Source organism: Arthrobacter sp. UYEF21 (assembly GCF_040546085.1).
Lineage (GTDB): Bacteria > Actinomycetota > Actinomycetes > Actinomycetales > Micrococcaceae > Arthrobacter.
On record NZ_JBEPNF010000001.1, the window covers coordinates 455,924 to 664,195 of the forward strand.

The 208,272-nt window shown below is 64.9% G+C and carries 202 protein-coding genes, 4 tRNA genes, 3 pseudogenes and 2 riboswitches (1 of these 211 running past the window's edge); of the genes and pseudogenes, 143 read left to right on the plus strand and 66 right to left on the minus strand.

Annotated elements, in window-relative coordinates; translation table 11 throughout:
* Together ABIB27_RS02150 and ABIB27_RS02155 are read right to left on the minus strand one after the other, a co-directional pair.
* A protein-coding gene (locus ABIB27_RS02150) for a globin (RefSeq protein WP_354214233.1) crosses the window boundary here: on the minus strand, positions 1–125 show its beginning. It extends 328 nt beyond the left edge of the window; the window shows 125 of its 453 coding nt (coding positions 1–125); the start codon lies at positions 123–125; the stop codon falls past the left edge of the window.
* 4 nt (positions 126–129) lie between these two features.
* Positions 130–813, minus strand: a complete 684-nt coding sequence (locus tag ABIB27_RS02155) for a mechanosensitive ion channel family protein (RefSeq protein WP_354214234.1) — start codon at positions 811–813, stop codon at positions 130–132.
* A gap of 118 nt (positions 814–931) precedes the next feature.
* Between ABIB27_RS02155 and ABIB27_RS02160 the strand changes: the two genes are divergently transcribed.
* Positions 932–1,573 carry a Rossmann-fold NAD(P)-binding domain-containing protein gene (locus tag ABIB27_RS02160; RefSeq protein ID WP_354253430.1) on the plus strand — a complete coding sequence of 214 codons (642 nt, stop codon included), beginning with the start codon at positions 932–934 and terminating at the stop codon, positions 1,571–1,573.
* On the opposite strand, the gene ABIB27_RS02165 is transcribed toward ABIB27_RS02160, so the two are convergent.
* Both ABIB27_RS02165 and pepN read right to left on the minus strand, forming a co-directional pair.
* Positions 1,574–2,056: an OsmC family protein gene (locus tag ABIB27_RS02165; RefSeq protein ID WP_354253431.1), complete on the minus strand. Its 483-nt coding sequence runs from the start codon at positions 2,054–2,056 to the stop codon at positions 1,574–1,576.
* 9 nt (positions 2,057–2,065) lie between these two features.
* A complete protein-coding gene (gene pepN, locus ABIB27_RS02170) occupies positions 2,066–4,633 on the minus strand; it encodes an aminopeptidase N (protein ID WP_354253433.1) in 2,568 nt (855 codons plus the stop codon).
* 109 nt (positions 4,634–4,742) lie between these two features.
* Between pepN and ABIB27_RS02175 the strand changes: the two genes are divergently transcribed.
* The 3 genes from ABIB27_RS02175 to ABIB27_RS02185 all read left to right on the plus strand — a co-directional run bounded on the left by ABIB27_RS02175 (position 4,743) and on the right by ABIB27_RS02185 (position 7,209).
* The gene (locus ABIB27_RS02175; protein WP_354253434.1) at positions 4,743–5,753 is read left to right on the plus strand and encodes a hypothetical protein; all 1,011 of its coding nucleotides are present in this window, start codon (positions 4,743–4,745) and stop codon (positions 5,751–5,753) included.
* Positions 5,754–5,827: 74 nt separating this feature from the next.
* Positions 5,828–6,322, plus strand: coding sequence for a ribose-5-phosphate isomerase (locus tag ABIB27_RS02180; protein ID WP_354214239.1), 495 nt, complete (start codon positions 5,828–5,830; stop codon positions 6,320–6,322).
* Positions 6,322–7,209, plus strand: a complete 888-nt coding sequence (locus ABIB27_RS02185; RefSeq protein WP_354214240.1) for an Fpg/Nei family DNA glycosylase — start codon at positions 6,322–6,324, stop codon at positions 7,207–7,209. Before ABIB27_RS02180 ends, ABIB27_RS02185 begins: the two co-directional genes overlap by 1 nt.
* An 85-nt stretch (positions 7,210–7,294) precedes the next feature.
* On the opposite strand, the gene ABIB27_RS02190 is transcribed toward ABIB27_RS02185, so the two are convergent.
* Positions 7,295–7,365 (minus strand) — tRNA-Gly (locus ABIB27_RS02190).
* 147 nt (positions 7,366–7,512) lie between these two features.
* On the opposite strand from ABIB27_RS02190, the gene ABIB27_RS02195 reads away from it, so the two are divergent.
* The 6 genes from ABIB27_RS02195 (at position 7,513) to ABIB27_RS02220 (ending at position 12,774) form a co-directional block, all read left to right on the plus strand.
* Positions 7,513–7,587: transfer RNA gene (locus ABIB27_RS02195), tRNA-Pro, on the plus strand.
* A gap of 75 nt (positions 7,588–7,662) precedes the next feature.
* Positions 7,663–9,066: a trigger factor gene (gene tig, locus ABIB27_RS02200; protein WP_354214241.1), complete on the plus strand. Its 1,404-nt coding sequence runs from the start codon at positions 7,663–7,665 to the stop codon at positions 9,064–9,066.
* A 250-nt stretch (positions 9,067–9,316) separates the two neighbouring features.
* Complete coding sequence (locus ABIB27_RS02205) at positions 9,317–9,940, plus strand: ATP-dependent Clp protease proteolytic subunit (RefSeq protein ID WP_354214420.1); 624 nt, start codon at positions 9,317–9,319, stop codon at positions 9,938–9,940.
* Positions 9,941–9,978: 38 nt separating this feature from the next.
* Positions 9,979–10,638 (plus strand): ATP-dependent Clp protease proteolytic subunit, encoded by a 660-nt coding sequence (locus tag ABIB27_RS02210; RefSeq protein WP_190988153.1) that lies wholly within the window; start codon positions 9,979–9,981, stop codon positions 10,636–10,638.
* A 180-nt stretch (positions 10,639–10,818) separates the two neighbouring features.
* Positions 10,819–12,099, plus strand: coding sequence for an ATP-dependent Clp protease ATP-binding subunit ClpX (gene clpX / locus ABIB27_RS02215; RefSeq protein WP_354214242.1), 1,281 nt, complete (start codon positions 10,819–10,821; stop codon positions 12,097–12,099).
* Between the two features lie 63 nt (positions 12,100–12,162).
* The gene (locus ABIB27_RS02220) at positions 12,163–12,774 is read left to right on the plus strand and encodes a mycothiol-dependent nitroreductase Rv2466c family protein (protein WP_354214243.1); all 612 of its coding nucleotides are present in this window, start codon (positions 12,163–12,165) and stop codon (positions 12,772–12,774) included.
* 385 nt (positions 12,775–13,159) lie between these two features.
* Here ABIB27_RS02220 and valS read toward each other — a convergent pair whose 3' ends face one another.
* Positions 13,160–15,778, minus strand: a complete 2,619-nt coding sequence (valS, locus tag ABIB27_RS02225) for a valine--tRNA ligase (RefSeq protein ID WP_354214244.1) — start codon at positions 15,776–15,778, stop codon at positions 13,160–13,162.
* Positions 15,779–15,848: 70 nt separating this feature from the next.
* On the opposite strand from valS, the gene ABIB27_RS02230 reads away from it, so the two are divergent.
* The 6 genes from ABIB27_RS02230 (at position 15,849) to ndk (ending at position 22,900) form a co-directional block, all read left to right on the plus strand.
* Positions 15,849–16,646 (plus strand): SDR family oxidoreductase, encoded by a 798-nt coding sequence (locus ABIB27_RS02230; RefSeq protein ID WP_354214245.1) that lies wholly within the window; start codon positions 15,849–15,851, stop codon positions 16,644–16,646.
* 17 nt (positions 16,647–16,663) lie between these two features.
* Positions 16,664–16,999: a hypothetical protein gene (locus ABIB27_RS02235; protein WP_354214246.1), complete on the plus strand. Its 336-nt coding sequence runs from the start codon at positions 16,664–16,666 to the stop codon at positions 16,997–16,999.
* Positions 17,000–17,293: 294 nt separating this feature from the next.
* Entirely contained in the window at positions 17,294–20,632 is a 3,339-nt protein-coding gene (ileS, locus tag ABIB27_RS02240; RefSeq protein ID WP_354214247.1) for an isoleucine--tRNA ligase, read from the plus strand.
* A gap of 3 nt (positions 20,633–20,635) precedes the next feature.
* Positions 20,636–21,994: a bifunctional folylpolyglutamate synthase/dihydrofolate synthase gene (locus ABIB27_RS02245; protein WP_354214248.1), complete on the plus strand. Its 1,359-nt coding sequence runs from the start codon at positions 20,636–20,638 to the stop codon at positions 21,992–21,994.
* Positions 21,995–21,996: 2 nt separating this feature from the next.
* The gene (locus ABIB27_RS02250; RefSeq protein WP_354214249.1) at positions 21,997–22,443 is read left to right on the plus strand and encodes a DUF4233 domain-containing protein; all 447 of its coding nucleotides are present in this window, start codon (positions 21,997–21,999) and stop codon (positions 22,441–22,443) included.
* A gap of 37 nt (positions 22,444–22,480) precedes the next feature.
* A complete protein-coding gene (ndk, locus tag ABIB27_RS02255; protein ID WP_354214250.1) occupies positions 22,481–22,900 on the plus strand; it encodes a nucleoside-diphosphate kinase in 420 nt (139 codons plus the stop codon).
* 97 nt (positions 22,901–22,997) lie between these two features.
* Here ndk and ABIB27_RS02260 read toward each other — a convergent pair whose 3' ends face one another.
* Positions 22,998–23,672, minus strand: coding sequence for a vitamin K epoxide reductase family protein (locus ABIB27_RS02260; RefSeq protein WP_354214251.1), 675 nt, complete (start codon positions 23,670–23,672; stop codon positions 22,998–23,000).
* Between the two features lie 451 nt (positions 23,673–24,123).
* On the opposite strand from ABIB27_RS02260, the gene ABIB27_RS02265 reads away from it, so the two are divergent.
* The 13 genes from ABIB27_RS02265 to ABIB27_RS02325 all read left to right on the plus strand — a co-directional run bounded on the left by ABIB27_RS02265 (position 24,124) and on the right by ABIB27_RS02325 (position 37,694).
* Complete coding sequence (locus ABIB27_RS02265; RefSeq protein WP_354253435.1) at positions 24,124–27,492, plus strand: Rne/Rng family ribonuclease; 3,369 nt, start codon at positions 24,124–24,126, stop codon at positions 27,490–27,492.
* 118 nt (positions 27,493–27,610) lie between these two features.
* A riboswitch (TPP riboswitch) is annotated at positions 27,611–27,708 on the plus strand.
* Positions 27,691–29,301, plus strand: coding sequence for a bifunctional hydroxymethylpyrimidine kinase/phosphomethylpyrimidine kinase (locus tag ABIB27_RS02270; RefSeq protein ID WP_354214253.1), 1,611 nt, complete (start codon positions 27,691–27,693; stop codon positions 29,299–29,301). (Overlaps the previous riboswitch by 18 nt.)
* Before the next feature lie 272 nt (positions 29,302–29,573).
* Positions 29,574–29,882, plus strand: coding sequence for a 50S ribosomal protein L21 (gene rplU / locus ABIB27_RS02275; RefSeq protein ID WP_164206145.1), 309 nt, complete (start codon positions 29,574–29,576; stop codon positions 29,880–29,882).
* A gap of 60 nt (positions 29,883–29,942) precedes the next feature.
* Positions 29,943–30,206, plus strand: a complete 264-nt coding sequence (gene rpmA / locus ABIB27_RS02280; RefSeq protein ID WP_009372867.1) for a 50S ribosomal protein L27 — start codon at positions 29,943–29,945, stop codon at positions 30,204–30,206.
* 115 nt (positions 30,207–30,321) lie between these two features.
* On the plus strand, positions 30,322–31,911 hold the full coding sequence (obgE, locus tag ABIB27_RS02285; RefSeq protein ID WP_354214254.1) for a GTPase ObgE: 1,590 nt from the start codon (positions 30,322–30,324) through the stop codon (positions 31,909–31,911).
* Complete coding sequence (gene proB, locus ABIB27_RS02290; RefSeq protein WP_354214255.1) at positions 31,901–33,052, plus strand: glutamate 5-kinase; 1,152 nt, start codon at positions 31,901–31,903, stop codon at positions 33,050–33,052. Before obgE ends, proB begins: the two co-directional genes overlap by 11 nt.
* A 25-nt stretch (positions 33,053–33,077) precedes the next feature.
* A complete protein-coding gene (locus ABIB27_RS02295) occupies positions 33,078–34,454 on the plus strand; it encodes a glutamate-5-semialdehyde dehydrogenase (protein WP_354214256.1) in 1,377 nt (458 codons plus the stop codon).
* Positions 34,455–34,533: 79 nt separating this feature from the next.
* Complete coding sequence (locus ABIB27_RS02300; protein ID WP_354214257.1) at positions 34,534–34,767, plus strand: hypothetical protein; 234 nt, start codon at positions 34,534–34,536, stop codon at positions 34,765–34,767.
* 1 nt (position 34,768) lies between these two features.
* The gene (gene nadD / locus ABIB27_RS02305; RefSeq protein ID WP_502909102.1) at positions 34,769–35,443 is read left to right on the plus strand and encodes a nicotinate-nucleotide adenylyltransferase; all 675 of its coding nucleotides are present in this window, start codon (positions 34,769–34,771) and stop codon (positions 35,441–35,443) included.
* Positions 35,444–35,450: 7 nt separating this feature from the next.
* Positions 35,451–36,797, plus strand: a complete 1,347-nt coding sequence (locus ABIB27_RS02310) for a hypothetical protein (RefSeq protein WP_354214258.1) — start codon at positions 35,451–35,453, stop codon at positions 36,795–36,797.
* Between the two features lie 48 nt (positions 36,798–36,845).
* Entirely contained in the window at positions 36,846–37,247 is a 402-nt protein-coding gene (gene rsfS, locus ABIB27_RS02315) for a ribosome silencing factor (RefSeq protein ID WP_354214259.1), read from the plus strand.
* A gap of 101 nt (positions 37,248–37,348) precedes the next feature.
* Positions 37,349–37,421: transfer RNA gene (locus ABIB27_RS02320), tRNA-Ala, on the plus strand.
* A 197-nt stretch (positions 37,422–37,618) separates the two neighbouring features.
* Positions 37,619–37,694: transfer RNA gene (locus ABIB27_RS02325), tRNA-Ala, on the plus strand.
* Positions 37,695–37,780: 86 nt separating this feature from the next.
* Here the strand turns inward: ABIB27_RS02325 and ABIB27_RS02330 are convergent.
* The gene (locus ABIB27_RS02330; RefSeq protein WP_354214260.1) at positions 37,781–39,088 is read right to left on the minus strand and encodes a class I SAM-dependent methyltransferase; all 1,308 of its coding nucleotides are present in this window, start codon (positions 39,086–39,088) and stop codon (positions 37,781–37,783) included.
* Between the two features lie 152 nt (positions 39,089–39,240).
* On the opposite strand from ABIB27_RS02330, the pseudogene ABIB27_RS02335 reads away from it, so the two are divergent.
* From ABIB27_RS02335 to ABIB27_RS02360, 6 genes and pseudogenes are all read left to right on the plus strand, one after another.
* Positions 39,241–39,717, plus strand: a pseudogene (locus tag ABIB27_RS02335) (pyridine nucleotide-disulfide oxidoreductase); the annotation flags it as partial.
* Between the two features lie 41 nt (positions 39,718–39,758).
* Positions 39,759–41,042, plus strand: a complete 1,284-nt coding sequence (locus ABIB27_RS02340; protein ID WP_354214261.1) for a class I SAM-dependent methyltransferase — start codon at positions 39,759–39,761, stop codon at positions 41,040–41,042.
* A 159-nt stretch (positions 41,043–41,201) separates the two neighbouring features.
* Positions 41,202–42,404: an ROK family transcriptional regulator gene (locus tag ABIB27_RS02345; protein WP_354214422.1), complete on the plus strand. Its 1,203-nt coding sequence runs from the start codon at positions 41,202–41,204 to the stop codon at positions 42,402–42,404.
* A gap of 108 nt (positions 42,405–42,512) precedes the next feature.
* Positions 42,513–43,865 carry an extracellular solute-binding protein gene (locus ABIB27_RS02350; RefSeq protein WP_354214262.1) on the plus strand — a complete coding sequence of 451 codons (1,353 nt, stop codon included), beginning with the start codon at positions 42,513–42,515 and terminating at the stop codon, positions 43,863–43,865.
* Between the two features lie 3 nt (positions 43,866–43,868).
* Entirely contained in the window at positions 43,869–44,786 is a 918-nt protein-coding gene (locus tag ABIB27_RS02355; protein WP_502909090.1) for a carbohydrate ABC transporter permease, read from the plus strand.
* On the plus strand, positions 44,783–45,667 hold the full coding sequence (locus ABIB27_RS02360) for a carbohydrate ABC transporter permease (protein ID WP_354214263.1): 885 nt from the start codon (positions 44,783–44,785) through the stop codon (positions 45,665–45,667). Before ABIB27_RS02355 ends, ABIB27_RS02360 begins: the two co-directional genes overlap by 4 nt.
* Before the next feature lie 9 nt (positions 45,668–45,676).
* Here ABIB27_RS02360 and ABIB27_RS02365 read toward each other — a convergent pair whose 3' ends face one another.
* Entirely contained in the window at positions 45,677–45,874 is a 198-nt protein-coding gene (locus ABIB27_RS02365; RefSeq protein ID WP_354214264.1) for a hypothetical protein, read from the minus strand.
* 154 nt (positions 45,875–46,028) lie between these two features.
* Here ABIB27_RS02365 and ABIB27_RS02370 point away from each other — a divergent pair, with 154 nt between their 5' ends.
* From ABIB27_RS02370 to metE, 7 genes are all read left to right on the plus strand, one after another.
* Positions 46,029–46,172, plus strand: coding sequence for a hypothetical protein (locus ABIB27_RS02370; protein WP_354214265.1), 144 nt, complete (start codon positions 46,029–46,031; stop codon positions 46,170–46,172).
* Between the two features lie 84 nt (positions 46,173–46,256).
* Positions 46,257–46,616: a VWA domain-containing protein gene (locus ABIB27_RS02375; RefSeq protein WP_354214266.1), complete on the plus strand. Its 360-nt coding sequence runs from the start codon at positions 46,257–46,259 to the stop codon at positions 46,614–46,616.
* 150 nt (positions 46,617–46,766) lie between these two features.
* The gene (locus ABIB27_RS02380; protein ID WP_354214267.1) at positions 46,767–47,114 is read left to right on the plus strand and encodes a vWA domain-containing protein; all 348 of its coding nucleotides are present in this window, start codon (positions 46,767–46,769) and stop codon (positions 47,112–47,114) included.
* Between the two features lie 121 nt (positions 47,115–47,235).
* Positions 47,236–48,141, plus strand: coding sequence for a VWA domain-containing protein (locus ABIB27_RS02385; protein WP_354253436.1), 906 nt, complete (start codon positions 47,236–47,238; stop codon positions 48,139–48,141).
* Positions 48,138–48,512, plus strand: a complete 375-nt coding sequence (locus ABIB27_RS02390; protein WP_354214269.1) for a hypothetical protein — start codon at positions 48,138–48,140, stop codon at positions 48,510–48,512. The genes ABIB27_RS02385 and ABIB27_RS02390 overlap by 4 nt, the downstream gene beginning before the upstream one ends.
* 371 nt (positions 48,513–48,883) lie before the next feature.
* On the plus strand, positions 48,884–49,882 hold the full coding sequence (locus ABIB27_RS02395; protein ID WP_354214270.1) for a methylenetetrahydrofolate reductase: 999 nt from the start codon (positions 48,884–48,886) through the stop codon (positions 49,880–49,882).
* A gap of 55 nt (positions 49,883–49,937) precedes the next feature.
* Positions 49,938–52,277, plus strand: a complete 2,340-nt coding sequence (gene metE, locus ABIB27_RS02400) for a 5-methyltetrahydropteroyltriglutamate--homocysteine S-methyltransferase (protein WP_354253437.1) — start codon at positions 49,938–49,940, stop codon at positions 52,275–52,277.
* Between the two features lie 105 nt (positions 52,278–52,382).
* Here the strand turns inward: metE and ABIB27_RS02405 are convergent, their stop codons facing one another.
* Both ABIB27_RS02405 and ABIB27_RS02410 read right to left on the minus strand, forming a co-directional pair.
* The gene (locus ABIB27_RS02405; RefSeq protein ID WP_354214272.1) at positions 52,383–52,889 is read right to left on the minus strand and encodes a DUF2004 domain-containing protein; all 507 of its coding nucleotides are present in this window, start codon (positions 52,887–52,889) and stop codon (positions 52,383–52,385) included.
* Between the two features lie 45 nt (positions 52,890–52,934).
* On the minus strand, positions 52,935–53,852 hold the full coding sequence (locus tag ABIB27_RS02410) for a LysR family transcriptional regulator (protein WP_354214273.1): 918 nt from the start codon (positions 53,850–53,852) through the stop codon (positions 52,935–52,937).
* Between the two features lie 180 nt (positions 53,853–54,032).
* On the opposite strand from ABIB27_RS02410, the gene ABIB27_RS02415 reads away from it, so the two are divergent.
* The 9 genes from ABIB27_RS02415 (at position 54,033) to ABIB27_RS02455 (ending at position 62,492) form a co-directional block, all read left to right on the plus strand.
* Positions 54,033–55,412, plus strand: a complete 1,380-nt coding sequence (locus tag ABIB27_RS02415) for an NAD(P)/FAD-dependent oxidoreductase (RefSeq protein ID WP_354214274.1) — start codon at positions 54,033–54,035, stop codon at positions 55,410–55,412.
* Entirely contained in the window at positions 55,409–56,140 is a 732-nt protein-coding gene (locus tag ABIB27_RS02420; protein ID WP_354214275.1) for a DUF1365 domain-containing protein, read from the plus strand. The genes ABIB27_RS02415 and ABIB27_RS02420 overlap by 4 nt, the downstream gene beginning before the upstream one ends.
* Entirely contained in the window at positions 56,137–57,504 is a 1,368-nt protein-coding gene (locus ABIB27_RS02425) for a class I SAM-dependent methyltransferase (RefSeq protein WP_354214276.1), read from the plus strand. The genes ABIB27_RS02420 and ABIB27_RS02425 overlap by 4 nt, the downstream gene beginning before the upstream one ends.
* A gap of 355 nt (positions 57,505–57,859) precedes the next feature.
* On the plus strand, positions 57,860–58,105 hold the full coding sequence (gene nrdH / locus ABIB27_RS02430) for a glutaredoxin-like protein NrdH (protein ID WP_354214277.1): 246 nt from the start codon (positions 57,860–57,862) through the stop codon (positions 58,103–58,105).
* A 55-nt stretch (positions 58,106–58,160) separates the two neighbouring features.
* Positions 58,161–58,634 carry a class Ib ribonucleoside-diphosphate reductase assembly flavoprotein NrdI gene (gene nrdI, locus ABIB27_RS02435; RefSeq protein ID WP_354214278.1) on the plus strand — a complete coding sequence of 158 codons (474 nt, stop codon included), beginning with the start codon at positions 58,161–58,163 and terminating at the stop codon, positions 58,632–58,634.
* Between the two features lie 65 nt (positions 58,635–58,699).
* Positions 58,700–60,820: a class 1b ribonucleoside-diphosphate reductase subunit alpha gene (gene nrdE / locus ABIB27_RS02440; protein WP_354214424.1), complete on the plus strand. Its 2,121-nt coding sequence runs from the start codon at positions 58,700–58,702 to the stop codon at positions 60,818–60,820.
* Between the two features lie 91 nt (positions 60,821–60,911).
* The gene (gene nrdF / locus ABIB27_RS02445; protein WP_354214279.1) at positions 60,912–61,886 is read left to right on the plus strand and encodes a class 1b ribonucleoside-diphosphate reductase subunit beta; all 975 of its coding nucleotides are present in this window, start codon (positions 60,912–60,914) and stop codon (positions 61,884–61,886) included.
* 220 nt (positions 61,887–62,106) lie between these two features.
* Entirely contained in the window at positions 62,107–62,325 is a 219-nt protein-coding gene (locus tag ABIB27_RS02450; RefSeq protein WP_354214438.1) for a hypothetical protein, read from the plus strand.
* Positions 62,253–62,492, plus strand: coding sequence for a type II toxin-antitoxin system RelE family toxin (locus ABIB27_RS02455; RefSeq protein ID WP_354214425.1), 240 nt, complete (start codon positions 62,253–62,255; stop codon positions 62,490–62,492). The genes ABIB27_RS02450 and ABIB27_RS02455 overlap by 73 nt, the downstream gene beginning before the upstream one ends.
* A 510-nt stretch (positions 62,493–63,002) precedes the next feature.
* On the opposite strand, the gene ABIB27_RS02460 is transcribed toward ABIB27_RS02455, so the two are convergent.
* Positions 63,003–64,388 carry an HNH endonuclease gene (locus ABIB27_RS02460; protein WP_502909091.1) on the minus strand — a complete coding sequence of 462 codons (1,386 nt, stop codon included), beginning with the start codon at positions 64,386–64,388 and terminating at the stop codon, positions 63,003–63,005.
* Between the two features lie 101 nt (positions 64,389–64,489).
* On the minus strand, positions 64,490–65,629 hold the full coding sequence (locus tag ABIB27_RS02465) for an alkaline phosphatase PhoX (protein ID WP_354214280.1): 1,140 nt from the start codon (positions 65,627–65,629) through the stop codon (positions 64,490–64,492).
* Positions 65,630–66,095: 466 nt separating this feature from the next.
* Here ABIB27_RS02465 and ABIB27_RS02470 point away from each other — a divergent pair, with 466 nt between their 5' ends.
* On the plus strand, positions 66,096–66,533 hold the full coding sequence (locus ABIB27_RS02470) for a hypothetical protein (RefSeq protein WP_354253438.1): 438 nt from the start codon (positions 66,096–66,098) through the stop codon (positions 66,531–66,533).
* A 45-nt stretch (positions 66,534–66,578) separates the two neighbouring features.
* Here ABIB27_RS02470 and ABIB27_RS02475 read toward each other — a convergent pair whose 3' ends face one another.
* The 3 genes and pseudogenes from ABIB27_RS02475 to ABIB27_RS02485 form a co-directional block, all read right to left on the minus strand.
* The gene (locus ABIB27_RS02475) at positions 66,579–67,037 is read right to left on the minus strand and encodes a DNA/RNA non-specific endonuclease (RefSeq protein WP_354253439.1); all 459 of its coding nucleotides are present in this window, start codon (positions 67,035–67,037) and stop codon (positions 66,579–66,581) included.
* 61 nt (positions 67,038–67,098) lie between these two features.
* Positions 67,099–67,152 (minus strand): annotated as a pseudogene (locus ABIB27_RS02480) (hypothetical protein); the annotation flags it as partial.
* 58 nt (positions 67,153–67,210) lie between these two features.
* Complete coding sequence (locus ABIB27_RS02485; protein ID WP_354253440.1) at positions 67,211–67,384, minus strand: hypothetical protein; 174 nt, start codon at positions 67,382–67,384, stop codon at positions 67,211–67,213.
* A gap of 547 nt (positions 67,385–67,931) precedes the next feature.
* On the opposite strand from ABIB27_RS02485, the gene ABIB27_RS02490 reads away from it, so the two are divergent.
* On the plus strand, positions 67,932–68,342 hold the full coding sequence (locus tag ABIB27_RS02490; protein WP_354253441.1) for a hypothetical protein: 411 nt from the start codon (positions 67,932–67,934) through the stop codon (positions 68,340–68,342).
* A gap of 68 nt (positions 68,343–68,410) precedes the next feature.
* Here ABIB27_RS02490 and ABIB27_RS02495 read toward each other — a convergent pair whose 3' ends face one another.
* The 9 genes from ABIB27_RS02495 to ABIB27_RS02535 all read right to left on the minus strand — a co-directional run bounded on the left by ABIB27_RS02495 (position 68,411) and on the right by ABIB27_RS02535 (position 73,989).
* Entirely contained in the window at positions 68,411–68,695 is a 285-nt protein-coding gene (locus ABIB27_RS02495) for a PDDEXK nuclease domain-containing protein (RefSeq protein WP_354214284.1), read from the minus strand.
* Between the two features lie 447 nt (positions 68,696–69,142).
* On the minus strand, positions 69,143–69,331 hold the full coding sequence (locus ABIB27_RS02500; protein WP_354214285.1) for an alpha/beta fold hydrolase: 189 nt from the start codon (positions 69,329–69,331) through the stop codon (positions 69,143–69,145).
* Between the two features lie 218 nt (positions 69,332–69,549).
* Entirely contained in the window at positions 69,550–70,035 is a 486-nt protein-coding gene (locus ABIB27_RS02505; RefSeq protein WP_354253442.1) for a cupredoxin domain-containing protein, read from the minus strand.
* 29 nt (positions 70,036–70,064) lie between these two features.
* A complete protein-coding gene (locus tag ABIB27_RS02510; protein WP_354214288.1) occupies positions 70,065–70,712 on the minus strand; it encodes a hypothetical protein in 648 nt (215 codons plus the stop codon).
* A gap of 68 nt (positions 70,713–70,780) precedes the next feature.
* Positions 70,781–71,497, minus strand: coding sequence for a sortase domain-containing protein (locus ABIB27_RS02515; RefSeq protein ID WP_354214289.1), 717 nt, complete (start codon positions 71,495–71,497; stop codon positions 70,781–70,783).
* A gap of 33 nt (positions 71,498–71,530) precedes the next feature.
* Positions 71,531–72,301: a hypothetical protein gene (locus ABIB27_RS02520; protein WP_354214290.1), complete on the minus strand. Its 771-nt coding sequence runs from the start codon at positions 72,299–72,301 to the stop codon at positions 71,531–71,533.
* Positions 72,302–72,498: 197 nt separating this feature from the next.
* The gene (locus ABIB27_RS02525) at positions 72,499–72,972 is read right to left on the minus strand and encodes a hypothetical protein (protein WP_354214291.1); all 474 of its coding nucleotides are present in this window, start codon (positions 72,970–72,972) and stop codon (positions 72,499–72,501) included.
* On the minus strand, positions 72,969–73,364 hold the full coding sequence (locus ABIB27_RS02530) for a cupredoxin domain-containing protein (RefSeq protein ID WP_354214292.1): 396 nt from the start codon (positions 73,362–73,364) through the stop codon (positions 72,969–72,971). Before ABIB27_RS02530 ends, ABIB27_RS02525 begins: the two co-directional genes overlap by 4 nt.
* Positions 73,365–73,800: 436 nt before the next feature.
* Positions 73,801–73,989: a polysaccharide deacetylase family protein gene (locus ABIB27_RS02535; protein ID WP_354253443.1), complete on the minus strand. Its 189-nt coding sequence runs from the start codon at positions 73,987–73,989 to the stop codon at positions 73,801–73,803.
* Between ABIB27_RS02535 and ABIB27_RS02540 the strand changes: the two genes are divergently transcribed.
* The gene (locus ABIB27_RS02540) at positions 73,982–74,311 is read left to right on the plus strand and encodes a hypothetical protein (RefSeq protein WP_354214294.1); all 330 of its coding nucleotides are present in this window, start codon (positions 73,982–73,984) and stop codon (positions 74,309–74,311) included. The two genes, ABIB27_RS02535 and ABIB27_RS02540, sit on opposite strands and share 8 nt — an antisense overlap.
* Before the next feature lie 237 nt (positions 74,312–74,548).
* On the opposite strand, the gene ABIB27_RS02545 is transcribed toward ABIB27_RS02540, so the two are convergent.
* Complete coding sequence (locus ABIB27_RS02545; RefSeq protein ID WP_354214295.1) at positions 74,549–74,719, minus strand: hypothetical protein; 171 nt, start codon at positions 74,717–74,719, stop codon at positions 74,549–74,551.
* Positions 74,720–74,735: 16 nt separating this feature from the next.
* On the opposite strand from ABIB27_RS02545, the gene ABIB27_RS02550 reads away from it, so the two are divergent.
* On the plus strand, positions 74,736–74,837 hold the full coding sequence (locus tag ABIB27_RS02550; RefSeq protein WP_354214296.1) for a hypothetical protein: 102 nt from the start codon (positions 74,736–74,738) through the stop codon (positions 74,835–74,837).
* Between the two features lie 66 nt (positions 74,838–74,903).
* Here ABIB27_RS02550 and ABIB27_RS02555 read toward each other — a convergent pair whose 3' ends face one another.
* Entirely contained in the window at positions 74,904–75,725 is an 822-nt protein-coding gene (locus tag ABIB27_RS02555; protein ID WP_354214297.1) for a C40 family peptidase, read from the minus strand.
* A 3-nt stretch (positions 75,726–75,728) separates the two neighbouring features.
* Positions 75,729–75,898, minus strand: a riboswitch (cyclic di-AMP (ydaO/yuaA leader).
* 619 nt (positions 75,899–76,517) lie between these two features.
* On the opposite strand from ABIB27_RS02555, the gene ABIB27_RS02560 reads away from it, so the two are divergent.
* From ABIB27_RS02560 to ABIB27_RS02595, 7 genes are all read left to right on the plus strand, one after another.
* A complete protein-coding gene (locus ABIB27_RS02560) occupies positions 76,518–77,102 on the plus strand; it encodes a hypothetical protein (protein WP_354253444.1) in 585 nt (194 codons plus the stop codon).
* A gap of 150 nt (positions 77,103–77,252) precedes the next feature.
* A complete protein-coding gene (locus ABIB27_RS02565) occupies positions 77,253–77,615 on the plus strand; it encodes a TraR/DksA family transcriptional regulator (protein ID WP_354214299.1) in 363 nt (120 codons plus the stop codon).
* The gene (locus ABIB27_RS02570; protein ID WP_354253445.1) at positions 77,616–78,158 is read left to right on the plus strand and encodes a DNA alkylation repair protein; all 543 of its coding nucleotides are present in this window, start codon (positions 77,616–77,618) and stop codon (positions 78,156–78,158) included.
* Positions 78,155–78,538 carry a DUF1810 family protein gene (locus ABIB27_RS02575; RefSeq protein ID WP_502909094.1) on the plus strand — a complete coding sequence of 128 codons (384 nt, stop codon included), beginning with the start codon at positions 78,155–78,157 and terminating at the stop codon, positions 78,536–78,538. The genes ABIB27_RS02570 and ABIB27_RS02575 overlap by 4 nt, the downstream gene beginning before the upstream one ends.
* Positions 78,539–78,543: 5 nt before the next feature.
* Positions 78,544–78,744, plus strand: a complete 201-nt coding sequence (locus ABIB27_RS02580) for a DUF1918 domain-containing protein (protein WP_354214301.1) — start codon at positions 78,544–78,546, stop codon at positions 78,742–78,744.
* 54 nt (positions 78,745–78,798) lie between these two features.
* Positions 78,799–79,335, plus strand: coding sequence for an NUDIX domain-containing protein (locus ABIB27_RS02585; RefSeq protein ID WP_354214302.1), 537 nt, complete (start codon positions 78,799–78,801; stop codon positions 79,333–79,335).
* A gap of 419 nt (positions 79,336–79,754) precedes the next feature.
* A complete protein-coding gene (locus tag ABIB27_RS02595) occupies positions 79,755–80,558 on the plus strand; it encodes a thioesterase family protein (RefSeq protein ID WP_354253446.1) in 804 nt (267 codons plus the stop codon).
* 36 nt (positions 80,559–80,594) lie between these two features.
* On the opposite strand, the gene ABIB27_RS02600 is transcribed toward ABIB27_RS02595, so the two are convergent.
* The 3 genes from ABIB27_RS02600 to ABIB27_RS02610 all read right to left on the minus strand — a co-directional run bounded on the left by ABIB27_RS02600 (position 80,595) and on the right by ABIB27_RS02610 (position 81,970).
* Positions 80,595–80,753 (minus strand): STAS domain-containing protein, encoded by a 159-nt coding sequence (locus tag ABIB27_RS02600; protein WP_354253447.1) that lies wholly within the window; start codon positions 80,751–80,753, stop codon positions 80,595–80,597.
* 3 nt (positions 80,754–80,756) lie between these two features.
* The gene (locus tag ABIB27_RS02605) at positions 80,757–81,461 is read right to left on the minus strand and encodes an endonuclease/exonuclease/phosphatase family protein (protein ID WP_354214428.1); all 705 of its coding nucleotides are present in this window, start codon (positions 81,459–81,461) and stop codon (positions 80,757–80,759) included.
* A 119-nt stretch (positions 81,462–81,580) separates the two neighbouring features.
* Positions 81,581–81,970: a DUF2177 family protein gene (locus ABIB27_RS02610; protein ID WP_354214305.1), complete on the minus strand. Its 390-nt coding sequence runs from the start codon at positions 81,968–81,970 to the stop codon at positions 81,581–81,583.
* Here ABIB27_RS02610 and ABIB27_RS02615 point away from each other — a divergent pair.
* A complete protein-coding gene (locus ABIB27_RS02615; protein WP_502909095.1) occupies positions 81,963–82,745 on the plus strand; it encodes a lipoate--protein ligase family protein in 783 nt (260 codons plus the stop codon). The genes ABIB27_RS02610 and ABIB27_RS02615 overlap by 8 nt on opposite strands.
* A 20-nt stretch (positions 82,746–82,765) precedes the next feature.
* Here ABIB27_RS02615 and ABIB27_RS02620 read toward each other — a convergent pair whose 3' ends face one another.
* From ABIB27_RS02620 to ABIB27_RS02630, 3 genes are all read right to left on the minus strand, one after another.
* Positions 82,766–83,449 carry an MBL fold metallo-hydrolase gene (locus ABIB27_RS02620; protein ID WP_354214306.1) on the minus strand — a complete coding sequence of 228 codons (684 nt, stop codon included), beginning with the start codon at positions 83,447–83,449 and terminating at the stop codon, positions 82,766–82,768.
* Positions 83,446–84,531, minus strand: coding sequence for an S-(hydroxymethyl)mycothiol dehydrogenase (locus ABIB27_RS02625; RefSeq protein WP_354214307.1), 1,086 nt, complete (start codon positions 84,529–84,531; stop codon positions 83,446–83,448). Before ABIB27_RS02625 ends, ABIB27_RS02620 begins: the two co-directional genes overlap by 4 nt.
* A gap of 84 nt (positions 84,532–84,615) precedes the next feature.
* Positions 84,616–84,873: a mycoredoxin gene (locus ABIB27_RS02630; protein WP_310163639.1), complete on the minus strand. Its 258-nt coding sequence runs from the start codon at positions 84,871–84,873 to the stop codon at positions 84,616–84,618.
* Positions 84,874–84,993: 120 nt separating this feature from the next.
* Here ABIB27_RS02630 and ABIB27_RS02635 point away from each other — a divergent pair, with 120 nt between their 5' ends.
* Positions 84,994–85,743 carry an SOS response-associated peptidase gene (locus ABIB27_RS02635; RefSeq protein ID WP_354214308.1) on the plus strand — a complete coding sequence of 250 codons (750 nt, stop codon included), beginning with the start codon at positions 84,994–84,996 and terminating at the stop codon, positions 85,741–85,743.
* A 28-nt stretch (positions 85,744–85,771) separates the two neighbouring features.
* Here the strand turns inward: ABIB27_RS02635 and ABIB27_RS02640 are convergent, their stop codons facing one another.
* Positions 85,772–86,194: a VOC family protein gene (locus tag ABIB27_RS02640; RefSeq protein WP_354214309.1), complete on the minus strand. Its 423-nt coding sequence runs from the start codon at positions 86,192–86,194 to the stop codon at positions 85,772–85,774.
* Positions 86,195–86,213: 19 nt separating this feature from the next.
* Between ABIB27_RS02640 and ABIB27_RS02645 the strand changes: the two genes are divergently transcribed.
* Positions 86,214–86,534 carry a chorismate mutase gene (locus tag ABIB27_RS02645; protein ID WP_354214310.1) on the plus strand — a complete coding sequence of 107 codons (321 nt, stop codon included), beginning with the start codon at positions 86,214–86,216 and terminating at the stop codon, positions 86,532–86,534.
* Positions 86,535–86,536: 2 nt separating this feature from the next.
* Here the strand turns inward: ABIB27_RS02645 and ABIB27_RS02650 are convergent, their stop codons facing one another.
* Positions 86,537–86,926, minus strand: coding sequence for a hypothetical protein (locus ABIB27_RS02650; protein ID WP_354214311.1), 390 nt, complete (start codon positions 86,924–86,926; stop codon positions 86,537–86,539).
* Positions 86,927–87,090: 164 nt separating this feature from the next.
* Between ABIB27_RS02650 and ABIB27_RS02655 the strand changes: the two genes are divergently transcribed.
* The 8 genes from ABIB27_RS02655 to ABIB27_RS02690 all read left to right on the plus strand — a co-directional run bounded on the left by ABIB27_RS02655 (position 87,091) and on the right by ABIB27_RS02690 (position 96,459).
* On the plus strand, positions 87,091–87,423 hold the full coding sequence (locus ABIB27_RS02655) for a DUF6504 family protein (protein ID WP_354214312.1): 333 nt from the start codon (positions 87,091–87,093) through the stop codon (positions 87,421–87,423).
* Positions 87,420–90,908: a DNA polymerase III subunit alpha gene (locus ABIB27_RS02660; protein ID WP_354253448.1), complete on the plus strand. Its 3,489-nt coding sequence runs from the start codon at positions 87,420–87,422 to the stop codon at positions 90,906–90,908. Before ABIB27_RS02655 ends, ABIB27_RS02660 begins: the two co-directional genes overlap by 4 nt.
* A gap of 157 nt (positions 90,909–91,065) precedes the next feature.
* Positions 91,066–93,075: a threonine--tRNA ligase gene (gene thrS, locus ABIB27_RS02665; RefSeq protein ID WP_354214314.1), complete on the plus strand. Its 2,010-nt coding sequence runs from the start codon at positions 91,066–91,068 to the stop codon at positions 93,073–93,075.
* 20 nt (positions 93,076–93,095) lie between these two features.
* Complete coding sequence (locus ABIB27_RS02670) at positions 93,096–93,683, plus strand: HIT family protein (RefSeq protein WP_354214315.1); 588 nt, start codon at positions 93,096–93,098, stop codon at positions 93,681–93,683.
* A complete protein-coding gene (pgsA, locus tag ABIB27_RS02675) occupies positions 93,673–94,296 on the plus strand; it encodes a phosphatidylinositol phosphate synthase (protein ID WP_354214316.1) in 624 nt (207 codons plus the stop codon). The genes ABIB27_RS02670 and pgsA overlap by 11 nt, the downstream gene beginning before the upstream one ends.
* 142 nt (positions 94,297–94,438) lie before the next feature.
* Positions 94,439–95,365 carry a pyridoxal 5'-phosphate synthase lyase subunit PdxS gene (gene pdxS / locus ABIB27_RS02680; protein WP_354214317.1) on the plus strand — a complete coding sequence of 309 codons (927 nt, stop codon included), beginning with the start codon at positions 94,439–94,441 and terminating at the stop codon, positions 95,363–95,365.
* A gap of 301 nt (positions 95,366–95,666) precedes the next feature.
* Positions 95,667–95,981, plus strand: coding sequence for a CapA family protein (locus tag ABIB27_RS02685; protein ID WP_354214318.1), 315 nt, complete (start codon positions 95,667–95,669; stop codon positions 95,979–95,981).
* Positions 95,982–95,997: 16 nt separating this feature from the next.
* Positions 95,998–96,459 (plus strand): CapA family protein, encoded by a 462-nt coding sequence (locus ABIB27_RS02690; RefSeq protein WP_354214319.1) that lies wholly within the window; start codon positions 95,998–96,000, stop codon positions 96,457–96,459.
* 72 nt (positions 96,460–96,531) lie between these two features.
* Here the strand turns inward: ABIB27_RS02690 and ABIB27_RS02695 are convergent, their stop codons facing one another.
* Positions 96,532–97,287: a type 1 glutamine amidotransferase gene (locus ABIB27_RS02695; protein WP_354214320.1), complete on the minus strand. Its 756-nt coding sequence runs from the start codon at positions 97,285–97,287 to the stop codon at positions 96,532–96,534.
* Positions 97,284–98,576, minus strand: a complete 1,293-nt coding sequence (locus ABIB27_RS02700) for a Mur ligase family protein (RefSeq protein WP_354214321.1) — start codon at positions 98,574–98,576, stop codon at positions 97,284–97,286. Before ABIB27_RS02700 ends, ABIB27_RS02695 begins: the two co-directional genes overlap by 4 nt.
* A 92-nt stretch (positions 98,577–98,668) precedes the next feature.
* Between ABIB27_RS02700 and pdxT the strand changes: the two genes are divergently transcribed.
* The 9 genes from pdxT to ABIB27_RS02745 all read left to right on the plus strand — a co-directional run bounded on the left by pdxT (position 98,669) and on the right by ABIB27_RS02745 (position 108,570).
* On the plus strand, positions 98,669–99,379 hold the full coding sequence (gene pdxT, locus ABIB27_RS02705) for a pyridoxal 5'-phosphate synthase glutaminase subunit PdxT (protein WP_354214322.1): 711 nt from the start codon (positions 98,669–98,671) through the stop codon (positions 99,377–99,379).
* Between the two features lie 3 nt (positions 99,380–99,382).
* Positions 99,383–100,138: a YebC/PmpR family DNA-binding transcriptional regulator gene (locus ABIB27_RS02710; protein ID WP_354214323.1), complete on the plus strand. Its 756-nt coding sequence runs from the start codon at positions 99,383–99,385 to the stop codon at positions 100,136–100,138.
* Positions 100,139–100,173: 35 nt separating this feature from the next.
* Positions 100,174–100,752, plus strand: a complete 579-nt coding sequence (gene ruvC, locus ABIB27_RS02715) for a crossover junction endodeoxyribonuclease RuvC (RefSeq protein ID WP_354253449.1) — start codon at positions 100,174–100,176, stop codon at positions 100,750–100,752.
* Positions 100,753–100,843: 91 nt separating this feature from the next.
* The gene (gene ruvA, locus ABIB27_RS02720) at positions 100,844–101,488 is read left to right on the plus strand and encodes a Holliday junction branch migration protein RuvA (protein ID WP_354214325.1); all 645 of its coding nucleotides are present in this window, start codon (positions 100,844–100,846) and stop codon (positions 101,486–101,488) included.
* Positions 101,481–102,569, plus strand: a complete 1,089-nt coding sequence (gene ruvB, locus ABIB27_RS02725; RefSeq protein ID WP_354253450.1) for a Holliday junction branch migration DNA helicase RuvB — start codon at positions 101,481–101,483, stop codon at positions 102,567–102,569. Before ruvA ends, ruvB begins: the two co-directional genes overlap by 8 nt.
* A gap of 182 nt (positions 102,570–102,751) precedes the next feature.
* Positions 102,752–103,147 carry a preprotein translocase subunit YajC gene (yajC, locus tag ABIB27_RS02730; protein WP_354253451.1) on the plus strand — a complete coding sequence of 132 codons (396 nt, stop codon included), beginning with the start codon at positions 102,752–102,754 and terminating at the stop codon, positions 103,145–103,147.
* 115 nt (positions 103,148–103,262) lie between these two features.
* The gene (gene secD, locus ABIB27_RS02735; protein WP_354214328.1) at positions 103,263–105,020 is read left to right on the plus strand and encodes a protein translocase subunit SecD; all 1,758 of its coding nucleotides are present in this window, start codon (positions 103,263–103,265) and stop codon (positions 105,018–105,020) included.
* Entirely contained in the window at positions 105,020–106,039 is a 1,020-nt protein-coding gene (secF, locus tag ABIB27_RS02740) for a protein translocase subunit SecF (RefSeq protein ID WP_354253452.1), read from the plus strand. The genes secD and secF overlap by 1 nt, the downstream gene beginning before the upstream one ends.
* 137 nt (positions 106,040–106,176) lie before the next feature.
* Complete coding sequence (locus tag ABIB27_RS02745) at positions 106,177–108,570, plus strand: RelA/SpoT family protein (protein ID WP_354253453.1); 2,394 nt, start codon at positions 106,177–106,179, stop codon at positions 108,568–108,570.
* On the opposite strand, the gene ABIB27_RS02750 is transcribed toward ABIB27_RS02745, so the two are convergent.
* The 3 genes from ABIB27_RS02750 to ABIB27_RS02760 all read right to left on the minus strand — a co-directional run bounded on the left by ABIB27_RS02750 (position 108,451) and on the right by ABIB27_RS02760 (position 111,739).
* The gene (locus ABIB27_RS02750) at positions 108,451–109,137 is read right to left on the minus strand and encodes a type IV toxin-antitoxin system AbiEi family antitoxin (RefSeq protein WP_354253454.1); all 687 of its coding nucleotides are present in this window, start codon (positions 109,135–109,137) and stop codon (positions 108,451–108,453) included. The genes ABIB27_RS02745 and ABIB27_RS02750 overlap by 120 nt on opposite strands.
* 97 nt (positions 109,138–109,234) lie before the next feature.
* Complete coding sequence (locus ABIB27_RS02755; protein WP_354253455.1) at positions 109,235–110,866, minus strand: DUF349 domain-containing protein; 1,632 nt, start codon at positions 110,864–110,866, stop codon at positions 109,235–109,237.
* A 66-nt stretch (positions 110,867–110,932) separates the two neighbouring features.
* On the minus strand, positions 110,933–111,739 hold the full coding sequence (locus ABIB27_RS02760; protein ID WP_354253456.1) for a peptidylprolyl isomerase: 807 nt from the start codon (positions 111,737–111,739) through the stop codon (positions 110,933–110,935).
* 232 nt (positions 111,740–111,971) lie between these two features.
* Here ABIB27_RS02760 and hisS point away from each other — a divergent pair, with 232 nt between their 5' ends.
* Entirely contained in the window at positions 111,972–113,342 is a 1,371-nt protein-coding gene (gene hisS, locus ABIB27_RS02765; RefSeq protein ID WP_354253457.1) for a histidine--tRNA ligase, read from the plus strand.
* Between the two features lie 117 nt (positions 113,343–113,459).
* Here the strand turns inward: hisS and ABIB27_RS02770 are convergent, their stop codons facing one another.
* Complete coding sequence (locus ABIB27_RS02770; RefSeq protein ID WP_354253458.1) at positions 113,460–114,734, minus strand: APC family permease; 1,275 nt, start codon at positions 114,732–114,734, stop codon at positions 113,460–113,462.
* 112 nt (positions 114,735–114,846) lie between these two features.
* Between ABIB27_RS02770 and aspS the strand changes: the two genes are divergently transcribed.
* From aspS to ABIB27_RS02785, 3 genes and pseudogenes are all read left to right on the plus strand, one after another.
* The gene (gene aspS / locus ABIB27_RS02775) at positions 114,847–116,646 is read left to right on the plus strand and encodes an aspartate--tRNA ligase (RefSeq protein ID WP_354214336.1); all 1,800 of its coding nucleotides are present in this window, start codon (positions 114,847–114,849) and stop codon (positions 116,644–116,646) included.
* Positions 116,647–116,723: 77 nt separating this feature from the next.
* Entirely contained in the window at positions 116,724–117,518 is a 795-nt protein-coding gene (locus tag ABIB27_RS02780; protein WP_502909096.1) for a GNAT family N-acetyltransferase, read from the plus strand.
* A gap of 134 nt (positions 117,519–117,652) precedes the next feature.
* A pseudogene (locus ABIB27_RS02785) lies at positions 117,653–117,898 on the plus strand (dioxygenase); the annotation flags it as partial.
* Between the two features lies 1 nt (position 117,899).
* Here ABIB27_RS02785 and ABIB27_RS02790 read toward each other — a convergent pair.
* Positions 117,900–118,574: an acVLRF1 family peptidyl-tRNA hydrolase gene (locus tag ABIB27_RS02790; RefSeq protein WP_354253459.1), complete on the minus strand. Its 675-nt coding sequence runs from the start codon at positions 118,572–118,574 to the stop codon at positions 117,900–117,902.
* 57 nt (positions 118,575–118,631) lie between these two features.
* On the opposite strand from ABIB27_RS02790, the gene ABIB27_RS02795 reads away from it, so the two are divergent.
* The 14 genes from ABIB27_RS02795 to nusB all read left to right on the plus strand — a co-directional run bounded on the left by ABIB27_RS02795 (position 118,632) and on the right by nusB (position 132,098).
* Positions 118,632–120,047, plus strand: a complete 1,416-nt coding sequence (locus ABIB27_RS02795) for a replication-associated recombination protein A (protein WP_354253460.1) — start codon at positions 118,632–118,634, stop codon at positions 120,045–120,047.
* A 202-nt stretch (positions 120,048–120,249) separates the two neighbouring features.
* On the plus strand, positions 120,250–120,876 hold the full coding sequence (gene rpsD / locus ABIB27_RS02800; RefSeq protein WP_190988295.1) for a 30S ribosomal protein S4: 627 nt from the start codon (positions 120,250–120,252) through the stop codon (positions 120,874–120,876).
* 145 nt (positions 120,877–121,021) lie between these two features.
* Positions 121,022–121,396, plus strand: a complete 375-nt coding sequence (locus ABIB27_RS02805) for a DUF948 domain-containing protein (RefSeq protein WP_164199570.1) — start codon at positions 121,022–121,024, stop codon at positions 121,394–121,396.
* 19 nt (positions 121,397–121,415) lie between these two features.
* Positions 121,416–121,646: a DUF6167 family protein gene (locus ABIB27_RS02810; protein WP_354214340.1), complete on the plus strand. Its 231-nt coding sequence runs from the start codon at positions 121,416–121,418 to the stop codon at positions 121,644–121,646.
* A gap of 119 nt (positions 121,647–121,765) precedes the next feature.
* The gene (gene alaS, locus ABIB27_RS02815; protein WP_354253461.1) at positions 121,766–124,444 is read left to right on the plus strand and encodes an alanine--tRNA ligase; all 2,679 of its coding nucleotides are present in this window, start codon (positions 121,766–121,768) and stop codon (positions 124,442–124,444) included.
* Between the two features lie 6 nt (positions 124,445–124,450).
* Positions 124,451–125,062 (plus strand): Holliday junction resolvase RuvX, encoded by a 612-nt coding sequence (ruvX, locus tag ABIB27_RS02820; protein ID WP_354214342.1) that lies wholly within the window; start codon positions 124,451–124,453, stop codon positions 125,060–125,062.
* A complete protein-coding gene (gene mltG, locus ABIB27_RS02825) occupies positions 125,046–126,713 on the plus strand; it encodes an endolytic transglycosylase MltG (RefSeq protein WP_354253462.1) in 1,668 nt (555 codons plus the stop codon). Before ruvX ends, mltG begins: the two co-directional genes overlap by 17 nt.
* Positions 126,710–127,570: a shikimate dehydrogenase gene (locus tag ABIB27_RS02830; protein ID WP_354253463.1), complete on the plus strand. Its 861-nt coding sequence runs from the start codon at positions 126,710–126,712 to the stop codon at positions 127,568–127,570. The genes mltG and ABIB27_RS02830 overlap by 4 nt, the downstream gene beginning before the upstream one ends.
* 26 nt (positions 127,571–127,596) lie before the next feature.
* Complete coding sequence (aroC, locus tag ABIB27_RS02835) at positions 127,597–128,796, plus strand: chorismate synthase (protein WP_354214345.1); 1,200 nt, start codon at positions 127,597–127,599, stop codon at positions 128,794–128,796.
* Positions 128,797–128,855: 59 nt separating this feature from the next.
* Positions 128,856–129,365: a shikimate kinase gene (locus ABIB27_RS02840; RefSeq protein WP_354253496.1), complete on the plus strand. Its 510-nt coding sequence runs from the start codon at positions 128,856–128,858 to the stop codon at positions 129,363–129,365.
* A complete protein-coding gene (gene aroB / locus ABIB27_RS02845) occupies positions 129,362–130,453 on the plus strand; it encodes a 3-dehydroquinate synthase (RefSeq protein ID WP_354253464.1) in 1,092 nt (363 codons plus the stop codon). Before ABIB27_RS02840 ends, aroB begins: the two co-directional genes overlap by 4 nt.
* Positions 130,453–130,971: a tetratricopeptide repeat protein gene (locus tag ABIB27_RS02850; protein WP_354214347.1), complete on the plus strand. Its 519-nt coding sequence runs from the start codon at positions 130,453–130,455 to the stop codon at positions 130,969–130,971. Before aroB ends, ABIB27_RS02850 begins: the two co-directional genes overlap by 1 nt.
* 153 nt (positions 130,972–131,124) lie before the next feature.
* The gene (gene efp / locus ABIB27_RS02855; RefSeq protein WP_354214348.1) at positions 131,125–131,688 is read left to right on the plus strand and encodes an elongation factor P; all 564 of its coding nucleotides are present in this window, start codon (positions 131,125–131,127) and stop codon (positions 131,686–131,688) included.
* Entirely contained in the window at positions 131,688–132,098 is a 411-nt protein-coding gene (gene nusB / locus ABIB27_RS02860) for a transcription antitermination factor NusB (protein ID WP_164199586.1), read from the plus strand. The genes efp and nusB overlap by 1 nt, the downstream gene beginning before the upstream one ends.
* 98 nt (positions 132,099–132,196) lie before the next feature.
* On the opposite strand, the gene ABIB27_RS02865 is transcribed toward nusB, so the two are convergent.
* On the minus strand, positions 132,197–133,474 hold the full coding sequence (locus ABIB27_RS02865; protein ID WP_354214349.1) for a PrsW family intramembrane metalloprotease: 1,278 nt from the start codon (positions 133,472–133,474) through the stop codon (positions 132,197–132,199).
* 99 nt (positions 133,475–133,573) lie between these two features.
* Between ABIB27_RS02865 and pyrR the strand changes: the two genes are divergently transcribed.
* The 13 genes from pyrR to ABIB27_RS02930 all read left to right on the plus strand — a co-directional run bounded on the left by pyrR (position 133,574) and on the right by ABIB27_RS02930 (position 148,706).
* A complete protein-coding gene (gene pyrR, locus ABIB27_RS02870; protein WP_354214350.1) occupies positions 133,574–134,161 on the plus strand; it encodes a bifunctional pyr operon transcriptional regulator/uracil phosphoribosyltransferase PyrR in 588 nt (195 codons plus the stop codon).
* Positions 134,158–135,201 carry an aspartate carbamoyltransferase catalytic subunit gene (locus ABIB27_RS02875; protein WP_354214351.1) on the plus strand — a complete coding sequence of 348 codons (1,044 nt, stop codon included), beginning with the start codon at positions 134,158–134,160 and terminating at the stop codon, positions 135,199–135,201. The genes pyrR and ABIB27_RS02875 overlap by 4 nt, the downstream gene beginning before the upstream one ends.
* Entirely contained in the window at positions 135,201–136,553 is a 1,353-nt protein-coding gene (locus ABIB27_RS02880; protein WP_354214352.1) for a dihydroorotase, read from the plus strand. The genes ABIB27_RS02875 and ABIB27_RS02880 overlap by 1 nt, the downstream gene beginning before the upstream one ends.
* Positions 136,553–137,074: a PH-like domain-containing protein gene (locus ABIB27_RS02885; RefSeq protein WP_354214353.1), complete on the plus strand. Its 522-nt coding sequence runs from the start codon at positions 136,553–136,555 to the stop codon at positions 137,072–137,074. The genes ABIB27_RS02880 and ABIB27_RS02885 overlap by 1 nt, the downstream gene beginning before the upstream one ends.
* 52 nt (positions 137,075–137,126) lie before the next feature.
* Positions 137,127–138,338 carry a glutamine-hydrolyzing carbamoyl-phosphate synthase small subunit gene (gene carA, locus ABIB27_RS02890; protein ID WP_354253497.1) on the plus strand — a complete coding sequence of 404 codons (1,212 nt, stop codon included), beginning with the start codon at positions 137,127–137,129 and terminating at the stop codon, positions 138,336–138,338.
* The gene (carB, locus tag ABIB27_RS02895; protein WP_354214354.1) at positions 138,338–141,676 is read left to right on the plus strand and encodes a carbamoyl-phosphate synthase large subunit; all 3,339 of its coding nucleotides are present in this window, start codon (positions 138,338–138,340) and stop codon (positions 141,674–141,676) included. The genes carA and carB overlap by 1 nt, the downstream gene beginning before the upstream one ends.
* Positions 141,669–142,538 (plus strand): orotidine-5'-phosphate decarboxylase, encoded by an 870-nt coding sequence (pyrF, locus tag ABIB27_RS02900; protein ID WP_354214355.1) that lies wholly within the window; start codon positions 141,669–141,671, stop codon positions 142,536–142,538. The genes carB and pyrF overlap by 8 nt, the downstream gene beginning before the upstream one ends.
* Before the next feature lie 143 nt (positions 142,539–142,681).
* Positions 142,682–142,999: an integration host factor, actinobacterial type gene (mihF, locus tag ABIB27_RS02905; protein WP_354214356.1), complete on the plus strand. Its 318-nt coding sequence runs from the start codon at positions 142,682–142,684 to the stop codon at positions 142,997–142,999.
* A gap of 45 nt (positions 143,000–143,044) precedes the next feature.
* A complete protein-coding gene (gene gmk / locus ABIB27_RS02910; RefSeq protein WP_354214357.1) occupies positions 143,045–143,614 on the plus strand; it encodes a guanylate kinase in 570 nt (189 codons plus the stop codon).
* A 36-nt stretch (positions 143,615–143,650) separates the two neighbouring features.
* Entirely contained in the window at positions 143,651–143,911 is a 261-nt protein-coding gene (rpoZ, locus tag ABIB27_RS02915) for a DNA-directed RNA polymerase subunit omega (protein ID WP_003800778.1), read from the plus strand.
* Positions 143,912–143,962: 51 nt separating this feature from the next.
* A complete protein-coding gene (coaBC, locus tag ABIB27_RS02920; protein ID WP_354214358.1) occupies positions 143,963–145,210 on the plus strand; it encodes a bifunctional phosphopantothenoylcysteine decarboxylase/phosphopantothenate--cysteine ligase CoaBC in 1,248 nt (415 codons plus the stop codon).
* A 78-nt stretch (positions 145,211–145,288) separates the two neighbouring features.
* Positions 145,289–146,524 carry a methionine adenosyltransferase gene (gene metK, locus ABIB27_RS02925; RefSeq protein ID WP_354214359.1) on the plus strand — a complete coding sequence of 412 codons (1,236 nt, stop codon included), beginning with the start codon at positions 145,289–145,291 and terminating at the stop codon, positions 146,522–146,524.
* 10 nt (positions 146,525–146,534) lie between these two features.
* On the plus strand, positions 146,535–148,706 hold the full coding sequence (locus tag ABIB27_RS02930; RefSeq protein ID WP_354253465.1) for a primosomal protein N': 2,172 nt from the start codon (positions 146,535–146,537) through the stop codon (positions 148,704–148,706).
* 11 nt (positions 148,707–148,717) lie between these two features.
* On the opposite strand, the gene ABIB27_RS02935 is transcribed toward ABIB27_RS02930, so the two are convergent.
* From ABIB27_RS02935 to ABIB27_RS02950, 4 genes are read right to left on the minus strand one after another with little or no spacing between them, the layout of a single operon-like run.
* Entirely contained in the window at positions 148,718–149,824 is a 1,107-nt protein-coding gene (locus ABIB27_RS02935) for a glycosyltransferase family 4 protein (RefSeq protein WP_354253466.1), read from the minus strand.
* On the minus strand, positions 149,821–150,750 hold the full coding sequence (locus tag ABIB27_RS02940) for an alpha/beta fold hydrolase (RefSeq protein ID WP_354253467.1): 930 nt from the start codon (positions 150,748–150,750) through the stop codon (positions 149,821–149,823). The genes ABIB27_RS02935 and ABIB27_RS02940 overlap by 4 nt, the downstream gene beginning before the upstream one ends.
* 11 nt (positions 150,751–150,761) lie before the next feature.
* On the minus strand, positions 150,762–151,631 hold the full coding sequence (locus tag ABIB27_RS02945) for an aldo/keto reductase (RefSeq protein ID WP_354214363.1): 870 nt from the start codon (positions 151,629–151,631) through the stop codon (positions 150,762–150,764).
* 22 nt (positions 151,632–151,653) lie between these two features.
* Positions 151,654–152,616: a sugar-binding transcriptional regulator gene (locus ABIB27_RS02950; protein WP_354253468.1), complete on the minus strand. Its 963-nt coding sequence runs from the start codon at positions 152,614–152,616 to the stop codon at positions 151,654–151,656.
* Between the two features lie 180 nt (positions 152,617–152,796).
* Between ABIB27_RS02950 and ABIB27_RS02955 the strand changes: the two genes are divergently transcribed.
* From ABIB27_RS02955 to glpK, 3 genes are all read left to right on the plus strand, one after another.
* Entirely contained in the window at positions 152,797–154,551 is a 1,755-nt protein-coding gene (locus ABIB27_RS02955) for a glycerol-3-phosphate dehydrogenase/oxidase (protein ID WP_354253498.1), read from the plus strand.
* A 92-nt stretch (positions 154,552–154,643) separates the two neighbouring features.
* Positions 154,644–155,393, plus strand: coding sequence for an MIP/aquaporin family protein (locus tag ABIB27_RS02960; RefSeq protein WP_354214434.1), 750 nt, complete (start codon positions 154,644–154,646; stop codon positions 155,391–155,393).
* A 41-nt stretch (positions 155,394–155,434) separates the two neighbouring features.
* Positions 155,435–156,949 carry a glycerol kinase GlpK gene (gene glpK / locus ABIB27_RS02965; RefSeq protein ID WP_354214365.1) on the plus strand — a complete coding sequence of 505 codons (1,515 nt, stop codon included), beginning with the start codon at positions 155,435–155,437 and terminating at the stop codon, positions 156,947–156,949.
* A gap of 158 nt (positions 156,950–157,107) precedes the next feature.
* On the opposite strand, the gene ABIB27_RS02970 is transcribed toward glpK, so the two are convergent.
* Positions 157,108–157,857, minus strand: coding sequence for a PEP-utilizing enzyme (locus ABIB27_RS02970; protein WP_354253469.1), 750 nt, complete (start codon positions 157,855–157,857; stop codon positions 157,108–157,110).
* Entirely contained in the window at positions 157,803–159,434 is a 1,632-nt protein-coding gene (locus ABIB27_RS02975; protein WP_354253470.1) for a PEP/pyruvate-binding domain-containing protein, read from the minus strand. The genes ABIB27_RS02970 and ABIB27_RS02975 overlap by 55 nt, the downstream gene beginning before the upstream one ends.
* A gap of 269 nt (positions 159,435–159,703) precedes the next feature.
* Here ABIB27_RS02975 and leuS point away from each other — a divergent pair, with 269 nt between their 5' ends.
* The 5 genes from leuS (at position 159,704) to holA (ending at position 167,179) form a co-directional block, all read left to right on the plus strand.
* Entirely contained in the window at positions 159,704–162,232 is a 2,529-nt protein-coding gene (gene leuS / locus ABIB27_RS02980; RefSeq protein ID WP_354214367.1) for a leucine--tRNA ligase, read from the plus strand.
* A gap of 53 nt (positions 162,233–162,285) precedes the next feature.
* On the plus strand, positions 162,286–163,287 hold the full coding sequence (locus tag ABIB27_RS02985; RefSeq protein ID WP_354253471.1) for a DegV family protein: 1,002 nt from the start codon (positions 162,286–162,288) through the stop codon (positions 163,285–163,287).
* 49 nt (positions 163,288–163,336) lie between these two features.
* The gene (locus tag ABIB27_RS02990) at positions 163,337–164,224 is read left to right on the plus strand and encodes a helix-hairpin-helix domain-containing protein (RefSeq protein WP_354214369.1); all 888 of its coding nucleotides are present in this window, start codon (positions 163,337–163,339) and stop codon (positions 164,222–164,224) included.
* A gap of 169 nt (positions 164,225–164,393) precedes the next feature.
* Positions 164,394–166,229: a ComEC/Rec2 family competence protein gene (locus tag ABIB27_RS02995; protein WP_354253472.1), complete on the plus strand. Its 1,836-nt coding sequence runs from the start codon at positions 164,394–164,396 to the stop codon at positions 166,227–166,229.
* Positions 166,163–167,179: a DNA polymerase III subunit delta gene (holA, locus tag ABIB27_RS03000; protein ID WP_354214371.1), complete on the plus strand. Its 1,017-nt coding sequence runs from the start codon at positions 166,163–166,165 to the stop codon at positions 167,177–167,179. The genes ABIB27_RS02995 and holA overlap by 67 nt, the downstream gene beginning before the upstream one ends.
* A gap of 138 nt (positions 167,180–167,317) precedes the next feature.
* Here holA and rpsT read toward each other — a convergent pair whose 3' ends face one another.
* Both rpsT and ABIB27_RS03010 read right to left on the minus strand, forming a co-directional pair.
* On the minus strand, positions 167,318–167,578 hold the full coding sequence (gene rpsT / locus ABIB27_RS03005) for a 30S ribosomal protein S20 (protein WP_066291556.1): 261 nt from the start codon (positions 167,576–167,578) through the stop codon (positions 167,318–167,320).
* 169 nt (positions 167,579–167,747) lie between these two features.
* Positions 167,748–168,296, minus strand: a complete 549-nt coding sequence (locus ABIB27_RS03010; RefSeq protein ID WP_354253473.1) for a type II toxin-antitoxin system PemK/MazF family toxin — start codon at positions 168,294–168,296, stop codon at positions 167,748–167,750.
* Between the two features lie 172 nt (positions 168,297–168,468).
* Between ABIB27_RS03010 and lepA the strand changes: the two genes are divergently transcribed.
* Positions 168,469–170,322: a translation elongation factor 4 gene (gene lepA, locus ABIB27_RS03015; protein WP_354214373.1), complete on the plus strand. Its 1,854-nt coding sequence runs from the start codon at positions 168,469–168,471 to the stop codon at positions 170,320–170,322.
* Between the two features lie 36 nt (positions 170,323–170,358).
* Positions 170,359–171,588: a radical SAM family heme chaperone HemW gene (gene hemW / locus ABIB27_RS03020; protein WP_354253474.1), complete on the plus strand. Its 1,230-nt coding sequence runs from the start codon at positions 170,359–170,361 to the stop codon at positions 171,586–171,588.
* An 18-nt stretch (positions 171,589–171,606) separates the two neighbouring features.
* Here hemW and ABIB27_RS03025 read toward each other — a convergent pair whose 3' ends face one another.
* Positions 171,607–172,017: a DUF4870 domain-containing protein gene (locus tag ABIB27_RS03025; protein ID WP_354214375.1), complete on the minus strand. Its 411-nt coding sequence runs from the start codon at positions 172,015–172,017 to the stop codon at positions 171,607–171,609.
* Between the two features lie 146 nt (positions 172,018–172,163).
* Complete coding sequence (locus tag ABIB27_RS03030; protein WP_354253475.1) at positions 172,164–173,012, minus strand: DUF3097 domain-containing protein; 849 nt, start codon at positions 173,010–173,012, stop codon at positions 172,164–172,166.
* A 160-nt stretch (positions 173,013–173,172) separates the two neighbouring features.
* On the opposite strand from ABIB27_RS03030, the gene hrcA reads away from it, so the two are divergent.
* The 3 genes from hrcA (at position 173,173) to ABIB27_RS03045 (ending at position 176,174) form a co-directional block, all read left to right on the plus strand.
* Positions 173,173–174,186 carry a heat-inducible transcriptional repressor HrcA gene (gene hrcA / locus ABIB27_RS03035; protein ID WP_354214377.1) on the plus strand — a complete coding sequence of 338 codons (1,014 nt, stop codon included), beginning with the start codon at positions 173,173–173,175 and terminating at the stop codon, positions 174,184–174,186.
* Positions 174,187–174,261: 75 nt separating this feature from the next.
* Positions 174,262–175,389, plus strand: coding sequence for a molecular chaperone DnaJ (dnaJ, locus tag ABIB27_RS03040; RefSeq protein WP_354214378.1), 1,128 nt, complete (start codon positions 174,262–174,264; stop codon positions 175,387–175,389).
* Between the two features lie 2 nt (positions 175,390–175,391).
* The gene (locus ABIB27_RS03045; protein ID WP_354253476.1) at positions 175,392–176,174 is read left to right on the plus strand and encodes a 16S rRNA (uracil(1498)-N(3))-methyltransferase; all 783 of its coding nucleotides are present in this window, start codon (positions 175,392–175,394) and stop codon (positions 176,172–176,174) included.
* A gap of 3 nt (positions 176,175–176,177) precedes the next feature.
* On the opposite strand, the gene ABIB27_RS03050 is transcribed toward ABIB27_RS03045, so the two are convergent.
* Complete coding sequence (locus ABIB27_RS03050) at positions 176,178–177,134, minus strand: GerMN domain-containing protein (RefSeq protein ID WP_354253477.1); 957 nt, start codon at positions 177,132–177,134, stop codon at positions 176,178–176,180.
* Between the two features lie 371 nt (positions 177,135–177,505).
* Here ABIB27_RS03050 and ABIB27_RS03055 point away from each other — a divergent pair, with 371 nt between their 5' ends.
* The 5 genes from ABIB27_RS03055 to ABIB27_RS03075 all read left to right on the plus strand — a co-directional run bounded on the left by ABIB27_RS03055 (position 177,506) and on the right by ABIB27_RS03075 (position 183,002).
* A complete protein-coding gene (locus ABIB27_RS03055; RefSeq protein ID WP_354253478.1) occupies positions 177,506–178,591 on the plus strand; it encodes a PhoH family protein in 1,086 nt (361 codons plus the stop codon).
* Positions 178,588–179,061: an rRNA maturation RNase YbeY gene (gene ybeY, locus ABIB27_RS03060; RefSeq protein WP_354214382.1), complete on the plus strand. Its 474-nt coding sequence runs from the start codon at positions 178,588–178,590 to the stop codon at positions 179,059–179,061. The genes ABIB27_RS03055 and ybeY overlap by 4 nt, the downstream gene beginning before the upstream one ends.
* Entirely contained in the window at positions 179,058–180,389 is a 1,332-nt protein-coding gene (locus ABIB27_RS03065) for a hemolysin family protein (protein WP_354214383.1), read from the plus strand. The genes ybeY and ABIB27_RS03065 overlap by 4 nt, the downstream gene beginning before the upstream one ends.
* Positions 180,373–181,347 carry a GTPase Era gene (gene era / locus ABIB27_RS03070; RefSeq protein ID WP_354214384.1) on the plus strand — a complete coding sequence of 325 codons (975 nt, stop codon included), beginning with the start codon at positions 180,373–180,375 and terminating at the stop codon, positions 181,345–181,347. Before ABIB27_RS03065 ends, era begins: the two co-directional genes overlap by 17 nt.
* A gap of 95 nt (positions 181,348–181,442) precedes the next feature.
* The gene (locus ABIB27_RS03075; protein WP_354253479.1) at positions 181,443–183,002 is read left to right on the plus strand and encodes an LCP family protein; all 1,560 of its coding nucleotides are present in this window, start codon (positions 181,443–181,445) and stop codon (positions 183,000–183,002) included.
* 60 nt (positions 183,003–183,062) lie between these two features.
* On the opposite strand, the gene ABIB27_RS03080 is transcribed toward ABIB27_RS03075, so the two are convergent.
* Positions 183,063–185,015: a M13 family metallopeptidase gene (locus tag ABIB27_RS03080; RefSeq protein WP_354253480.1), complete on the minus strand. Its 1,953-nt coding sequence runs from the start codon at positions 185,013–185,015 to the stop codon at positions 183,063–183,065.
* Positions 185,016–185,267: 252 nt separating this feature from the next.
* Between ABIB27_RS03080 and leuA the strand changes: the two genes are divergently transcribed.
* From leuA to ABIB27_RS03095, 3 genes are all read left to right on the plus strand, one after another.
* Positions 185,268–187,007, plus strand: coding sequence for a 2-isopropylmalate synthase (gene leuA / locus ABIB27_RS03085; RefSeq protein ID WP_354214387.1), 1,740 nt, complete (start codon positions 185,268–185,270; stop codon positions 187,005–187,007).
* Positions 187,008–187,092: 85 nt separating this feature from the next.
* Positions 187,093–187,845, plus strand: a complete 753-nt coding sequence (gene recO / locus ABIB27_RS03090) for a DNA repair protein RecO (protein ID WP_354214388.1) — start codon at positions 187,093–187,095, stop codon at positions 187,843–187,845.
* Between the two features lie 2 nt (positions 187,846–187,847).
* Complete coding sequence (locus ABIB27_RS03095; protein WP_354214389.1) at positions 187,848–188,666, plus strand: isoprenyl transferase; 819 nt, start codon at positions 187,848–187,850, stop codon at positions 188,664–188,666.
* Here ABIB27_RS03095 and ABIB27_RS03100 read toward each other — a convergent pair.
* Both ABIB27_RS03100 and ABIB27_RS03105 read right to left on the minus strand, forming a co-directional pair.
* A complete protein-coding gene (locus ABIB27_RS03100; protein ID WP_354214435.1) occupies positions 188,633–189,316 on the minus strand; it encodes an alpha/beta hydrolase in 684 nt (227 codons plus the stop codon). The two genes, ABIB27_RS03095 and ABIB27_RS03100, sit on opposite strands and share 34 nt — an antisense overlap.
* A gap of 95 nt (positions 189,317–189,411) precedes the next feature.
* The gene (locus tag ABIB27_RS03105; RefSeq protein ID WP_354214390.1) at positions 189,412–190,509 is read right to left on the minus strand and encodes an alpha/beta hydrolase; all 1,098 of its coding nucleotides are present in this window, start codon (positions 190,507–190,509) and stop codon (positions 189,412–189,414) included.
* Positions 190,510–190,584: 75 nt separating this feature from the next.
* Here ABIB27_RS03105 and ABIB27_RS03110 point away from each other — a divergent pair, with 75 nt between their 5' ends.
* Positions 190,585–191,655, plus strand: a complete 1,071-nt coding sequence (locus ABIB27_RS03110; protein WP_354214391.1) for a quinone-dependent dihydroorotate dehydrogenase — start codon at positions 190,585–190,587, stop codon at positions 191,653–191,655.
* 120 nt (positions 191,656–191,775) lie between these two features.
* Here ABIB27_RS03110 and ABIB27_RS03115 read toward each other — a convergent pair whose 3' ends face one another.
* Positions 191,776–192,378: a DUF3043 domain-containing protein gene (locus ABIB27_RS03115; RefSeq protein WP_354253481.1), complete on the minus strand. Its 603-nt coding sequence runs from the start codon at positions 192,376–192,378 to the stop codon at positions 191,776–191,778.
* 53 nt (positions 192,379–192,431) lie between these two features.
* Here ABIB27_RS03115 and ABIB27_RS03120 point away from each other — a divergent pair, with 53 nt between their 5' ends.
* The 6 genes from ABIB27_RS03120 to ABIB27_RS03150 all read left to right on the plus strand — a co-directional run bounded on the left by ABIB27_RS03120 (position 192,432) and on the right by ABIB27_RS03150 (position 199,065).
* Positions 192,432–193,868, plus strand: a complete 1,437-nt coding sequence (locus ABIB27_RS03120) for a dipeptidase (RefSeq protein ID WP_354253482.1) — start codon at positions 192,432–192,434, stop codon at positions 193,866–193,868.
* A 184-nt stretch (positions 193,869–194,052) separates the two neighbouring features.
* Positions 194,053–194,436 (plus strand): HesB/IscA family protein, encoded by a 384-nt coding sequence (locus tag ABIB27_RS03125; protein WP_354214394.1) that lies wholly within the window; start codon positions 194,053–194,055, stop codon positions 194,434–194,436.
* Positions 194,437–194,622: 186 nt separating this feature from the next.
* Positions 194,623–195,495, plus strand: a complete 873-nt coding sequence (ctaC, locus tag ABIB27_RS03130; RefSeq protein ID WP_354214395.1) for an aa3-type cytochrome oxidase subunit II — start codon at positions 194,623–194,625, stop codon at positions 195,493–195,495.
* 10 nt (positions 195,496–195,505) lie between these two features.
* Positions 195,506–197,233, plus strand: a complete 1,728-nt coding sequence (ctaD, locus tag ABIB27_RS03135) for an aa3-type cytochrome oxidase subunit I (protein WP_354253483.1) — start codon at positions 195,506–195,508, stop codon at positions 197,231–197,233.
* Positions 197,230–197,631 (plus strand): cytochrome c oxidase subunit 4, encoded by a 402-nt coding sequence (locus tag ABIB27_RS03140; protein ID WP_354217945.1) that lies wholly within the window; start codon positions 197,230–197,232, stop codon positions 197,629–197,631. The genes ctaD and ABIB27_RS03140 overlap by 4 nt, the downstream gene beginning before the upstream one ends.
* An 822-nt stretch (positions 197,632–198,453) precedes the next feature.
* Positions 198,454–199,065, plus strand: coding sequence for a recombinase family protein (locus ABIB27_RS03150; protein WP_354217946.1), 612 nt, complete (start codon positions 198,454–198,456; stop codon positions 199,063–199,065).
* A 495-nt stretch (positions 199,066–199,560) separates the two neighbouring features.
* On the opposite strand, the gene ABIB27_RS03155 is transcribed toward ABIB27_RS03150, so the two are convergent.
* The 8 genes from ABIB27_RS03155 to ABIB27_RS03190 all read right to left on the minus strand — a co-directional run bounded on the left by ABIB27_RS03155 (position 199,561) and on the right by ABIB27_RS03190 (position 205,930).
* Positions 199,561–199,854 carry a hypothetical protein gene (locus tag ABIB27_RS03155; RefSeq protein ID WP_354217947.1) on the minus strand — a complete coding sequence of 98 codons (294 nt, stop codon included), beginning with the start codon at positions 199,852–199,854 and terminating at the stop codon, positions 199,561–199,563.
* Positions 199,855–199,928: 74 nt separating this feature from the next.
* A complete protein-coding gene (locus tag ABIB27_RS03160) occupies positions 199,929–200,660 on the minus strand; it encodes a DedA family protein (protein ID WP_354253484.1) in 732 nt (243 codons plus the stop codon).
* Between the two features lie 185 nt (positions 200,661–200,845).
* A complete protein-coding gene (locus tag ABIB27_RS03165) occupies positions 200,846–201,424 on the minus strand; it encodes a hypothetical protein (RefSeq protein WP_354253485.1) in 579 nt (192 codons plus the stop codon).
* A 4-nt stretch (positions 201,425–201,428) separates the two neighbouring features.
* The gene (locus ABIB27_RS03170; RefSeq protein WP_354253486.1) at positions 201,429–202,397 is read right to left on the minus strand and encodes an ABC transporter permease; all 969 of its coding nucleotides are present in this window, start codon (positions 202,395–202,397) and stop codon (positions 201,429–201,431) included.
* Entirely contained in the window at positions 202,390–203,292 is a 903-nt protein-coding gene (locus ABIB27_RS03175; protein ID WP_354253487.1) for an ABC transporter permease, read from the minus strand. The genes ABIB27_RS03170 and ABIB27_RS03175 overlap by 8 nt, the downstream gene beginning before the upstream one ends.
* A complete protein-coding gene (locus tag ABIB27_RS03180; RefSeq protein WP_354253488.1) occupies positions 203,289–204,017 on the minus strand; it encodes an ABC transporter ATP-binding protein in 729 nt (242 codons plus the stop codon). The genes ABIB27_RS03175 and ABIB27_RS03180 overlap by 4 nt, the downstream gene beginning before the upstream one ends.
* An 85-nt stretch (positions 204,018–204,102) precedes the next feature.
* Positions 204,103–205,416 (minus strand): alpha/beta hydrolase, encoded by a 1,314-nt coding sequence (locus ABIB27_RS03185; RefSeq protein WP_354253489.1) that lies wholly within the window; start codon positions 205,414–205,416, stop codon positions 204,103–204,105.
* A 181-nt stretch (positions 205,417–205,597) separates the two neighbouring features.
* Complete coding sequence (locus ABIB27_RS03190) at positions 205,598–205,930, minus strand: hypothetical protein (RefSeq protein WP_354217954.1); 333 nt, start codon at positions 205,928–205,930, stop codon at positions 205,598–205,600.
* Between the two features lie 177 nt (positions 205,931–206,107).
* Here ABIB27_RS03190 and ABIB27_RS03195 point away from each other — a divergent pair, with 177 nt between their 5' ends.
* Together ABIB27_RS03195 and ABIB27_RS03200 are read left to right on the plus strand one after the other, a co-directional pair.
* The gene (locus ABIB27_RS03195; RefSeq protein WP_354253490.1) at positions 206,108–207,565 is read left to right on the plus strand and encodes a sensor histidine kinase; all 1,458 of its coding nucleotides are present in this window, start codon (positions 206,108–206,110) and stop codon (positions 207,563–207,565) included.
* Between the two features lie 138 nt (positions 207,566–207,703).
* On the plus strand, positions 207,704–207,994 hold the full coding sequence (locus ABIB27_RS03200) for a hypothetical protein (protein WP_354217956.1): 291 nt from the start codon (positions 207,704–207,706) through the stop codon (positions 207,992–207,994).
* The last annotated feature ends 278 nt before the right edge of the window (positions 207,995–208,272 follow it).

Sequence of the window (208,272 nt, forward strand, 5' to 3'; positions counted from 1 at the left end):
AGCAGTTTGACGAAGGTCGGGTGTCCGCCCACGGCGTCATAGAAATTGTCGGTATAGCCAGGCTGGCTGAAGGGATCGTTCTGCATGAGCTGGCGTGGCCGTTGCGGTTCGGCGGGTATGGTCATGGCTCTATTCTCCCGCCTTCTGTTCAGTCTTCCTGGCCTCGGTGGCAGGCTCATGCAAAGCAGTTTCGTCGGCCGGAGAGGCCGGGACGGGAACGTACGTTCCCTGCGAACGGTTGCCCACGCGCAGGATCTCACCGTTGCGGAGGTACCAGATGGCGCCGTCCTCGGAACGGACCCGGGTGATGCGCAGTCCCATGGACTCGACTACACCCACTACCTCGCTGGTTTCGATGACATCGCCGATCCCATACTGGTCCTCGATGGTGATGAAGATGCCGGCGAGGAAGTCACGGATCAGCTGCTGGGCGCCGAAACCAATGGCCACACCCAGGATTCCCACGCTGGTCAGCAGCGGGGCGATGTTGATGTCCAGGTTCTGCAGGACATACATGGTGGTGATCACGGCCACCAGGACGCCCACAATGCTGTTGAGCAATGAACCGATGGTTTCCGCCCGCTGCACGCGGCGCTCATGGTCGAGTGCCCGGATGGCAGGGGCCACCCACTTGAAATGCGGTTTCTTGAAGAAATTGCTGCCCGACGCCACCCGCCTGCTGATCCTGGAAATCAGGAAGGTCGCCACCAGCCATATCGTGACACCGATACCGAGACTGATCACGATGCCCGCCACGCTGACGCCGTGGGGCTCGGCGGTAAGGGACGGGGCAATCGACATCATGCTGAACATAGAGGGTGAAACTCCTTGGGGTCTCCGGCGGCGGCTGGGATAACGTAGGCCAACGCGCGGGGTCAACCGGCGCATAGGGCTCTGTTCTCCTTCAACACTAGCGTCGTGCAGTGTACCCATGCGCATCCTGATCCTTGGCGGAACCGCCTTCCTCTCGTCGGAAATTGCCCGGCAGGCCGTGGCGGCGGGGCACAAGGTCACCTGCCTGGCCCGCGGTTCCGCGGCGGAACCGCCGGCCGGTACCCGGCGGGTGAAATCCCACCGTTCACTCGGCGCGAACAGTTACGCGGACGTGGTGAGAGACTGGGATGCCGTCATCGACGTGGCCCGGGATCCGGTGCCTGCCACCGAAGCGCTGGCAGCACTTGCCCACGGGGCCGGCCACTGGACCGTTGTGTCCAGCTGCTCTGTCTACGCAGACCATTCGACGCCGGGCGACGCCGAAGCGCTTAACGCGGTGGGGGACCCGGTGCCTTTCGGCGATTACGTCGAGGAGTCGCGGACGTCGGCCGGATATCAGGGCGAGGTGCTGCACGCTCCGGCGGACTGGCTCGCCGTGCACGGCATCGACTACTGGTCCGGGCCGGATTCGCTCCCGCTGTGGCTGCCAGGGGCTACGAAGGGTTCTGCACCCGCAGCAACCAGGCAACAGAAGCCCGGCTGGCTGAGGAGTTCCTTCGCAGCCCCTGACCCCACCGCCCACCCCAACTGGCTCGCACTTAACGCACTCAAAGGACGATTTGGGTGCGTTACCTGCTAGTTAGATGGGGTCATCCGACACAGTGACCGGGGAATGCAGCACGGGGAAATTTACGCTCCGGGCGATGAAGCAGACCTGGTTGGCTTCCCGATGCAGCTGCTCTGCGAGCTCCACGTGGGCAGGGTCCGCCACGTTCACCCGCGGGTTTAATGTGACGGACTCGAACTGTCCACTGCCGTCCCGGTTCAGGCGCATCACACCGGTGGCCTCGTCCTGATAGTCAGTAACCACCACCCCGTGCTTGACAGCCACGTGCAGGAAGGACAGCATGTGGCATTGGGCGAGCGCGGCCAGGAGCAACTGCTCCGGGTTGAAGCGTTCCCGGTCCCCATGGAACGTCGGATCAGCTGACCCCTTGAGGACCGGCAGCCCGGGCACCACAATGTCGTGGTCCCGCGAGTAGCCGCGGTATGACCCCGTCCCCTCACCCAGGTTGCCGGTCCACTGCACGGTCAGCGAATAGTGGTGCTCGCCCAGGCTCATGCCGCCGGCCTAAACGTCGCCCGGAAGGACGTCCGCCGCACGGGCCCGCAGGGCCCGCGCCACGCCGTCGCGGTTTTCCAGCATCATGCGCCGCAGGGCTGCACTGTCCGCCGGGAGTCCGGCCAGGAAGGTGTCCGTCCGGTCAACGGTGGCCTGCGTCGTCAGCAGCGCCGGGTAAAGCCCGACGACGATCTGCTGGGCGAGTGCGTGGGTGCGGTTCGCCACGATCCCCGGAACGGCCTCGAAGTACTTTTCCATGTAGGGCTCCAGGAGCGTACGGTCCTGCACACGCATAAAGCCGGTGACTGCCGAACCCTGCAGGGCATTGGAGAGCTCACCCGTGACCACGATCGACTTCCAAGCGGCAGCCTTGGCCTCGGGGGTGGGGATCGCCGCCTGGGCCAGGGCGGCAGCGTTCTGCCCGCTGGCTGTGTTGTCCCGCTCCAGTTCGGCATCGATCTGCTCCTGGCCCAAACGCCCGCCGGCCACCAGCGACGCGAGCAGTTCCCAGCGCAGGTCCTGGTCCACGGTGAGCCCGTCCAGCTCAACGGAGCCGTCCAGAAGACCGGCCACAGTGTCCAGCTGGCCGGAACTGCTTGTCAGGAGTGCGAAGGACTTCACAAACTGCAGCTGGGCGTCAGAGCCGCCCGATGCTGCGCTGGCCAGGTCCCACAGGGTGTCCGCGGCCGCGACGGTGGTGGCCTGGCGGTGCTCCCCGGCGACGTAGAAGTTCAACGTGGTGGCCAGTTGGCGCAGCTGGATCATGATCACCGCGGAATCCGATTCGGCAGCCACGTTGGCCAGGATCAGCTCCAAGTACCGGCGTGCGGGGGTCTCGCCGTCGCGCGCCGCGTCCCACGCGGAGTTCCACACCAGGGTGCGGGGCAGGCTCTCGCTGAAATCCTTCAGGTGTGCCGTGGCCGTGGCCAGGGACTTCGCGTCCAGCCTGACCTTGGCGTAGGCGAGGTCGTCATCGTTTACCAAGATCAGGTCCGGCTGCGCGAGCCCCGCCAGTGCGGGCACCTCCGTGCGCTCGCCGTCGACGTCGAGCTCCTCACGGTGCACGCGTTCCAGTTTGCCGGCACTGTTCAGGTTGTAGAACCCGACGGCCAGCCGGTGCGGACGGAGGGTGGGCCATTCCGCCACGGCGGACTGGACGATGCTGAAGGCGGTTAGGTTCCCGGCCGCGTCCACCTCCAGCTCGGGCTTGAGTGTATTGACGCCGGCGGTCTCCAGCCAGAGCCGGCCCCACTGGTCGAGGTCGCGCCCGCTGGCCTTTTCGAGTTCCACCATCAAGTCGCTGAGCTCGGTGTTTTGCCAGGCGTGCTTGGCGAAGTATTCGCGGACGCCGGCCATGAACTGCTCCGGCCCCACCCAGGCCACGAGCTGGCGCAGCACCGAGGCGCCCTTGGCGTAGGTGATGCCGTCGAAATTGACCTCCACATCCTGGAGGTCATTGATCTCGGCGAAGATCGGGTGGGTGGTGGGCAGCTGGTCCTGGCGGTAGGCCCAGGACTTCTCCACCGACGCGAAGGTGGTCCAGGCGCTGGTGAAGGACGTGTTTTCCACCGCCGCGAGGTGGGACATGTATTCGGCGAAGGACTCATTAAGCCAGAGGTCGTTCCACCAGCGCATGGTCACCAGGTCGCCGAACCACATGTGGGCGAGTTCGTGCAGCACAGTGATGGCACGGCGTTCGATCTGCGCCCCGGTGACCTTGCTGCGGAAAACGTAGCCTTCCAGGATGGTCACTGCGCCGGCGTTTTCCATGGCGCCGGCATTGAACTCCGGCACAAACAGCTGGTCGTACTTTTCGAACGGATAAGCGAAGCCGAACTGCGCCTCGAAGAATTCGAAGCCCTGGCGGGTCAGGTCGAAAATATTGTCCGCATCGAGGTACTGCATCAGTGATTTCCTGGCGAACACGCCCAGCGGGATCACGCGGCCGTCGGAGCTGGCCACCTCGCTCCGGACCGACTGGTACGGTCCGGCGATCAAGGCCGTGACGTAGGAGGAGAGCCGCGGGGTGGGGGCGAACGTCCAGACGGAGTGGGCGCTGCCGTCGTCCGCGGGAGCGGCTTCCACCCGTGCGGGGGTGGGGGAGTTGGAGATAATGTCCCAATGCGACGGCGCCGTAACGGTGAACGCGAAGGTGCCCTTGAGGTCCGGCTGCTCAAACACCGCGAACATGCGCCGGGAGTCGGGCACTTCGAACTGGGTGTACAGGTAAACCTCGTTGTCCACAGGATCGACGAACCGGTGGAGTCCTTCGCCGGTGTTCATGTAGGGTGCGTCCGCCACCACTGTGAGCTCGTTGGAGTCCGCCAGGTCCGGCAACTGAATGCGGACGCCGTCGGCCACAGACTTCGGATCCAGGGGGCGCCCGTTGAGCGTGACGCTGTGCACGGTGTGGGTGACGGCGTCGATGAACGTCGAGGAGCCCGGCACTCCCGTGAACTTCACCGTGGTGGTGGTCCCGAAGACCTTCGCGCCGCGGGTGAGGTCCAGACTGACATCGTAGGAGTCAACATTGATCAGTTCGGCACGCTCGCGGGCTTCGTCGCGAGTCAGGTTCATACCTGGCAAGAGGGCCTCCAGAAGGGGTATCGGTTGCCGGCGGGCGGGGGCCCGCACCGGCACAGTGAAGTCATTCTGTCACGGCCGCCGGCGGGGGTAGCGTTAATGCATGGGAAAGATCCGGGATTCGGTGGATGCCAGGGCGCTGCGGTTCGCGGTGGGTTTTCCGGTGGTCCTGGCGGCGGCGTTTGTGTTCAGCGCCTTTTTGCTGCGGGCTGATCTTCCGGACCCCGTGGCGATCAGCTGGACGGCCGACGGCGGCGCGTCCTTTGCCCCGTTCGGTGCCTATACGTGGGGCGGAGCGTTGCTCATTATCGCAGCCGGCTGCCTGGTGCTGTCCCAGGCGGTGCCGCTGTCCCGCCCCACCGTGATGCGGCGGATCATGATGGGCGCAGGACTGTCCCTGAGCCTGTTCATCACTGCTGTCCTGGCGGCTGGACTGGTAGGCCAGACCGGGCTCAGCGATGCCCGGGAGTCACATGTGGACATGATCGTACTCGCGGTTGGAAGCGGAGCGGCGTTGTCTCTCGGAGTCATCATGGGGTTTGTGTTCAAGGCTGACAGCCAATGGTCGCCCGAGGATGACCAGGCCCTGGAGCTCGCCCTGGCCCGCGAGCTGGATCCCGAACTGACCAAGGACACCTATCGCCTCTGGGTGCATGCCCGCAGTTCTGTTTTTGTCATGATCGCTGTAGCCAGCCTCTTTCCGGCGGCGCTGATTGCCGTGGCGCTGCCGTGGCTTGGTGCCTTGGTGGCGGCCGTTGCGGCTGTGGCCGCCGGGTTTCTCTTCGCCCGGGTCAAGGCCGACCGCCGGGGCTTGCGTGTGCTGTTGGCCGGCGTGTTGCCGATCCTGGATGTTCCGGCCGCTGCGATTTCCACTGTCAGCGCCGCGGACGTACGCGCCGCCGACTACGGCGGGTGGGGCTACCGGAACCACGGCAGCACCGCCGCGATGCTGGTCACCAGCGGCCCCGCCGTCGTCGTCCGCAAAACGGACGGCCGCAACGTGGCCGTCAGCGGCGGCAGTGCTGCGACGGCGGCGCGGCTAGCTGACGTGCTGACCCGCGTCGCGGCGAGGGCGCACGGGGGTGCCTCAGGCGCAGGCGGCACGGAGTCCTAGTATCCTTGTCCGTGTTGCTCTGACCCTGGCCTGAACCAGCACCGCTGGGCGCGCCGAAACGAACGGATACTGCTGTGACTTCTTCCCCTGCCTTCCCGCGGGTACACATTGCCACCGACCACGCAGGCATGGAACTCAGCGCCCATCTGGTCAACCACCTCACGGCCAAGGGCTACGACATTGTGGACCACGGTCCCCGAGAGTACGACGCGCTGGACGACTACCCCTCCTTTTGCATCAATGCAGCGCTCGCCGTGGTGGCAGACCAGCAGGCAGGCGTGCATGCTTTGGGCATCGTCCTGGGCGGCTCCGGCAACGGCGAACAGATCGCGGCCAACAAGGTGAAGGGTGTTCGGGCAGCCCTGGCCTGGAACCACTCCACCGCCACGCTGGCCCGCGAACACAACGATGCCAATGTAGTGGCTGTGGGCGGGCGGCAGCACACGGTTGAGGAAGCAACCGAACTGATCGAAGCCTTCCTCGCCGAACCATTCAGCAACGACGAGCGGCACGTCCGCCGCATCGGCAAGATTGCCGCTTACGAAGCCACCGGCGAGGTCATCGAGTAGTGCCTGAAGGGCATTCGGTTCGCCGCCTCGCACAGCAGTTCGGCGACGTCTTTACGGGAGAATCACTGTCCGTCAGCAGCCCCCAAGGCAGGTTCGCCGCCGGCGCCGCGCTGTTGGACGGCCAGGTGCTGACGGACTCGCGCGCCCACGGCAAGCACCTCTTCCTGCACTTTGACCACGCCGTCGTGCTGCACGTCCACCTGGGGCTCTACGGGGCCTGGGACTTCGGCGGCGACGCCACGTTCCGCGGGGCCTCCAGCATCGGCGCACCGCGGAAGATCGGGGAGCGCGAAGTCTTTCAGGACGACGATGACCCCGAGTATTCGGGTCCGCCTGAGCCTCGTGGGGCCGTCCGTGTTCGGCTCGTGAGCCGCCACGGCTGGGCTGACCTGCGCGGTGCCACCACCTGTGCTGCCATTACCGAGGCCGAGGTGCGTGCCGTCCTGGCCCGGCTCGGTCCCGACCCGCTGCGGAACCAGCCGGGGGACAGGGCCCGCTTTGTGACGGGACTGTCGTCCCGGAAGACGCCCATCGCAGCGCTGCTGATGGACCAGAAGGTGATTGCCGGCGTCGGCAACGTCTACCGGGCCGAAGTGCTTTTCCGCCAAAGACTGGACCCGTGGCTGCCGGGCAATGCCCTGTCGGCTGTCGCTGCCGGACTCCTGTGGGGCGACACCGCCGACGTAATGGCCGACGGCGTCCGCGACGGGCGGATTATTACCACGCCGGCGGCCTGTTGGGAGGAAGGTGCTGTGCTTCCCTCCGCTGACGACGCACATTACGTGTACAAGCGGGAAGGGCTCCCGTGCCGGGTCTGTGGCACTCCGGTGGCCATCACCGAGTTGGTGGGCCGCAAACTCTACTGGTGTCCTGGCTGCCAGCAGTAACCCTGCCGGCAGTAACCAAAAAGACAGCCAACCAAGGAAGCAGGGCCCCTCGATGAGGGGCCCTGCTTCCTTGCTATGCATCCAGAGGGGACGACGGGAATCGAACCCGCGTAATCAGTTTGGAAGACTGAGGCTTTACCATTAAGCTACGTCCCCGGAAAAATACAGCTTCGCCGTAATGCTTGGCTGACTGCGTTTCTTCGGGCTGGCTGTTGAAGCCGGATACAACTAAACCTAATTCATGGCCCACGTGTCAAATGTGCAATCCCGGCCAAAATCACCGTAGACTTGCCTGTGCACTTACGGGGTGTAGCTCAGCTTGGCTAGAGCACCTGCTTTGGGAGCAGGAAGTCGCAGGTTCAAATCCTGTCACCCCGACTCTGCGGCCCGGGCCGATGGCCTGGGCAATTGCGTTGCAGATACCCATCCCACAATCCCAGGAGTACTTAGACCGTGAAGAGCGCTGTCGAGAACCTCACCCCCACGCGGGTCAAGCTCAATGTTGAGGTCCCCTTTAAGGAACTGAAGCCCAGCATCGACGAGGCATACAAGACTGTTGCTTCGCAGATCCAGGTTCCTGGTTTCCGTAAGGGCAAGGTCCCCTCCAAGCTGATCGACCAGCGCGTCGGCCGCGGCTACGTCCTGGAGACGGCCATCAACGAAGGCCTCAACGGCTGGTACCAGGCAGCGGTGCAGGAATCCGGCATCCGCCCACTGAGCCGTCCTGAGGTTGAGATCACCGAAGTTCCGGACCCCACGTCCACGGATGGGGAGCTGAAGTTCCACGCCGAGGTTGATATCCGGCCCGAGATCGAACTCCCGGACTACGCCGGCATCAAGGTCGAGGTCGCCGCTGCAGAATCCTCCGACGAAGACGTCGACAAGGCACTGGACGAACTGCGTGGCCGCTTCGGCACGCTCAAGTCCGTGGACCGCCCGGCTGCCGATGGCGACTTCCTGACCATCGACATCACCGCCACGGTTGACGGCGCCGACGTTGACTCCGCTGCCGGCCTGTCCTACCAGGTGGGCGCCGGCACCATGCTTGAGGGCCTGGACGAGGCCGTCACCGGCCTGAGCGTAGACGAAGACGCCATCTTCGACACCACCCTAGTTGGTGGCGACCACGCCGGCGAGTCCGCCCAGGTGAAGGTTGTCCTCAAGGCCGTCAAGGAGCGCGAGCTCCCCGAGGCCAACGACGACTTCGCCCAGCTGGCGTCGGAGTTCGACACCCTTGCTGAACTCCGCGAGGACCTGGCCAAGCAGGCTGCCGACTCCAAGGTTGTTGAGCAGGGCGTCGAGGCCCGCGACAAGGTCCTGGACAGGCTCGTTGAGCTCGTTGAGGTTCCGGTTCCGGACTCTGTGGTTGAAGAGCAGCTCGAAGCCCACTTCAAGGAGGGCAACGGCCACGGTGAAGGCGAGCACGACACCGAGGAGCACCGCGAAGAGGTCAAGGCCAACACGGCCCGCGCCTTCCAGAACGAAATCATCCTCGACGCGATCGCCGAAAAGGAAGAAGTCAACGTCAGCCAGAACGAGCTGATCGACTACATCGTCTCCACCGCCAGCCAGTACGGCATGGATCCGAACCAGTTCGCCCAGATCATCGATCAGAGCGGCCAGGTCCCCATGATGGTTTCCGAGGTCCGCCGCCGCAAGGCACTGGCAGTGGTTCTCGGCCAGGCAACCGTGACCGACTCCGACGGCAAGGCCGTTGACCTCAGCGACTTCGTCCGTCCCGGCGGCGAAGAAGAAGCTCCGGCTGGTGAAGGCGAAGCCGCGTCGAACGCTGCTGAGGACTCCAATGCCGAGACCGAGGCCACCCCGAGTGATGACCCGGCAGCAGTGAAGTTCTAGCACGCCCCCGGCAGTGCGACTGAGGCAGCCCCCTGGACCTACGGGTCCGGGGGCTGTCCTCGTTAACGGCGCCGCACTAAACGGACCGGCTTCGTACACTGCCCGGCTATCGTGCGCCGTCAGCGAACAGCGCGATTCCGGCGAACAAATCGGTGATCAAAGCGGTTAGTGTCCAAGTAGTGAAGTTCAGTGATGTCACCGTCACCAGCGAGAGGTAATACACATGTCACAGCACGCAGAGGCCCCCCGGATGGCGACTGTCGATCCGGCCGCCCAGGACAACTACATCTACAACCGGCTCCTGAAAGAGCGGATCATCTGGCTGGGTTCCGAGGTGCGTGACGACAACGCGAACGCCATCTGCTCGCAGTTGCTGCTCCTGTCCGCCGAGAACCCGGAAAAGGACATCTACCTCTACATCAACTCTCCCGGCGGCTCCGTCACCGCAGGCATGGCCATCTACGACACCATGCAGTTCATCCCCAACGACGTCGTCACCGTGGCCACCGGCCTGGCGGCCTCCATGGGCCAGTTCCTGCTGTCCTCCGGCACCAAGGGCAAGCGCTACGCCACCCCCAACGCCCGCGTCCTGATGCACCAGCCCTCCGGCGGCATCGGCGGTACGGCCTCGGACATCAAGATCCAGGCCGAGCTGATCCTGCACATGAAGAAGGTCATGGCCGAACTGACTGCAGACCAGACCGGCCAGAACGTGGAAACCATCCTGAAGGACAACGACCGCGACAAGTGGTTCACTGCCACCGAAGCACTCGAATACGGCTTCTTCGACAAGATCGCGGCCCACGCCGGTTCCGTCTCCGGCGGTGGCGGAACCGCCAACGGCACCTCCGGCGAGCCGGCCTCCGAGAAGTAACCCGGCACTTTCGAACATCCAGATCAGGAGCAACAAAAATGACCTACAACTTCGGATCGACTGCCGGTAACCTTCCGACCAGCCGCTACGTACTTCCCCAGTTCGAAGAGCGCACGCCCTACGGCTTCAAGCGCCAGGACCCGTACACCAAACTGTTCGAGGACCGCATCATCTTCCTCGGTGTCCAGATCGACGACGCCTCGGCCGACGACGTTATGGCACAGCTGCTGGTGCTCGAGTCCACCGACCCGGACCGCGACATCACGCTCTACATCAACTCCCCGGGCGGCTCCTTCACCGCCATGACCGCGATCTACGACACCATGACGTATATCCGGCCGGAGATCCAGACTGTGTGCCTCGGCCAGGCCGCCAGCGCCGCCGCCGTGATCCTCGCAGCAGGCACCCCGGGCAAGCGCCTGGCGCTGCCCAACGCCCGTGTCCTGATCCACCAGCCGGCTCTCTCCGGCGGCCAGGGCGGGCAGGCCTCGGACCTTGAGATCCAGGCCGCGGAGGTCATGCGCATGCGCTCCTGGCTTGAGGACACGCTGGCCCACCACTCGGGCCGCACCCCGGAGCAGGTCAACAACGACATTGAGCGTGACAAGATCCTGACCGCCGCCGAGGCCCTGGATTACGGCCTCATTGATCAGGTGCTCGATTCACGCAAAATGAAGCCGCAGGCAATCACCAGGTAGCCAGGCTCTTCGTCGGCCGGTGCGGTCCAGTAATTTTGGGCCGCACCGGCCTTCGCTTTCCACCCTCGCGCGCAATTGTGACCTAGAGTGGAAGATGTCACGGCCGGCCCTCCCAGGCCCGCCACGATTCCAGCAACGGTGCACAGCTGCCTGGCAGCAAGATACTAAAGGGGTTCACATATGGCTCGGATTGGCGAGAGCACGGATCTGCTGAAGTGTTCTTTCTGCGGAAAGAGCCAGAAGCAGGTACGCAAGCTCATTGCCGGGCCCGGTGTCTACATCTGCGACGAATGCATTGAACTCTGCAACGAGATCATTGAGGAAGAGCTCGCGGAAGTCGCCGATCTGGGCAGCTTCGAACTGCCGAAACCCCGTGAAATCTTCGACTTCCTGCAGGAATATGTCATCGGCCAGGAACCCGCCAAGCGGTCTCTCGCCGTCGCCGTCTACAACCACTACAAGCGGATCCAGGCCGGCCACGCCCCGAAAAGCGGCAGCCTCGCCGACGGCGGCCACCACGACGACGTCGAAATCGCCAAGTCCAACATCCTACTGATCGGGCCCACTGGCTGTGGCAAAACGTACCTCGCCCAGACTCTGGCGCGGCGTCTGAATGTGCCGTTCGCCGTTGCCGATGCCACCGCCCTGACCGAGGCCGGCTACGTGGGTGAGGACGTGGAGAACATTCTCCTGAAGCTCATCCAGGCAGCGGACTACGACGTCAAGAAGGCCGAGCAGGGCATCATCTACATCGACGAGATCGACAAGATTTCGCGCAAGAGCGAGAACCCGTCCATCACCCGTGATGTCTCCGGTGAAGGCGTGCAGCAGGCGCTGCTGAAGATCCTCGAGGGAACTGTTGCATCCGTGCCGCCGCAGGGCGGACGCAAGCACCCCCACCAGGAATTCATCCAGATCGACACCACCAACGTGCTGTTCATCGTGGCCGGTGCCTTTGCCGGTTTGGAAGAGATCATCGGCTCGCGCTCCGGGCGTAAGGGCATCGGCTTCGGCGCCCCGCTCAACGATGTCAGCAACAAGGTGGACTCCTATGGCGAGGTCATGCCTGAAGACCTCCTGAAGTTTGGCCTGATCCCGGAGTTCATCGGCCGACTGCCCGTCATCACCACGGTCTCCAGCCTGGACCGGGATGCGCTCATCCAGATCCTCTCCACACCCAAGAACGCACTGGTCAAGCAGTACCAGAAGATGTTCCAGATCGACGGCGTGGAACTCGTCTTCGACGAGGACGCCCTCAATGCCATCGCCGAGCAGGCCCTGGAACGTGGCACCGGCGCCCGTGGCCTGCGTGCCATCATGGAGGAAGTGCTGTTGCCGGTCATGTTTGACCTGCCCAGCCGGGAGGACGTGGCCAGCGTGGTCATCACCGCGGACGTGGTCCTGAGCAAAGCCGAGCCCACCCTGATTCCGCACGTGACCAAGCGACGCAAGTCCGCCTGACCTGCCGCACACCCGCTCCCACACTCCTGCTCCCACACACTGACGAACCCAGAGGACTGACGCATGACTGAAGCCACAAACCAGGCCGATTTCTGGTTCGATCCGCTGTGCCCGTTCGCCTGGATCACGTCACGCTGGATCGGCGAGGTAGAGGAAGTCCGGAGCATCAAGACTGTCTGGCACGTGATGAGCCTGGCCGTTCTCAACGAGGGCCGCGATCTCGACGCCGGCTACCGTGAGCTCATGGACAAGGCGTGGGGCCCGGTCCGGGTCATCATCGCGGCCAAGGAGCAGCACGGTGACCAGGTGGTGAAGCCGCTGTACGACGCCATGGGCACGCTGATTCACCTCGGCGGGGAAAAGGACTTCGGCATTGTCATCAGCAAGGCCCTGGCGGAATGCGGACTTCCGGCCACCCTCGCGGACGCTGCCACTACGGATGCCTTTGACACCCAGCTGAAGGCCAGCCACGAAGAAGGCATCTCCCTGGTGGGCCAGGACGTGGGCACACCCGTAGTGGCCTTCAACGGCACGGCTTTCTTCGGTCCGGTGCTGACCCGCATCCCGCGCGGCGAGCAGGCAGGACAGTTGTGGGACGCCACGGTCACACTTGCCTCCTACCCGCATTTCTTTGAGATCAAGCGCAGCCGCAGCGAAAGCCCCGAGTTCGACTGACGCCAGCCTTCCGGAAGGCAGTACCGAACACAACGAGCCCCGGCAGAATTACTCTCATGTAATTCTTCCGGGGCTCTTGCGCTTCCCCGCTGGCGGGACCAAAATGGAGCTTACCCCCTTCGAAAGAAGAGGGACGCAGGAACCAAAGATTCAGTGATATACATCCGACGCAGCCTTCGGCAAAGTCAGATGTAAGCTACCAGTGACGAGGTAGGAAGACCTGAAAATCCAAGGATCCCGCCAGACCATCACGACGTCACCAGATGGCCGCAAAGTCGAAGCCCCACCAACGGCAAAACGCTGATGGGGCTTCCCCTTTGCCCAAAAACGGGCTGATGCCGCCATGCCGGGCCGGCTATGCGGGCCCGGCCAAGGCCGGCTCCGGTCAGACGGCTGGCTGTTCCTCCGGGGCCGCCAGGACCACGTCGCTGACGGTCAGGTCGCCGTCGCCGGCCACCAGGGTCAGTTCGCGGGCGTTGGACGCTGCCTTCAGGTCGCCCAGTCCGGCCTTCAGCTGCGTAGTCAAGGACTCTGACGCCGTGATGGTGGCCGAGAGGACCTCGGTGCGCTGCTTTACCTTGGCCTCGGACTTCGCTTTGCGGACGCCACTGAGGGCGGTTCCCACGGTGGCGAGCAGGGTGGTGTCGCCGTCCACCTCGACTGCGGTGGGCCATTCGGCGCGGTGCACTGACCCGGTGCGCCACCAGCCCCATACCTCTTCGGTAGCGAAGGGCAGGAACGGGGCGAACAGGCGCAGCAGCGTGTCCAGGCTCGTGGCGAGGGCAGCGAGCACGGATCCTTGCTCAGCTTCGCCGGCGGCACCATAGGCGCGGTCCTTGATGAGCTCCACATAGTCGTCCGTGAACTGCCAGAAGAAGCTCTCGGTGATCTGCAGGGCGCGGGCATAGTCGTAGTTCTCGAACGCCTTGGTGGACTGTCTCACCACGTCGGCCAGCTGTGCCAGGACTGCGCGGTCCAGGGGATTGGTCAGGACGGAAAGATCCGTGGAGACCACGGAATTCTCGGTGGCACCAAGGTTCAGCACGAACTTGGAGGCGTTCAGCAGCTTGATGGCCAACCGGCGGCCAATCTTCATCTGTGCGATCTCGTATGCCGTGTCGGCGCCCAGCTTGGCCGAGGTGGCCCAGTAACGGACCGCATCCGAGCCGAATTCGTCGAGTACATCGGTGGGAACCACCACGTTGCCCTTGGACTTGGACATCTTCTTCCGGTCCGGGTCCAGGATCCAGCCCGAGATAGCGGCATGTTTCCATGGCGCAGCGTTCTGCAGGGCGTCGGCCTGGACAACCGAGGAGAAGAGCCAGGTGCGGATGATGTCGTGGCCCTGGGGACGCAGGTCAAACGGGAACACCTTCGCGAAAAGGGTTTCGTCCCGGCTCCAGCCGCCCACGATCTGGGGCGTCAGGGAAGACGTGGCCCAGGTATCCAGAATGTCGGCGTCGCCGGTAAAGCCGCCCGGAACATCGCGCTGTGCTTCGTCGTAGCCGGGCGCGGCGTCCGCTGCGGGGTCCACCGGCAGCTGCTGGTCGGAGGGAACAATGGGGGCGTCGTACTGCGGGTTGCCGTCGGCGTCCAGCGGGTACCAGACGGGGATGGGCACGCCGAAGAAGCGCTGGCGTGAGACGAGCCAGTCGCCGTTCAGGCCGGAAATCCAGTTCTCGAAGCGGGACCGCATAAACGCGGGGTGGAAGTCGATTTCGTGGCCGCGGGCGATCAGGCGTTCGCGGCGCTCTTCGTCGCGGCCGCCGTTGCGGTAGTACCACTGGCGTGACGTGACCACTTCGAGCGGCTTGTCGCCCTTTTCGTAGAAGTTCACCGGGTGCATGATCTTCTTCGGTTCGCCGTCAATCAGGTCCTGGGCCGTAAGGAGCTCCACCACCGTTTCCTTGGCGCTGAACACAGTCTTGCCGGCGATGGCTTCAAAAGCAGCGCGCCCGGCGTCGGTGATGATCCAGTCCGGGGTGTCGCCGATGATGCGGCCGTCGCGGCCCACGATGGCGCGGGTGGGCAGCTGGAGTTCGCGCCACCAGGTGACGTCGGTAAGGTCACCGAAGGTGCAGACCATGGCAATTCCGGAGCCCTTGTCGGCCTTGGCCAGCGGGTGGGGCTTGACCTCAACCTCGACGCCGAACACTGGGGACGTTACTTTCTTGCCGAACAGCGGCTGGTACCGCTCGTCGTCGGGGTTCGCCACAAGGGCGGCACACGCTGCCAGGAGTTCCGGGCGGGTGGTCTCGACGTAGATCTTCTCGCCGTCTTCGGTGAAGAACGGGTACCGGTAGTAGGCGCCGGCCACCTCGCGGTCTTCGAGTTCAGCCTGGGCCACGGCGGTGCGGAAGGTGATATCCCACAGGGTGGGTGCTTCGGCCATGTATGCGTCGCCGGCTGCCAGGTTTGCCAGGAAGGCGCGCTGGGAGACTTCACGGGATGCGTCATCGATGGTCCGGTAGGTCAGCTGCCAGTCCACGGAGAGGCCGAGCTGCTGGAACAGGCTTTCGAAGACCTTCTCGTCCTCCACAGCCAGTTCTTCACACAGCTCGATGAAGTTGCGGCGCGAGACGACGTCGAAATCGCGCTGGTTCTTGGCGGGCTGCGCCGGTGGGCGGTAGCCGGCCTTGTACGGGATGGCCGGGTCGCAGCGGACGCCGTAGTAGTTCTGCACGCGGCGTTCGGTGGGCAGGCCGTTGTCATCCCAGCCCATCGGGTAGAACACGTTCTTGCCGATCATGCGCTGGTAGCGGGCCAGCACATCCGTCTGGGTGAAGGAGAACATGTGCCCCACGTGCAGCGAGCCTGACGCGGTGGGAGGGGGAGTGTCGATCGAGTAGACCTGCTCCCGGGTGGTGTCCGGGTTGAACTTGTAGGTCCCTTCGGCAAGCCAGCGCTGCGTGAGGGCAGCTTCGAGCCCTTCAAGGGCGGGCTTGTCCGGAACGTTGATAGGGGCGGTGGAGGGCGTGTCTGTACCCTGAGTGTCTTCAGCCATTTGCCAATTGTTTCATGGTCCGGACTTCATCCGGGTGCAGGACCGCCGCCAGCGCCGCTAGGGTGGTGCCATGACTGAGGATTCACGCGGAACGGCAATGGAGAATAATGCTCCAGCTGTAACCGGGAACAGGGCAGCGGTTGTTACCGGCGCCAGTACCGGCATCGGCGAGGCTACAGTCCGCGCCTTGACGGCCGGGGGATGGACGGTCTTCGCGGTGGCGCGCCGCGCCGAGCGGCTGGCTGCGCTGGAAGCCGAGACCGGCGCAGTCGGCATTCCCGCCGACATCGCCGAGGACGACGACGTTGCAAGGCTGCTTGCCCGTGTCACGGAAGCCGGCGGGGTGGGAACGCTGATCAATATCGCCGGCGGGGCACGCGGCGCTGACCCTGTGGGCGCTGCCAACACCGAGGACTGGGAGTGGATGTACCGGGTCAACGTCCTGGGCACCATGAAGCTCACCCGAGCGTTCCTGCCGATGCTCCGTGCAAACGGCGAGGGAACCGTGCTGAACCTGACCTCAACAGCCGGACTGGTGGCTTACGAGGGCGGTGCCGGCTACAACGCGGCAAAGTTTGCCCAGCACGCCCTCACCGTTGCGCTCCGGCTGGAGGAGGCTGAGCATAACCTCCGCGTCATAGAGGTGGCGCCAGGGCTGGTCCACACAGAGGAGTTCGCACTCAACAGGCTTGGTGACCAGGGTGCCGCCGCGAAGGTTTACCAGGGTGTGGAGAAGCCCCTCACCGCCGCGGACGTGGCCGACGTCGTCCGCTACGCCGTCAGTGCACCGCACCACGTCAACCTGGACCAGATCGTGATCCGGCCCGTCGCCCAGGCCGCCAACCACAAGCTGATCCGCAAGGGTTGAGTGCCGAGGTAAGTTCGGTGCCCAGTCCGTTTGCCCTTTTCAGTCGGGAAACTCACGTTTGTGCGGCGTTGGCTGCCGAGATCCACCATGATCCAACAGCGTTTTCCAGTCTCCTGAAAGAAGTATGTGACCTGGAAGCCAAGAGTGAAGGCTACGTTGAAGGTCGCCGCCGGAGCCAACGTAAGACCGAGTTGGCCGATAAGGCAGGCGTTCCGCTTATGTACGTCAAAGGCTATGGGGACAGCTATATAGGCATGAAGTCGGTAGAATCTTCAGAAGCGGAACTTCCGATCCTGTACTTAGCACTGCTCAGCCATATGCGGGATTGGTGGACGGCGGTCAGCGGCCGTTAGACTGGAAGAAGCAGCTTCGACCCGGCTATCACCGGTGAGCTTCCGGAAGAACGCACTGACCGCCCCTGTCTGGCTGCCGGTGGTAGTAGAACCGGACGGGTAAGCCCGTCACAGCAGTAATGAGCGGCCGGCACAACAACAGCTCCTACGCGGAGCCGGTGGACTGCCGGTAAGTGAGGTGGTACCGCGGTGAACGCACAGTCCCCAGGACTGCACAGGAGCCGTCCTCGCATCCTGAACGGAACCATCCGGCAATGGCCGGACGGTTCACCAGCTCAACCCAGGATGTCGAGAATGACCTATTACCCCAAAGCCTCAGCTTCCCCTTCGGCCACTGCCTCGAGCGGCGCTGCCGCCGGTGTCTCCGCCTCCGTGAAGTTTCCGGAGATCGAAGAGCGCATCCTGAAGTACTGGGACCAGGACGGCACCTTCCAGGCCAGCATCGACCAGCGCAGCGCCGACGCCCCCGGCGGCGAACCCGGCAGCAACGAATTCGTCTTCTACGACGGACCTCCCTTCGCCAACGGCCTGCCGCACTACGGCCACCTGCTCACCGGCTACGCCAAGGACCTGGTAGGCCGCTACCAGACCCAGCGCGGCCGCCGGGTGGAGCGCCGCTTCGGCTGGGACACCCATGGTCTGCCCGCCGAACTGGAAGCCATGAAGCAGCTGGGCATGACGGACAAGACCCAGATCGAAGCCATGGGCATCGACAAGTTCAACGACGCCTGCCGTGCCTCGGTGATGAAGTACGCGGACGAATGGAAGAGCTACGTCACCCGCCAGGCCCGCTGGGTGGACTTCGAGAATGATTACAAAACCCTCAATGTCGAATACATGGAGTCGGTCCTTTGGGCCTTCAAGCAGCTGCACGAAAAGGGTCTGACGTATAACGGCTACCGCGTGCTCCCGTACTGCTGGAAGGACGAGACACCGCTGTCCAACCATGAACTGCGCATGGACGATGACGTCTACAAGAACCGCCAAGACCAGACCGTCACGGTCACGTTCCCGCTCACCGCGGGGGAGTCGGAACTGTCCCGGCAGCTCGCCGGGGTACAGGCGCTCGCCTGGACCACCACCCCCTGGACGCTGCCCACCAACCTGGCGCTCGCCGTCGGGCCCTCCATCACCTACGCAGTGCTCCCCGCGGGCCCTAACGGCGTGAAGGCCGCCTCGACGGAGGCGCCGGTCACCGGCAGCTTCCTGCTGGCCGCGGACCTCCTCGGCACGTACGCCAAGGATTTGGGCTATGACGACGTCGAGGCCGCTGAGGCCGCCGTGGCGTCCACCCACACCGGAACCGAACTTGAAGGCCTGCAGTACCAGCCGCTGTGGAATGACTTCAGCGATACGGAAAAGTTCGGCACCCAGAACGCCTGGCGCATCCTGGTGGCCGATTACGTCACCACCACCGACGGCACCGGCATCGTCCACCAGGCCCCGGCCTACGGCGAGGACGACCAGAAGGTCTGTGAAGAAGCCGGCATCCCGGTGGTCCTGTCCGTGGACGAAGGCGCCAAGTTTCTTCCGCTGTTCAGCCACGGCGACCTGCACGACATCGTGGGCCTGCAGGTCTTCGACGCGAACAAGCCCATCACCCAGGTACTCCGCGCCCAGGGCCGCCTGGTCCGCCAGGCCAGCTACGAGCACAGCTACCCCCACTGCTGGCGCTGCCGGAACCCGCTGATCTACCGCGCGGTGTCCTCCTGGTACGTGGAAGTCACCAAGTTCAAGGACCGGATGTCCGAACTGAACCAGGAGATCAACTGGATCCCCGGCAACGTCAAAGACGGCCAGTTCGGCAAATGGCTGGCCAACGCCCGCGACTGGTCCATCAGCCGCAACCGCTACTGGGGCAGCCCCATCCCGGTGTGGCAGTCCAGCGACCCCGAATTCCCGCGCACCGACGTCTACGGCTCACTCGCCGAGATCGAGGCGGACTTCGGCCGCCTGCCGCTGAACAAGGCCGGCCAGGTTGACCTGCACCGGCCGTTCATCGACGAACTGGCCCGCCCGAACCCGGACGATCCCCGGACCCCTGAAGAGGGCCAGTCCGTGATGCGCCGCGTCGAGGACGTACTGGACGTCTGGTTCGACTCCGGCTCCATGCCGTACGGCCAGGTCCACTACCCCTTCGAAAATGAAGCCTGGTTCGACACGCACAACCCTGCCGACTTCATCGTGGAGTACATCGGGCAGACCCGCGGCTGGTTCTACATGCTGCACATCCTGTCCACGGCACTGTTCGACCGCCCGGCCTTCCGGAACGTCATCAGCCACGGCATCGTGCTGGGCTCGGACGGCCAGAAAATGTCCAAGAGCCTGCGCAACTACCCGGACGTGTCCGAGGTCCTGGACCGTGACGGCTCCGACGCCATGCGCTGGTTCCTGATGTCCAGTCCCATCCTGCGCGGCGGAAACCTCGTGGTCACCGAGCAGGGCATCCGCGACGGCGTCCGCCAGGTCATCCTGCCTCTGTGGAACGTGTACAGCTTCTTCACGCTGTACACCAACGCCGCGTCCGGCGGTCAGGGCTACGACGCAAAGCTCCGCTACGACGGCTACGCCGACACCCTGGACCAGTACCTGCTGGCTAACACCGGCGACCTGGTCCGCAACATGACCGCCCAGCTGGACAGCTACGACATCTCCGGTGCCTGCGACGAACTCCGCAGCTACCTGGACATGCTCACCAACTGGTACGTCCGCCGCAGCCGCCAGCGCTTCTTCGATGAGAACGTGGAGGCCTTCGACGCGCTCTACACGGCGCTGGAGACCGTCTCCCGGGTGGCTGCGTCCCTGCTCCCACTGGTCTCCGAGGAGATCTGGCGCGGCCTCACCGGCGGGCGCTCCGTGCATCTGGCTGATTGGCCGGACGCAGACCTCTTCCCGGCCAACGCCTCCCTGGTGGAGGCCATGGACCGCGTGCAGCAGATCTGCTCCACCGGATCCTCGCTCCGCAAGGCTGCCAACCTCCGTGTCCGCCTGCCGCTGCAGGAACTGACCGTGGTGGCACCCGGCGCGGATGCGCTGGAAGGTTTCGCCGCCGTCGTCGCCGATGAACTGAACATCCGTTCAGTCCGCCTGCTCGACGCCGAGAGCGCATCCCCGGAGGAGTTCGGCATCGAGCAGAAGCTCGTGGTCAACGCACGCGCTGCCGGGCCCCGCCTGGGCAAGAGCGTCCAGCAGGCCATCAAGGGATCCAAGTCCGGTGACTGGTCAGTCACCGACTCCGGGGTGGTCACGGCCGGTGGCCTGGAGCTGGAACCGCAGGAGTACACGCTTGAGACCGTGGTGGCAGGGTCTGAGGGCGGTACTTCCGTTGCAAGAAAAGCAGTAGCGGTCCTGCCCGGCGGCGGCTTTGTGGTGCTGGACACCGAGGTCACTCCCGAGCTTGAAGCAGAAGGGACTGCGCGTGACATGGTCCGTGCCATCCAGCAGGCCCGTAAGGACGCCGGGCTGAACGTGAGCGACCGCATCCGGACCACCGTGACTGCCATGCAGTCCGTGCTTGATGCGTTGCTGGCCAACGCAGAACTGGTCAAGACCGAGACCCTGACCCTTGGCCTGGACACCGTCCCGGCGGAGTCCGGCGACCCCCGCATCACCGTCGAAAAGACAGAGGCCTAGGATATGACCGACGAATTCTCCGTAGAGAGTGTCTACGCCGAACTGCTGGGCCGTGCGCCCGAAAACAAGATGGAACCACGCCTGGCGCCGCTGTTCCGGGCCATGGACGTGCTGGGGGAGCCCAACAAGGCGTTCCCGATCATTCACGTCACCGGCACCAACGGGAAGACCTCCACGGCCCGGATGATCGAGGCCGGGCTGCGTGCCCATGGTCTCAGCACGGGCCGGTACACCAGCCCGCACCTGTCCAAGGTCACCGAACGGATCAGCATCGACGGCCACCCCGTCCCGGACGAAACCTTTGTGCGGATCTGGGACGAGATCCGGCCGTACCTGCAGATGGTGGACAACGAACTTGAAGCCGAGGGCCAGCCGCGGCTGACGTACTTTGAATGCCTGACCATCCTGGGCTTCGCCATCTTCGCGGACCAACCCGTCAACGTGGCAGTCATCGAAGTGGGCCTGGGCGGCATTACGGACGCCACCAATGTGGGTGACGGCCAGGTCTCGGTGGTCACGCCCATCTCACTGGACCACACGGACCTGCTGGGCGACACCACTGAAGAAATCGCTTATGAAAAGGCCGGCATCATCAAGCCCGGCGGTTTCCTCATCAGTGCGGCGCAGCCTGTGGATGCTGCGCAGGTGCTGCTCGAGAAAGCCAAGGAAGTTGAAGTCCCGTTCCGGTTTGAAGGTGTGGAGTTTGGCGTCGAGTCCCGGACGGTTGCCGTGGGCGGCCAGGTAGTCAGCATCCAGGGCATCGCCGGCCGGTATCCCGAACTGCTGCTCCCGCTGCACGGCGCGCACCAGGCACAGAACGCGGCCGTGGCCGTGGCCGCCCTCGAGGCGTTCTTCGGCGGCGAAAAGGAACTCGACGCCGAGGTGCTCCAGGAAGCGTTCGCGTCAGTCACATCCCCGGGCAGGCTTGAAGTTGTGCGGACAGCTCCCACTATCATCGTGGACGCCGCCCACAACCCGGACGGCATCCGGGTTTCGGCCGAGGCCATCCAGGAGGCCTTCAGCTTTACCCGGCTGGTGCCGGTAGTGGGGGTCCTCAAGGAGAAGGATGCGGAAGAAATCCTGCGCCAGCTTAAGGAATCCCTGGGAGACGTTGCCGAGGAATACTGCTTCACCCAGTCCAACTCCCCGCGCGCCGTGCCTGCGGCCGAACTCGCAGAACTGGCCGTGGAGATGGGCTTCGGGGAAGACAACATCCACATCGCGGAGAAGCTCGACGACGCGCTGGAGTGGGCCGTCGAACGCGCCGAAGCCAACGATGACCTGTCCGGCGGCGTGCTGGTAACTGGTTCCATCACCCTTGTGGCAGAAGCGCGGATCCTGCTCGGAAAGACGGAGGCCTAGCCATGGCCAAGCTGACCAAAGCCCAGCGTGAATGGCGCCCGGGGATGCCCAAGAAGCGCCGTTCCACCAAGGTGATGTTTGCCTCCACGGTGCTGTTGCTCGAGGCGTTTGTGGTCTTCTTTGCCACCCTGGCCGTGTTTGGACTCAAGCGGGGGGAAATTCCGCCGGCCCTGATCCTAGGGGTGGGCATCGCCCTCAGCCTGGTCATGATCTTCGCCTGCGCCGTGCTTTCCAGGCCATGGGGCGTGGGGCTGGGCTGGATCCTGCAGATCGTGCTGATCCTTACCGGCATCGTTGAGCCCATGATGTTCCTGGTGGGCGCCCTGTTCGGCCTCGCCTGGTGGTACGGGATCCGCACCGGCATCCGGATCGACTCGGAGTCCGTGCAGCGTGAACGCCAACAGGCCGAATGGAACGCGGCGCACGGCGACACCCCGCCGGCCTCGTAGAATTGTCCCGAAACCCCACCAACACATTGGAGCAACTGTGAGCATTGAGCGCACCCTCGTTTTGATTAAGCCCGACGGCGTGGCCCGCAACCTCAGCGGCGCCATCCTCAGCCGCATCGAGGCCAAGGGTTACACCCTCGCCGAGCTCAAGAAGGTTGACGCCAGCCGCGAGCTTCTGGAGCAGCACTACGAGGAGCACGCGGGCAAGCCGTTCTACGAGCCCCTCGTTGACTTCATGCTCAGCGGCCCGGTAGTTGCCGCGATCTTCAAAGGCCACCGTGTCATTGAAGGCTTCCGCTCCCTTGCGGGAACCACCGATCCCACCACGGCCGCCCCCGGCACCATCCGGGGCGACTTCGGCCGCGACTGGGGCCTTAAGGTCCAGCAGAACCTGGTCCACGGCTCCGATTCCGTCGACTCGGCAGAACGCGAGATCAAAATCTGGTTCCAGGGCTAGGATCTGAACCAACCCGCCTCATCGAGGTGACACGTAAGGCCAATGTCCCACGCGGACATTGGCCTGAAGTGTCACCTCGATGCTGTTTGAACCGCCCCTAGAAGCCTGAGGTTCCGGCAAACACCTGGATGAACGCGAAGAAGATGGTGGCGATGACCGCCACGTAGATCAGCGCAGTGATGATCCAGCCCGAATCTCCCAGGACACGGGCCGCGCGCACGGTAACCGGGATAACGCCGTGGGAGATGTTCCGGATAGTCACCCAGACGAACAGGGGGATCATGGCGGCCCAGACGATCATGCAGAACGGGCAGAGGATGTGGATGGAGTACAGGGCCTGGGACCACAACCACACCACAAACGCGAAACCCAGGGTGACGCCGGCCTGGAGCCCAGCCCAGTACCAGAGGGCGAACGTGGCGCCGGACAGCAGGGCCATGCCCACGGTGATGACGATGGCGAACGCCGCAATGCCAATAAACATGTTGGGGAACCCGAACAACGAGCTCTGCCAGGTTTGCATCACCTGCCCGCAGGAGATCCAGGGATTCACATCGCACACGGTGGTGTGGTTCGGATCCTTGAGGACCTCGAGCTTTTCCAGGACCAGCGTTCCCGAGGCGAGCCAGCCGATGACCCCGGTCATGACCATGAGCCAGCCGAGCGGCCGGCTGGTGGCCATGGGCGGCACAGTGGCGGGCGTCGCGGTCAACGTCCCTGCCGTGGGGGAGACGGCCGGCGAGCCGGTGCCGTCGGACGAAATGGCGGGCATGGTGTGGCGTCCTTTGCTTCGGGTGCTCCTTGCCCGATTGTATCGCCGGTACCTGTTGGGGTTGTCCAGCGAACGCCAACGTCCGCAGATCATTAACCCACTGCTTCCGCAGCCTTTGAGCCCGGGTGTGAGAGAATGAACGTGGCTGGAGGCCGACCCACATTCGGACTCCGGTCCGGTGGCTTGTTTCAAGACCGCCAATGATGAGCAGGGCAGGCATCGGATCCTCTGATCCGGCTTCCCGCGACTCCATTGGTCGGCACCTGGTTGTGGCGTGTAGAACAACGGGTTTCAGGACACAGCCGACGGCTCCCACGGGCTGCCGCACCCCAATGCCGGTGCGAACCTGGGAGTATCCACTTGACTTCTGTCAACGCCCGCGGGTTTTGACAATATATGCCCGATGGGTGCCGGATGTGGCGGTGCGTCAGGGGCAGGAGTGTTGCCACATATGGAAAATGAACAAGTACCAGCCGTTGATGTTGAAGCAGTGGCCCCGGATGCCGCCGAGGCGCCCAAGAGAGTTACCAGGACCCGGCGAAAAGCAGCGCCGAAGGTGGCCGATGGTGCCGCCGACGCCGCTGCCCTGACTGAAGCTGTCGCGGGGACCGCCGGCGGCGAAGCATTTGGCGACGCCGCACCGGAAACCAGTGCCCCCATTCGCCGGACGCGCGCCCGCAAGAAGCCAGAGGCCGCCGAGCCGCTGCCCGTCTTCGCCGTCGACGCTACCGAGGCATCCGCCGCCGGGGAGATAGTCCCGTCTGTTTCGGCCGAGTCTGCAGCCGCGGCCACGGAGGTTGAAGCCGACGCGAAGCCCGTCCGCCGCCGTCGCGTTGCCACCCGCAAGACCTCAGCGCCGGCCGTTGCAGCCCCGGATGCAGCAGCCCCCGAAGCCGCTGCTTCCGAAGCAACCCCTGCAGCAGCCCCCGCCGCTGCGGCCCCTGTTGGTGTAGCCCACGAAGTTGTTGCAGCCCCCGAAGCCGCTGCTTCCGACGCAACCCCTGCAGCAGCCCCCGCCGCTGCTTCCGCTACCCAGGCCCAGGCCGCCGCTTCGGCGGAGGAGGCGGTCGCCGCCGGGCCTGCCAGCCCCTTCGGTTCGCTGTTCCTGGAACCGGGTTCGGCAACGTCGGTGCTCTTCCAGGCGCCCGACCTGACCACTGTTGTCCGGCCTGCTCCCGCCGCTGCTGCGGAAGAAACGGAAGAGGACGACGCCGAAGAAGGCGACGCGGACGTCGCCAACAGCCGCAGCAGGCGCCGTAGCCGTGGCCGCCGCGGGCGTAGCCGCACCGGTGAAAACGACGCCGACGACGGCGACGCCGACGGCGCCGACGGCGACCAGGACGGTGCCGCAGAGGACGATGAAGAATCCGCCGGCCAGGCCGATGAAGGCGTAACGTCCCGCCGTCGCCGTCGCCGCCGCCGCGGTGACCAGGATCTTGAACTGACCGGAGGCGGGGATGACGATCCGCCCAACACAGTGACGCGCGTCCGCGCGCCGCGTGCGGCCAGTGAACCCGCAGTCAACAACCGGGTGACCAGCGTCAAGGGCTCCACCAGGCTCGAAGCAAAGAAGCAGCGCCGCCGCGAATCCCGCGACACCGGCCGTCGCCGCACGGTTATCACCGAAGCTGAGTTCCTGGCCCGCCGTGAATCAGTGGACCGCCAGATGATCGTCCGCCAGCGCGACGACAGAATCCAGATCGGCGTCCTCGAAGACGGCGTCCTGGCGGAGCACTTCGTCTCCAAGACCCAGCAGGACTCCCTGATCGGCAACGTCTACCTCGGCAAGGTGCAGAACGTCCTGCCCTCCATGGAAGCGGCATTCGTTGACATCGGACGCGGGCGCAATGCCGTGCTGTACGCCGGCGAAGTGAACTGGGAATCCGTGAACCTCGAAGGCAAGCAGCGCCGGATCGAAAACGCGCTGAAGTCCGGCGACACCGTCCTGGTCCAGGTCACCAAGGATCCGGTGGGCCACAAGGGCGCGCGCCTGACCAGCCAGATTTCCCTCCCGGGCCGTTACCTCGTGTATGTGCCTGGCGGCTCCATGACCGGCATCTCCCGCAAGCTGCCCGACGTCGAACGCAACCGCCTCAAGCGCATCCTCAAGGACCGCCTGCCCGAGCACGCCGGCGTGATCGTCCGTACCGCTGCAGAAGGTGCTTCCGAAGAGGAACTCACGCATGACATCAACCGGCTGCGGGCGCAGTGGGAGGGCATCGAAAGCCAGTCCACGTCCACCAAGATCCTGGCCCCGGAACTTCTCTACGGCGAACCAGATCTCACCATCAAGGTGGTCCGTGACGTCTTCAACGAGGACTTCTCCAAGCTGATCGTCTCCGGTGAGGAAGCCTGGGACACCATCGAGGCCTACGTCACATACGTTGCCCCGGATCTGGTGGGCCGCCTGGAAAAGTGGACCAAGGATCAGGACATCTTCGCCGCGTGGCGGATCGACGAACAGATCCACAAGGCGCTGGAACGCAAGGTCTTCCTGCCCTCCGGCGGCTCGCTGGTCATCGACCGCACCGAAGCCATGACCGTAGTGGACGTCAACACCGGAAAATTCACGGGCAGCGGCGGCAACCTCGAGGAAACTGTCACCAAGAACAACCTCGAAGCGGCCGAAGAAGTGGTCCGGCAGCTCCGGCTTCGCGACATCGGCGGCATCATCGTCATCGACTTCATCGACATGGTCCTTGAGTCCAACCGCGATCTGGTGCTCCGCCGTATGGTGGAATGCCTTGGCCGTGACCGCACCAAGCACCAGGTGGCCGAAGTGACCTCCCTCGGTTTGGTCCAGATGACGCGCAAGCGCATGGGTACCGGGCTCCTGGAAGTCTTCGGCGAGCAGTGCGAAACGTGCGCCGGCCGCGGAATCGTCACCCACGACGACCCCGTGGAGCACCGCCGCGCCAACACCGTCGCCGCGGAGCACCATGTGCAGCGTGTGGACAGCCGACCCGACACCCAGCGGATCGACAGCCAGCGTAGCGACGCCCAGCGCCCGGACGCCCAGCAGGGCGGCCGGACGGACAGGAAGCGCCGCCGCGGCCGCGGCGGCCAACCCCTCGAGATGGCCCCGGCAGCTCCGGTGCAGATCCACACGGTCCACCCGGATCCCAGCGACGCCGAGCGCCACGCCAAGGCGGAGGCCACCAGGGCAGCCCTTGCCAACATTGCAGCCGCCGCCCATGCCGCGCACCTGCACGACGACGAAGTGGCCCACGCCTCAGCAGCCGGGGGTAATGCTTCCGGCGCGGCGGCCCCGGCTCATGCACCGGTAGAACGGTCCGAGACCGACAACGCCGGCCGCCCGGCCGCTGTGCTGACTTTCGGCGGCGAGCAGGTGGTGCTGCCCTTCGTGGAGCACCACGAGGATCAGCCGCAGGCCCCGGCCCTGACACTGGACAGGCTCACGGAGGCCTTCGCCAAGCTTGGCGTGCCGGCACCTGTTGCAGAAGCCATGCCGACGGAGAGCGCTCAGGCCGCGGGCGAGCAGACCCAGAGCCAGCCGGCGGCACGCCAGCCGGCCGCGGCTCCTGTCCGTCAGGCTCCTGCCGCGGTGGAGAAGGACTACTCCGACCACACCGAGCAGACCCGTACCCGCCGCCCGCGGCGCAACCGCAGTGCCAGCCGTGCCCAGGGCGCAGCTAACGCCACCACGGTGGAGCACCACGAAGCGGTGCCGGTTGAGTCCGCAGGCCATACCCATGCCGCTAAGGCTCCGGAGCTCACCCAGGCTCCTGCCGCTGCCAAACCGGCAGACACCAGCGCACCCATCATCCTGGGCGTAGGGGTTCCTGCTTCGGAACTCTGACCTTTCGCAAGGACATCGGCCAGATTGCCCGGACACTTCACTCATCGGTGGAGTGCCCGGGCATTCCGCGTTTGTGGGGTTCATCTAAAACGGTGTCTTATGGGAAACGCTAGTGTTGGGTACTGACACGGGGTGCCGCGCAGAGAGCCGGCTGAGATCCAGACCCGTTGAACCTGTCCGGTTAGCACCGGCGAAGGAATGTCCCCTATGGCTTCAACCCACGTTCTACCTTCCGTATCTGCCGCCACTCCCGAAACGGCGGCAGCATCCGAAACGCCGCCTGCCCTTGCCACGGTGCATCCGGCACGTGGGCCTTCCAATGCGGTGGACGTGCTGCGGCATACTCCGCGGGTGCTGTCCATTGCCGGATCGGATCCGTCCGGTGGCGCGGGCATCCAGGCCGACCTCAAGAGCATTGCCGCCCTGGGCGGTTACGGCATGGCAGCCATCACCGCGTTGACCGTGCAGAACACCCGCGGCGTCCAAGGGGTCCATGTGCCGCCCGCTGGCTTCCTGGCCCAGCAGCTTGATGCCGTCAGCGATGACATTGCCATCGACGCCGTCAAAATCGGCATGCTGGGCAGTGTGGAGGTGATTGACGTGGTCCGCAGCTGGCTGGAGAAGGTGCGCCCCGCCGTCGTGGTTCTGGATCCGGTGATGGTGGCCACGAGTGGGGACCGACTGCTGAAGGAATCGGCGGAGGCTGCCCTGCTGGACCTGCTGCCGCTCGCGGACCTGATCACGCCCAACCTCGCGGAGCTCGCCATCCTGGTGGGGGAGCCGCAGGTGCGGAACTGGCCGGACGCGCTGGAGCAGGGGAAGCGGCTGGCCGCGGCCACGGGCGCCACCATCCTGGTCAAGGGAGGCCATCTCGACGGCGATGCGTGCCCGGATGCCCTGATTAACGCACGCGGACTGCTCACCCGGCCGGTAGTGGAAGTGACTGGAGACAGGATCCCCACCCGCAACAGCCACGGCACCGGCTGCTCACTGTCCTCGGCCATGGCTACGGCGCAGGCCCGGCTGGGTGACTGGGAAGCCTCGCTGCGGCAGGTGAAGCCGTGGCTCCGCGGTGCTCTGCAGGCTTCCGGTCAGCTGGAGGTAGGCGAAGGCAACGGCCCCATCCACCACTTCCACCACCTGGAGCAGGCTCCCGCCCCCGGGGAATTCGCTGCCGCGCTTCGCCGGGCGGCGGCCCCGGACCTGGCAGTCATTTACGGGCTGGAATTCATCCGGGCGCTGGCTGCCGGCACGCTGGCGGAAGAGCAGTTCGCCTACTACCTCGCCCAGGACGCTATCTACCTTAACGGCTACTCACGTGTGCTTGCCCGCGCCAGTGCGCTGGCGCCGACGGAAGCCGCGCAGCTGTTCTGGGCCCGGTCAGCCCAGCAGTGCCTCGAGGTCGAATCGGAACTGCACCGCAACTGGCTCAGTACGCGCACGGTAGAACCCGTCCTTGGCCCGGTCACCAAGTCGTATGTGGACCACCTGTTGGCAACCTCAGCCGCCGGCAGCTACGGAGTGCTGGTTGCAGCTCTCCTGCCTTGCTTCTGGCTGTACGCCGAGGTGGGAGAAACGCTCCACGCCCAGTTCCTGGCGGCCGGGGCACCGCCGGCACACCCATATGCCGAATGGCTTCGGACGTACGCGGACGAGGGCTTCGCGCAGGCCACCCGCGAAGCGATCGCCTTGGTTGATGACGCCGGACGGAAGGCAGCCGCGGATGAGCGGGCAGCGATGATAGAGGCGTTCACGCACTCAAGCCGTTTCGAAGTGGAGTTTTTCGACGCGCCGCGCCTGCACGCCTGAGCGGCTGTGGCCGCCGCCGCCGGTAGGATAATCGGGCACGGTTCTGAATTGTCAGTGTTGTCCCCACTAGTGGTGCCTATCACAGACATTCGGCCGTAACCAGCCTCATTTGCGGCCGAAGGCAAAATTAGCGTATTCTAGATCTTCGGTGCTTACGCCAACACTTGGGTTACGACCCCACGGCGTTGAGGCACAGCGGGAACCCAGTCAATAAATGGCCCAGGTTCCGCACGCAAATCTAGTAATAAACGTCGAGAGAAGTGAGTTCCCAAGTGGTGTACGCGATTGTCCGCGCAGGCGGCCGCCAAGAGAAGGTTTCCGTTGGAGACTTCGTTACTATGAACCGCGTCCCCGGTGGAGCCGGCAGCACCATTCAGCTGCCCGCACTGCTCCTGGTAGACGGTGACAAGGTCACCTCCGCCGCTGCGGACCTGGCTAAGGTAACTGTCACGGCTGAGATCCTCGATGACCTCCGTGGTCCGAAGATCGTCATCCAGAAGTTCAAGAACAAGACCGGTTACAAGAAGCGCCAGGGTCACCGTCAGGAACTGACCAAGGTCAAGATCACTGGTATCAAGTAACCACCCGTTACTGTTCAGGTTTTCAGCAGATTCCCCAGAATTTAGAGGCAGGCATTTCAAATGGCACATAAAAAAGGCGCGAGTTCCACTCGCAACGGTCGTGACTCCAACGCCCAGTACCTCGGCGTGAAGCGCTTCGGCGGCCAGGTAGTTTCCGCCGGCGAGATCATCGTCCGCCAGCGTGGCACCCACTTCCACCCGGGCGCCGGCGTCGGCCGTGGCGGCGACGACACCCTGTTCGCACTGACCCCGGGAGCCGTCGAATTCGGCACCCGCCGCGGTCGCCGCGTCGTCAACATCGTTGCTGCTGCAGCCGCAGAGTAACAAATAGTTCTGAAGCGGTGGAGCGGGCCATTTGGCCCGCTCCACTGTTCTTTTAACCGCATTACAATCGTCTTGGCGCCTAAGGGTGTCCAGAAACAGCACTGAGGAGATCCACGTGGCGAGCTTTGTAGACCGGGTAGTACTGCACGTATCCGGCGGTACCGGCGGCCACGGCTGTGTCTCTGTCCACCGGGAGAAGTTCAAGCCCCTCGGTGGTCCCGACGGCGGCAACGGCGGCGACGGCGGCAACGTCATCCTCCGCGTTGATCACCAGACCACCACACTGCTGGACTACCACCACGCACCGCACCGCCACGCCACCAACGGCGGGCCCGGCATGGGTGACTGGCGCGGCGGCAAGAGCGGTGAAACCCTTATCCTGCCGGTCCCGGACGGTACCGTGGTCAAGGCCAAGGACGGAACCGTCCTTGCCGACCTCGTGGGTGAAGGCGCCGAGTACGTGGCGGCCGCCGGCGGCCAGGGTGGCCTGGGCAACGCCTCACTGTCTTCGCAGAAGCGCCGCGCCCCGGGCTTCGCGCTCCTGGGCATCGAGGGTGAGTCCAGCGACGTTGTGCTGGAACTGAAGTCCATTGCAGACATTGCACTGGTGGGTTTCCCCTCCGCCGGCAAGTCCAGCCTGATCGCAGCCATGTCCGCTGCACGGCCCAAGATTGCCGACTACCCCTTCACCACCCTGATCCCCAACTTGGGCGTCGTCCAGGCCGGCGATGTCCGCTTTACCATCGCCGACGTCCCTGGCCTCATTGAGGGCGCCAGCGAAGGCAAGGGACTGGGTCACCACTTCCTGCGCCACGTTGAGCGCTGTGCCGCTCTGGTGCACGTGTTGGACTGCGGCACGCTCGAATCCGACCGTGACCCGCTGGCAGACCTGGCCATTATCGAAGCGGAACTGGAAAAGTACGCCGTTGACATGAGCTACGCCGGAACCGACGGCGAAGTAGTTCCACTGAACCACCGCCCGCGGCTGGTCGCACTGAACAAGGTTGACCTGCCGGACGGCAAGGACATGGCTGAATTCGTCCGACCCGAACTGGAATCCCGCGGCTACCGGGTCTTCGAGATCTCGGCCACCAGCCACGAGGGGCTCCGCCAGCTCGGCTTTGCCATGGCAGAGATCGTCCAGGCTGCCCGCGACACCCTGGCCGCCGCTCCGCCGAAGGTGCAGCCGCCTGTCCTGCGGCCCCGCGCCGTCAACGAGGCCGGCTTCAAGATCCGCCGCGAAGAAAAGAACCTGGAGCCGTTGTTCCGCGTCCTTGGCGACAAGCCCGTGCGCTGGGTCAAGCAGACCGACTTCACCAACGAGGAAGCCATCGGCTACCTCGCGGACCGGCTCGCCAAGCTGGGCGTGGAAAACGAACTCTTCAAGCAGGGTGCCAAGCCGGGCGACACCGTGGTGATCGGCGAGGACGATGGCGTCGTCTTCGACTGGGAACCCACCATGATGGCCGGTGCGGAACTGCTCGCTGCGCCCCGCGGCACCGACGTCCGCTTTGCGGACATCGGCGACCGCCCCACCCGCGGCCAGAAGCGCGACGAGCAGCAGGAACGCAAGGATGCCAAGGCCGCCGCGCGCGCCGAGCTGGAAGCAGAGCGCAAGGCCGGGATCTGGACTGAATCCGTCAGCAGCCGGCGGCCCGCGAAGCCGCTCAAGGAGAGTGGACTGGGCGCAGACGATGACCAGTAGCGCCGTCACCGCGGTGCCGCACCAGCGGGCCGTGGACCGGAGCGTACTCGCGGACGCCCGCAGGATCGTCGTCAAGGTCGGTTCGTCGTCGCTCACAAGTATCAAGGGCGGCATTTCCGAGGAAGCACTGACGGCACTGGCTGATGCCTTGGCCACCAAGCGCAACGCCGGTACCGAGATCATCCTGGTGTCCTCGGGCGCCATCGCGGCGGGACTTGCCCCGCTGGGTCTGGCCAAGCGCCCCCGGGACTTGGCGACGCAGCAGGCCGCTGCCAGCGTCGGCCAGGGTCTGCTGATGGCCCGGTACACCCAGGCTTTCAGCGCCCACGGCGTGACCGTCAGCCAGGTGCTGCTCACCGCCGATGACCTGATGCGCCGCAGCCAGCACACCAATGCCTTCCGCGCTCTGAACCGCCTGCTCAACCTCGGGGTGGTGCCTGTGGTGAATGAAAACGACACGGTGGCCACCCACGAGATCCGTTTCGGGGACAACGATCGGCTGGCTGCCCTGGTGGCACACCTGGTCCGCGCCGACGCGCTCGTGCTGCTCTCCGACGTCGACTCGCTGTACGACGGCCCGCCTTCGCGCGGCGCCAAGCGGATTCCGTTGGTGCGAGGTCCGCACGACCTCGACGGCGTTACCATCGGCAAGGCAGGCAAAGCCGGTGTGGGTACCGGCGGCATGACCACCAAGGTGGAAGCCGCCACCATTGCGGCCGGCTCCGGCATCCACGCCCTGGTCACGTCCACTGACAACGCGGCGGCCGCGCTGGCGGGCGAGGACGTGGGCACCTGGTTCAGCGCGAACGGCGCGCGGAAGCCCGTGCGGCTGCTGTGGCTTGCACACCTCGCGTCCGTCCGTGGCCGGCTTATTCTTGACGACGGCGCCGTCAAGGCCGTGCGCCACCGCCGCACCTCGCTGCTTCCTGCCGGCATCTCTGCCGTCGACGGCGATTTTGAGGCGGGCGACGCCGTCGAAATGGTCAGTGCGGACGGCACCGTCATCGCGCGGGGCCTCGTCAACTACTCGGCCGCTGAGCTGCCCCAGATGCTGGGCCGTTCCACCAAGGAGCTGGGCAAGGCCCTGGGCCGCGGGTATGACCGTGAAGTTGTTCACGTTGATGACCTGGTGCTGGTCTGACCCGCAACTCGCCTAAACTTGGATCATGACTGAGGCACTGACCCACACCACTGCTGCGACTTCGGGGGACGCGAATGCAGTCCCTGCTGCCGCGAAAGCACCCGAAACTTCCTCGCCGGAGACAGCGGTGCCGGTGTCGCCGCAGGACATCGAGGCCGCTGTCCACGCCATCGCCGACCGCTCCAAGTACGCAGCCCGGCGGATGTCTCGGGCCAACCGGGCTTGGAAGGACCGTGGCCTGCGTGCCATCGGCGCCGCCCTGTTGGAACGCAAGAGGCTCATCCTGGCCGCCAACGCGAAGGATGTTGCGGCCGGCAAGGCCAACGGGACCTCGGCAGCCATGCTGGACCGGCTGACCCTGACCGACGCCCGTATTACCGGGCTCGTGGATGCCCTGGAGAACCTCGCCAACCTGCCGGACCCCGTAGGCAACGTGGTCCGCGGCCAGACCCTGCCCAACGGTCTCCGCCTGCGCCAGGTCAACGTCCCCATGGGCGTGGTGGCCGCAATCTACGAGGCCCGTCCCAACGTCACCGTGGACATCGCCGGCCTCGCGCTCAAGAGCGGAAACGCCGTCATCCTTCGCGGCGGCAGCGCTGCGGCAGCCACGAACGAAGCACTGGTCCAGGTGCTCCGCGACGCACTGGACAGCGTGGGCCTGCCCTCCGATGCCGTGCAGACAGTCGACCAGTATGGCCGCGAAGGCGCCAACGCCCTGATGCGGGCCCGCGGCCGCGTTGACGTCCTGATTCCCAGGGGTGGCCGGGACCTGATCCAGTCCGTTGTCTTGAACGCCGCGGTACCGGTGATTGAGACCGGCGAAGGTAACGTGCACATCTTTATCGACGAGTCCGCCAGCGAGGAAATGGCGGTGGAGATCCTCCTGAACGCCAAGACCCAGCGGCCCAGTGTCTGCAACACCGTGGAGACGCTGCTGGTCCATTCACGGTCCACCGTCCTGCCCGCCGTGGCCGCCGCGCTGCGCGCCGCCGGCGTCACCCTGCATGCGGATGAGCGGGTCCGTGCCGCGCTCCCTGCCGCAATCGAGTCCACGCCGGCAACGGACGCAGACTGGGCAACGGAATACATGGACCTGGACCTCGCGGTGGGCATGGTGGACAGCCTGGATGATGCCGTCAAGCACATCCGCACCTGGTCCACCGGCCACACCGAAGCGATCCTCACCAACGACCTCGCCAACGCCGAGCGGTTCATCGCCGAGATCGATTCGGCCGCCGTGATTGTCAACGCGTCCACGCGCTTTACCGACGGCGGCGAGCTGGGCCTGGGCGCCGAAGTGGGCATCTCCACGCAGAAGCTCCACGCCCGCGGCCCCATGGGCCTGACTGAGCTCACCACCACCAAATGGATCGTGCAGGGCGAGGGCCAGGTCCGCGGGTAGCAACGCGGTAACATAGACAGAAGTCCGGAACGGCGGAACATCCGCTGCCGCAAATTTTTAAAATACCCTAGGGGAGAAAATGCTGCTCCAGCAGATCGCCATGACCGTTGCCGCAGAGGTCGAAGAACACGCACCTGCCCCGTTGTGGGCCGAACCGTGGGTATTCGGTGTGGTCATTTTCTCCACGCTGCTGGTCCTGATGTTCGTCACGCTGTCCTACGGCAACCTGGGCAACCGGCACTCCGCGACCGAAGAGCACGCCGATCCGCACCGCCAGCACCCCAACAAGCACGACCACCGCCAAGGCCACTGAGATTTCGCGTGTTCTGCACCGTGAAGGTGCGCAAGGGCGGGGGCGGCTGCGGCTTGGCGTGATGGGTGGGACGTTTGACCCCATCCACCACGGCCACTTGGTGGCCGCCAGTGAAGTTGCCGCCAAGTTCGGTTTGGACGAAGTGGTGTTCGTCCCCACCGGACAGCCCTGGCAGAAAACGCACAAGCAAGTCAGCGAGGCCGAACACCGTTATCTCATGACGGTCATCGCCACAGCATCAAACCCCCGCTTCACTGTAAGCAGGGTGGACATCGAACGGCCCGGTCCCACCTATACCATTGATACTTTGCGTGATCTCCGGGAACAGCGCCCGGATGCGGACCTGTTCTTTATCACCGGGGCGGATGCGCTGGCGCAGATTCTGTCCTGGAAAGACATCGATGAGTTGTGGTCATTGGCACATTTTGTCGGTGTGACCCGGCCCGGGCACGTGCTTGACGGCATGGGCCGGACAGACGTCAGCCTGCTGGAGGTGCCCGCCATGGCCATCTCCTCCACGGATTGCCGGACCCGCGTCGCCGGAAACAACCCTGTGTGGTACCTCGTGCCGGACGGTGTGGTGCAGTACATCGCCAAATATGGACTGTACGCCGAGGGGCCGCAGTCCAAGCGTGACCAAATAACCGAAACAGACGAGCCAGCCAGTACTGAATGAGTTCTCAATGAGTCAGGAACAGCCCCCCGTCCGCAGCCGCCGCCAACTGCGGCAGGCCAGAGATGAGACGCCGGCTACCGGGTCTACAGGCCCGGGCCAGGTTTCGCCTGCCTCAAAACAGCGGCGCGCAGCCGACGCCCCGGTGGATTCCGTCCCGGAACAGTCCCAGGCGCAGCGGTCCTCCCAGATCCGGGCCCGGGACCGTGCAGCCCTGCGCACCATCAAGGACCTTGAGGAAAAGGAAGGGCAGCTGTCGGCCGGCGGCTCTCCCACCCGCAGGCAGCTGCGGCTCCAGCAGCTTAAGGAACAGGCTGTCACCTCGGCCAACCCCGTCATTCCCGCCCCCATGGGTATGCCGCTGCCCTCCCCGATGGGCAAAACGTTGCCGGCTCCAATGGGTAAGCCGCTGCCCGCCCCGATTGGCAAAACGTTGCCGGCTCCAATGGGTAAGCCGCTGCCGGCCAGACAGGACGCTCCTGCCGTCGTCAAGGGTGAGCCCACAAGATCTGGAAAGGGTCCGCAGGCTGCGGGCGTTCCGGACGGCATGAGCGTGGAGCAGGCGCTCGTGGCCCGCACCCTCATCGTTGAGCAAGCCAAGAACCAGCTCGCCAAAATGGAGCATATCGCCTCCCTTGACCCGGAAGCGGTGGATCCGGACATCCTTGCGGAGCAGATCGCTCTGGCAGAGCGGGCCGCAATCCTCAACCGCCGCGCAATGGCCAAGCAGAAGCTGGCCGAGCAGACCGCGCCGCCGGCCCCGCAGGGCGCCCAGGCGCGAAGTACACGGCCGAACGTCGCCTCCGCACAGTCATCGGCCGCACAGTCATCGGCCGCACAGTCATCGACCGGTCAGTCAGGACCCGCCACGGCCGACAACCTCGCCATGGTGACGCCCCTTGAATTTGTCCAGCTTCCCGGGGTGGACCGTCCTGTGATGAAACCCCCGGCAACGTCTTATGTACCGGTCCAGACCCAGCCGGGATCCAAGGTCCGGCAAGGGGGCAAGGGCCACCGCCCGTCGGCCGCGTCACGGCCCCCGGCTGCGGCGCCGGCACCGCCGTCAGGGCGTTCCCGGGTTATTGCCCGGGCCGAGGCCGCCGCCCGCGCCGCCACTGAACCGAAGCGCATAACGCGTGTTGCGCCGAACCCGTCGGTGGGGGAGGCAGACGACCTTTTCGAAGACCTGCCCCGCGTTCCGGCCAGCTCGGCCCATGGCCTGGAGCCGCTGGATGCGGCTACAGCAGGCCTGGGCCGCGCAAAGCGGCTCAGGCTCATGCAGGTCCTGGTCCTGGTCTTCGGGATCGTGGCCCTTATTTCCGGCGTCATCCTCATCGCCAGCGGCATGTCCCGCTGAGCGGCTGCGCCCTCTCTAACGAAGCTTTAGAAAACTACAAGGAGTCCAGTGACTGCATCAGATTCATCCATCGCCATAGCCCGCCACGCCGCAAAGGCCGCCGCGGACAAGATTGCCCACGACATCGTGGCGCTCGACGTCAGCGAACGCCTCGCCCTGGCGGATGTTTTCCTCATCGCGTCCGCACCCAGCGAACGCCAGGTCAACGCCATCGTGGACGGCATTGAAGAAGAACTGTCCAAACAGGACCTCCGTCCGGTCCGCCGCGAGGGCCGCTCGGGCGGCCGCTGGGTGCTCCTGGACTACTCGGATATCGTGATCCATGTCCAGCACGAAGAAGACCGCGTGTTCTACGCCCTGGAGCGCCTGTGGAAGGACTGCCCCGTCGTCGACCTGCAGTTGGGTGAGGACACATCGGCCAAGGCGTCGGCCGGTTCCGAAGCCGACTAAACCCGTCCCAGCCAGCCCGAATATGCCGGATTTGGAATTTTCGGAAATGCTGGTCTAAGATATTTGAGTTGCTCAAGAGAACGCGGGGGCAACGAAGGTCCGGGGCTGTGGCGCAGCTGGTAGCGCACCTGCATGGCATGCAGGGGGTCAGGGGTTCGAGTCCCCTCAGCTCCACCGGAGAGTCCGCCGGAATCGAGAGATTCCGGCGGACTTTTTTGTTGCCCAGGGACACCCTCCCAGACCGGAACGGTCCGGATGCGCGAACAACACAGGATTACCGGGCCGGTGCTCCCGATTGGCGCCGCGCGCGGATTTCTATTAAGCTAATGAAGTTGCTTCGAGCGGCCCGAGCGGCCATGCAGCAACGGTTTGGGGCTGTGGCGCAGCTGGTAGCGCACCTGCATGGCATGCAGGGGGTCAGGGGTTCGAGTCCCCTCAGCTCCACCAAACCGGACAGGAGTCCAACCAAAAGAGCCACCCGCCGGGTGGCTCTTTTCGTTTGCCGGGTACTGCGGCTGCGGGTGGCAAGCGGTTCAGATCCAGTCCGTCCGGCGCAGCGGTGGCTGGTCCCCGCCCGCGCGCTGCACCAGGATCTGGTTAACCCCCGTGAGCCCGGTTTCAAACCCCAAGGCGCTTGATGCCATGTACAGCCGCCACACCCTCGCCCGCCCGAGGCTGGTGAGCTGGACTGCCTCGTCCCAGTTGTCCTCCAGCCGGCGCACCCACGCCCGCAGGGTCAGTGCGTAGTGCTGGCGCAGCGCCTCCACGTCCAGCACTTCGAATCCGCCGGCTTCCAATCCGCTGACCATCTCGCCGAGGCTGAGCATCTCGCCGTCCGGGAAGACATAACGCGGAAGGAACGAGTCGGGGTCCGGCTTGGTGGGTCCAACGTTCCAGGAGATGGCGTGGTTGAGCAGCCGGCCGCCGGGACGGAGCAGCCCATGCAGTACTTGTACATAGTGGGGTGTCTGCTCACGGCCAACATGCTCGGACATGCCGATGGAGCTGATCGCGTCGAAGGGTCCGTCGGCGATGTCCCGGTAGTCCTGCACCCGGATATCGATGTTTTCGGTCAGGCCGGCATCGGCGGCGCGCTTACGGGCCAGCACCGCTTGCTCCGAAGAGAGGGTCACCCCCATCACGGTGACGCCGTAATGTTGCGCGGCATGCAAAGCAAAGCTGCCCCAACCGCAGCCCACGTCCAGCACCCTCATCCCGGGCTTGAGGCCAAGCTTCCGGCAGACCAGGTCCAGCTTGGCCTTCTGCGCCCCATCCAGTCCTGCCGGCAGCCCGTTGCTGTCGGCGTAGGAGCCCTGACCCCAGACGGCGCACGAGTACACCATCGACGCCCCCAGCACGAGGGCGTAAAAGTCGTTGCCGACGTCGTAATGGTGCGAGATCGCCGCGGCATCCCGCCGGCGGGTGTGGAGCCTGCCCTGTCGGGTGGCCTTTTCCTCCTCGGGAGGCGGCGCGGGGTTGGGGCCCACCGCTCCCAGCCGCACGGCTGTGCTGACCAGCGTGGCCAGTTCGCGGGGCGTGAGGGGCCGGAACGGGCCGGGCTCGGAAAACTTGCCTACCGAGCTCAGCGCGGTGAAGGCGGCGAAGATGTCCCCGGGTGCATCGATGTCGCCGGCAACGTAGGCGCGGCTTAGCCCCAGCTGCCCGGGCGACCACAGGATCCGGCGCAGGGCCCGGCGCGACCTGAACTCCAGGACCGGCGCGTCCGGAGGCCCCGCTTCGGATCCGTCCCAGGCCCGCAGCCGGAGCGGTATCTCCGCCGCCCCGAGGACGATGCCCAGCGATTTCGCCAACAGTGATGCTGCCCCGTTGTTCGTTGCCATGGTCCGTGCCTTTCGTCAGCTATGGCCCAACAGTACGACGGCGGCGCGCGCCTGTCAGCGCAGCGCCCCGGATTATTATGGGGGAGTGAATGAGTCCCTGCCGCCGTGTCCTGAATGTTCCAGTGCCTACACCTATGAGATGGGTGCGCTGCTGGTTCACCCGGCGCGAGCCGGAATGGCGCGATGCCACCTTTGACGCGCAGGCCGGGCACGATGCCGTGGCCCTGGTGGAAGAACGTGTCAGGCAGGGGCTGCCGCCGCAAAGCGTCGTGGCGGTGACCGGCCTCCTCTGGACGCCAGCCCTGCGCGCGGCCGCAAAACGGGGCGCGCTGGACCGGCGCCCCATGTTTACCGCCATCGAGCCCGGCGGCGTCCGGCTCACCGATGGCAGCCACCTCCGGGCGGACGTTATCCTGTGGGCAACCGGGTTCCGCGCAGAGCTTGAGCACCTCGCGCCGCTGCACCTCCGCGGACCTGGCGGCGGCATCGCCATGGACGGTACCCAGGTGGCAGCCGAGCCGCGCGTGCACCTGGTGGGCTACGGACCGTCCTCGTCCACCATCGGTGCCAACCGGGCGGGCCGGGCAGCGGTGGCCGCCATTCTGAAGCTGCCCGGGCTCCAGCAGTAACCGCCCAACCAACCACCACATCACGAGACGGCAGGAACCACGTGGCAGCGAAAAGCCTTGAGGACATCTTCGGCATACTCAAGCGGCACCCGGACGTCGATGCCCCCAACCTCCAGGCCTGGGATGCCACAGACAGGCTGCTGCTTGAAGCCGCGGCAGGCCGCGTGGGTCCGGACGGCCGCCTGACGGTGATCGGCGACCGCTATGGCGCCCTGACGCTCGGCGCGCTGGGCACCCTCGGAGTCCGGCGGGTCCGCGTGCACGAGGATCTCATCACGGGAGAGAGGGCCCTGCGGAACAACGCAAGCGCCCTGGGGCTGGCAGGAGCTGGCCCTGCAGCCGGAGCCGGACCGGGCACCGGCAGCGGCAGCGGCCCGGGGGAGCCGCCCTTCGAGCAGTTGCCGCTGGGGGAGGACCTGCTCTCCGGTGCACAGACTGTGTTGCTGCAGCTGCCCCGGACCCTGGCGGAACTCGAAGAAGTCGCCGGCGCAGTGGCCCGGTATGCGGCCCCGGATGTTGTGCTCATTGCCGGCGGGCGGATCAAGCACATGTCTGTGGGGATGAACGCTGTCCTACAACGCCACTTCGAGAATGTCCAGCCCCAGCTCGCGCGGCAGAAGTCCCGGCTCATCGTCGCCAGCGGGGCCACGCCCGCTGTGAAGGTAACGCCCACGGTGGTAACCACCAGCGCGGTAGCCAGCAGCGCGCACGGGCACGCCAATCCCGTGGCAGGCGCCGCAGCCGAACGGCCCGCCGTCGTGCTCCCCGGCGTCGAGCACCTTGCCGAACTGGACCTTGACGTTGCAGCACACGGCGCCGTCTTCGCCGGCGCGAAGCTTGACATCGGAACCAGGTTCCTGCTGACTTTCCTGCCGGAGATGCCGGCGGCCGGGCATGCCATCGACCTGGGCTGCGGTACCGGGATCCTCGCTGCCATGTACGCCCGCCAGAACCCCGGGGCACGCATCACGGCCACGGACCGGTCCGCCGCCGCAGTCTCGTCGGCTCTCGGCACGGCACAGGCCAACGGCCTGGCGGACAGGATCACTGCCCTCCAGGATGACGCCATGAGCACCTTGCCTGCTGCCAGTGCTGACCTGGTCCTGCTGAACCCGCCGTTCCACCTGGGCGCCAGTGTGCATGCCGGCGCCGGGATCAAGCTGTTCGAAGCGGCTGCCAGGGTGCTGGTACCGGGTGGCGAGCTGTGGACGGTGTTCAACCGCCACCTGCACTACCTCCCCGCCCTGGAGCGGCTGGTGGGCCCCACCACGGTCAAGGGCAGTAACCCGAAATTTACGGTCGCGGCCAGCACCAGGCGGGCGTAAGGATGCCGCAGTGCCGCGGCCCTGCCTACGGCTCTGGGCGTGCATCAGGCGGTAACGTAACATTCAGACATCATCAGTACGCGGCCGCAAACCATAGGGGAGACCGTGCCAGAAACTCGCCAGCCCTCGGCACCACGGCGCGGTACCAACCTGCCGCGCATGGGGGACTTCAACCTCACGGTGATCCTCGATGCCATCCGCCGGTCAGCGGGTGGCCTGAGCCGCGTTGAGCTGGCCCAGATCGTGGGACTCTCGCCGCAGACCATCTCCAACATCTCGCGCCGCCTGCTGGACCAGCACCTGATCGTTGAAGCCGGCAAGGAAGGCACAGGCCCTGGCAAGCCGCGTACCATGCTGCGGCTGAACCCGGCCGGCATGTATGCCGTGGGCGTGCATCTGGACCCCGCCGTGACAACCTTCGTGGTCCTGGACCTGGTGGGTTCGGTAGTCCAGCATTCCCGGATCAAAACCCCCGGCGGAAAGGATCCCGCCGCCGTGATAGCCACCATGGCCAGCGAGATCGGGCAGTTGGTCGCCGCCTCCGGTGTGGACACCAGCAGGATCGCTGGCCTGGGCCTGGCCGCCCCAGGGCCGATCGACCTCGACAACGGCACCGTAGTTGACCCGCCGCTGCTGCCAGGGTGGGACCGGGTGGAACTCCGGGACGCGCTGGCGAAGGCGACCGGCTACTCCGTCCTCGTGGATAAGGACGTCACGAGCGCCGCCGTCGCCGAAACGTGGGCCGGCGGCCCCAGCGGCGCGGGCAGCTTTGTCTTTATGTACATGGGCACCGGCATCGGCTGCGGCATCGTGCTCAACGATGAAGTGGTGCGGGGAACATCAGGGAACGCCGGTGAGATCGGCCACATCGTGGTGGACCCGGACGGTCCGGCCTGTGACTGCGGCCTGCGGGGCTGCGTGAAGTCCTCGGCTATCCCGCAGGTCCTGGTGGCGGAGGCAGTTGCTGCGGGCATTCTGAATGGTTCCGGAAAGCACACCAGCGGAGCGGAGGTGCAGCAGAGCTTTGCCCGGCTGTGTGACCTCGCCGACGCCGGTGACGCGAAGGCCCTGGCCATCATCGACAAATCGGCCGTGCTGGTGGCCCGGGCGGTCTCGGTGGTGACCAACACATTGGATGTGGAAAGGGTGGTGTTCGGCGGCCCGTACTGGAGCCGGATCGCGGACCGTTACCTGGAGAAGATCCCGGCGCTGGTGGACGCCAACAGTGCGGCCCGCCTGATCCATACCATTGAGGTTGTGGGCACGGGAGTGGGTGAGGACGTCGGTGCCATTGGAGCTGCCTGCCTGGTCCTGGAACATACCCTGGCGCCTCGCGCGCAGCGGCTTCTCCTGGAAGTCTGAAGGGGGGCTCCTTGCATGTATCAGGAGCCCCATCTAGCATATGGATATCGCCGCGGCTGGGGGCCCGCAGACACAAGGGACGGCAGCCATTGATTCGAATGGAGCACCATGCGTCGTCGGGCCTTTAAAATCGCCTCTTTCTTCGCTGCAGCAGCGTTTGTGCTGTCAGCTTGTTCACCCGCCGCTCCCCAAGCCGAGACCAAAACGCTGAAGGTGGTCTACCAGAAGACCGATTCCTTCAGCGCGCTCGATGACCTTTTCCAGGCGGCCAAGCAGGAGTTTGAGGCCGCCAACCAAGGCGTCACAGTTGCCTTGGAACCCATCCAAGCAAACGACGACGACTACGGCACCAAGCTTGCCCTGGCCCTCCGTTCGCCGTCCACCGCCCCGGACGTTTTCTACGAGGACACCTTCAAGGTCCGTTCCGACGTCGACGCCGGCTATCTGCTGAAACTGGACACCCACCTTGAGGGGTGGACAGACTGGGGCACGTTCGACGACGGCGCCAAGGCAGCAGGGCTGGGGGACGACGGCGGCACATACGCGGTCCCGCTGGGCACCGACACGCGGGCCATCTGGTACAACAAAAAGGTCCTCACCGCTGCCGGCATCAACGTCCCGTGGGAGCCGCGGACCTGGCAGGACATCCTGGACACCGCCCGGAAAATCAAGGCCAGTGATCCCGCCGTGGTGCCGTTCAACATGTACGCCGGCAAGGCCTCCGGTGAAGGCACCGTGATGCAGAGCTTCTACGAACTGCTCTATGGAACAGGGTCCAAACTGTACGACGCGGATGCCAAGAAGTGGGTGCTGGGTTCGGCAGGATTCTCGGACTCTCTGACGTTCCTCAAAACGCTCTACGACGAGAAACTTGCAGTGTCCCCGGCCGAGGCACTCGACGCGAATGTGTGGAAGAAGGTCTTCGGGGAGTGGCTCCCGCAGGGCAAAATGGGTGCCACCGTGGAAGGGTCCTACACTCCGTCCTTCTGGCAAAAGGGCGGCGCCTACGAATGGCCTGAATATGCGCAGGACATGGGTGTGGCAGCGTTCCCCACACAGAACGGCCAGGCGCCCGGTGGAGTCAGCATGTCCGGCGGGTGGACGCTGGCAGTCGGGGCTGGAACGAAGGACCCGGACGTGGCGTTTGATTTCCTGGCCACAGCCCTGAACCAGAAGAACTCGCTGGCTTTCAACGTCGCAAGCTCCCAGATTGCCGTGCGGAAGGACGTCGCCCCAGATTCCGGATACCAGGCGGCCAACCCGTTTGTGAAGGACGTGTCCGCGCTCGTGGCCGTTACGCACTACCGTCCGGCCACCGCCGACTACCCGCGGATCTCGGCGGCAATCCAGGAGGCCACCGAAGCTGTGATCACCGGGGCGAAATCCCCAGGGCAGGCGGCTGCAGACTATGACACGGCGGTGAAGAGCATCGTAGGTGACGCCAAAACTGTCGCGAAGTAGCCGGTGGCCACAACGACTTCCCGGCCGCTGCGCCCGCTGAACCGGCTGCGTCCCCTGCTCCGGCGGCGGGCGCGGCTGCTCCCCGTCCTCCCGGCGATTCTGCTTCTGCTCGTGTTCCTGGCCGGCCCAGTGCTGTGGGCCTTCCATGCCTCGTTCACCAATGCTGCCCTGACCGGCCGAAACGCCCGCAGTCCGGGGTGGGTGGGGTTTGGGAATTACCAGCGCCTGTTTACCGACCCCGCCCTGCCGCTGTCCCTTGCCCTGACAGTCATCTTCGTCGGGGGCTCCGCCATCCTGGGCCAGAACCTGCTGGGACTCGCCCTCGCCATCCTGATGCGGCGGGCCCGCCGGCCGGTGGCCGTCGTCGTCGGGACCGCGGTGGTGGCGGCCTGGGTGTTGCCGGAGATCGTGGCTGCCTTCGCCGCGTACGCCTATTTCAGCCGCGACGGAACCCTGAACCAAATCCTCGGCGCTCTGGGACTCGGCGAGCCTGACTGGCTGTATTCGTTCCCGATGGTCGCCATCATGCTCGCCAACATCTGGCGCGGTACGGCGTTCTCCATGCTGGTGTACCGCGCAGCGCTGGATGATGTTCCCGGTGAGGTCAGCGAGGCCGCGCTGATGGACGGCGCCGGCGGCTGGCAGCGGCTCGCCTACATCACCATCCCCATGATCCGCAGCAGCATCGCCACCAACCTCATGCTCACCACCCTGCAGACACTGGCGGTGTTCACTCTCATCTGGGTCATGACGGCAGGAGGCCCCGCCAACGCCAGCACCACGCTGCCCGTGCTGGCCTATCAGGAAGCCTTCAAGTTCGGGGACATCGGGTACGGCACGGCTGTGGCGTCGGTACTGATCCTGATCGGCCTGGTTTTCGGCGGGGCCTACGTGCGGCTCCTCCGCGAGTCCCGGCGATGACGACGGCGGCGCGGGCGTCCCCCTGGGCGCAGCGGCGGACCCGGTCCGGTGCGGTCTCCCGGGCAGAGCAGCGTGCACGGGTGCCGGCAGACGCAGCCCTGATCCTGATCGGCGCCTGTTTCGTCCTGCCGCTGCTCTGGCTGGTGCTGGCCTCCCTTGATGCGTCGGCAGGTCACGAGGCGAGGCTTCCCGGCCAGGTCTCCCTGGACAATTTTGCCGCGATCATGACGCCCGGCCGGCTGTTCCAGCCGCTGTGGAACAGCATGGTCCTGTCCGCCGGGACCGCCGCCGTGAACCTGGTCGCGGCGGTGCTGGCTGCTTATCCGCTCTCCCGGTACCAGTCGCGGTTCAACAGGCCGTTTATGTACACCATCCTGTTCGGGACCTGCCTGCCGATCACGGCCATCATGGTCCCGGTGTACGGCCTGTTTGTGCAGCTTGACCTCTTGGACTCCATGGCCGCAACCATCTTTTTTATGGCCACCACCACGTTGCCGATGGCCATCTGGATGACGAAGAACTTCATGGACGCGGTGCCGTTGTCACTGGAGGAGGCGGCCTGGGTGGACGGCGCCTCCGGACTAACGGCGCTGCGGACCATCGTGCTGCCTTTGATGCGGCAGGGGCTGGGCGTGGTGTTTATCTTCGTGTTCATCCAGGCCTGGGGGAACTTCTTTGTTCCTTTCGTCCTGCTGCTGTCCGAGGCACGGCAGCCCGCAGCGGTCTCGATCTTCAGCTTCTTCGGTCAGCACGGGGCCGTGGCCTATGGCCAGTTGGCGGCCTTTTCCATCCTGTACTCAGTACCGGTCCTGGCTCTGTACGTCATTGTGGCCAGGGGCGCCGGCAGCTCCTTCGCCCTTTCCGGTGCCGTTAAGGGCTGACTTCCGGCTTCAGTCGAGGTCTTCGACGATCGTCCCAAACGGGATGGAATCGTCCAGATGTGCCTGATGTCCGTGAGGCAGATTGAGCACCCGCACACCGTGGGCCTGATCTGCCGCCGACTGCATCAGGATAGGCCGCACGGTGTTGATGAAACTCTCGCTTTTTCCTGCGAGATACTCCTGGTAACTGGCTGGTAGCTGGCTCATTCCAACAGAATAGACCTGCGGACCCGCCCTGGGGAGGGGTCCCCATTGCGGGCCGCCCCGGCGCTGGCTTGGATAGGATGGCGGGCGGAGTGGAGCCGGCCGGCAACACCATCAGTCCGCAATCACCAGGCACCAGCCATCAGGGGGAATTCCTTTGCTTCAGACCAGTGCGCCCGCACGAATCGAACCGGCGGAACTGGCCCGTGCACAGCAGGTGGCGGCGAACATTGCCCGCAGCTTCGATGCCAAAGTGGTGGGCCAGGCACGGCTGCGTGAATCCCTGCTGGTAGCGTGCTGACCCGCGCTGCCCGAATACCAGGCGGCACTCCGGCGCCACCGCCGCTGGCTCGCCGTTGCGGCGATCGCGGCCGGGACCCTGCTGGTGTCTGCGGTGGCCGCGGCGGGCCGCACGGTGGAAGTTACCACCATCACGCCGGAGCAACGGAACCGGGACATCATGCTGTGCCTGGACACCTCGGGGTCCATGAGCAGCGCAGACGCGGCCGTTGTGGAAGTCTTCGGCGTCCTGGCGAAGGAATTCGACGGGGAACGGATAGGCCTCACCATCTTCGACAGCAGTGCAGTCCAGGTCTTCCCGCTCACCGACGACTACGGGTATGTGCAGGAACAGCTGCAAATGGCCGACGATGCCTTCAACGGAAACCCTGGCAGCGCCGGTTTCCTGGACGGTACGTGGAGTGGCCGGGGATCATCCCTGATCGGCGACGGACTGGCCTCCTGAGTCAACGGCTTCCCCGGCAGGGACGGGTCCGGGTCAGGCAGCGCCGACTCGAAAAATGGCGCCAGCCCCAACGCGGAGCCAGGCCAGCGCTCGCGGTCCGTTGTCCTGGCCACGGACAACTACCTCTCCGGCGATCCCATCTTCACCCTGTTGCAGGCAGGCGCCCTGGCGCAGGACGCCGGCACCCGGGTCTACGCCCTCAATCCCGGTGACTTCGACTACGGGCCCGGGCCCGGCCAGCCCGGCGCCAGGCTGCGTACAGCCGCCGAAGCCAGCGGCGGCGCTTACTACGCATTGGACAGCCCTGATGCCGTAGCGGACATCGTGCGGCGGGTGCAGGAAACGGAAGCCGCCGCCATGCAGGGCGCCCCGCGCGCCGTCGTCTCAGACCGGCCGGACCTGCCCCTGGCAATTGCGCTCCTGTCCGGACTGGTCCTCGCCGGCGCGTCCTGGCGGTTGCGGCCATTCCCCTGCAACCGATCTTTCCATGGTGGCTGATGGCCTTCCTCATCGCCGCCGTTGTGCTTCTTCTGGGGTGGCGACTGGTTTTGGCGTTTCGGGAACGTGCGGCCGCAGGGGAGCCGGCCGGCACCCAGGGCGCCCTCGCACAGGGCCGGGCGTGGCGGGCGGCAGCGCTCAGGCAGCAACTACGGACGTCAATGTCTTCTTTGTGGTGGACACGAGCAGCAGCATTGTGGCAGAAGACTTCGGCAACCGCTCGCCCCGGCTCGAGGGAGTGCGCCAGGACATCATGGCCATCGCCGGCGAACTGGCCGGCGCCCGCTTTTCGCTCCTGACCTTCGACAGCAACGCCGTTGTCCGGATGCCCCGCACCACCGACACCACGGCGCTGGACACCGCCGTCGGCGTGCTGCAGCCGCAGGTGACCACTTTTTCGAAGGGAAGCAGCGTTACGGCCGCCCGAAAGCTGCTGGCCGAGCGGCTGCGCGCCGCGCGGGACAGCCACCCCGAACGGCCGCGGCTGGTCTATTACCTCGGCGACGGGGAACAGACAAGTGCTGCGGCACCGGACGCAATCAAGGTGGACGGCGGCCTGGCTAACGGGGGAGCGGTGCTGGGCTACGGCATGGCCGAAGGTGGCCGCATGCAGGAAAACACCGGGCAGCGTTCCGGCAATGACGGCGGGGCCGGGTACATCCAGGACCGGACGTCCGGAAGCGGCGGTGATGCGCGCTTAGTTATCGATGAGGGCCGGCTGCGGTGGATCGCCGGCCAGCTGGGGGTTCCCTACGTCCACCGTTCCGCCGGAGACGCTGTGGCGCCGATGATGCAGGCCGCGGACCCGGGCGAGCTGCGGCGCGCGCCGGAGGGTGCCGGCTTGGACGGCCGGACGGAGCTCTACTGGATTTTCGCCTCCGGCGCGTTCCTGCTGGGCCTGCGCGAGGCGTTCCTGCTGCTGCGCCACTGGCGGCGGCTCCCGCGGGCACAAGCAATCCCAAACGCACAGGCAATCCCAGTCGCACAGGAGGGCACAGCCCGCCAGGCAGAGGAGGCGCGGACATGATGCACAGCCCCGGACAGCTGTTTGACGCCGGCGCCGGCGCCAGGGCCGATTCCAGCGCTGACTCCATGGCCAATTCCACTGCCGATTCCAGCGCCGAAGGCAGTGCCGGGGCCGATGCAGGGGCCAAGTTGGAACAGGCCGCGGAGCGACTCTCGCAAAAGGCGGACGAAGCTGCCGCCGGTACCACCGCGCCGGACCCTGCTGCGACGCCGGGGCAGGATGATCAGCCTGCCGGAACCGGGCAGCAGAGCCGGCTCGACGAGCTCAGGGACAGCTCCCGGAACGCCCAGAGCGAGCGGAACTCCGGACGGGAGCGGGACGAATACCTCCGCGACGATGACCTGGGGCCGGGCGCGGACCGGCCCTGGTAGACGGCGCGATTATGCCCCCTTGAGACAGTTCGTATGAGCCTCCGGGGCCAAAAAGCGAACAATGTTCAGTCCCGTGACGAAACAGGGCGTAAACCTGCGTCTTAATTCGGCAGTGGACTTGAACGGTTTCGTGCGGGATCCTAGAGTTCTATACAAGTTACCGAGGTAACGTGTCAGCGATCCTCCGGTTTGGAGGGTGTGGGTGCCCCCATGTGGGCCTGACATTTGCTCACGGACAACTTCATTCCAGGCGTAACAGTCGCGGCTGCGTCCTTGTGGAGTTTTTCCGTGTTCCCAAACTCAATTCATTGCGGCACCACGGTCACATCTGCTGACCGGGAGCCGTCAATGGCACAAAGCCAAGGACGCAAATGTCACCGCCAAGCCTTATCGACACACATCAAAATCTGTCCGAGACCGCCCCCGTGGCGCTCTCCTATGAACTGTTCCCGCCGCGTTCGCCGGCCGCTGCAGAGTCCCTCTGGACCACCATCCGGGAACTGGAAACCACCGAGCCGGACTATGTCTCCGTCACGTACGGTGCCAGCGGCTCAAACCGGGACACCGCCGTCGAACTTATCAACAGGCTCCTGCTGGAAACCACGCTCCGGCCGCTGGCGCACCTGACCTGCGTGGGCAACACGCCGGACGAACTGGCAGAGATCATCGGGGACCTGCTGGACACCGGGGTACGTGGCATCCTGGCGCTCCGCGGCGACCAGCCCCAGGACGGCGCAAAGCCGGTCGCCGGGTCACTGCGGTATGCGCAGGACCTGATCGAACTCATCCGCCGAGTGGAACAGCGGCGCTCGGCGCTGCTGTGCGCGGGCAAAATCGCTGTGGGCGTGGCCGCGTACCCCACCAGGCACCCGGAGTCACCCAGTGAGGCGCACGACGTCGAGGTGCTGCTCGCCAAGCAACGGTCCGGTGCCGACTTCGCCATCACCCAGGTCTACTTCCGCACCGAGCAGTACGCGGACCTCATCAGCCGGGCCCGTCGCGCCGGGGTCACCATCCCCATCATCCCGGGCGTGATGCCACTGACCAGCCTGCGCCGCGTCACCCGGCTCGGCGAACTGGCAGGCGTTCAGCCGGCACCGGAACTCCTGGCCCGCCTGGCCGCCGCCGATACTGACGCCGAACGGCACCGGATCGGCGTCCGGGCAACGGTTGACCTGGCCAACGCGGCCCTCGACGCCGGCGCACCCGGCATCCACCTCTACACGTTCAACGAACACGTGAGCGCGCTGGAGGTGCTGGACAAACTGGCACTTCCGCGCCACGTCCGTTCAGTTGGCCGCCGCAGCGCCGTTGTCCGTTCCAGCGCCGCAGCCCGTTCCACATCTACCGCACGCCAGCTGGCCAGCTGACGCGCCGCCCCCACACACCATTCGCAGCTTCCACCAACACCGCAAGGAATTTCCCATGACTGAACAGAACACCCCCGCCACTCCTTTCCCGGCCGCCTCGCTCCTGGGCTACCCGCGCATCGGCCGCCGCCGCGAGCTGAAGAAAGCCGTCGAGGCCTACTGGGCCGGCAAGATCGACGCCGCAGCACTGGACGCCGCCGCCAAGGAAATCCAGCTGTCTATCGCCAAGCGACTGCAGGAACTCGGCCTCACCGAAGCCGCAGCCGTGCCGGGCACATTCTCCTACTACGACCAGGTACTGGACGCCACCGCGCACCTCGGCGCCGTGCCGGCCCGCTTCGGCAAGCTCCTCAACGCTGAGGGACAGCTGGACATCGACGGTTACTTCACCCTGGCCCGGGGCAACTCGGAAGAGCAGCCGCTGGAGATGACCAAGTGGTTCGACACCAACTACCACTACCTGGTGCCGGAGATCGGCCCGGAGACCGAGTTCACCCTCGCCTCCAACCGCATCGTGGAGGAATTCGAGTTCGCCCTCGCCAACGGCATCGAGACCCGCCCGTACATCGTGGGCCCGGTGACCTACCTCCTGCTTTCCAAGGCCTCCGACGGCGCCCCGGCCGGCTTCGCGCCGCTGTCCCGTCTCGAGGACGTCCTGCCGGTCTACGTGCAGCTGCTCGAAAAGCTCGCCGCCGCAGGCGCAAGCTGGATCCAGCTGGACGAGCCTGCCCTGGTTGTTGACCAGGACACCCCGGCCGCCGAAATCGAAGCCGCCGTGGCCCGCGCCTACAAGGTGCTCTCCGGCGCAGCCAAGCGCCCGCAGATCCTCGTCTCCACCCCGTACGGCGCTTTGGACGGTCAGCTCGGTACGCTGGCCGCCACCAACATCGATGCCCTGCACATCGACGCCTTCAAGGGCGCCGTCCCCTCCGCCGCAGCCCTTGCCGCCCTGGGGAACAAGACCCTGGTTGCCGGCGTAGTTGACGGCCACAACATCTGGCGCAACGACCTCGCCGTCTCCGCCGGCAAGCTGGACGAACTGAAGGCTGCGGCCGGCAAGCTGGCGGTCAGCACCTCCACCTCCACCCAGCACGTCCCGCACGATGTTGCCGAAGAAGGACAGCTCTCCGACGAGCTCCGGAGCTGGCTTGCCTTCGCCGACCAGAAGGCTGTTGAGGTCAAGACCCTCGCGTCCTACCTGGCCGACCCGTCCTCGGCCAAGGCCGCCATCGACGAAGCCTCCGCCGTCATCGCAGCCCGCGCAGCCGCCAAGGGTGTTCACCGCGACGACGTCCGGGCTCGCAGCGCGGCCCTGACCGCCGCCGACTTCAGCCGCTCGGCGTACGCAGTGCGTGAAGCTGCCCAGGAAGAGGCCCTGCACCTGCCGCCGCTGCCCACCACCACCATCGGCTCCTTCCCGCAGACCTCGGAAATCCGTTCGGCCCGCGCCCGCAACAACAAGGGCGATCTCACCAACGGGCAGTACGAGCAGCTCATGAAGGATGAGATCAAGCGCGTGGTGGAGCTGCAGGAAGAGCTCGGCTACGACGTCCTGGTGCACGGCGAGCCCGAGCGCAACGACATGGTGCAGTACTTCGCCGAGAACCTCGACGGCTTCGATGTCACGGTCCACGGCTGGGTCCAGTCCTATGGCTCACGCTGCACGCGCCCGTCCATCCTCTGGGGCGACGTCACGCGCAGCGCCCCCATCACCGTTGCCTGGGCCGAATACGCTCAGTCGCTGACCAGCAAGCCCATGAAGGGCATGCTCACCGGTCCGGTCACCATCCTGGCCTGGTCCTTCGTCCGCGACGATCAGCCGCTGGGCGAGACCGCCAACCAGGTGGGCCTGGCCCTGCGCGACGAAATCGCGGACCTCGAAGCTGCCGGCATCAAGGTCATCCAGGTGGACGAGCCTGCTCTCCGCGAACTCCTGCCGCTGCGCAAGGCAGACCACGCCGCGTACCTGAAGTGGTCGGTGGACTCGTTCCGCCTGGCCACCGCCGGCGCAGCGGACGCCACCCAGATCCACACCCACCTCTGCTACTCGGAGTTCGGCGTGATCATCGACGCGATCGACGGCCTCGACGCCGACGTCACCTCCATCGAAGCGGCACGTTCCCGCATGGAGGTTGTCCACGACCTCGAGGCGCACCGCTTTGGCCGCGGCGTTGGTCCGGGCGTCTACGACATCCACTCACCGCGTGTTCCGGGCGAAGCCGAAGTCACCGAACTGCTGGCCACCGCCGTGAAGCACGTCCCGTCCCGCCAGCTTTGGGTCAACCCGGACTGCGGCCTGAAGACCCGCGGCTACGCCGAGACCGAAGAGTCCCTGCGCAACCTGGTCAAGGCAACCAAGACGGTCCGTGCAGGCCTGCTGGCATCCGCTAAGTAACAACGGTTTCGACAAGCTCAACCACGTCGACGACGGCGGCCGGTCACCTTAAAGTGGCCGGCCGCCGTCGGGCGTTAAGTTCTGGTGGTTGAGCTTGTCGAAACCTCAGGATTCCCAGAGGATTTCGTCGTCCACTACGCCGTCTTCGTCGGCGGAGGCCACCAGTACCTCGTCCGTGAAGTGGGCGCCGAGGGTGAAGTCCAGGACGAAGTAGCGCTCGGGCTGGCCCGGGTAGATGCCCACGTGGCCGAGCTTGAGGGCTTTGAGGAACACGTCGGGGGTGAGCTGGCTGCGCTCCTCCACGCCGAAGATTCTCTGAAGAGTCTCGGTCTTAAGGGCGCTGCAATGGAAATTGAGGTATTCCTGCGGGCTGGTGCCTTCCTGGCCCAGCTCTTCGGCGATCATTTCCCTTACCTCATCCACGAGCTCGGGGAGGAATCGCAGCCGGTAGTCAACTTTGTGCATGGCTGCTTCGTCGAAATGGTCGTGCGCGTTGATATTCAGGTCGAGTTCCAGCGTTTGGCCCCCGAGCTCGTGTTTGGCGGCGACGTTGTGGTCCCTGCCGTGGTTGAGCTCAATTTCTCCAAAGTGCTGGCTCGCTACCCTGTTCATACCTTCAACATAGTCCCCAAGCGCTGAGCATTCCAGCGTTAGGGACTATTTGCCTGCGGCCCCCAGACCCGCCAGCGTTTCCTCGAGTAGGTCCACAAACAGCTGCACCCGGGCGGTCTTCTTCTCGTTGATGAGCAGCGCGAAGACGTTCCGCGCCAGGCGGATCTCCGGAACATCCAGCACCACCACACCCGCCGGACGGTTATGCAGAGCCAGTTCCGGAACAAGGGCAGCCCCCAGCCCGGCCGCAGCCATTTCCAGGCTGGCGTGGAAATCGTCGCTGTGCGCCACCACCCGGGGATACAGGTTGCAGCTGGCAAAAAGCCGCTCGATCACCACGGCGTCCGGGGTCCCGGGGTGGTGCATGATCCACGGGAGTTCGGACAGGTGGTCCGCCGCCACCTTGGCGTCCCGGCCGAAGCCCCAGCCCGACGGAAGCACCACACGGAAGTTGTCATCGCCGATCCACTGACGGTTGATGGTGTGCGGCCAGGCGAGCCCGGACTGGCCCACCTGGAAGACCAGCGCCACATCCAGGCCCCCGCCGGTGCGCAGGCCCTGGATGGTCTGGGAGGGCTCGGCCACGGACACCCGGAGATCGATGCCCAGGTCCTTCCACGCCGGATTCTTCAGGATCCGGGGCAGGACGTAGGTGGCCAGGCTGGGGAAGATGCCGAGCCGCAGTTCCTGGCTGGTGCTGCTGTGGGTCTTGGCGGCGGCGGCCATCAGCGCTTCGATGTCCGTGAGCACTTTCGCAGCGTGCCGGGTCATCACGATGGCAGCCTCCGTGGGGACCACGCTGCGGGCTGAGCGCTGGAAGAGGATGACGCCGGCTTCGCGTTCCAGGGCGGACATCTGCTGGGAGACCGCCGATGCCGTGTACCCCAGGCGCGCCGCGGCGGCGGCGAATGAACCCAGCCGGGTAACCTCAAGGAGTGTCTTCAGATGTACGGGATTTACCAAGGCTGTCCTTCGGTCAGAGCCGCATGAGCCCTGCGGTACGGCGGGTCTGAAAGGTCCGCTTCATTCTGGCACAAAGATTCCTGGAATCTCACTCATCCGCAGGCCCAGCGGCGACGAACTGCCCCTAGAGAGTTTGCACCGAGCAAATGCATCACGCAGTCCGAGTAGAGGAGCAGAACAGTGTCTTTGGCAGGGAACCTGGGCGCCAAGCCGGAAGGGCGGCGAATCGCCGTCGTGGGCAGCGGAGTGGCCGGACTGACGGCCGCCTACGTGCTGAACCGGCATGACCGTGTCACTCTCTTCGAGGCGGACGGCAGGCTGGGCGGCCACGCCCACACGCACAGCGTCCCGCAGCGGGACGGCTCCACGTTCGGCATCGACACCGGCTTCATTGTCCATAACGAGCGGACCTATCCCACCCTGCTTCGGCTGTTTGCCGAACTGGGCGTGGAAACCCAGGACTCCGAAATGAGCATGTCCATCCGGTGTGACGGGTGCGGCCTGGAGTTCGCCGGGGCCCGCGACGGCGGGAAAGGGATCATCGCCCGGCCGTCCAGCCTGCTGCGCGGCCGCTACCTGCTGATGCTGGTGGAGGTCATGCGCTTCTACCGCCGGGCGCGGGCGCTGATCGAGGCGGGGGAAGCGTCCGACGGCGGTCCTTCTGACGGTGCCGAGCTGACCCTCGGCGAATTCCTCGCCAGGGAGCGTTTCAGTGCCTACTTCAGCTCCCATTTCATGACACCGGTGGTGAGCGCGGTCTGGTCCTGCGATCCCACCACGGCCCTGTCCTATCCGGCGCGGTACCTTTTCACCTTCCTGAACCACCACGGCATGCTGGGTGTTAAAGGCTCGCCGCAGTGGCGGACCGTCACCGGCGGGTCGCGGCAGTATGTGGAGAAGCTGGCCGCCACGCTGCCGGATATCAGGCTCAACAGCCCTGTCACCGCCATTCGGCGCCACGCCCTCGGCGTTGAAGTGGACACCGGGCAGGGAGTAGAAGACTTCGAGGCAGTAGTCATCGCTACGCACCCGGCGCAGGCGCTCACCTTCCTGGCAGATGCCACGCCGGCCGAAATAGAAGCCCTCGGCGCGATGCCGTACTCGGTCAACCACACCGTCTTCCACCGGGACCCCGCCGTCCTGCCCGCAGCGGACAACGCCCGGGCGTCCTGGAACTACCGGCTCCCCGACTGCGATGCGCGGCCGGACAAGGTCCTGGTCAGTTACGACCTCACCCGGCTCCAGCGCCTGCAGCCAGCGGACGGCCGGCCGTACCTGGTCAGCCTGGGAGAGTCCGACCTGATCGGCGAGGACCAGGTCCTGGCGCGCATGGTGTACGAGCACCCGCAATACACGCCGGAATCCCTGCGGGCGCAGCAACAGATTGCCGCCCTGAGCGATGACCGCATCGCCTACGCCGGGGCGTACCTGGGCTGGGGCTTCCACGAAGACGGCGCGCTGTCCGGTGTCCGTGCCGCCGCGAGCCTGGGGCGCACCTGGGACACGCCCGGGGTGGGGTCACTGGAGCCCGTGCTGCTGGCAGCCACGGAGGACACATGAGCCCCACGGCAGCCATCTACCGCACGTCCGTCTCCCATGTGCGGCAGACCCCGCTGAAGAATGCGTTCACCTACCGGAGTTACAGCTGGTTTGTGGACGTGGACCGGCTTCCGCAACTGCCCCGGTTACTGCGGCCGCTGGCTGTTTTCAGCTCCTCAGACCATTTAGGTGATCCCGCCGCATCCCTCCGCAGCAACGTGGAACGGTTCCTACGGACCCAGGGGTTAGAGCCCGACGGCGGACCCATCCGGATGCTGTCCAGTGCCCGGGTGGCGGGCTACGTGTTCAACCCGCTCACCCTCTTCTGGTGCTACCGGATGTCCGGCGAGCTGCAGTGCGCTATCGCCGAGGTCCACAACACCTACGGCGAACGCCACTGCTACCTCCTGGAGACGGACGCCTCCGGCCGGGCCAGTGTTCCCAAAGCTTTTTACGTCTCACCCTTCAACGATGTTGACGGGCAGTACCGGATGAAGGTGCCGCCCCCGGAGGAACGGCTGTCCCTTTCCATTGTCCTGGAGCGGGAAGGGCACCGCCCCTTCATCGCCACTGTGGACGGGGACAGGCGTCCGGCCACCGTCAGGAACATCCTGGCAGCGGCCGTCGCGGTTCCGGCCGCGCCGCTGCTGGCATCCGCGCTGATCCGTTTTCAGGGCGTTAAACTCTGGGCAAGGCGTCTGCCCGTCGTCAAAAGGCCACACCACCCCTCACAGGAGGCAGTTCAATGACAATGACCGACGAGAACGGAACGGCCGCTGCGCAGGTTCCCGCCGCAAAGTCCACCCGGCACCCGCTGGCAGGCAACAGCGCTGCCGGGGTACCGGCGTCGCCGGCCACCATCGATCCGGACGTCTGGCCCGGTGTTGCGCACGCGCCGTCGGGCACTAAGGCCGCTGTTGCCGGAAAGGCGGCGGGCCTGCTGTTCAGGGCAGCAGTCCGACGGCTGCCCATGCGTGTGGCCTATCCGGACGGTGCAGTCCTGGGCACCGGCGGCTCCGAGGCGCCGGTCATGAACATGCTCCGCCCGGAAGCGTTCGAACGGCGGATCGGGGACAACGGCCTGATCGGGCTGGGCGAATCGTTCATGGCGGGGGATTGGGAAGCATCCGATCTTGCCGGCGTACTGGAAGTCTTCGCGGGATCCGTGGGCACGCTGATCCCCAAGCCGCTGCAGACGCTCCGGACCCTGTACCTGCCCCGCACCCCGAGGCGGGAACGCAACGAAGAGCAGAACACGCGCAGCAACATCTCACGCCACTACGATCTGTCCAACGAGCTCTTCTCGAACTTCCTGGACACCACCATGAGCTACTCCGCGGCCCTGTTCCCCCCGAGTGAGGAAGCACTGGACTCGGTCCCCTGGGACGCTTTGGCGGAAGGGCAGCAGGTGAAGATTGACAGGCTGCTGGACAAGGCCGGCGTCGGAGCCGGGACCAGGCTGCTGGAGATCGGCACCGGCTGGGGTGAACTGGCACTCCGGGCGGCCGCCCGCGGTGCCACGGTCTACAGCGTGACACTGTCCAGCGAACAACGGGACCTGGCGCAGGAACGGATCGCGGCCGCCGGCTACGCGGACCAGGTCACGGTGGCACTGCAGGACTACCGGGCGGTGGAGGGCGAGTTCGACGCCGTCGTGTCCGTGGAGATGATCGAGGCGGTTGGCTATGAGTACTGGCCCATCTATTTCCAGACCATCGACCGGGTGCTGGCCCCCGGCGGGAAAGTTGCCATCCAGGCCATCACCATGCCGCACGGGCGCATGCTGGCCACGCGCAACGCCTACACCTGGGTGCACAAGTACATCTTCCCGGGCGGATTCCTGCCCTCCGTGCGGGCCATCGAGAGCGTGACACAGCAGCACACCACACTCCGGGTGCGGGAGCGGATGGGCATGGGCGACCACTATGCGGCCACACTGCGCCTGTGGGAGGAGCGGTTCGTTGCGCGCTCGCAGGAGGTTCGTGAGCTGGGGTTCGATGCCGTCTTCCAGCGGATGTGGCTGTTCTACCTGAGCTACTCCCGGGCAGGTTTCCAGTCCGGCTACCTGGACGTGCAGCAGATTGTGCTGGACCGCCGGGAGGCCCAGCTGTAGCCGATTAGGTTCATCACGTCGCCAGGGGGTCCCGAAGGTTTCGTCGGGGCCATTTGGTGTTCCCCGGCACTGGATGTAGTGCCTCGCCGCTAGGCGCGACACGCCGCCCAGCAGGCGACACGCGGGGCGATAATTGTGGCTAAGTACTCCACAGGGTGTGGATGTCGTCCGCAAAAATCGCTGGAATCCGGGACATTTTGCGGCCCCTGCCTGTGGATTAAAAGTGCATAAAATGACATACTTGTAATACATCATCTTGGGGTTCCGGAGAGCCGTCTGCACTACATGTAGTATCGATGTACAGCTTGGGCGGGACAAAGACGAGCGAAGATTTCGATAGAGGGGACAGGGAACCATGACCGTTACGGTTTACACAAAACCTGCTTGTGTGCAGTGCAACGCCACCTACCGTGCGCTGGACAAAAAGGGCATCGCTTACCAGAGCGTTGACATTTCACAGGACGCCGAGGCGCTCGAGCGCCTGAAGGCGCTGGGCTACATGCAGGCACCTGTTGTGGTCACGGACCAGGACCACTGGTCAGGCTTCCGCCCGGACAAGATCGAGGAACTGGCACTGGCTGCTGTTTCCTCCGTGGCCTGAGGCCACCACTCTTAGCCATTCGGCAATCTTCGATCCCACACATGAGGTGACTCCCGTGGCAATACTGGCAGTGGCCGGGGCCCCAGTGGCCCAGGTACTGCCTGTCACCACGCAGAGCCAGCTCATCTACTTTTCCTCGACCTCCGAGAACACCAGCCGCTTCGCCGCGAAGCTGGGACGGGAGTTGGCACGGATCCCGCTCCATGCAAAGGACGCGCCGCTGGTCGCCACCCGGCCGTTCGTGCTGGTGGTGCCCACTTACGGTGGCACCGGGGGAGAGGGCTCGGTGCCCAAGCAGGTCATCCGCTTCCTGAACAACCCGCAGAACAGGCACCTGATCCGCGGGGTTATCGGTGCTGGCAACACAAACTTTGGGGACAACTACTGCATGGCCGCGGACATCATCGCCGCGAAATGCCACGTACCCCGGCTATACAGATTTGAACTTATGGGCACGCCAGAAGACGTTGCCCGCGTAAACAATGGATTGGACACGTTTTGGACACGACTGTCGCAGACACAGAAGTAACCAGGGCCGGAGGCCTGGGCGCCGCAGCTGACGAAAAGCGGAGTGCGGCCGTCGAAAAGGCCGAGATGCCGGCCGCGTACAAGGGCCTGGGTTATCACGAGCTCAATGCCATGCTCAACCTTTACGGCCCGAACGGTGAGATCCAGTTCGAAGCGGACCGCGAGGCTGCGCACCAGTACTTCCTGCAGCACGTGAACAACAACACCGTGTTTTTCCACGACCTCGAGGAAAAGCTCGACTACCTCGTCAAGAACGAGTACTACGAGCGCGAAACCCTCGACCAGTACACGATGAACTTCATCCGCGAGCTCTACAAGCGCGCCTACAAGAAGAAGTTCCGCTTCGAGACCTTCCTCGGAGCCTTCAAGTTCTACACCTCGTACACGCTGAAGACCTTCGACGGCAAGCGTTTTCTGGAGCGCTACGAGGACCGCGTCTGCATGGTGGCCCTGCACCTGGCCCGCGGCGATGAGCAGCTCGCCACCCAGATGATGGACGAGATCATCGAAGGCCGCTTCCAGCCGGCCACCCCCACGTTCCTGAACGCCGGCAAGCGCCAGCGCGGTGAGCTGGTCTCCTGCTTCCTGCTCCGCATCGAAGACAACATGGAGTCGATCGGCCGCTCCATCAACTCCGCGCTGCAGCTCTCCAAGCGCGGCGGCGGCGTCGCCTTCGCCCTGACCAACATCCGCGAGGTCGGCGCCCCGATCAAGCAGATCGAGAACCAGTCCTCCGGCGTCATCCCCGTGATGAAGCTCCTCGAGGACAGCTTCTCCTACGCCAACCAGCTCGGTGCCCGCCAGGGTGCGGGAGCTGTGTACCTGCACGCGCACCACCCGGACATCTACCGCTTCCTGGACACCAAGCGCGAGAACGCGGACGAGAAGATCCGCATCAAGACCCTCTCCCTCGGCGTTGTCATCCCGGACATCACCTTCGAGCTGGCCAAGAAGGACGAGGACATGTACCTGTTCTCGCCGTACGACGTCGAACGCGTCTACGGCATGCCGTTCTCCGACGTCTCGGTCACCGAGAAGTACTACGAGATGGTGGATGACTCCCGGATCAAGAAGACCAAGATCAAGGCGCGCGAATTCTTCCAGACCCTCGCGGAGATCCAGTTCGAATCAGGCTACCCGTACATCATGTTCGAGGACACCGTGAACCGGGAAAACCCGATTGACGGCAAGATCATCATGTCCAACCTGTGCTCAGAGATCCTCCAGGTCTCCCAGCCCACCACGTACAACGATGACCTGTCCTACGAGACCACCGGCAAGGACATTTCCTGCAACCTGGGCTCGCTGAACATCGCGAAGGCCATGGACTCGCCGGACTTCGGCCTGACCATCGAGACGGCCATCCGGTCCCTCTCGGCCGTCTCGGACATGTCTAACATCACCTCGGTGCCCTCGATCGCCCGCGGCAACGACCAGTCCCACGCAATCGGCCTCGGCCAGATGAACCTGCACGGCTACCTGGCCCGCGAGCGGGTTCACTACGGTTCCGAAGAGGGCCTGGACTTCACCAACATCTACTTCTACTCTGTGGTGTTCCACGCCGTCCGCGCCTCCAACCTGCTGGCCATCCAGACCGGCCAGACCTTCGGCGGCTTCGAGAAGTCCAAGTACGCCTCCGGCGAGTTTTTCGACAAGTACACCAACCAGGAATGGGTCCCGCAGACGGCCAAGGTTGCCGAACTGTTCAAGAACATCCACATCCCCACCCAGGATGACTGGCGTGAGCTGAAGGCTTCCGTCATGGAGCACGGCATCTACAACCAGAACCTGCAGGCTGTCCCGCCGACCGGCTCGATCTCCTACATCAACAACTCCACCTCCTCGATCCACCCGGTGGCGTCCAAGATCGAGATCCGCAAGGAAGGCAAGCTGGGCCGCGTGTACTACCCGGCGCCGTACCTCACCAACGACAACCTGGAGTACTACCAGGACGCGTACGAAATCGGCTACGAGAAGGTCATCGACACCTACGCTGCCGCCACCCAGCACGTGGACCAGGGCCTGTCCCTGACGCTGTTCTTCAAGGACACCGCCACCACGCGCGACATCAACAAGGCCCAGATCTACGCCTGGAAGAAGGGCATCAAGACCATCTACTACATCCGTCTCCGCCAGCTCGCGCTGGAGGGAACTGAGGTTGATGGCTGCGTCAGCTGCATGCTTTAATCTTCAACTAAATTGATCCGGTACGACGGCGGGCGCCCGCCCGTCGTCGTACGCTTTAACTCAAGAACTAACCCAACTTTTAGGGGATGACATGACCGAAAAGGTCAAGCTGCTCAGCCACGTCGAGGCCATCAACTGGAACCGCATCCAGGACGACAAGGACGTGGATGTCTGGAACCGACTGGTCAATAACTTCTGGTTGCCGGAGAAGATCCCGCTGTCCAATGACGTGCAGTCGTGGGCGACGCTGACTCCGGACGAGCAGCAGCTCACCATGCGTGTGTTCACGGGCCTGACTCTGCTGGACACCATCCAGGGCACCGTGGGCGCCGTCTCCTTGATACCGGATGCGATCACGCCGCACGAGGAAGCCGTCTACACGAACATCGCGTTCATGGAGTCCGTGCACGCCAAGAGCTACTCCTCGATCTTCTCCACGCTGGCCTCCACCAAGGAGATCGACGAGGCATTCCGCTGGTCCACCGAGAATCAGAACCTTCAGAAGAAGGCCCAGATCGTCATGGACTACTACCAGGGCGATGATCCCCTGAAGCGCAAGGTGGCCTCCACCCTGCTGGAGAGCTTCCTGTTCTACTCCGGTTTCTACCTGCCCATGTACTGGTCCTCACGGGCCAAGCTGACGAACACCGCTGACCTGATCCGCCTGATCATCCGTGATGAGGCCGTGCACGGTTACTACATCGGGTACAAGTTCCAGAAGGGCCTGGAGGGCCTGTCCGAGGAGCGCAAGCAGGAGATCAAGGACTACACGTTCGAGCTGCTTTTCGAGCTGTATGAAAACGAAGTCCAGTACACGCACGACCTTTACGACTCCGTCGGCCTGGCCGAGGACGTCAAGAAGTTCCTGCACTACAACGCCAACAAGGCGCTGATGAACCTGGGCTACGAGGCCATGTTCCCGGCGTCCGTCACCGATGTGAACCCGGCGATCCTGTCCGCGCTGTCGCCCAACGCGGACGAGAACCACGACTTCTTCTCGGGGTCCGGTTCGTCGTATGTGATCGGTAAGGCCGTCAATACTGAGGATGATGACTGGGACTTCTAGCTAATTTTTGCCGGCTGCCCGGCAATACTTTGAGGACCTGGACACAAGGGACTCCGCACGCTTTGTGCGGAGTCCCTTGTATAATGGCGACCCCCCCGTGGATTCGGCGTACGGGTAGGGGTGGGGCAGAGGCGGTCGCTGGCGGGCTTCACTCGGCAGGTTATCTCGCAGTGAAGTAGGCGTACAGGCCGTCTTCTCCCACCCGGTCTTGGTGTCGCCAGTGCGCTACGAGCAGATGCTTGACGCGTTGGAAGAAGTCGAGGACATTGCTGCGTTCGACGCAGCAATGGCTGAAGAGGGCGAGAACATTCCTTGGGCCCAAGTGAAGGCGGACCTCGGCTGGGCACGACCAACTACAGGATTGAGCTGCGACCAGCAGCCGTCCGGGCACTCAGGAAGCTTCATCCGGAGGATCGGGAGCGAATTCACGGCGCAATAGCGCTTTTGGGTCAAGATCCACGGCCGCCCAAGGCAATCGCCTTGAGCAGCCGTCCGGGTTACCGAATCCGTGAAGGTGATTATCGGATCATCTATAGGGTCCAGGACGACATTCTCTTGGTTGTGGGGGTCAACTTGGGGCACAGGCGGGACATTTACCAGAAGTAGGCCCCAACTGCAGCTAGTTGGCCAAAGTCCTAAACCGTTTCTCAACGTCGGAAAGAACTGGACCGTTTCCAGTGCCGCCCCTGATCAAGTTCAGAAGAGGCTGAACGGCAGCATCCGCAGAGCGGAGTAAGCCGCCGTCAACTGCGACGTACGGTCATCCTCGGAATGTTGCACTGCACAGGGCCCCCGCACGCAACGGCGTGCGGGGTTCTTGGGTCTGATCCTGCTGGCGGACGCCTAACAGCCAGCGGGGTTCCCACGCATCCCGGCCTGCGACAGTTCGGCTTCGAGTTTCGCTGATGCTGGGCAGGGTCGATACGAATACTTCGGGAAGAGACCTGACAACTTCGGATTCTCATTCGGCCACAACAAGGCAGCCCAGTCCTAAATTATCGAAGTGTCGGACAAGCTGATCTTGGAACCCTCGTTCATTCCGTTGCAGTAAGGATGAGCGCAGCGGTCCGTGTCCGACCATTCATGCACAAGCGATCGCGCACCGACCAGCCATGCTCACGGTCCATCGTTCGCGCTGCGGATTCTCCGATATCGCCGCCGTAAAGTCCTCCGCGACCGTGTAGGCACTGTTGCCGGGACTCCCGTTCCCGGCAGCGGCGGTGAGGTGGAGTGGTAGCTGTGGCCGGTGGGGGTGCTGAGCATGAAGCGGTGCCTTGGCCCGGGGCTGGGCCTTGCCTTCCAACCCGGTATCTCTTTGGTGTGGTTGCAGGCTTCGCACAGGCCGGCACCGTTGCCCAGGCTGGTGGTCCCGTCAAGGTGCCACGGAACGATGTGGTCGAAATGCCGGATGGGCGCGTCGCAGTAAGGCGTCCGGCAGGTGTCATCACGGGACTGGATGAAGCGCCGCAGTCCTGCCGGGAAGAGCCGGGCCCGGGAGTCCATTGCTACGAGTTCGCCAGTGCCCGGCGCCGTGTAGAGCCGGCGGACCCACGCCTTCAGCTCCTGGCCGTGCCCAGGCTCGGCCGAATTGACCTTGGTTCGTGCCCAGCCTGCCGGCACGATGCCGTAGCCGACAAGCCTGGCGGGTTCGCTGTCGCCCTGGAAGAGCGTGCGGTCGGTCATGATCAGCTGTATCTCGACTCCGGATATGCCGCCCGGAACGCCCGTGGTCCGTTCGACAAGGGCATCGGCCATGAGCTGGGCACGGGAACGGGTGTCGCCGTCCGCGTGAAATGAATCGGCATGGCGGCTCAGCGCCGCGTAGACCGCTACGCCCTCAGCGACAGGAAGCAATGCGGTCAGGTACGTCATTGTGTCCGGTGCCGGGCGCAGGCTGACGTGACGCTCGGTTGCCGCATGGCTGGCCCGCTGCGTGACGGTGCGTGGATCACGGCGATAGGACGCAGCCCGGGCAGCGGCGATGAGTGCTTTGTCCCCTGCGCCCGCGAAGGTCCCGGTATCTGCTGACAGCTCTTCATCCACGGCGCAACGGTCTGCAGCACTCAGGCACGCAGTTTCTTTCACCAGCAGTGTGGCGCGCCATTCGTTCAGCTGGCCTGTGTCCAGGGCTGCCAGGGTGTGCGGCATTTCCGTAACCAACGCCTTGGCCAGACCCAAAAGCCTGCTGCCGCGGGCAGGGGACTCGCGCCTGGCGAGGGCGATCTGGGCGGCAACGCCCTGGCCCAGATCCGTCGCGGGAGTACCAGACGCGGCCTGAGCCCGGCGCTCAACGCCGTCGAACGCCACGGCAACCCGGGCCTGGGCGCCAGCTACCGCGGACTTGAGGTCCTCGAGTCCCCGCAGCTGCTCGATCAGTCCGGCCCTGTCCGCAGCCGGCCGCATGCAACTAACGGCGGCAATCAGTTCCTGCACTCCGGCGCCGAGCGCAGCAGCGCCGCTTGCCGCCGTCGTCCGCGTTAGGAAATCCTGAATCCCATCCATAACCAGATTCTGCCAGCCACCTCTGACATTTCGGTCTCGTGCCAATTGGGACTGGGCTGCGGCCCGCTGCCAGGCGGGGCCGCAGCCGGCGTCGGTGATTTCTAGCGTGTGGATGTTGCGGACGCGTTCGACGGGCGTGGCCACGGACCCGTGATGGCGAGAGTGAAGCCGGGTGACTGGATGTTGGCGAAGAGCCACTTCCCGTCCTTGCTGAATGCCGGGCCACAGAACTCGGAATCGTTGTACTCGTTCCGGGCCAGCGGGTAGGACATGCCCTGGTCGGTGACGCCCACCAGGTGCGAGATGCCGTTCCCGTCCTCGGCCAGGATCAGTCCGCCCTGAGGTGCCACGGTGATGTTGTCGGGGCCGTCGAATGCGCCCTCCTTGTCCGGGTTGGGCTTGACGCCGAAAATGGTGGTCAGCGTGACGGTCTCCGGGGCAGGGTCGTAGTGCCAGACCTGGCCGTCGTGTTCGTTGACTGACCCGTCGGCGGTGAGGGCGAAGCTCGAGACGAAGTACGCGCCGCCGTCGCCCCACCACTGGCCCTCAAGCTTGCGCGAGCGGGTGATTTCATCGTTTGTGAACTGCTTCCGCACGGAGGTGGTGCGCGCGTCGCGGTCCGGGACATCCACCCATTCCACCTTGAAGCGTGTTCCCACCTTGGTCGCGGCGGAAAGGTCCTTGACGTGGGTGGAACCGAGGAAGCACTTCATGGCCTGCAGCCTGCCCGCGACGTCGCCGCCGGCGGACTGGGCGAGGGCCAGCAACTTGCCGTTGCCGGCGGCGAAGCCTGCCGGCGGGGTCCAGCGCAGGTAGAGGCCGTTCGGGTTGCCGGCGTCCTCGGTGAGGTAGATCTGGGTGGTGACGGGGTCGACGGCGACAGCTTCGTGGGAGTACCGGCCCAAGAATTTCAGCGCGATGGCCGAGAATCCGATGTTGGCCTCGCGGCTGGCGGGGTCCACCTCCAAGACGTAACCGTGGTCCTTGGTGTTGGTGCCGGCGCGGGCTTCGGTTTCCTCGCAGGTGATCCAGGTGCCCCCCGGTGAGATGCCGCCGGCGCAGTTGTTGTTGGTGCCGGCGACGGAGGTGTACTGCCCCATGCGCATACCATTGGCGTCGACAATGAGGGTGGACGTGCCGCCCTGGGCGCCGGGATCGTAGGTGAGGCCCTCGACCTCAACCGGGAATGGGGATTGGACATGGAAATGCTCCGCATGAGGTTCGGGGTTTCGGAACCTCACGAGTCTGCCCCGCACTGATGAACAGCGGGCCACATGTAAATGACGGGAGGTTGGTTCGGTTCCGGGTGCCGGCATCGGCAGCGTAGTGTCCTCGAGCGGCTGCTTCTCTGGGACTACCTATTAGGTCTAGAATGGTGGCGGCAGCCGCGGAGCGATGGCACGGGGTTGCGCTTGGGTCTGCAGCACTGACCCCCTTCTTGTCTGCCCTTGGTGGCTCGTTCCCGTCGGCCGTGCGGTCCTCCCCGGTTGGCGGTGGCCCAATCCGCAGGTGTCGGAAGCAGCCTTGATGCCCGGACGGGCATCAGTAGAGGGGGAGATCGTGTCCTTGCCCGCCGGGCCACACCAGAGCCCAGAACCGTATACAGCCGCGGTTCACAACGCCGGACATGCACTGGGCTGCATCGCTATGGGGTGCTCCGTGCAGTCCCATGTCACGAGCCAGGTGTGCCGGGGGAACCCGTTTGGTATGACGCATGAGCCTGACCGTTTCAGTTGGGCGGTGATCTGCTGGACCGGCCCGGCAGCCGAGGCGGTGCTGGCCACCCATTCCGGTACCCCAGTCCAGGATGCGGCGGAGTGGATCTGGGCCCTCTACCAGGCTGGCTGCTCGGCCAGCTTGGCATCCGGTGAGCACCCCGAGCCGGCGTCAACTGACCCGGCCGTGATAGCAGTGGCCCTGTCCGTTGCCGATGCGAACTGGACCAGCATTGACCGGATCGCTTCCGCGCTCACCGGAACGGCTCTGCCCGGGCTCCGGATGCCACCGCTCAGCCCACGGCTGGCCGGGCACCTGATCGGAAGCAGGACCGGCGCGGATATCGCCGCTGCCTTCGGCATCTGGGAGGCAGCCATCGCCGAGGTCAAGGAATACCGCCGCCAGGCTGCCGGGATGCGTGGGCCCTAAAGCCACGCGGTCCACAAACGCGCACACCAAGACCCACCGCCGTTCCTAGTCACCGTTCAGGTCGAAGTCCAGATCCAGATCCTCGGGGGAGAGAAGCTTCCGCCAGGTGGAGGCCACCTGGGCGGTGGGCAGTTCTGATGCGATGGGCATCCGGTCTGCGGCCACGAGTTGGTCAAGGTCCAGTCCGGTCAGAGCCGCAATGTCCCGGATGGGCACCTGGAAGGTCCGGAACGGACCCAGCGGGGGAGCCTCATCAACGGCGCCCGGTCGGGGCACGTCAGGCAAATCGGCCAGCTGGGGTGCCTGGTCCACGATGTAGCCGGTGGCGGCAAGCTCACCGTCCTGGAGGAATATTGCGACTTTGAAGAACAGCAGCGGAATGTCCACGCCCCGGTACACCGGATCGGTATCCCCGAAGATGGGCCCGGTAAACACAATCAGTCGGCGGCCGTAGTCTGCGGCATGCTTCAGCAGGTACGACTCCATGCCCAGCCACAGGTCCATGCCCCTGGTTGAACTTCGCTGCCTGCGGTGCCGCGTTCGTGTAGTGGAAAGTGTCCTTGTTCGCCTGCGCTGCCTCATCGCGCGTAGCACCCCAGACAGCTGAGGCACGCCGCACCAGGTGTCCGCGGTCGATGTCGTTCCGGGCGTAAACCGGCTCACCGGGTCTGCTGGTCTTAAGTAAGCCTGGGGTCCAGCTGCCACTGGATGCCGGACCGGTCCAGGTCCATGAGCTTCTCCCCGTCGATCCCCAGGGCCGTGACAGCCGCCAAGCGTTTATCCAACCGCATCAAAACGGAGAAATGAGTGTAGGGCAACAGGACCGTCTCGACTCCTGCCAGGGTTGGCACAGGGACCGGACGTCCTAGGAAATTGACGTCGAACCCAGCACGGCCCGACAAATCACGTGCAGCAGCAAAACCTCGGTACCAGCGACAGATCATCCATGGCCGGACACTAGCAGCTGAAGATGACGCCGGAATGAATTTTCAGAGACCTTTAGCTGCGTGGCCAGTCCGCGGTGATGCGCTGCACGGGGAGCCACGCTCCCAGGCCATCACGGGTGGCGGCCGTCGCGGTGACCATTCATGGCCGGGACACCTCCGCGTCATTGACGCCGCCGCGGCCGCGAGCATTGGCATGACAGGAGTCGATGCCGCCCGGGCTGAAGCAGCCCCGCAATCGGGGGTCCTCTTCCGGGAGTCTTCGACGACGTCGTCCGCCGCACTGGCTTCACACACGACGCGCCGACGGGATGGACCGGCACTGCAAGCGGGTACCGGACGGGTGTGGGACGCTGGGCGGGTTGGACTTTCATCGGCGTCCGCGACTGCACCTGGGCCGCCCGCACCGTCAGCCGCAACTAACAGGGACAGGGGACGCTAGGCTCGCCTTGTGATGAGTTCGCGAAACGGCAACGAACGCTACGTCGTCCGCCCTTGGTGGAGGGAAAGATCACTGCCTTGGGCGGCCTTGGTCTTTGTCTCCATCGTCGTGACGGCCACTGCCCTGGAACGGATGGCGTTCTTCGTCTATGTGTCCAGCCCGGAGTTCATCGAGCGGTTGCGCGTGGGCCGGCTGTTCATGCTCGCCGGGTCTGCCGCCTCGCTGGCAGCAGCTGTCTGGTCGCAGGTCCGGGGCAACCGGCTGTGGGTGACGATCTGTGTGGCCGCGCCGGCCGCGCTGGTGGGCTTGGCGACCATGATCATGACGACCCCGTCTCTGACTCCACAGATCGCCGGGCTTGTCGCCCTGCCGGCAGCCCTGGCGGGGCTCATCGGAGGGCTCTTTCTTTACTCCCGGGAGTGAGCCGCTTGGCACGCCGCCGTCCGACCGCGCCGCCGTCCGAGTCAGGAGATCCTGACTGCGGTCCATCATCAGAGTCCGCCCGTCACCTCTGACAATCTAGCCACGTGCCCACATTGCCTGTGCACGGCCGGCGGCTTCTCTCGACCAGGTCCGGTTGAAAGCTCGGCCTCGAGTTCGCTGGTGCTCGGCAGGGTGGAAGCGAATTCCGCGGGCAATGATTTGACCACCTCAGATTCCCATTTGGCCACACCAATGGGTTTGGAGAATCCCGGCAAGGAGTATTCGGCCACAACGTTGTTCTTGGTCTTGCACAGCAGAAGTCCGATGGTGGGTTTGTCGTCGGGGTGGGCCAAACCTCAGTGGTACAGGCCAGTTCCTTAACGAACATATGACTGTCACCGAAGGCGATTTCCCGACGACGAAGCCGATGCTCTTCGAACGGGCATTCGCTGATCGGTGACCGGTTCCTGGCCGAGCGCGACGAGCTGAGCGACGCGATCCGCGAGCAGAAGGACTGAAGCGTCCTCGGGTCCGCGGGTTTCAACCTGACTCGGCCGAGTCAGCGTCAGGCGGCTCACCCCCCCGGATCCCTCACATGTCGATGACCTTGGCCAGTAGTAGGGGACGGGCGGTAAAGTCTCCACCGAAGCGGAGCGTTGTGTACTCGGCCGGTGAGGCTTGGCCGTCTCTTCATAGTGCCGGCCGTGGAACCCGCCCAGCAGGATGAGGAGGGGGTCGTTGACTCTGTGGAAGGCGGCACACCATACCTGCGTGACAACGCCGCCCCAGCGTCCTTGTTGCTATTTGGCCAGGAAGCGGACGAGGGTTTCGTCCCATTCATCCGGGTGGTTGACGTTGCATCCGTGCGGAGCGCCGGTAATGACGTGCAGTTCGCTGCCGGGCAGAGCCGCGTTGGTGCGCTGGCCGGAGCCTTCGAAGCGCACAGTGGCGTCGCCGTCTCCGTGGAGGACGAGTGCCAGGACGGTCACTTTGGTCAGGTCCGTCCGGAAGTCCGTGCCACCGAAATCTGCCAGGCAGGAATTCCCTGTGCCCTGTCGAGCCAGCCTATGTGGTTCGTGAGCCTGCAGTCCTTTGGATGGGGCAGACCCTGTTTTGGTGGGCAGTACCGGTGACCGCCACCGTCCCGGGAACGTGCCGAACGGGGCTGACCAAAGTCTCTGGCGGGCGGCAGTGACGCGGGCGGGGGCTATTTCACGGTGAGGGTTCCGTGCGTGTTTCCGTGGAAGGTGCAGTGGTAGGGGTAGGTGCCGGGTTGGGCAGGTGCGGTGAAGGTGCCGGTGCCGGCCTTGATGATGGTGTCGAAGGCGGCACCGGTGTCCGCGGTGATGGTGTGGGCTTCAAGGTCCTCGTTGGTGACGGTGATTGCCGCTCCGGGGCTGACGGTGTCCGTGCCTTGGTATTTGAAGTCCTTGATCAGAATTTCAGCGGCGGCGCTCTTGGTGGCGGGGCCGGCGGACGGTGTGGCAGGCCGGGCCGTCGACGGGGCGGATGTTGGCTGGTTCGTGATGGCCGGTGATGCTGCGGCGTCGGGCCCTGACGCTCCGGGGTTCCCGCAACCGGCGAGAGCAAGCAACGTTGATGCCGCCCCGAGAGCCCATGCAGTTTTGATGGACGTATTAATGAGGAACCTCTCGATGCGTTCTGGCGGATGGGTAGAAGAGATGCTGCTCAAGGGCGCCGTTTTGGTGGATGCACGGGCTGTTAGTGGTGTTCGACCCAGCACGCGAGGATGGTCGTGGACAGCTGGTAGGCCAGCGCGTTGCGGGTTATGGCGTCCGGCCCGATGGCGGCCGGGAGGTCCGTGGCGTCCACCCGCAGGACGGAGCTGTCCTTTTGGAACACCGCGGTTCCGTCCTTGGTTTCGTAGGCTGGGAAGCCCAGGTTGGCAAGGCCTTCGATGGGTTTGGCGTCTTTGGCCAGTGCCTGCATGGCGTCAAAGTACTTCATCGCTGTGCCCTGGTCCGGTGCCTCCTGAACCGAAATTTTCAGCGCCCCCTCGGTGAGGTGGTAAGTGCAGGTGAAGGTGCTGTCCGCCCAGCTGTTGACGGTGTGCGGGACCTGCCCCAGTTTCAGGATGGAGGTGAGCCTGTCCATCGGCTGGTTCCCGCAGACCATCTTCGAGGCTTCGCTGGGCCCGTCCGCGCTCACCCGCGGGGAGGAGGACCCGCCGCCGTGGTGGGCACCGCCGTGATTGCTGCTCTGAGAGGCTCCCGACGGAGACGGGGACGTAGAGGAGGCGTCCGACGTCGGCCCGGTCACCGCTGCCGGGGATCCCGCCGCCGCGGCGCAGCCGGAGAGCAGCAGTGACGCCAGTGCCAGGGACGCCAGCAAGGGGATGCGGTTTTTCATGACTGTTCCGTCCTGGCCGCTTCCATTGAGGGTTGGGCGGCCGCTTGTCGGCTGCGAAGGGTTGACCGTCAGATTTTGAGTTTGGCGTAGATGACGTAGTTGTCGTTGAAGAGCCCGGTGGCGGGGTCGTAGCCGTCGCAGGTGATGAGTCGTAGTTCGGAGCCGGTGGTGTTTCCGTAGACCTCGAGGGTTGGGAAGCTGTCCTTGCCGTAGAGGGCACCACGGTCCACGGTGAAGGTCGCGGTGCTGCCGTCGCCGCGGGCAACGTTGATGTCGGCGCCGGGGGTGAGTTTGCGGAGGTCTGCGAAGACGCCTTTATGGCCGCCGAGTGCGTTGACGTGCCCGAGCATGACCGAGGGTCCGCGTTCCCCCGGGGTAGGGGAGTCGTTGTACCAGCCGGCGGGGGCGCCGTTGCCGGTGTCCTGGGGGACCTCGAGCGAGCCGTTCTCAAGCAGGCCAAGGTGCAGCAGCTCAGTGCGGACGCTGATGGAGGGGATGGTCAGGGTGACCGGAGCGGATGCGGGCAGGACCGGGGGAAGCTGTTCGGTGGCAGCCGCTGGAGCTGCCGCCGGGGCCGCCGGGATTGCTGCGGGCAGGGGAGGCTGGGCGGTGGGGCCTGCTGCGGATGGCGCCGCAGGTGCGGTAACTGAGGCGGAAGGCCCGGCGGAGGCAGAAGGCGGGGAGCCGGCGTCGGGCGTTCCGGTGCCGCAGCCGGCCAGGGCCATGGCGAGCAGAAGCCCGGCGGCCGTGGAGGCCCCGAGACCTCCACGGCGGACGGGCTTCATGTTTAGCACAGTGGTAGTCCAGTCAGCTCAGGTTCAGGCTGCTGATCCGGTGTTGCGGCGGCGCACGGCGTAGGCTCCGCCGGCGAGTGCGACGAGGGCCAGGCCGCCACCGAGGGCGAGGGCGCCGGTGTCGGTGCCGGTTTCCTGGGGGATGCCGGTGTTAGCGCCGCCTGCAGGCATTTTCATCTGCCCGGCCTTCAAGGTTCCGCACAGGGCGGGGGACGTTGCGGCGAGCGGAAGGGTCGGTGCCAGGTCTGACTTGGCCGCCTGGCCCGCCGCGCTGAGCGTTGCGGGATCAAGTCCGTGGACGACCACTACAGCGGTGCCTGCTTCGAGGGCTGCTTTGGTCTCGGCGTTCAGTTCGAACGTGCGGTCAACAGTGTAGGCGGCGCCCTGCCCGCCGACCTTGAGGTCAAGGCCTGCTGCCGGGCTGGTGTCGCCGCTGGTCGAGAGGGTGGTGACGATGCCGCCGTATGACGGGGCACCTTCGGTGGTGGAGATGACCTTATCGCCGTCCTTGTCGGCCGAAGCGTCCGGGCAGGCGCCCTTGGCTCCGCCGTGGATGTGCTGGACGTGGGGGTAGGGGGCGTTCATGAAGGTCGCGGGCATACCCGAAACGTTCAGGACGACGTGGGCCTGGTTGCCTTTGACATCAACAGTGATGGTCCCCGACCCTGCACTGCCGTTAATCTGACCCAGCGTCGACTGATAGGACTGGTCTGCGGCCATCGCCGGGGAACCGGACAGGGCAAGTGCGCCCAAAGCGAGAGTAGGTACTGCCATAAAACGGAGTGTCTTATTCATGTGAATTATCTCCTCATACACGCGCGTGTGATGTTGGCGCCCCAAAGAAGGGACACAAGCACTTCGAAGCAGACCAAACCAAGGATGGGTAGGGATGTGTCCCCAACCACAAAAATATGAGCGTGATGCCGTACCTGCCCGGCCAAAGCATTGACGAGCCGATGATTCCGGTCCGCTTCACGCCCGTTCCCGGGCTGTCAGGCCGCGGAAGGGTGCTGGCCCCGGGGCTGTATCCACGGTCCGCGGCGGGTTTTACGCAGCAGCAGCCCGTAACCTGTCAGAGCCAGCCCACCGGCGATGGCTTCGGCGACGGCGGTGATGACCTTGGCGGCGTACCAGACGGGTTCGTACATTGCCGGCAGCGGCCCAATAGCGGGGACCTGGACGTAGCGGTAAAGGATGACAGCGGCCAGGGACGACAAGGCCACTGCCGCGGCAGCAGCGAAAGCGGTACGTGTCTTTTTCAGCAGGATAAACACTGCCGCCAAGATGGCGGCGCCCGCTTGGAGCAGAAACAGCGTGCCCTGGCCGATGCCCCCTGGTGCGGCCTGCTGGTAACCGGGAGCAAGCTGAACATGGATCAGGGCGCTGACCCCCAGGGATGCTGCCACGCAGATCCGGACCACCCGCAGGGGACCATGACCGGCTACGGGGACGTGTACGCGATTCACTTCACGACCAGCGTCCCGCTCATCTGCGGATGGAACCTGCAGATGATCCCGTATGTCCCGGCCTCACGCGGAGCTTCAAAAATGACTGTGCCGCCGGCAGGGACGTCGATGTCAAAGCCGCCTTTCTCCTTGGCCGTCAGTGTATGCGGGGCGCTGTCCGAGTTGGTCACCGTCACCATCGCCCCGGGCTTTACGGACGCCGGAACCTCATAGGCGAAGTCCTTGATCGTAATGATGGCCTGGCCAGCCGCTGCCGAACCACCCACAGATGGAGACGAAGCCGTGGTGGCCGTTGACGGGCCTGTGGACATCCCGCCCTGCGCGCCGCACCCGGTGACGCCGGCCAGAGACAGGACCGCCGCAACGGCCAAAACACGGTTGATCGTTTTCATGACAAACCCCTTCACGAAGGGATGCCCTCCACGCAGCCGGACGGCGCGCCCATCAGGAAACTACCCCTACACAGCATTCGTCACCCCCGCCTCCAGGGACTGCCCATCCGGGCACTGCCTCTTGTTTAAGGCCGCCCTTGTTTGCGTGCCTGCGCGAACCTACGAAAAATGCCAAGGGTTGCCTTATCGGCTCCGGATGTCCGGGGAGTCAGCACCCAAGGTCGTGAAGGAGTATCCCTTTTTAGCAGGGCAGTGACCGCGGCCAAAACACCTGCTGCCGTGCCGGATCCGGGGTGGTTTCCGTGCGCGGGGATAAGGCCCCGGGCGAGGAAATATCGGCCGCGACGTCGTCCAGGAACCCCGTGCCTGAACGGAAGAACCGCGGGCGTTGCCCGGCGATTGCCGTGAGCAGGGCGTCGTTGGACGTGATTTCCTCCTATACCTCCGCGCTGCTGCGCGTTCCGGGGATCCCGTTCGCGGTCTTGCCGGTCACGCTCAGAGATGTATGGCGGGTTCCGTGGTTGGCCAGTTCAAAGAGCGGATTGGCGGCAAGGTCCCGTGCCTGGGACGGGTTGATGCGGATCCATCGTGCCCCGGATCCGAGCATCCACATCCCGATGGCCACTTTCCTGAACATGGTTGCCCCGGCAGCTGCTCTGGGGGCCGCCGAGCATGCCCTGGAAGAGTTCCGGAACCTGATGTTGGTCCGCAAGGTCAAACAGACTGTGGAGCGTCGCCAGGCTGATTCGCCGCTCGCCCAGGCCAGGTTCACCCAGGCCTACGGCCAGGTTGCCACCGCACGGCTGCACTGGGAAGAAGCGGTCCGCGTGGCGGCCGCCTCCTTCGGGGGCCAGCCCGTCGCCTTCACTGATGAGGAGCGCGCGCAGTACCGGCTCTCCCTCGGCCTCAGCGGCCAGGCATCGGCGGAGCAGTCCGCCTCATCCTGACCGGCTCAGGCGGCAGCGTTCACCGCCTGGCGCACCCGCTCCAGCGGATCCAACGTGATGTCAACGTGCTGCTCAACCACGCCTCCCTGACCATGGACCCGATCCTGGAACAGTCCGGCCGCGGCCTGCTGGACCTCGGGTTTATCATTCCCGCCGAGCAGTTCTAGGGCGGACACAGGCAACGCACACAAGAGAACGGAACCCGGCACCTGCCGGGCTCCTTTTCTTTTCGTCGGCCTACTGGAAGTCGGCCAGCCAGGGATCCGGCCCGAAGACTTCATACTTTATGTACTTGGCGGGCACGCTTTTGGCGGTGAGGGCACTCCGTACAGAGTGCAGGAACGGCAGCTGGCCGCAGAGGTAGTGCCGGCCCTCCGCGATGCCCTGGACGCCACCACGGTGACGCATCACCGTCTACCCCGGCGTGGACCATGCCTCCCACAATGACACTGGGGAACGCTATAACGAGACCCAGGCGACGGCTGAGGGGAATGACACGCTGTCCTGGTTCGGGCAGCACGTCTGAGGACGCAACAGCGGCCGACGGCGGCGGGCGGCTGTGTGCCGACCGCCGCCGTCCAACGGCCTGGGGTCACGCTACGCGGACGAAGGAAGCGCCATGGAGCCAGCTGATGGAGTGGACCTCGGTCTTGAAGCCGTCCACGCCGCCACTGACAACCTGGCCGTTGCCGGCAAAGACGCCGACGTGTCCGGCGGTGATCACCAGATCACCAGGGGCTGGCGTCCCAACAACGCTTCCGTACTGGAAGAACTGGCCGGGTGCCAGGTCTCCCACACTCTTGCCGACGGAGCGCAGCGCCTTTTCCACCATGGCGGTGCAGTCCTGATGGACTCCCAGCTGAGAGTACGCGGACGCCAGGATTGCCGAGCCGGCCGAGCCGGATGGGGCCTGGACCGGAGCCGAGGTTGCCGCCGGCTTGATGCCGGTGTTGGCGGGAGCGGCCGGGGCGGCGGCGGTTTTGGCTGCCGGAGCCAGTGCTACTGCCTGCGCCACTGCCGGAGCTGCCTGCCCGGCGGCGGGGATCTGGATCTGGTCACCCGGGTAGATGACCGAAGTCAGGGACAGACCGTTCGCGGCCAGAACGTTGTTGAGGTCCACGCCGTAGGTAGCGGAAATCTGGCCCAGGGTGTCGCCGGAGACGACTGTGTGGGCGTTGGCCGGGGCCGGTGCAGGGGCTGGAGCCACGGCTGCTGCCGGTGCACTCGTTTGACTCTGAACGTTGGCCGTGCCGGAGCTGTCAGGTTCGTGGACGCTGGCCTGGGCCGGAGCGCTGAAGCCGAAAAACAGGCCGGAAGCAGCAGCGACCACAAGGGCCGGCCGTCCGATCGCCAGGGCACGGGACGCGGTGGTGGTGGCTGCACGATGGCGTGCGGCAGTGTACTTCTTGGACATGGTTGATTGCCTCTCCCATGCCTGCGGGGTGAGCTGTCGGGTTCGGGTCGGAGACACCCGGCCGGACGCCGCCGTGCAGGACGGGACGTATCGACTTAACCCCAAGGCTTCAGATGAAGCCGTGGAAACGTGGTTCCCCCGTCCCTGCCAGTTGAATTGCGCTGGGGTCCCGGGTCAGTGGCAGGGCTCGGCATACTGACGGGAATGTCCTGGCTTTGAACCGGGGCACTCAACGACCATAACGTCAGATTTTCCCCAATGTCACATTCCGGTAACGGAATGTACGGCCAAAAGACACCTTTATCTGCAGGCGGATCCATGCCGGAACGTCGACAACATCGCAGGTCAGCGCACATAAACCGTATATGCCCGGTTGGCTCACTAAACGGGCCCCGGATTGCCCAAAATTAGTTGGTTCACGGCCTGCGACTGACATTGGAACGAGCAGGACGTACCCGACGGGAGGGGCAACGGGGATCTCTGCTGGATATCAATGCTTGGCCGGGAGTACGGGCAAGGGTGCGTTGCCCGGTAAGCTCACGAACTATGTCCCCGTTTGTTCAGAATATGCGGCTTCCCGGCCTCGCCGGAGGGAGTGGCTGTGGCCGTCCCCCTAACCTCCGCTGCACAATACGCTGTGGCCGAGGCCTCCCTGCAGGCGGCCAGTTCCCGGGTTGATGCACTGGCCGCCCCGTTGGCCCGGGCACAGGAGAAATCAGGCCGCCACGAGAAGGACGTCGGGCCCTCGCAGCCCAGTCGTACAAGACCGGCGGCACCAACATCGGTTTCTTTGTGGCCCTCGACGCACTACAGACCAACAACATCCACGGGCTAAACGTGGTGCAGATCGTCAGCGCCAAGACGGCGTCCCTGGTCCACAAATCGGCCGAGGCAGACAAGGCCGCCGAAGCGCTCGCCCAGCAGGAGCCTGCCGCCAAAGCCGAGCGCGAACGCCTCGCCGGCGAAGCTAGCACCAAGCTCTCCACGGCCCAGACGGCGCAGCAGGCAATGTCGCAGCAGGTCGCAGAGCAACAGGAGCACAGTACCGAACTCACCGCCCAGCCCGCCTCGCTCAAGGGAACAACAGGGGCAGTGGAAGGTGAATTCCGGCAAGGTCAGGCCCGGCTGGCCGCGAACGGCTGGGCCCAGGACCAATTCCAGTGCCTGGCGCAGCTCTGGACGAAGGAATCCAACTGGCTGACCACGGCCACCAACCCGTACTCAGGGCTTACGGCATCGCGCAGGCGCTGCCGGCCAGCAAGTACGCGAGCGCTGGCAGCGACTGGCTCGCCAGTTACCGAACCCAGGTTAAATGAGGAATGGCTTACATTGCAGACCGTTACGGGTCACTGTGCGCCGCCTGGAACCATTCCGTGATCAAGAACTGGTACTGAACCACGGTGGGTACCGGACCACAACGGTTACGTAACAACAACAGGTGTTCAACCTGACCGGGGGCCGGTGCCAGGCAGAGCCTCCCGCCGGTTTGGCAAATACCGCGGACCGGACGGGCGCTAGGCTTTTCCCATGGCTGATTTCGACCGGTTCCGGATCATGCTCGAGGACGAACGGGACCGAAAACTGGCATTGCTGCCGGCGCTCCGGGCGGATATCTCCTCAGCCAATGCCGCGCGCCAGGACTCCAACGCGGACGACGAACACGATCCTGAGGGCGCCACCATTGCCTTCGAGCTGTCCCAGGCCTCGGCGCTACTGGATCAGAGCAGCGCCGGACTGGCCCAGGTGGAAGCTGCCCTGCAGAGAATCTCCGACGGCACATATGGGGCGTGCGCTGTCTGTGGCCAGCAGATCGCCGAAGGCCGGCTGGAAGCCCGGCCGAGGACTCCGTACTGCATTGAACACGCCGCGGCCGGGCGCCAAGGGCTTTAGGTGACGCCAGTGAATCAAGCAGTCCAGGACGCCGCCGGGTTCATCGATACCACCTTGCAGAATGAAGGCACGTGGTACCGGGCCGAGGAAGTGGAGTCACGCGTTGGCAGGGCGTTGAGTTCGTACGGGGCATCCGTGGGAGCTGTGCGCGGCACCATCCGGGACGCCGGCAGGAAGTTCAAGGACCTTGGCCACGACGACGTGACCGCTTTGGCCTCGCAGCTGTGGGGCCGGCCGGGCCCTGGCCGGCGCCCGGTCTATGAGCGCCGGCTCGCCGCAGTGGTGCTGCTGCAGTCCCGGGTGGCGCTCCTGCGCCACTCCGACCTGACCCGGCTCGAGGGCTTTATCCGGTCCGCGCGCACTGCCGAGCTGGTGGACCCCCTGGTTGCCGACGTGGTGGTCGGCCTCCTGGCCGGGCTGGACGGTACCGAGCGCCAACGCGCCGGCGTGGTGATCGCACGCTGGCACCAGGACCCCGACGAGTGGATCCGCCACGCTGCGGCCATGACCGCAGAAATAACAGACCCGAGGAGACACACATGACGGACACCTACAACCTGGAACGCTTTGTTGCAGCCCAAGACGGCGGCGGGACCTACGGACAGGCACTGTCCGAGCTGCAGCTCGGCAACAAGCCGAGCCATTGGATGTGGTTCATCTTTCCGCAGCTGGCCGGCCTCGGCAGCAGCCCCACGTCCGTCAGGTACGCCATTACCTCCCTGGCAGAAGCGCAGGCTTTCCTGTCGCACCACCTCCATGACGCTGTTCCTGCGCGCTGCGCCCGGCGAGACAGTCTTCAAGACGGTACCGGCACGGTTCTTTGGCGGCGAACCGGATACCGCCACCGACGCTCTGCTCGCCGAGGGCAGGCACTGACCACTGTTTCCTTGTGGCGTTCAGTCGTACTCTGGGGCTGGAGGTGATTGCCATGGAGGCAACGCAAGGCGACAGGATCATCGTCCGGGGGAGGACGGTCGGAACTTCAGACCGGCACGGGGTGATTTTGGAAGTCCGGGGTCATGAAGGGCACCCGCCGTACCTGGTCCGCTTCGACGACGGACACGAAACGGTCATGTACCCCGGCGGCGATTTCGCCGTCGATCGCGGGACGGCAGGCCCCGGCGGCTGAAACGGAACGTCGGGCAGGACATGAGGATCGGCGCGCACCTGTCAGACTTGGGGCATGGATCATTCCCTGACTGCCACGTCCGCTGAGGCCGGTTCCCACGTTCCCCCTGCCATGGCTGGTCCGCGGGATCCAGGTGACGCATGGGTGGAAGGTGACCGCGGCAAGTTTTGGGGCAGGTTCGGTGCGGCCGGCGTGCTGGCGTACGACCCCGCCAAGGGTGTTCTCCTCCAGCACCGAGCACTCTGGAGCCACAACGGCGGCACCTGGGGACTCCCCGGCGGAGCCCTCCACCACGGTGAGGACACGGTCACGGGTGCCTTGCGCGAGGCGCACGAGGAAGCGGCGGTGCCCGCCGCCGGTGTGAGCGTGCTTTTCACCTCGGTGCTGGACGTCGGGTACTGGACGTACACCACCGTTGTGGTCCTGGTGACGGCGCCGTTCGATCCCGTCATCAGCGATCCGGAAAGCCTCGAACTTCAGTGGGTTGCGCTGGACGAGGTGGACCGGAAGGAACTGCACCCCGGCTTCGCAAAAGCCTGGCCGGATCTGTGGCCACGCCTGCCGGAGCTTTACGCCGGACCTGGTCAGTAGGCGCAGCCAGTAATCCTTGCCGAACTCCGCGCTGCCGAGGATGGGCAGGTGGTCCGATTAGCGGCTGCTGCGGTAGTAGATGGCCAGTCCCAGCCGGTTGCCCTTGGTGGTGTCCGCGAGCAGCAGCGGCCCGAGCGTTTCGGGCCGGTCGGCCGAGTCGACTTCCTGCAGGCACAGTGCGTCGATGCCAAAATTCCGTGCGGGCGCGAGGAGTTCGCCGCTTGCTTTGTGCTTCCGAAGGTTACAACTGATGACGCGCGTGCGTGGACACCTCGCCCGAGGGGCGCTAGCAGGACCAATTTCAGAGTCTACCCAGATAGCGTTCCGCGGGCGGCAACATGTTGTTGCGTCACCCCGGCTCCGTGGCACCAGTTAGAGTTAATGATCATTCACCCATAACCCGGCGGAAGGGGCCAACGTTGACCAAGGAACTACCTGCACTTGCCCACGGTCCTTTCTACTATCAGTCGCTGGGCGGTGACCGCTTTCGCTCCACCATCCATGCCCAGGGCGCCTGGAACGAGCACGAACAGCACATGGCGCCTGCCGCAGGGCTGATGGCTGACAGCCTGGAGCGGCACGAACCCCGCGCCGATATGCGGATGGCCCGCCTGAGCTACGAGATCCTTGGCCTGATTCCAGGCGGTGAGTTCACCATCGAAACCTCCACCCTCCGCCCCGGCCGGACCATTGAGTTGCTGCAGGCTGAGCTAGTTGCCAACGGCCGCGTGGCCATCCGTGCCACGGCTTGGCGGCTGATCACCGCTGACACAGCTGCGGTGGCTGCAGTCGAGGATGCCGCCATTCCGGCGCCGGAAGACTGCAAACCGTTCGACGGCGCCGCCATCTGGCCAGGCGGGTACATCCGTTCCCTGGAGATGCGCGTGGCCGAGGGGCATCGGCACGGAGCGGGCACGGTCTGGCTCCGCACAGAGCACCCCCTGACGGACAAAGCTGACAGCGGTGACTTCGCCCGCCTGATGGGCCTGGTGGACACGGCCAACGGGATCGCGGCCAGGGTCACCCCCGGTGAGGGCAGCTATGCGTTTCCGAACCTGGACCTGCAGATCCATATGTACCGCAGGCCTGGCGGCGAATGGCTGGGCCTGGACAACGCTGTCTCTTTCGGCAGTGACGGGATCGGCCTCACGTCCACCGTCCTGCATGATCTTCGGGGGCCGTTCGGCCGCGCAGAGCAGATCCTCACCCTCCGCAAGACCTGACGGCTGGACGTGTGTGGCTGCCCGGCTTTGCGACTATTAGACGACGGCGGCGCTTTTGTAGCTGTGCACCGCATTGTCCAGTGTGGGGAAGAAGTGGTCGGCATCGAACCGGGTGCCCACGCCGTACCGGATCAGGCGGTCCTTGATGGGTCCCTTCATCTCCGCGAAGACCAGGCTGATGCAGTCCCGCGCCACAACTCAGGAAGCCGGGGGCTCCTGCGCAGGGGTGGAGGTCTGGCCGTACTCGGCGGTTACCAGGATGGGCAGGTGGTCCGATGCTCCGCGGGGCAGCGTTTCCACGTTCTCGATATTGAGGCCCAAGGACGTGGCAAAGTCGAAGTGGCCCTTGAACACCTTGTACCGCGTGTAGGTCCGGCGGTTACTTAGCGACAACTCATAGCCGGAATTCTTCATGTGTTCGGTGAGGTTCTTCGTGAAAAACGGATAGTTGAAGTCACCCACCATCAGGGTCATCAGGCCCGTCCCCATGCCCAGCAGTTCCTTGTGGGCCGCGTTGATCTGGTTTCGCCGCAGCGAGTTGGTGGCGGTCAGGGGCGCGGCATGGAATGAAGCTATAACAAGTTCGTGATCGGTTTCGTTGTCCCGCACGCGGGTACCGATAAGACGCTCATGGGCGGGTGCCAGGACCATGTCGTGCAAAGACTTCTTGAGCGCAAATGTTTGGGTGCCGTGCGGGGTGAACCGGTCAGGCCGGTAGTAGATGGCCAGCCCCAGCCGGTTTCCCTTGGTCGAATCGGCCAGCTTCAGCTGACCCAGCGTGTCCGGCAGGTCAGTGGTGTCGCATTCCTGCAGGCACAGGACATCGGCGCCGAAGTCCTGTGCCAGGGCGACCAGCTCCCCGCTGGCCTTGTGCTTGCGTAGGTTGTAGCTAATGACTCGTATCAGTGGATTGCCTCTCCTGAGGGAGTGCCGGGTGGACGCAGTTCCTGAGTCTAGCCACCCGGCAGGGGACGGTACGTAATAGTCCGCAAGTGTCAGTTCTTTTGGCAGCGGCGGTTGGGTCAGGTGGAGCGGAATACCAGCCAGCCGGCAAGGGTGGACAGGCCGGTCAGGGCGGCGCCCCACAGAATGTCCACCACAATGAGCTGCAGTGGCCACGTCTTGAGCGTGGCGGCGTTGGTGAGGTCGTACGTCGCGTACGCAAAGGCGCCCAGGGCGGCCCCGTAGCCGACGGCGGTCAGCCAGCTGCCGCCATCAAGCGCCGGCCGCAGGGCGAAGAAGAGAATCCCTGCGATGTACATGACATAGAAAGCGACGGCGTAACCTAAGTGTGGCTTGTCAGCGAGCAGGTCACCGATGTGGCTGCGATAGAACGGGTTCATCGTTTTGAGCCAGATGGCGTCGATGACCGCGAATGCAGCGGCGACAACAAGGAATTGCAATATGACCATAAGGGAGCTTAGCAACATGCGGGACGCCGAGGCGGGACTCCGGACGCTCACCGTGGTGCGGCAGGATCATTCGCTGGGCGCCGCCCGGGACCTGGAATTCGGCCTCGAACTGCTGAGCCAGGTGAGGACCGGCAGGACCGGTCCCACCCTGAGGTTGTACCGGCCTGCGCCGACCGTTGCATTCGGCCAGCGGGACACCCGCCTGCCGGGTTTCGAGGCGGCGGCCCAGGCCTGCCGGGATCACGGCTTCGAACCCCTGGTGCGGAAGGCCGGCGGCCGCGCCGCCGCCTACCATGAGGGCACTTTGGTGGTTGACCACGTGATGCCTGACGCTGATGCGATCGCCGGCTCCAAAAGCCGGTTCAGTTTCTTTGGGGAGCTGCTGGCACAAGCCTTGCGGAACGTTGGCGTGCAAGCCGCAGTCGGGGAGATTCCAGGCGAGTACTGCCCGGGGGAGTTCAGCGTCCACGGTACACACAGGGCTGACCCGACGCACCGGATCAAGCTTGTTGGCACGGCGCAGCGCGTGGTGAGCGGCGGCTGGCTGTTCAGTTCAGTGATTGTGGTGGAAAACTCGGCCCCCATCCGCGGCGTCCTGACGGCGGGTTACGCAGCGCTTGGCCTAAACTGGGACCCCGCCACTGCCGGCGCCGCGGACGATCTTGTGCCGGGGCTGACTGTCCAGGCGGTAGAGGATGCAGTAGTTGCCGCGTACGCGGGCCACGCTACCCTCCGGCACGCCGGCTTCAGCAGCGTGTATGGCAGGGAAGCGTAGCCCGCTCCGGCTGGACAGCCCTAGTGGCCGCGGGCGATCCACTCATCCAGGTGCGGGGCTTCGGCTCTGATGGTGGTGGTGTCGCCGTGCCCGGTCCGGACCACCGTGCCGGCAGGGAGCGGGAGGAGCCAGGTCCTGATCGATTCGATGATGGTGGGGAAGTCGCTGTAGGACCTGCCCGTTGCTCCGGGGCCGCCCTGGAAGAGGGTGTCGCCGCTGAAGACTGTGCCCTCGCCATCGGGCCCGTCAGCCAGGTGGAAGGACACCGAACCCGGCGAGTGCCCCGGAGTGTGCAGGGCCGTCAGGCTGGCGCCTGCCACCTCGATCACATCACCGTGGCTGATGCGGACGTCAGGTTCCACGTCCGGGTAGACACTCTTCCAGAGCATCCAGTCGGCCTCGTGGAGATGGATGGGGGCCTGGACAAGATCCCAGAAATCGCCCACGGAACGGATGTGGTCGTCGTGGCCGTGCGTCAGCAGGATCGCCTTGAGTTTCCGGCCGGCCACTGCCGCGGCAACAGCCTTGGCGTCGTGTGCAGGATCGATAACCACACATTCGGTGTCGTTGCCCACGAGCCAGACATTGTTGTCCACGTCCCAGGTGCCGCCGTCGAGCGAGAACGTCCCTGAGGTGACCAGGCGCTCGATCCGGAGAGTACCGCCGGATTCCGGCGCCGCAGCGGGCACGGGAGCCGCGGTCACAGCTCCACCACCGATCGCAGCACGGAGCCGGAGTGCATCTTGTCGAAGGCTTCCTCCACCTGGTCGATGGTGATCCGCTCGGTCACAAAGGCATCGAGATCCAGTTTGCCCTGCCGGTAGAGGCTGACCAGCATGGGGAAGTCCCGGGACGGCAGGCAGTCGCCGTACCAGGAGGACTTCAGCGATCCGCCGCGGCCGAAGACATCCAGGAGGGGCAGCTCAAGGGTCATGTCCGGCGTCGGGACGCCCACCAGAACGACGGTGCCGGCGAGGTCGCGCGCGTAGAACGCCTGCTTGTACGTTTCGGGACGGCCGACGGCGTCGATCACCACGTCAGCGCCGAAGCCGCCGGTGAGTTCCCGGATTTTCTCCACCGGGTCCGAGGCCGAGGAGTCCACGGTGTGTGTGGCGCCCAGTCCCAGAGCGCGCTCCAGCTTTTTGGCATCGATGTCGACGGCGATGATGGTGGTGGCACCAGCGAGCGCGGCTCCGGCGATGGCGGCAACGCCCACACCGCCGCAGCCGATGACAGCCACGGAATCGCCGCGCTTGACGCCACCGGTGTTGATGGCGGCCCCGAGACCGGCCATCACGCCGCAGCCGAGGAGGCCGATGGCGGCAGCATCGGCGTCGGGATCCACCTTGGTGCACTGGCCGGCGGCCACAAGTGTCTTCTCGATGAACGCGCCGATGCCCAGGGCGGCGGAGAGTTCGGTGCCGTCCTCGAGGGTCATTTTCTGGGTGGCGTTGTGGGTGTTGAAGCAGTACTGGGCTTCGCCGCGCTTGCAGGCCCGGCAGTTGCCGCAGACGGCGCGCCAGTTGAGGACCACGCGGTCGCCGGGGGCAACGTCCGTGACGTCGGGGCCCACCGCACTGACCACGCCTGTGGCCTCGTGGCCCAGGAGGAACGGGAAGTCATCGCTGATGCCGCCCAGTTTGTAGTGCAGGTCGGTGTGGCAGACACCGCTGGTGAGGATGTCCACCAGGGCCTCGCCCGGACCCGGTTCCGGGACCAGGATGGTCTCCAGAGTGACCGGGGCGCCCTTGGAGCGGGCTACGACACCTTTGACTTTATGGACCACGGAAGGCTCCCTCAATGCAGATAGACAAGAACGGGACCAACACGGACGTTGGTCCCGTTCTGTCTACCACATACGCCGCCGTGTTCAGGCTGCGAGGCGGCTCTTTACTTCGGCGGCGGAAGGGTTGGTGGCGGCGGTGCCGTCCGGGAAGAGCACGGTGGGGACGGTGCGGTTGCCGCCGTTGAGCTGCTCCACGAGTTCGGCCGTGCCGTCCACCTCTTCGATGTTGATTTCCGTGTAGCCGATGCCCTGCGCGTCCAGCTGCTTCTTCAGCCGGTTGCAGTAGCCGCACCAGGTGGTGGAAAACATGGTGATGGTGCCGTTCTCGGGGGTGAAGTCCACAGAGCGCTCCTGAAGTTGTTGAAGGGGGTTTCATTCTCCTCAACCGTAACCCGGTTGGGACTATTCCCCGGGTCGGCGGCGGCGGATGACAGTGCATACCGGTGATGGCATGCTGGTGCCATGTGTGGACGCTATGTGATGGCCCGGGCCGTGGGTGACCTGCTGGCTGATTTTGACGCCCAGCTGGAGGAGGAAGTGGACCTTCCGCCGTCATGGAATGTGGCGCCCACGGACCCCGTTCCCATTGTCCTGGAACGGCTGATCGAGGATGGCACGGTCCGGCAGTTGCATGTTGCCCGATGGGGCCTGGTCCCTTCCTGGGCCAGGGATCCGGGCATCGGCCCGAAGATGATCAACGCCCGGAGCGAGACCGTGCTGGAGAAGCCGGCGTTCCGCAAGGCCGTCAAGTCCCGGCGGTGCGCTGTGCCGGCTGACGGGTATTACGAATGGAAGCAGGGGACCGGGAAGGCCAAGCAGCCCTACTACGTCCATGCGGGCGAAGGCAGCGGGTTGGTGTTCGCCGGCCTGTATGAGTGGTGGAAGGACCCGGCCAAGGCCGACGGCGATCCCGCCCGCTGGATGCTCTCCACCTCCATCCTCACTGCCGACACCCCGCCGCCGGGTGCTGAGTCCACGGTGTTCGGCAAACTCACCGCCCTGCACGACCGGGTGCCGCTGCCCATGGACCGCGCAACCATGGCGTCGTGGCTTGACCCGCAGATCGATGACGCCGCCTTCCTCGTGGACCTCGTCCGCGCCCATGTCAAGGAGGTCGCCGCCGACTGGCACGTGGATTCTGTGGGCACCGGGGTGGGGAACGTGCGTAACAATTCCCCGGAACTCATCCGGCCTGTGGAGGCGCTGTTCTAGGGGCGTGGTTCAAAGGGGTGACGATGCCCTAGACGGTGACTTTGCCGTCGTCGTCCACTTCCCAGGTTGGGTTGTAGGCAATCTCCCAGCGGAAGCCGTCCGGATCGGCGAAATAACCGCTGTACCCACCCCACGGTTGGGTGACGGGCTCGGCAACGATTTCCGCGCCCGCGGCCCGGGCTTCGGCCATGACCCGGTCCACTTCATCGGTGCTGGCCAGGTTGTGGCTGAGGGTGATGCGCGGGACCGGACCAGGGGCGCCAACCCCTGCTTCGGCGTGCATCTGCCCTGCGTCCCACAGGGAAAGGACCAAGCCGTGGTTGACCTGGATGAACACTGCGTCGCCTGGCATTTCGAGGTGCACAGGCCAGCCAAGGCCTTCCACATAGAAATGGCGGGAGGCATCAACACTTCGGACACCTAATGAGATGAAGTCGACTCTGGGCTGCATGCTTCGATACTGTCAGAGGATGGCAACAATTCAAGGAAACGATAGGGATGCTTTGGCCGACAAGGAACAGCTCGCTGCGGTTCGGATTGCGGTCGACGAAGTTGACGACCAGATTGTCTCGCTCATTGCCCGGCGTGAACGCCTGATCCGGATCGCCGGAGCCCTGAAGGGGGACGACGCTGAAGTCCGCGCCCCCGGTCGCGTGGAACGCGTGATTGAGCACGTCCGGGGAGCTGCGGAAAAGAAGGACATTGATCCGGACATCGTGGAATCCACGTACCGGGCCATGATCTCGGGGTTCATCGAACTCGAGATGAAGGTCCACAAAGAAAACAGCTGACGCTACAGCGCTTCCTCAACGGCGACGCCGGACTGGAATTCCCGGCCGTCAGCCTCGCTGAAGGCTGACATGACGTGTCCCTTGCCCAGGCCGTGAACGGCGGCGATGGGAAAGTTCCCCGTGATGGTGTTGCCGGAATGCGTCACGCCGCCAAGATCATAATTCTCTTCGGCGCTCTGATCGTGGCTGAATGAGTAGAAGGCGATTGCCTCCCCGTTCATGAACTCAATGCCCAGCCGTCTTTGGGATGAGAAATCAGGGCTGGCCGCCACGAGCCCCACCACGTACGCACCTGCCCCGGGGATGTTGCCGTCGATATCGAAGGTTGCCACGAGGGTTTCTTCCTGGGCCTTGATGCTTACGTGCTTGAGGAGTGCGTCATGGGTGCTCATGGCACAATCCTGCTACCTGCTGACGCGTCCGTCCACCCCTGTCTAGGTTTTGTCGGGGCGCCGTCGTAGACTGGAATTGTTCGAACATGTATTCGAATATCCTGTTGTTCGGCAGCATTTTGCAGCAGCATTTTGCGCCAGTTCAGTCAGTCCGGGAGGCGTCCATGGGTATGTTCAGCGAGTCCGTGGACGTCGTCTGCACCCCGGCCGGCCAGCCGCTGAAACTCCAGTGGGCCGGGCGGGACTACTCGGTGTGCGCTGAACCTGTGCGGTGGTACGAACGCCGGGAATGGTGGGCCGAGGAACGCCGTGCGCCGCTGGGCAGCGGACCGGGACTGGTGGACCATGAGATCTGGCGGGTCCAGGTCCGTGCTGAACCACATAATGGCGCAGGGGAGCCCCTGACCCTTGACCTCAGCAGGCATCTGGGCAGCGGCCGCTGGAGGCTGCTTCGCATCCATGACGCACTCCACCCCCTCCACCCCAAAACAGCATGAGCTTCACACACCTCCACGTTTCCACCGCCTTCAGCGCGCACTATGGAGTCTCCTGGCCTGACGAACTGGCCCAGGTTGCCGCCGCAGACGGGGCAACAGCGCTCGCCTGCACGGACCGGGACGGGCTCTACGGCACCATCAAACACCTCAAAGCCTGCATGGCTGCCGGCATCGACCCCATCGTAGGGGTGGACCTTGCGGTCTTCGACGACGACGGCGATCACCGCACCCAGCTCGCTGGCCGGGTGGTGGTGCTTGCGCGGGGTCACAACAACGGGGCGGGCTACCGCGCCCTGTGCAGGCTGGTATCGGACGCCCATGCCCGCACCTCGGGCAAAGCCCGGGGAGCGGTGCCTGTGGCAGTCACCCGCGCCGAACTCGCCTCACGGACGCTTGACCCCACAACGCTGAAGCCGGTCCTGACAGTCCTGATCGGCCCGGCTTCCGACGTCGGCCGGGCCATGGGCGGCCGTCGCTACCTCCGCCCCCGTACCCTTTTCAAGGGCTGGCTCGAAGCCATGCCCGCAGGGACCCTGGTGGCTGAAGTCGTTTCCCAGCTGACCGCCCCCGGTGCGCCTGTGAGCACCGCCCATGCAGTGCGCATGCTCAAACTCGCCGAAGAACACCGCGTCCCGGCCGTGCTCACTAATGCTGTCCGCTACTGTGCCGAAGACGGTGCCGCCACGGCTGATGTCCTCGACTCGGCGCGCACGCTGAAGTCCCTGCCTGAACTCGCTACCGAACCGCTCCTTCAGCCCAACGGGCAGGCCTGGCTCAAAACATCAGGACAAATGCTGCAGCTCGGCAAGGAAATCATCCGCGCCGCGGGGTACGGCACGGCTGACCTTAAGCAGCTGATGGCGCAGACTGAGGCGCTCGCCGACTACTGCCGGATGGATCCGGTGGCTGACATGGGATGGAAGCAGCCTGTGGTCCCGGAGGCGTCAGTCATCGGTATCAGCCAGGACCCACACGTTGAACTGGCGCAGCGCTGTGAGGCCGGGATCGGCAGGCGGTTTCCGGGAATAGCAGGCCCAGCCCACAAGCAAATGCGCTCGCGGCTGGAGCACGAGCTGGGAATCATCCGGAACCTTGGATTCTCCTCCTACTTCCTCACGGTGGCGGAGGTTTCCCGCATGATCATGGACATGGGGGTACGGGCAGCCGCCCGTGGTTCCGGGGCGTCCAGCCTGGTCAACTACCTGATTGATGTCAGCCAAGTGGATCCGCTTCAGCATGACCTGATCTTCGAACGCTTCCTGTCCCAGGACCGGGCAACGCTGCCGGACATCGACATCGACGTTGAAAGCGCCGAGCGGCACAACGTGTACCGGCGGATCTTTGACCGGTTTGGTGCCGAGAGGGTCACGCTGATGAGCATGCAGAACGGTTACCGGGCCCGCGGCGCGGTCCGGGATGCAGGTATGGCGCTGGGTATGGATGATGACGATGTCGGTGAGATCGCCAAGCAGCTGTGGCGTTTCTCGGCCCGAAATTTCCGGGAAGCTTTGGTTGAGAAACCTGAACTGCGGGAGTTTGCGGGGCGGGTGGAGCAGCGGGGCCTCACCGAAAACCAGCAGCTGGACCTGCTGGTGGACCTCACGGAGCGGCTGGACCGGCTGCCCCGGCATATTTCCATGCACCCGTGCGGGGTGATCCTGGGCGATGCCACACTGCTTGACCGGACCCCGGTCCAGCCCAGCGGGCTGGGGTTGCCTATGAGCCAGTTCGATAAACATGACATGGATCCCATGGGCATGCTCAAGCTGGATGTCCTGGGGGTAAGGATGCAAAGCGCCATGGCGTTTGCTGTCCGGGAAGTCATCCGGATCCATCCTTCCAAAGCTGAAGTGGTGGCGGCCGGCGCCCACCCGGCCGGTTCTGACGGCACCGGCCCGGACTACATTGCCGAGAACGGCCACATCAACCTCAATGCCGTGCCACTGGATGATGAACCGACCTTCGAACTGATCCGCAGCACCCACACCCTGGGCTGCTTCCAGATCGAGTCACCCGGCCAGCGTGAGCTGATCGGCAAGATGGCCCCGCGTGAGTTCAACGACCTCATCATCGACATTTCGCTGTTCCGGCCAGGGCCCATGAAATCTGACATGGTGCGGCCCTTCCTGGAGCACAGGCACGGCTTCGCGCCTGAGGTCTATCCGCACCCTGACCTGAAACCAGTGCTCCAGGAAACCCATGGTGTCACTGTCTTCCATGAACAGATCCTGAAAACCTTCGACGTGATGACCGGCTGCGGCCTGGCGCGGGCCGATGAGTTCCGGCGCGCCCTTGGCAGTGAGGTCCCCGAACTGAAGGTGGAAGAGTTCTTCCGCAGGGAGGCCCGGATCAAGGGGTATTCCCCGGAAGTGGTGGACAAGGTCTGGGGAACCCTGAAAGCCTTTGGCAGCTTTGGTTTCTGCAAGGCGCACGGTGCTGCCTTTGCCGTTCCCACCTATCAGTCGGCCTGGCTCAAGGCGCACCATCCCGAGGCGTTCCTGGCCGGGCTGTGGGAGCACGATCCCGGTATGTACCCCAAGCGGCTGCTGGTGGCCGAGGCCCGCCGGCTGGGCATTCCCATCCTGCCGCTGGATATCAACCACAGCCACGCCGAGTACCGGGTGGAACGGGTCACGGACGGACCTGACGCAGGGAAGCTGGGGATCAGGCTGAGCCTCAACGGGATTTATGGCCTCTCCGGCGCCGAGCTCAAACGGATAGCCGCCGGCCAGCCCTACGACTCCCTTGCCGACCTCAGGGCACGGTCCAGGCTCACCAAGCCAAGCATCAAGAGGCTTGCGCAATTGGGTGCTTTTGATTCCCTGCACCGTCAGTCAGGCGGGAGTGCCAACCGGGCAGACCTTGTCCAGCATCTGCAGAGGATGCAGTCCGCGGGAAGTGCGCGGAAGGGCATCGAAGTCATTGAGGGCCAGCTCTCCCTGCCGCTGGGGGATGTGGAGCTCCGCAACGTCAAACCCGGGCTTCCCGCGCCAACCCTGGTTGAAAACGTCCGGGCTGAACTTGACCTGATGGCCATTGACGTCAGCGGGCACCTGATGGACAGCTACCGGCCCATGCTGGACAGGCTGGGTGTGGTCACTGCCGATAAACTGCTGGGCCTGCGAAACGGTACAGAGGTTATGGTGGCAGGGGTGCGCATCGCCACCCAGACCCCGCCCATGCGTGGCGGGCGCCGGGTGGTGTTTATCAGCATCGATGACGGCACCGGCTGCATCGACTCCGTGTTCTTCCATGAAGCACAGGAACAGGCGGGGCTGCTCCTGTTCGGCACCAGGCTGCTGCTCATCCGCGGCACCACACGGCGGACTGGTCCACGCGGGATCAGCCTGAGCGCCAGCATGGCCTGGGACCTTAGCCAAGCGGATACCCTGCCGTTCCCGACTGATCGGGTGGCGGGTACCGATGTGCCGCATCCCCTCGACGGAATCAGCCGAAGCCTCGCCATCACCGGAATGGGCGGCTGATGGGCGGCCGGGCAGGATTACGGCGTGGCAGCGCACCGCAGCGCACCGCGGGTCCCGTTGGTGGGCCTCTGGCGGAACCGATAGCATTGGCGATGGCTGGCTGTGGTCCCCGTATGCCGCAAGCTATGAAGCCTAAAACTTTGAATAGGAGACACCCGTGTCAGATGCCCAGCAGATCACCCTCATCGTCGATGGCGAAGAGACCAAGGTGACTACCGGGACAACCGGTGCGGAACTCTTCTTTGAGCGCCGCGAAGTTGTTGTGGCCCGCGTTAACGGCGAGCTGAAGGACCTGGACCAGGAGCTGCCCGAGGGCGCCCGGATCGAGGGCGTCACCATCGATTCCCCGGACGGCCTGAACGTGCTCCGGCACTCCACCGCCCACGTGATGGCCCAGGCAGTACAGCAGCTCCGCCCCGCCGCCAAGCTGGGCATCGGCCCGTACATCACCGACGGCTTCTACTTCGACTTCGACGTCGCCGAGCCGTTCACCCCCGAGGACCTCAAGACCCTCGAGAAGATGATGCTCAAGATCATTAACCAGAACCAGAAGTTCGTCCGCCGGGTGGTGTCCGAGGACGAAGCCCGCGAGGCCATGAAGAACGAGCCCTACAAGCTCGAACTGCTCGGCAAAAAGAATGAAGCCGCGGAAGCCGGCGAAGGCGTCAACGTCGAAGTCGGCGCTGGCGACATCACCATCTACGACAATGTGGAGCGCAAGGAGGGAACCACCGTCTGGTGCGACCTCTGCCGCGGCCCGCACCTGCCGAACACCAAGCTCATCTCCAACGCGTTTGCTCTGACCCGGTCATCCTCCGCCTATTGGCTGGGCAACCAAAAGAACCAGCAGCTGCAGCGCATCTACGGCACGGCGTGGCCCACCAAGGACGCGCTGAAGGCCTACCAGGAGCGCATCGCCGAAGCTGAACGGCGCGACCACCGCAAGCTCGGCGTCGAACTTGATCTCTTCTCCTTCCCCGATGAGCTGGGCTCCGGCCTGCCGGTGTTCCACCCCAGGGGCGGCATCATCCGCAAGGAGATGGAGGACTACTCCCGCCAGCGCCATGTTGATGCCGGGTACGAGTTCGTCTACACCCCGCACATCACCAAGGGCCACCTGTACGAGGTCTCGGGACACCTGGACTGGTACAAGGAGGGCATGTTCCCGGCCATGCATGTGGACGCCGAGCTCAACGAGGACGGCACCGTCCGCAAGCCCGGCCAGGACTACTACCTGAAGCCGATGAACTGCCCCATGCACAACCTGATTTTCCGCTCGCGGGGTCGGTCCTACCGTGAATTGCCGCTGCGGCTCTTCGAATTCGGCGCCGTCTACCGTTACGAAAAGTCCGGAGTGGTGCACGGCCTGACCCGGGTCCGCGGCATGACCCAGGACGACGCCCACATCTACTGCACCCGCGAGCAGATGAAGGACGAACTCACCAAGACCCTGACGTTCGTGCTCGACCTGCTGAAGGACTACGGCCTGAACGACTTCTACCTGGAGCTCTCCACCAAGGATCCGGAGAAGTTTGTCGGCGAGGACGCCGCCTGGGAAGAAGCCACGCGCACCCTTTCCGAAGTGGCCGAGGAATCCGGCCTGGAACTGGTCGCGGATCCAGGTGGGGCTGCCTTCTACGGCCCGAAAATCTCGGTCCAGGCGAAGGACGCCCTCGGCCGGACCTGGCAGATGTCCACCATCCAGCTCGACTTCAACCTCCCCGAACGCTTTGAGCTGGAATTCCAGGCAGCCGACGGTACCCGCCAGCGGCCCGTGATGATCCACCGTGCGCTCTTCGGTTCCATCGAACGGTTCATGGGTGTGCTCACCGAGCACTACGCCGGCGCCTTCCCGGCGTGGCTTTCCCCTGTCCAGGTGGTGGGCATTCCGGTGGCCGAAACGTTCAACGAGTACATGTTCGACGTCGTTGGCCAGCTCAAGGCGGCGGGCATCCGCGCCGAGGTGGATACGTCGTCGGACAGGTTCCCCAAGAAGATCCGCACCGCCAGCAAGGACAAAATCCCGTTTGTCCTGATTGCCGGTGGCGACGACGCGGAGGCCGGGGCGGTGTCCTTCCGGTTCCGTGACGGCAGCCAGGACAACGGCGTGCCCGTTGCCGAGGCCGTCAAGCGGATCACGGAAGCCGTCCGGAACCGGACCAGCTAGCGGAAACGGAACATAATACGGTGCAGGAGAACACAGGCGCAGGCTATCCAGGGGATGCCGGCGTGACCGATGACTTTGATCTCGCGGGCGTACCGGACGCATTCCAGCGCCTGTGGACTCCCCACCGGATGGCCTATATCAAGGGCGGCCAACACCAGTTCAAGAACGAAAACGACTGTCCCTTCTGCGTGGGCCCCGGCCGGACCGATGAGGAAGCCCTCATCGTCCACCGGGGGAAGACCTGCTACGTGGTCCTCAATCTGTTTCCCTACAACCCGGGCCACCTCCTGGTGTGCCCTTACCGGCACGTCCCGGACTACACGGACCTCACCATCGAGGAAACCGCGGAGTTTGCCGAGATCAGCCAGACAGCGATGAAGGTCCTGCGCAAGGTTTCCAACCCGGGCGGCTTCAACCTGGGCATGAACCAGGGTGTAGTGGGCGGCGCCGGGATCGCAGCCCACCTGCACCAGCACATCGTTCCGCGGTGGGGCGGCGACGGGAACTTCTTCCCGATCATCGCCCAGACCAAGGCAATAACGCAGACCCTGGACGAGGTCCGCCAGTTGGTTGCCGAGGCCTGGCCCGGGGAGACGGATGCTGAATAGGCACGCGCGCGGGTTTTTCACCGCGCTCTTCACTCCGCTTGCCCGCTGGCTCCTGAAAATTGGCGTTTCGCCCGACGCGGTGACGGTCATCGGCACCGCCGGCGTTGTGGTGGGAGCCTTGGTTTTCTACCCCCTCGGGCAGCTCTGGTGGGGCACGTTGTTCATTACGGCGTTCATCTTCTCCGACGTGCTGGACGGCATCATGGCCCGGATGCGCGATACCGGCGGAGGATGGGGAAACTTCCTGGACTCCACGTTGGACAGGATCGCCGACGGAGCACTGTTTGCCGGCCTGGCCGTCTGGTTTTTCACCGGGGGAGCGGACTACGCGATCGCCGTCACAGCGATGCTCTGCCTGGTCCTGGGCATGGTGGTTTCCTATGCGCGGGCCAAGGCCGAATCGCTCGGCTTCACGGCGAACGTGGGCATCGCCGAGCGCGCCGAACGGCTGGTTTCGGTGCTGGTGGTCACCGGATTCACCGGCCTGGGCCTGCCACCGGTGGTTCTCCTGGTGACGCTCGGGCTGCTGGCCCTTGCCAGCTTGGTCACGGTGATCCAGCGGATTAGGGGTGTCCATCGCCAGGCGCTGTCAGCGGCCGCGGCTGCTGATTAAGCGTGATTAAGTCCACCGCGCGCGGTGGGACTAGTATTGTGACTGCCCGGTCAATGGATCCGGCAACCCGGTGCGTGTACTGCTCGGCTTGGTGCCGCCCTCACGCCCGGCGAAGATCGTCTCTCTACCCATAGGGGTTTTTGTGTCTACACCTGATGTAAGCAGCGAAGCCGGTTCGTCCGCGAACAGCGTCACGGGCAGCAACCGCGTCAAGCGCGGCATGGCTGAGATGCTCAAGGGCGGCGTCATCATGGACGTCGTCAACGTCGAACAGGCCCGCATCGCCGAAGATGCCGGTGCCGTGGCCGTGATGGCGCTGGAACGCGTTCCCGCTGACATTCGTGCCCAGGGCGGCGTGTCCCGCATGTCCGATCCGGACATGATCGACAAAATCATCGAAGCTGTTTCCGTGCCCGTCATGGCCAAGGCCCGGATCGGCCACTTCGTCGAGGCGCAGGTCCTGCAGTCTTTGGGCGTGGACTACATCGACGAGTCCGAGGTCCTGACCCCGGCCGACTACGTCCACCACATCGACAAGTGGAACTTCAAGGTTCCCTTCGTCTGTGGCGCCACCAACCTCGGTGAGGCGCTGCGCCGCATCAACGAGGGCGCGGCCATGATCCGGTCCAAGGGCGAGGCCGGCACCGGCGATGTTTCCAACGCCACCGGCCACATGCGCCAGATCCGGGCCGAGATCGCCAAGCTCGCCGCCCTGCCCGAGGACGAGCTCTACGTCGCGGCCAAGGAACTGCAGGCCCCGTACGAACTGGTCAAGGAAGTTGCCGCCGCCGGCAAGCTCCCCGTAGTGCTGTTCACCGCGGGCGGCATCGCCACCCCGGCCGACGCTGCCATGATGATGCAGCTGGGCGCCGACGGCGTGTTCGTCGGCTCCGGCATCTTCAAGTCCGGCAACCCGGCCCAGCGTGCAGCTGCCGTCGTCAAGGCCACCACGTTCTTCGATGACCCGGACGTCATCGCCAAGGCCTCCCGCGGCCTGGGCGAAGCCATGGTGGGCATCAACGTGGACGAAATCCCGCAGCCCCACCGTCTCTCAGAGCGCGGCTGGTAACAGCGCCGCGCGCCGGCAGTCAGGCAGCAGCAGCACCAGAAGTCCGACGTCGGGTGGTCACCTCAGCAGGGATGGCCACCCGCCGTCGTTGTTTAATGCCGGCATCCCTGGACCGGCGAACCTAGAATCACGTCTATGGGGACAAGTCGGGGCCTTGGTGCCCGCTGCGCTGCTGCGGTGTCCGGAGGTGTCCTGGCCGCCGTGGCGGCCGGCTGCGGCGTGATCGCGGAACACAACGCGCCGTCGCGCGGGTGCGGTGTCCGGCGTCGGCTCCGGCACGGATCAGGAAAGCCCGACGGCGGTGCCCACGCCGACTCCCACCCCGGGTGCCGGTCCGGAGTGTCCCACGCTTCTGTGCACGTCAGTGCTGCTGACCGGCGACATGCTGATCCACACCCAGCTCTGGCAGCAGGCCCGTGATGACGCCGCCGCGGCAGGCAATCAAGGGCTGGACTTCACCCCGCTCCTCGAGGGCCAGCGCAGGTACATCAAGCTCAGTGATCTCGCAATCTGCCATCAGGAGACGCCCGTGGCGGGTCCGGATGGTCCGTTCGCCGCCTACCCGTCCTTCAACGTCCCGCCGCAGATCTGTCAAAGCCCGGGCCCTTGGCGCTGATATCGTCCTGGCGGCCATGCACGCCGGCGACGAGTACGCCAGTGAAGCGAACGCCCAACAGCAGGAAGTGGCCCACGCCCTCGTGGACAGCGGCCAATTCAGCATGATCTACGGTCATCACACCCACTCGGTGCTGCCGATCGAAAACCACAAGGGCACGTGGATCGTCTACGGGCTGGGCAACGGGGTGACCGAATTGTCGCCCCGGTATGTGGTCAACAACGAGGGCCTGCTGGTGCGGGCGCAGTTCAGCCAGGACGCGGCAGGCAAATGGTCAGCGGCGGACCTCGCCTGGGCTCCGTCGGTTATTGTCCGGGGTCCGTACCGCTGGTGTTCGGTCGCATCGGATGCGCCACAGGGTGTCTGTGCAACACCCGAGGCCGATGCCGAGACCAGGCAGCGGACCGCCGCCGTGGTGGAGTCGAAAGGAGCTGCGGCCGCCGGCGCGCATGAGATGCTGATCACCAAGGAACCCTGAAACACGTCTGCGCCAGGCCGCCCGTGATGATCGGCGCAGAAGGGTCAGCGCGGAACGGTCAGCGCGGAACGGTCAGCGCGGAACCCGGGCGGCGTGTTCGCGGGCCAGCAACGCGTAGTGGTCGTCCGGGGTGCCCGGAACGAAAGTCCCGAACTTCCGTTCGGCGGCCGTGCGAATGAGGAAGTCGGCCATGGCGGGGTTCTTGGGCAATAACGAACCGTGCAGGTAGCTGGCCACCACGTTCTTGAAGCGCGCGCCCTCGTGGCCGTCGCTGGAGTTGTTGCCGGTCCCCTTGGCTACGGTTCCGAGCGGCCGGACGCCGGGGCCCAGGGTGGTCTGCCCGCTGTGGTTCTCATAGCCCAGGACCTCGCCGAACTCCGGGGAGGCCACTTTGACGTTACCGATCAGGCGTTCGTCCGTACCATGGGTTTCCGCGTCCAGGATGCCAATCCCTGGAATGACCGTACCCAAGCGGGTCTTAAAGAAGCGCCCGAACAGTTGATAGAGCCCACAGATCACCAGCATGGGCGCGCCGTCCTCCGCCAGCCCGGTCAGGACGCCGGCCCTTGAGTGCAGGTCATCCTGGATGACCAGCTGGCCGCTGTCCTGTCCGCCGCCGCCGACGATCAGGTCCGCATCGGCGGGAAATTCGTCCCCGACGTTGTACTCAAGCAGCTCCGGCGTGTAGCCATGCCAACTGATCCGCTGCTTCAGGACCAGGGCGTTGCCCCAGTCACCGTAAATGTTCATGTCCCGCGGATACAGCTGCAGGACGCGGATGGTGCCTTTGGACGCCGATTGCTCTGAGCCAGTTGCCCCCGAAATCATGAGACGACCTCCACGTCGGTGATTTTGGACAGTTCTCGGCGGATGGCCAGCATGGCTGTGTACGTGCAGAAGATTCGCTTCGGCCTGCCCTCACCCTCACGGATGAAGGCCGCCAGCGCGGGCGCAATGTCCGTCTGGACTGCACCGATCCCGACGTCGTCATACTGCAGCCGCAGCGCCATGTCGTAAGCCCGGGATCCGGCCAGCTGGTCCACCCCGCCGTCGCGGAGCGAATCGAATTCCACGTCCCAGAGCCAGGACATGTCCCGGCCGTCGGCGTAGTTGTCATTGATGGCGATCATAATGGCGTAGCCGACCGCCGGGAATGACTTCAGCCCCAGCCTGAAGCCGCTGGGATTCTTGACCAGCACCAGGTCGAGGGGCTGGCCTTCCACTGTGAGGCTTTCGCCGCGACCGAAGGCCGGTTTTACCTGGGACAGCGCGGTGAGCAGCGTGGCGTGGTTGGCCGTCGCGGCCCCGCCGCCGCAGATGCTGCGGGCCAGTACCAGCGCCGCCGCGGCATTAAAGATGTTGTAGACGCCGCGGAGCCTCATCGCCGTGGTGACCGTGACGCCGTCGTACTCAAAAACCGCTGTGTCGGGCCCCACCTTGCGGAGTACGACGTCGGCGGGAGGCTTTTCGGGGAGCGTCGCGGGAGCAGTGCTTCCGGGCGCAGCGCGCAGGTCGTCATCGTTGGGAAAGGTGCTGAGGAGCGAATCGTCGAGGCCGAAGTACTGGACGTCCTGGCCGGTGAGGGTGTCCGCGATGCGGGCCACGCGGGGATCCTCCCGGTTGAGCACCACCGTTCCGGTGGTCTTGGCCGCGATGTGCTCCAGGAGCTGGGCCGTCTTGTCGATTTCACCGAAACGGTCCAGCTGGTCCCGCAGGACGTTGAGCAGGAGGCTGTAGCGGGGCGGGACGCGGTTCACAAAATGCACGGCGTGGGCTTCGTCCAGTTCCAGGACGGCGACATCGGCCTTCAGCCGGCCGCGCCAGTCCACCTCGCCGAGCAAGGCGGCCGCCACGCCACGGGTGAAGTTGCTGCCGGTGCGGTTGGTGAACACCTTCAGCCCCTGGCTTTCAAGGAGTTCCACCACCATTTTCGTGGTGGTGGTCTTGCCGTTGGTTCCGCTTACCACAGCCACGCCGTGGGGCAGTGTGGCAAGTGTCCGCTGCATAAAGCCGGGGTCGATTTTTTCGACCACCAAACCGGGCAGGGCGGACCCGCCACCCCTGAGCCGGGACACCCGGCGGACCAGCTTGCCGAGCGGAACACTGATGTAAAGCATGCTCAGTAATATATCCCAGCAACGGCATGGAACCCTGCCCCGCGTTGGCAGACCCGCACGGTTGAGGGTGACTGGCACATTATGCTGAATGGATGACAAACCCCCATTCGGCCGCTTCCGCACGCGTGGGCGCAGGCCTGCGGATCGGCGTCCTGGCGCTCCAGGGCGACTTCCGTGAACACCTGCGCGCCGTGGAAGCATCCGGTGCTGCCGGCGTCGGAATCCGCAGGCCCAAGGAGCTGGACGGCCTGGACGGCCTCATCATTCCGGGTGGCGAATCCACGGCCATCGACAAGCTTGCCCGGGCCTTTGAGCTGGCAAGACCCTTGACGGACCGCATCCGCGACGGACTGCCGGTCTTCGGTTCCTGCGCCGGCATGATCCTCCTGGCCAACGAGATCGCCGATCCGGCCACCGACCTTGCCGGCAACCCGCAGCAGACCTTCGGCGGGCTGGACATTACGGTCCGGCGCAACGCCTTCGGACGGCAGCGCGAATCGTTCGAAACTGACCTTGATTTCAAGAGCCTGGACTTCAGCGCAACGGAATCCGGGGTGGCACCGGTTCACGCGGTGTTCATCCGCGGTCCGTGGGTGGAGCGTGTCGGCGAGGGCGTGGAGGTTCTCGCGCAGGTGGAGCCGGCAGACCCTGACCACGCGTCGCACGCGGCCAGCCTGCCCGGGACGGCTAGAATTGTTGCTGTGCGTTCCGGCCACCTGCTGGCCACCTCCTTCCACCCGGAAGTGACTGGGGAGAAACGCGTACATGAACTTTTTATCCGGATGATCAGAGGAGACGCGTAAAGCATGTCAGGCCACTCCAAATGGGCAACGACCAAGCACAAAAAGGCCATCCTTGATAGCCGCCGTGCCAAATCGTTCGCCAAGCTGATTAAGAACATCGAAGTTGCTGCCCGCATGGGCGGACCGGACCTCCAGGGAAACCCCGGGCTGGAGCTGGCCGTCACCAAGGCCAAGAAGACCTCGGTTCCTGCCGACAACATTGACCGCGCCATCAAGCGCGGCGCCGGCCTGACCGGTGAAGTGGTTGACTACACCGAAATCATGTACGAATGCCGTGGCCCGCAGGGCTCCGCACTGCTGATCGAATGCCTCACCGACAACAAGAACCGGGCGGCCTCCGAAGTCCGCCTGGCCATCTCCCGCAACGCCGGCACCATCGCCGATCCCGGTTCGGTCAGCTACCTCTTCAGCCGCAAGGGCGTGGTGTCCCTGCCAAAGAAGGAACTGACGGAGGACGACGTCCTGATGGCTGTTCTCGAGGCTGGCGCCGATGAAGTCAAGGACAACGGCGACACCTTCGAAATCCATTCGGAACCGACTGACCTCCAGGCCGTCCGTGACGCCCTCAAGGAGGCCGGGATCGAGTACGACACCGACGAGGCCGAGTTCGTTCCCTCGATGGTTGTGCCCCTCGACCTGGAAGCCGCCAAGAAGTTCATGAAGCTTGTTGACGCGCTGGAAGAGCTCGATGACGTCCAGAACGTCTACAGCAACGCCGACCTCAGCGACGAAGTCCAGGCCGCCCTGGAATCTGAGTGAACCTCCGCCTTGCGGCCTAGAGCGGGTGGGGGAGCGTGACGCTGCGCGTACTCGGCGTTGACCCGGGACTTACCCGCTGCGGCATCGGCGTGGTGGATGTCGAACGGAACAGGCGCGCCACTATGGTGGCCGTCGGGGTGGTGGGCACGTCCCCGGCGGAAACCCTGGACCAGCGCCTGCTGGTTATTGCCCTGGCCATTGACGAGTGGCTGGACCGTTACGAACCGCAGGTGCTCGCCGTCGAACGCGTCTTCTCCCAGCTGAACGTCAGCACGGTTATGGGCGTGGCCCAGGCCTCCGGCGTGGTGATCGCCGCGGCTGCCCGCCGCGGAATCCCGGTGGCGCTGCACACGCCGTCGGAAGTGAAAGCTGCCGTGACCGGCAGCGGCACCTCCAATAAGGAAGCGGTGACAAAACTCGTCACCAAGATTCTCCGGCTGGACGCCCCACCGCGACCGGCCGACGCCGCGGATGCGTTGGCCCTGGCCATCACGCATGCGTGGCGGGCGGGCAGCGGGGCCGCCGTGGCCACCACCGGCCCGGGCAGCCTGTCGCTGACCCCGGCCCAGCGGGCGTGGGCCGATGCTGAGGCGAAGGCGCGCCGCGCACGCTGAATGTCCGCGGCACTTGCTAGGGTATTCGTAGATATGTTCGGATAGCCGGTCCAACCCCCACAGAGTCCGGCAGTACACCAGGAGCCCGGCTTTGATCAGTTTCCTTCGCGGAACCGTAGCGCACATTGGTCTTTCCACGGCCGTGATCGACCTCAACGGCGCTGGAATGAGCGTCAATGCCACACCACAGACGCTCAGCAGCCTCCGCGCCGGCGAAGAGGGCAAACTCTTCACCTCACTGATCGTGCGCGAAGACTCGCTGACCCTGTTCGGCTTTGCCTCCGACGACGAGCGGGAAGTCTTCGACGTCCTGCTCAGCGTGAGCGGCGTGGGACCGCGGCTTGCCCTTGCCGTCCTCGCCGTCCACGAGCCTGAGGCCATCCGCGTTGCGGCCCACACCGCCGACAGCAAGACGTTCACCAAGGTGCCCGGCATAGGCCCCAAGGTGGCAGGCCGGATTGTGCTGGAACTCGCCGGCAAGCTGGTACCCCACGGCACCGCCGGTGCTGCCAGCCCGGCCACGCCGGCAGAAGCAGCCTGGAAGCCGCAGGTGGTGGCTGCCATGACCAGCCTTGGCTGGTCTGAAAAGGACGCTGTGGCCAGCATCGACAAGGCCCTCGCGGACAATCCCGAGGTTTCGTTCCGCGGGAATGTGGCCGAAATCCTGCGGACCACGCTCCGCTGGCTCGGCCAGGACGGCGCACGGGCCGGTAACCGTGTAGGCAGCCGTGGCTGAGCCCTCCGTTGTAGCGGGAGGGGAGGAGCCCGAGGAGCGGGTCATTGAAGCGGCGCTCAGGCCCAAGAACCTGGACGACTTCGTGGGCCAGCACAGGGTCCGCAAGCAGCTCTCCCTGGTGCTGCAGGCCTCACGGATGCGCGGCCGCAGCGCGGACCACGTCCTTTTCTCCGGCCCGCCCGGGCTGGGGAAAACCACCTTGGCCATGATCGTCGCCGCCGAAATGAACTCGCCCTTGCGGATCAGCAGCGGTCCGGCCATCCAGCACGCCGGGGACCTCGCCGCAATCCTGTCCTCCCTCTCCGAAGGGGAGGTCCTGTTCCTGGACGAAATCCACCGCATGTCCCGGCCTGCCGAGGAAATGCTTTACATGGCCATGGAAGATTTCCGCGTGGACATTGTGGTGGGAAAGGGCGCCGGCGCCACAGCCATTCCGCTGGAGCTTCCGCCCTTCACCCTGGTGGGAGCCACCACCCGCGCCGGACTTTTGCCCGGCCCGCTGCGGGACAGGTTCGGGTTCACCGGGCACCTGGAGTTCTACAGCGTGGCCGAACTTGAACTGGTCCTCCGCCGTTCCGCCGGCCTGCTGGACCTCAAGGTCAACTCCGCCGGCTTCAGTGAAATTGCCGGCCGTTCGCGCGGCACGCCGCGCATCGCCAACCGCCTCCTCCGGCGGGTCCGGGACTGGGCGCTGGTCCACGGGATCGAACAGATCGACGCACGCGCGGCCTCTGCCGCCCTGGACATGTACGAAGTGGACAAACGGGGCCTGGACCGGCTCGACCGTGCTGTCCTCGAAGCCCTGATCACAAAATTCGGCGGCGGTCCGGTCGGGCTGTCCACCCTGGCGATTGCCGTGGGGGAGGAAACCGAGACCGTAGAAACGGTGGCCGAGCCATTTCTGGTCCGCGAAGGCCTCCTGGGCCGGACGCCGCGGGGCCGCATCGCCATGGCGCCGGCCTGGACCCATCTTGGCTATGCAGTACCGGCCGGCGTGTTCGGGCAGGAGCCCCTGGATCTCTTTGAATCCGACCCGGACAGCAGTGAAGCCGCGGCCGAATGGGCGCCGAACAGCCAATAGGCCCGTCCGTCAGCTTTTCCCTTTAGACTGGGTATGACACCCGGCACGTTCGGGTCTTTGTTTCCGCCGTCGGCTCCGAGGGGCCGTTGCCGGCCAGCACGAATATCTGCATGGCGGAACGAAGCGGACGCTGCCCTACACCAGATACGCCAGTACAGAACGGAAACTTCCCTGTGGATCCCATGAACATCGTCTTGTTCGCAATGCTTGGAATCTTTATCTTTATGATGTTCCGCCGCAACAAGAAGACCAAGGCGCAGCAGGCTACGCTGCAGTCCCAGTTCGCTCCCGGTGTTGAGGTCATGACCAGCTTTGGCCTCTTCGGCCGGATCGTCTCCATGAATGACGCCGAAAACCAGGTAGTCCTGGAGCTCTCTCCGGGCAATCTCGCCACAGTTCACCGCCAGGCAGTCACCAAGGTCGTGGAAGCTCCTGTCGTTGCTGAGGACGAGCCTACGGTTGTCCCCGACGACGCGTCTTCACTGACGGGCCAGGACCTGGGCACTCCGGCTGCAACCGCCGAAACCCCGGACGAGACCCTGAAGCGCCTCAATGACGAGGGTAAAAAGGACAGCTAGCCCCCCGCTGCCTTCGGCATCAGGATTCACAATACCTCTACGGCTGCGGACCGCCGCCGGTGGGAGCATCAGGCTCGCATCGGCGGTTCCTCCGTAAATAAGAGAAAGATCGACAATGGCACGAACTGGCCCTAAAAACGCAGGCCTCCGGGTACTGGTGTGGCTCGGCGTAATCCTTGCCGTGCTGACAGCTGTATTGGCCGGTGGCACCCTTGCCGGCCAGGCCAGCTGGGCACCCAAGCTGGCGCTTGACCTCGAAGGCGGCACCCAGATGATCCTGGCGCCCAAGGTTGAGGGCGGTTCGGACATTAACGAAGAGCAGCTCAACCAGGCGGTGGCAATCATCCGCCAGCGTGTTGACGGCTCCGGCGTTGCCGAAGCCGAGATCAGCACGCAGTCCGGACGCAACGTGGTGGTCAGCCTTCCCGGTACCCCCACGAAGGAAACCCGCGACCTGATCCAGGCTTCCGCGGACATGAACTTCCGCCCGGTTCTGCTGAACGGAGACGGCGCAGCGGTTCCCACGGAAGCGCTGACGCCCGAGGGCCAGCTTCCGAAGCCGACGGCCGAACCGGCCAACGGCAGCGATATCAACTGGATCACCCCCGAGGTGTACCGGCAGTTTGAGACCCTCGACTGCAAAAATCCGGGGCCGGACAAGCCTGCGGCTTCCGATCCCACCAAGCCCTTGGTTACCTGCGAGCCGGCGACTGATACCAGAGCTGCCATCAAGTACATCCTCGGCCCTGTGGAGGTAAAGGGCGGCAACATTGTCACCTCCTCCTTCCAGCTCCAGCGGGGTGCCCAGGGTGCCGTCACCAACGACTGGGCCGTCAACATCCAGTTCGACGGCGAAGGCACGGCCAAGTTCAAAGAGGTCACCGAACGCCTGAACCAGTTCTATGTGGCCGCCGGCGGCCAGACCGGCAACGATCCGAAGGCACAGTTCGCCATTGTGCTCGACGACCAGGTCATTTCCGCGCCACGGTCGCTGGCAATCATCACCGATGGACGTCCGCAGATCACCGGTGGCTTCACCGAGAAGACAGCCAAGGCACTCTCGGACCAGCTCCGCTTTGGCGCGCTGCCCATCAGCTTCGAAATCCAGAGTGACCAGCAGATTTCCGCGACCCTCGGTGGCGAACAGCTGCGCATGGGCCTCCTCGCGGGCATCATCGGGTTGCTCCTCGTGGTGGTTTACTCCCTGTTCCAGTACCGGGCCTTGGGCTTTGTGACCATTGCTTCCCTCGTGGTGGCAGGTGCCCTGACGTACCTGGCGATTGCCATCCTGGGCTGGACCGAAAACTACCGGCTGTCCCTGGCCGGCGTGGCCGGAATGATTGTGGCCATCGGCCAGACAGCTGACTCGTTCATTGTTTACTTCGAACGCATCCGTGATGAACTCCGCGAGGGCCGGGGCCTGGTCTCAGCGGTGGAGAATGGCTGGAAGCGTGCGAAGCGGACCGTACTGGCCTCCAAGGCCGTCAACCTGCTCGCCGCCCTCGTGCTCTACTTCGTGGCCGTCGGCAACGTCCGCGGGTTCGCCTTTACGCTGGGGCTGACAGCCATCGCCGATCTCATCGTGGTCTTTATGTTCACCCACCCGACTCTGCAGCTCCTCGCGCGGACCAAGTTCTTCGGCGAAGGCCACCGGTTCTCCGGCCTTGACCCCAAGCGCCTGGGCGCTGTTCCGCTGTACCGCGGTGCGGGCCGCCTGCGGACGCCGGAAACCAAGCCTGGCGTTGTACGGGCCAAGAACACCGGCGCCGCCGCCGAAGCTGAACGGCGCATGACCATCGCGGAACGCCGCCTCGCGGAAAAGCAGGAGCAACTTACGGGCTCCTCCAAGAGCGCAGCCAAGGAGAACAAGTAATGTCCAGCTTTGCCACTTTCGGTAACGAGCTCTACACGGGCAAGCGGTCCTACAACTTCGTGGGGGCCAAGAAAATATGGTTCCTCATCGCCATTGTGGCGGTTGCGCTGTCCATCCTGATCCCCCTGGTCAAAGGCGGGTTCAACCTCGGGATTGAATTCCGGGGCGGTTCCGAGTTCACCGTCTCCAAAGTGCAGGACACCGACTCTGCCCTCGGTGAAACTGTCGTCCGGGACGTCGTGCCAGGCAGCGTGCCGCGCGTTGCGAATGTCGCCGGTACCACGATGCGGATCCAGACGGACAAGCTGACTGACGACGAGACACTCAAGATCAAGGAAGGCCTCGCCACGGCCTATGGCGTCACTGACAACGAAGTGACCTCAACGTTCATCGGACCCACCTGGGGTGCGGATGTCACCAAGCAGGCGCTGATGGGTTTGCTCGTCTTTGTGGCCTTGGCTGCCGTCCTGATGGCGCTGTACTTCCGGACCTGGAAGATGTCGGTGTCCGCCTTGACCGCAATGCTCGTGACCATGTTCATCACCGCCGGCGTGTATGGCTTAAGCGACTTTGAGGTAACGCCGTCAGCTATCATCGGGTTCCTGACAGTGCTCAGTTATTCGCTGTATGACACCGTGGTGGTCTTCGATAAGATCCGCGAAAATACCGCCGATCTGGATGCTTCCACGCGCCGGACATTCGCAGAGGAAGTCAACCTCGCGGTGAACCAGACCCTGGTCCGTTCCATCAACACCATGGTGGTGGCCATCCTTCCGGTGGGCGCCATCCTGTTCATCGGAGCAGGCCTCCTCGGGGCCGGCACGCTGCGCGACTTGTCCCTTGCCCTGTTCGTCGGCATTTTCATTGGAACGGCGGCCACGATCTTTGTCGCGGCGCCCATGTACGCCTGGCTGCGCCAGAGCGAACCCGACCTGGTGAAGCAGGCGAGACGCGTCGAGCACCGCCGGGCCGAGAACGCTGCCCGGACGGACGTGCCGGCAGCACCCGCAGGGGCCTGACGGCAGACAGCATAACTGGCCGGGTGGCGTAGGAATATCCACGCCACCCGGCCCGTACGCTTTTAAGCGCCGGTTACGGAAGTGAACTGGCGGAGGAATAGACTGGGGTAATTAAACAGGTCGTGAGGGGTGCTTCATTGGAAGAACGTTCGGCATCGGAGCCAATGGCAGGCGGGGACGGGACTCCCGGCCACGGAGTTCAGACCGGGCTGACCGCTTCCGCACGCCCCGGACCGGTGGTACCCGTCGACAATTCCGGCGCCCGCCCCACATTTCCCGGCCGTCGCGAACGCACACGCTCACGCCTGGCCCGCCTGACCGGCCGTGGCACCACCACCTATTCCCCGATCCTTGAGCCGCTGCTGCGAACCGTCCGCGCGAACAACCCCAAAGAAGACTTCGACCTGATCCAGCGCGCCTTTGACGTTGCTGAGAACAGCCACCGCGGGCAGAAGCGCAAGAGCGGTGATCCTTACATCACCCACCCCGTCGCCGTGGCCACCATCCTGGCGGAGCTGGGTCTCAGCGGAACCACCCTGGCCGCGGCCCTGCTCCACGACACGGTTGAGGACACGCCGTACACGCTGGCGGACCTCAGAAAAGAATTCGGTCCCGAAGTTGCCATGCTGGTGGATGGGGTCACCAAACTGGATAAGGTCAGCTTCGGTGAAGCAGCCCAGTCCGAGACCGTCCGCAAAATGGTTGTGGCCATGGCCAAGGACATCCGGGTCCTAATGATTAAGCTCGCCGACAGGCTCCACAACGCCCGGACCTGGCGGTTTGTGTCCGCGGAGTCATCGTCCCGAAAAGCCCGTGAAACCCTGGAAATCTTTGCGCCCCTTGCGCACCGCCTCGGCATGAACACCATCAAATGGGAACTGGAGGACCTGTCCTTCGCTGCCCTCTATCCGAAGGTCTACGAAGAGATCGTCCGCATGGTCGGGGACCGGACACCTGAGCGCGAGAAGAGCCTCGGCGTCATCCGTGACCAGATTACCGAGGACCTCCGCGCCGCCCGGATCAAGGCCACGATCACCGGCCGGCCGAAACACTACTACTCGATCTACCAGAAGATGGTGGTCCGGGATAAGGATTTCGACGACATCAACGACCTCATGGGGGTCCGCGTGCTGGTCGATTCGGTGCGGGACTGCTATGCCGCGCTGGGCACAATGCATTCCCGCTGGAACCCCCTGCCGGGGCGTTTCAAAGATTACATTGCCATGCCCAAGTTCAACATGTACCAGTCACTGCACACCACGGTGATCGGCCCAGGCGGCAAGCCCGTGGAGATCCAGATCCGCACCCATGAAATGCATCGGCGTGCCGAGTATGGTGTGGCCGCGCACTGGAAGTACAAGGACCAGCCAAACAGCACGGCCGTTGGCCCCGGCAGCCCCCGGGACGGCGATATGGGGTGGCTGAGGTCCCTGGTCGACTGGCAGCAGGAAACTTCTGATCCGGGGGAGTTCCTGGATTCGCTGCGGTTCGAGATCAACGCCCGCGAAGTCTTTGTCTTCACCCCCAAGGGTGAGGTCATGGCACTTCCCGCCGGTTCAACCCCGGTGGATTTTGCATACGCTGTCCACACCGAAGTGGGGCACCGCACCATCGGTGCCCGGGTCAACGGCAAGCTGGTTCCGCTGAACAGCGAACTGAATCACGGCGACTGGGTGGAGATCTTTACGTCCAAGGCCGAGGGCGCCGGACCCAGCCAGGACTGGCAGCACTTCGTTAAGAGCGCACGCGCACGGAACAAGATCCGTCAATGGTTCAGCAAGGAACGCCGCGAAGAGGCGATCGACCGTGGCAAGGAACTCCTGACACGGGCCATGCGGAAGCAGAACCTGCCACTGCAGCGCCTCATGACGCACGAGGCCCTGGCCGCGGTGGCCGCGGACTTCAAATACGTGGACATCTCAGGCCTCTACGCCGGTGTGGGCGACGGACACACCTCAGCGCAGTCGGTCATGGAGAAGCTCGTTGAAAGCCTGGGCGGCAACGAAAGCACCGACGACGACATCACTGAAGTCAGCATCCCTACCCACGTTACCAAGACCAAGTTCTCGGACTCCGGCGTGGTGGTGCGGGGCGTCGGCGATGTCTGGGTGAAGCTCGCCCGCTGCTGCACTCCAGTACCACCGGACCCGATTCTCGGATTCGTGACCCGCGGCTCGGGTGTTTCAGTCCACCGTACGGACTGCACCAACATCTCGGACCTCAAGGACCAGCCCGACAGGATCGTCGATGTCGACTGGGCCCCCACCCAGTCGAGCGTCTTCTTGGTGGAGATCCAGGTTGAGGCGCTGGACCGGAAATCCCTCCTCTCGGACGTGACCCGTGTCCTGTCCGAGAACCACGTCAACATCCTGGCTGCCAGCGTGAACACCTCCAGCGACCGGGTAGCCATTTCACGGTTCGCCTTCGAGATGGGCGATCCCAAGTACCTCAGCCACGTCCTCAGCGCCGTCCGGCGCATCGACGGTGTGTTCGACGTCTACCGGACTACCGGTAACAAGCGCCGGAGCTAACAGCGCAAGCTTTTCCAGGGCTGCGCGTTTGTGCGGGACCCTGGGAGTAGCTTCGATGGCCAGGATCAGCAGGCGAAGCCGTACGTCCTTCTCCGGACGTGCCAGCAGTCCTGCCAGCGCAGGCAGTGCCCGGTTTGCGTCTACGTGCAGGGCAATATCCACGGCAGTCCGGAGCGGACTCGAGACCATCAGCCCGCCCATGCTGACGACGTCGAACGGGCCAAGCCTGACTTCATGGAGTGTGCAGCCCCGCGTATTGCGGAGACTCGAAATCCGCCGTTTCGCATCAACAAGCAACGCCAGCCGGTCCGGCTCGTCGGCGCAGCCGTAGATCCAGGCCGCCGTCATCCTGCCGGCTACCACTCTCTGCCGGACAGCTGCCGGGACTGCGTTGGCTGCAGCCCTGGCCCGTAGTTGGGACGTAACGTGGAGATCGGGCAGCGTGAAACCGTGCTGGTGGAACCGTGTAAGGACGCCGTCCGCTGCCAGGGTCTGCAGTTCAGGCCACGTGAACGGCTGACCCGGCGAGTACAGGTCAGCGTGTTGGGGCGGTGACGGGGTGGCCATCCACCCATCCTGCCGTGCGGGTCCTTAAGCGCACAGGCCCGGTTCCGGTTATGTGGATAACCGGAACCGGGCCTGTGCAGCCGACAGCTTGTGAGTCCTAAGCAAGCTCGCTGGCAGAGCGCTGGAGCTGGTCGAGCCACGCCTGCCTCGCCTCGAGGGCTTCCCTGGCTGCCTTGATCTTGCGCTCGTCTCCGGCTTTCTCTGCCTTCTCGAGATCGTCCTGAAGCCCGGAAATGGCTGATTCCAGCTGCGACAGTGCGCTGTTGGTGCGGGCCTTTGTCTCGGGGTTGGAGCGCTGCCACTTCTCGTCTTCGGCGTGGCGGACAGCGTCCTCCACCTTGCGGAGGCCGGCTTCGATCCGGCCCATGTCGGCCCGGGGGACCTTGCCGGCTTCTTCCCAGCGGTCCCGGACAGACTGGAGTGCCTTCTTGGCGGCGGCCAGGTCCTTGACCGGCAGGATGGTGTTGGCCTCCACCAGGAGTTCTTCCTTCACCGTGAGGTTGGCCGCATATTCCTGGTCGATCTCCTCATTCGCTGCCTGCCGGGACGTGAAGAATATGTCCTGGGCAGCGCGGAAACGGGCCCAGAGGGCGTCGTCGTCCTTTCGGCTTGCCCGCGGGGAGGCCTTCCAGTCATCCATCAGCCGGCGGTATTCGCCAGCGGCGAAGCCCCAGTCGGTGGAGGAAGACAACGCCTCGGCCTCGGCAATAAGCTTTTCCTTGGCCGACTTTGCCGCCGAGTTGGTGCTGTCCAGCTGGGAGAAGTAAGCGCGGCGGTGGCGGTCAAAAACAGTACGCGCGGCACGGAAGCGCTTCCACAAGGCGTCCTCGTTGCTGCGGCCTAGCCGGACGCCGCTCTTCTGGGCCGTCTTCCAGCTTTCAAAGAGCTCGTTCATCCGCGCGCTGGACGTCTTCCACTGGATCTGGGCAGGATCCTGGCCCGAAATTTCCTCGGCTTCAGACACGATTGCCTCGCGGGCTGCCAGTTCGGCGGCCCGAACGGCGTCGTGCTCTGCTTTCTCTGCCTTTTCCAGCTCCGTGATTTGGGCGGAAACGGCCTCCAGCCGTGCTTCTGCCGACCGGAGATCTCCCACCATGTTTCGCTCTGCCAGCTGTTCGCGCAGGTGGGTGACGGTCTTCTGCATGTCGGTGCTGGGAGCCTTGGAACTGACGCGCTGCTCAAGGAGCAGAACCTGCGCCACAATGTCGTCGTACTTACGCGCGAAATACGCCAATGCCTCGTCATTGCTGACATCTGGGTACTGGCCCACCGGGTGCTCTTCGCCGTCGATCGTCAGGAAAACGTGGCCGTCACCTTCAACACGGCCCCAACGGGAAGCTTCGGCCAACGACGTTGCGGACGCGATCGGTGCCGGCGTTGCGGCGGGTGCAGCCGCGGCAGGCTTGGGCCGGGCTGCGAAGGCGGCCGGCGACGGTGCCGGACGTGGAGCAGGAGTGGGGGCCGCCGGCTGCGAAGCCACGGGCTCTTCGACGGCATCAGCCACAGGCCCTTTACCCGTTGCGTCGTCGGCCACGGGCGCCTCAGTTGTTGCGTTGTCGGCCACCGTCTCCTCAGCGGTGGCCGGGTCCGCTGCCGCCGGGCCGGCCACTGCCTCTTCGGCCACTGCCTCGTCGCCTACTGCCTGGTCAGCTACTGCCGGCTCAGCCTCGGGGGCCGCTGCCTCGGTCAGGTCTGCTGCTATTTCGTCGGATTTCTGACTGTCTGTCACCGCTAAAAGTCTTTCGCTTGGAGGAAAATACTCACATACTGCACCGCGGCCGTGAGGCCGGGCTTCCTACTTCAGAGAAAACGAGTCTATCGTGACTGGTTCAACGGGCGCGCCGTCCGTGTCGCTGCTGCCGGGAGTGATTCCTGCGGCTGCGATTCCGGACACGATATCCAGGCCGGACGTCACCTTGCCCACCACCGTATAGCCGCCGGCGCTGTCTGCGGGAATCACCGTGTCTTTGTAGACAATAAAAAACTGCGTGCCGTTCCCGTAAGCGTTGTTGCCCGTCCTCGCCACCGCTATGGTGCCAGCCGGGTAACGATTGTCAGCCGGGACGTTTTCCAGCGGACCCCACGTGTAATCGGGATTTCCGCTGCCCTTGCCGTCGGCAGATCCGCACTGCAGGACGCCGAAGCTTTCACTGGTGGTCAGCCGGTGGCAGGTCTTGCTGGTGAAGTAGCCTTCGTCGCTGAGGGACTTGAAGACTGCGGCTGCCTGGGGCGCCTTCGTTCCATCGAGTTCGACGCCGACCGCGCCCAGGTTCAGGGCCAAGTCTCCGGTGAAGGTTTGTCCGGCAGCCGAGTCGGGTGAAGGAATGTTGGCCGCGTTGCTGGGCGGCGCCGAGGCCGTGGGGGACGATGAAGGCGTGGTCAGTCCCGCCTCGGCCGCGGCGAACTCGTCTTCCGAGGGGTTGCCGGAAAATGCCGTGAGCTGAAGAACGACGGCGAGCACCACAGCGCCGGCTCCGGCGCCGGCGGCAATGAGATTGTCCCGTTTGCGGCGTGCTTCCTGATCCCGCCGCAGCCCGCGCTTTGCCTCCATCTGCTGGATGCGCCGTTTGGCTTCGCGTGCGCTGCGTGAACTGGCCGCCAAGGGTCCTCCTGTAAGTCGGTCTGCGGCCGGACTGTCAAGGGCCCGGGCGCAATCTGCCGGCAGCCTTCGACGGCCCCTGCCTGCGTGTTAGAGATGCAGGCGGAAGGCGCATAAACTGACTGCCGCACATAGTTTATGCATGAGTTGCTGGACAGCCGCCGTTCCTGGCCCGTTTCGGGTGGAATGCCGGGCAAAGTCCCAGGCGCCCTTCATCAAGAGGAGAACATCCACCATGGCACGCACCGCCTCCCTGTCCGGATTCCCCGAGTGGCTTCCCGAGGAGCGGCTGGTGGAGCTGCACGTGCTTGACACCCTGCGGAAGGTTTTTGAGCTGCACGGTTTCTCGTCCATAGAGACCCGGGCCGTGGAAACCGTCGGTCAGTTGCTGCGCAAAGGTGAGATCGATAAAGAGGTTTACGGCCTCAGCCGCCTCCAGGATGACGACGCCGACTCATCCGATGCGGCCAAGGCCGGAAAGTCCGATCCGCATGCCCTGGCGCTGCATTTCGACTTGACCGTGCCGTTCGCGCGCTACGTCGTGGAGAACGCCGGCTACCTCGCGTTCCCGTTCCGGCGCTACCAGATCCAGAAGGTCTGGCGGGGCGAACGCCCGCAGGAAGGCCGCGCCAGGGAGTTCACGCAGGCAGACATCGATGTGGTGGGCGACGGCGAGCTGCCCTTCCGCTATGACGTGGAGATTGCCCTGGTCATTGCCGAGGCCCTGAGTGCCCTTCCCATCCCGGATTTCCGCCTGCGCATCAACAACCGCAAGCTTGCCGAGGGTTTCTACCGGGGGATCGGGCTGGATGATACCGCGGGTGTGCTTCGCAGCATCGACAAGCTGGAAAAGATCGGCCCTGCCAAGGTCGCGGAACTGCTCAGGTCGGAGCTCGGGGCAACCGAGGAGCAGGCACAGCTGGCGCTGAAGCTGGCCGGGATCCGTACCGAAGACACCTCTTTTGCGGCCCAGGTCCGCGCCCTCGGCGTCACCAACGACCTGCTCGAGGAGGGCCTGGACGAACTGGAACAGGTGATTGAGGCAGCCGTGCAGCGCGCGCCGGGCAAGGTGGTGGCCGATCTCAGTATCGCCCGCGGTTTGGATTACTACACCGGCACCGTGGTGGAGACCGTCCTGGTGGGCCACGAGCAGCTTGGTTCCATCTGCTCGGGCGGCCGTTACGATGCCCTGGCTTCGAAGGGTAACCGCAAGTTCCCCGGCGTCGGGCTGTCCATCGGCGTCACGAGGCTGGTGTCCCGCATCCTCAGCCAGGACCTGGCCAAGGCTTCCCGGTCCGTGCCCACCGCCGTGCTGGTTGCACTGGCAAACGATGACAGTTGGGGTGCCGCGCAGGATGTCGCGGCCCAGCTCCGCAGCCGGGGCATCGCCACGGAAGTGGCAGCCAAAGCCGAGAAGTTCGGCAAGCAGATCAAGTTCGCGGACCGCCGCGGCATCCCCTTCGTCTGGTTCACCGACGACGACGGCAATCACCAGGTCAAGGACATCCGGTCCGGAGACCAGACGGACGCCGATCCGGCCCAGTGGGCGCCGCCGTCGGAAGACCTCCACGTGCAGGTGAACACGGCAGCTGCCCTGACGGCCTGACACTGGGGGAGCCGACCGCGCGGGCCAGGCCATAACGGGGCACTTCGCCGCAGACGCGCCGAAAGCTGAGGCGGTTCTGCGGGTTGGAGGCCCCAAAGTGCCCCACGATGGCGGGACTTAGGCCTGAGGACGCCGCTGGCCGCGCAGCCGCAGCACCAGGAAACGCCCGGCCACGCCAACGGCAAGGACCGCGGCCATCCCCAGTACTGAGGTGGGCGGCAGCGTGAACGCCAGCAGGAGGCAGCTGACAAAGCCGGCCACGTTCAACCACTTGCGGGCATGCGCTGGATGCTCGTCCAGTGTGTAGGCAGCAGCGTTGGTGATGGCGTAGTAGATCAGCACGCCGAAGCTGGAGAACCCCACCACCGTCATCACTTCGGTGGTCAGAAGCAGCAAAATCACGACGGCGGCTACCGCCAGTTCGGCCAGGAACGGCACCGTGTGCCGGCCGCCCACCCGGGCCAACGGTGCAGGCAGGTCCCGCTCCCGTGCCATGGCCAGCGCAGTTCTGCCCACGCCGGTGATGAGCGCCAGCAGCGCTCCGAGGCATGCCGCCGCCGCGCCTGCCTGGACCAGCGGCGCACCGGCCGCGAACTGCGAATAGCGCACGGCGTCCAACAGCGGAGCAGCACTTGCCGCCAGCCGGCCGTCCGGCAGGTGGCTTTGCAGCAGCAGCGCCAGCCCCAAATAGATGACAAAGGCGGCGCCCAACGCAGCCAGAATGGCCCGTGGAATGGTCCTGGCAGGGTCCCTGACCTCCTCGCCCAGGGTGGCGATGCGCGCGTAGCCGGCAAACGCGAAGAACATCAGCCCGGCTGCGGGCAGCACGCCGCCGAGGCCGCCTGGTGTTGTAGCAGCGGCCGTGGCCCCGGCAGCCGCGCCGGATGGATGCGGCCCGAGGAGGGCGGCGGCAGCCACAAAGACCAGGGTGGCCAGGACGACGCAGAGCAGGATCCGGGTGAGCAGCGCTGTGCGCGTGATGCCGAACAGGTTGACCGCCGTCAGGGCGACCACGGCAGCGACGGCAACGGAGACGGCGTAGTCCGGCGCAACGTACTGGCCGAAGGTCAGGGCCATGGCGGCGCAGGACGCCGTTTTTCCGCTGACAAAACCCCAGCCGGCCAAGAATCCGGGCCATTCGCCCAGCCGCTTCCGGCCGTACACGTAGGTTCCGCCGCTGGCCGGATACCGCGCCGCCAATTCGGCGGACGCGACGGCATTGCAATACGCCACCGCACCCGCGAGGACAACTGCCAGGACCAGGAACCTTCCGGCCAGTCCAGCTGCCGGTGCGAAGACCACAAAAACGCCGGCGCCGAGCATGGAGCCGAGCCCGATGGAGGTGGCATCAAACACGCCCAGCCTCCGTTGAAGTTGCCGGTCCGGGTTCATGGGGGAGGCGGGCCTTTCCAGCGGGTAAACTCAGACGGGATTGTTCCCGGAATGATCCTATGCATCTTTAAGTCTTTCGTTTTCCCTGCTGTCTCTTTCAGAAAGGTGTGCTGTGCTGCGCACACATGACCTCGGATCCCTTCGCTCCGAGCACATTGGACAAACCGTAACCCTGGCTGGCTGGGTTGGCCGCCGACGCGATCACGGTGGTGTTGCATTCGTGGATCTCCGTGATGCATCCGGCGTGGCCCAGGTTGTGGTCCGTGAAGAAGAGGTCTTTCACGGTCTGCGCAACGAGTACGTCCTCCAGGTCACCGGCACGGTATCCCAGCGCCCCGAGGGCAACGAGAACCCGGCCCTGGCCACCGGCGCCATCGAGGTCATGGCGGACAAGGTAGTCATCCTCAATACCTCTGATCCGCTGCCGTTCCAGATCGATGAACACGTTGAGGTGGGCGAGGAAGCCCGCCTGAAGCACCGCTACCTCGACCTGCGCCGCCCCGGCCCCGCCCGCAACCTCCGGCTGCGCTCCGAAGCCAACCGGGTGGCCCGCGAGCTTCTTCACCAGGACGGTTTCGTCGAGATCGAGACCCCCACGCTGACGCGTTCGACGCCGGAAGGCGCCCGCGACTTCGTGGTCCCGGCACGCCTGGCCCCAGGTTCCTGGTACGCGCTGCCGCAGTCCCCGCAGCTTTTCAAGCAGCTCCTGCAGGTAGGTGGCTTTGAGAAGTATTATCAGATCGCGCGCTGCTACCGCGATGAGGACTTCCGCGCCGACCGCCAGCCGGAATTCACCCAGCTGGATATCGAAGCCAGCTTCGTGGACCAGGACGACATCATTGCCTTGGGTGAAAACATCGTCGAGGCCCTGTGGAAGTTGATCGACGTCGAGATCCCCACGCCCATCCAGCGCATCACCTATGCGGACGCGATGGCACGGTACGGCTCGGACAAGCCTGACCTCCGTTTTGGCGTGGAGCTGACCGAGCTCACCGAGTTCTTCAAGGACACCAACTTCGGCGTCTTCAAGGCTCCCTACGTTGGTGCTGTGGTGATGCCCGGTGGCGCTTCACAGCCGCGCCGTACCTTGGACGGCTGGCAGGAATTTGCCAAGCAGCGCGGCCACAAGGGCTTGGCGTACGTTCTCTTCAAAGACGACGGCGAACTGGCAGGTCCGGTTGCCAAGAACCTGACCGACACCGAGCGTGCGGGCCTGGCCGACGCCGTGGGCGCAAAGCCCGGGGACTGCATTTTCTTCGCCGCCGGCGAGAAGTCCGCAGCCCGAGCGCTGCTCGGTGCGGCCCGCGTGGAGATCGGACACCGTACAGGCCTGATCAACCCCGCTGACTGGGCCTTCTGCTGGGTAGTGGACGCGCCGATGTTCGAACCGGCTGCCGCAGCAGTGGCGTCCGGCGATGTGGCTGTTGGCGCCGGCAAGTGGACAGCCGTCCACCACGCCTTCACTTCGCCCAAGCCGGAGTTCATGGACACGTTCGACAAGGACCCGGAATCGGCGCTGTCCTATGCCTACGACATCGTGTGCAACGGCAACGAAATCGGCGGCGGCTCCATCCGTATCCACGAGCGCGACGTCCAGGAACGCGTGTTCGAACTGATGGGCCTGGACCGTGAAGACGCCCAGACCAAATTCGGGTTCCTCCTCGAAGGGTTTAAGTTCGGTGCCCCTCCGCACGGCGGCATCGCCTTCGGTTGGGACCGTGTAGTGGCGCTCCTGGCTGGTGTTGAGTCCATCCGCGACGTCATCGCCTTCCCCAAGACCGGCAACGGCTACGACCCGCTGACCCAGGCTCCGGCGCCGATCACGGCGCAGCAGCGCAAGGAGGCCGGCGTGGACTTCAAGCCCCAGACGAAACCCGAAGAGCCCAAGAAGGCAGAACAGGACGCCAATTAGGCTGAGGGATTGATCTTGGACAGGAGGCTCCCCGGACAACTGGGGAGCCTCCTGTCCATAACGAAGGATCGAGTAAAGTGACCGACCCTGCCCTGCCGGACCTGGGATCCGTGATGGATGCCGCCTGGCCTGCTCCCGATCGGGAGGAAGCGGGTGGCTGGGTGTTCCGCGCCGCGAACGGCGTGACCCAGCGGGCCAACTCCATCTGGCCCCGCTCAGAGCCGGCCGGAAGCACCCATGAGCAGCTATCCCTGCTCCGGGAAGCGCGTGCGTGGTACCGGCGCCGGCGGATACCGGTGATCTTCCAGGTATTCGACGATGCCCGCAGCGCCGCGCTGAACGCCCTGCTCGACGCACAAGGCTTCACCCGGCAGTCCGAAACAGTGATCATGGTGCGGGACACGGACGGTGCTGCGAAGCCGCCGGCGGATCCCGGCGTCGAACTTTCAGCAGAGCCATCGGCAGAATGGCTGCGGCTGTGGTGGAGCGTGGACGGGCGGGGCGGCGAGGAATCACTCCACACCGCGCGCGGAATCCTCGAAGGCTGCCCGTCCCTGTACGCCCTGGTGCGGGACGAAAACCGCGTCCCTGCCGCCGTCGGGCGGCTTGCCCTTCCGGCCGGCGGGGACATCCGGTGTGGCGGGCTCTACTCCATGGCGACCCGTCCCGATGTCCGGCGCCGCGGCTACGCCATCCGCATCATGCAGTCATTGCTTGCGGCCGGTATGGAACAGTCTCTGGAGAGCTACTGGCTGCTGGTCACTGCTTCGAACCACGGGGCGCAGCAGCTTTACTCCCGGTCAGGATTCCGGGAAGTGGGCCGCTACATCTACCGCCAGGACCGGCCGAAGCGGCATCTGACCGGCTGCTGACGGGCTGGAAATTTGATACTTGAAGCTTCAATCAAAATCGGCTATGCTGGTGCCATGACGCAGACACTTGGCCTTCCTCCCGTCCTCTTCCTCAGCCACGGTGCGCCGCCGCTGGCCGACGACGCTACCTGGACCCGCCGGTGGCCTCGAGCGAGTTTGACCACTGGGCAGAAGAAGCAATGGCTCGCGGCGACGTTGACGCCATCCTCGATTTCCTGAACAAGGCTCCCGCCGCCCGGCAGGCGCACCCGCGTAGCGAACACTGGGCGCCACTGTACGTGGCGCTCGGTGCTGCCTACGGTTCCGGTGACCTGAAGGCGAAAACGGCCATTGACGGTTTTTGGTTCGGGCTCTCCAAGCGGTCCTGGACCCTGAACTAGTTCAGAGCGGCGGGTCCATGACATGGACCCGCACCGCGCAGGCATCCGCTGCGGCCTTCTTCAGGACCGCGGCCCTTGGGTCCGGTGCGTCAAGGTACACGAGCCGTGGGTACTGCGCGTAGCCGCTCAGCGCCGGCTGCTGCAGGGCGAGATCGGCCAGAGCTCTGTCGCCGCCGGGCACCAGGTACTCAAAGCCCTGGCTGGCGAAGACCTGCCGTGCATGATCCGCAGCCGACTCCACGAGCGCATCGGCCTGGTTGGCGCGGCGGCGGGCAAAGCGCTGCTGTGACTGACCGCCCGCGGCGGACCTTGACTGCACGTACTTGGCGCCCACTTTCGAAGCCAGGATCACGCCCTCGCTGGCAACGGCCGCGCCATAGCCGCCCCGCCTGATCAGGAGCAGTCCGATCCGGCGCGGCTGGGCAGCCAGGGACGCCAGGCGTTTCAGCGGATCGGCACCCCGCCCCGGCCTGCCGTCCGCCGGCCAAGGCGTCTGGAGCAGCGCCACGGCGCCGTCGGCCGCCACAAGCCGCACGCCGTCGTCGTCATCATTGAGCCGGAAGCCGCCGTGCGCGGCGCCAAAGCGTTCCGCCCATCCCGCGAGCCGGGCGGCCGGCACAAAGGCGGTCCGGACGGATCCCGCCCGGCCGGGGCCGTCGGTGCTGCGTGCGGTCATGGGGCCCTTTCGTGAGCGTGCGGATATGTGGCGCTGAACTATGAGTAGCCTATCTATGTGGATGATCTCTTCGGCCAAGGGCCCGGCAATGACGACGACGGCAGTGATGAACCGTCGTCGGCCGGCGGTTCCGGGGCGGGCCGGAATGCCCCGCCCCGCAGCCCGCTGGCAGTCAGAATGCGGCCGCGAACGCTCGACGACGTGGTAGGTCAGCAGCACCTGCTGGGGCAAGGCTCACCACTGCGGCAGTTGGCCGCCGGCACCGATGCCGTGGGACCCGCAGGCCCGAGCTCGCTGATCCTGTGGGGACCGCCCGGGACCGGCAAAACCACGCTCGCGCATGTGATCGCCAAGGGGAAAGGGCGGAAGTTCGTGGAACTGTCCGCGATCACCGCCGGGGTCAAAGACGTCCGGCGTGTGATGGATGACGCCCTGACTGCCCGGGACCTCTATAAGACCACCACAGTCCTGTTCCTGGACGAGATCCACCGGTTCAACAAGGCGCAGCAGGATGCGCTGCTGCCCGGCGTGGAAAACCGCTGGGTGGTGCTCGTGGCGGCAACTACCGAAAATCCGTCCTTTTCAGTGGTCTCGCCCCTGCTTTCCCGGTCCCTGCTGCTGACCCTGAAGCCGCTGACGGAAGCCGACATTGAGGGGCTACTGCAACGTGCGGTGGCGGACGAGCGGGGCCTGAACGGGAAAGTGGAGCTCAGCACCGAAGCGCTGGGCCACCTCGTCAGACTGTCCGGCGGTGACGCCCGGCGTGCCCTGACTGCGTTGGAAGCGGCCGCGGGCGTGGCATTCGGCGATGCCGATGACGCTGATGCCGACTTGCCGGTCACCGTTGAGCTCATGCACACCGAACGTGCCCTGGACGTGGCCGCCGTGCGCTATGACCGGGCCGGTGACCAGCACTACGACGTGGCCAGCGCCTTCATCAAGTCAGTCCGCGGCTCCGACGTGGACGCCGCCCTGCATTACCTCGCCAGGATGCTGGAGGCGGGGGAGGACCCGCGGTTCATTGCCCGGCGGATTGTCATTTCCGCCGCGGAGGACGTGGGCATGGCCGACCCCACCGCCCTGCAGACGGCGGTGGCCGCAGCCCAGGCTGTGCAGCTGATCGGCATGCCCGAAGGTCGGATCGTGCTGGCCGAAGCTGTGGTGCACCTCGCCACGGCCCCGAAGTCCAATGCTGCGTACATGGGCATCAACAAGGCCGTCGCGGATGTCCGGGCCGGATTGGGCAACGGAATTCCGGCGCACTTGCGCGATGCGCACTACCCGGGTTCGAAGCAGCTCGGCCATGGCAAGGGGTACAAATACGCCCACGATGCGCCGCATTCAGTGGCTAGCCAGCAGTACCCGCCGGACGATCTGGTAGGTCGGGATTACTACGAGCCCACCGCGAACGGTGCCGAGCGGGATATTTCCGTGCGCCTGGAACGCCTGCGGAAGATCATCCGCGGCAAGTGACGCGAGTGTGGGAATGCAGGGTAATCCTGCTAAGATGGTGCGTTGTCTGGCAAGGCACGGACGCAATCTCCCCAACCTTCAGTAGTTTCTCTGTTCAGTTTGGGGTAGCCCCGTGCCCAGTAGCAAAAGGCAGCGGTTGGCCGATGCTCTCCATCGTGGAGGCCAGTAACACTGACACACCGCAGATATTGGAAGGACACAAGTGGCTAACAACACTCGTGCTCGCCGTACAGCACGCCTCTCGCGTGCACTCGGCATCGCTCTGACCCCCAAGGCCGCCAAGTACATGGAGCGCCGCCCGTACGGCCCCGGCGAGCATGGCCGTGCCCGCAAGAAGCAGGACTCCGACTACGCCGTACGTCTGCGCGAAAAGCAGCGTCTGCGCGCCCAGTACGGCATCCGCGAAGCCCAGATGACCCGTGCCTTCGAAGAAGCACGCCGCACCAAGGGCCTGACCGGTGAAAACCTGATCGAATTGCTCGAAATGCGTCTTGACGCCCTCGTGCTGCGTGCCGGCTTCGCCCGCACCATCGCCCAGGCCCGCCAGCTGGTTGTACACCGCCACATCATGGTTGACGGCATCCGCGTTGACCGTCCGTCCTTCCGCGTCGGCGAGGGCCAGCTGGTCCACGTCCACAGCCGCAGTGAAACCATGGTTCCGCTCCAGGTTGCAGCAGCCGGCGCGCACCGCGACGTCCTGCCCCAGGTTCCGGCTTACCTGGACGTCAAGCTTGACGCCCTGCAGGCCCGCCTGGTCCGCCGCCCGAAGCGCTCCGAGGTTCCCGTAACCTGCGAAGAGCAGCTCGTCGTCGAATTCTACGCACGCTAAATCCCAGCAGCGTATCCAAAGAAGCCCGTGGCAAGCGCCACGGGCTTCTTTGTATGTAAGGTACTTGGGGGACATCTGCGGAACGCATCAAGACAGCGTGCGCGGTGGGAAAAGATCCACGTCAGTTTCAAGGAGATGAATGTCTATGTCTGGTGGCGATATTGCCGGCCTGATCGCAGCCGGGGTGTTTGCGCTCCTGGTGCTGCTGCTCGCCGTACCGATCCTGAAGCTCGGCAGCGTCCTGGAAGAGATTCGGACTTCGATCCGATCCATCAGCGACGGTGCCACGCCCCTGATGGACGAGGTCACCGCCACTGTCACCACCACCAACCAGCAGCTGAAGAAAGTGGATGGCATCGCCTCCAATGTTTCTGACGCCTCCGCGAACCTCTCCGCGCTGTCCTCCCTTGTTGCCGCGACGGTGGGTTCACCGCTGATCAAGGTGGCGGCGTTCAGCTACGGAGTGCGTACGGCCCTCGCTAACCGCAAGAAACCCGCGGCCGGCCGCCGCAGCCGCTAAACCACCGGAAGAACAGAACATGAAACGACTTGTCTGGATGGGAATCGGCGTGGCGATCGGTGTCATCGCCTTCCGCAAGGTCACCGAAGCCCAATCGAACCTGGGGCCCGAGGGCCTGAACCGGGCTGTGGGCCGGCTCGCCGACAGCCTCTATGACTTCGCGGACGCCGTGCGGTCCGGGATGAACGAGCGGGAAACGGACCTCCGCACGGCTCTTGGGGTCGAATCCCGGGAAGTGGCCCGGCGCTAAACGCACGGGAACAAACGCGCGAGAATTAAACCAGCAGTTGCCGCTTGCCGGAACTGCCGTCTGAATCAAACTGTCACGCACCTGAAACGCGTGATCCAAGAAGGGTAAGTAATCAGCTCATGAAGTCGCAGGAGATCACAAAGCGCTGGGTGGACTTTTTTGTCAGCAAAGGCCACACCGCGGTTCCCTCCGCCTCGCTGGTCTCCAGCGACCCCTCCTTGCTGTTCACCGTTGCCGGCATGGTGCCGTTCATTCCGTACCTGACTGCCCGCGAAGAAGCCCCGTACTCCCGCGCCACGAGCATTCAGAAGTGCATCCGCACCGGTGACATCGAGGAAGTGGGCAAGACCGCCCGCCACGGCACGTTCTTCCAGATGTGCGGCAACTTCTCCTTTGGCGACTACTTCAAGGAAGACGCCATTAAGTACGCCTGGGAACTGCTCACCACGAGCGTGGACGACGGCGGCTACGGCCTGCCGCCGGAGCTTCTGTGGGTCACGGTTTACCAGGAAGACGACGAAGCCAGGGACCTGTGGCTGAAGAACACCGGCGTCCCGTCCCAGCGGATCCAGCGCATGGGCAAGGCTGATAACTACTGGCACACCGGCCAGCCAGGTCCCGCCGGCCCGTGCTCGGAAATTTACTACGACCGCGGACCCGCTTACGGCGTTGAAGGCGGCCCGCTCGCGGACGAGAACCGCTACGTCGAAATCTGGAACCTCGTCTTTATGCAGTACCAGATCGACAACGTCCGTTCCAAGGACGACTTCGACATTGTGGGTGAACTGCCCAAGAAGAACATCGACACCGGCCTGGGCATGGAACGACTCGCCATGATCCTGCAGGGCGTCGAGAACATGTACGAGACCGACCAGGTCCGGCCTGTGATCGACCAGGCGGCCGCGCTGTCAGGCCGGAAGTACACCTCCGCCGAAACAGCGGACGATCCCCACCACACGGACGATGTCCGCATGCGCGTCGTGGGCGACCACATCCGCTCCGCACTGATGCTGATCGCCGACGGTGTAACGCCGTCGAACGAAGGCCGTGGCTACGTCCTGCGCCGCCTCATCCGCCGCGCCGTGCGCTCCATGCGCCTGCTCGGCGTCGAAAAGGCCTGCCTGCCGGACCTGCTGCCGGCCTCACGCGACGCCATGAAAGGCGTCTACCCCATTGTGGAGACGGACTTCGACCGCATCAGCCGGATCGCCTACGCCGAAGAGCGGGCCTTCCTTCGCACTATCGCATCGGGTACTGCCCGGTTGGAGGACGCTGTGACGGTGTCCAAGGCTGCCGGCGCGCCGCTGTCCGGTGCCGACGCGTTTGCCCTGCACGACACGTACGGTTTCCCGATCGACCTCACCCTCGAGATGGCTGAAGAAGCCGGGCTCAAAGTGGACGAGGCCGGATTCCGCGCCCTCATGCTTGAACAGCGCCAGCGCGCCCAGGCTGATGCCAAGGGCAAGAAAGGCGGCCATGCCGACCTCAGCTCCTACCAGGACCTGCGGGGGGAGGGCCAGACCGTCTTCACCGGCTATGAAGAGCTCGACGGCGAGTCCCGCGTCCGCGGCATCCTCAGCGGCGGCCAGCGGGTCGCCCACGCCGCTACCGGAGACGAAATAGAGCTCGTCCTCACCGAGACCCCGTTTTACGCCGAGGCCGGCGGCCAGTCGGCCGACACCGGGCTCATCACAGGTGACGGCTTCGTGGTCGAGGTCCTGGATGTCCAGCGCCCCGTCAAGGGCCTGAGCGTGCACAAAGCGATCGTCCGTGAAGGCGAGATCGCCTCCGACTCCCTGGTGCGCGCCGCCGTCGACCGTGAACGCCGCCATGCCGCCGAGCAGGCCCACACAGGAACGCACATTGTCCACGCTGCGCTGCACCAGATCCTCGGCCCGCAGGCCACCCAGCGCGGCTCCTACAACAAGGCCGGCTACCTGCGCTTCGACTTCGCCTGGGGTGAGGGCCTCAGCACCGCCACCCGCTCAGAACTCGAAGAGGTGTCCAATCTGGCCATCCGCAACAACTTCCGGGTGGACACCAAAGTCATGGGCCTCGCCGAGGCTAAAGCACTGGGCGCCATGGCGCTGTTCGGCGAAAACTACGGCAGCGAAGTTCGTGTTGTGGAGATCGACGGCGCGTGGTCCCGTGAGCTCTGCGGCGGCACCCACGTTGCCAACACGTCCCTGATCGGCAGCCTCTCGCTGCTGGGTGAACAGTCAGTGGGTTCAGGCAACCGCCGCGTCGAAGCCTTTGTGGGCATGGACGCCTTCCGGCATCTCGCCGCCGAGCGCGCCCTGGTGACCGAACTGACCGAGATGCTCAAAGTACCGTCCGGCCAGCTCGCCGACAGGATCGCCAGCACGCTGAACAAGCTCAAGGCCACGGAGAAGGAAGTGGACCGACTCCGGAAGGGACAGCTCACCGCTGCGGCAGCCAACCTCGTGGGCACCGCCCAGGATGCCGCCGGCATCCGGGTCATCGCGCACGACGCCGGCCAGATCGGTGGTGCCGACGATGTCCGCAACCTTGCCCTTGACCTCCGCAACCGGCTCGGGTCGGAAGCCTCCACCGTAGCAGTGGCTGGTGTCAGCAACGACCGTCCCATGATCCTGGTGGCCACCAATGAGGCCGCCCGGGAAGCCGGCGTGAAAGCCGGGGCCCTGGTGCGGCTCGCGGCCGGTATCCTCGGCGGCGGCGGCGGTGGCAAAGACGACGTCGCCCAGGGTGGCGGCACGGACGCTACCAAGGTCGCACCGGCGCTTGCCGCCGTTGTGGACGCCATCTCCCGGCGCTAGGGCCAGATGACAGACTCCGTTGCAGCCGTCGGCTACCCCCAAGGCATCAAGCTTGGGGTAGACGTTGGCACCGTCCGCGTGGGAGTGGCCATTTGCGACCGGGATGCCATCCTGGCCACGCCGTACAAGACGCTGGACCGGAACGCCAAGAAAAACTCAGACGTGCGGGTGATCGCCTCGCTCGCGCAGGAGATCGGCGCCGTCCAGGTCATTGTTGGACTGCCACGCACCATGAAGGGGGAGGAACACGCGTCCGCCCGAATGGCCACCGAGTACGCGGAGCTGCTGGTGGCTGAACTGGCCGGCCGTGGCCTCGATGTTTCCGTCAACCTCGTTGACGAACGGCTCAGCAGTGTCACGGCCCACCGTAACCTGCACGAAGCTGGCATGAGCAGCCGGAACCACCGTAAAGTGGTGGATCAGGTTGCAGCGGCAGGTATTCTCCAGCACGCCATCGACATGCAAAAAGCCAGGGGAATGGACGTTGGGAGCCGCGTGAGCGCGCCGCCCCGTCCACAGCCTTCCGGGCGAGGCGGGTCAGCCCAGGCTGGCAACTCCGCCGCCGAAGGCACGTCTCGACCCCAGAACACGGAAGGCTACAGTGAGCCCGTCCAATAACGACGACGCCTCAGGCGCCACCAGCAATGTTGGTGCCAGGCCGCTGACCCGCAAAGAGCTCCGCGCGTTGGAGAAGCACACCGAAGACACCAACGCGGTTCCGGAACAGGCGTACGAAACCGGCCAGGACCAGGCGGTTTCGGGGCCGGAGCATGTTTTCCCGGCGGCTCCGGAACGCGAGCCTGCTGCGGCGGCCGAACCTGCACCGGAGCCTGTCCAGGCACGCCAGCCGGTAGTCCCCACGCTGCCGGACACTCAGCCGTCCATCCAGGAAGCGGCGCCGGACGCCGCCGAGCACCACCACGCTGATGCCCTCCGGGACCATCACCCGGACACCGTTCGGGAGCAGCACGCTGACTCCGTTCAGGAGTTCCACGCCGACGGGGCTCAGGCCTACGACTCTCACCCGGCCGGGTACGCCCATCCTGACGAAGTCCACCGCGAAGACCAGCACCACGGTGACGAGCACTACGAAGCCCACCACTACGAAGAGCAAGATCACCATGAGCACCACCTCGACGACCACCATGAGGCCCACCCTGATGCAGGCCTGTTCGCCGGGGCAGCTGCGGTTTCCGTAGTGGCAAAGCCTTCAAAGAAGGTGCGGCGCAGGCGCCGTCTCCTGGCACTGTTCCTGACCCTGGTGGTGTTCGTGGCCGCCATCGCCGTGGGGGCGCAGTTCCTGAAGCCCCTGCTGGGGTCCGACAAGGCGAGCGACTATCCCGGCCCTGGCAGCGGCGAAGTGCAGGTTTCGGTCGCGCCGGGTGAAGGTACACGCTCAGTAGCCGCCAAATTGGAATCTGGAAAAGTGGTTGCCAACGCGGACACATTCCTCCATACCTTTACGGCTTCGGGCGGAACACTGTCACCCGGGGACTTCACCTTCAGGATGGAGATGAAGAACTCGGACGCCGTCAATGTCCTGCTGGGCCAGGACAAAACCAAAGTGATCTACTTTGCCCTGAGCGCAGGCCTGAGGATCGGCGAATCACTGCAGGAAATTTCCAAAGGATCCGGAATAACGGTGCAGCAGCTGATGCAATTCAGCAACGCTCCGCAGGAGTTTGGCCTGCCGGCCAACGCAAAGAACCTTGAGGGTTACCTGGCGCCGGGGGAGCACCGGTTCCCGCTCGGCACCTCGGCGAAGGACATCCTCCACGAATTGGTTAAGACAACCACCGACGAGCTCGTGTCGCAGGGCATCACCGATCCCGCGAAACAGTACGAGGCCGTGACTGTTGCCAGCATCGTGCAGGCTGAAGGCGGCCAGGCGGAGTATGGCGATGTTGCCGGGGCCATCTACAACCGGCTTAAGCCCAACGACCAGACCGGCGGTTTCCTCCAGGTCGACTCAGCGGTGACGTATGGACTCGGTACCAGGAGCTTCAACTTCACCGACGAGGAGCGCAAGGACAAGTCGAACCGCTACAACACGTACGCCAACCCGGGCCTGCCGCCGGGCCCCATCGGTTCGCCCGGCAAGACTGCCATCGATGCCGCGGCCAAGCCCAAGACGAACGAGTATCTTTACTGGGTTACTACCAACCTCGATACCAAGGAGACCAAGTTTTCCAAGACCCTCGCTGAGCACAACATGTACGTCGAGCAGTACAACACCTGGTGCAAGGCGAACGCAGGCCGCTGCGCATGAGCCTGAGGGCTGCCGTTCTGGGCCATCCGATCAGCCACTCCAAGTCGCCGGCCCTGCACCTGGCGGCGTACCGCAAGCTGGGGGTGGACATCGGCTACACCGCAGTGGATCTGACGGAGGAGGCGTTGCCCGCGTTTATGCAGCGTGTCCGGAACCAGGTGGGGTGGCGCGGACTGTCCGTGACCATGCCGCTGAAGACCGGGATGGTCACCCAAGTGGACGAAGTCCGAGGTGTGGCACGCACCTTGGGCGTGGTCAACACCGTCGCCTTCGAGGACGACGGGCCTTCTGTCCGGCGCATCGGCTACAACACCGACGTCGCCGGAATCGTTAACGCCGTGCGCAACGCCGGCGTCCCGGCCAGTCCCTCCGCAGTAGTCCTGGGGGGAGGGGGAACGGCGGCGGCCGCTATCGCCGCGTTGAAGGACTTGGGCACTGCGCGTGCACAGGTGTTTGTCCGCGACACGTCCCGGGCTGCCGAAGCGCGGGCAGCCGCCGCAGGCGTCGGCCTGGCCATCGACGTCCGGCCGATGACAGAAGCCGCCACCCCGGCGGCGAGTGCCGACGTCGTGATTTCCACGCTCCCGCCGCGCGCGGCAGACGGCCTGGCAGCCGAAATCGCCGCAATGGGAACCCGGACCCACGGCGTCCTGCTCGACGTGGCCTACGATCCGTGGCCCAGCAACATCGCAGCCGTGTGGCAGGCCGGCGGCGGTGCCGTGGTGCCGGGGCTGGAAATGCTGCTGTACCAGGCGGTGGAACAGGTGCGCCTGTTCACGGGCCGCGGTGAAGACGTTAATGCAGCTGTCATAGATGTGATGTGTGACGCAGTCGGCCTGCCCCGACGGGCGTTCTGACGGCCAGACGTGGCAGGATGGAAATTATGTTGCGTTGGTTGACAGCCGGTGAATCCCATGGTCCGGCTCTGATGGGAATTATTGAGGGCGTCCCCGCCGGTGTGGAAATCACCAGCGGGCAGATCGCTGATTCGCTGGCACGCCGCCGCCTGGGCTACGGCCGGGGCGCCCGGATGAAATTCGAACAGGACCTGGTCACCATTTTGGGCGGCGTCCGCCACGGGCTCACACAGGGCGGACCGGTGGCCATCCAGGTGGCCAATACCGAGTGGCCCAAATGGGAGCAGATCATGGCTGCCGACCCCGTGGATCCGGAGGTCCTCGCCGACCAGGCGCGCAACGCACCGTTGACCCGTCCCCGCCCGGGCCACGCAGATTTCACCGGCATGCAGAAGTACGGCTTCGATGAAGCCCGTCCGGTCCTGGAACGCGCCAGCGCGCGCGAAACCGCAACCCGCGTCGCCATGGGCACAGTAGCGTCCCAGTTCCTCAAACAGCTGGGCATCGAACTGGTCAGCCACACCGTCTCCATCGCCAGTGTGACCGTTCCCGAAGGCCGTCCGCTGCCTGTCCCGGCCAACGTGATCGCGCTCGACGCCGATCCGTTACGCTGCTTCGACCGTGAGACCTCTGACGCCATGGTTGCTGAAGTGGATGCCGCGCACAAGGAAGGCGAAACGCTGGGCGGGGTAGTGGAGGTCCTTGCCTACGGACTGCCTCCCGGGCTGGGCAGCTACGTCCATTGGGACCGCCGGCTTGACTCACGGCTTGCCGCCGCCCTGATGGGCATTCAAGCGATCAAGGGCGTGGAAGTTGGCGACGGGTTCCTGACGGCCGCCCGCCGCGGTTCGGCTGCCCATGACGAGATCGTCAAGGATTCCGACGGCAGGATCATCCGCACCAGCAACCGGGCAGGTGGTATCGAAGGTGGCATGAGCATCGGCGATGTCCTGCGTGTCCGTGCTGCCATGAAGCCGATCGCGACGGTGCCGCGTGCCCTGCGCACTGTGGACGTCAGCACGGGGGAGCCGGCCAAGGCGCACCACCAGCGGTCCGACGTCTGTGCCGTGCCGGCCGCCGGCGTGGTCGCGGAGGCGATGGTAGCGCTGGTCCTCGCCGAAGCCGTCACCGAAAAGTTTGGCGGCGACTCCGTGGCGGAGACCGCCCGCAACATCAAGGGCTACCTGGACAATATTCCGGCATCCCTGGACTCGATTGGCCACTAGTGCCCCGGGGCAACAAGAGGGGTGTGCCGGGCAACCGGCCCATCGCCCTGATCGGGCCAATGGCGGTGGGAAAGTCCGCCATCGGCCATGAACTCGCGAAGTTACTGGACGTGCCGTTCCTTGACACGGACGTACTGATCGTGGAGGCCCACGGCAGCATCCCGTCAATCTTTGCCGGCCGCGGTGAGCATGCATTCCGGGAGATCGAGGCCCGGACCGTTGCCAGCGCTGTAGAGCACGCCGAAGACTCTGCCACGGTCATCTCCCTTGGCGGGGGAGCCGTGCTGGACTCCGGAACGCAGCAGATCCTGGGCCGCTGCACCGTGGTCTACCTCGAATGCGATGAGCACACCGTCGCATCGCGCATCGCCCGGAACTCGGGCAGGCCATTGCTGGCCGGCGATGCAATGGCCCGTTGGTCCACCCTCTTTGCCACCAGAAAACCCGTCTACGAACGGCTGGCCGACCTGGTCATTGACGTTCGCCACGGCTCGATCACCGAGCTGGGACACCGGCTTGAAGTTGCGCTGCGTGAATACGCAGCCGCCAAACAGGAAGTTGAAAATTGAGCGTCGATTCAACAGTCATCAAGGTCACCGGTGAATCCGCGGGGCAGAATTACGACGTCGTCGTTGGCCGCGGCCTGTTGGGTGACCTTCCCGCCCTGCTGGGCGAGCGGGTCCGGCGGGTGCTGGTCATCCACCCCCGTGCGCTGCGCCTCACCGGCGACACCGTCCGTGACGAGCTCGCCGCCGCCGGTTTTACTTCGTTGACTGCAGAAATCCCGGATGCCGAAGAGGGCAAACACATCCAGGTCGCCGCATTCTGCTGGCAGGTACTGGGCCAAAACGACTTCACCCGCTCTGACGCCATCGTGGCAGTGGGCGGCGGTGCCGTCACAGACCTCGCTGGATTTGTGGCGGCCACGTGGCTTCGCGGCGTGAAGGTCATTCACATGCCCACGAGCCTGCTGGGCATGGTGGACGCTTCCGTGGGCGGAAAGACCGGCATCAACACGGCAGAAGGCAAGAACCTGGTGGGATCCTTCCATCCGCCGGCCGGAGTGCTGGTGGACCTGGACACCCTGAACACTTTGCCCCGCAACGAGATCATTTCCGGCATGGCCGAAGTCATCAAATGCGGCTTCATCGCTGACCCAACCATCCTGGAACTCGTGGAAAAGGATGCCGCAGCGGCCACTGATCCCGGCTCCGACGCCCTGCGGGAGCTCATTGAGCGTGCCATCGCCGTCAAAGCGAAGGTGGTCTCGGAAGACCTCAAGGAATCCGGGCTGCGCGAGATCCTGAACTACGGCCACACCCTGGGCCACGCCATTGAACTGGTGGAGCGTTACTCCTGGCGGCACGGTGCAGCCGTTTCTGTAGGCATGATGTTCGCAGCTGAGCTTGCCCGCAGCGTGGGCCGCCTCAGCGACGCTGACGCAGACCGCCACCGCAGCATCCTCGAGACCCTGGGGCTCCCGGTCACCTACCGTAAGGACCGTTGGCAGGGGCTGCTGGACGGCATGCGTCGAGACAAGAAGTCCCGCGGGGACCTGCTCCGGTTTGTGGTCCTGGACGGCATTGCCAAGCCGGGCATCCTCGATGTTCCGGACACGTCACTGCTCTTTGCCGCTTACCAGGAAATCGCCTCCTGATGCAGGGTGACCTGGCAGGCACCAGCGACTGGCCCGAGGGCGGCTTCCCCGGGATCCGGATCAATCCGGTCTCCCTGCTGCCGGAGATTATCAATGAGGACGCGTGCCGGGCTGCGCTGGCAAATTCCACCGACCCCGCGGACGCCATCTTTGTGCTGATCGTCGAAGGGCGTGCCGCCGAGGCCGCCGAGTTGCTCGCGGAAGCACGGTTCAAGGATCCCGAATCCTTCTGGCTGAGGGCTTTTGAGGCCGAGGTGCTTCGTGTATCGCACCGTCCTGACCGCGCACTGGAGCTGTTCAGGCAGTTGCTCGCGGAATTCCACGGAACTGACCGTGAAGCCCTGGTCCTGCAATACATGGGGAAGGTGCAGTACACGTCCGGCCACATTTCCGCGGCGGTGGAGGCCTTCGCCCGGGCCTTGGATCTGCGCGTGGCCCGATCTGCCGACGCCGCCCTGATTTACTCGTCCACAGTGGCTCTGCAGCGGGCCCGCGACGTCCTGGACCTCGCCTGCTGAGGCGCTCATCCGCCACCGAACGCAAGCAGTCCCGTTTTTACCGGTAGAATAGTTCTTGGATTTTTGACAAACACGCGCTGGCAGGCCGTTCGGCATGCCTGGCCGGCATAGAACGTCTGACAACTGACCAGACTAAGAAACCAGAGGAAACCAGTGGCAACCACTAACGACATCAAGAACGGCACGGTCCTGAAGCTTGAAGGGCAGCTCTGGAACATCATCGAATTCCAGCACGTCAAGCCCGGCAAGGGTGGCGCCTTTGTCCGGACCAAAATGCGGAACGTGATGTCCGGCAAGGTTGTGGACAAGACGTTCAACGCCGGCCTCAAAATCGAGACCGCCACGGTTGACCGCCGCGATTACCAGTACTTGTACCAGGACGGCGCGGACTTCGTGTTTATGGACACCGCCGACTACGACCAGATCACCGTCCCCGGTGCAACGGTCGGCGACGCCACCAACTTCATGCTTGAGAACCAGATGGTTAACATCGCCATCCACGAAGGCAACCCGCTGTACATCGAACTCCCGCCCAGCGTTGTCCTGGAGATCACCTACACCGAACCTGGCCTGCAGGGCGACCGCTCCTCGGCCGGCACCAAGCCGGCAACCCTGGAAACCGGCTACGAAATCCAGGTTCCGCTGTTCGTGGAGAACAACACCAAGGTCAAGGTTGACACCCGCGACGGCAGCTACCTCGGCCGGGTCAGCGAGTAGTGAGCGCACGCGGCAAGGCCCGGAACCGGGCGCTGGATGTACTTTTCGAAGCGGAGCAACGCTCGGTTTCGGCTTTTGATGTGCTCAGGGCACGGCGGGAAAAAACCGATCAGATCATAAACCCGTACACCCTTGAAATCGTGGAAGGCGTCGTTTCACAGCAGACCGCCATCGACGAATTCCTGGAGACCTATTCCCAGGGCTGGACCCTGGAGCGCATGCCTTCGGTGGACCGGATCATCCTGCGGATCGGCACGTGGGAACTGCTCTACAACGACGACGTTCCCGATGGCGTCGCCGTGAGCGAGGCAGTGGCACTCGCCAAGACGCTCTCAACTGATGAGTCGCCGTCGTTCATCAACGGCCTTTTGGGACGCCTGCAGCAGCTGAAGCCCTCGCTGCTCGCCTGACACCTGCTTCCGCAGGAGCGGCCGTCCATAACAGAAGGGACCAGTGACCACACCAGGGTGGACGCTGGTCCCTTTCTGCATGTGGGGTTTCCCGCAGGTCAGCCCGCGACGGCGGCCCGGAGCGCCAGGATCCGCTGCAGCTGCTGCTGTTCCTCGGTCTGGTGGAGCCGGATGTCCCGGCCGCTGAGGATCCGCTGCCTGATGAAGGCCAGCTGGGTAGCGGCGTTCAGGAACGCTTTCATCTGCGGCCGCCGGTGATAGCCGGCCGCCCAGCGCAAGGCAGTCCGCCTGCCGCGCGGGGTGGCCAGCAGTTCCACCTCGACGGGGCTGAACCAGCCGACCGCCGAGTACTCCAACAGCCGTTGGCGGGTCAGCCGGTTCTCGGCCACCCGGAGCAGAATGATTCCCACGACGGCCAGCACAAAGATGGGCACCTGGATCAGGACGTACTCTGCCAGGAAGCCGGCGCCCATGCTGTTCCACCGGTTATGCAGTAGCATCGCCGGAATCAGGCCAATGAAAAAGGCCAGAACCGAGGCCCCGGAGTGCCAGCGCCGGGCTGCGAAACCCATGATGAGGCCGGTGGTTCCCGTGAAGATGGCGTGCGCGAACGGAGACATCACACCGCGGAGCAGGAAGATTTGCGCCAAGTCCGTTGCCGGACTCCCGGATCCGGCGATTGCCCGGCCAAAGTAGAGGATGTTTTCGGTGAAAGCGAAGCCGCCCGCGATGGTGAACGCGAACACCACACCGTCCACCGGGCCGTCAAAGTGATTCCGCGCCAGCAGCAGGAGAAGCAGCAGGCCCAACGCTTTGGCGAACTCCTCCACCACCGGTGCCTGGACCGTGGCCATGTAGGTCTGCAGGTCAGCCACGTCACTGAACTGGAAGGTCAGGGCGAAGAACGGTTGGACCAGGAGCGTGACGGCCACCGAGACTGCCGCACCCCAGGTAAAGGCAAAGAAGAGGAGCCGTCTTGGTTCCGGCTCCCACCGGTCGATGGCGTGGACGGTCAGCAGCACAGCCGAGAGCGGTATCAGTGAGACCACAAAACCCACGGCGAACCCGCCCACTCCGGTGCTTGCCACCAGGAACGGCACCACCAGCAGCAAGCTCAGGAACGCGAGGGTGGCGCCGCCTATCGTCAGGGCCAGCAAGCCCGCGGACCGCACGCTTGCGCCGTCCCGGCCCGGGATGGTTGGCTGCGGTGGTCCCAACGCGGGCAGCGGAGCCGCATAGGTGCCGGGCGCGGGCCGGTAGTACTCCGGCTCGATCCGGCCCATCCAGCTGGGGTTGGCCTGGCCCGGGAAGGGATCCCGGGATCCGGCAGGCCCCCCGGGCTGGCCGGGGCCCTGCTGATAAGGGTTGGTGGACATAGGGGAAAGCCTAATGCCAGGTGCCGATGTGGTAATTTTGAACCGCACATGATCCTTTTTTAATTCCGTCCTGTGAGGCGGGGAAAGGGGAGACGAGCGTTGACTACCGTCACAAGCGCACCGGTTCCAGCCAGGGTTGTCCTCAACCAGGCGGATATTGACCGCGCCCTTACTCGTATCGCCCATGAGATCCTCGAGGCCAACAAAGGCTCCAAGGACCTGGTCCTGTTGGGCATCCCGCGCCGCGGTTATCCGCTGGCAGTTCGCTTGGCACGCAAGATCGCAGCAGCGGACCCCACTGTGGATGCGACCGCGATAGTCGGTCAACTGGACGTCACCATGTTCCGCGACGACCTTTCGCACCAGCCCACCAGGCCGCCGTACCCCACCCAGCTCCCGCGCACGGGAATCGACAACAAGGTTGTGGTGCTCATCGATGACGTCCTGTATTCCGGCCGCACCATCCGGGCCGCCCTGGACGCCATTATCGACCTGGGCCGGCCCCGGGTCGTCAGGCTTGCCGTGCTGATCGACCGCGGCCACCGTGAACTTCCCATCCGGGCCGACCACGTGGGGAAGAACCTTCCCACCTCGTCCGCCGAGAAGGTCCGGGTCCGGCTCGAGGAAACCGACACCGCTGCCGACGGCGTCACGGTCAACGAAGTGGTTATCGAGGGCGGCGCGTGAAACACCTCCTCTCAACTGAAGACCTCAGCCTCAGCAACGCCATCCGCATTCTCGACACCGCCGAAGAAATGGCGGCTGTGGGGGACCGCGAGGTCAAGAAGCTCCCGGCCCTGCGCGGACGCACCGTGGTAAACCTTTTTTTCGAGGACTCCACCCGGACGCGGATCTCCTTCGAAGCGGCCGCCAAACGGCTGTCCGCCGACGTCATCAACTTCGCCGCTAAGGGATCCTCCGTCTCCAAGGGCGAATCGCTCAAGGACACCGCCCAGACGCTGTCAGCGATGGGAGCAGACGCCGTCGTGATCCGGCACTGGGCCTCCGGCGCACCGCACCGGCTCGCTGCGACGGACTGGATCGACGCCGCCGTGATCAACGCCGGCGACGGCACCCACGAACACCCCACGCAGGCGCTCCTTGACGCCTTCACCATGCGCCGCCACTGGTCGAAGCTGTCCGGCAACGGGTCCATCGGTGCGGATCTCAAGGGCATGCGCGTAGCGATCGCCGGGGACGTCCTGCATTCCCGCGTTGCCCGTTCCAACGTGTGGTTGCTCCGCACTCTGGGCGCGGAGGTTACCCTCGTGGCGCCGCCCACCCTGCTGCCCATCGGCGTCGGGCAGTGGCCGTGCAAGGTCAGCTACAACATGGACGAAACCCTTCAGCAAGGGGTGGACGCCGTGATGATGCTGCGTGTGCAGGGTGAGCGGATGAATGCCTCGTTCTTCCCGTCCACCCGCGAGTACTCCCGCCGCTGGGGCTTCGATGACAACCGGCTTAGGGCACTGGACAGCCTGGGGCTGAAGGACACCATTATCATGCACCCCGGCCCCATGAACCGGGGCCTGGAAATTTCTGCAGCCGCCGCCGATTCGCCCCGCTCCACCGTACTCGCGCAGGTGCGCAACGGTGTTTCGGTCCGCATGGCCGCCCTGTATCTGCTGCTCTCCGGGGACACCCGCGAAACAGCCGCCACCGCTGGCACAGCCAGCACAAATGCAGCCCGCACCAAGGCAGCCCGTTCCACTGAGGAGAGCAACTGATGGCAGACAACAACGGAACGTACCTGATCCGCGGTGCGGCCATCCTGGGCCGCGAAGCGGAGGACCTGCTCATCCGTGACGGCATCATCGCCGCCCGGGGGACCGGTGCGTTAACCCACGCCGACGCTGCGGGAGCTGCCGTCATCGAGGCCGCCGGTCTGGTGGCGCTGCCCGGCATGGTGGACGTGCACACCCACCTGCGTGAACCCGGCCGCGAAGACGCTGAAACCGTTGAGACGGGGACGCGCGCCGCAGCCTTGGGCGGCTTCACTGCCGTCCACGCGATGGCCAACAGCAACCCCGTTGCGGACACAGCCGGAGTGGTGGAGCAGGTCCACAGCCTGGGCCGCGCCGCCGGCTGGGTGGACGTCCGCCCTGTCGGCGCCGTCACCGTGGGCATCGCGGGGGAGCAGCTCGCCGAACTCGGCGCCATGGCCGATTCCCGGGCCCAGGTGCGGATATTCTCCGACGACGGCAACTGCGTCCACGACCCCGTGCTGATGCGCCGCGCCCTGGAGTACGTCAAGGCGTTCGACGGCGTGGTGGCCCAGCACGCGCAGGAACCCCGCCTCACCGCCGGGGCACAGATGAACGAGGGCACAGTCTCCGCTGTCCTGGGACTCACCGGCTGGCCGGCCGTTGCCGAAGAGAGCATTATTGCCCGCGATGTGCTCCTGGCGCAGCACGTTGACTCCCGCCTGCACGTCTGCCACGTCTCCACCGCGGGCTCCGTCGAGATCATTCGCTGGGCCAAACAACGCGGCGTCAACGTTACTGCCGAGGTCACTCCGCACCACCTCCTGCTGACCGATGACCTGGTCCGCAGCTACAACCCCGTGTACAAAGTGAACCCGCCGCTGCGCACCGACGCCGATGTGCAGGCACTGCGGGCCGGACTGGCCGACGGCACCATCGACGTGGTGGGCACCGACCACGCCCCGCACCCCAGCGAACACAAGGAATGCGAGTGGGCGCAGGCAGCGATGGGCATGACCGGACTGGAAACCGCCCTGTCCGTAGTCCAGCACGCCATGATCGAGACCGGGCTCATGACGTGGGCCGACTTCGCCCGCGTCACGTCCACCGCCGCGGCACAGATCGGCCGGCTGTCCGACCAGGGCCGCCCCCTGGACGCCGGCGAGCCCGCCAACATCATCCTGGTGGACCCGGCCGCCCGCTGGACCGTGGATCCCTCGACGATGGCCACCATGGGCCGCAACTCACCGTTTGCCGGGCTGGAGCTTCCGGGCAAGGTGGTGGCCACCTTCTACAAGGGCCACCCCACCGTCCTGGACGGCAAGCTCAACACGCCGTACCGGGAATCGGCGGCGGCTGCGGCAGGGGCCCCCTGATGGATACACAGACCATCGCACTGGTCAGCACCCTGGCGATCATCGCCGTCGTGCTCGTGATGATCGGGACCGGCTGGCGGAACCGCCTCAGGCGGCAGTCCGACGTCGAGCCCTTGCCTGACGTGCCCGCGGAACCGGGTGTGCCGGCCGCCACCGCGGAGGGCCAGTACGTTGTCTCCACCACCGCCGGGGACTGGCTTGACCGGATCGCCGTGCACAGCCTCGGCATCCGGACGAACGCCGTGCTCAGCGTGTACTCCCATGGCGTCCTCCTGGACCGCTCCGGCGCCCCGCCCGTTTACATCCCGGCCGCAAGCCTGACCACCGTACGGCAGGAAAGCGGAATGGCCGGCAAATTTGTGGAAAAGGACGGCATCCTGGTCATCACCTGGGACCTTGGGAAGCACACCCTGGACACCGGCTTCCGGACCCGCAGGGCCGCCGATAAAGAAGCCCTCTATGACTCCCTTCAGCAATTGATCGCCGCAGCCCGCCAGGCTGATCCCCAAAGTGGAAAGTAAGACAGTGACAGAAACAGCGACACCACAAGCAGCCTCTGCGGCACCAGCAGCCATTTCCACCCAGGTTTCCACCGCGGCTCCCACAGGGGCGGTGCTAGTCCTGGAGGACGGCCGCATGTTCCGCGGCACCAGCTACGGCGCGCAGGGCACCGCCCTGGGCGAAGCAGTGTTCGCCACCGGAATGACGGGCTACCAGGAAACCATCACCGACCCGTCGTATGCGCGGCAGCTGGTGGTGCAGACCGCGCCGCACATCGGCAACACCGGCGTGAACAGCGACGACGCCGAGTCCCGCCGCATCTGGGTGGCCGGCTACATTGTCCGCGACGCCGCCCGGCGCCCCTCCAACTGGCGCTCCGAACGCTCGCTGGACGAGGAGCTCATCGAGCAGGGGATTGTGGGGATCCAGGGCGTGGACACCCGCGCCATCACCCGGCACCTGCGCGAACACAAGACCATGCGCGCCGGGATCTTCTCCGGTGACGCCGCCAAGGCCTCGGATAAGGAACTCGTGGACGCCGTCCTGGCCAGCGCCCCGATGGAAGGCGCCCGCCTGGCTGAGGAAGTGAGCGTTGACGAGGCATACGTCGTGGAGCCCAAGGACCACGGCTGGGACGGTGAGCCGGCGTTCAGCATTGCCGCGATCGACCTCGGCATCAAGGCCATGACCCCGGTCCGGTTCGCCGAGCGCGGCGTCCGCGTCCATGTCCTGCCGGCAACCTCCACCCTCGAGGACGTCAAGGCCGTCAACCCGGACGGCTTCTTTATGTCCAACGGCCCGGGCGACCCTGCCACCGCTGACGCCCAGGTCAAGCTGCTTCGCTCGGTCCTGGATGAGAAATTGCCGTACTTCGGTATCTGCTTCGGCAACCAGATCCTGGGCCGTGCGCTCGGCTTCGGCACCTACAAGCTCCGCTACGGCCACCGCGGCATCAACCAGCCCGTCCTGGACCGAAGCACCGGCAAGGTGGAGATCACCTCGCAGAACCACGGCTTCGCTGTGGACGCACCGCTGGACGGCGCCACCCAGGCTCCCGAAGAGCGCTACGGCCGCGTTGAGGTCAGCCACATCAGCCTGAACGACGACGTAGTGGAGGGCCTTGCGTGCCTGGACATCCCTGCCTTCTCGGTCCAGTACCACCCGGAAGCGGCCGCCGGCCCGCACGATGCCGCCTACCTGTTCGACCGTTTCATCGACCTGATGGCGGCCACCAAAAATGGCGCAAAGAACACCACCGATTCCAAGACTGAGGACAAGAAGTAATGCCCAAGAGAACTGACCTTAAGAGCGTCCTGGTCATCGGTTCCGGCCCGATCGTCATCGGCCAGGCCGCTGAGTTCGACTACTCCGGCACCCAGGCACTGCGCGTCCTCAAGGAGGAAGGCCTGCGGGTCATCCTGGTGAACTCCAACCCCGCCACCATCATGACGGACCCCGAGTTCGCCGATGCCACCTACATCGAGCCCATCACCCCCGAGGTGGTGGAGAAGATCATCGCCAAAGAGCGGCCGGACGCCATCCTGCCCACCCTCGGTGGCCAGACCGCGCTGAACACCGCCATCGCGCTGGACAAGAACGGCGTGCTGGCAAAGTACAACGTGGAGCTCATCGGCGCCAACATCGCAGCCATCGAGCTCGGCGAAGACCGCGAAAAGTTCAAGGGCGTGGTGGAACGCTGCGGCGCCGAATCGGCCCGCAGCCACATCATCCACACCCTGGACGAGGCACTCACGGCCGCCGAGGACCTGGGCTACCCGATGGTGGTCCGCCCGTCGTTCACCATGGGCGGCCTCGGCTCCGGCCTGGCCTACAACGAGAATGACCTGCGCCGCATCGTGGGCCAGGGCCTGCAGTACAGCCCCACGTCTGAGGTGCTCCTCGAAGAGAGCATCCTCGGCTGGAAGGAGTACGAGCTTGAGATGATGCGGGACAAGAACGACAACGTGGTGGTTGTCTGTTCCATCGAGAACTTCGATCCCGTAGGCGTCCACACCGGCGACTCCATCACCGTGGCTCCCGCGCTGACCCTCACCGACCGCGAATACCAGCGGCTGCGTGACATCTCCATCGCCGTCATCCGTGAAGTGGGCGTGGACACCGGCGGCTGCAACATCCAGTTCGCCATCGAGCCCGACACCGGCCGTGTTGTGGTCATCGAGATGAACCCCCGTGTCTCCCGCTCCTCTGCGCTGGCCTCGAAGGCCACCGGGTTCGCCATCGCCAAGATCGCCACGAAGCTTTCCCTGGGCTACACCCTGGACGAGATCCCGAACGACATCACGCAGAAGACCCCTGCGTCCTTCGAGCCCACCCTGGACTACGTGGTGGTCAAGGTTCCGCGCTTCGCTTTTGAGAAGTTCCCGGCAGCGGACGACACACTGACCACCACCATGAAGTCGGTGGGCGAAGCGATGGCTATGGGCCGCAACTTCACCGAAGCCCTGCAGAAGGCACTCCGGTCCCTGGAGCAGAAGGGCTCGCAGCTGGACTTCAGCTCCGTTCCCGAATGGGAAGTGCCGGAGCTCATCGAAAAGTCCAAGCGGCCCACCACCGAGCGCCTCCACCAGGTACAGCGTGCCCTGCTCGGCGGCGCCACCGTGGAACAGCTCTTCGAAGCCACCAAGATCGACCCCTGGTACCTGGACCAGCTTCAACTGCTTAACGAAATCTCCCGCGAGATCCGCAAGGCCGGATCCCTGACCGTGGAGATGCTCCAGCGCGCCAAGCGCCACGGCTTCTCCGACGAGCAGATCGGTGCCCTGACGCACAACTCCGAAGCCGTGGTCCGCGGCGTCCGCCAGGCCCTTGGGATCCGCCCGGTCTACAAGACAGTGGATACCTGCGCTGCCGAGTTCGCTGCCTACACCCCGTACCACTACTCGTCCTATGACGAGGAGGACGAGGTTGCCCTGCACTCCAAGCCGTCCATCCTGATCCTCGGCTCGGGCCCCAACCGCATCGGGCAGGGCATCGAGTTCGACTACTCCTGCGTCCACGCCTCCATGGCGCTGCGCAAGGCCGGCTACGAGACAGTGATGGTCAACTGCAATCCGGAAACCGTCTCCACCGACTACGACGTCTCCACCCGGTTGTACTTTGAGCCGCTGACGCTCGAAGACGTCCTGGAGGTGATCGCCGCTGAAGAGCGGACCGGCGGTGTTATGGGCGTGTTTGTCCAGCTCGGCGGCCAGACCCCGCTCAAGCTGGCCCAGCAGCTGGCAGACGCCGGCGTGCCCATCCTGGGCACATCCCCGGAAGCGATCGACCTCGCCGAGCACCGCGGCGAATTCTCCCGCGTCCTGGACAACGCCGGGCTGATCGCCCCGAAGAACGGCACCGCGGTGTCCTTCGAGGACGCCAAGAAGATCGCCGACGAAATCGGCTACCCCGTCCTGGTCCGCCCGTCCTACGTGCTCGGCGGCCGCGGCATGGAAATCGTCTACGACGAGCCCAACCTCTCCCGCTATATTGCCAACGCCACCGAAATCACGCCGGACCACCCCGTGCTGATCGACCGGTTCCTGGAGGACGCCGTCGAAATTGACGTCGACGCGCTCTTCGACGGCACGGACATGTACCTCGGCGGCATCATGGAGCACATCGAGGAGGCCGGAATCCACTCCGGCGACTCGGCCTGTGTCCTGCCTCCCATCACCCTGGGCAACAACGTGATTGAACGTGTCCGCACGGCCACCCGCGCCATCGCCGAGGGTGTGGGCGTCCGCGGCTTGATCAACATCCAGTTCGCGCTGGCCTCGGACGTGCTCTACGTCCTGGAAGCGAACCCGCGTGCCTCCCGCACCGTTCCGTTCGTCTCCAAGGCCACCGGCGTGCAGATGGCCAAGGCCGCGGCCCTGATCGGCACGGGTGTCACCATCAACCAGCTGCGCACTGCCTACAAGATGCTGCCGGAAACCGGCGACGGCTCCTCCCTGCCGCTCGACGCCCCGGTCTCGGTCAAGGAAGCCGTGCTGCCGTTCAGCCGCTTCCGTACCCCGGAGGGCAAGGTGGTGGACTCGCTGCTCGGCCCGGAGATGCGTTCCACGGGCGAAGTCATGGGCATCGACAAGCACTTCGACACCGCCTTCGCCAAGAGCCAGGCAGCCGCCAACAACGCCCTGCCCACTGAAGGCAAGATCTTCGTCTCCGTAGCCAACCGGGATAAGCGTGCGGTCATCATGGCCGTCAAGCGCCTGTCCGACCTCGGCTTTGAGATCGTCTCCACCGGTGGCACCGCCGATGTCCTGCGCCGCAACGGCATCCAGGCCAGCACGGTCCGTAAGGTCGCCGAAGGCAGCAGTGCTGAAGGTGAAGGAACTATCGCGGACCTCGTCATTGCCGGCGAGATCGACATGGTCTTCAACACCCCCTCGGGCGGCGAAGCACGCAGTGACGGCTACGCCCTGCGTGCCGCCGCCACGTCTATCGGCATCCCCTGCATCACCACGGTGGCCGAGTTCAACGCCGCGGTGCAGGCCATCGAAGCCATGCGCACGTACGAATGGTCAGTGACCAGCCTGCAGGAGCACGCCGCTGCGCTGATGGCGTCCCAGGCCGCGGAGGCAGCAGCCTCGCAGAGTGAAGCACCGCGGAATGCCTGAGTCCGGTCCCACACCGTCAAGCCCCACAGCCCGGGAGTCCTTCGGCTCCCGGCTGGGGGCGGCCATGGCTGGCCGCGGTCCGCTGTGTGTGGGCATTGATCCGCACCCCGCGCTGCTGAAGAGCTGGGGACTTGACGACGACGCCGCGGGGCTGAGGCGGTTTTCGCTGACCGTCCTGGAGGCAGTGGGTTCGCTCGCTGCCGCGGTGAAGCCCCAGGTGGCGCTCTACGAGCGCCACGGCTCGGCCGGGCTGGCAGTGCTGGAGGAAGTGCTGGCGGCCGCCCAAGGCCAGGTGCTCACCATCGCGGATGCGAAGCGGGGCGACATCGGCTCCACTATGGCCGCTTACGCGGACGCCTGGCTTCGGGACGGCTCAGCGCTGGCTGCCGATTCGGTAACCCTGAGCCCCTACCTCGGCTTTGAGTCTCTCCGCCCGGCCCTGGATTTGGCGGCGGAGTACGGACGTGGTGTTTTTGTCCTCGCCCTGACCTCAAACCCGGAGGGAGCCTCTGTCCAGCACATCGGCGGCGGCGACTCCGTAGCGCGGCGGATCACCGAAGCGGCCGCTGCTGAGAACCGCCGGTATGAGGGCCCGCTAGGCTCGGTCGGACTGGTGATCGGAGCAACGGTGGGCTCAGCATTGACTGACCTGCAGTTGGACCTCGAGTCCGTTCGTGGCCCCATCCTTGCTCCGGGGCTGGGCGCGCAGGGCGCGACGCCGGCCGACCTTCGCCGGACGTTCGGCGCAGCTTATCCGCAGGTGCTGGGGACATCGAGCCGGGACATCCTGGCTGCCGGTCCCGGTATTCAGGCGCTCCAGGCCGCGGCCCAGCGGACCCTGGACGGGCTCCGCGAAGCATAGGCGGCGGTTGGGCGGCCCCACGCTTTGTCCCCGGCCGGTTAATGCCGTCATCCATTGATTCAAAGCGCACCAGAGGGTAGGTTTCAGGACAAGTCCAATGGTGGCCGCCATGGACGCATCTGAAAACTCCGGGGGTGTCCTCCATGAGCCTGCGACCCTTATCCGCGTCGGAACGCGCTGATGCCCTGCACAAGGCTGCCGCCGCCCGGGCAGCCCGGGCCGCGGCGAAGGAACGGCTGAAGAAAGGCGAGACTTCGGCCGCAGATATTATCAGCTCGGCCGCCGGGGACGACGCCCTGGCGCGGATGCGGGTGGCCGAGCTGTTGGAGGCCCTGCCCGGCATCGGCAAAGTCAGGGCCGCGGCCATCATGGAACAGTTGGGGATCGCGGCGTCCCGGCGGGTCCGGGGTCTGGGCGTTCACCAGCGCCAGGCGCTGGTAGATTTTATAGACGAGAAGTAGGGCGAACAACTCTTCGCCGATTCATACCCCGCCGCAAAGGAATACGTGAGCAAGAAACCGGGACTGACAGTCCTCGCTGGTCCGACGGCTGTTGGCAAAGGCACCGTGTCCACTTACATCCGGGATAACTACCCCGAAGTCTGGCTTTCCGTATCGGCCACCACGCGCGCCCCGCGCCCCGGTGAGCAGGACGGGGTCCACTATTTTTTCAAGTCCAAGGACGAGTTCGAATCACTCGTGGCGGCCGGCGAGCTCCTGGAGTGGGCCGTCGTCCACGGCCAGAACACGTACGGCACGCTTAAGAGCACCGTGAACCAGGCCATCACGGATGGCAGGTCCGTGCTGTTGGAGATTGACCTGCAGGGTGCCCGCCAAGTCAAGCTGGCCGTTCCGGACGCCCAGTTCGTCTTCCTGGCACCACCCAGCTGGGATGAAATGGTGCGCCGGCTGGTGGGCCGCGGCACGGAAAGTGCCGAGGAGCAGCAGCGCCGCCTGGAAACCGCTAAACTGGAACTTGCCGCTGAACCGGAGTTTGACCATACCGTCATTAATGATGACATTCGCCGGGCAGCGGACGAGCTTGTTTCACTCATGGGGCTGACCCCGCACCAGTAGCGGGTACCAGTCGGCCCGTTAGAATTTGGAGAATTCGTGTCCACGAACCTTGAAGGCATCATCAACCCGCCGATCGACTCGCTGCTTGAGGCAGCTGATTCCAAGTACGGCCTGGTGATCTTCGGTGCCAAGCGTGCACGTCAGATCAACGCTTACTACGCCCAGTTGCATGAGGGCCTGTTCGAATACGTCGGCCCCCTGGTCGACACAAAGCTGAACGAGAAGTCGCTGTCCATCGCCCTGCGCGAAATCAACGAAGGCAAGCTCGTTTCCACGCCGATCGAAGCTGCAGAGTAACGCAGCCGTCCGGGCATATTGCCAGACAGACTGCCTGTTGACGGAGGTCACGTGCGCATAGTCCTCGGAGTCGGGGGAGGGATTGCGGCCTACAAGGTCGCATCGCTCCTCCGGCTTTTTACTGAAGCCGGCCACAACGTCACGGTGATTCCCACCGAGGCGGCCACCCGCTTTGTTGGTGTCGCAACGTGGGAGGCACTGTCCGGCAACCCGGTGAGCAGCAGCGTCTTCGACGACGTCCACCAGGTCAACCACGTCAGGCTCGGCCATGAGGCGGACCTGATCGTGGTGGCACCGGCGACAGCGGACCTGCTGGCCCGCGCTGCCACCGGGCAGGCCAGTGACCTCCTCACCAACACGCTGCTGATGGCCAGGGGACCGGTACTTTTCGCACCGGCCATGCACACCGAAATGTGGCAGCATGCCGCTACCCGTGCCAACGTTGAGACCCTGCGGAGCAGGGGTGTGGCCGTACTTGAGCCGGCCAGCGGCCGGCTCACCGGCACCGACTCCGGCCCGGGCCGCCTGCCCGAGCCGGAAGCCATCTTCGACGCCGCCATGGCCCTTGCCCAGGGCCAGTCCGATTACCAGCTTCCGCTGGCCGCCCGCACCGTTACCATCAGTGCCGGCGGCACCAGGGAACCCCTGGATCCCGTGCGCTTCCTCGGCAACCGATCCTCCGGAAAGCAGGGCGTCTCGCTGGCCGTGGCGGCCCGCAATGCTGGGGCCACCGTGCGGCTGATTGCGGCCCACATGGACGTCCCGGCCCCCGCCGGCGTCGAAGTGGTGACCGTCGAAACTGCCCTTCAGCTGCGCGAAGCCGCGCTGGCAGCGGCTGCTGACTCCGACGTCGTGATCATGGCGGCCGCGGTGGCCGACTTCCGCCCTGCGGAGATCTCCGGCACAAAGATCAAAAAACGCGACGACACGGCGGACCCGGTCATCACCCTGGTCCGCAACCCGGACATCCTGCACGAGCTGGTGGAGGCGCGCAACGCTCCGGACATCCAGTCAGCCCGCCGCAACCAGCTGATTGTCGGCTTCGCGGCGGAAACCGGTGATGGCCAGGGGGACGTCCTGGCGTACGCGGAGGCGAAGCTCAAGCGCAAAGGCTGCGACCTTTTGGTGGTCAACCATGTGGGAACAGACAAGGTCTTTGGGCAGGACACCAACTCGGTAGTCATCCTGGCCCGCTCCGGTGCCGAACCCCAACTGGTGGCCGGCTCCAAGGCCGAGGTCTCGGCCGCCCTCATAACGCGGGTCGGCCATGAGCTGAGCCACCTTTCACCCCGCGCCTGACCGAAAGCGAAGCATCGTTTCCTTAGCACGGGGACACACGCCGCCGGACGACCAATTCCCAACCAGTAAGGTAGTTGAGTGACTTTACCGCTGCACATTCCCCACATCCACGGGGCCACGCCCTCCGCCCTCCGGCTCTTCACGTCCGAGTCGGTCACTGAAGGCCACCCGGACAAGATCTGTGACCAAATCAGTGACGCGATCCTGGATGCACTGCTCGCCGCTGATCCCGAGTCCCGCGTCGCCGTGGAGACCATGGCCACCACGGGCCTGGTCCTTGTTGCCGGTGAGGTCACCACTGACGCGTACGTCGAAATCCCGCAGATCGTCCGGGAGACCATCCTGGGCATCGGCTACGACTCCTCAGCCAACGGGTTCGACGGCGCCCGTTGCGGTGTGTCCGTTTCCATCGGCCAGCAGTCCAAAGACATCGCCGGCGGGGTCTTCAACTCCCTCGAAGCCCGCGAAGGCCGCCAGGAAGACGACTACGACCTCCAGGGCGCCGGGGACCAGGGCCTGATGTTCGGGTACGCGAGCGACGAAACCCCGTCCTACATGCCGACGCCGATCTGGCTCGCGCACCGCCTGTCCGAACGGCTTACGCAGGTGCGTAAGTCCGGCGAGCTCTCCTATCTCCGCCCCGACGGCAAGACCCAGGTCACTGTCGGCTACGACAAGGACCTGCCTGTTTCGGTCGAAACCGTTGTCATCTCCAGCCAGCACGCGGAAGGAACCAGCCTGGACCGCCTGCGCGCGGACCTCGCCTCCTTTGTGATTGAGCCCGTGTTGGCTGCAGCTAACCTGGACATCTCCCGTGCCGCCAATATCCTCAACCCCGCCGGCGAGTTCGTCATCGGCGGGCCCGTGGGCGACGCGGGCCTGACCGGCCGCAAGATCATCGTGGACACCTACGGTGGAATGGCCCGCCACGGCGGCGGAGCCTTCTCGGGCAAGGACCCGTCAAAGGTGGACCGGTCTGCTGCCTACGCCATGCGGTGGGTAGCCAAAAACGTGGTGGCCGCAGGGCTTGCCAAGCGCGCCGAGATCCAGATCGCCTATGCTATTGGCCAGGCCCGCCCGGTAGGCACTTACGTGGAAACGTTCGGCACGGAAACGGTGGACCCGGCGCAGATCAGCGCCGCCATCGCCGAGATCTTCGACCTCCGCCCGCGCGCCATCATCGACGCCCTGGACCTCAAGCGTCCCATCTACGCCAAGACCGCCGCGCACGGGCATTTCGGCCGGGACGATCCCGACTTCACCTGGGAACGGCTTGACCGCGTGGACGACCTGAAGGCCTTCTTCAACGCGTAGGCCGCCCGCCATGGCCTCGCATGAAACTGCGTTTCCCGGCGCTGTCCAGCCGTCACTGCTGCAGGGGTTCCCGGCCACTGCCAAGCCGGCGGGACCGCCATTGGCCGGGGACCTCCCGGTTGCCCGGGTCATCGTGGAGACGTCCCTGCCGCATCTGGACAGGCCGTTTGATTACAGCGTGCCCGCCGAACTGGATGCGGCTGCGCAGTCAGGCGTCCGCGTCAAAGTCCGGTTCAACGGCCAGGAACTCACCGGGTTCATCATTGAACGCACTGCAGAGTCCGACGCCGGCCACACCTTGGTGCCGCTGCAGAAAGTGATCTCCCCGGTCGCCGTCCTCACGCCCGCCGTGCGGGACCTGGTGTCCGCCGTCGCCGCGAGGTACGCCGGCACCGTGAGCGACGTCCTCCGCGTTGCGGTGCCGTCACGGATGGCGCGGCTGGAGAAAGGCTTCCTCGCCGGGGCTGTGCCGGAGGAGGCGGTCTCGGACGCGGCTGTGCCCCAAGAAGCTGCGCCCCAAGAAGCTGAGCCGGACACGCCGGCAGAATCCGCGGCCCCCGCCGTCGAGGACGTTTCCACTACCGGCTGGGCGGGTTACCGAAACGGGCCGGCCTTTGTCCGCCACCTGCACGACGGCGGGTCCCCGCGGGCAGTCTTCAGTCCCCTCCAGGGGTTCGGCCCGCGGGCGTGGCCGCAGCTCATGGCGGAGGCCGTGGCCGCCGTCCGCGCCTCCGGCCGTGGCGCGATAGTGGTAGTGCCTGACTACCGCGACCTCAACCAGTTGGAACAGGCTTTGCTGAAGCTGCTTCCCGCCGATGACATTGCCCGTCTGACGGCTGATGACGGACCGACGCCCCGCTACCTGAATTTCCTGCGCCTCCTGGCCGGGTCAGCGCAGGTGGCCATCGGGACGCGGTCCGCGGCGTTCGCTCCGGTCCGGGACCTGGGCCTTGTTGCCTGCTGGGATGACGGCGATGACCTCCACATCGAACAGCGTGCCCCGTACGCCCATGCCCGCGACGTGCTGCTGCTGCGTGCGGACCAGGACGGCACAGCCTGCCTGATGGCCGGTCATGCGCGGAGCACGGAGTTGCAACGGCTGGTGGAGGCGGGTTGGGCCATGCCCGTCGAGGCGGAGCGGGCATTTGTTCGCCGGCATGTTCCCCGCGTCTTGAACACCGCGGACAGTTTTGAACAGGAGCGTGACCCCCTGGCCCTGGTGGCGCGGCTTCCCGGCGCCGCATGGCGGGCTGCCAAGGACGGGCTGGAGCGCGGGCCGGTGCTGGTGCAGGTGGCAAGGGCCGGGTACGCGCCGTCGCTGGTGTGCGGGACCTGCCGCGAGCCGTCGCGGTGCCAGTCCTGCCAGGGTCCGCTGGCTTTGGCTGGAGCCAGCGGCAGCTCTGCCGTCCCACAATGCCGCTGGTGCTCAACGCCGGCCCCGGACTGGCAATGCATCCACTGCTCAGGGCGAAAGCTCCGCAAAGGCGCCACCGGAGTCCTGCGGACTGCTGAGGAACTGGGCCGCGCGTTCCCCGGAAAGGCGGTGATCACGTCTTCCGGCGACCACGTCAAGGCCCGCGTGGGCAGCGCCCACGCCCTGGTGGTGGCCACTGTCGGGGCCGAACCCGTCGCCGACGGCGGCTACGCCGCTGCGCTGCTGCTCGACGGCGATTCGCTGCTGCGCCGGGAAAACCTTCGCGCCGGCGAGGACACCGTCCGCCGCTGGTTCAACGCCGCAGCGCTGGTGCGTCCCGCGTCCGACGGCGGGCTGGTGGTCATCACGGCAACAGAGAGTGTTGCCGTTGGTGCGCTGTTGCGGTGGGACCCGGCAGGGTACGCCAGGCGCGAGCTGGAGCTCCGGAGGGAACTCCAGCTGCCCCCGGCTGTCCGGATTGCGTCGGTGACCGGCCCCCGGACCGCCGTCGTGAGTTTCACCGCGGCGGTGGAGCACCAGCTGGCCACGTCCGGAGTGACGCTGCGGACTGCCGGTCCTGCGCCGCTGGTGTTCACGGGCCCTGCGGCCGCGCAGCGCGCGGGGGAGGATGTCCGGAGCCTTCTGTTCTTCCCCTACGGCCAGGCGGGCACCGTCACGCGCGTACTGCGCGCAACCAAGGCTGCAGCTGCCGCCAAGCGGAGCGAGGAACCGGTGCAGGTCAGGCTCGACGGGGTGGACGTCCTGTAACTGGAGGTCCCCTACGCGGACGTGCCCTTGAGCGGGCGCTTGCGGCCTGAGCGCGCGGCCACAATGTCGTGGGCCACGTCAACGAGCTGCCGGGCCGACTCGTCCCAGCTGAATTCCGCTGCACGGGCCACGGAACGGCGCGACACCTCCTGCCAGTGTTCGCCATCCCGCAGCTTCTTGACGGCCGCGGCAAATTCCGTGGCGGACTCAGGTTCAACATACAACGCGCAGTCGCCCCCCACTTCCCGGAAAATGGGAATGTCGCTGGCGATCACGGGTGTGCCCAGCGCCATGGCCTCCACCAGCGGCAGCCCGTACCCTTCAGCGCGGGAAAGGCTCGCCAAGGCGGTGGCGCGCTTGAGCAGGACAGCATATTCGTCATCGGTGACACCGTTGTGGAAGACCACCTTGGCACCAGCGGGGATCTTGATTTTCAGTTCAGCCCGGCGTTCAGGGGTGATCCTGCTCAGCAGATGCAGGGTGAAGTCCGGCAGTTCAGACATGGCGGCCACCATGGTCTCCACGTTCTTGTAGGGCATGAACGAACCCATGTAAACCAGCGAATGCTCGGCTCCGGCGGCAGGATCCCGCGGTTCCTGCGCCGGCTGCGGGGCATTGCTGATGATTCGCACTGGCCGCCTGGTCAGCCGGTACTTGGCCATCAGTGCTTCAGTGGTCCTGCTGATGGTGGCCACGATGTCCGCCCGGTTCAGGAGCAGGCGCTGCGGCCAGAATGCCTTGTGGTAAAGGCGCCACAGGATACGCACCGGCATTGGCAGGAAGCCCGGGGGAGCAGGGTGCTCGTAGTAAATGAGGTCGTGCAGGGTCAGGACCAGGCCATAATCGCGGCCCCAGCTGCCCATGGTCTGCATCGGGCAGACCACCACGTCCGCGCCGAGGGGGTTGATTTTGCGGGCCACGAAAAGCTCCATCGGCGACAGCGGACTGTTGATCAGCGTGTACGGAACATCCGGGAGCAGGGCAAGCTGCCGGATGTCACTGATGAGCATGGAAACGTCGGCTACCTTCGCCGTCGCGGCGATCAGGCTGGCACCGTACCGGCTGATGCCGTCATGGTGTTCGGTCCTGGTGAATCGTGCATCGATGACAATCTTCACGCGGGGTGGTCCTTAAGGAAGCTGCGGATGAAACCGGCGGCCGGTCCGGGCGTCTCGTAATGAATGAGGTGGCCGACGCCGGGAATGACTTTGAGGACCCCGTCCGGAAGGAGTGTGGCAAGGTGGTGCTGGTCAGGGAGGGTAGCAATCTCGTCTTTTTCGCCGGCCACCAGCAGGACCGGCAGGGTCAGCTTTCCCGCGACCTCTGCCACGTGGCCGCTCACGGACGCCGTGAAGGACTCGAGCAGGCTTTCCCGGTTGGCAAATGCACTGAAGTAGGAGTGGTGCTGGCCGTGGATGAAACGGCGCAGGTCCTTGCTGCCGGTTTTGGCCATGGCCTCGCTCATGACCCGGATAATCAGGGGGCTCCGCAACAGCGCCAGCCCGAGGGCATGGGGAAGACGGGCGGCCAGCCGGTAGTACAGGACGGCGAGCTTGGTCATGATGCCCTTGGGGCCTGCCAGGGCGGGCGCGGCGATGGGATTGATAAGGATCAGCGGCGTGACTTCCCCGGGGTGGTCGGCCACAAAGTGGGCCGCGACGATCGAGCCGAAGGAGTGCCCCAGCAGGACGGTGTCCGCTCCGAGGCCCACCGCCGCCATGAACGCGCTGATGAAAGTGCCGTATTGTGCTACCGAATGCTCGCCGGCCGCGAACGCTGCGGAGCTGCCGAACCCGGGGAGGTCCGGCATGACGATGCGCATTTCCGGCAGCTGGTCCGCCACCCGCAGCAGGCCGTGGTGGTCGCCACGGAACCCATGGATGACCAGGATGGTGCGGGTTTCGGCGGTGGCCTGGACCGGTTCGTAGGTCCAGTACGCCACGGTGCTGCCGTTGAGTTCGATTTCGGCGGCCTGCGTGCGGGCTGCCAGCCCGGCGCTGAAGTAGGACGGCGCGTCGGATGGCTGGTGGGCAGTTGTCTTCATGACACTCGGTCCTAGTTGACGTTGTCGGGGTGGGAGCCGGTGCGCTCCCCGCGGTCAAGCTCCGCCAGGGCCGCCATGTCGCGGTCCGACAAGTCAAAGCCGAAGACCTCCAGGTTTTCCCGGATCCGGGCCTCCGAGCTGGCCTTGGGGATGGCGATGTTTCCCAGTTGGATGTGCCACCGGAGGATAATCTGGGCGGCGGCCCTGCCATGTTCGGCGGCCAGGGCGAGCACCACGGGATCTGCCAGTACGTGCCCGCGGCCCAGCGGGCTCCAGGCTTCCGTCCGGATCCCCAGGCCCTGGTGCTTCTCCCGGAGTTCGGCCTGCTGAAGCCAGGGGTGCAGCTCAATCTGGTTGACCGCCGGCACTACTTCAGCAGTCTGGAGCAGGCGGTCCAGGTGCACCGGCTGGAAGTTGCAGACACCAATGGCCCGGACCTTCCCCTCGCGGTAGAGCGTTTCCAGCGCCTTGTACGTATCGGCGAAGAGGCCCCGCCGGGCACACGGCCAATGGATCAGGTACATATCCACGTAGTCCAGGCCCAGGTTGACCATGGAAGTATCAAACGCCCGAAGCGTAGCGTCATACCCGTGGTCCTCGTTCCAGACCTTCGTGGTGATAAAGACATCCTCACGGCGGAGTCCCGGCGACGATTCCCCTGAACCTCCGCTCCCGCCGTCGGAATTAACGGCGGCACCCAGGCCCCGCGCAACACCCGCCTCATTGCCGTACATGGCAGCAGTATCGAAATGGCGGTAGCCGGTGCCCAGAGCCGTCGCCACCAGCGACGAGGCGTCCGCCGCCGGAACCTTGTAGAGCCCAAATCCCAACTGGTCGATTAGCACGCCATTGTTCAGACTGAGGCGGGGCGAAGATTTCATAGGACTGACTCTACCCATTCGGCTACGAGACCCCGCCAAAGCCCACCAGCCGGCGCGCGGTGGCTTCGTCCAGGATCAGGTCCGTGGCGAGGCCTGCGTTAAGGGCGCCCCGCAGGCCGTTGATCTTTGATGCCCCGGACACAACGCAGATCCGACGCCGGACCTGCCGCAGTTGTGAGAGTGCCGGACCGGTTGAGCGCTCATTGAGCACAATCCCGTTGGACGATCCGTCGCGCCGGAAGAACACGGTGGCAACATCGCCCACCACGTCGGAATTGGCGAGCATCCTGAGGTCATTTTCGTCCAGGTAGCCCCCGGCGTAGACGTGGCTCGGGTAGTCGGCTTCGACGGATCCCACGCCGAAAATGGCGATGCTCATGCGGGCCTGCAGGGCCAGAATGCGTTGGACGCTGCGCTCATTCCACATGGCGGTCTTGGTGGCGGCGTGGTCAAAGAAGGCCGGCACGGGGAATTGCTCCACCCGGGCCCCGTAGGCACTGCCAAAGCGGCGCATGATGTCACTGGAGTAAGTGATGCCGGTGGTGTGCATGTTTCCGGCACCGTTCAGCTGGACCACCACGGTGTCGTGGGTGATCTTTCGCGTCAGGTGCCTGCTGACGGCGCTGAGTGTGGACCCCCACGCGACGCCGATGGTCGCGTTGGAATCCACCAGGGGACCGATGGTGCGCGCTGCCTGTAGGGCCACTCTGTCCAGGGTTTCGGCCTCGTTGAGGGATTCAAGCACCGGTACAACGTGGACGTCCACGTTGTACTCCCGCCGGATCAGGCTCTCCAGTTCCGGGCCGGTGTCCAGTGGATTGCGAATCTGGATCTGGACCAGGCCGGAATCGCGGGCAGCGGAAAGAAGCCTGGACACTGTGGACCGGGACGTCCGGAGTTCCCGGGCGATTGCGTCCATGGTCAGGTCCTGGAGGTAATACATCTGTGCAGCCCGCAGCGCGTCCGAGTGCCGTGAGAGCGTCATTCCACTTCCAATCTGCACGTTTGTGCATAGAGCTTGACTACATTTTCCATCAGTTCAAAGAATAGTTGAAGAAGGGCGGCTGACCTGCGATGGTAGCCCCAGAGGACAAAACCCAGGGAGTAGATTTTGGGACCCAAGGACACATTTGGCCATGCTGACACCACGCCCTCGACGGCGGCGGTGCCGCGCGCTGCGGTGCAGGGGTTAAGGCAGCGTCCGAACGCCAAGGTACTCATTATCGGTGGCGGAATTAACGGCGTGGGCACTTTCCGCGACCTTGCCCTGCAGGGTGTTGACGTTGCCCTCGTGGAACGCGGCGACTACTGCCAGGGTGCCAGCGGCGCATCCTCGCACATGATCCACGGCGGCATCCGCTACCTGGAGAATGGGGAGTTTCGGCTGGTCAAGGAATCGGTGGTGGAGCGCAACCGCCTCCTGCGGATCGCACCCCACTACGTAAAGCCGCTCCAGACCACGATCCCCATCTTCAGCACATTCTCCGGGATCCTGGCCGCACCGCTGCGGTTCCTCACGCACAAGCAGGGCAAGCCGAAGGAACGCGGCGCCTTCTTGATCAAGGTGGGCCTGAGCCTGTATGACTCGTTCTCCAGGGACGGCGGCTCGGTGCCGCGCCACAAGTTCCTCGGGCGCAAGCGAGCACTCGCCGAGCTGCCGGCACTGCATCCCGCTACAAAATACACGGCGACGTACTTCGACGCTTCCGTCCACAACCCGGAGCGGCTGACTCTCGACGTTCTTCAGGACGGCGAAAAGGCCGGAATGGGCAATGCGGGCCTGTCAGGCAGGACGGTGCGCGCCACAAACTATGTCTCGCTGCAGTCGATGACGGCTGGTGTGCCATCCCGGGACGGCAGCCCGGCAGCGGGCAGCACCGTCCAGCTCCGCGATGAACTGACCGGCGAGCTCTTTGACTTCACCGCCGATGTCATCGTCAACACCACCGGCGCCTGGGTTGACCTGACCAACCAGGCCATGGGTGCAGCATCGGCCTTTATGGGCGGCACCAAAGGATCCCACATTGTGCTGGACCATCCGGAGCTTCTTGACGCGTGCAAAGGCCGGGAGATCTTCTTTGAACACACGGACGGCCGGATTGTCCTGATTTACCCCATGGGGGACAGGGTTCTGGTCGGAACAACCGATGTGGACGCCGACATGAGCCAGGACGCCGTGTGCACGGACAGTGAGATTGAGTACTTCCTTGAACTCATCGGCCATGTCTTCCCTGGTATTCCGGTTGATCGCGGGCAGATCGTCTACACGTTCTCCGGCGTGCGCCCGCTGCCGCGGCATGACTCGACCCAGCCCGGATTCGTTTCCAGGGATTACCGGATCGAACGGCAGGCGAGTGCGGCCGGTGCCGTCGTCTTCAGCCTGGTGGGCGGTAAATGGACAACGTTCCGTGCCTTGGCCGAACACATGTCTGACACTGTGCTTTCCGAACTTGGCCTGGAACGGAAGGTGTCGACGGGCAAGCTCGCCATTGGGGGCGGTGCAGGTTTCCCGGCCGACGATGAGGGCATCCAGAAATGGATCAAAGCCCACGTCTCACACACGCGTGATGCCGACCGTACCGCGGTCCTGCTGACCCGCTACGGCACCCGGGCCGCGGAAGTCATCAGCTACCTCGACGGCGGTCCTGACCGCCTGCTGAGTTCCACCCGCGAACTCAGTGTCCGCGAACTGGAATACATGGCCGGAATGGAGCAGATCGGGCACCTCGCTGATGTCCTCATCCGCCGTACGTCCCTGGCCTTCCGGGGGCTGGTTACGGGGGAGTTGTTGAACGAAGTGTGCGAGGTGCTCGCCGGTCCGTTGGGCTGGGACGCCGCAGCACAGACCGGTGAGATCCGCCACGCCAGGGAGGTGTTGGAGCGGTTACACCGCGTACAGATCCACAGCCTGGTCGCCTAGGCAGCCCAGGCTGAGCCGGAGCGTTATCGCGCTCCGGCTCAACGGTCCTTCAACCCGCGAGGGACCGAATACAAAAAATAGAGGAGTCAATGATGTCTCTTGGAATTGTTTTTCTTTCCGAAGTCTTCGGAACTGGGATGCTCACCCTGCTGGGTTGCGGCGTCGTGGCCAACGTGGCCCTAAAAGGCACCAAAGGTAACAGCGGCGGGTTCCTGATGGTCGCTTGGGGGTGGGGCATCGCCGTGTTTTGTGGTGTATTTGTTGCCGCCAAGTCCGGCGCCCATCTCAATCCCGCCGTGACCCTCGGCCTGCTGGTCAACGGTAAGGCGGAGTATGCGCCCGGAGTCCGCGTGGATGTGGCGTCGACATTTACCTACTTTGGCGCAGAACTGCTGGGCGCGTTCCTTGGCGCGGTAGTGTGCTGGGCCGCCTACAAGCAGCACTTCGACGCCGAAACGGAGGCCGCCAGCAAGCTCGGAACCTTCTCCACCGGTCCCGCCATCCGCTCCACCCCGTGGAACCTGGTCACCGAGATCATCGGCACTTTCGTGCTGGTTTTCGTGATCCTCACCCTCGGCGGAACGCCCTCCGGACTGGGCCCATTGGCTGTGGCCCTCCTTGTTGTGGGCATCGGTGTTTCACTGGGCGGTCCCACGGGCTACGCCATTAACCCTGCCCGCGACCTTGGCCCCCGCATTGCCCATGCGTTACTGCCCATCAAGGGCAAGGGAACCAGCGACTGGGGCTACTCGTGGATTCCGGTCGTCGGACCCTTGGTTGGTGGTGCCTTGGGCGGGATCGTCGCCAAGCTCGCTCCCATCATCATCACAGCCGCCTCCTGACCGTACAATAACCAACCCTGCATATAGACAAGGACGTCAACATGAACCAGTACGTAATCGCCATCGACCAGGGCACCACCAGCTCCCGAGCTATCATCTTTGACCACAGCGGCAGCATTGTTTCATCCGGCCAGTTGGAGCACGAACAGATCTTCCCGCAGGCAGGCTGGGTGGAGCACAACCCCGCCGAGATCTGGAACAACACCCGGGAGGTCATCGGTTCCGCACTCTCCAAGGCGAACCTCACCCGCCACGACATCGCCGCCGTCGGGATCACTAACCAGCGCGAAACGGCAGTGGTATGGGACAAGACCACCGGCGAAGCCGTGTACAACGCCATCGTCTGGCAGGATACCCGCACGCAGAACATCGTGGATGAGCTGGCGAAGGACGGCGGCCCGGAACGGTTCAAGCAGAAGGTGGGCCTTCCGCTGGCCACCTACTTTTCCGGCACCAAGATCAAATGGATCCTGGACAATGTCGACGGTGCCCGGGCCAAGGCAGAGGCGGGAGACCTGGTCTTCGGCAATACGGACTCATGGGTCCTCTGGAACCTGACCGGCGGGGTAGATGGCGGCGTGCACGCCACCGACGTCACCAACGCCTCCCGCACGCTGTTTATGGACCTTGACACCCTGGCCTGGGATGAGGAAATCCTGGGTATTTTTGGCGTCCCGCTGAGCATGATGCCGGCCATTAAGTCCTCGTCGGAGGTCTACGGCACGGTGCATACTTCCCAACTGCTGCGCGAAGTCCCTGTCGCCGGCATCCTGGGCGACCAGCAGGCAGCGACCTTCGGCCAGGCGGCCTTCCAGACCGGCGAAGCGAAAAACACCTACGGCACCGGCTGCTTCCTGATCTTCAACACGGGCGAAGAGATCGTCCATTCGAAGAACGGCCTGCTGACCACTGTGGGATACAAGCTGGGTGACGCCCCAACGCATTACGCGCTGGAGGGCTCCATCGCCGTCACCGGATCCCTGATCCAATGGCTGCGGGACAACCTGGGCATGATCAGCAGCGCGCCGGAGGTGGAGACCCTGGCGGCCTCTGTCGAGGACAACGGCGGTGTTTACATCGTGCCGGCGTTCTCCGGGCTCTTCGCCCCGTACTGGCGTTCGGATGCCCGCGGCGCAATCGTTGGCCTCACCCGGTTCGTCAACAAGAACCACATTGCCCGCGCCGCGCTCGAGGCCACGGCATTCCAGACCCGCGAGGTGCTGGACGCCGTCAACGCGGACTCCGGTGTTCCCCTCACCGAATTGAAGGTCGACGGCGGCATGGTAGCCAACGATGCGCTCATGCAGTTCCAGGCAGACATCCTGGGCGTTGCGGTGATCCGGCCCAAGGTGGTGGAAACCACGGCACTGGGTGCGGCCTACGCTGCGGGTCTCGCCGTCGGATTCTGGAAGGACCTCGGGGAGCTGTCCGCCAACTGGTCAGAAGACAAGCGCTGGGAACCGCAGATGGACCAGACGGAACAGGACCGCCAGATGCGCCTGTGGAAGAAGGCCGTCACGAAGTCCATGGATTGGGTGGACGAGGACGTGAGGTAACTCAGCCCGTAGTCGAAAAAGGGGCCGGTGACTCCCGCCCGCCCGTCCCCAGCGGCGAGGGCGTCACCGGTCCCTTTTTCGTACGTTGTGGGCATTCGTGGGGAGCAGCTGGGGACGGTCTGGCGGGAGATGTTGGCCTGTCCTTTGGTCCAGACGCCTCAGTCTTCGTTGGCTAGTACTATTCCTGCGTTGCCGTCGACTGTGACTCTTTGGCCGGTGTGGAGGACTTTGGTGGCGTTGCCTGTGCCTACAACGGCGGGGATGCCGTATTCGCGGGCTACGAGGGATGCGTGCGCGGCAAGGTTGCCGCCGTCCGTGACTACTGCTGCGGCGCCGGCAAAAAGCGGGGTCCATGCCGGCGCCGTGGCTTTAGCCACCAGGACTTCGCCCGGGAGGAAGCGGGCGAAGTCCTCGGGGCCGTCCACCACCCGAACGCGGCCTTGTGCCCGGCCCGGACTGGCCGGATGCCCCACCAGGGCGCCGGGAGGCAATCTTCTGGTGCTGCGGGCCGAGTTTGCCAGGCGATCAAAGGCATTGCCCAGCAGCGGCGGCATTTTCCCCAGCGTGAGCGGCGCGGCCAGCTTCCGTTGCCGGAGCCAATCCCGGCGCCGCCTTTCGACGTTGGCCTGCTGCGATTGCGCGTCTTCGCGGAGGGCTTCCAGCGTGAGGAAGTAGACGTCGCCGGGCGCCGCGACGATGCCGCGGTCCTGGAGGCGGGCGCCAAGCTCGGCTGCACAGCGGCGCAGCAGTGGCCAGCCCAGGGTGAAGTCCCGGACCTGCTCTTCGCGGAGCAAGGCGTAGCGCTGGGCCAGGCCCAGGAGGACCTCAAACCTCGCCAGCCTGCGGGTTCCCTTCAGTACGGTACGGCACGCAACCTCGGCAGCCCTTCGCCGTTCAGCGGCAACCAATTCGGGCGCTTGCCGTACTTGGGATCCGGCACCCTGGACGTGCGATGGAAACTGTTCGCCCGCCGTCGCGTGGTACCAGTCAATGCTGTACACGGCATGGGCAACTTGGACAGGCAGGGTGGGGGACAGGCCGCCCAGGAGGGCCTGGTAGCCCATGGCTTCGTGGGAACCCGGTGTTGACTCAGCCGCGAGCGGACCGGCCACGTGCCGGCGCCAAAACCTGGCCAGGGCCAGCTCCAGCTTCCACGCGGCGCCGCCTGTGGCCGCGAAGAACCAGAGATACTCCCCGGCTTTCCCGGCTTGTCCACGACGTCCATCAGCTCCGGCACTGTGGCCGTTGCGGCGGCAAGGGGCGGAGTGTCAACAAGCTGCCGGTAGGCGGGCAGACACTCGGTGCGCCACTCGTGTTCGAGGCTTCGCAGCACGGTCCTGTCTGCGCCTGCGGGGTCAAACATGGGCCGCACCACGGCGTTGAAGAAATAGGGCAGCGACTGCCGGTGCCCGCTGAGCAGCAAGCGGGGGAGTTGCCGCGGGGTGGGCGGAGAGACGTAGTACCAGCCGTTGACTGCAGTGTTCTCCATCGGCACATCAATCCCCACAGATCTGCGGACCGCCTCGTTGTAGGCAGCGTCTATCCGCGGAATCACCCAATCCATAAACAACGGAGTCACCGGTTCGGGCAACCATTCGCCCAGACGGAAGTTCCTGAGCCACGCACCCTTTCCGGGCGGCTGCCAGCTCACGGGGTCGGGGACCGCGGTCATGGGCCGGGCCTGCAGTATTTGGAGGTTGCCCGCGCGGTCCACGGCCCACTCGATGTCCTGGGGGCAACCGAAATGCCGGGCAACCCGGGCCGCGCCGGTGGCCACCGCCGTCGCGCTTTCCACTGAGAGGACGCCTGCGGCGCCACCGGCCAGAATGGGACCTCCAGCACCGGCAATCCATTCCTCGCCGGTCGCCACGCCTGAAACCAGGCCCTCAGCAAGTCCCGGTACCGCCGAGATCACGGTTTCAGCCCGGTCACCGGTCAGGGGGTTGGCGGAGAAGGCTACGCCGGCAGCCGCGGGATCGACCATCTGCTGTACCAGGACCGCCATGACCGCACCCTCATCACCCGCCGGGTGGCCTCCGGATCCGGGCATGATGGACGATTCGTAGGCCCGAATACGGCCGGCGTTGGCCGAGTCAAAGCAGCGCTGCACGGCCGCGGGGAGATCGGGTGGGGCCACGCTGAGGTAACTCTCATACATACCGGCAAACGAGGCACCTGGCAGGTCCTCGGCAGCGGCTGATGACCGGACCGCATATGGGCCGGGCCCGGCGGCCAGTGCCGCGCCCTGCAGTCTTTTCGCCGCCACAGCGGAGGACTGGGCGGACAACGCCGCAAAGGCAGCTTGTGTCACCACGAACCCAGCGGGAACCGGGAAACCCGCAGCCAAAAGGCTGGACAGCGCCGCCGCCTTGCTGCCGGCAGACTCCCGGCGCAGTGCCGCAGGGGAGCCGAGAGGGGGAAGGAGGATGTCATCACCCACCACTGTCACCGGTCCGGTCTGTTGCTCCGATGCAACCTGTTGCATTTGCGGGCTTCAGTCTATTCGCGCCGGGACTGTGCGGGATAGGTCATCCGCACGGCAATGCCCTTCCCTGGTGCGCTAAAGTAGACCTATGCGTGCGATCCTTCTGCTTAGCTAGCCGCCCGGAATCCGGAGACTACCGGACTGCCGGGCGGCCGCCCCTCCATGGAGAGGGGCTTTTGTGTGTCCGGGCAAGTTTGCCGGGCCGGCATCAGAAGGGATCAGACCGTTGGGGCAGCACAGATGCCACAACAGAACAGAAGAGGGCAGCAGTGAGCGTTCAGCCGGAGACCGAGACCGGAACAGCAGTGGCGGCGGAAACACCCGAAGAGGGTGCCTACAGCTTCGCGGCGATGGAGGCCAAATGGCCGCAGGTGTGGGAAGACCTCAAGGTCTTCACCCCCGTGGATGACGGCTCCCGCGAGCGCCGTTACGTCCTGGACATGTTCCCTTACCCCTCGGGCGACCTCCACATGGGCCACGCCGAGGCTTTTGCGATGGGCGACGTTGTGGCGCGCTACCTGCGGCAGCAGGGTTTCGATGTCCTGCACCCGATCGGCTGGGACTCCTTCGGCCTGCCCGCGGAGAACGCAGCCATCAAGCGCAACGCCCACCCCAGCGAGTGGACGTACGCCAACATCGATACCCAGGCCGCGTCCTTCAAACGCTACGCCATCTCCGCGGACTGGTCCCGGCGGGTACACACCTCGGACCCCGAGTACTACCGCTGGACCCAGTGGTTGTTCAAGCGCTTCTACGAGCGCGGCCTTGCCTACCGCAAGGACTCCCCGGTCAACTGGTGCCCCAAGGACCAGACGGTGCTGGCCAACGAACAGGTTGTCAACGGTGCCTGTGAACGCTGCGGTACTCCCGTCACCAAGAAGTCCCTGAACCAGTGGTACTTCAAGATCACCGAGTACGCCGACCGGCTGCTCGAGGACATGGACGAACTGCGCGGGCACTGGCCCGAGCGCGTGCTGGCCATGCAGAAAAACTGGATCGGCCGCTCCGAAGGTGCCCACGTCAACTTCGTGATCGAGGCTGTCGCCGGCAAGCCAGCCAAGGACGTCACCGTCTTCACCACCCGCCCGGACACCCTGTACGGCGCCACGTTCTTCGTCGTCGCAGCCGATGCGCCGATCGCCGTCGAGCTCGTCACGGACGAGCACGTTGGGGCCCTGGACGCGTACCGCGAACAGGTCAAGGCGCTGTCCGAAATCGAACGCCAATCCACTGAACGTGAAAAGACCGGTGTCTTCACCGGCCGGTACGCGGTCAACCCCCTGAACGGTGAGAAGCTGCCGGTCTGGGCAGCGGACTATGTTCTGGCCGACTACGGCACGGGCGCCATCATGGCCGTTCCGGCGCACGACCAGCGTGACCTCGACTTCGCCAAGACGTTCGATCTGCCCGTCCGCGCCGTGCTGGACACCGGCGAAGACGATCCCGCCGTTTCCGGCAAAGCCACGGCAGGGGAGGGAACGCTGATCAACTCCGGCGTGCTGGACGGGATGCCCAAGTCAGCGGCCATTCCTGCCGCCATCGCCATGCTGGAAAAGCAGGGCACGGGCGAAAAATTCGTGAACTTCCGCCTCCGTGACTGGCTCCTGAGCCGCCAGCGTTTCTGGGGCACCCCCATCCCGATCATCCACTGCCCCGCCTGTGGTGAGGTTCCCGTCCCTGATGAGCAGCTGCCCGTGACCCTGCCGGCGGACCTGCGCGGCGAGGACCTGTCCCCGAAGGGCACGTCACCGCTGGCTGCCGCCGAAGCCTGGGTCAACGTGGACTGCCCCAACTGCCACGGCCCGGCGAAGCGCGATACCGACACCATGGACACCTTCGTGGATTCGTCCTGGTACTTCCTGCGGTTCGTTTCCCCGCAGTACACCGAGGGTCCCTTCGACCCGGCGAAGATCAACGAGTGGATGCCGGTAGGCCAGTATGTGGGCGGCGTGGAGCACGCCATCCTGCACCTGCTGTACGCCCGCTTCTTCACCAAGGTCATCCATGACCTCGGAATGCTCGACGCCGATGAACCCTTCAGCGCGCTGCTGAACCAGGGCCAGGTCCTCAACGGGGGCAAGGCCATGAGCAAGTCGCTGGGCAACGGCGTGGACCTTGGCGAGCAGCTGGACAAGTATGGTGTGGATGCCGTGCGCCTGACCATGATCTTCGCCTCGCCGCCGGAGGACGACGTCGACTGGGCCGACGTTTCGCCGTCGGGATCCGCGAAGTTCCTGGCACGCGCCTGGCGGCTGGCGCAGGACGTCACCAGCGAGGCCGGGGCTGACCCAGAGTCCGGGGACCGCGCACTCCGGTCGGTCACGCACCGCACCATCGCCGACGCCGCCGCCCTCCTGGACAACAACAAGTTCAACGTCGTGGTGGCCAAGCTGATGGAGCTGGTCAACGCGACCCGCAAAAACATTGACGCAGCGGGCGGTGCCGGCGGAGCCGATCCGGCCGTCCGCGAGGCCGCGGAAGCCGTAGCGGTTATCCTGAGCCTCTTCGCGCCGTACACCGCGGAGGATATGTGGAACGTCCTGGGCCACCCGGCCTCGGTGGCGAACGCCGGCTGGCCTGCCCACGACGAAGCGCTGCTGGTCCAGGAGACCGTTACCGCTGTGGTCCAGGTCCAGGGGAAGGTCCGCGACCGGCTTGAGGTGTCCCCGGACATCAGCGAGGACAAGCTGCGCGAGCTGGCGCTGGCCAGCGACAACGTGCAACGAGCAATGGACGGCCGTGGCATCCGCACGGTGATCGTGCGGGCGCCTAAACTGGTCAACATCGTCCCGGCCTAGCCGGGCGCCGGCCGCCGGGGCCTCCGGCGGCCGGCCTTAAACCAGGAGGCCTCTTGCCCGACCGTGATGCCGGCGCCTGGCTTTGGCTCCGGGAGCGCCTCGCCGCCCTCCGTCCCGCGGCCCGCCCGGGCTTGACCACGGAGGCGTCCGCCGTCGTGGTCCGTACCGCCGTGGTGACCGATTCCGCGTCTGCGCTGCCGGGAGACTGGGTGGCCCGGTGTGCCAACGACGGTCTGCTGACCGTGATTCCGATGCCCGTGATGGTGGGCGAGGAAATTTACGGCGAGGGCGAAGACGACATCACCGAAACCATCGCATTGGCCCTTGCCGGCGGTAAATCAGTCAAGACGTCCCGGCCGTCACCGGGCCAGTTTGAGCAGGCCTTCCTCGCCGCCGGGCGCCGGGGATATGAGGCCGTTGTCTGTATCCACATCTCCGGGGGGTTGTCCGGCACTGCTGACGCCGCCCGGCTGGCTGCGGGGCGCGCGCACATCCCGGTGGAGGTCCTCGACTCCGGCACGGTGGGCATGGCGTTGGGGATGGCCGTCCAGAGTGCCGTGGCCGCCGCTGCTGCGGGGCTCGAGGCCGCTGCGGTCAGTGCGGCGGCGACTGACCGGCTGGCGCGCACCAAGGTCTATTTCTATGTTCCCAGCCTCGAGCAGTTGCGCCGGGGCGGACGGATCGGGGCCGCCGCGTCGCTGCTGGGGACAATGTTCGCCATCAAACCCATCCTGGCGGTCGACGGCGGCAAGATCGTGCCGCTGGAAAAGGTCAGGTCGGCAGCCAAAGCCATTGCCCGGCTCGAGGAGATCGCCGCCGCGGACGCCGCATCCCGTCCTGCGGGACTGGCCCGCTTTGCCGTCCACCATTTCGGGAATCCGGCGGAGGCGGAAGGGCTCGCGGCCAGGTTGGCCGCCGCGTTGCCCGGCTGTCCGCCGGCCCAGATCAGTTCGCTGCCCGCCGTATTGGCCGCACACGCCGGTCTGGGCGTGCTCGCCGTGATTGTGGGGGAGGACATCCCGCCTCCCGTGACTCCGGAAGCGCTGTCCACATAGAGGCGGTCGGGTCTGTCTCGGTCGGCGTTGGATCCCTAACGTTGGGTTCATGTCACGCCGGGACTCTAGTGCAGGTCGGGGGGCCCGGCATGCCCGGGAGCGGCTGCAGTCCATGCTGGGCGACGAAGACGGCCTTCTGCTGACGGGCGACGATGGGAAAGCCTTCGAATTCGACGGCGCTGCGAACCTTGGAGGCCCGGATTCTGGTCCCCGATCCGATGGCCAGGACCCACCGGGCAGCGGCAGAGCGGGACCGGCACTGAGATGGCGGGTGGGCCTTCCCGTGGCACTGCTCATTGCTGCCCTCGCGCTGGTGGGAGGCGCCTGGTTCTGGTCGCAGGTGGCTGCCGGGCAGCCCCACGTGCTGCCGCTGAACGACGTTTCGGCCCAGGACAGCGGGCCCGCCGATGACAGGGGCGGTCCCGGGCACGGAACGGAACCTGCGGCGCCGTCTGACCCGCCATCAGGCGTTCCGCAGGCCGGTACAGTCATCATCCATGTCGCCGGCGCCGTTGCGTTGCCCGGTGTTGTGCAGCTGCCCGCCGGCAGCCGGGTACATCAGGCCATCGCCCAGGCTGGCGGCGGCACACTGGCAGCAGACCTGAACCGACTCAACCTGGCCGCTGTGCTGGTGGACGGACAGAAGGTCTACGTTCCCCTCCCGGGTGAATATCTCCCGGCAGATTCCTCCGTTCCGCCGGCCGCGGCGGCGGAGGAGCCTGGCGGTGGTGCGGCGGCAGCTGCAGGAAAGGTCAACCTCAATACCGCTGGCGTCCAAGAACTCGACGCCCTGCCGAAGGTCGGCCCTGTGCTCGCCCAGCGGATCGTGGACTGGCGCAAGGAACACGGCCCCTTCAAATCCGTTGAGGAACTCGATGCCGTTGACGGCGTAGGACCCAAGATGCTCGAAACACTGCTTCCGTTAGTGGGTATTTGAGATGGCCCGACGCAGTCCGTGGAGCCGCTTTGTCGACTCGGCAGTGAACGGATCCGGGGTGCAACGGTCCGCGGTGCAACGGTCCGCTGTGCAATCGCCGGAACCGAGGGCAGCTCCCTTAGCTGCCAGACGGCCGGCTCCGCACGCCACCGCAACCCTGCGCCCGGCGGTGCGCCGGGAGACTCTGAGGCTGGCGGACCATGTCAGGAAGAAGATGCGCGGCCAGGAGCAGGCGGCCACGCCTGCGGATGCGCCTCAGCGGCGCACCGACGTCCGGCTGGGGCTGCCTGCACTGCTGGTCTGGGGTGCCGCCGTGGCCGGAGTTTGGCTCTCCCCAGTATTGCTGGCGGTGCTGTGCGGCCTCTTGCTGGTCTCGGCCGTCTTCTTGCTGGGCCGGGCTGCCCGCGCGAGTAGCCTGCTGGCCCGGCGCAGGAGCTTCCTGACCACCACGGCAGTCGCTTTGATGCTGGCCGCCGCCGCGGCAGCGCACTCTGCTGTCGCCTCCTCGCAGAGCCACGATGGCCCTCTCGCGGAAGGAGCCGCAGCCGGAAAGTCGGTGGTTGCTGTCCTGGAGATTACCGGATCCCCGCGAGCGCTGACGCTCCCGGGACAGGCAGGAATGCCCGAACGGTGGTCGGCCGCGGCCCGGACAGTGGAAGTCACCGTCAGCGGCAACGTCATCCGCACCCGGGCCGAGCTCGTGGTCATGGGCGGCCGGGGCTGGGACAACGTCCTCCCGGGGCAGACGGTCCGGACCGCCGGCAAGCTGAAGCCACCCGATGCGGGACAACAGGAAGCAGCCATCCTCTCGGCATCCACGGCACCCGGTGCGGATGCGGGCGCCGACGCCGCTCCCGCCGGGCAGGCGATGGCCAGGGAGCTGAGGGGCAGGTACGTAGCCGCCGCCTCGTTCCTTGCATCCGATCCCCGCGGCCTCCTGCCGGGAATGGTCACCGGCGACACGTCGGCGCTGGATGAAGGGCTCAATGCGGCCATGAAAACCGTGGGCCTGACCCATCTCACTGCGGTCAGCGGGGCCAACTGCAGCCTGGTCCTCGGCGCCCTGCTGGTTGCGGCGCGCAGCCTCCGGCTCCCCAGACTCCCTGCTGCCGGGCTGGCCCTGACCGGGCTGGGGATGTTTGTGGTACTCGTAGGCGCAGACGCCAGTGTCCTGCGTGCTGCGCTGATGGGTTCAATCGCCATCGCCTCACTGGCAGGCGGCCGGGCGGGACGCGGGCTCAGCTTCCTCTGCCTCGCCGTGATGGGCCTGCTGCTTATTGACCCCGGCCTGGCAACCAGCTTCGGGTTTCTGCTCTCGGTACTGGCCACGTTGGGGATCATCGTCCTGGGTCCCCGGATGATGGAATGGACGCCCGCGCTCGTTCCACGATGGGCAGCGGCAGCCTGGGCCGTACCATTGTCCGCGCAGCTCCTGTGCGGCCCAGTCATCGTGCTGCTGCAGCCGCAGTTCTCCACCTACTCCCTGCTGGCGAACATCGTGGCGGCGCCGCTCGTGGCACCCGTGACACTCCTGGGCACGGCCGCTGTGCCGCTGGTTTCGTGGGTGCCCTGGCTGGCAACTGCCCTGATCGCCGTCGCAGGCACCTTCAGTGCCGGTGTAGCGGGCACTGCCCGGACCGCCGCAGGCCTGCCAGGGGCCGCCCTGCCCTGGCCCGAGGGCCCGTTTGGTTCCCTGACCATGGTGCTGCTGTCGCTGCTGACCCTTGGCGGCGTCTGGGCAGCCGCCAGTCCCCGCCGCCTGGTGCGGCGTGTCTTCGCGCTGCATGCACGGACGGTATCCCTGCTGGACCTCTTGGACAGGAATCTGCAGGCCTTGCCCAAGCGCCACGGGCGGGGCCGCGCGGTCCGCGGCTTGGAGCGGGGTGTCCGCCATGGCAGGCTTAGATACTGCACCAAAACTTCCGGGAGGAATCCACCATGGCTGCTGCCCAAACCACCCGAACCCGGGCGCCGTCGTCGAATGTTGCCCCCTGGCGGGACGTGACGCCGGCAGCAATCGTCCTGGTGGGCGGACCCGAGGAGTACATCGGCATCCGCGCCATGGACCAGGTCCGCTCACAGGTACGGGCATCGTTCCCGGACGTTGAAGTGAGCCGCCTGGCGGCCGGCAGCTACGAGGCGGGCACCCTGGCCATGAACGTCAGCCCTTCACTCTTCGGCGAACGCAAACTGATCGAAGTCGAGGGCGTTGAAACCATGAACGACGCCTTCCTCGCCGACGCCCTCGCATATTTGGCACACCCTGAGCCTGAGGCGGTCCTGGTCCTGCGACACGCCGGGGGAGTCCGCGGTAAGAAACTCCTCGATGCGGTCAAGGCCGGCGGTTGGCCGGTGGTGGACTGCCAGCCCCTGAAAAAGGACGCGGAGAAGGCAGCTTTCGTGGCGGCTGAGTTCAGGGCAGCCGGTCGGAAGATCACTTCGGACGGGGTGCAGTCGCTGGTCAACGCTGTAGGCGCCAACCTTTCGGAACTCGCAGCGGCCTGCAGCCAGTTGATCGCCGATGCCACGGGCGCGGTGACCCCGGAGTTGGTGGACCGTTATTACGGCGGCAGGATTGAAGCCACGGCCTTTAAAGTTGCCGATGCGGCCATGGCCGGCAACGGTCCGGTGGCGCTGTCCACGCTCCGGCACGCCTTGGCCACAGGAGCTGATCCGGTTCCCCTGGTTGCGGCGCTGGCCGCCAAACTGCGGACGGTTGCCAAAGTGGCCGGCGCCCAGGGCTCCTCCGGGCAAATAGCGAGGGAACTGGGCATGCAGCCGTGGCTGGTGGAGCAGGCGCAGCGTGATGTTCGCCGCTGGACACCGGATGGCCTGGTGCGCGCCATTCAGGCCACGGCCGAAGCAGACGCCCAGGTGAAGGGACTCTCACGTGATCCGGTCTACGCCGTAGAACATGTGGTGACCGTCATCGCCACCTCCGTGCAGCGGCACTGACACTGGTCCTGGAGGCTCACCGAAAGATCCTGCGGCCTGAAGAGCCGTGGCTGGCCCCGCCAGCAGGAACGCTTAAAGAGTTGAGGCCGGCACCCAAGGGTGCCGACCTCAATCATCAGTTCTGGTGAACTGGAAACCTTACAGTGCGTTGACCTTCTTGGAGATCGCCGACTTGCGGTTCGCTGCGTTGTTCTTGTGCAGAACACCCTTGCTGACAGCCTTGTCCAGCTTGCGGCTGGCGGCAACCAGGGCAACAGCAGCTGCATCCTTGTCGGTGGACTCAACGGCGGTGTTGACGGCGCGGATGGCCGTCTTCAGCTCAGACTTGACTGCGTTGTTGCGCAGGCGTGCCTTCTCGTTGGTGAGGATGCGCTTCTTCTGGGACTTGATATTAGCCACGTGTGAACTCTCTTTTTAATGCGGAAATGGTCTAGAGGGCTTTCAGATTGGCCATTGACTGAGCGGCGTGGGGATACCTATGGCGGCCAACCATCAGTGGCCGTCGACCTGCACGGACACACAGCTGTCAAGAATAGCAGACCCTGTGTGGGCTGGCCATTTCGGCTGGTTATTTCCAGCCGTGTCGTTGGCGAAGCCCGGCCGCCACCAGGTCAAAGCGTGTCCGCTCGAGCACAGCACCTTCCCGCCGGATGCTGTCCGGGGCGATCCGCAGTATCCGTCCGAGGTTCGCTTCACTGGGCCGCTGCCGGCGGTCCCAGGTTCCGGTGCCGATGTCCACGTAGTCGCCGGAACGGCGATCGTCCTGGTCGTGGTCCTTGCTGGTCAGCATCAGGGCAAGCAGGTACCGGCCGTTTTTGCCGACCAGCAGGACCGGACGGTCCTTGCCCCGGCTGTAGTCCTCTTCATAGGGCACCCACGTCCACACGATCTCACCGGGATCAGGACTGCCGTCAGGCTGAGGGGCATACCTGATGGCGGAGACGCCGCGGTAGTCGCCGGGATAGCCACTCAGCGGTGCCGGCCGGACCGGCGGCGCCTGGCGTGCCGCTGCCGGGGCTTTCCGTTCCGCCGGGCGGACGGTGCTGGCGCGCAATTTTTGCAGGACCCTGACTGATGTCCGGACGGCGTTGGCCAATGAGCGGAAGTTGATAGGCATGGGCAAACAATATCGCCGATCAGCAGCGCATAATTGCCGCCGGATGCAGTGCGTTGCGCCCGGACGTGGGACACTGGAGGTTCGAAATGTGCGGCCCGTCCGCAGGGTGCCTTCAGTGCGTCCTGCCCGGCTGCCCGAAGCCATCAGTGAATGCCAACAGTAAGGACCCTGCGTGTCTCCCATGGCCCGCACCGCCCCGGTGCCCGCCGCGACAGATCCGGCCATCATTCGGAATTTCTGCATCATCGCGCACATTGACCACGGCAAGTCCACCCTGGCCGACCGTATGCTGCAGTTCACCGGAGTGGTTCAGTCCCGCGACATGAAGGCCCAGTACCTGGATCGCATGGACATCGAACGCGAGCGCGGCATCACCATCAAATCCCAGGCCGTCCGTATGCCGTGGGAACTCGATGGCACCAGCTATGCCCTGAACATGATCGACACCCCCGGCCACGTGGACTTCACCTACGAGGTCTCCCGCTCGCTGGCGGCATGCGAAGGCGCAGTGCTGCTTGTGGATGCGGCCCAGGGCATCGAGGCACAGACCCTCGCCAACCTCTACCTGGCGATGGAAAACAACCTCACCATCATCCCGGTCCTGAACAAGATTGACCTCCCCGCAGCGCAGCCCGAAAAGTATGCTGCCGAGCTTGCCAGCCTGATCGGCGGCGACCCCGACGACGTCCTCCGCGTCTCCGGCAAGACGGGCATGGGCGTCGAGGTGCTGCTGGACAAGATCATCCGCGACCTTCCGGCCCCCGTCGGTGACCCGAATGCTCCCGCGCGGGCCATGATTTTCGACTCTGTCTACGACACGTACCGCGGCGTGGTCACCTACGTCCGTGTGGTCGACGGTATGCTGCACCCCCGTGAACGCATCCAGATGATGTCCACCCGGGCCACCCACGAACTCCTGGAAATTGGTGTGAGCTCCCCGGAACCCACCCCCTCCAAGGGCCTGGGCGTCGGCGAAGTGGGCTACCTCATCACCGGCGTGAAGGACGTGCGCCTATCCAAGGTTGGCGACACCGTCACCAACCTTGCCAAGCCTGCAACTGACTCCCTCCCCGGCTACGCCGACGCCAAGCCCATGGTCTTCTCCGGCCTGTATCCGCTGGACGGCACGGACTACCCCGTGCTCCGCGATGCGCTGGAAAAGCTGATGCTCAACGACGCCGCACTGGTGTACGAGCCCGAAACGTCGGCGGCGCTGGGCTTCGGCTTCCGCGTTGGCTTCCTGGGTCTGCTGCACCTGGAAATCACCCGCGAACGACTGGAACGCGAATACAACCTTGATCTCATCTCCACCGCCCCCAACGTGGAGTACGAGGTAACGCTGGAGGACAAGAAGGTGGTCCATGTGACTAACCCCAGCGAGTACCCCTCCGGCAAAATCGCCGAGGTCCGCGAGCCCATGGTGTCCGCCACCATCCTGGCGCCCAACGAATTTGTTGGGGCCATCATGGAACTCTGCCAGAGCCGGCGAGGTGTCATGGGCGGCATGGACTACCTGTCAGAGGACCGCGTGGAGATCAGGTACCGCCTCCCGCTGGCCGAAATCGTTTTCGATTTCTTCGACATCCTCAAGTCCAAGACCCGTGGCTACGGCTCGCTGGACTGGAAGGCCGACGGCGAGCAGGTAGCCGATCTGGTCAAGGTGGACATCATGCTCCAGGGCGAACAGGTGGATGCATTCTCGGCCATCACCCACCGTGACAAGGCCTACGCCTACGGCGTGATGATGACCAGCAAGCTGCGCGAACTCATTCCTCGGCAGCAGTTCGAAGTGCCGATCCAGGCCGCGATCGGCTCGCGCATCATCGCCCGGGAAAGCATCAGGGCCATCCGCAAGGACGTTCTGGCCAAGTGCTACGGCGGTGACATTTCGCGAAAGCGTAAACTTCTGGAAAAGCAGAAGGAAGGCAAGAAGCGGATGAAGATGGTGGGCCGTGTCGAGGTTCCCCAGGAAGCCTTCATTGCTGCACTGACTACGGACGAGTCCAAGGACAAGGCTAAGAAGTAGTGATGACAGTGGCCCGGACCACGGGAGGCCGCCGCAATGCCTAGCGTTCTTCCCCTTGGCGACCCGGCGCCGTCGGACGGTCTCCTGCCTGCCCAGGCAACGGGCGGTGCGGCGGGCCGGGCCTTCGGGCTCTACGTGCACATCCCGTTCTGCGCCGTCCGGTGCGGATACTGCGATTTCAACACGTACACGGCCACCGAACTCGGTGGCGGCGCGTCCCAGGACGCCTATGCCGACACCGCTATTTCCGAGGTCCGGCTGGCCGCAGGGGTCCTCATGGACTCCGGGTTGCCCGCCCGGCCACTGAGCACCGTGTTCTTCGGCGGCGGGACCCCCACGCTGCTCCCGGCGGAAGACCTTGCACGGATCCTGGCCGCAGCCGTCGGGGAATGGGGACTTGAGGATGGCGCCGAAGTCACCACCGAAGCGAACCCGGATTCTGTCACTCCCGAATCTTTGGCAATGCTGAAGGATGCCGGCTTCACCCGGGTTTCCTTTGGCATGCAGTCAGCAGTTCCGCACGTGCTCAAAGTCCTGGACCGCACGCACACACCCAGCCGGGTGCCGCAGGTGGTGCAGTGGGCGCGCGAGGCCGGACTGGCCGTGAGCCTGGACCTGATCTACGGGACACCGGGCGAGTCCCTCGATGACTGGCGGTATTCCCTGGAGACCGCCCTGTCCTATCAGCCGGACCATATCAGCGCCTACGCACTGATCGTCGAGGACGGGACCAAGCTCGCCGCGCAGATCCGCCGGGGTGAAGTTGCGGGGATCGACGACGATGACCACGCCGATAAGTATGAGCTCGCGGACCAGCTGATCGGCGAAGCCGGGTTGAGCTGGTATGAGGTCAGCAACTGGTCCCGCACGCCCGACCAGGCCTGCCGGCACAATCTCGCCTACTGGCGCGGGGATGACTGGTGGGGCATTGGCCCCGGCGCACACTCCCACGTGGGCGGTGTGCGCTGGTGGAACGTCAAGCATCCCACCGCTTACGCGGGGCGGCTCGCGCAAGGGCTCTCACCGGCGGCCGGCCGGGAAACGCTCGACGCCGAAACGCGGGACATGGAGCGGGTGATGCTGGAGGCCCGGCTCGTTTCCGGAGTCCACGTCCCGTCGCTGGGACAGGACGGCCGCCACGCTGTTGCCGGGCTGATCGCCGATGGCCTCGTGGAGCCGGCGGCCGCCTTCCGCGGCACGCTGGTCCTGACGCTGAAGGGCCGCCTGCTGGCCGACGCCGTGGTCCGACGGATCCTGCCTGACTGACCCCGCGTTGCTTTTCGGCTATTTGATCCAGCGCAGGTTGTACTGGTAACGGTGGGGCTGGCCCTTGTTGACATGGATGCCGGCGGCCACCGAGAAGCAGGTCAGGGCAATCCAGATCAGGGTTGCGATGACGGCGAAAATGTTCCCCACCACCGGAATGAACACCAGGATGTTGGCCACCAGCGCCGCGATGGTGGGCGGCAGGCTGAAGTTCAGTGCTTCCTTAGACTCCTGCGCAGTGAACGGCCCGCGTTCACGGAAAATCAGGTAAATCAGCAGGGACGGTACGCAGCCGAGGATCCCGCCAAAGTGTGCCAGCGTGGCCCATTGACGGTCTTCGCTGGCCGTGAGGGGCAACGCGTTTGCGGGAACGCCCTGGTACTCGGAACGGCTTTGGTCGTCCCGGTGCTCGCGTGCGTTTTGTGCCACGGTTTCTTCCTTCGAAAGTGCAATGGTGCTGGTTTCGCGAATGCCGGCCTATCGCAGCAACAGTCTCCGCAGTACCAAGAATACTGGTTCCGCTGCCAAATGCCGCCGTCGATAGCGGGCATGGGGCAGGACCGGCGCCGCCGGGGCTACTGCGCCGTGAGGAAGTCGATGACTTCCTCCACCCGCCCCAGGAGCGACGCTTCCAGATCTGCATAGGTGCGGACCGCACCCAACAGCTTCTGCCAGCCCAGGCCGATGTCCTCCTTGGTGGAGTGCGGCCAGCCGAACGCTGCCAGGATGCCGGTCTTCCAGTCCTGACCCCGGGGCACCACGGGCCACTGGTCAATGCCCAGCACCGCGGGCCGGATGGCCTGCCACACGTCAACGTAAGGGTGCCCAACGATCAGAACGTTGCCGGCGGCACCGGGAGAGGCCATCACACCGGCCGCGATGCGCCACTCCTTTGAGTCCGGGACCAGGTGGTCCACCAGGACCCCAAGCCGCCGTCCGGGACCGGGACCAAAGCCGGCCACCGCCCCCGCGAGGTCGTCGATGCCGTGCAAAGGCTCCACGACGATGCCCTCCACGCGCAGATCGTCACCCCAGACCTTTTCCACGAGTTCGGCGTCGTGCTTTCCCTCCACCCAGATCCTGCTCGCTTTGGCCACCTGGGCACGCTGGCCGGCCACGCGCACCGAACCGGACGCTGTCCGGCCGGCTGGAGCGGCGGTGTTCTGCCTGGGCACGGGCGGCACCAGCCGGATGGGCCGGCCTTCCAAAAGGAAACCGAATCCAAGCCGGAACGAACGCGACTTGCCGCGCCGGTCCTCGAGGGCCACCACATGCATGCCGCCGGACTTCTCCACCCGGGTCACCGCTCCTACCCAACCGGACTGGGCGTCTTCGAGAACCATGCCGCGTTCGACGGGAACCTCGGGCAGTTCGTTCCGGACGGGCGCGCTGATCTCCTGCGGACCCCAGTTCTGGTATTGCATGGATTGATTCCGCCTTGTGCTAGATCGTGCCTTTGAATGTTCGCCCGGAGCGGTACCAATGCTAACAACGGGGTGAGTCATATTAGACTGTTAGCACTTAGGCACGTCGAGTGCTAACAGGCCGTGACCATTGAGGCGCAACCGTGGATGGAGGTGGAGTGTGAGCGAGCCGCGCAAACTGGAAGTACTGCGTGCCATCGTGGAGGACTATGTGCACTCCCGCGAGCCCGTGGGTTCGAAGGCCCTGGTTGAACGCCATCATCTCGGTGTGTCCAGCGCAACCATCCGCAACGACATGGCGGCCCTGGAAGACGAGGGCCTGATCACCGCGCCGCACACCAGCGCCGGCCGCATCCCCACGGACAAGGGCTACCGGCTGTTTGTGGACCAGATTTCCGCCGTGAAGCCGCTCTCGCCGGCGGAAAAGAAGGCCATCCAGTCATTGCTGGAGGGATCTGATGACCTGGATGACGTCCTGGACCGGACTGTCCGGCTGCTCTCCCAGCTGACCAACCAGGTGGCCGTGGTGCAGTACCCCCATCTGAGCCGGGCCACCATCCGTCACATCGAATTTGTTCTGCTGGCGCCCCGTCAGGTACTTCTGGTGCTCATCGCCACCACCGGCAAGGTGGAGCAGCGCGTGCTCGACGTCGGCCAGGACCTTGGCGAGGACGGTATCGCCGCCATGCGGACACACTTCCTCGGATCGCTGGCTGGCACACCGCTGAGCCGGCTGGCCCAGTCGTTGCCGGGCGTGGTGTTTTCTGTCGCTCCCGGCCAGCGTGCTGCTGCCCAGGCGCTGGCACAGGGGCTGGAAACGCTCGCGCACAGCAGCCGCGAGGACCGCATGGTGATGGCCGGGACGGCGAACCTGGCCAGGTCCAACGTGGATTTTCCCCTCAGCATCGGACCGGTGCTCGAAGCACTGGAGGAGCAGGTTGTCTTGCTCCGCCTGCTCAGTGACATGGCCCAGGACCCGCGTGGAGTCACCGTCAGCATCGGCCGCGAAAATCCTTATGACGGCCTGGCCGAAGCCTCCGTGGTGGCCACCGCCTACGGACCGGACAGCACGGCCAAGATCGGTGTGCTGGGCCCTACCCGGATGGACTATCCCACCACCATGGCCGCCGTCAGGGCAGTGGCCCGTTACCTGTCAAGAATTCTGGGTCCGTAACAGCCGCGGTCCAGGCATGAAGAGCGGAGCCGGCAGCCCGGCTGCCGGCAGTACAACAAGGAAGAGATACGAACTTTGAGCAGCCACTACGACGTCCTCGGAGTCTCGCCGGAAGCCACCGGAGAAGAGATCAAGAAGGCCTACCGCAAGCTGGCCCGCACCCTTCACCCGGACGTTAATCCCGGGGACGATGCGTCGGACCGCTTCAAGGCCGTGACCCACGCCTACGAGGTACTTTCGGACCCCCAGAAGCGCCGCGTCTATGACACCACCGGTAACGAAAACGGTACCGACAATGGTTTCGGCGGCGGTGGATACGCCGGCCAGGGCTTCGCGTTCCAGGACATTTTCGATACGTTCTTCGGCGCCGGCGGATCCTCGGGCCCGGCGTCACGGGTCCGCCGCGGCCAGGACGCCCTCATCAGCGTCCGGATCGAACTCCGCGATGCCGTGTTCGGCGTCAACCGCAAACTTGAGGTGGATACCGCCGTCACCTGCCCCACCTGCAACGGCTCCTGCTGCCGCGACGGGAGCCACCCTGAACGCTGCGATATCTGCGGCGGCAGCGGCCAGGTCCAGCGTGCGGTGCGCTCCATCCTGGGCCAGGTCATGACGGCGGCCCCGTGCGGCAGCTGTGAAGGCTTCGGGACTGTGATCAAGGATCCCTGCAACGAGTGCAGCGGCCAGGGCCGCATCCGCAGCCGCCGGTCGCTCACCATCAAGGTGCCGGCCGGCGTGGCAACGGGTACCCGCATCCAGCTCTCCGGGCAGGGCGAGGCTGGCCCGGCCGGAGGTCCGGCCGGTGATCTGTACGTCGAGATCCGGGTCAACAACGACGCCACGTACGTCCGCGACGGCGACGACCTGCACGCGACGCTGCACATTCCGATGACCGCCGCAGCGCTGGGCACCGAGGTGTCCCTGGATACGTTTGACGGGATTCAGGAGATCGACGTCAAGGCGGGGACCCAGGCCGGCGAGGTCATCACGCTCCGCGGCCTGGGCGTCACGCATCTGCGCGGCTACGGCCGAGGGGACCTCATGGTCCACCTGCAGGTGGAGACACCGGCAAAGCTGGACGCCGCACAGGAGGATCTCCTGCGGCAGCTGGCCAAGTTGCGCGGTGAGCAGTTCACGGAGGGCAAGCTGGCGGCCAGCGGCGGGGTCTTCGCCAAGCTGCGGGACCGGTTCGGTAACCTGTAGCGGTGAGCAACCCCGTTTTTTTCAGCGGCGCCGGGTCGCTGGACGCCGTGGTGCCCGGTGCCCGGTACTCCCTGCAGGGCCCGGAGGCGCGACATGCCGTAACGGTTAAGCGGCTGACCCCGGGCGAATCCGTGGACATTGCGGACGGCGCCGGGAAGCGGCTGACCGGAACGGTGGTTGCCGCGTCACCTGCCGAGCTCACCGTGGAATGCGCCGTGATGGCGGTGGAGGACCAGCCAGACATTCGGCTGGTGCTGGTCCAGGCCCTGGCCAAAGGCGACCGCGACGAACTCGCCGTGGAAACAGCCACCGAATTAGGGATCGACGCCGTTGTGCCCTGGCAATCGGAACGCTCTATTGTGCGCTGGAAGGGTGAGCGCGCCGCGAAGGCCCATGCTAAATGGCAGTCAGCGGTCACAGCGGCCGCAAAACAGGCGCGGCGCGCCTGGATTCCCGAGGTACGTGCCGCCGTCGAAACCCCCGGGTTGGCTGTTGCCGTGGCCGCCGCGGACTTGGCGGTGATTCTTCATGAAGACGCAGTACGGCCGCTCCGGTCTGTGCTTGAAGCCTGGCACGCCGGCGAGCCGCAGGCCGTCCCACGGGAAGTCCTGCTCATCGTCGGCCCGGAGGGCGGGATCAGTCCCCGCGAAGTTACCCGGCTCTGCGATGCAGGTGCCGTGACGGCTCTCCTGGGTCACCATGTCCTGCGGTCGTCCACTGCCGGACCTGCGGCAGTTGTGGTGGCGAGCGATGTGTTGGGACGCTGGAGCGCCCTGTACCCCTGAAAACTAGCTGACGTTGAACTTCCTCGTATCTACGTTTTGCTCCGCTCTGCTGCCGCCGCCGTCCGTTTGGGACACGCGGAGCTCATAACTTCCCGAGGACAGGCTGAGGGCCAGAGTGAACAGGCCGGCCTGGGTGGCGTCCGTGCCGGCTGTGGTCTCGCCAGTCAGGTAGGGCGTCTTGTCCCCGTTCCCCGCGGTCCGCAGGATCTGCCAGCGGAGCTTGTCGCCGGGGACGGTGCTGCGGCCGGTGATCTTGACACTGCCGCCGGAAAAATCCGTACCCTCCTGCGGATCGATAATCCACACGGGCGCCACCATCCCGGGGGCCCGCGACATGGGAGCACCCAACTGGACGTGGTCGAAGGCGACGTAGTCCGTGTGGCTGTCCACCAGGACCCGGACCTGGATCTGCTGGCCGGAGTCGATCAGGCCGCTACTTGCCGCCGCCGCGGTGGCGGTAAAGACCAACTGCTGAATGGCACGGACGGCCATGTCGGCGTCGAGGTTGCTGTTGAATGCATCCGCCGAGACGTCGACGGTGATGACATTCTTACCGGAGATCGAGGTTGCCAGCTTTGCGGGGCTCTGCCACGGCGTGAAAAAATCAGGGTCGAGTGGCTTCTCCGACATCATGGCGCGCAGTGCGCGTGTTACCGGGTTCTCCTGTTCCGGGACATCCCGGAACTCGCGGTACAGGAAGGCATTGCCGTCACTGCGGCCAATCCAGTACACGGGCGCCTTGTTTGATGACTGGGTAGTCTCCAGCGGGGCGCTCGTGGACAGCACGCCGGGAGAACCGGTGGCGGCAGCGGTGGAGTTGGCCGTCAGGATGGGCTCGGGGCCGGCGTCCGCAATGCAGCCGGTCAGCAGGAGGAGCACTGGCAGGAGACCCACGACGCCCCGGGCGCGGACATGCCGTGAGGCGCGTCCGGCCGTGCGGGGGGTGGGTGTTTCCGGCACTCTGATGGCCTGCCCTTCCTGGCTGAGAATGATGAGGCCGTGGCCCCGTGAGCCGGTCCCCGGACGGCCTGGATTTCAAGCATCGCATAGAGCTGCACACCAAAAGTGCCCAATCCGCCCGTTGCGCCCAACTGCAACGGGAACGAGATGAGCCCGATATGAAGTTGATACCTAAAGACGTCGGGAGCCGCACAGCATCGACTTGGGGGCGCCTGTTGGCTGGCCCCTTCCGACGCCGCAGCGAGGGGCGTCCTGGCGTAAGATAGAAGTAATCCGCTGGCTCCCGCGTACTCGGCAACAGACCGTCCACGCAGCATCCGGCGGTCTTTAAGTTCGAACTGGAGGAGACCACGGGCCTGCGGGCCAGCACCATGACTGAATCAACCAACGGAAAGCGCCGGCTGAACACCGACCGCGCCGCCGGAGAATTCCCCCACTCACTTCCCGGTGTCCGGACGGAGGTGGTTCTCTTTGACAACTCCGATCAGATGGTCCAATCCCTCGGCAGCCATGATGAGGCCCTGCGCTACATCGAAGAACAGTTTCCGGCCGTCAACTTCCACGTCCGCGGAAACGAACTTTCCATCAGCGGCCCCGCCACCGAAGTGCCCCGCATCATGCGGCTGCTGCACGAAGTGCGCGGCCTTGTGGCCCGCGGCACCGTCATCAGCCCCTCGGTCCTTCAGCAAATCGTGGCATTGCTCCGCAGCCAGTCCCTGCAGAATCCCGTGGATGTCCTCACCCACGACATCCTCTCCAGCCGGGGGAAAACCATCCGGCCCAAGACGCTGAACCAGAAGAACTACGTTGACGCGATCGACGCCAACACCGTAATCTTCGGGATTGGCCCGGCCGGTACCGGCAAGACGTATCTGGCCATGGCCAAGGCCGTCCAGGCGCTGCAGCAGAAGGAAGTCAGCCGGATTATCCTGACCCGGCCGGCCGTCGAGGCAGGCGAGCGGCTGGGGTTCCTGCCAGGCACACTCAGCGACAAAATCGACCCCTACCTGCGCCCGCTGTACGACGCGCTCCACGACATGATGGATCCGGAAGCAATCCCGCGCCTGATGGCCGCCGGAACCATCGAGGTCGCACCACTGGCTTACATGCGCGGGCGCACCCTCAACGACGCGTTTATCATCCTCGACGAGGCGCAGAACACCACGCCCGAACAGATGAAGATGTTCCTCACCCGGCTTGGCTTTGGATCGAAGATGGTGGTCACCGGAGACGTCACGCAGGTGGACCTCCCGTTCGGCACCCGTTCGGGGCTGCGGATTGTGGAGGAGATCCTGCAGGGCATCGAAGACGTCAATTTCACAGTCCTGGATTCCACGGACGTGGTCCGCCACCGTCTGGTGGGCGACATCGTCCGGGCCTACAGCCTTTGGGATGACGTCCAGCGGAACAAGGTCAAACACTCGGTCAGCCGCGAAAAACGGGGGGAGCACGCATGAGCATCGAAGTAAACAACGAATCAGGCATCCAGGTGGATGAAGCTGGCCTCGTAGCGCTGTCCCGGTACATTTTCGAGCAGTTGTATATCCACCCCCAGGCTGAACTTTCCATCCTGCTGGTGGACGAACCCGCCATGGAAAAGCTCCACATTGAACTGATGGACGAGCCCGGATCCACCGACGTACTCTCGGTTCCCATGGACGAACTGACCCCAGGCACGCCGGACCGGCCCACGCCCCAAGGGATGCTGGGGGACATCGCAGTGTGCCCTCAGGTCGCGCAGGTCCAGGCTGCTAACGCCGGCCACGCCCTGCAGGATGAGATGCTGCTCCTGACTACCCACGGGCTCCTGCATCTGCTGGGCTACGACCACGCTGAGTCTGAAGAAAAGGAAGAAATGTTTGGCCTCCAGCGCCAGCTGCTTTCCGGATTCACCGGTAAGGACGCTCCCGCCGAGACTACGCAGTGACGCCCCTGCTCCTTGTTGGCATGGCCCTGGTATTCATTAGCACCGCTGCACTCCTGACCGCTGCTGACGCCGCATTTACCTTCCTGCCCCGGCACGACGCCGAAGACGCGCTCCTGAAAAGCCGGGGCAACGCCATGAGCCGCATTCTTGCCCAGCCGGTGGCGCACATCCGGGCCTTGCGCTTCTGGCGGGTCTGGTTCGAGATGGCTTCGGCCGTGGCCGTGGCCGTCCTGCTGCACAGCCTACTGGATAACGTATGGCTCGCCGGCCTGGCCGCCACCGGCATCATGGCTCTGCTGGGGTTCGTGATAGTAGGGGTTTCCCCGCGCCAGATCGGCAGGCTCCATTCGGCCTCTGTTGTCCGCTACACGGCGCCCCTCATCCGGTTCCTGACCTGGATCCTGGGCCCCATCCCGCGATGGCTGGTGGCGCTCGGCAGCGCCGCCGCACCGGGCGCACCGGCAGGCGATGAGGCGTTCTTCAGTGAACAGGAATTCCGTGAGCTCGTGGACCGCGCCTCCGAATCGGACATGATTGAAGACACCGAAGCGGAAATGATCCAGTCCGTCTTTGATTTCGGCGACACGCTGGTGCGGGCCGTCATGGTTCCCAGGACGGACATCCTCAGTATCGACGCCGGCTCAAGCCTCCGGCGGGCCATGTCGCTGTTCCTGCGCTCGGGCTATTCCCGGATCCCCGTGATCCGGGACAACACGGACCAGATCCTCGGAATCGTCTACCTTAAAGACGTAGCAGCCACGCTGCACGAACTGGGACCCGAAGACGAACAGCCGCCCGTCGAGGCCCTCGCCCGCGAAGTACGGTATGTTCCCGAGTCCAAGCCGGTCAGCGACCTGCTGCGTGAACTCCAAAAGGAATCAACCCACGTGGCCATTGTCATCGACGAATACGGTGGTACCGCGGGCCTCGTGACCCTGGAGGACCTCATCGAGGAAATCGTCGGGGAAATCGTGGATGAGTACGACACCGAAACCGCCGAAGCCGTTCCCCTGGGCGGTGGCTCTTTCCGCGTCAGCGCAAGGATGAGCATTGATGACTTGGGTGAGCTTTTCGATATCGAACTCGACGACGACGAAGTGGACACCGTAGGCGGGTTGCTGGCCAAGGCCCTCGGCCGTGTGCCCATCGTTGGCAGCCACGTGGACGTGCACGGCATCTCGCTGCGCGCTGAAAGGCTTGAGGGCCGGCGCAACCGGGTCAGCCACATCATTGCGGCCGCCGTACCAAAAGTAGACACTGACCTTGAAGACCTCTTCGACGAGGCGGAAGCAACCCAGCAGGGAGTTCCACGTGAACAAGAAAAATAACCGCCCAGCCAACCAGGGTTCCGACACGCCGGACTACGGCGGCTACCGGGCCGGGTTTTCGGTGCTGGTGGGGCGCCCCAACGCGGGCAAATCAACCCTGACCAATGCCTTGGTAGGGCAAAAGGTGGCCATTACCTCTGCCAAACCGCAGACGACGCGGCACACCATCCGGGGCATCGTCCACCGTGAGGACGCCCAGCTGATCCTGGTGGACACTCCGGGCCTGCACCGGCCCCGTACGCTGCTGGGCAAACGGCTTAACGATCTGGTGGCGGACACTCTGGCCGAGGTCGACGCCATCGGCTTCTGCCTGCCTGCCAACGAGAAGATCGGCCCCGGCGACAAGTTCATCGCCGCCCAGCTCGCCCAGGTGGGGAGCAAGCCTGTCATCGCCATCGTGACCAAGGCCGATCTGGTGGACCGGCAGGCGTTGACCGAGCAGCTTCTCGCTGTCGCCGCCCTGGGCCGGGAAGTCTTCGGAGAGGACGGATGGAAAGACATCGTTCCCGTCTCCGCCGCCGATGGCTTCCAGGTGGGCACCCTGGCTGATGTCCTCATCAGCCATATGCCGCCGTCGCCGCCGCTATACCCGGACGGGCACCTGACGGACGAACCGGAAGCAGTGATGATCGCCGAGCTCATCCGGGAGGCTGCCCTCGAAGGCGTCCGCGATGAATTGCCGCACTCCCTGGCCGTCGTTGTCGATGAGATCGTTCCGCGTGAAGGCCGGCCCGAGGACCGGCCGTTCCTGGACGTGCGGGTTAATCTCTATGTGGAACGTCCTTCCCAGAAGGCCATCATCATCGGCAAGGGCGGCGCCCGGCTTCGGGAAGTCGGCACCAATGCACGCAAAGGCATCGAGGCACTGCTGGGCGCCCGCATCTACCTTGACCTGCACGTAAAAGTCGCCAAGGACTGGCAGCGGGACCCGAAGCAGCTGGTCAAGCTCGGTTTCTGACGCAACGGAACCCGTTGCCCCGGCCGGTCACCGGGAAGTTCCCAGCATGGGCTACTAAAATAGGCCGGATTCAATTTTCGAGGAAGGTACACCACATGGGGCGAAGCCGCGACAATCGCGAGTACGGAGCTGACGCATCAGCCGGAGCCGGTCCGGTCTCCCGGCACGCGGACGCCAGCGCCGTCGGCGTTGGCCGGCACCTCGGGGGGCAGCGGCAGATGCCAGGATGGCTGAAAGTGACCACGGCCGTGCTGACCGTTGTGCTGCTCGGAGGCCTCGGCTTCGCTGGTTACTGGTACTTCCGCCTGCAATCGAACATCACCACGGCACCGCTGAGCGCCGGAGATGGCGCCGCGAACTCGGACTCAACGGGCCGGATGCAGATCCTCATCCTTGGATCGGACACCCGGGAGGGCAAAAACGCCGAGTACGGCTCAGTGCAAGACTCCCTGGGATACGGCAAGTCCGACGTCATGATGCTGATGGACATCTCGGCTGATAACAAGCGCGTCAGCGTCATCAGCTTCCCCCGGGACTTGCTGGTGGATATTCCGCAGTGCAAGGACCAGAAAACCAAACAGTCGTTTCCTGCCCTCCGCGGGGTGATGATCAACGAGGCCATGTCGCAGGCGGGCATCGGCTGTGCCGTGGACACCGTCAATAAACTGACAGGCCTGACGGTCGATCATTTCATGATGGCGGATTTCAATGCAGTCAAGGAACTTTCGAACACTGTTGGTGGTGTGGACGTCTGCATCAGTGACGCCGTCTACGATCCTGATTCGCGCCTGCGGCTCCCCAAGGGCACGTCTTCGGTGCAGGGTGAAATGGCACTCGCCTTCCTCCGTACCCGGCATGCTTTTGCCGACGGCGGCGATCTGGGCCGAATCAAGGCGCAACAGGGATTCCTGTCCTCCCTCACACGGAAGATCAAGGACGACGGCACGCTGTCCAGCCCCGCAAAATTGCTGAACATTGCTGACACCGTCACCCAGAACCTCACCGTGGATGAGGGACTCGCGTCCGTGCCGTCGCTGCTGACGATCGGCAACCGGCTCAAGGACATTAACATCAGCAAGGTGGCTTTTGTGGCGGTACCCACCACCCCGGCACTGTCAGACACCAACCGCCTCCAGATTGCCGAACCGGCAGGATCCCAGCTGTTTGCAGCCCTCCGCGATGACGTGGACCTGACGGATCCGAGGGCCCGGGCCACACCCACGCCGTCGGAAACGGCCGCACCCGCAGCGGAGCCCACGGAAACGCCCGTGCCGCCATACAACAAGGCCGTCCAGCCCGTCACAGTGTCCAACGGCAGCGGAGTGCCGGGGCGTGCCCAGGAAATCGTGCAGGCACTAGTGACCGGTGGCTTCACCCAGACCGGTCAGTTCGCTGCCACTCCGGTGACGCAAAGCGCGGTTTACTACGGGACGGACTTCGCGGACGTCGCGGCCGACGTCGCCGCGCTGCTGGGAATCCCGGCCGCGCAGGTGCAGCCGGCGCCCGGCGTCGTAGGCGTTCAGGCCTACCTGGGGACCGACTTCACATCCGGTGCCACCTACGGTGCCGTCGCACTGCCGGCGGACATCGTCAACCAGACAGCCGGTGACAGTCTTTGCCAGCAGGCGAATCCATTCCTGATCGTTCAAAACTGACTTCAGCGAGGTGCAGGAGAGGCGGGGCCAACAGGCCCCGCCTCTCTGCGTTTGAAGGTACTACCAGATGCTGACCCGCGAGTCCTGCGGCATCCACATGCCATCCTGGTCAGTCACGCCAAAAGCCTCATGGAACGCGTCCAGGTTCCTGGCGATGGCGTTGGTGCGGAACTCGTTGGGGGAGTGGGGATCAGTGGCGAGCCTCCGGATGGCTTCTTCGGCCCGGATAACCTGGCGCCAGCCGGCTGCCCAGGAGGCGAAGAAGCGCTGCTGGCCCGTCAGCCCGTCCAGCACCTCGGGTTCCCTGCCGTTGAGGCTCAGGAGGTATGCCTTGTAAGCGATGGTCAGGCCGCCCAGATCGCCGATGTTTTCCCCCAAGGTCAGTTTGCCGTTGACGTTGTGCCCCGGCGCGGCATAGGGCGACAGGGCATCGTACTGGGCAACCAACTTGGCGGTGAGTTCCTCGAACGCCTTGCGGTCGTCCTCGGTCCACCAGTTCCGCAGCGCACCGCCGCCGTCGAACTGTGAACCCTGATCATCAAAACCGTGGCCGATTTCGTGACCGATGACAGCCCCGATTCCGCCGTAGTTCACGGCGTCGTCGGCGTCGGCCGTGAAGAAAGGCGGCTGCAGGATGGCTGCCGGGAACACGATTTCGTTGAGCATCGGGTGGTAATAGGCGTTGACCGTCTGCGGAGTCATGAGCCATTTGTCCAGGTCAACCGGCTTACCTACCTCATCGAGGTGGCGCTCGACGTCGGCGTTATGGGCGCGCTCCACGTTGCCCAGAAGATCGGCGGGGTCGATCTCCACCGCTGAGTAGTCGATCCACTTGTCCGGGTAACCGATCTTGGCGCGGAAAGCGTCCAGTTTCCGCAGTGCTTCAGCCTTGGTCGCCTCGCCCATCCAGTCCAGGCCGGTGATGCTCCGCCGGTAAGCCTCGATCAGGTTGGCTACCAGGGTCTGCATACCTGCCTTGTGCGACTCGGGGAAGTGCTTGGACACGTAAATCTGGCCCACTGCTTCGCCCAGGCCAGCTTCAACAACGGCGACAGCCCGCTTCCAACGGTCCTTGTTGCGCGGCGTTCCGCTGAGGGTAGTGCCGTAGAAGGCGAAGCTGGCATCGACGAACCCGGCGGAAAGATACGGCGCGGCGGCGTTGATGATCCGCAACGCCAGCCATTCCTGCCAGGCCTGCAGTGGCTCGGAGTCCAGCAACGCCGCGGCTCCACTGAAAAAGTCCGGCGTGCTGACGACAATTTCCGCCCGTTTGCCGGCATCTACCCCGGCAGCTTCGAACCAGGTGCCCAGGAGCGGGAAAAGTGCGGTAGCCTCCGCGGCAGACTTGAGGTTGTAGGTCTTCCGTGGGTCCCGCAGCGTGACATTGTCCCAGTGGTGGGACGCCAGGCTGGTTTCGAGGGCCACCACCCGGCCGGCAGCTGACCCGGCGTCCGGAATCCCGCCCAGGGTGAACATGGTCCGGACATGCTCCCGGTAGGCCGCGACCATGGGAGCGAACTTCTCCTCCCGGTAATACGACTCGTCGGGCAAGCCCAGGCCGCCCTGACCTATATAGACCAGGACGCGGTCCGGGTTGCCGGCGTCCGGTGCGGGGTAGATGTAGAACAATCCCGAAACGTCGGCCCTGAACAGGCTCCCGGCGAGGGCAACGACGTCGGCGATGGACGTGGTGGCGGAGACAGCCTCCAGCCGTTGGCGGATGGGCTCCATGCCCTTGGCCTCAACGGTTGCCTCATCCATGAAGCTGTTGTATAGATCGCCCACCTTCCGTTCGATCCCCGTGGCGGCCTGGCCTTTGGCAGCCGCTTCTTCGATGATGTCGCGGACCGCCATCTCCGCGCCGTCGCGCAACGCGGTGAATGTTCCCTCGAGTGGCCGGTCATCCGGAATTTCAGTGGCCTTGAGCCAGGACCCGTTCACGTGCTGGTACAGGTCGTCCTGCGGCCTGACGGCGTGGTCAATGTTGGATAGATCGATCCCCGAAATGGGCACAGAAGCTCCTTCGTGTGACGTGCCGCGCCGGCGCTGCACCGGTGCGGCGTCTGCATGGTGGACGTTGCGGGAGATGTTGCACTTTCATCTTACGCACCCGTGTTACTCTCAAATGGTGCGCGCAGAACTGCTCCTTCTTATGTGCCGCGGCGAGGCCTCAGACGCGATCTAGCGCAAGGCCCACCCTCGCTGCGGAGTTTGTGTTGCCCGGCCACCTTTCAGATCTGAACCACAGAAAAGGCCCCGATACTCATGCAAAACGCACAGAAGTCTTCTGGAATGCCCGCCCACCGTTACCTGCCGTTCCAGGATCAGATCACCGTTGAACTGCCGGACCGCACCTGGCCAGACAAGGTCATCACCAAAGCCCCGCGCTGGTGTGCCGTGGATCTGCGTGACGGCAACCAGGCACTGATTGACCCAATGAGCCCGGCCCGCAAGATGAAGATGTTCGATCTGCTGGTCCGCATGGGCTATAAGGAGATCGAGGTCGGCTTCCCGTCGGCGTCGCAGACCGACTTCGACTTCGTCCGCCAGCTCATCGAGGGCAACCACATCCCGGATGACGTCACCATCCAGGTCCTGACCCAGGCCCGCGAGCAGCTGATCGAGCGGACCTACGAGTCGCTGGTGGGCGCCAAGCAGGCCATCGTCCACCTGTACAACTCAACGTCCGTCCTGCAACGCCGCGTGGTGTTCAACCAGGACGAGGACGGAATCCTGGACATCGCGCTCCAGGGCGCCCGGCTGTGCAAAAAGTACGAGGAAACCCTCGTCGATACCCACGTCACGTACGAATATTCCCCTGAGTCCTTCACCGGCACAGAGCTGGAATATGCCGTCAGGGTCTGCAACGCCATCGCTGAGGTGTTTGAAGCCTCCGCCGACAGCCAGGTCATCATCAACCTGCCCGCCACGGTGGAGATGGCCACCCCCAACGTCTACGCCGATTCCATTGAGTGGATGAACCGTCACCTGCACCCGCGCGAAGGCATCATTCTGTCCCTGCACCCGCACAACGACCGCGGCACCGGTGTTGCCGCCGCCGAACTCGGTTACCTGGCCGGCGCTGACCGGATCGAAGGCTGCCTGTTCGGCAACGGCGAGCGGACCGGCAACGTGGACCTTGTCACCCTGGGCCTGAACATGTTCGTCCAGGGGATCGATCCCATGATCGATTTCTCCGATATCGACGAAATCCGGCGCACCGTGGAGTACTGCAATCAGCTGCCGGTCGCCGAACGTGCCCCGTACGGCGGCGACCTCGTTTTCACCGCTTTCTCCGGCTCGCACCAGGATGCCATCAAGAAGGGCTTTGAGGCCCTGGAACGGGATGCTGCCGCTGCCGGCAAGGACGTTGCCGACTTCACCTGGGCGGTCCCGTACCTGCCTATTGACCCCAAGGATCTGGGCCGCAGCTACGAAGCCGTCATCCGGGTGAACTCGCAGTCCGGCAAGGGAGGCGTGGCCTACCTGCTCAAGAACGAGCACAGCCTGGACCTGCCGCGCCGCGCCCAGATCGAGTTCTCCGGCGTGATCCAGAAGCGCACCGACACTGTGGGCGGTGAGGTCACCGGATCCCAGCTCTGGCAGATCTTCCAGGACGAATACCTTCCCTCCAGCCAGTCTGACGGCCAGTGGGGCCGGTACTCATTGGGTTCCTTCAGCACCGAAACCGATGACGACGGCGGGCTGACCCTGCACGCTTCCCTCACCGTGGACGGTGTCCAGGCGCGCCGCACCGGCACCGGAAACGGACCCATCGCCGCTTTGCTGAGCATTCTGCACGACGACGGCGTGGATGTCCGGGTGCTGGACTACAGCGAGCATGCCCTTTCCGAAGGCGGAAACGCCACGGCCGCCGCGTACGTCGAGTGCGCCGTGGGGGAGCGTGTCCTGTGGGGCGTCGGCATGGATGCCAACACCAGCACGTCCTCGCTGAAGGCGGTCATTTCCGCGGTCAACCGTGCTATCCGGGATTCGCGAGCCTGATCCGGAACAGCGGTGCGCGCCGGAAGCCACGGCGCGCAACGCACCGGCATAGCCGGCTTTCCGGAACACAGTGCGAAGATTAACCGTGGTCCAACAATCCTTTGCCGCCCGGTCTTACCGTGATGACGCCGTCGTGCTGCGAACACACAAACTGGGTGAAGCTGACCGCATCATCACGCTCCTGACCAAACATCACGGCCAGATCCGGGCCGTCGCCAAGGGTGTGCGGCGTACCAGCAGTAAATTCGGGGCCCGACTGGAGCCATTTATGGTCGCGGACTTGCAATTGGTCTCCGGAAAAACGCTGGACATCGTCACGCAGGCTGTCGCCAAAGGCGCCTACGGGGGCAGCATAGCTGCAGACTATGGGCGCTACACAGTGGCTGCCGCCATGACGGAAACGGCCGAAAAGCTGACCGACGTCGACGGCGAAGCGGGCACTGCCCAATACAACCTGCTGGTGGGGGCCTTGGCCTCGCTCAGCAGGGGTGACCACGCGTCGGGGCTGATCCTGGATTCGTACCTGCTGCGGGCCCTCGCTACGGGCGGCTGGGCGCCGAGCTTCACGGACTGCGCCCGCTGCGGGAGGCCCGGCCCCCATACTGCGTTTTCGGCTCCCCTGGGCGGCATGGTCTGCGCTGACTGCCGGCCGCCTGGCTCGCCTGCGCCTGCAGCGCAAACCGTCACGCTGTTGGCTGCCCTGCTGACAGGGGATTGGAGGACGGCGGACGGGTCCGGCGTGCCGCACCGGCGCGAAGCCGCCGGCTTGGTGGCGGCATACCTGCAATGGCACCTTGAGCGTGTCCTGAAATCCCTCAAACATGTGGAGCGTGCCTGACAGTGGCCTTGGGAAAAAAGTACCCCCCGATGCGGAAGCGGACCACTCCGGTGGTGGCACCCTATCCGCATCCGTCCGGGGCGGTTGCACCGGCGATCCCGGCAGAATTCATCCCCCGCCATGTGGCCATTGTGATGGACGGTAACGGGCGCTGGGCGAACCAGCGCGGACTTCCGCGGATCGAGGGCCACAAAGCCGGCGAGCCCGCCCTGCTCGATGTGATGGCCGGAGCCATCGAACTCGGCATTGAGTATGTAAGCGTCTATGCATTCTCCACTGAGAACTGGCGCCGCTCACCGGAGGAAGTCCGCTTCCTGATGGGTTTTAATAAGGATGTGCTGCGCAGGCAGCGGAACCAGCTGGACGACTGGGGTGTCCGGGTCCGGTGGTCAGGACGCCGTCCCCGGCTGTGGGGGTCGGTGATCCGCGAACTGGAAGAGGCGGAGGAGTTCACCGCCGGCAACAGCACGTGCACGTTGACCATGTGTGTTAACTACGGCGGACGTGCCGAAATTACCGATGCCGTATCGGCCATTGCCTCTGAGGTAGCCGCGGGCCGCCTGAAGCCCGGGGCAATCACCGAAAAGACCATCCAGAAGTTCCTGGACGAACCGGACCTGCCGGATGTCGACCTGTTCCTGCGGAGCTCGGGGGAGCAGCGGCTTTCCAACTTCCTGCTCTGGCAGTCGGCCTACGCTGAATTTGTTTTTATGGACACCCTGTGGCCGGATGTGGACCGCCGGACACTCTGGGAAGCAGTGGAAATCTACGCCCAGCGGGACCGGCGCTACGGCGGCGCCGTCGACGCCGCCACCCCGTAGGTGTAGGACTGCGCCCAGGAGGCAGCATGTATCAGCTCCTCGGTCCATTCAGCCTGGATGCTTGTCCGGTCTGAAGGCATCACCAGCACGGGCGCCGTGATGTGCAATCCCCTCGAAGCGGCGGTGTGCCCGGCCAGGACCGCCTTCGCCCAGCCTGCCCGGATGGGGAACGGGGCGGCCGGCCGCCAAAAGGGATGGAGCTGCCACTCGCCATGTGCCTCGCTGCTGACGCCTTGCCAATAACCGTGCATCTCCGGTATGCGGAACGGGCGCCTCGGATCGGCTCTGGCGACGGGCTCCACCAAATGCATGGCGAGGTTCCGGATCAGTCTGCTGCCCTGGAGTTCCAGCCACGGGGCGTTGAGGATCAGGGTCCCCAGCGCGCCCGGATGGCGGTCCGCCCACAGCGCTGCGACGAAACCGCCGAAGGAATGTCCTAAAAGGTGCACTGTGGGGACCGGTCCGGCCCGGTCAATGGTCAAATGCGAGAGGTCGGCCCTGATTGCCGCCATTGCCGCTGCCAGGTCTTCGTCGTAGATCTGGAGGTCCGTCGCGTAGCGGGGGGTCTGCCCCTCCCGCAGGCGCCGCCCGAATTTCCTGAGATCCAAGGCATCAAAGTGGAGCCCCCGCGCTGACAGCTGATCCGCCAGTTCCGCCTAAAGAAAGTAGTCCGCCCAGCCATGCAGCTAAGGCACCGGGGCCGGAACCGGCTCGGCAGCCGGTTGGGTGCCCGCCCTCGGTCCGGTCATGCGCCGGGTAGAGATTCGGCGGGGCCGGGCGTGGGATTGCCGTACCCGCACAGCCACCGGGAAAGCCGGGCATAGGCGTCCGTCCGCACGGCGGCAGGGGAGAGAAAGACGTCGTGGAGCGCGCCTTCAATCCGTTCAACTGTGACGGTGTGCCCCAGCGTGAGCGCCCGGAGAGCAATAATGTTCACGTCCAGCACGGCGTCGGTCCGCCGCATTTCCTCAGTCCAGAAAGGCCCAGTGGCGCTGCCCCGCGAGAGCAGGACCAGGATGGGGATATCGATTGCCAGCCCCCGTGCCACTTTGGCATGACCGGACAGGACGGCGCTCAGCCAGCCGGCGCGGAGCGGGAAAGCCATCGGCGGCCGGAATTTGTCGTCAACGGCCCATTCGCCATCGGCCGAACTGCTGATGGTCCGCCAATAGAATCCGCGCTCGGGAAGGCGCAGTACGGCCTCGGGCCGGAAGCGCGCCACCGGTCCCACCATCGTGGATGCTGCCCGGCGCACCAGTGAGCTGCCATGCATCTCGAGCCAGGGGCTGTTCAGGACAAGTTGAGAGGCCGTGCCAGGGTGGCTGCTGACCCACAGTGCCGCCACCAGGCCTCCGGTGGAATGGCCCATGAGGGTAAGCAGCATGGTCTCATCCCAGGCCGGTTCAGGTTCTTCGCGCTCAGACTGGCCTGGCGTGGGCTCTTCGGCAACGGACTGTTGTACTTGTTCGGGCAGCCCAGAATCGGTGCGGATGATCTCAATGGCCTGGCCGATCTCGGCGTCATAATCGCCAAGGTTGGCGACGTACCCGCCGGGGGCATCGGGTCGGAGGCTGCGGCCGTGGTTGTGCATGTCCAGCGCATAGAACTCAAACCCGTGGCCGGTCCAGAACTGTGCAAGGTCCACATTGAAGAAGTAATCGCTCCAGCCATGCAGGAAAAGCACCGTCCGTCGTGGCCCGGGCACGTTTCCGAGGTAGTCCCGGTCTTGCACCCCTGGGCGGAACCGCACCAGCGTCGCTGTCCGTTGGACGCCGTCGGCACCCGCGGCCTCGAATGTGCACGCCTCGAAGCCTGCACCGAGGATGTCTGGCTGCCACTCCATGGGTTTATGGTAGCCGGGCCACCAACTTTGTCGGCCCGGTTTGGTCTGGACCGTACAAGGCGGAAAACTAGAGCCATGCGCGTATATCCGACTTTCTTCAAGCTGGCCTTTTCATGGATGGACGCCGAGCGCGCCCACAAGATCGGATTCAGGGGGATCAAGCTCGCCCACACCTCCGGTGCAGGGCGGCTGCTGCAGCGGTTCACAGCCCCGGCACAGTCCCTGCAGACCACGGCATTTGGCGTGACGTTCCCGTCCCCATTCGGCCTTGCCGCCGGGTTCGACAAGGAGGGGCTGGGCATCGAAGCCCTCACGGAACTCGGTTTCGGCCACGTCGAAGTTGGCACCATTACCGGCCAGGCGCAGCCCGGAAACGAAAAACCACGCCTCTTCAGGTTGATCGAGGACCGCGCAGTGATCAACAGGATGGGCTTCAACAACGACGGCGCGGCCGCCGTCGAGCCCCGCCTTAAGGCTGCCCGTGCCGCTCTCCAGCGCAAACACCCCGCCGTGCGGCCGGTGATCGGGGTGAACATCGGGAAGAGCAAAGTGGTGGAACTGGCCGACGCCGTGGCGGACTATCTCAACAGCGCCCGGAGCCTCGCCCCGGCTGCCGATTACCTGGTAGTCAATGTCAGCTCACCCAACACGCCCGGGCTTCGCCTTCTGCAGGATGTCCAGACGCTTCGTCCGCTGCTGGCCGCGGTGGGGGAGGAGGCGGACAGGGCTGCCGGCCGGCACATCCCACTGCTCGTAAAGATCGCCCCTGACTTGAGCGATGAGGATATCGACGACGTCGCGCGGCTGGCGTTGGACCTGAAGCTGGACGGAATCATCGCAACCAATACCACCATAGGACGCTCCGGCCTTAGGTCGCCGGCAGCGAAGGTGGCGGAATGCGGTGCCGGGGGCCTGTCCGGGGCACCGCTCAAGCAGCGGTCGCTGGAGGTCCTTCGCCGGCTGACTGAAGCCACCGGGGGCGCGATTACCCTCGTGGCCGTTGGCGGCGTCGAGACGGCGAATGATGTCCAGGATCGCCTGGACGCGGGGGCAACCCTGGTCCAGGGTTACACCGCTTTCCTCTATGAAGGTCCCTTCTGGGCGGCCCGTATTAACCGGGAACTGGTCAAAAATCGCCGGCGCTGACAACCACGGATGCAAAAATCCCCGGCGGTCCTACCGCCGGGGATTTTTGTTTCAAGATTGGAGCGATCCGTGGGCGGGCCGTGACGGCCTGTCAGGAGTGGGTATGTCGGGACCTGTCCGTCAGGAGGGGTACTGGCCGCGCTTCACAAGCGGCTTGGGGAGCCGCAGTTTGCGGAACTGCAACGAACGCATCGAGCCGTACCAGACCGTGCCGCGCTCAACTTCGCCGAACTTCGCCGTCAGTTTCTTGCGGAGCTGCCGGGACAGAATAAACACGTCCACAAAAACGGCCAGGAACATCACCCAGAAGCCACCCAGCACGTACACCATCTGCTCGCCGGACGCCGGCACGATGAGGGAAATAATGACAAAAACGAGGGCGCCGAACATCAGGTATTCGCCCAGGCTGAAGCGCGCGTCAACAAAGTCGCGGGCATAACGTTTCTGCGGCCCCTTGTCCCGCACGGGCAGGAATTTTTCGTCACCAGTGTCCAAAGCCTTACGCATCTTGGTCCGCTGGTCCTGGATCGCCTGCCGCTCAGCGGTCTTCGAAGCCTTCCGGTCTTCCGGCACCAGGGGCCGTTTGCGGGCCGCTTCCTGGGCTTTGCGTTTGGGAGTGGGCGCACCCTTACCCAACGCGGCATCCTGCCGGGCTGCCACTTCAGCGGCCTGCTGGTCTATTGATTCCTGCGCCGTTGGCGCTTCCTTTTTACGTCCGAACACTTGAACAGAATACCTTGCGGCCCGGGCGATCCGGCGCGGGTAGTGTGTTCGCCATGACTCCTACTTCAGCGGCCACTCCAGAGAACGCCGGCGCCCCCCGCTCAGCAGGAACTATTGATGCCGAGGCTCTCCGGCTGTCCGTGGACCGGTCTTTCGACGGCACGCTTGAGCGGCTCAGCCATCTCGTGGCCATCCCAGGCATCGCCTGGTCGAGTTTCGATCCTGCTCCTTTGGACGCCAGCGCTGCGGCGGTGGCTGAACTCCTGCGGGCGGCAGGACTCGGGGATGTCCAGATACTGCGCAGCCAGAAGGTGGACGGTACCCCGGGCGGGCCCGCCGTCGTGGCACGTCGGCAGGCCGCCCAAGGCAAGCCGACCATTCTTCTGTACGCCCACCACGACGTGCAGCCGCCCGGGGATCCGGCGCTGTGGGAATCAGAGCCGTTCACCGCCGTCGAACGCAATGGCCGGCTGTACGGGCGGGGCGCCGCTGATGATAAGGCCGGAATCATGGCCCACGTGGCTGCCTACACAGCAGCGGCCGAGGTTCTTGGTACCGAATTTGGCCTCGGCGTAACCTTCTTCTTCGAGGGTGAGGAGGAAGCTGGTTCTCCCACGTTCCGCACCTTCCTCGAAACGCACCGTGAACTGCTGAGCGCAGACGTCATTGTTGTGGCCGACTCCAGCAACTGGAAAGTGGGGATACCGGCACTGACCACCAGCCTGCGCGGCCTGGTGGACGGCACCATTGAAGTCCAGGTGCTCGAACATGCTGTCCACTCGGGCATGTTCGGCGGCCCGGTGCTGGATGCCCCCACCCTCTTGTCCCGGCTGATTGCCACACTTCATGATGCCGAAGGCAACGTGGCCATCGAAGGCCTGGTGTCCTATGACAACGTCGGTGTGGGCCTCACCGAAGCGGAGTACCGTGCGGATGCCTCCGTGCTCGACGGCGTCCGGCTGGCCGGCACAGGCAGTATCGCCGGACGCCTGTGGACCAAACCCGCGCTGTCGATCATCGGGTTCGACGCCCCGGCAGTTGATGTGGCATCGAATACCCTCCTGCCGCGGGCACGCGCCAAGTTCAGCCTGCGCCTGGCTCCCGGCCAGATACCCGCAGAGGCGATGGATGCCGTGCGGCGGCACGTCGAGGCCAACACACCCTTTGGCGCCAAGGTTGTCTTGACGCCGGGGGAGAGCGGCAATTCGTTCCTCGCCGATACGAATTACACTGCGGCGAAGTTTGCCATGTGGGCGTTGGAAGAGGCCTGGGGCGTCCCCGCGGTGGAAATGGGCATCGGGGGATCGATTCCGTTCATATCTGACTTGTTGGACCTCTACCCCGATGTCCAGATCCTCGTGACGGGAGTCGAGGATCCCGACTCCCGGGCCCACAGTGCAAACGAGTCACTGCACATCGGCGATTTTAGGAACGCCATTCTCGCCGAGGCGCTGCTTCTGGCCAGGCTCAACATCGAGGGGCTCGGCTGAACTGCACCGTCACTGCATGCCGTTGACAGCGCCGGACGGGAACACAATGCAGGGCGGCGATAGTTACGTCTGGAGTTAGAGCTATACGTCTGACCGAAGTAGCATGTAGCTATAGCCCGTACCGTATCCGTAGGGGCAGGCACCGCTGAAGCGGGGCCGCCAGGACCGTCCAAAGGTAGGCCAAATGAGCACCGCAACCAACGAGAACACCACCGAAACCGCTGCCAGCGATGAACTGGCCGCGCATGAGGTCAAGCTCACCGACGTCGCTGCAGGCAAGGTCCGCAGCCTCCTTGAGCAGGAAGGCCGCACTGACCTTCGCCTCCGCGTTGCCGTCCAGCCCGGCGGCTGCTCGGGCCTCATCTACCAGCTCTACTTCGACGAACGCCTGCTCGACGGAGATGCCGTCCGCGACTACGACGGCGTAGAAGTTGTGGTGGACAAGATGAGCGTGCCTTACCTCAGCGGAGCCAGCATCGATTTTGAAGACACCATATCAAAGCAGGGCTTCACCATCGACAACCCAAACGCCGGAGGCTCGTGCGCATGTGGTGATTCGTTCCACTGACCGGTTCTTTCGCCCGATGTCGGCGCCTGCTTCTCATCAGCCAAAAACGGCACGGAGGCACGGCGCCGACATGTGGGCGAAACGCCCGGCGGAGCGGTAAGCTCTACACCGAGTAGTAAAACTTTTAGTGTGCCCGGAAGGCCATCGAGGCGGCCGGGCAACAGCAACAAGTAGGAAGGGCCGTCTGTGAGTTCGCAGAACCGAACCGGCAGCCGACGCAAAACGATCACTTCGATCTCAGGATTGGCAGTTGCCGGCGCGTTGGTTTTGACTGGATGTTCGCCAGAGGTATCGAGGGGGTGGCTGCCCACCGAGCGTGGAACCACCAATCACACTGACCGGATCATGGACCTCTGGGTCAACTCATGGATTGCGGCCCTTGTAGTGGGCGTCATTACGTGGGGTTTGATCGTCTGGTGCCTTGTTGCCTATCGCCGCCGCAAGGGGACCGTGGGATTCCCGAAGCAGATCAGCTTTAACCTCCCGCTCGAGGTGTTCTATCTGACCATCCCGATTTTCATGGTCCTGGTGTTCTTCTACTTCACGGACCGTGACCAGCAAGCCATTGATGACCGGTCACAGCCGGCCGACGTCGTGGTTGACGTCCGTGCCAAGCAGTGGGCCTGGGACTTCAACTACAAGTCCGGCCAAGTCGTCGAGCAGGACGTCTACGAAGCCGGTGTACAGGCCCACCTGACGGGTAACACCATCAACAAGGAAGCCCTCCCGACGCTGTACCTGCCGGTGGGCAAGTCAGTCGACGTAGAGCTCAACTCCCGCGATGTCATCCACTCCTTCTGGGTTCCCGCCTTCCTGCAGAAGCGCGACATGATCCCGGGCAAGACCAACTACATCCGGTTCACTCCCACTAAAGAGGGAACCTATGACGGTAAATGCGCAGAACTCTGCGGCGAGTACCACTCCGAAATGCTCTTCCGCGTCAAGGTTGTCTCCGAAGCCGAGTTCAAGGCCCACATGGACAAGCTCAAGGATGCAGGCAACACGGGGCTCCTCGGCACAGAATACAATCGCAACCCGAACCTGAACGAAATTAAGTAAGGGGAGCGACGTGGCTACTTACACCCAATACGCACCTGTGGAGACCTCTGCGGCTCCCGTAGTTCCGAAGTCCAAGGGACGCGTCGTCGTCAACTGGATCACCTCTACTGACCACAAGACCATCGGGTACATGTACCTGATCGCGTCGTTTGTGTTCTTCTGCCTGGGCGGCGTGATGGCGCTGCTCATCCGGGCTGAACTGTTCGAACCGGGCATGCAGATCCTGCAGACCAAAGAGCAGTACAACCAGCTGTTCACCATGCACGGGACCGTCATGCTGCTGATGTTCGCCACCCCGCTGTTCGCGGGCTTCACCAACGTGATCATGCCCCTGCAGATCGGCGCTCCCGACGTCGCCTTTCCGCGGCTGAATGCGCTGGCGTTCTGGTTCTTCCTCTTCGGCTCCACCATCGCCGTGTCGGGCTTCATCACTCCGCAGGGTGCTGCTTCGTTCGGCTGGTTCGCGTATGCGCCGCTGTCCAACACCACGTTCAGCCCCGGCATAGGTGGTGACCTGTGGGTCTTCGGCCTGGCCCTGTCCGGTTTCGGAACCATCCTGGGCGCGGTCAACTTCATCACCACCATCATCTGCATGCGCGCCCCGGGCATGACCATGTGGCGGATGCCCATCTTCACCTGGAACGCCCTGATCACGTCCATCCTGGTCCTGATGGCTTTCCCACCCTTGGCGGCAGCTCTGTTCGCGCTGGGTGCTGATCGCCGGTTCGGTGCACATATATTTGACCCGGAAAATGGTGGCGCGGTTCTCTGGCAGCACCTGTTCTGGTTCTTTGGCCACCCGGAGGTGTACATTATCGCGCTGCCGTTCTTCGGCATCGTCTCGGAGATCTTCCCGGTCTTCAGCCGCAAGCCGATCTTTGGCTACAAGGGTCTGGTCTACGCCACCATTGCCATTGCCGCCCTGTCCGTGACGGTGTGGGCCCACCACATGTACGTGACCGGTTCGGTGCTGCTGCCGTTCTTCGCGTTTATGACCATGCTCATCGCGGTTCCCACCGGTGTGAAGTTCTTCAACTGGATCGGCACCATGTGGCGGGGGTCGTTGACCTTCGAAACCCCCATGCTGTGGAGCATCGGCTTCCTGATCACGTTCCTCTTCGGCGGCCTGACCGGGATCATCCTGGCATCCCCGCCGCTGGACTTCCACGTCTCCGACTCATACTTCGTGGTGGCGCACTTCCACTATGTGGTGTTCGGCACCGTGGTGTTCGCGATGTTCGCCGGCTTCTACTTCTGGTGGCCGAAATTCACCGGCAAGATGCTCAACGAGCGCCTCGGCAAGATCCACTTCTGGCTGCTGTTCCTGGGCTTCCACGGAACCTTCCTCATCCAGCACTGGCTCGGCGTTATGGGCATGCCCCGCCGTTACGCCGACTACCTCGTGGAGGACAACTTCACCTGGATGAACCAGTTTTCCACCATCGCCTCGTTTGTCCTCGGTGCGTCGCTGATCCCGTTCTTCTGGAACGTCTACATCACCTGGCGCAGCACGGAGAAGGTCGAAGTCGATGACCCGTGGGGCTTCGGCGCCTCGCTCGAATGGGCCACGTCGTGCCCGCCGCCTCGCCACAACTTCACGTCCCTCCCCCGCATCCGTTCAGAGCGGCCGGCCCTGGACCTGCACCACCCGGAACTTTCGCAGGTACATACAGTCGAGTCGCCTGCTCCCGTAGCAGCAGTGCTCGGTAACGCCGACCAGAAGGACACAGCCCAGTGAAGATCGAATCTTGGATTTTTGGCGGCGGCGTTTTCTTCTTCGTACCAGTCGCCCTGGTTTATGGTTTCATGACCAACTGGCATGAACCCGTTGGCCTGTTGGGAATTCTCCTCGTGGCCGGTCTCTCGGGCATGATCGGTGCCTACCTTGGCTTCACCGGTAAAAGGGTCGGACTCCGTCCGGAGGACCGCAGCGACGCCGAGATCCACGAAGGCGCCGGCGAACAGGGGCACTTCAGCCCCTGGAGCTGGTGGCCGCTGGTCCTGGGCCTTTCCTGCGCAGGAGGATTCCTGGGCCTGGCAGTCGGCTGGTGGATTACGTTCATCGCCGCAGGACTCGCCGTGGTTGCACTCGTGGGCTGGGTCTTCGAGTACAGCCGCGGAGACCACGCGCACTAAGGTCCCCTGACCCGACAGCTGCACCGGGCGTCTACTGGAAACTTGCGTCAGACAAAAACGTTGGGTCCCACCTTCGGGTGGGGCCCAACGTCGTTATATATGGGGGACAAACGCACCGGTATCCCTACGCGGCCTGGTCCTCCTGAGGGTGTCGTGAGCCGCCAAGTTTGGGTTAGTGGACGGGGTTTCGGATGTATTGGTAGACGGTTTCTCGGCTGATGCCGAATTCGCGGGGCTGAGCCGGCCCATGACGGAGAGCATGGGGTTCGCCAGGGGCGAGTCTTCGCCGGTGAAGAGGGGGTTTTCCTTCACGAACTCGATGCGGGTCCACGAACTCCCGGGGACGACGGTCCCCAACCCCGCAGAACGTCGAACCTATGATTCGGATCAGGCTGCCGGATTGACGTTGAGTGAGCTGGAGCGTTGGCTGGCCCCGGCTGTGGTTTCCTATCACGGCCAGTATCCATGGGAGTCTGGCCTACACACTGATGACCGGAGCGATCCGACTCTGCCCGAGCTATCGAAACGGGCATGGGATTCCTTCGACATCGCTGTTGAAGCGGCCACAGAATACCCTCTGATCGCGAAATAGCGCTACGACTTGGCACGGTACGGATGCCGGAGTGAGAATCCGTGCGCGGTCTCCGGGAAACCTTCGCCGAGCTTCAGATACCCCTCGACTTTCTGTCACAAACAGGGAATCAATGACCCTTTGCACGACTTAGAATAAATGACTGGTTAAGTGACATATTTTTGATTCCAACCCGGTTTGAAATCGCACTGTCACTTAAACGAACGTATAAATGACAGAGGAGAACTGCTGTGCTCGTTGGATACATGCGCGTCTCAAAGGCCGACGGCTCCCAGACCACGGACCTGCAGCGCGACGCACTCCTGGCCGCCGGCATCGATCCGGAATCCCTCTATGAGGACAAGGCCTCCGGGAAGAGGGATGACCGGCCCGAACTGGCCGCCTGCCTCAAAGCCATGCGCCATGGCGACGCCTTGGTCGTATGGAAACTGGACCGGCTGGGCCGGGACCTGCGCCACTTGGTCAACATCGTCCACGATCTCACCGAACGCGGTATCGGGCTGAAGGTCCTCACTGGGCAGGGCGCCGCGATCGACACCACCACAGCTTCGGGGAAGCTCGTCTTCGGGATCTTCGCCGCCCTCGCCGAGTTCGAACGTGAACTCATTTCCGAGCGAACCCTCGCCGGCCTCGCTTCCGCCCGCGCCCGCGGCCGCAACGGAGGACGCCCCTACAAGATGACCCCAGCCAAACTCCGGCTCGCCACTGCATCCATGGGCAAGCCCGGCACCAAAGTCGGGGAGCTCTGCACCGAACTCGGCATCACCCGCCAGACCCTGTACCGGCACGTCTCACCGGCCGGAGAGCTTCGTCCCGACGGCGTTAAGTTACTGGCACGGTAGGAACCAAGAACGGCTGCACGTCGAGCGCGGATAGCTCACTGATTCTCCGCCGCTGCGTCAGGGTCGGTTCCTGCCGGCCGCGCCTCGCAAGCTAGCGCCGGGTCCCCGGACCTCGGAGACTTTTCTCGGCTACGTCTCTATCTAGGACTAGGGGGTTCCCGTTACCCACACCGGAGTGCCTTCGGGCCGGTAGATGACTGCGTTTCCGTCGTCTTGAACGATGAGTCGGCTTCCGGGGTTTGCCTGTTTTGCTGTCCCACACGTAGTCCTCGTCCTGGCCGTAGAGCACGAGGTTCCCGTCGGCCTGCATGATGCAAACCCCGGCAGCGCTGCCATCGGTCCCGGAGTCCCCCGTCCGGGACGTTGAGCACGAGGTTCCCGTCCGCCTGATACATCAACCCGTAAAAGCCGTTAGCGGCCCGGACTGTTGGGTGGAGAGTCGTTTCGGGCTGCATTCATGACTACACCTTGATTTGGTTGTCATCGATAAGCACTTTAGGAGTGCGACCGGGCTCTGGGTTCGGTAGCGATCCCGGTACCGTCCCTCGGTGCACGGTCCAGTCCCCGTATCAGGATCAGGTGTTCCCGGAGTACGGCGACGTGGTCATCGGGGTGGGCAGCGAGAAGGCTGCGCAGAGTGGCCTTGACAGATGCGGCTTCCGGGTCGGTCAGGACCGCTTGGATGATGCCACGGGCCTGGTCTTGCAGCGACATGGCTGTGTCGTTTTCTGGTCCTCCGGCGCGGGGTGCCGTGGCGTACACGGGAATCCGGGGATCGTCAAAGTTCATCGGCTCGTCCTTTCCTTGGGAACGTTCTCTTTGGGGACCTGCCGGCAATGCCCTGGTCCGTTGCAACTTTTCATTTATGGGACCGTGCATGTGTGTGCGGGCCGTATCGGCGGCTGCGGGTCTTCGGGTTGATTGGTTTCCAAGGACACCGGCTGGCTGGGAGTTTCGCTTTGGAATGGCGGCGCAGCGGGGCCCTGACCGGTTCGGGCTTTGATCCTTTTTCGGAGGTACCAGGCTGCCGCCGCGGCCGTGAGGACGGCCAGCAGTGCGATGGTTACTGTGGGTCCGAAGGTTTTGGCGGCCGTGAGGTAGACGTTTCCGGCGAAGTATCCGGCGAGGACTACCGCGGCCCCCCAGATGGTGCCTCCGGCGATGTTGAAGGCCAGGAATCGGCGGTAGGGCATGTGGGATAGCCCGGCGAGGGCGGGCATGACGGCGCGGAAGAACGCGGTGAACCGGCCTAGGAACACGGCGGATCCTCCCTTGCGGGCGAGTAGGTCCCGTGCCCGGTCCAGCTGCGGCCGGCGTTTTTGGAGCAGGGGGATCTGCAGGATCCGGGACCCGAAGTGGCGGCCGATCTGGTAGCCGACGGTGTCTCCGATGATGGCTGCGGCGATGACGAGGAGCAGGATGAGCCAGAGTTGAAGATGGTGCTGGCTGGCCAGGACCCCGCCGAGGACGGCTGCGGTTTCGCCGGGCAGGATGAAACCGATGAACAGGGCGTCTTCGGCGAAGACCAGGGCAGCAATGATCAGGTAGGCGGGCAGGGGCCCGGCGTTGCGGATGGCATCGATGATCCAGGTCATGACGTGCGGTCCTGTTCTCGGGCCGCCGGACCGGTTGATCCTCCAGCGGCCGTCTGGCTCTGGCTCGGGCTCTTCATGGTGGGTCTCCTGCGGGTTCGTATCGGTACTACCAGCATGGATGATGACGCCTGAGGGGATCCTGAGGCATGTCCCTGCACCGTCGCCTGGCCCGGCAGTAACCTGTGTCAGTCTAGTTTTTCGCCGGTGCCCTTGGCTTTGGTGGCGGTGGCGGTGGCTGGTGCGAGTCCGGGCGCGGCGGCCTCAACGCTGATTTTTACTTCGTTGGTTGAGGTGCGGTAGAGGCTGTATTTGTTTTCCGGGTAGTGCCCGGGGCCGTTGCCGTTGTCGAAATACACGGTGGCGGACGCGTCCGGCGCCAGGGTCAGTCCGTCCAGCTTCTGGTAGTAGGACTCCGTTTGTCCCGTGGCTGAATCCGTCATGGTGTAGTACACCTCGATACTGCTGATCTGGGCGGGGGTGGAGTTGCTCAGTGTGAACTGGAGCCGGTCCGGAATGGCGGCGTTGGTTTGCGGGTCGGTGTTGTCTTCGGCCTTAACTTTGCTGATGGTGAGTCCCGGGGCGATTCCGGTGGTGGCGATGGGGTTTTTGGTGACGGGCAGCACGGTGGCCGCCGGGGCTGTTGATGAGGGCTGGGCCGATGGTGTGGGGGCCCCGAGGGTCCCCTGCCAGATCAGGATCGCGGCCAGGGCGGCGATGACGACCAGTGCCAGGAAAAGAATTTTCTTGAGGGTGAGCGTCTTCATTGTTCTAGGCCTTTCGGAGGAGTTTGTGCCGGGTGCCGGCCAGGAATGCTGCGGTGATGGCCGCGGAGAATCCGGCGAGGAGCCAGAGGCTGTGGTTGAACGTCCCTGCCCACACAAATGCAGGGCTCTGTTGGTTGTACTGGTTTTTGATGCCGAGCCAGGCGAAGAGGGGGCGTTCATATTGTTTGGTCAGGGAGGTTCGTTCGATGAGGTCGCGGGCTGTTTCGTAGCCAGTAAAGTTCGCCATGACGGCGTGTTCGTGGGCTTTGTCGATTTGGAGGCTCGCGAAGAGGCCGCCGGGGATCTGGTTGTCCGGGTCCATGGTGTCGCCGATTTGCGGGATGATCAGGACCACCACGAGCCAGAGGACCAGGGCCAGGATCAGCCCGGTAGCCGGGGCCCGGGTGAGGGCGGCCAGGGCCAGCGCCGCGAGGGACCACAGGGTGAGGTAGATGGTGGTGTGGGCTGCGGCGATGAGCAGCCGGATGAGGTCTGTTCCCGTCAGGGGGGCGTTGCCGGCGATGAGCAAAGTCGCGGTGATGACGGCGAACAGGGCGGTGGTGACGGCGGTCCAGATGATCAGGGCGGCCAGGATTTTCCCGGCGGCGAAGCTGTGCCTGCCAAGAGGGCGGGTGAAGAGCAGTTGCAGGGTCCCGTTGTTCTTCTCCTTGGCGATCAGTCCGTAGCCGAAAATTACGGCGAAGAGGCTCCCGACGATTTCCAGGTATTCCATGCCCGCCCGGAGCATCTGTAGCGGGAAAAGGTCAGGCGGCGGCGCGGTCACGGCACCACCGCTGGCTTTAAGAGCCGCGAGATAGGTGTTGTAGTCGGCAGTTTTGGTCCGGAAGTCCGCGGCCGCGACGAGGACGGAGAGCACGACGACGACGGCCAGGAAGAGGATGAGCAGCCGCAGGGAACGGTTGCGGGAGAGGTCCCGGAGTTCCTTCTGGCACAGCGTGATGAGGCTAGTCATGAATTTCCTTTCGCATGCTGGGCCGTCCGGTCAGGACGACCGCGCCGATCCCGGCCAAGAGGAAGGCCAGGATTACCGTGATCCCGCCGGTCATGGTGCCGGTGGCTTGGGGGTCCTGGAGCAGGATTGCGGCGACGTGTTTGAAGTGTTCCCCGAGTGACAAGGGACCGGTGAGGGCCGCGGTGAGCGCAAAGATGCCGGTCTGCGGGGCCGTAGGCGGTGTTACGGGGTTCAGCAGCGAGACGGGGTGGACCGCGGTCCCGAGCAGCGGCAACACGAAGATAATGACGCTCCAGATCACGATGGGGACCAACAGAGCAGAGGTGTAACTGGATGCGTGGATCCCGCTCACCATGCCCAGGGCCACGAAAAAGAGCAGGAAGAGCCATGCCACGCCAAAAAGTTCCGTGAGTCGGAGCAGCTGATCGGGTGCGGGGATGGTTCCGGTGACGGCGCTGATGCAGGCCGCGCTGATCAGTGCCGAGGTCCCCAGGACGGCGAGGAGTCCCAGGCTGATGCCGGCCATTTTCGCGGACAGGTAGCTGGCCGGGGTCAAGCGCCGGGTCAGGACCAGATCGACCGTCCGGGCACGCCGGTCCCGCATCGCGGACTGGACACCGATCACGATGGCCAGCAAGGCCCCGATCAGGAGGATGTAAATGACGGTGTTGCGGGCATAGTAGAGCGGCGGGACATTCCCGAACGGATTGGGCGCACCCGTGAGCCCCTGGCCGGCCGCTGCGTTGTACACCTCGGTGACGGTTGCCTTCGCGGCCGAGCCGATAAATGCCGAGGCGGCGGTCATGCCGATGAATATCATCAGGAGCAGTTGGGGCAGGCGTTCACGGCCGGCGCTGCGCAGTTCGTGGCCGACGGTGGCTACCCAGGGATTCATGAGGGGGTGCCTGATTCGATGTGGAGGTAAATATCTTCAAGCGATGCCTGGTCCGGGAAAGCCTCCAGGGTGGCCGCGACGGAGTTCTGGTAGATCAGCCGCCCTGAGCTAAGGATCCCGATGCTGGTGCAGGTCTTGGTCACTTCTGCCAGGAGGTGGGTATTCATGAACACGGTCATTCCCACGGACTGGTTGAGGCCGATGATGATCTCCCGCAATTTGGCCACACCCTGCGGGTCCAGTCCGGAGGTCGGTTCGTCCAGGAACAGAACCTTCGGTTCGTGCAGGATGGCCTGTGCGATCCCGGCGCGTTGACGCATCCCTTTGCTGAACGTGGACATCCGTTCCTGGCCGTGGCCGGTGAAGTCCACGGCAGCCAGTGCCGTCTCGATGCGGGCGGCGGGATCCGGTACCCCTGAGAGCCGGGCGAAGAACATCAGGTTCTCCGCCAGCGTGAGGTTGTCGTAGAACTGGACATTCTCCGGAAGGTAACCGATCGACCGGCGCACCCGGTCAGCACCGGCGCTGACGTCGTGGCCCGCTATCCGTGCCGTGCCGGACGAGGCAGGCAGCAGCGTGGTCAGGATATTCACGGTCGTTGTCTTGCCCGCCCCGTTGTGTCCGAGCAGGCCGAAGATCTCGCCTCTGGGAACTTCGAGGCTCAGGGCCTCAAGGGCCTGTTTCGACCCGTAGGTCTTAGCCAGCATGCTGGTTTCGATTGCCATTTCCGTCATGCTTAGCAACTTATGCCGCTGCCGATAAGAGAATCCTGAGGATGCGCCGAACCCTTCGGATTCCGACATCAGGGGTTCAGCCCAGGGCGGGCGCGAGCCAGTCCACGGCCGGGGCCAGGGACTGCCGTGGAACCTCCCAGGAGTGTCCCAGCCCGGGCACCAGGGCCGTCTTGACGTCAAAGCCGGCTTTAGCTGCTGCGTCAGCGACCCGGACCTGGTAGCCGGCGAACGTGCCGTCCTGCGCCCCGGCGGCGAGGTAGATCCTGTTGTGGGTGTAGTGCCGGGTGGCCAGGACGTTCAAGGGCGCGACCGCGTCGAAGGCGGCCGTATCGCCGCCGAACGCCTGTGCGATGGTCGCGGCCCGGTCCGGACCCAGTGCCGGTTCCGCTTCGCCGCTGACGTCGATTACTGAGGGGTATTTGTCGGAGTGCAGGGACGCCATTTGCAGGGCGCAGGTCCCGCCAAAAGAGAAACCGCCGATCGCCCACCGGGCAGGGTCAGGATCCACTCTCAGGGTGGCTTTGATCCAGGCGGGGACATCGGTGGAGAGGTACGTGCCGGCCTTGGCGATGCGCGAATCCATGCACATTGTGTTGGCCGTGGCGGAGCCGTTGACATCGGGTATGACTACGACGGGTGCGAGTCCGTTGTGTGCTGCGGCGAAAGCATCCATGGCGGTTTTGACGCCGCCGGCGGTAACCCAGTCTACCGGTGAGCCGGGCTGGCCGGCGATCAGGACCAGCACCGGCAGTGCCGGTCCTGTGTCTGCCTGGTACGCCGGTGGGAGGTAGACGTAGGCGCTGAGGGCGGCGAAGCCGGACGCCGTACCCGGAATTTGCGCCGAGTTGATCGTCCCGGCCGCAGGGAGACCCGCCGGCTTCACCCATGTGGCCGCCAACGGGCCCGTTTTCGGGCCGGGTCCTGACGGGTCCGCGGTCCGGGGCACCAGCCGGGAGCCTGACGGAAGCGACTGGATCGCTGCGGTATTGGCTCCGGTCAGATCACCGAGGGTCCGGTAGGTGCCGAAGTAGGCATTTACTTCCAACGCGGCGCCCAGAATCAGTACCGCCATGGCCACAAGTGCAGTAATTTTGCGCCGCCAGCCGGTTCCCGCCATGTTCAGACCCGCCAACAGGAGAGCCAGGAACGCGACACCGATCCACCCGGTAACGGGCCAGGGCAGTGCCTGGGCTGATACTGCGGCCACATGAACCAAGTACCAGCTTGTCCCCTGAGCCAGCAGGGCCGCGGCGGAGATCGCCGAGGCTATCTTCATCCACCAACTCCGCCCGCGGCGGAGCAGGAGGAGCAGTGCCGCCGCCGCTGCCGCGGACCCGACACTGACCGGAACGATCCCGGTGAGCAGATCCAACCCGGAAAGAGTGTTCATACCGTAGTCCTTCGAACTGCCGGTGCTCCCGGACGCCGGGAGTTAATACCGGACGCTGGTGTTGCTGCCCAGGCGCCGGAAGACCCGCGAAGCGGGGTGCTTCGCGGGTCCCGGTACGCCGGCGGCGCTGTGCTGTGCTGTCTGCCGGGCCTTTCCTCAAGGCCGCCTGCGCGGGTCGGTGCTACGGGGAACCGGGGGCGTCCCCGGGATCGGTGTGGTCACCGGTCTGCTCAATGTTCGGACCGGTATCACCGGGCGCCTCCGGTGCGTCTGCCGCTTCGGTGCCCTCGACGGCACCCGGAGCATCGGCTGTGTCGCCCGGGGTGGGCGTGTCGACGGCACCTGGTGTGTCAGCCGTGTCGCCCGGGGTGGGCGTGTCCGCCGTGACGGATTGGGTGGTGGTCGGCGCCGGTGTTGCAGCGTTTGCGGCCCCAAGGCCCAGCCCGGCCATGCCGAGGACTCCTGCACTGACGATGACGATTTTGGTCTTGGTTTTCAGGTCTTTAACGTTCATGTCCGGCTCCTTTCGTGGCGGGCTCTTGGGTCCGCCGGTGCCTCCCGGTGCGGGTGGCGATGGTTCAAGTGTGGCCCGTGGCGCCTGAGAGGAGACTTAGCGTGCTTGAGGTCCGGCTGAGACAGGACCCGGGGGAGGGGTTTGTTTTCTGCCCTGTGCCGGGCCCATCCTTGGAACATGGATGCTGCTCAGGGTTTGGCGCGCCAGCGCAGTGCGCGTTGGGGTGTGCGCAAGCGCGCGACCGCGACCGCGGTGCTGGTCGTGGCGGCAGCACTGGCCGTGGGCGGGATCGTCCTGCTCGCCTTGCTCCAGAGCTCCCTCGTGGCGTCAACGGAAACGACGGCGCGGCAGCAAAGCTTCGACGTCATCGCACAGATCTCCGGACAGGACGTCGCCGAGGCCGGCCAATACATTGCCTTGACCGCCCATACGGGTCAATACGTGCAAATTCTCGCACCGGGAGGTTCAGTATTTGCCTCATCGATACCTGCAGCTGCGGCGGCCCCATTGACTTCCCTTCGCCCCGGGGCCGGACAGACCCTGACCCAGGACGTGACCGGACTGGACAGCCTCCATGACAGCGACGATTTCCTGATCGTGGCGACCGGCGTCGATGTCGGGGGCCGGCTCTACACGGTGGTCGTTGCCGCGACCGTCCAGGTCCAGGCTGACACCGTTTCCACGGTGGCTTGGTTCATCCTCGGGGCCACGCCGATGCTGCTGGTGGTCGTCGGTATTTCCGTCTGGGTCCTGGTCGGGCGGTCACTGCGGCAAGTGGAACTGATCCGTGGTCAGGTCGCAGGGATCAGCGCACGGAGCCTGGACGGGCGCGTGGACGTGCCGCCCACCGCCGATGAGATCCAGTCCTTGGCCGAGACGATGAACATGATGCTGGGCAGGCTGCAGGCCTCAGACCAGGAACAACGCCGCTTCGTCTCGGACGCCAGCCACGAACTGCGAAGCCCGCTTGCGACACTCAGCGCCGGAGTGGAGATCGCCGCCGCTGACGCTTCCGGCGCGACCTGGGAACAGATGAAAACCGTTTTAGCGGGGGAAACAGCCCGGATGCGTTACCTGGTCGAGGATTTGCTGACCCTGGCCAAAACCAACGACGGCGGTCTCCGGCTCGAGAGCACGGACGTGGATCTGGATGATGTCCTGAACGAGGAGATCCGCCGGCTGCGTTCCACCAGCACCCGCGTTATCGAGGTCAGCCTCGAGCCCGTCAGGGTATCCGGGGACCCGCGGCGTCTGGGCCAGGTCGTGCGCAACGTCCTGGACAACGCCGACCGGCACGCCACATCCCGGATCAGCATTCGGCTGCGCAACACCAATGACGGGGCGCTCATTAGCATCGACAACGATGGATTGCCGGTGCCGGCGGCTGAACGGGATCGGATTTTCGAACGTTTTGTCCGGCTGGATCAAAGCCGGTCCCGTGAAAGCGGCGGGAGCGGTCTGGGCCTGGCGATCGCGGCCGGAATTATGGCAGCTCACCACGGCTGGATCCGCACCGGTGAAACCCCCGGCGGGGGTTGCCGATTCGAGCTGGGCTTTACTCCGGCTCCCGCCACCGCCCGCCAACCAGAGGGGCCGGACCTGGCAGTGGACCCGCGGCTCGCCGAAGCGCCATGAAGGCGCTGTGACCGGCTTCGCAAGGTTTCGAAAGCCCGGGCATGGGCCAGTTGCGGCTTCTTCGGGTTATGTGGGAGCGGCCTTGGAGCGCGAGACGTCACAGCGGTTCCTCAGTTCCAGTGCGGAAGTGTTCTCCGTATGTACCTTCGCAGCGCAACCAGCACCGCATTGGCGATCATCGTCGCGCTGACTCTTGGCATGGGTTCGGCTTCCGCCGCGGAACACGGTAAAACGACGGGAACTGCCGCCAGCGCCGCCCGGGCCGCGGGTCCGGACGCGGCGGACCGAGGTCAGGGCGGCCCGGATATGGTTATCCTCACCGGGTACCCCCAAGAAGTCCACACTGACGAGCGGATGATCGAAGAGGAACTTGAATTCGGGGAAGCCGCCCCGCACACGTTATGGCGGTTCCACACCGGCAGCGCTTAGCCTTGATCCACCGATCCGGGGTTGGTCTTGATGGATTTCGGTGTCGGCCGCGGATTCTGGTTTCGGGCGTGGCAGATCACCGGCCTCGCTGCCGGTGGTGTTCCACTGGATGTTCCTGGTCGGGCCGTTTCCGGCGGGCGGGCGGGGTTCTATGCCGTTTTCGGTGGGGCGTGGACGGTGGTAAAGAGCTCTTCCCAGGCTGTTTGCCAGGGCCAGGCTTCGGGCAGGTGAAGGCGGATGCGTCGGGCGCTGGTGGCGATGCGGGCCGGGACGTGGAT

What these genes read in the sequence shown, in the direction of transcription:
- ABIB27_RS02155 (WP_354214234.1), bottom strand. Translation starts at nt 813, where the DNA reads ATGTTCAGCATGATGTCGATTGCCCCGTCCCTTACCGCCGAGCCCCAC.
- ABIB27_RS02160 (WP_354253430.1), top strand. Translation starts at nt 932, where the DNA reads ATGCGCATCCTGATCCTTGGCGGAACCGCCTTCCTCTCGTCGGAAATT.
- ABIB27_RS02165 (WP_354253431.1), bottom strand. Translation starts at nt 2,056, where the DNA reads ATGAGCCTGGGCGAGCACCACTATTCGCTGACCGTGCAGTGGACCGGC.
- pepN (WP_354253433.1), bottom strand. Translation starts at nt 4,633, where the DNA reads ATGAACCTGACTCGCGACGAAGCCCGCGAGCGTGCCGAACTGATCAAT.
- ABIB27_RS02175 (WP_354253434.1), top strand. Translation starts at nt 4,743, where the DNA reads ATGGGAAAGATCCGGGATTCGGTGGATGCCAGGGCGCTGCGGTTCGCG.
- ABIB27_RS02205 (WP_354214420.1), top strand. Translation starts at nt 9,317, where the DNA reads ATGGCGACTGTCGATCCGGCCGCCCAGGACAACTACATCTACAACCGG.
- ABIB27_RS02210 (WP_190988153.1), top strand. Translation starts at nt 9,979, where the DNA reads ATGACCTACAACTTCGGATCGACTGCCGGTAACCTTCCGACCAGCCGC.
- clpX (WP_354214242.1), top strand. Translation starts at nt 10,819, where the DNA reads ATGGCTCGGATTGGCGAGAGCACGGATCTGCTGAAGTGTTCTTTCTGC.
- ABIB27_RS02220 (WP_354214243.1), top strand. Translation starts at nt 12,163, where the DNA reads ATGACTGAAGCCACAAACCAGGCCGATTTCTGGTTCGATCCGCTGTGC.
- valS (WP_354214244.1), bottom strand. Translation starts at nt 15,778, where the DNA reads ATGGCTGAAGACACTCAGGGTACAGACACGCCCTCCACCGCCCCTATC.
- ABIB27_RS02230 (WP_354214245.1), top strand. Translation starts at nt 15,849, where the DNA reads ATGACTGAGGATTCACGCGGAACGGCAATGGAGAATAATGCTCCAGCT.
- ileS (WP_354214247.1), top strand. Translation starts at nt 17,294, where the DNA reads ATGACCTATTACCCCAAAGCCTCAGCTTCCCCTTCGGCCACTGCCTCG.
- ABIB27_RS02245 (WP_354214248.1), top strand. Translation starts at nt 20,636, where the DNA reads ATGACCGACGAATTCTCCGTAGAGAGTGTCTACGCCGAACTGCTGGGC.
- ABIB27_RS02250 (WP_354214249.1), top strand. Translation starts at nt 21,997, where the DNA reads ATGGCCAAGCTGACCAAAGCCCAGCGTGAATGGCGCCCGGGGATGCCC.
- ABIB27_RS02260 (WP_354214251.1), bottom strand. Translation starts at nt 23,672, where the DNA reads ATGCCCGCCATTTCGTCCGACGGCACCGGCTCGCCGGCCGTCTCCCCC.
- ABIB27_RS02265 (WP_354253435.1), top strand. Translation starts at nt 24,124, where the DNA reads ATGGAAAATGAACAAGTACCAGCCGTTGATGTTGAAGCAGTGGCCCCG.
- ABIB27_RS02270 (WP_354214253.1), top strand. Translation starts at nt 27,691, where the DNA reads ATGTCCCCTATGGCTTCAACCCACGTTCTACCTTCCGTATCTGCCGCC.
- rpmA (WP_009372867.1), top strand. Translation starts at nt 29,943, where the DNA reads ATGGCACATAAAAAAGGCGCGAGTTCCACTCGCAACGGTCGTGACTCC.
- proB (WP_354214255.1), top strand. Translation starts at nt 31,901, where the DNA reads ATGACCAGTAGCGCCGTCACCGCGGTGCCGCACCAGCGGGCCGTGGAC.
- ABIB27_RS02295 (WP_354214256.1), top strand. Translation starts at nt 33,078, where the DNA reads ATGACTGAGGCACTGACCCACACCACTGCTGCGACTTCGGGGGACGCG.
- ABIB27_RS02300 (WP_354214257.1), top strand. Translation starts at nt 34,534, where the DNA reads ATGCTGCTCCAGCAGATCGCCATGACCGTTGCCGCAGAGGTCGAAGAA.
- ABIB27_RS02310 (WP_354214258.1), top strand. Translation starts at nt 35,451, where the DNA reads ATGAGTCAGGAACAGCCCCCCGTCCGCAGCCGCCGCCAACTGCGGCAG.
- ABIB27_RS02330 (WP_354214260.1), bottom strand. Translation starts at nt 39,088, where the DNA reads ATGGCAACGAACAACGGGGCAGCATCACTGTTGGCGAAATCGCTGGGC.
- ABIB27_RS02345 (WP_354214422.1), top strand. Translation starts at nt 41,202, where the DNA reads ATGGGGGACTTCAACCTCACGGTGATCCTCGATGCCATCCGCCGGTCA.
- ABIB27_RS02350 (WP_354214262.1), top strand. Translation starts at nt 42,513, where the DNA reads ATGCGTCGTCGGGCCTTTAAAATCGCCTCTTTCTTCGCTGCAGCAGCG.
- ABIB27_RS02360 (WP_354214263.1), top strand. Translation starts at nt 44,783, where the DNA reads ATGACGACGGCGGCGCGGGCGTCCCCCTGGGCGCAGCGGCGGACCCGG.
- ABIB27_RS02365 (WP_354214264.1), bottom strand. Translation starts at nt 45,874, where the DNA reads ATGAGCCAGCTACCAGCCAGTTACCAGGAGTATCTCGCAGGAAAAAGC.
- ABIB27_RS02390 (WP_354214269.1), top strand. Translation starts at nt 48,138, where the DNA reads ATGATGCACAGCCCCGGACAGCTGTTTGACGCCGGCGCCGGCGCCAGG.
- ABIB27_RS02395 (WP_354214270.1), top strand. Translation starts at nt 48,884, where the DNA reads ATGTCACCGCCAAGCCTTATCGACACACATCAAAATCTGTCCGAGACC.
- metE (WP_354253437.1), top strand. Translation starts at nt 49,938, where the DNA reads ATGACTGAACAGAACACCCCCGCCACTCCTTTCCCGGCCGCCTCGCTC.
- ABIB27_RS02405 (WP_354214272.1), bottom strand. Translation starts at nt 52,889, where the DNA reads ATGAACAGGGTAGCGAGCCAGCACTTTGGAGAAATTGAGCTCAACCAC.
- ABIB27_RS02420 (WP_354214275.1), top strand. Translation starts at nt 55,409, where the DNA reads ATGAGCCCCACGGCAGCCATCTACCGCACGTCCGTCTCCCATGTGCGG.
- ABIB27_RS02425 (WP_354214276.1), top strand. Translation starts at nt 56,137, where the DNA reads ATGACAATGACCGACGAGAACGGAACGGCCGCTGCGCAGGTTCCCGCC.
- nrdH (WP_354214277.1), top strand. Translation starts at nt 57,860, where the DNA reads ATGACCGTTACGGTTTACACAAAACCTGCTTGTGTGCAGTGCAACGCC.
- nrdE (WP_354214424.1), top strand. Translation starts at nt 58,700, where the DNA reads ATGCCGGCCGCGTACAAGGGCCTGGGTTATCACGAGCTCAATGCCATG.
- nrdF (WP_354214279.1), top strand. Translation starts at nt 60,912, where the DNA reads ATGACCGAAAAGGTCAAGCTGCTCAGCCACGTCGAGGCCATCAACTGG.
- ABIB27_RS02460 (WP_502909091.1), bottom strand. Translation starts at nt 64,388, where the DNA reads ATGGATGGGATTCAGGATTTCCTAACGCGGACGACGGCGGCAAGCGGC.
- ABIB27_RS02470 (WP_354253438.1), top strand. Translation starts at nt 66,096, where the DNA reads ATGACGCATGAGCCTGACCGTTTCAGTTGGGCGGTGATCTGCTGGACC.
- ABIB27_RS02475 (WP_354253439.1), bottom strand. Translation starts at nt 67,037, where the DNA reads ATGGACCTGTGGCTGGGCATGGAGTCGTACCTGCTGAAGCATGCCGCA.
- ABIB27_RS02490 (WP_354253441.1), top strand. Translation starts at nt 67,932, where the DNA reads ATGAGTTCGCGAAACGGCAACGAACGCTACGTCGTCCGCCCTTGGTGG.
- ABIB27_RS02510 (WP_354214288.1), bottom strand. Translation starts at nt 70,712, where the DNA reads ATGAAAAACCGCATCCCCTTGCTGGCGTCCCTGGCACTGGCGTCACTG.
- ABIB27_RS02515 (WP_354214289.1), bottom strand. Translation starts at nt 71,497, where the DNA reads ATGAAGCCCGTCCGCCGTGGAGGTCTCGGGGCCTCCACGGCCGCCGGG.
- ABIB27_RS02520 (WP_354214290.1), bottom strand. Translation starts at nt 72,301, where the DNA reads ATGAATAAGACACTCCGTTTTATGGCAGTACCTACTCTCGCTTTGGGC.
- ABIB27_RS02530 (WP_354214292.1), bottom strand. Translation starts at nt 73,364, where the DNA reads ATGAAAACGATCAACCGTGTTTTGGCCGTTGCGGCGGTCCTGTCTCTG.
- ABIB27_RS02540 (WP_354214294.1), top strand. Translation starts at nt 73,982, where the DNA reads ATGGCCACTTTCCTGAACATGGTTGCCCCGGCAGCTGCTCTGGGGGCC.
- ABIB27_RS02545 (WP_354214295.1), bottom strand. Translation starts at nt 74,719, where the DNA reads ATGCGTCACCGTGGTGGCGTCCAGGGCATCGCGGAGGGCCGGCACTAC.
- ABIB27_RS02555 (WP_354214297.1), bottom strand. Translation starts at nt 75,725, where the DNA reads ATGTCCAAGAAGTACACTGCCGCACGCCATCGTGCAGCCACCACCACC.
- ABIB27_RS02565 (WP_354214299.1), top strand. Translation starts at nt 77,253, where the DNA reads ATGGCTGATTTCGACCGGTTCCGGATCATGCTCGAGGACGAACGGGAC.
- ABIB27_RS02575 (WP_502909094.1), top strand. Translation starts at nt 78,155, where the DNA reads ATGACGGACACCTACAACCTGGAACGCTTTGTTGCAGCCCAAGACGGC.
- ABIB27_RS02580 (WP_354214301.1), top strand. Translation starts at nt 78,544, where the DNA reads ATGGAGGCAACGCAAGGCGACAGGATCATCGTCCGGGGGAGGACGGTC.
- ABIB27_RS02585 (WP_354214302.1), top strand. Translation starts at nt 78,799, where the DNA reads ATGGATCATTCCCTGACTGCCACGTCCGCTGAGGCCGGTTCCCACGTT.
- ABIB27_RS02615 (WP_502909095.1), top strand. Translation starts at nt 81,963, where the DNA reads ATGACCATAAGGGAGCTTAGCAACATGCGGGACGCCGAGGCGGGACTC.
- ABIB27_RS02610 (WP_354214305.1), bottom strand. Translation starts at nt 81,970, where the DNA reads ATGGTCATATTGCAATTCCTTGTTGTCGCCGCTGCATTCGCGGTCATC.
- ABIB27_RS02635 (WP_354214308.1), top strand. Translation starts at nt 84,994, where the DNA reads ATGTGTGGACGCTATGTGATGGCCCGGGCCGTGGGTGACCTGCTGGCT.
- ABIB27_RS02640 (WP_354214309.1), bottom strand. Translation starts at nt 86,194, where the DNA reads ATGCAGCCCAGAGTCGACTTCATCTCATTAGGTGTCCGAAGTGTTGAT.
- ABIB27_RS02645 (WP_354214310.1), top strand. Translation starts at nt 86,214, where the DNA reads ATGGCAACAATTCAAGGAAACGATAGGGATGCTTTGGCCGACAAGGAA.
- ABIB27_RS02650 (WP_354214311.1), bottom strand. Translation starts at nt 86,926, where the DNA reads ATGAGCACCCATGACGCACTCCTCAAGCACGTAAGCATCAAGGCCCAG.
- ABIB27_RS02655 (WP_354214312.1), top strand. Translation starts at nt 87,091, where the DNA reads ATGGGTATGTTCAGCGAGTCCGTGGACGTCGTCTGCACCCCGGCCGGC.
- ABIB27_RS02660 (WP_354253448.1), top strand. Translation starts at nt 87,420, where the DNA reads ATGAGCTTCACACACCTCCACGTTTCCACCGCCTTCAGCGCGCACTAT.
- pgsA (WP_354214316.1), top strand. Translation starts at nt 93,673, where the DNA reads ATGCTGAATAGGCACGCGCGCGGGTTTTTCACCGCGCTCTTCACTCCG.
- ABIB27_RS02690 (WP_354214319.1), top strand. Translation starts at nt 95,998, where the DNA reads ATGCACGCCGGCGACGAGTACGCCAGTGAAGCGAACGCCCAACAGCAG.
- ABIB27_RS02695 (WP_354214320.1), bottom strand. Translation starts at nt 97,287, where the DNA reads ATGATTTCGGGGGCAACTGGCTCAGAGCAATCGGCGTCCAAAGGCACC.
- ABIB27_RS02700 (WP_354214321.1), bottom strand. Translation starts at nt 98,576, where the DNA reads ATGCTTTACATCAGTGTTCCGCTCGGCAAGCTGGTCCGCCGGGTGTCC.
- pdxT (WP_354214322.1), top strand. Translation starts at nt 98,669, where the DNA reads ATGACAAACCCCCATTCGGCCGCTTCCGCACGCGTGGGCGCAGGCCTG.
- ABIB27_RS02710 (WP_354214323.1), top strand. Translation starts at nt 99,383, where the DNA reads ATGTCAGGCCACTCCAAATGGGCAACGACCAAGCACAAAAAGGCCATC.
- yajC (WP_354253451.1), top strand. Translation starts at nt 102,752, where the DNA reads ATGAACATCGTCTTGTTCGCAATGCTTGGAATCTTTATCTTTATGATG.
- secD (WP_354214328.1), top strand. Translation starts at nt 103,263, where the DNA reads ATGGCACGAACTGGCCCTAAAAACGCAGGCCTCCGGGTACTGGTGTGG.
- secF (WP_354253452.1), top strand. Translation starts at nt 105,020, where the DNA reads ATGTCCAGCTTTGCCACTTTCGGTAACGAGCTCTACACGGGCAAGCGG.
- ABIB27_RS02750 (WP_354253454.1), bottom strand. Translation starts at nt 109,137, where the DNA reads ATGGCCACCCCGTCACCGCCCCAACACGCTGACCTGTACTCGCCGGGT.
- hisS (WP_354253457.1), top strand. Translation starts at nt 111,972, where the DNA reads ATGGCACGCACCGCCTCCCTGTCCGGATTCCCCGAGTGGCTTCCCGAG.
- ABIB27_RS02770 (WP_354253458.1), bottom strand. Translation starts at nt 114,734, where the DNA reads ATGAACCCGGACCGGCAACTTCAACGGAGGCTGGGCGTGTTTGATGCC.
- ABIB27_RS02790 (WP_354253459.1), bottom strand. Translation starts at nt 118,574, where the DNA reads ATGACCGCACGCAGCACCGACGGCCCCGGCCGGGCGGGATCCGTCCGG.
- ABIB27_RS02805 (WP_164199570.1), top strand. Translation starts at nt 121,022, where the DNA reads ATGTCTGGTGGCGATATTGCCGGCCTGATCGCAGCCGGGGTGTTTGCG.
- ABIB27_RS02810 (WP_354214340.1), top strand. Translation starts at nt 121,416, where the DNA reads ATGAAACGACTTGTCTGGATGGGAATCGGCGTGGCGATCGGTGTCATC.
- alaS (WP_354253461.1), top strand. Translation starts at nt 121,766, where the DNA reads ATGAAGTCGCAGGAGATCACAAAGCGCTGGGTGGACTTTTTTGTCAGC.
- ruvX (WP_354214342.1), top strand. Translation starts at nt 124,451, where the DNA reads ATGACAGACTCCGTTGCAGCCGTCGGCTACCCCCAAGGCATCAAGCTT.
- ABIB27_RS02830 (WP_354253463.1), top strand. Translation starts at nt 126,710, where the DNA reads ATGAGCCTGAGGGCTGCCGTTCTGGGCCATCCGATCAGCCACTCCAAG.
- aroC (WP_354214345.1), top strand. Translation starts at nt 127,597, where the DNA reads ATGTTGCGTTGGTTGACAGCCGGTGAATCCCATGGTCCGGCTCTGATG.
- ABIB27_RS02840 (WP_354253496.1), top strand. Translation starts at nt 128,856, where the DNA reads ATGGCGGTGGGAAAGTCCGCCATCGGCCATGAACTCGCGAAGTTACTG.
- ABIB27_RS02850 (WP_354214347.1), top strand. Translation starts at nt 130,453, where the DNA reads ATGCAGGGTGACCTGGCAGGCACCAGCGACTGGCCCGAGGGCGGCTTC.
- ABIB27_RS02865 (WP_354214349.1), bottom strand. Translation starts at nt 133,474, where the DNA reads ATGTCCACCAACCCTTATCAGCAGGGCCCCGGCCAGCCCGGGGGGCCT.
- ABIB27_RS02880 (WP_354214352.1), top strand. Translation starts at nt 135,201, where the DNA reads ATGGCAGACAACAACGGAACGTACCTGATCCGCGGTGCGGCCATCCTG.
- ABIB27_RS02885 (WP_354214353.1), top strand. Translation starts at nt 136,553, where the DNA reads ATGGATACACAGACCATCGCACTGGTCAGCACCCTGGCGATCATCGCC.
- carB (WP_354214354.1), top strand. Translation starts at nt 138,338, where the DNA reads ATGCCCAAGAGAACTGACCTTAAGAGCGTCCTGGTCATCGGTTCCGGC.
- pyrF (WP_354214355.1), top strand. Translation starts at nt 141,669, where the DNA reads ATGCCTGAGTCCGGTCCCACACCGTCAAGCCCCACAGCCCGGGAGTCC.
- mihF (WP_354214356.1), top strand. Translation starts at nt 142,682, where the DNA reads ATGAGCCTGCGACCCTTATCCGCGTCGGAACGCGCTGATGCCCTGCAC.
- ABIB27_RS02930 (WP_354253465.1), top strand. Translation starts at nt 146,535, where the DNA reads ATGGCCTCGCATGAAACTGCGTTTCCCGGCGCTGTCCAGCCGTCACTG.
- ABIB27_RS02940 (WP_354253467.1), bottom strand. Translation starts at nt 150,750, where the DNA reads ATGAAGACAACTGCCCACCAGCCATCCGACGCGCCGTCCTACTTCAGC.
- ABIB27_RS02945 (WP_354214363.1), bottom strand. Translation starts at nt 151,631, where the DNA reads ATGAAATCTTCGCCCCGCCTCAGTCTGAACAATGGCGTGCTAATCGAC.
- ABIB27_RS02950 (WP_354253468.1), bottom strand. Translation starts at nt 152,616, where the DNA reads ATGACGCTCTCACGGCACTCGGACGCGCTGCGGGCTGCACAGATGTAT.
- ABIB27_RS02960 (WP_354214434.1), top strand. Translation starts at nt 154,644, where the DNA reads ATGTCTCTTGGAATTGTTTTTCTTTCCGAAGTCTTCGGAACTGGGATG.
- glpK (WP_354214365.1), top strand. Translation starts at nt 155,435, where the DNA reads ATGAACCAGTACGTAATCGCCATCGACCAGGGCACCACCAGCTCCCGA.
- ABIB27_RS02975 (WP_354253470.1), bottom strand. Translation starts at nt 159,434, where the DNA reads ATGCAACAGGTTGCATCGGAGCAACAGACCGGACCGGTGACAGTGGTG.
- ABIB27_RS02990 (WP_354214369.1), top strand. Translation starts at nt 163,337, where the DNA reads ATGTCACGCCGGGACTCTAGTGCAGGTCGGGGGGCCCGGCATGCCCGG.
- holA (WP_354214371.1), top strand. Translation starts at nt 166,163, where the DNA reads ATGGCTGCTGCCCAAACCACCCGAACCCGGGCGCCGTCGTCGAATGTT.
- ABIB27_RS03010 (WP_354253473.1), bottom strand. Translation starts at nt 168,296, where the DNA reads ATGCCTATCAACTTCCGCTCATTGGCCAACGCCGTCCGGACATCAGTC.
- hemW (WP_354253474.1), top strand. Translation starts at nt 170,359, where the DNA reads ATGCCTAGCGTTCTTCCCCTTGGCGACCCGGCGCCGTCGGACGGTCTC.
- ABIB27_RS03030 (WP_354253475.1), bottom strand. Translation starts at nt 173,012, where the DNA reads ATGCAATACCAGAACTGGGGTCCGCAGGAGATCAGCGCGCCCGTCCGG.
- ABIB27_RS03055 (WP_354253478.1), top strand. Translation starts at nt 177,506, where the DNA reads ATGACTGAATCAACCAACGGAAAGCGCCGGCTGAACACCGACCGCGCC.
- ybeY (WP_354214382.1), top strand. Translation starts at nt 178,588, where the DNA reads ATGAGCATCGAAGTAAACAACGAATCAGGCATCCAGGTGGATGAAGCT.
- ABIB27_RS03075 (WP_354253479.1), top strand. Translation starts at nt 181,443, where the DNA reads ATGGGGCGAAGCCGCGACAATCGCGAGTACGGAGCTGACGCATCAGCC.
- leuA (WP_354214387.1), top strand. Translation starts at nt 185,268, where the DNA reads ATGCAAAACGCACAGAAGTCTTCTGGAATGCCCGCCCACCGTTACCTG.
- ABIB27_RS03105 (WP_354214390.1), bottom strand. Translation starts at nt 190,509, where the DNA reads ATGGAGTGGCAGCCAGACATCCTCGGTGCAGGCTTCGAGGCGTGCACA.
- ABIB27_RS03110 (WP_354214391.1), top strand. Translation starts at nt 190,585, where the DNA reads ATGCGCGTATATCCGACTTTCTTCAAGCTGGCCTTTTCATGGATGGAC.
- ABIB27_RS03120 (WP_354253482.1), top strand. Translation starts at nt 192,432, where the DNA reads ATGACTCCTACTTCAGCGGCCACTCCAGAGAACGCCGGCGCCCCCCGC.
- ABIB27_RS03125 (WP_354214394.1), top strand. Translation starts at nt 194,053, where the DNA reads ATGAGCACCGCAACCAACGAGAACACCACCGAAACCGCTGCCAGCGAT.
- ABIB27_RS03155 (WP_354217947.1), bottom strand. Translation starts at nt 199,854, where the DNA reads ATGAACTTTGACGATCCCCGGATTCCCGTGTACGCCACGGCACCCCGC.
- ABIB27_RS03160 (WP_354253484.1), bottom strand. Translation starts at nt 200,660, where the DNA reads ATGACCTGGATCATCGATGCCATCCGCAACGCCGGGCCCCTGCCCGCC.
- ABIB27_RS03165 (WP_354253485.1), bottom strand. Translation starts at nt 201,424, where the DNA reads ATGAAGACGCTCACCCTCAAGAAAATTCTTTTCCTGGCACTGGTCGTC.
- ABIB27_RS03170 (WP_354253486.1), bottom strand. Translation starts at nt 202,397, where the DNA reads ATGACTAGCCTCATCACGCTGTGCCAGAAGGAACTCCGGGACCTCTCC.
- ABIB27_RS03175 (WP_354253487.1), bottom strand. Translation starts at nt 203,292, where the DNA reads ATGAATCCCTGGGTAGCCACCGTCGGCCACGAACTGCGCAGCGCCGGC.
- ABIB27_RS03180 (WP_354253488.1), bottom strand. Translation starts at nt 204,017, where the DNA reads ATGGCAATCGAAACCAGCATGCTGGCTAAGACCTACGGGTCGAAACAG.
- ABIB27_RS03185 (WP_354253489.1), bottom strand. Translation starts at nt 205,416, where the DNA reads ATGAACACTCTTTCCGGGTTGGATCTGCTCACCGGGATCGTTCCGGTC.
- ABIB27_RS03190 (WP_354217954.1), bottom strand. Translation starts at nt 205,930, where the DNA reads ATGAACGTTAAAGACCTGAAAACCAAGACCAAAATCGTCATCGTCAGT.
- ABIB27_RS03195 (WP_354253490.1), top strand. Translation starts at nt 206,108, where the DNA reads ATGGATGCTGCTCAGGGTTTGGCGCGCCAGCGCAGTGCGCGTTGGGGT.
- ABIB27_RS03200 (WP_354217956.1), top strand. Translation starts at nt 207,704, where the DNA reads ATGTACCTTCGCAGCGCAACCAGCACCGCATTGGCGATCATCGTCGCG.